219 protein-coding genes, 4 tRNA genes, 1 pseudogene and 1 riboswitch are annotated in these 226,545 nt (G+C 58.6%); of the genes and pseudogenes, 90 read left to right on the forward strand and 134 right to left on the reverse strand.

The window, feature by feature from the left end; translation table 11 throughout:
* Positions 1–331: pseudogene (locus ACQZ63_RS00005) on the forward strand (ISNCY family transposase); the annotation flags it as partial.
* A gap of 38 nt (positions 332–369) precedes the next feature.
* Here ACQZ63_RS00005 and ACQZ63_RS00010 read toward each other — a convergent pair.
* Positions 370–786, reverse strand: a complete 417-nt coding sequence (locus tag ACQZ63_RS00010; RefSeq protein ID WP_065657925.1) for a hypothetical protein — start codon at positions 784–786, stop codon at positions 370–372.
* A gap of 568 nt (positions 787–1,354) precedes the next feature.
* Between ACQZ63_RS00010 and ACQZ63_RS00015 the strand changes: the two genes are divergently transcribed.
* The 5 genes from ACQZ63_RS00015 (at position 1,355) to ACQZ63_RS00035 (ending at position 4,355) form a co-directional block, all read left to right on the forward strand.
* Positions 1,355–1,921, forward strand: a complete 567-nt coding sequence (locus ACQZ63_RS00015) for a YceI family protein (protein ID WP_111803692.1) — start codon at positions 1,355–1,357, stop codon at positions 1,919–1,921.
* Positions 1,922–2,032: 111 nt separating this feature from the next.
* Entirely contained in the window at positions 2,033–2,422 is a 390-nt protein-coding gene (locus ACQZ63_RS00020; RefSeq protein WP_111803691.1) for a COG4315 family predicted lipoprotein, read from the forward strand.
* Between the two features lie 5 nt (positions 2,423–2,427).
* On the forward strand, positions 2,428–2,934 hold the full coding sequence (locus ACQZ63_RS00025; RefSeq protein WP_111783076.1) for a sigma-70 family RNA polymerase sigma factor: 507 nt from the start codon (positions 2,428–2,430) through the stop codon (positions 2,932–2,934).
* The gene (locus ACQZ63_RS00030; RefSeq protein WP_113555819.1) at positions 2,931–3,710 is read left to right on the forward strand and encodes an anti-sigma factor family protein; all 780 of its coding nucleotides are present in this window, start codon (positions 2,931–2,933) and stop codon (positions 3,708–3,710) included. Before ACQZ63_RS00025 ends, ACQZ63_RS00030 begins: the two co-directional genes overlap by 4 nt.
* A 3-nt stretch (positions 3,711–3,713) precedes the next feature.
* On the forward strand, positions 3,714–4,355 hold the full coding sequence (locus ACQZ63_RS00035; RefSeq protein ID WP_448799048.1) for a cytochrome b: 642 nt from the start codon (positions 3,714–3,716) through the stop codon (positions 4,353–4,355).
* Here the strand turns inward: ACQZ63_RS00035 and ACQZ63_RS00040 are convergent, their stop codons facing one another.
* Together ACQZ63_RS00040 and ACQZ63_RS00045 are read right to left on the reverse strand one after the other, a co-directional pair.
* Positions 4,356–5,006 carry a pyridoxamine 5'-phosphate oxidase family protein gene (locus tag ACQZ63_RS00040; RefSeq protein WP_013636066.1) on the reverse strand — a complete coding sequence of 217 codons (651 nt, stop codon included), beginning with the start codon at positions 5,004–5,006 and terminating at the stop codon, positions 4,356–4,358.
* 298 nt (positions 5,007–5,304) lie between these two features.
* The gene (locus tag ACQZ63_RS00045) at positions 5,305–5,955 is read right to left on the reverse strand and encodes a glutathione S-transferase family protein (protein WP_113555821.1); all 651 of its coding nucleotides are present in this window, start codon (positions 5,953–5,955) and stop codon (positions 5,305–5,307) included.
* Between the two features lie 268 nt (positions 5,956–6,223).
* Between ACQZ63_RS00045 and ACQZ63_RS00050 the strand changes: the two genes are divergently transcribed.
* On the forward strand, positions 6,224–6,880 hold the full coding sequence (locus ACQZ63_RS00050; RefSeq protein ID WP_003512980.1) for a peroxiredoxin: 657 nt from the start codon (positions 6,224–6,226) through the stop codon (positions 6,878–6,880).
* 64 nt (positions 6,881–6,944) lie between these two features.
* On the opposite strand, the gene ACQZ63_RS00055 is transcribed toward ACQZ63_RS00050, so the two are convergent.
* The gene (locus ACQZ63_RS00055) at positions 6,945–7,397 is read right to left on the reverse strand and encodes a DUF5680 domain-containing protein (protein ID WP_113555822.1); all 453 of its coding nucleotides are present in this window, start codon (positions 7,395–7,397) and stop codon (positions 6,945–6,947) included.
* Between the two features lie 166 nt (positions 7,398–7,563).
* Between ACQZ63_RS00055 and ACQZ63_RS00060 the strand changes: the two genes are divergently transcribed.
* From ACQZ63_RS00060 to fghA, 3 genes are read left to right on the forward strand one after another with little or no spacing between them, the layout of a single operon-like run.
* Positions 7,564–8,019 (forward strand): YaiI/YqxD family protein, encoded by a 456-nt coding sequence (locus tag ACQZ63_RS00060; protein WP_003512976.1) that lies wholly within the window; start codon positions 7,564–7,566, stop codon positions 8,017–8,019.
* Between the two features lie 25 nt (positions 8,020–8,044).
* Positions 8,045–8,704, forward strand: coding sequence for a DUF1345 domain-containing protein (locus ACQZ63_RS00065; protein WP_113555823.1), 660 nt, complete (start codon positions 8,045–8,047; stop codon positions 8,702–8,704).
* A 33-nt stretch (positions 8,705–8,737) separates the two neighbouring features.
* Complete coding sequence (gene fghA / locus ACQZ63_RS00070) at positions 8,738–9,571, forward strand: S-formylglutathione hydrolase (protein WP_013636060.1); 834 nt, start codon at positions 8,738–8,740, stop codon at positions 9,569–9,571.
* A 108-nt stretch (positions 9,572–9,679) separates the two neighbouring features.
* Here fghA and ACQZ63_RS00075 read toward each other — a convergent pair whose 3' ends face one another.
* Positions 9,680–10,078 carry a RidA family protein gene (locus ACQZ63_RS00075; RefSeq protein WP_113555824.1) on the reverse strand — a complete coding sequence of 133 codons (399 nt, stop codon included), beginning with the start codon at positions 10,076–10,078 and terminating at the stop codon, positions 9,680–9,682.
* A gap of 165 nt (positions 10,079–10,243) precedes the next feature.
* Between ACQZ63_RS00075 and ACQZ63_RS00080 the strand changes: the two genes are divergently transcribed.
* Positions 10,244–10,837 carry a TetR/AcrR family transcriptional regulator gene (locus ACQZ63_RS00080; protein WP_113555825.1) on the forward strand — a complete coding sequence of 198 codons (594 nt, stop codon included), beginning with the start codon at positions 10,244–10,246 and terminating at the stop codon, positions 10,835–10,837.
* Positions 10,838–10,861: 24 nt separating this feature from the next.
* On the opposite strand, the gene ACQZ63_RS00085 is transcribed toward ACQZ63_RS00080, so the two are convergent.
* The 5 genes from ACQZ63_RS00085 to crcB form a co-directional block, all read right to left on the reverse strand.
* A complete protein-coding gene (locus tag ACQZ63_RS00085; RefSeq protein ID WP_013636057.1) occupies positions 10,862–11,350 on the reverse strand; it encodes a hypothetical protein in 489 nt (162 codons plus the stop codon).
* A gap of 60 nt (positions 11,351–11,410) precedes the next feature.
* The gene (locus ACQZ63_RS00090; RefSeq protein ID WP_003512964.1) at positions 11,411–12,205 is read right to left on the reverse strand and encodes an ATP12 family chaperone protein; all 795 of its coding nucleotides are present in this window, start codon (positions 12,203–12,205) and stop codon (positions 11,411–11,413) included.
* Positions 12,206–12,235: 30 nt separating this feature from the next.
* Positions 12,236–12,904, reverse strand: a complete 669-nt coding sequence (locus ACQZ63_RS00095; protein ID WP_003512962.1) for an HAD family hydrolase — start codon at positions 12,902–12,904, stop codon at positions 12,236–12,238.
* Between the two features lie 6 nt (positions 12,905–12,910).
* Positions 12,911–13,900, reverse strand: a complete 990-nt coding sequence (locus ACQZ63_RS00100) for an RluA family pseudouridine synthase (RefSeq protein WP_003512960.1) — start codon at positions 13,898–13,900, stop codon at positions 12,911–12,913.
* Between the two features lie 66 nt (positions 13,901–13,966).
* Positions 13,967–14,344: a fluoride efflux transporter CrcB gene (crcB, locus tag ACQZ63_RS00105; RefSeq protein WP_013636055.1), complete on the reverse strand. Its 378-nt coding sequence runs from the start codon at positions 14,342–14,344 to the stop codon at positions 13,967–13,969.
* Between the two features lie 202 nt (positions 14,345–14,546).
* On the opposite strand from crcB, the gene ACQZ63_RS00110 reads away from it, so the two are divergent.
* Together ACQZ63_RS00110 and ACQZ63_RS00115 are read left to right on the forward strand one after the other, a co-directional pair.
* The gene (locus ACQZ63_RS00110; RefSeq protein WP_065658277.1) at positions 14,547–14,837 is read left to right on the forward strand and encodes a hypothetical protein; all 291 of its coding nucleotides are present in this window, start codon (positions 14,547–14,549) and stop codon (positions 14,835–14,837) included.
* 119 nt (positions 14,838–14,956) lie between these two features.
* Positions 14,957–15,385, forward strand: a complete 429-nt coding sequence (locus ACQZ63_RS00115; protein ID WP_003512955.1) for a plastocyanin/azurin family copper-binding protein — start codon at positions 14,957–14,959, stop codon at positions 15,383–15,385.
* A 62-nt stretch (positions 15,386–15,447) separates the two neighbouring features.
* Here the strand turns inward: ACQZ63_RS00115 and ACQZ63_RS00120 are convergent, their stop codons facing one another.
* Together ACQZ63_RS00120 and ACQZ63_RS00125 are read right to left on the reverse strand one after the other, a co-directional pair.
* Complete coding sequence (locus ACQZ63_RS00120) at positions 15,448–16,437, reverse strand: copper chaperone PCu(A)C (protein WP_019565561.1); 990 nt, start codon at positions 16,435–16,437, stop codon at positions 15,448–15,450.
* 88 nt (positions 16,438–16,525) lie between these two features.
* Entirely contained in the window at positions 16,526–16,906 is a 381-nt protein-coding gene (locus tag ACQZ63_RS00125; protein ID WP_111783085.1) for a hypothetical protein, read from the reverse strand.
* 173 nt (positions 16,907–17,079) lie between these two features.
* Between ACQZ63_RS00125 and ACQZ63_RS00130 the strand changes: the two genes are divergently transcribed.
* From ACQZ63_RS00130 to ACQZ63_RS00150, 5 genes are all read left to right on the forward strand, one after another.
* Positions 17,080–17,265 carry a DUF3008 family protein gene (locus tag ACQZ63_RS00130; protein ID WP_003496099.1) on the forward strand — a complete coding sequence of 62 codons (186 nt, stop codon included), beginning with the start codon at positions 17,080–17,082 and terminating at the stop codon, positions 17,263–17,265.
* 124 nt (positions 17,266–17,389) lie between these two features.
* Positions 17,390–17,477: riboswitch (glycine riboswitch) on the forward strand.
* 154 nt (positions 17,478–17,631) lie between these two features.
* On the forward strand, positions 17,632–18,771 hold the full coding sequence (gcvT, locus tag ACQZ63_RS00135) for a glycine cleavage system aminomethyltransferase GcvT (RefSeq protein WP_111783086.1): 1,140 nt from the start codon (positions 17,632–17,634) through the stop codon (positions 18,769–18,771).
* 28 nt (positions 18,772–18,799) lie between these two features.
* On the forward strand, positions 18,800–19,162 hold the full coding sequence (gene gcvH / locus ACQZ63_RS00140) for a glycine cleavage system protein GcvH (protein ID WP_003512948.1): 363 nt from the start codon (positions 18,800–18,802) through the stop codon (positions 19,160–19,162).
* A complete protein-coding gene (gene gcvP, locus ACQZ63_RS00145; RefSeq protein WP_113555826.1) occupies positions 19,162–22,026 on the forward strand; it encodes an aminomethyl-transferring glycine dehydrogenase in 2,865 nt (954 codons plus the stop codon). Before gcvH ends, gcvP begins: the two co-directional genes overlap by 1 nt.
* A gap of 159 nt (positions 22,027–22,185) precedes the next feature.
* Positions 22,186–22,989, forward strand: a complete 804-nt coding sequence (locus ACQZ63_RS00150) for an endonuclease/exonuclease/phosphatase family protein (protein WP_065657935.1) — start codon at positions 22,186–22,188, stop codon at positions 22,987–22,989.
* 46 nt (positions 22,990–23,035) lie between these two features.
* Here the strand turns inward: ACQZ63_RS00150 and ACQZ63_RS00155 are convergent, their stop codons facing one another.
* Positions 23,036–23,539: a hypothetical protein gene (locus tag ACQZ63_RS00155; protein WP_003512942.1), complete on the reverse strand. Its 504-nt coding sequence runs from the start codon at positions 23,537–23,539 to the stop codon at positions 23,036–23,038.
* Positions 23,540–23,734: 195 nt separating this feature from the next.
* On the opposite strand from ACQZ63_RS00155, the gene ACQZ63_RS00160 reads away from it, so the two are divergent.
* Positions 23,735–25,012, forward strand: coding sequence for an MFS transporter (locus tag ACQZ63_RS00160; protein WP_113555827.1), 1,278 nt, complete (start codon positions 23,735–23,737; stop codon positions 25,010–25,012).
* 60 nt (positions 25,013–25,072) lie between these two features.
* Here the strand turns inward: ACQZ63_RS00160 and ACQZ63_RS00165 are convergent, their stop codons facing one another.
* The 5 genes from ACQZ63_RS00165 to cysG all read right to left on the reverse strand — a co-directional run bounded on the left by ACQZ63_RS00165 (position 25,073) and on the right by cysG (position 29,998).
* Positions 25,073–25,885, reverse strand: a complete 813-nt coding sequence (locus ACQZ63_RS00165) for a ferredoxin--NADP reductase (protein WP_003512938.1) — start codon at positions 25,883–25,885, stop codon at positions 25,073–25,075.
* Positions 25,886–26,031: 146 nt separating this feature from the next.
* Entirely contained in the window at positions 26,032–26,538 is a 507-nt protein-coding gene (locus ACQZ63_RS00170) for a DUF934 domain-containing protein (protein ID WP_003502665.1), read from the reverse strand.
* Positions 26,539–26,548: 10 nt separating this feature from the next.
* Positions 26,549–28,219 carry a nitrite/sulfite reductase gene (locus ACQZ63_RS00175; protein ID WP_113555828.1) on the reverse strand — a complete coding sequence of 557 codons (1,671 nt, stop codon included), beginning with the start codon at positions 28,217–28,219 and terminating at the stop codon, positions 26,549–26,551.
* Between the two features lie 8 nt (positions 28,220–28,227).
* Positions 28,228–28,542: a DUF2849 domain-containing protein gene (locus tag ACQZ63_RS00180; protein WP_003512933.1), complete on the reverse strand. Its 315-nt coding sequence runs from the start codon at positions 28,540–28,542 to the stop codon at positions 28,228–28,230.
* Positions 28,535–29,998: a siroheme synthase CysG gene (cysG, locus tag ACQZ63_RS00185; RefSeq protein WP_113556008.1), complete on the reverse strand. Its 1,464-nt coding sequence runs from the start codon at positions 29,996–29,998 to the stop codon at positions 28,535–28,537. The genes ACQZ63_RS00180 and cysG overlap by 8 nt, the downstream gene beginning before the upstream one ends.
* Positions 29,999–30,260: 262 nt before the next feature.
* Here cysG and ACQZ63_RS00190 point away from each other — a divergent pair, with 262 nt between their 5' ends.
* On the forward strand, positions 30,261–30,848 hold the full coding sequence (locus tag ACQZ63_RS00190; RefSeq protein WP_038490910.1) for a deaminase: 588 nt from the start codon (positions 30,261–30,263) through the stop codon (positions 30,846–30,848).
* A 64-nt stretch (positions 30,849–30,912) separates the two neighbouring features.
* Positions 30,913–31,758 (forward strand): nucleoside triphosphate pyrophosphohydrolase, encoded by an 846-nt coding sequence (gene mazG / locus ACQZ63_RS00195; protein WP_113555829.1) that lies wholly within the window; start codon positions 30,913–30,915, stop codon positions 31,756–31,758.
* A 200-nt stretch (positions 31,759–31,958) separates the two neighbouring features.
* On the opposite strand, the gene hflX is transcribed toward mazG, so the two are convergent.
* The 8 genes from hflX to dusB all read right to left on the reverse strand — a co-directional run bounded on the left by hflX (position 31,959) and on the right by dusB (position 42,690).
* Entirely contained in the window at positions 31,959–33,398 is a 1,440-nt protein-coding gene (gene hflX, locus ACQZ63_RS00200; RefSeq protein ID WP_174002787.1) for a GTPase HflX, read from the reverse strand.
* 93 nt (positions 33,399–33,491) lie between these two features.
* Positions 33,492–33,734 carry an RNA chaperone Hfq gene (gene hfq, locus ACQZ63_RS00205; protein ID WP_003496145.1) on the reverse strand — a complete coding sequence of 81 codons (243 nt, stop codon included), beginning with the start codon at positions 33,732–33,734 and terminating at the stop codon, positions 33,492–33,494.
* Between the two features lie 184 nt (positions 33,735–33,918).
* A complete protein-coding gene (gene trkA, locus ACQZ63_RS00210; RefSeq protein ID WP_003512920.1) occupies positions 33,919–35,295 on the reverse strand; it encodes a Trk system potassium transporter TrkA in 1,377 nt (458 codons plus the stop codon).
* A gap of 50 nt (positions 35,296–35,345) precedes the next feature.
* Positions 35,346–36,710: a nitrogen assimilation response regulator NtrX gene (ntrX, locus tag ACQZ63_RS00215; RefSeq protein WP_003512918.1), complete on the reverse strand. Its 1,365-nt coding sequence runs from the start codon at positions 36,708–36,710 to the stop codon at positions 35,346–35,348.
* Positions 36,700–38,961: a sensor histidine kinase NtrY-like gene (locus ACQZ63_RS00220; protein WP_003512916.1), complete on the reverse strand. Its 2,262-nt coding sequence runs from the start codon at positions 38,959–38,961 to the stop codon at positions 36,700–36,702. The genes ntrX and ACQZ63_RS00220 overlap by 11 nt, the downstream gene beginning before the upstream one ends.
* 149 nt (positions 38,962–39,110) lie before the next feature.
* On the reverse strand, positions 39,111–40,562 hold the full coding sequence (gene ntrC, locus ACQZ63_RS00225) for a nitrogen regulation protein NR(I) (protein WP_003512914.1): 1,452 nt from the start codon (positions 40,560–40,562) through the stop codon (positions 39,111–39,113).
* Positions 40,559–41,707, reverse strand: coding sequence for a two-component system sensor histidine kinase NtrB (locus tag ACQZ63_RS00230; protein ID WP_113555830.1), 1,149 nt, complete (start codon positions 41,705–41,707; stop codon positions 40,559–40,561). The genes ntrC and ACQZ63_RS00230 overlap by 4 nt, the downstream gene beginning before the upstream one ends.
* Positions 41,704–42,690: a tRNA dihydrouridine synthase DusB gene (dusB, locus tag ACQZ63_RS00235; RefSeq protein WP_448799106.1), complete on the reverse strand. Its 987-nt coding sequence runs from the start codon at positions 42,688–42,690 to the stop codon at positions 41,704–41,706. The genes ACQZ63_RS00230 and dusB overlap by 4 nt, the downstream gene beginning before the upstream one ends.
* 305 nt (positions 42,691–42,995) lie before the next feature.
* Here dusB and ACQZ63_RS00240 point away from each other — a divergent pair, with 305 nt between their 5' ends.
* Positions 42,996–44,183 (forward strand): bifunctional 2-C-methyl-D-erythritol 4-phosphate cytidylyltransferase/2-C-methyl-D-erythritol 2,4-cyclodiphosphate synthase, encoded by a 1,188-nt coding sequence (locus ACQZ63_RS00240; protein ID WP_113555832.1) that lies wholly within the window; start codon positions 42,996–42,998, stop codon positions 44,181–44,183.
* Positions 44,180–44,689, forward strand: coding sequence for a CinA family protein (locus ACQZ63_RS00245; RefSeq protein ID WP_111803679.1), 510 nt, complete (start codon positions 44,180–44,182; stop codon positions 44,687–44,689). The genes ACQZ63_RS00240 and ACQZ63_RS00245 overlap by 4 nt, the downstream gene beginning before the upstream one ends.
* Here ACQZ63_RS00245 and ACQZ63_RS00250 read toward each other — a convergent pair.
* On the reverse strand, positions 44,671–45,126 hold the full coding sequence (locus ACQZ63_RS00250) for a type II toxin-antitoxin system RatA family toxin (RefSeq protein WP_003512897.1): 456 nt from the start codon (positions 45,124–45,126) through the stop codon (positions 44,671–44,673). The two genes, ACQZ63_RS00245 and ACQZ63_RS00250, sit on opposite strands and share 19 nt — an antisense overlap.
* 9 nt (positions 45,127–45,135) lie before the next feature.
* A complete protein-coding gene (locus tag ACQZ63_RS00255) occupies positions 45,136–45,705 on the reverse strand; it encodes a P-loop NTPase family protein (RefSeq protein ID WP_113555833.1) in 570 nt (189 codons plus the stop codon).
* Between the two features lie 248 nt (positions 45,706–45,953).
* Here ACQZ63_RS00255 and ACQZ63_RS00260 point away from each other — a divergent pair, with 248 nt between their 5' ends.
* From ACQZ63_RS00260 to ACQZ63_RS00270, 3 genes are all read left to right on the forward strand, one after another.
* Positions 45,954–46,130 carry a hypothetical protein gene (locus ACQZ63_RS00260; protein ID WP_003512893.1) on the forward strand — a complete coding sequence of 59 codons (177 nt, stop codon included), beginning with the start codon at positions 45,954–45,956 and terminating at the stop codon, positions 46,128–46,130.
* Between the two features lie 114 nt (positions 46,131–46,244).
* Positions 46,245–46,979, forward strand: coding sequence for a helix-turn-helix transcriptional regulator (locus ACQZ63_RS00265; RefSeq protein WP_041694384.1), 735 nt, complete (start codon positions 46,245–46,247; stop codon positions 46,977–46,979).
* Between the two features lie 95 nt (positions 46,980–47,074).
* Entirely contained in the window at positions 47,075–48,052 is a 978-nt protein-coding gene (locus tag ACQZ63_RS00270) for a DMT family transporter (protein WP_111783093.1), read from the forward strand.
* A gap of 30 nt (positions 48,053–48,082) precedes the next feature.
* On the opposite strand, the gene lipA is transcribed toward ACQZ63_RS00270, so the two are convergent.
* The 11 genes from lipA to ACQZ63_RS00325 all read right to left on the reverse strand — a co-directional run bounded on the left by lipA (position 48,083) and on the right by ACQZ63_RS00325 (position 59,474).
* Positions 48,083–49,054, reverse strand: a complete 972-nt coding sequence (lipA, locus tag ACQZ63_RS00275; RefSeq protein WP_003512887.1) for a lipoyl synthase — start codon at positions 49,052–49,054, stop codon at positions 48,083–48,085.
* A gap of 104 nt (positions 49,055–49,158) precedes the next feature.
* A complete protein-coding gene (locus ACQZ63_RS00280; RefSeq protein WP_003512885.1) occupies positions 49,159–49,407 on the reverse strand; it encodes a GlsB/YeaQ/YmgE family stress response membrane protein in 249 nt (82 codons plus the stop codon).
* 81 nt (positions 49,408–49,488) lie between these two features.
* Positions 49,489–50,934 carry a dihydrolipoyl dehydrogenase gene (gene lpdA / locus ACQZ63_RS00285; RefSeq protein WP_013636031.1) on the reverse strand — a complete coding sequence of 482 codons (1,446 nt, stop codon included), beginning with the start codon at positions 50,932–50,934 and terminating at the stop codon, positions 49,489–49,491.
* Positions 50,935–50,992: 58 nt separating this feature from the next.
* Positions 50,993–51,637 (reverse strand): SGNH/GDSL hydrolase family protein, encoded by a 645-nt coding sequence (locus ACQZ63_RS00290; protein WP_113555834.1) that lies wholly within the window; start codon positions 51,635–51,637, stop codon positions 50,993–50,995.
* Positions 51,638–51,649: 12 nt separating this feature from the next.
* Positions 51,650–53,020 (reverse strand): pyruvate dehydrogenase complex dihydrolipoamide acetyltransferase, encoded by a 1,371-nt coding sequence (locus ACQZ63_RS00295; protein WP_013636029.1) that lies wholly within the window; start codon positions 53,018–53,020, stop codon positions 51,650–51,652.
* Positions 53,021–53,034: 14 nt separating this feature from the next.
* Complete coding sequence (locus ACQZ63_RS00300; protein WP_003512876.1) at positions 53,035–54,456, reverse strand: pyruvate dehydrogenase complex E1 component subunit beta; 1,422 nt, start codon at positions 54,454–54,456, stop codon at positions 53,035–53,037.
* Positions 54,457–54,473: 17 nt separating this feature from the next.
* A complete protein-coding gene (gene pdhA / locus ACQZ63_RS00305; RefSeq protein WP_003512874.1) occupies positions 54,474–55,517 on the reverse strand; it encodes a pyruvate dehydrogenase (acetyl-transferring) E1 component subunit alpha in 1,044 nt (347 codons plus the stop codon).
* 153 nt (positions 55,518–55,670) lie between these two features.
* Positions 55,671–55,988 carry an FtsB family cell division protein gene (locus tag ACQZ63_RS00310; RefSeq protein ID WP_003512872.1) on the reverse strand — a complete coding sequence of 106 codons (318 nt, stop codon included), beginning with the start codon at positions 55,986–55,988 and terminating at the stop codon, positions 55,671–55,673.
* 337 nt (positions 55,989–56,325) lie between these two features.
* Positions 56,326–57,600, reverse strand: a complete 1,275-nt coding sequence (eno, locus tag ACQZ63_RS00315; protein WP_003512870.1) for a phosphopyruvate hydratase — start codon at positions 57,598–57,600, stop codon at positions 56,326–56,328.
* 147 nt (positions 57,601–57,747) lie between these two features.
* Positions 57,748–58,593, reverse strand: a complete 846-nt coding sequence (gene kdsA / locus ACQZ63_RS00320; RefSeq protein WP_019565541.1) for a 3-deoxy-8-phosphooctulonate synthase — start codon at positions 58,591–58,593, stop codon at positions 57,748–57,750.
* Positions 58,593–59,474 (reverse strand): VOC family protein, encoded by an 882-nt coding sequence (locus tag ACQZ63_RS00325; protein WP_113555835.1) that lies wholly within the window; start codon positions 59,472–59,474, stop codon positions 58,593–58,595. Before ACQZ63_RS00325 ends, kdsA begins: the two co-directional genes overlap by 1 nt.
* Positions 59,475–59,685: 211 nt before the next feature.
* On the opposite strand from ACQZ63_RS00325, the gene lexA reads away from it, so the two are divergent.
* Both lexA and ACQZ63_RS00335 read left to right on the forward strand, forming a co-directional pair.
* Entirely contained in the window at positions 59,686–60,408 is a 723-nt protein-coding gene (gene lexA / locus ACQZ63_RS00330; protein ID WP_003512859.1) for a transcriptional repressor LexA, read from the forward strand.
* Between the two features lie 440 nt (positions 60,409–60,848).
* Positions 60,849–61,532 carry a glutathione S-transferase family protein gene (locus ACQZ63_RS00335; RefSeq protein WP_113555836.1) on the forward strand — a complete coding sequence of 228 codons (684 nt, stop codon included), beginning with the start codon at positions 60,849–60,851 and terminating at the stop codon, positions 61,530–61,532.
* Between the two features lie 16 nt (positions 61,533–61,548).
* Here the strand turns inward: ACQZ63_RS00335 and ACQZ63_RS00340 are convergent, their stop codons facing one another.
* Positions 61,549–63,984, reverse strand: coding sequence for a ComEC/Rec2 family competence protein (locus ACQZ63_RS00340; protein WP_448799049.1), 2,436 nt, complete (start codon positions 63,982–63,984; stop codon positions 61,549–61,551).
* A 306-nt stretch (positions 63,985–64,290) separates the two neighbouring features.
* Here ACQZ63_RS00340 and gltA point away from each other — a divergent pair, with 306 nt between their 5' ends.
* Positions 64,291–65,580, forward strand: a complete 1,290-nt coding sequence (gltA, locus tag ACQZ63_RS00345; protein WP_003496202.1) for a citrate synthase — start codon at positions 64,291–64,293, stop codon at positions 65,578–65,580.
* Positions 65,581–65,708: 128 nt separating this feature from the next.
* On the opposite strand, the gene lpxB is transcribed toward gltA, so the two are convergent.
* The 14 genes from lpxB to ACQZ63_RS00415 all read right to left on the reverse strand — a co-directional run bounded on the left by lpxB (position 65,709) and on the right by ACQZ63_RS00415 (position 80,032).
* A complete protein-coding gene (lpxB, locus tag ACQZ63_RS00350) occupies positions 65,709–66,890 on the reverse strand; it encodes a lipid-A-disaccharide synthase (protein ID WP_111783100.1) in 1,182 nt (393 codons plus the stop codon).
* Positions 66,875–67,768, reverse strand: a complete 894-nt coding sequence (locus ACQZ63_RS00355) for an LpxI family protein (protein WP_162686637.1) — start codon at positions 67,766–67,768, stop codon at positions 66,875–66,877. The genes lpxB and ACQZ63_RS00355 overlap by 16 nt, the downstream gene beginning before the upstream one ends.
* A gap of 3 nt (positions 67,769–67,771) precedes the next feature.
* A complete protein-coding gene (gene lpxA, locus ACQZ63_RS00360) occupies positions 67,772–68,587 on the reverse strand; it encodes an acyl-ACP--UDP-N-acetylglucosamine O-acyltransferase (protein ID WP_013636021.1) in 816 nt (271 codons plus the stop codon).
* Entirely contained in the window at positions 68,584–69,051 is a 468-nt protein-coding gene (gene fabZ / locus ACQZ63_RS00365) for a 3-hydroxyacyl-ACP dehydratase FabZ (protein ID WP_003512853.1), read from the reverse strand. The genes lpxA and fabZ overlap by 4 nt, the downstream gene beginning before the upstream one ends.
* The gene (lpxD, locus tag ACQZ63_RS00370) at positions 69,044–70,111 is read right to left on the reverse strand and encodes a UDP-3-O-(3-hydroxymyristoyl)glucosamine N-acyltransferase (protein ID WP_003512851.1); all 1,068 of its coding nucleotides are present in this window, start codon (positions 70,109–70,111) and stop codon (positions 69,044–69,046) included. Before lpxD ends, fabZ begins: the two co-directional genes overlap by 8 nt.
* A 49-nt stretch (positions 70,112–70,160) precedes the next feature.
* The gene (gene bamA / locus ACQZ63_RS00375) at positions 70,161–72,485 is read right to left on the reverse strand and encodes an outer membrane protein assembly factor BamA (RefSeq protein WP_111783101.1); all 2,325 of its coding nucleotides are present in this window, start codon (positions 72,483–72,485) and stop codon (positions 70,161–70,163) included.
* A 199-nt stretch (positions 72,486–72,684) separates the two neighbouring features.
* Positions 72,685–73,806, reverse strand: coding sequence for an RIP metalloprotease RseP (rseP, locus tag ACQZ63_RS00380; protein ID WP_019565535.1), 1,122 nt, complete (start codon positions 73,804–73,806; stop codon positions 72,685–72,687).
* A 49-nt stretch (positions 73,807–73,855) separates the two neighbouring features.
* On the reverse strand, positions 73,856–74,689 hold the full coding sequence (locus ACQZ63_RS00385) for a phosphatidate cytidylyltransferase (protein ID WP_003512845.1): 834 nt from the start codon (positions 74,687–74,689) through the stop codon (positions 73,856–73,858).
* Complete coding sequence (locus ACQZ63_RS00390) at positions 74,689–75,432, reverse strand: isoprenyl transferase (protein ID WP_003512842.1); 744 nt, start codon at positions 75,430–75,432, stop codon at positions 74,689–74,691. Before ACQZ63_RS00390 ends, ACQZ63_RS00385 begins: the two co-directional genes overlap by 1 nt.
* Before the next feature lie 64 nt (positions 75,433–75,496).
* Positions 75,497–76,054 carry a ribosome recycling factor gene (gene frr / locus ACQZ63_RS00395; RefSeq protein WP_003512840.1) on the reverse strand — a complete coding sequence of 186 codons (558 nt, stop codon included), beginning with the start codon at positions 76,052–76,054 and terminating at the stop codon, positions 75,497–75,499.
* 66 nt (positions 76,055–76,120) lie between these two features.
* The gene (gene pyrH / locus ACQZ63_RS00400) at positions 76,121–76,843 is read right to left on the reverse strand and encodes a UMP kinase (protein WP_003502561.1); all 723 of its coding nucleotides are present in this window, start codon (positions 76,841–76,843) and stop codon (positions 76,121–76,123) included.
* A 97-nt stretch (positions 76,844–76,940) separates the two neighbouring features.
* Positions 76,941–77,867 carry a translation elongation factor Ts gene (tsf, locus tag ACQZ63_RS00405; RefSeq protein ID WP_003512838.1) on the reverse strand — a complete coding sequence of 309 codons (927 nt, stop codon included), beginning with the start codon at positions 77,865–77,867 and terminating at the stop codon, positions 76,941–76,943.
* 361 nt (positions 77,868–78,228) lie between these two features.
* Positions 78,229–78,996 (reverse strand): 30S ribosomal protein S2, encoded by a 768-nt coding sequence (rpsB, locus tag ACQZ63_RS00410; protein WP_003512836.1) that lies wholly within the window; start codon positions 78,994–78,996, stop codon positions 78,229–78,231.
* 193 nt (positions 78,997–79,189) lie between these two features.
* Positions 79,190–80,032 carry a cell envelope integrity EipB family protein gene (locus ACQZ63_RS00415; protein ID WP_019565533.1) on the reverse strand — a complete coding sequence of 281 codons (843 nt, stop codon included), beginning with the start codon at positions 80,030–80,032 and terminating at the stop codon, positions 79,190–79,192.
* Positions 80,033–80,148: 116 nt separating this feature from the next.
* Here ACQZ63_RS00415 and ACQZ63_RS00420 point away from each other — a divergent pair, with 116 nt between their 5' ends.
* The 4 genes from ACQZ63_RS00420 (at position 80,149) to ACQZ63_RS00435 (ending at position 83,110) form a co-directional block, all read left to right on the forward strand.
* Positions 80,149–80,619: a RidA family protein gene (locus ACQZ63_RS00420; RefSeq protein ID WP_003512829.1), complete on the forward strand. Its 471-nt coding sequence runs from the start codon at positions 80,149–80,151 to the stop codon at positions 80,617–80,619.
* Complete coding sequence (locus ACQZ63_RS00425) at positions 80,616–81,356, forward strand: glycerophosphodiester phosphodiesterase (RefSeq protein WP_097171864.1); 741 nt, start codon at positions 80,616–80,618, stop codon at positions 81,354–81,356. The genes ACQZ63_RS00420 and ACQZ63_RS00425 overlap by 4 nt, the downstream gene beginning before the upstream one ends.
* Positions 81,353–82,552, forward strand: a complete 1,200-nt coding sequence (locus ACQZ63_RS00430) for a GNAT family N-acetyltransferase (protein WP_080798651.1) — start codon at positions 81,353–81,355, stop codon at positions 82,550–82,552. Before ACQZ63_RS00425 ends, ACQZ63_RS00430 begins: the two co-directional genes overlap by 4 nt.
* Before the next feature lie 126 nt (positions 82,553–82,678).
* On the forward strand, positions 82,679–83,110 hold the full coding sequence (locus ACQZ63_RS00435) for an HIT family protein (RefSeq protein ID WP_113555838.1): 432 nt from the start codon (positions 82,679–82,681) through the stop codon (positions 83,108–83,110).
* Positions 83,111–83,286: 176 nt separating this feature from the next.
* Here the strand turns inward: ACQZ63_RS00435 and ACQZ63_RS00440 are convergent, their stop codons facing one another.
* On the reverse strand, positions 83,287–84,138 hold the full coding sequence (locus ACQZ63_RS00440; RefSeq protein WP_448799050.1) for an urea carboxylase-associated family protein: 852 nt from the start codon (positions 84,136–84,138) through the stop codon (positions 83,287–83,289).
* Positions 84,139–84,248: 110 nt separating this feature from the next.
* Between ACQZ63_RS00440 and ACQZ63_RS00445 the strand changes: the two genes are divergently transcribed.
* A complete protein-coding gene (locus ACQZ63_RS00445) occupies positions 84,249–85,139 on the forward strand; it encodes a LysR family transcriptional regulator (protein ID WP_111783105.1) in 891 nt (296 codons plus the stop codon).
* Here the strand turns inward: ACQZ63_RS00445 and ACQZ63_RS00450 are convergent.
* The 7 genes from ACQZ63_RS00450 to cckA form a co-directional block, all read right to left on the reverse strand.
* The gene (locus ACQZ63_RS00450) at positions 85,118–86,068 is read right to left on the reverse strand and encodes a phosphatase PAP2 family protein (RefSeq protein WP_113555839.1); all 951 of its coding nucleotides are present in this window, start codon (positions 86,066–86,068) and stop codon (positions 85,118–85,120) included. The genes ACQZ63_RS00445 and ACQZ63_RS00450 overlap by 22 nt on opposite strands.
* Before the next feature lie 277 nt (positions 86,069–86,345).
* The gene (locus ACQZ63_RS00455) at positions 86,346–87,296 is read right to left on the reverse strand and encodes a phosphatase PAP2 family protein (protein WP_113555840.1); all 951 of its coding nucleotides are present in this window, start codon (positions 87,294–87,296) and stop codon (positions 86,346–86,348) included.
* Between the two features lie 68 nt (positions 87,297–87,364).
* A complete protein-coding gene (locus tag ACQZ63_RS00460; protein ID WP_065657956.1) occupies positions 87,365–87,709 on the reverse strand; it encodes an AzlD domain-containing protein in 345 nt (114 codons plus the stop codon).
* A complete protein-coding gene (locus ACQZ63_RS00465) occupies positions 87,706–88,464 on the reverse strand; it encodes an AzlC family ABC transporter permease (RefSeq protein ID WP_080798668.1) in 759 nt (252 codons plus the stop codon). The genes ACQZ63_RS00460 and ACQZ63_RS00465 overlap by 4 nt, the downstream gene beginning before the upstream one ends.
* 158 nt (positions 88,465–88,622) lie before the next feature.
* A complete protein-coding gene (gene clpA, locus ACQZ63_RS00470; protein WP_013636010.1) occupies positions 88,623–91,139 on the reverse strand; it encodes an ATP-dependent Clp protease ATP-binding subunit ClpA in 2,517 nt (838 codons plus the stop codon).
* 10 nt (positions 91,140–91,149) lie between these two features.
* Positions 91,150–91,503, reverse strand: a complete 354-nt coding sequence (clpS, locus tag ACQZ63_RS00475; protein ID WP_003512812.1) for an ATP-dependent Clp protease adapter ClpS — start codon at positions 91,501–91,503, stop codon at positions 91,150–91,152.
* Between the two features lie 293 nt (positions 91,504–91,796).
* On the reverse strand, positions 91,797–94,385 hold the full coding sequence (gene cckA, locus ACQZ63_RS00480; protein WP_003512808.1) for a cell cycle histidine kinase CckA: 2,589 nt from the start codon (positions 94,383–94,385) through the stop codon (positions 91,797–91,799).
* Between the two features lie 684 nt (positions 94,386–95,069).
* Between cckA and ACQZ63_RS00485 the strand changes: the two genes are divergently transcribed.
* Positions 95,070–96,308 (forward strand): flagellar biosynthetic protein FliO, encoded by a 1,239-nt coding sequence (locus ACQZ63_RS00485; protein ID WP_162763619.1) that lies wholly within the window; start codon positions 95,070–95,072, stop codon positions 96,306–96,308.
* A gap of 128 nt (positions 96,309–96,436) precedes the next feature.
* Here the strand turns inward: ACQZ63_RS00485 and dksA are convergent, their stop codons facing one another.
* Complete coding sequence (gene dksA, locus ACQZ63_RS00490; protein WP_003512796.1) at positions 96,437–96,856, reverse strand: RNA polymerase-binding protein DksA; 420 nt, start codon at positions 96,854–96,856, stop codon at positions 96,437–96,439.
* A gap of 268 nt (positions 96,857–97,124) precedes the next feature.
* Here dksA and ACQZ63_RS00495 point away from each other — a divergent pair, with 268 nt between their 5' ends.
* The 4 genes from ACQZ63_RS00495 to ACQZ63_RS00510 all read left to right on the forward strand — a co-directional run bounded on the left by ACQZ63_RS00495 (position 97,125) and on the right by ACQZ63_RS00510 (position 101,010).
* Positions 97,125–97,634, forward strand: coding sequence for a SixA phosphatase family protein (locus tag ACQZ63_RS00495; RefSeq protein WP_035198195.1), 510 nt, complete (start codon positions 97,125–97,127; stop codon positions 97,632–97,634).
* A gap of 131 nt (positions 97,635–97,765) precedes the next feature.
* On the forward strand, positions 97,766–99,244 hold the full coding sequence (locus ACQZ63_RS00500; protein WP_113555843.1) for a YcjX family GTP-binding protein: 1,479 nt from the start codon (positions 97,766–97,768) through the stop codon (positions 99,242–99,244).
* Positions 99,241–100,320, forward strand: a complete 1,080-nt coding sequence (locus tag ACQZ63_RS00505; RefSeq protein WP_025593323.1) for a YcjF family protein — start codon at positions 99,241–99,243, stop codon at positions 100,318–100,320. The genes ACQZ63_RS00500 and ACQZ63_RS00505 overlap by 4 nt, the downstream gene beginning before the upstream one ends.
* Positions 100,321–100,449: 129 nt before the next feature.
* A complete protein-coding gene (locus tag ACQZ63_RS00510) occupies positions 100,450–101,010 on the forward strand; it encodes a hypothetical protein (RefSeq protein ID WP_003512790.1) in 561 nt (186 codons plus the stop codon).
* Positions 101,011–101,024: 14 nt separating this feature from the next.
* Here ACQZ63_RS00510 and folK read toward each other — a convergent pair whose 3' ends face one another.
* The 3 genes from folK to folP form a co-directional block, all read right to left on the reverse strand.
* Entirely contained in the window at positions 101,025–101,540 is a 516-nt protein-coding gene (folK, locus tag ACQZ63_RS00515; protein WP_113555844.1) for a 2-amino-4-hydroxy-6-hydroxymethyldihydropteridine diphosphokinase, read from the reverse strand.
* Between the two features lie 4 nt (positions 101,541–101,544).
* Positions 101,545–101,910: a dihydroneopterin aldolase gene (gene folB / locus ACQZ63_RS00520; RefSeq protein ID WP_013636000.1), complete on the reverse strand. Its 366-nt coding sequence runs from the start codon at positions 101,908–101,910 to the stop codon at positions 101,545–101,547.
* Positions 101,911–101,987: 77 nt separating this feature from the next.
* Positions 101,988–102,773: a dihydropteroate synthase gene (folP, locus tag ACQZ63_RS00525; RefSeq protein WP_113555845.1), complete on the reverse strand. Its 786-nt coding sequence runs from the start codon at positions 102,771–102,773 to the stop codon at positions 101,988–101,990.
* Between the two features lie 179 nt (positions 102,774–102,952).
* Between folP and ACQZ63_RS00530 the strand changes: the two genes are divergently transcribed.
* Positions 102,953–103,579, forward strand: a complete 627-nt coding sequence (locus tag ACQZ63_RS00530; RefSeq protein WP_003512784.1) for a DUF922 domain-containing Zn-dependent protease — start codon at positions 102,953–102,955, stop codon at positions 103,577–103,579.
* A gap of 308 nt (positions 103,580–103,887) precedes the next feature.
* Here the strand turns inward: ACQZ63_RS00530 and ACQZ63_RS00535 are convergent, their stop codons facing one another.
* The gene (locus ACQZ63_RS00535) at positions 103,888–104,208 is read right to left on the reverse strand and encodes a 2Fe-2S iron-sulfur cluster-binding protein (protein ID WP_003512782.1); all 321 of its coding nucleotides are present in this window, start codon (positions 104,206–104,208) and stop codon (positions 103,888–103,890) included.
* A 127-nt stretch (positions 104,209–104,335) separates the two neighbouring features.
* Positions 104,336–104,704: an Hpt domain-containing protein gene (locus tag ACQZ63_RS00540; protein ID WP_025593316.1), complete on the reverse strand. Its 369-nt coding sequence runs from the start codon at positions 104,702–104,704 to the stop codon at positions 104,336–104,338.
* A gap of 479 nt (positions 104,705–105,183) precedes the next feature.
* Here ACQZ63_RS00540 and ACQZ63_RS00545 point away from each other — a divergent pair, with 479 nt between their 5' ends.
* Positions 105,184–111,735 carry an apolipoprotein A-IV repeat region-like domain-containing protein gene (locus ACQZ63_RS00545; RefSeq protein WP_113555846.1) on the forward strand — a complete coding sequence of 2,184 codons (6,552 nt, stop codon included), beginning with the start codon at positions 105,184–105,186 and terminating at the stop codon, positions 111,733–111,735.
* A gap of 104 nt (positions 111,736–111,839) precedes the next feature.
* Here the strand turns inward: ACQZ63_RS00545 and ACQZ63_RS00550 are convergent, their stop codons facing one another.
* Positions 111,840–112,757 carry a PhzF family phenazine biosynthesis protein gene (locus ACQZ63_RS00550; RefSeq protein ID WP_035251764.1) on the reverse strand — a complete coding sequence of 306 codons (918 nt, stop codon included), beginning with the start codon at positions 112,755–112,757 and terminating at the stop codon, positions 111,840–111,842.
* A 306-nt stretch (positions 112,758–113,063) separates the two neighbouring features.
* Between ACQZ63_RS00550 and ACQZ63_RS00555 the strand changes: the two genes are divergently transcribed.
* Positions 113,064–113,837: an NAD kinase gene (locus ACQZ63_RS00555; RefSeq protein WP_003512774.1), complete on the forward strand. Its 774-nt coding sequence runs from the start codon at positions 113,064–113,066 to the stop codon at positions 113,835–113,837.
* A 21-nt stretch (positions 113,838–113,858) separates the two neighbouring features.
* Positions 113,859–114,359, forward strand: coding sequence for a hypothetical protein (locus tag ACQZ63_RS00560; protein ID WP_111783317.1), 501 nt, complete (start codon positions 113,859–113,861; stop codon positions 114,357–114,359).
* Positions 114,360–114,439: 80 nt separating this feature from the next.
* Here the strand turns inward: ACQZ63_RS00560 and ACQZ63_RS00565 are convergent, their stop codons facing one another.
* From ACQZ63_RS00565 to ACQZ63_RS00580, 4 genes are all read right to left on the reverse strand, one after another.
* Entirely contained in the window at positions 114,440–114,910 is a 471-nt protein-coding gene (locus tag ACQZ63_RS00565; protein WP_013635994.1) for a cysteine hydrolase family protein, read from the reverse strand.
* A gap of 73 nt (positions 114,911–114,983) precedes the next feature.
* Positions 114,984–116,115 (reverse strand): peptide chain release factor 2 gene (gene prfB / locus ACQZ63_RS00570; RefSeq protein ID WP_097102382.1). Its coding sequence is split into 2 segments (ribosomal slippage): positions 114,984–116,045 and positions 116,047–116,115, totalling 1,131 coding nucleotides; the frame shifts between segments, so codons are not numbered across the junction.
* Between the two features lie 98 nt (positions 116,116–116,213).
* Positions 116,214–118,658, reverse strand: coding sequence for a penicillin-binding protein 1A (locus ACQZ63_RS00575; RefSeq protein WP_003512768.1), 2,445 nt, complete (start codon positions 118,656–118,658; stop codon positions 116,214–116,216).
* 326 nt (positions 118,659–118,984) lie between these two features.
* The gene (locus ACQZ63_RS00580) at positions 118,985–120,256 is read right to left on the reverse strand and encodes an N-acetylmuramoyl-L-alanine amidase (RefSeq protein WP_065688249.1); all 1,272 of its coding nucleotides are present in this window, start codon (positions 120,254–120,256) and stop codon (positions 118,985–118,987) included.
* A gap of 645 nt (positions 120,257–120,901) precedes the next feature.
* Here ACQZ63_RS00580 and ACQZ63_RS00585 point away from each other — a divergent pair.
* A complete protein-coding gene (locus tag ACQZ63_RS00585; RefSeq protein ID WP_448799051.1) occupies positions 120,902–123,859 on the forward strand; it encodes an Rne/Rng family ribonuclease in 2,958 nt (985 codons plus the stop codon).
* Positions 123,860–124,064: 205 nt separating this feature from the next.
* Here the strand turns inward: ACQZ63_RS00585 and ACQZ63_RS00590 are convergent, their stop codons facing one another.
* The 3 genes from ACQZ63_RS00590 to ACQZ63_RS00600 all read right to left on the reverse strand — a co-directional run bounded on the left by ACQZ63_RS00590 (position 124,065) and on the right by ACQZ63_RS00600 (position 125,605).
* Positions 124,065–124,769: an SDR family oxidoreductase gene (locus ACQZ63_RS00590; protein WP_065704664.1), complete on the reverse strand. Its 705-nt coding sequence runs from the start codon at positions 124,767–124,769 to the stop codon at positions 124,065–124,067.
* A 147-nt stretch (positions 124,770–124,916) separates the two neighbouring features.
* Entirely contained in the window at positions 124,917–125,282 is a 366-nt protein-coding gene (locus ACQZ63_RS00595; protein ID WP_111783119.1) for an antibiotic biosynthesis monooxygenase family protein, read from the reverse strand.
* Complete coding sequence (locus ACQZ63_RS00600) at positions 125,279–125,605, reverse strand: NIPSNAP family protein (protein ID WP_111783120.1); 327 nt, start codon at positions 125,603–125,605, stop codon at positions 125,279–125,281. The genes ACQZ63_RS00595 and ACQZ63_RS00600 overlap by 4 nt, the downstream gene beginning before the upstream one ends.
* 74 nt (positions 125,606–125,679) lie before the next feature.
* On the opposite strand from ACQZ63_RS00600, the gene ACQZ63_RS00605 reads away from it, so the two are divergent.
* Positions 125,680–126,363, forward strand: coding sequence for an ArsR/SmtB family transcription factor (locus ACQZ63_RS00605; RefSeq protein ID WP_013635985.1), 684 nt, complete (start codon positions 125,680–125,682; stop codon positions 126,361–126,363).
* A gap of 31 nt (positions 126,364–126,394) precedes the next feature.
* On the opposite strand, the gene ACQZ63_RS00610 is transcribed toward ACQZ63_RS00605, so the two are convergent.
* A complete protein-coding gene (locus tag ACQZ63_RS00610; RefSeq protein ID WP_041694532.1) occupies positions 126,395–127,552 on the reverse strand; it encodes a pyridoxal phosphate-dependent aminotransferase in 1,158 nt (385 codons plus the stop codon).
* Positions 127,553–127,723: 171 nt separating this feature from the next.
* Here ACQZ63_RS00610 and ACQZ63_RS00615 point away from each other — a divergent pair, with 171 nt between their 5' ends.
* From ACQZ63_RS00615 to aat, 5 genes are all read left to right on the forward strand, one after another.
* The gene (locus tag ACQZ63_RS00615; protein ID WP_003512760.1) at positions 127,724–128,491 is read left to right on the forward strand and encodes a DsbA family protein; all 768 of its coding nucleotides are present in this window, start codon (positions 127,724–127,726) and stop codon (positions 128,489–128,491) included.
* A gap of 124 nt (positions 128,492–128,615) precedes the next feature.
* Positions 128,616–129,053: a type II 3-dehydroquinate dehydratase gene (gene aroQ / locus ACQZ63_RS00620; RefSeq protein WP_019565501.1), complete on the forward strand. Its 438-nt coding sequence runs from the start codon at positions 128,616–128,618 to the stop codon at positions 129,051–129,053.
* Positions 129,054–129,078: 25 nt separating this feature from the next.
* On the forward strand, positions 129,079–129,564 hold the full coding sequence (gene accB, locus ACQZ63_RS00625; protein WP_003512759.1) for an acetyl-CoA carboxylase biotin carboxyl carrier protein: 486 nt from the start codon (positions 129,079–129,081) through the stop codon (positions 129,562–129,564).
* A 12-nt stretch (positions 129,565–129,576) separates the two neighbouring features.
* Positions 129,577–130,923: an acetyl-CoA carboxylase biotin carboxylase subunit gene (accC, locus tag ACQZ63_RS00630; RefSeq protein ID WP_013635980.1), complete on the forward strand. Its 1,347-nt coding sequence runs from the start codon at positions 129,577–129,579 to the stop codon at positions 130,921–130,923.
* 5 nt (positions 130,924–130,928) lie between these two features.
* Positions 130,929–131,543 (forward strand): leucyl/phenylalanyl-tRNA--protein transferase, encoded by a 615-nt coding sequence (gene aat, locus ACQZ63_RS00635; RefSeq protein ID WP_003512757.1) that lies wholly within the window; start codon positions 130,929–130,931, stop codon positions 131,541–131,543.
* A 16-nt stretch (positions 131,544–131,559) separates the two neighbouring features.
* Here the strand turns inward: aat and ACQZ63_RS00640 are convergent, their stop codons facing one another.
* From ACQZ63_RS00640 to gatB, 5 genes are all read right to left on the reverse strand, one after another.
* Positions 131,560–131,997, reverse strand: coding sequence for a DUF2155 domain-containing protein (locus ACQZ63_RS00640; protein WP_013635979.1), 438 nt, complete (start codon positions 131,995–131,997; stop codon positions 131,560–131,562).
* A 145-nt stretch (positions 131,998–132,142) separates the two neighbouring features.
* Positions 132,143–132,541: an NADH:ubiquinone oxidoreductase subunit NDUFA12 gene (locus ACQZ63_RS00645; protein WP_013635978.1), complete on the reverse strand. Its 399-nt coding sequence runs from the start codon at positions 132,539–132,541 to the stop codon at positions 132,143–132,145.
* A 109-nt stretch (positions 132,542–132,650) separates the two neighbouring features.
* A complete protein-coding gene (locus ACQZ63_RS00650) occupies positions 132,651–133,124 on the reverse strand; it encodes a GNAT family N-acetyltransferase (RefSeq protein ID WP_111783122.1) in 474 nt (157 codons plus the stop codon).
* Positions 133,121–133,618 (reverse strand): GNAT family N-acetyltransferase, encoded by a 498-nt coding sequence (locus tag ACQZ63_RS00655; protein WP_113555849.1) that lies wholly within the window; start codon positions 133,616–133,618, stop codon positions 133,121–133,123. The genes ACQZ63_RS00650 and ACQZ63_RS00655 overlap by 4 nt, the downstream gene beginning before the upstream one ends.
* Positions 133,619–133,777: 159 nt before the next feature.
* Complete coding sequence (gene gatB / locus ACQZ63_RS00660) at positions 133,778–135,283, reverse strand: Asp-tRNA(Asn)/Glu-tRNA(Gln) amidotransferase subunit GatB (protein ID WP_111799024.1); 1,506 nt, start codon at positions 135,281–135,283, stop codon at positions 133,778–133,780.
* A 151-nt stretch (positions 135,284–135,434) separates the two neighbouring features.
* On the opposite strand from gatB, the gene ACQZ63_RS00665 reads away from it, so the two are divergent.
* Positions 135,435–135,767, forward strand: coding sequence for a DUF1294 domain-containing protein (locus ACQZ63_RS00665; RefSeq protein ID WP_162711019.1), 333 nt, complete (start codon positions 135,435–135,437; stop codon positions 135,765–135,767).
* On the opposite strand, the gene ACQZ63_RS00670 is transcribed toward ACQZ63_RS00665, so the two are convergent.
* Complete coding sequence (locus ACQZ63_RS00670; protein ID WP_003512748.1) at positions 135,749–136,258, reverse strand: GNAT family N-acetyltransferase; 510 nt, start codon at positions 136,256–136,258, stop codon at positions 135,749–135,751. The genes ACQZ63_RS00665 and ACQZ63_RS00670 overlap by 19 nt on opposite strands.
* A gap of 297 nt (positions 136,259–136,555) precedes the next feature.
* Between ACQZ63_RS00670 and ACQZ63_RS00675 the strand changes: the two genes are divergently transcribed.
* On the forward strand, positions 136,556–136,813 hold the full coding sequence (locus ACQZ63_RS00675) for a YjhX family toxin (RefSeq protein ID WP_003512746.1): 258 nt from the start codon (positions 136,556–136,558) through the stop codon (positions 136,811–136,813).
* A gap of 65 nt (positions 136,814–136,878) precedes the next feature.
* On the opposite strand, the gene ACQZ63_RS00680 is transcribed toward ACQZ63_RS00675, so the two are convergent.
* From ACQZ63_RS00680 to ACQZ63_RS00695, 4 genes are all read right to left on the reverse strand, one after another.
* Complete coding sequence (locus ACQZ63_RS00680) at positions 136,879–137,376, reverse strand: GNAT family N-acetyltransferase (RefSeq protein WP_448799052.1); 498 nt, start codon at positions 137,374–137,376, stop codon at positions 136,879–136,881.
* Positions 137,367–138,848 carry an Asp-tRNA(Asn)/Glu-tRNA(Gln) amidotransferase subunit GatA gene (gatA, locus tag ACQZ63_RS00685; RefSeq protein WP_003512742.1) on the reverse strand — a complete coding sequence of 494 codons (1,482 nt, stop codon included), beginning with the start codon at positions 138,846–138,848 and terminating at the stop codon, positions 137,367–137,369. Before gatA ends, ACQZ63_RS00680 begins: the two co-directional genes overlap by 10 nt.
* Positions 138,849–138,903: 55 nt before the next feature.
* The gene (gene gatC / locus ACQZ63_RS00690; protein WP_003512734.1) at positions 138,904–139,191 is read right to left on the reverse strand and encodes an Asp-tRNA(Asn)/Glu-tRNA(Gln) amidotransferase subunit GatC; all 288 of its coding nucleotides are present in this window, start codon (positions 139,189–139,191) and stop codon (positions 138,904–138,906) included.
* Between the two features lie 125 nt (positions 139,192–139,316).
* The gene (locus tag ACQZ63_RS00695) at positions 139,317–140,021 is read right to left on the reverse strand and encodes a metal-dependent hydrolase (protein ID WP_003512733.1); all 705 of its coding nucleotides are present in this window, start codon (positions 140,019–140,021) and stop codon (positions 139,317–139,319) included.
* Between the two features lie 84 nt (positions 140,022–140,105).
* Here ACQZ63_RS00695 and ACQZ63_RS00700 point away from each other — a divergent pair, with 84 nt between their 5' ends.
* Together ACQZ63_RS00700 and ruvX are read left to right on the forward strand one after the other, a co-directional pair.
* A complete protein-coding gene (locus ACQZ63_RS00700; RefSeq protein ID WP_025593281.1) occupies positions 140,106–140,408 on the forward strand; it encodes an alkylphosphonate utilization protein in 303 nt (100 codons plus the stop codon).
* A 15-nt stretch (positions 140,409–140,423) separates the two neighbouring features.
* Positions 140,424–140,903, forward strand: coding sequence for a Holliday junction resolvase RuvX (ruvX, locus tag ACQZ63_RS00705; RefSeq protein ID WP_003512731.1), 480 nt, complete (start codon positions 140,424–140,426; stop codon positions 140,901–140,903).
* Here the strand turns inward: ruvX and ACQZ63_RS00710 are convergent.
* The 5 genes from ACQZ63_RS00710 to ACQZ63_RS00730 form a co-directional block, all read right to left on the reverse strand.
* Positions 140,855–141,172 carry a DUF6105 family protein gene (locus ACQZ63_RS00710; protein ID WP_003512730.1) on the reverse strand — a complete coding sequence of 106 codons (318 nt, stop codon included), beginning with the start codon at positions 141,170–141,172 and terminating at the stop codon, positions 140,855–140,857. The genes ruvX and ACQZ63_RS00710 overlap by 49 nt on opposite strands.
* Positions 141,169–141,330, reverse strand: a complete 162-nt coding sequence (locus ACQZ63_RS00715; protein ID WP_013635969.1) for a hypothetical protein — start codon at positions 141,328–141,330, stop codon at positions 141,169–141,171. Before ACQZ63_RS00715 ends, ACQZ63_RS00710 begins: the two co-directional genes overlap by 4 nt.
* 258 nt (positions 141,331–141,588) lie before the next feature.
* Positions 141,589–142,233, reverse strand: coding sequence for a TetR/AcrR family transcriptional regulator (locus ACQZ63_RS00720; RefSeq protein ID WP_113555852.1), 645 nt, complete (start codon positions 142,231–142,233; stop codon positions 141,589–141,591).
* Between the two features lie 135 nt (positions 142,234–142,368).
* Positions 142,369–142,980: a GNAT family N-acetyltransferase gene (locus tag ACQZ63_RS00725; RefSeq protein ID WP_003512727.1), complete on the reverse strand. Its 612-nt coding sequence runs from the start codon at positions 142,978–142,980 to the stop codon at positions 142,369–142,371.
* 139 nt (positions 142,981–143,119) lie between these two features.
* A complete protein-coding gene (locus ACQZ63_RS00730; RefSeq protein WP_025593276.1) occupies positions 143,120–144,772 on the reverse strand; it encodes an acyl-CoA dehydrogenase family protein in 1,653 nt (550 codons plus the stop codon).
* 129 nt (positions 144,773–144,901) lie between these two features.
* Here ACQZ63_RS00730 and ACQZ63_RS00735 point away from each other — a divergent pair, with 129 nt between their 5' ends.
* From ACQZ63_RS00735 to dprA, 4 genes are read left to right on the forward strand one after another with little or no spacing between them, the layout of a single operon-like run.
* Positions 144,902–145,843, forward strand: coding sequence for an aspartate carbamoyltransferase catalytic subunit (locus ACQZ63_RS00735; protein ID WP_003512724.1), 942 nt, complete (start codon positions 144,902–144,904; stop codon positions 145,841–145,843).
* Positions 145,840–147,132 (forward strand): dihydroorotase, encoded by a 1,293-nt coding sequence (locus ACQZ63_RS00740; protein ID WP_038490758.1) that lies wholly within the window; start codon positions 145,840–145,842, stop codon positions 147,130–147,132. The genes ACQZ63_RS00735 and ACQZ63_RS00740 overlap by 4 nt, the downstream gene beginning before the upstream one ends.
* 48 nt (positions 147,133–147,180) lie before the next feature.
* The gene (gene plsY / locus ACQZ63_RS00745) at positions 147,181–147,798 is read left to right on the forward strand and encodes a glycerol-3-phosphate 1-O-acyltransferase PlsY (RefSeq protein WP_003512722.1); all 618 of its coding nucleotides are present in this window, start codon (positions 147,181–147,183) and stop codon (positions 147,796–147,798) included.
* A gap of 21 nt (positions 147,799–147,819) precedes the next feature.
* On the forward strand, positions 147,820–148,959 hold the full coding sequence (gene dprA, locus ACQZ63_RS00750) for a DNA-processing protein DprA (protein ID WP_065704684.1): 1,140 nt from the start codon (positions 147,820–147,822) through the stop codon (positions 148,957–148,959).
* Here the strand turns inward: dprA and ACQZ63_RS00755 are convergent.
* Positions 148,915–149,145: a hypothetical protein gene (locus tag ACQZ63_RS00755; protein ID WP_019565491.1), complete on the reverse strand. Its 231-nt coding sequence runs from the start codon at positions 149,143–149,145 to the stop codon at positions 148,915–148,917. The genes dprA and ACQZ63_RS00755 overlap by 45 nt on opposite strands.
* Positions 149,146–149,403: 258 nt before the next feature.
* Between ACQZ63_RS00755 and topA the strand changes: the two genes are divergently transcribed.
* The 6 genes from topA (at position 149,404) to rpmG (ending at position 157,056) form a co-directional block, all read left to right on the forward strand.
* Complete coding sequence (gene topA / locus ACQZ63_RS00760) at positions 149,404–152,088, forward strand: type I DNA topoisomerase (RefSeq protein WP_113555853.1); 2,685 nt, start codon at positions 149,404–149,406, stop codon at positions 152,086–152,088.
* Positions 152,085–154,439 carry a ribonuclease R gene (gene rnr / locus ACQZ63_RS00765; protein ID WP_003512718.1) on the forward strand — a complete coding sequence of 785 codons (2,355 nt, stop codon included), beginning with the start codon at positions 152,085–152,087 and terminating at the stop codon, positions 154,437–154,439. The genes topA and rnr overlap by 4 nt, the downstream gene beginning before the upstream one ends.
* Before the next feature lie 46 nt (positions 154,440–154,485).
* Positions 154,486–154,929 (forward strand): DUF983 domain-containing protein, encoded by a 444-nt coding sequence (locus ACQZ63_RS00770; protein WP_003512717.1) that lies wholly within the window; start codon positions 154,486–154,488, stop codon positions 154,927–154,929.
* A 20-nt stretch (positions 154,930–154,949) separates the two neighbouring features.
* Positions 154,950–155,618 (forward strand): NUDIX domain-containing protein, encoded by a 669-nt coding sequence (locus ACQZ63_RS00775; RefSeq protein ID WP_112152896.1) that lies wholly within the window; start codon positions 154,950–154,952, stop codon positions 155,616–155,618.
* Positions 155,619–155,635: 17 nt separating this feature from the next.
* Complete coding sequence (locus ACQZ63_RS00780; RefSeq protein ID WP_019565488.1) at positions 155,636–156,799, forward strand: MFS transporter; 1,164 nt, start codon at positions 155,636–155,638, stop codon at positions 156,797–156,799.
* Positions 156,800–156,888: 89 nt separating this feature from the next.
* Positions 156,889–157,056: a 50S ribosomal protein L33 gene (rpmG, locus tag ACQZ63_RS00785; protein WP_003496403.1), complete on the forward strand. Its 168-nt coding sequence runs from the start codon at positions 156,889–156,891 to the stop codon at positions 157,054–157,056.
* A gap of 879 nt (positions 157,057–157,935) precedes the next feature.
* Here rpmG and ACQZ63_RS00790 read toward each other — a convergent pair.
* Both ACQZ63_RS00790 and ACQZ63_RS00795 read right to left on the reverse strand, forming a co-directional pair.
* Complete coding sequence (locus ACQZ63_RS00790; protein ID WP_113555854.1) at positions 157,936–159,306, reverse strand: PleD family two-component system response regulator; 1,371 nt, start codon at positions 159,304–159,306, stop codon at positions 157,936–157,938.
* A gap of 18 nt (positions 159,307–159,324) precedes the next feature.
* Positions 159,325–159,696: a response regulator gene (locus tag ACQZ63_RS00795; RefSeq protein WP_003496409.1), complete on the reverse strand. Its 372-nt coding sequence runs from the start codon at positions 159,694–159,696 to the stop codon at positions 159,325–159,327.
* A 131-nt stretch (positions 159,697–159,827) separates the two neighbouring features.
* Here ACQZ63_RS00795 and ACQZ63_RS00800 point away from each other — a divergent pair, with 131 nt between their 5' ends.
* From ACQZ63_RS00800 to ACQZ63_RS00810, 3 genes are all read left to right on the forward strand, one after another.
* Entirely contained in the window at positions 159,828–160,136 is a 309-nt protein-coding gene (locus tag ACQZ63_RS00800) for a DUF3572 domain-containing protein (protein ID WP_113555855.1), read from the forward strand.
* Positions 160,137–160,205: 69 nt separating this feature from the next.
* A complete protein-coding gene (locus ACQZ63_RS00805) occupies positions 160,206–161,489 on the forward strand; it encodes a DNA polymerase IV (RefSeq protein ID WP_065704689.1) in 1,284 nt (427 codons plus the stop codon).
* A 165-nt stretch (positions 161,490–161,654) separates the two neighbouring features.
* Positions 161,655–162,893: a L,D-transpeptidase family protein gene (locus tag ACQZ63_RS00810; RefSeq protein WP_113555856.1), complete on the forward strand. Its 1,239-nt coding sequence runs from the start codon at positions 161,655–161,657 to the stop codon at positions 162,891–162,893.
* Between the two features lie 12 nt (positions 162,894–162,905).
* Here ACQZ63_RS00810 and dnaE read toward each other — a convergent pair whose 3' ends face one another.
* From dnaE to ACQZ63_RS00940, 26 genes are all read right to left on the reverse strand, one after another.
* Positions 162,906–166,406 (reverse strand): DNA polymerase III subunit alpha, encoded by a 3,501-nt coding sequence (gene dnaE, locus ACQZ63_RS00815; protein WP_111799016.1) that lies wholly within the window; start codon positions 166,404–166,406, stop codon positions 162,906–162,908.
* A gap of 483 nt (positions 166,407–166,889) precedes the next feature.
* Positions 166,890–167,573, reverse strand: a complete 684-nt coding sequence (locus ACQZ63_RS00820) for an ABC transporter ATP-binding protein (protein WP_013635957.1) — start codon at positions 167,571–167,573, stop codon at positions 166,890–166,892.
* Positions 167,574–167,588: 15 nt separating this feature from the next.
* A complete protein-coding gene (locus ACQZ63_RS00825; RefSeq protein ID WP_003512696.1) occupies positions 167,589–168,896 on the reverse strand; it encodes a lipoprotein-releasing ABC transporter permease subunit in 1,308 nt (435 codons plus the stop codon).
* 115 nt (positions 168,897–169,011) lie between these two features.
* Complete coding sequence (gene proS, locus ACQZ63_RS00830; protein ID WP_111795870.1) at positions 169,012–170,334, reverse strand: proline--tRNA ligase; 1,323 nt, start codon at positions 170,332–170,334, stop codon at positions 169,012–169,014.
* A gap of 686 nt (positions 170,335–171,020) precedes the next feature.
* On the reverse strand, positions 171,021–171,326 hold the full coding sequence (locus tag ACQZ63_RS00835; protein WP_162633693.1) for a DUF1467 family protein: 306 nt from the start codon (positions 171,324–171,326) through the stop codon (positions 171,021–171,023).
* 148 nt (positions 171,327–171,474) lie between these two features.
* Positions 171,475–173,142: a ribonuclease J gene (locus ACQZ63_RS00840; protein WP_003512693.1), complete on the reverse strand. Its 1,668-nt coding sequence runs from the start codon at positions 173,140–173,142 to the stop codon at positions 171,475–171,477.
* Positions 173,143–173,349: 207 nt separating this feature from the next.
* On the reverse strand, positions 173,350–174,090 hold the full coding sequence (locus ACQZ63_RS00845; protein WP_162763622.1) for a biotin--[acetyl-CoA-carboxylase] ligase: 741 nt from the start codon (positions 174,088–174,090) through the stop codon (positions 173,350–173,352).
* Between the two features lie 26 nt (positions 174,091–174,116).
* Positions 174,117–175,559, reverse strand: a complete 1,443-nt coding sequence (gene nuoN, locus ACQZ63_RS00850; protein ID WP_003512691.1) for an NADH-quinone oxidoreductase subunit NuoN — start codon at positions 175,557–175,559, stop codon at positions 174,117–174,119.
* A gap of 18 nt (positions 175,560–175,577) precedes the next feature.
* Positions 175,578–177,089, reverse strand: coding sequence for an NADH-quinone oxidoreductase subunit M (locus ACQZ63_RS00855; RefSeq protein ID WP_013635953.1), 1,512 nt, complete (start codon positions 177,087–177,089; stop codon positions 175,578–175,580).
* Positions 177,089–179,086: an NADH-quinone oxidoreductase subunit L gene (gene nuoL, locus ACQZ63_RS00860; RefSeq protein WP_013635952.1), complete on the reverse strand. Its 1,998-nt coding sequence runs from the start codon at positions 179,084–179,086 to the stop codon at positions 177,089–177,091. Before nuoL ends, ACQZ63_RS00855 begins: the two co-directional genes overlap by 1 nt.
* Positions 179,087–179,093: 7 nt before the next feature.
* Positions 179,094–179,402, reverse strand: coding sequence for an NADH-quinone oxidoreductase subunit NuoK (nuoK, locus tag ACQZ63_RS00865; protein WP_003496445.1), 309 nt, complete (start codon positions 179,400–179,402; stop codon positions 179,094–179,096).
* A gap of 29 nt (positions 179,403–179,431) precedes the next feature.
* The gene (locus ACQZ63_RS00870) at positions 179,432–180,046 is read right to left on the reverse strand and encodes an NADH-quinone oxidoreductase subunit J (RefSeq protein ID WP_003512680.1); all 615 of its coding nucleotides are present in this window, start codon (positions 180,044–180,046) and stop codon (positions 179,432–179,434) included.
* Positions 180,047–180,187: 141 nt separating this feature from the next.
* Positions 180,188–180,679, reverse strand: coding sequence for an NADH-quinone oxidoreductase subunit NuoI (gene nuoI, locus ACQZ63_RS00875; RefSeq protein WP_003512679.1), 492 nt, complete (start codon positions 180,677–180,679; stop codon positions 180,188–180,190).
* Between the two features lie 36 nt (positions 180,680–180,715).
* A complete protein-coding gene (gene nuoH, locus ACQZ63_RS00880; RefSeq protein WP_013635951.1) occupies positions 180,716–181,762 on the reverse strand; it encodes an NADH-quinone oxidoreductase subunit NuoH in 1,047 nt (348 codons plus the stop codon).
* A 12-nt stretch (positions 181,763–181,774) separates the two neighbouring features.
* Entirely contained in the window at positions 181,775–183,856 is a 2,082-nt protein-coding gene (nuoG, locus tag ACQZ63_RS00885) for an NADH-quinone oxidoreductase subunit NuoG (RefSeq protein WP_019565476.1), read from the reverse strand.
* Between the two features lie 156 nt (positions 183,857–184,012).
* Positions 184,013–185,317, reverse strand: a complete 1,305-nt coding sequence (gene nuoF / locus ACQZ63_RS00890) for an NADH-quinone oxidoreductase subunit NuoF (protein WP_003502381.1) — start codon at positions 185,315–185,317, stop codon at positions 184,013–184,015.
* A 10-nt stretch (positions 185,318–185,327) separates the two neighbouring features.
* Positions 185,328–186,437: an NADH-quinone oxidoreductase subunit E gene (locus ACQZ63_RS00895; RefSeq protein ID WP_019565474.1), complete on the reverse strand. Its 1,110-nt coding sequence runs from the start codon at positions 186,435–186,437 to the stop codon at positions 185,328–185,330.
* 16 nt (positions 186,438–186,453) lie between these two features.
* Positions 186,454–186,714, reverse strand: a complete 261-nt coding sequence (locus ACQZ63_RS00900) for a hypothetical protein (protein WP_013635948.1) — start codon at positions 186,712–186,714, stop codon at positions 186,454–186,456.
* Positions 186,714–187,904 carry an NADH-quinone oxidoreductase subunit D gene (locus ACQZ63_RS00905; RefSeq protein WP_003512668.1) on the reverse strand — a complete coding sequence of 397 codons (1,191 nt, stop codon included), beginning with the start codon at positions 187,902–187,904 and terminating at the stop codon, positions 186,714–186,716. Before ACQZ63_RS00905 ends, ACQZ63_RS00900 begins: the two co-directional genes overlap by 1 nt.
* 1 nt (position 187,905) lies before the next feature.
* A complete protein-coding gene (locus ACQZ63_RS00910) occupies positions 187,906–188,334 on the reverse strand; it encodes a GFA family protein (protein ID WP_003512658.1) in 429 nt (142 codons plus the stop codon).
* Positions 188,331–188,933: an NADH-quinone oxidoreductase subunit C gene (locus ACQZ63_RS00915; RefSeq protein WP_003512657.1), complete on the reverse strand. Its 603-nt coding sequence runs from the start codon at positions 188,931–188,933 to the stop codon at positions 188,331–188,333. Before ACQZ63_RS00915 ends, ACQZ63_RS00910 begins: the two co-directional genes overlap by 4 nt.
* A 21-nt stretch (positions 188,934–188,954) precedes the next feature.
* Positions 188,955–189,539 (reverse strand): NuoB/complex I 20 kDa subunit family protein, encoded by a 585-nt coding sequence (locus ACQZ63_RS00920; RefSeq protein WP_003512655.1) that lies wholly within the window; start codon positions 189,537–189,539, stop codon positions 188,955–188,957.
* Positions 189,530–189,895, reverse strand: coding sequence for an NADH-quinone oxidoreductase subunit A (locus ACQZ63_RS00925; protein WP_003512653.1), 366 nt, complete (start codon positions 189,893–189,895; stop codon positions 189,530–189,532). Before ACQZ63_RS00925 ends, ACQZ63_RS00920 begins: the two co-directional genes overlap by 10 nt.
* Before the next feature lie 435 nt (positions 189,896–190,330).
* A tRNA-Asp gene (locus ACQZ63_RS00930) sits at positions 190,331–190,407 on the reverse strand.
* Between the two features lie 42 nt (positions 190,408–190,449).
* Positions 190,450–190,526 (reverse strand) — tRNA-Asp (locus ACQZ63_RS00935).
* 89 nt (positions 190,527–190,615) lie between these two features.
* The gene (locus ACQZ63_RS00940) at positions 190,616–190,747 is read right to left on the reverse strand and encodes a hypothetical protein (protein WP_003512651.1); all 132 of its coding nucleotides are present in this window, start codon (positions 190,745–190,747) and stop codon (positions 190,616–190,618) included.
* Positions 190,748–190,973: 226 nt separating this feature from the next.
* Here ACQZ63_RS00940 and ACQZ63_RS00945 point away from each other — a divergent pair.
* Both ACQZ63_RS00945 and ACQZ63_RS00950 read left to right on the forward strand, forming a co-directional pair.
* Positions 190,974–191,049 (forward strand) — tRNA-Val (locus ACQZ63_RS00945).
* 311 nt (positions 191,050–191,360) lie between these two features.
* Positions 191,361–191,501, forward strand: a complete 141-nt coding sequence (locus tag ACQZ63_RS00950) for a hypothetical protein (RefSeq protein ID WP_003512649.1) — start codon at positions 191,361–191,363, stop codon at positions 191,499–191,501.
* 207 nt (positions 191,502–191,708) lie between these two features.
* On the opposite strand, the gene ACQZ63_RS00955 is transcribed toward ACQZ63_RS00950, so the two are convergent.
* The 5 genes from ACQZ63_RS00955 to clpP all read right to left on the reverse strand — a co-directional run bounded on the left by ACQZ63_RS00955 (position 191,709) and on the right by clpP (position 199,861).
* A complete protein-coding gene (locus ACQZ63_RS00955) occupies positions 191,709–193,907 on the reverse strand; it encodes an esterase-like activity of phytase family protein (protein WP_003512647.1) in 2,199 nt (732 codons plus the stop codon).
* A 358-nt stretch (positions 193,908–194,265) separates the two neighbouring features.
* Entirely contained in the window at positions 194,266–194,559 is a 294-nt protein-coding gene (gene hupB, locus ACQZ63_RS00960; protein ID WP_267884607.1) for a DNA-binding protein HupB, read from the reverse strand.
* A gap of 270 nt (positions 194,560–194,829) precedes the next feature.
* Positions 194,830–197,247, reverse strand: a complete 2,418-nt coding sequence (lon, locus tag ACQZ63_RS00965; RefSeq protein WP_003512645.1) for an endopeptidase La — start codon at positions 197,245–197,247, stop codon at positions 194,830–194,832.
* Positions 197,248–197,659: 412 nt separating this feature from the next.
* Positions 197,660–198,937 carry an ATP-dependent Clp protease ATP-binding subunit ClpX gene (gene clpX, locus ACQZ63_RS00970; protein WP_003512644.1) on the reverse strand — a complete coding sequence of 426 codons (1,278 nt, stop codon included), beginning with the start codon at positions 198,935–198,937 and terminating at the stop codon, positions 197,660–197,662.
* 291 nt (positions 198,938–199,228) lie between these two features.
* Positions 199,229–199,861, reverse strand: a complete 633-nt coding sequence (gene clpP, locus ACQZ63_RS00975; RefSeq protein ID WP_111789280.1) for an ATP-dependent Clp endopeptidase proteolytic subunit ClpP — start codon at positions 199,859–199,861, stop codon at positions 199,229–199,231.
* Positions 199,862–200,316: 455 nt separating this feature from the next.
* On the opposite strand from clpP, the gene ACQZ63_RS00980 reads away from it, so the two are divergent.
* Both ACQZ63_RS00980 and ACQZ63_RS00985 read left to right on the forward strand, forming a co-directional pair.
* Positions 200,317–201,564: a GGDEF domain-containing protein gene (locus ACQZ63_RS00980; protein ID WP_113157627.1), complete on the forward strand. Its 1,248-nt coding sequence runs from the start codon at positions 200,317–200,319 to the stop codon at positions 201,562–201,564.
* A gap of 85 nt (positions 201,565–201,649) precedes the next feature.
* Positions 201,650–202,903: a cytochrome P450 gene (locus tag ACQZ63_RS00985; protein WP_065704705.1), complete on the forward strand. Its 1,254-nt coding sequence runs from the start codon at positions 201,650–201,652 to the stop codon at positions 202,901–202,903.
* 58 nt (positions 202,904–202,961) lie between these two features.
* Here the strand turns inward: ACQZ63_RS00985 and ACQZ63_RS00990 are convergent, their stop codons facing one another.
* The 4 genes from ACQZ63_RS00990 to ACQZ63_RS01005 form a co-directional block, all read right to left on the reverse strand.
* Positions 202,962–203,330: a cupin domain-containing protein gene (locus ACQZ63_RS00990; protein ID WP_113555858.1), complete on the reverse strand. Its 369-nt coding sequence runs from the start codon at positions 203,328–203,330 to the stop codon at positions 202,962–202,964.
* 15 nt (positions 203,331–203,345) lie between these two features.
* A complete protein-coding gene (locus ACQZ63_RS00995; RefSeq protein WP_003512640.1) occupies positions 203,346–204,629 on the reverse strand; it encodes an O-acetylhomoserine aminocarboxypropyltransferase in 1,284 nt (427 codons plus the stop codon).
* 73 nt (positions 204,630–204,702) lie between these two features.
* Positions 204,703–205,137, reverse strand: a complete 435-nt coding sequence (locus tag ACQZ63_RS01000) for a CoA-binding protein (protein ID WP_113555859.1) — start codon at positions 205,135–205,137, stop codon at positions 204,703–204,705.
* 497 nt (positions 205,138–205,634) lie between these two features.
* Entirely contained in the window at positions 205,635–205,781 is a 147-nt protein-coding gene (locus tag ACQZ63_RS01005) for a hypothetical protein (protein ID WP_162163069.1), read from the reverse strand.
* A 239-nt stretch (positions 205,782–206,020) separates the two neighbouring features.
* Here ACQZ63_RS01005 and ACQZ63_RS01010 point away from each other — a divergent pair, with 239 nt between their 5' ends.
* The 6 genes from ACQZ63_RS01010 to ACQZ63_RS01035 all read left to right on the forward strand — a co-directional run bounded on the left by ACQZ63_RS01010 (position 206,021) and on the right by ACQZ63_RS01035 (position 210,988).
* Complete coding sequence (locus ACQZ63_RS01010) at positions 206,021–206,857, forward strand: EamA family transporter (protein WP_113555860.1); 837 nt, start codon at positions 206,021–206,023, stop codon at positions 206,855–206,857.
* Positions 206,858–207,108: 251 nt separating this feature from the next.
* Complete coding sequence (gene rplM, locus ACQZ63_RS01015; protein WP_038490710.1) at positions 207,109–207,573, forward strand: 50S ribosomal protein L13; 465 nt, start codon at positions 207,109–207,111, stop codon at positions 207,571–207,573.
* Positions 207,574–207,575: 2 nt separating this feature from the next.
* Positions 207,576–208,043 carry a 30S ribosomal protein S9 gene (gene rpsI, locus ACQZ63_RS01020; protein WP_003512631.1) on the forward strand — a complete coding sequence of 156 codons (468 nt, stop codon included), beginning with the start codon at positions 207,576–207,578 and terminating at the stop codon, positions 208,041–208,043.
* Between the two features lie 131 nt (positions 208,044–208,174).
* Positions 208,175–209,128, forward strand: coding sequence for an agmatinase (gene speB / locus ACQZ63_RS01025; protein WP_003512629.1), 954 nt, complete (start codon positions 208,175–208,177; stop codon positions 209,126–209,128).
* Between the two features lie 71 nt (positions 209,129–209,199).
* The gene (gene argC / locus ACQZ63_RS01030; protein ID WP_019565461.1) at positions 209,200–210,132 is read left to right on the forward strand and encodes an N-acetyl-gamma-glutamyl-phosphate reductase; all 933 of its coding nucleotides are present in this window, start codon (positions 209,200–209,202) and stop codon (positions 210,130–210,132) included.
* A 10-nt stretch (positions 210,133–210,142) separates the two neighbouring features.
* Complete coding sequence (locus tag ACQZ63_RS01035) at positions 210,143–210,988, forward strand: aminoglycoside phosphotransferase family protein (RefSeq protein WP_112752845.1); 846 nt, start codon at positions 210,143–210,145, stop codon at positions 210,986–210,988.
* Positions 210,989–210,994: 6 nt separating this feature from the next.
* Here ACQZ63_RS01035 and ACQZ63_RS01040 read toward each other — a convergent pair whose 3' ends face one another.
* Positions 210,995–212,113 carry a COX15/CtaA family protein gene (locus ACQZ63_RS01040; RefSeq protein WP_003512619.1) on the reverse strand — a complete coding sequence of 373 codons (1,119 nt, stop codon included), beginning with the start codon at positions 212,111–212,113 and terminating at the stop codon, positions 210,995–210,997.
* A 227-nt stretch (positions 212,114–212,340) separates the two neighbouring features.
* Here ACQZ63_RS01040 and ACQZ63_RS01045 point away from each other — a divergent pair, with 227 nt between their 5' ends.
* The gene (locus ACQZ63_RS01045) at positions 212,341–212,553 is read left to right on the forward strand and encodes a DUF2842 domain-containing protein (RefSeq protein WP_003512618.1); all 213 of its coding nucleotides are present in this window, start codon (positions 212,341–212,343) and stop codon (positions 212,551–212,553) included.
* 98 nt (positions 212,554–212,651) lie between these two features.
* Positions 212,652–213,884 carry a polysaccharide biosynthesis GNAT family N-acetyltransferase UppA gene (uppA, locus tag ACQZ63_RS01050; protein ID WP_111783135.1) on the forward strand — a complete coding sequence of 411 codons (1,233 nt, stop codon included), beginning with the start codon at positions 212,652–212,654 and terminating at the stop codon, positions 213,882–213,884.
* Positions 213,885–213,905: 21 nt separating this feature from the next.
* Here uppA and uppB read toward each other — a convergent pair whose 3' ends face one another.
* Positions 213,906–216,170, reverse strand: coding sequence for a polysaccharide biosynthesis protein UppB (uppB, locus tag ACQZ63_RS01055; RefSeq protein ID WP_111783136.1), 2,265 nt, complete (start codon positions 216,168–216,170; stop codon positions 213,906–213,908).
* 209 nt (positions 216,171–216,379) lie between these two features.
* Here uppB and uppC point away from each other — a divergent pair, with 209 nt between their 5' ends.
* The 6 genes from uppC (at position 216,380) to ACQZ63_RS01085 (ending at position 222,262) form a co-directional block, all read left to right on the forward strand.
* Positions 216,380–216,952 carry a polysaccharide export protein UppC gene (gene uppC / locus ACQZ63_RS01060; protein WP_448799053.1) on the forward strand — a complete coding sequence of 191 codons (573 nt, stop codon included), beginning with the start codon at positions 216,380–216,382 and terminating at the stop codon, positions 216,950–216,952.
* Positions 216,953–216,969: 17 nt separating this feature from the next.
* Complete coding sequence (gene uppD, locus ACQZ63_RS01065; protein ID WP_019565456.1) at positions 216,970–218,112, forward strand: polysaccharide biosynthesis type 4 glycosyltransferase UppD; 1,143 nt, start codon at positions 216,970–216,972, stop codon at positions 218,110–218,112.
* Between the two features lie 221 nt (positions 218,113–218,333).
* Positions 218,334–219,887, forward strand: a complete 1,554-nt coding sequence (gene uppE, locus ACQZ63_RS01070) for a polysaccharide biosynthesis glycosyltransferase UppE (RefSeq protein ID WP_003512611.1) — start codon at positions 218,334–218,336, stop codon at positions 219,885–219,887.
* Positions 219,884–221,125: a polysaccharide biosynthesis O-antigen ligase family protein UppF gene (gene uppF / locus ACQZ63_RS01075; protein WP_113555862.1), complete on the forward strand. Its 1,242-nt coding sequence runs from the start codon at positions 219,884–219,886 to the stop codon at positions 221,123–221,125. Before uppE ends, uppF begins: the two co-directional genes overlap by 4 nt.
* A 78-nt stretch (positions 221,126–221,203) precedes the next feature.
* Positions 221,204–221,353, forward strand: a complete 150-nt coding sequence (locus tag ACQZ63_RS01080) for a hypothetical protein (protein ID WP_003512607.1) — start codon at positions 221,204–221,206, stop codon at positions 221,351–221,353.
* 228 nt (positions 221,354–221,581) lie between these two features.
* On the forward strand, positions 221,582–222,262 hold the full coding sequence (locus ACQZ63_RS01085; protein ID WP_113157622.1) for a hypothetical protein: 681 nt from the start codon (positions 221,582–221,584) through the stop codon (positions 222,260–222,262).
* A gap of 96 nt (positions 222,263–222,358) precedes the next feature.
* Here ACQZ63_RS01085 and ACQZ63_RS01090 read toward each other — a convergent pair whose 3' ends face one another.
* On the reverse strand, positions 222,359–222,895 hold the full coding sequence (locus ACQZ63_RS01090; RefSeq protein WP_003512604.1) for a DUF1269 domain-containing protein: 537 nt from the start codon (positions 222,893–222,895) through the stop codon (positions 222,359–222,361).
* Between the two features lie 219 nt (positions 222,896–223,114).
* On the opposite strand from ACQZ63_RS01090, the gene ACQZ63_RS01095 reads away from it, so the two are divergent.
* From ACQZ63_RS01095 to ACQZ63_RS01115, 5 genes are all read left to right on the forward strand, one after another.
* A tRNA-Pro gene (locus ACQZ63_RS01095) sits at positions 223,115–223,191 on the forward strand.
* Positions 223,192–223,390: 199 nt separating this feature from the next.
* On the forward strand, positions 223,391–224,260 hold the full coding sequence (locus ACQZ63_RS01100; protein WP_141682251.1) for a histidine kinase: 870 nt from the start codon (positions 223,391–223,393) through the stop codon (positions 224,258–224,260).
* Positions 224,261–224,264: 4 nt separating this feature from the next.
* Complete coding sequence (locus ACQZ63_RS01105; protein ID WP_065658012.1) at positions 224,265–224,621, forward strand: STAS-like domain-containing protein; 357 nt, start codon at positions 224,265–224,267, stop codon at positions 224,619–224,621.
* The gene (locus ACQZ63_RS01110) at positions 224,618–225,187 is read left to right on the forward strand and encodes a PIN domain-containing protein (protein ID WP_065658013.1); all 570 of its coding nucleotides are present in this window, start codon (positions 224,618–224,620) and stop codon (positions 225,185–225,187) included. Before ACQZ63_RS01105 ends, ACQZ63_RS01110 begins: the two co-directional genes overlap by 4 nt.
* A gap of 44 nt (positions 225,188–225,231) precedes the next feature.
* Positions 225,232–225,954 (forward strand): hypothetical protein, encoded by a 723-nt coding sequence (locus ACQZ63_RS01115; RefSeq protein ID WP_448799054.1) that lies wholly within the window; start codon positions 225,232–225,234, stop codon positions 225,952–225,954.
* 6 nt (positions 225,955–225,960) lie between these two features.
* Here the strand turns inward: ACQZ63_RS01115 and ACQZ63_RS01120 are convergent, their stop codons facing one another.
* A complete protein-coding gene (locus ACQZ63_RS01120; protein WP_448799055.1) occupies positions 225,961–226,107 on the reverse strand; it encodes a hypothetical protein in 147 nt (48 codons plus the stop codon).
* Positions 226,108–226,545: the final 438 nt, after the last annotated feature.

A 226,545-nucleotide genomic window follows, 5' to 3' on the forward strand; every position in this document is an offset into this window, starting at 1 on the left:
CCTGGTTGGAAAGTATGTCGAGACATTCGCTTACGTTGATGGTCGACTGGATATTCGATGGAAAGGTCACTCGTTGCCTTACAAGATCTTCGACAAGGATCAGCGCGTGACCCATGCGGCTGTGGTCGAGAACAAGCGTCTCGGCGAAGTACTGGCCTACATCAAAGAGCAGCAAGATCGAGACCACGCAGCTGCGCCAAAGACCAACAGTGAGAAGATCGGCTACAAGCCGAGAGGCCGCAAACCCGGTCCGCGCACGGATTTCATGAATGATCCGGACGTCATTGCGAGACGGCAAAAGGCTCTTGCTCAAATGGATGCGGCTGGGTGAAGGCCGCACCCACTTCTGCCGTGTAAACAACTGGCTTTTCAGTAAAAATGGACTTTCGACAGATCGACTTCATATGGATCTGTCTGGATTGGGCTTCCATCTTCCTTGTAAACTTCAAGCTCGGAGATTCTGCCGTTGGTTACGTGCAGCGCCAATCGCACAAGTCTGGCGATGCGAACGATACTTTTCTGGTTTGGAGCTTCATCGTCGTAAAAGCTCTCGATGGGTATATGGTCGTTTGGTCTAGGCGAAGGGGCGTCGTTGTCCTTCACGATCGCCAATGGCCCTTGACTGCGAAGCTTTAGGCTCCCGGTAGGGCTGATGCGCATCACTTCCACGGAGCTCATCTGCTCCAGGATTTCCGCTTTCCCTTGAAAGTCACCTCGCAGCAGATGCATTAGGAGCGCGCGTTCGCGATGGTCGATCTCTCTCCAGTTCTCAAGCCCATCTATCATGCCCTTCCCTCTCATCTGGCGAAGCCAAGGTGAATCTGATTGTAGCTTATGGCGCTGTCAACGGCTGACCATGACGCGACGAAAAGTGCTTTGGAGTGAGAAAGCTAAAGCCGAAGGGTGTGTTCCATCACCCGCCCCCTCCCTACCCTTGCAACCCGGCCCAGCCGGTCCGGTCGGGGGCTGATTGTTTGAGCCAGTGTCGCATTTCTAACTGGCTGGCAGAGCGACAGATGACATTTTAACTTTGCACGATTCGCGACATTTCAACCTTGCCGCCACATCGTATGTGGTAAGCTGATGAAGCTTTCTATGGTCCCGAGCGCCTCACCTTCATCAGCGCCGCCTAGACACTCTGTACCTCGCTCGAGCACAATAACGAGCAAAGGATTTAGAGAAAGCACCTAGCCTTGAGTGGGCTTTGAACCCATGAAAGACATTGCTGACGAAATGCCCATGCATTGGCTGATGCGGCAAAGATTTTGATGATCTGTCGGAACTGATAGGGATTAAATAGTAGCCAGCGGTGTTCTCACGGGTACGACCACGTACTCATGAAGGAGCCTGCGCCGTGAAGCACCTCTATTCCATCACACTCGTTATTGCCACATTGGCCTGCACGGCCGTATCTGCAAGCCCGTTTTCGTCGGCCGCCGGACGTTACCGTATCGATCCCGCCTCGCACATCGGATTTTCGATTGCACAGGTTGCCGGTCCGGGCATCAACGGCACTATTCCCGATATATCCGGCCGCTTCGATATCGATCCGGACCAACCGTCCAAGTCCTATGTGGAAATCAGTTTGAACCCTTCCAGCGTGAAGACAGGCCAGGAGCGGGTGGAAAATTTCCTGCGGTCCAGCGCAGTTTTCAACATCGCCGCCTATCCGCAGATCGTGTTTCGCTCCAACCGCGTTACGCAGGACGGGCCGCGCAGCGCGGTCGTTGAAGGCGTGCTCACGGCCCGAGGCGTCTCCAGAACCGAGACGTTTCACGCAACATTCGTTGAGCAGCAAAAGGGTTCCGTCACCTTCCATGTCACCGGAAATATCCCTCGCCTGCCCTATGGCATGGGTGTTGGCGTGCCACTCTATTCGAACACGGTTGCCTTCGACATAGATTTGAAGGGCGTCAGATAAAAACGACGGAACGTCAAAAAAATCGGCGGGACGGGATTAATTGTCGCTGGTCGGTGTTCTGTGTTGTATCGGACATGGTGTCCGCACCGTTACCTCTCAAAGGACGATCTCATGCGTGAACATCATTTCATTCTGGCAGGCGCTCTCGCGCTCGCCTCCACTGCCGCGCTTGCCGAACCATATGCCGGTGGCGCGGTGGTCGAAATGGCGACGGCAAAGGGCACGATCCTGACTGACGCCAAGGGCATGACCCTTTATACGTTCGACAATGATGGCGATGGCTCGTCAGCCTGCTATGACGGCTGCGCGAAGAAATGGCCGCCACTTGCGGCTGCCAAAACCGACAAGGCGGATGGCGACTACAGACCACTCGCCCGCAGGGATGGCACGATGCAGTGGTCGCATGATGGAAAGCCGCTGTATCATTGGCAGATGGACAAGAAGCCCGGCGATGTCACGGGTGATGGTATTGGTGGCGTCTGGCACGTTGCCAAGGAATAGCACCCATGCCTGATTTTCTTGACGAGATCACAAGTTGCATACCGGCGCTTCGACGTTATGCGAATGCGCTCACGCACGACCGTGACACGGCTGACGATCTCGTTCAGGACTGTTTGGAAAGAGCCATCCGCAAAAAGGCGCTGTGGCGGCCGCAGGCGCCGTTACGTCCATGGTTGTACCGGGTGCTGGTCAACGTTTACCGCAACAATCTGCGCGGCAGAAACCGCCGGCCCTCGCAAATCCCGATTGATGATGTTGCCGAACAGATGTTTGTGCCGGCGCCGCAGACGGGCCGGATCGCGCTTGCCGAAATGGCCCGTGCCATCGAAAAACTGTCAGGCGAGCACCGTGAGGCCCTCCTCCTCGTCGTCGTCGAAGGTCTGAGTTATGCGGAAGCGGCAAAGGTTCTGGAAATTCCGTTGGGCACTTTGATGTCCCGTCTGGGGCGCGCCCGAACAGCCTTGGCCCGCATGACCCAGGAAGACCAGCCAAATCTCAAGGTGATAAAATGACTGGCAACGAGCCGCAGATAACCGAAGCCGATCTGATATCCTATGTCGACGGGCAGCTCGAAGACCAGCGACGTGATGCCGTTCGCTCCCACCTCGCCTCCAATCCGGCCGATGCGCGCAAGGTCGAGATATGGCAGCGGCAGAATGCGACACTTACGGCTCTCTATCGTCCTGCTGATGTCGATGTTTTACCCGAGCGCCTCGATGTTTATCGGATGGAGCGGCGCTTGCGATCGGAGCGTGCAAATTGGCGCAATCTGGCAGCGGCATCCGTTCTCGTTCTGGCAGTTGGACTGACAGGTGGCTGGTTCGGGCGCGGACTTGTGTCGGAAGTCGAGGCACCTGCCCATTCCATCGTGGCGGATGCGACGCTGGCGCATAAGTTGTTTGCTAGCGAGGTTCTGCACCCTGTCGAAGTTCGGGCTGATGCCGAGAATGGTTCCAGCCTGCCGAAATGGCTGTCAAAACGGCTCGACCGTAAACTGAACGTGCCGGACCTCACCCACCATGGCTTGTCCCTTGTCGGCGGCCGGGTGCTGCCCAGTTCCGAAGGCGCCGCAGCTCAACTGATGTATGAAGACAAAAGTGGGCAGCGTGTCACTCTTTACATCGTGGCTGCGGCTGAAACGAGCGATACCGCCATGCGGCGCTCCAATGTCGACGCGCTGGAAACAGTGTCCTGGGATGACGAAACAATCCGCTGCGCCCTGGTCGGCAGCCTGCCGTCCGACCGCATGGACGCTATTGCCAAAGACACCTATCAACAGCTGAGTTAGCCGATGCAATATCTCAAGGGTCATTCCGATAGAGCGACGAGCGGCGTAAGGAGATGGCGAAACACGCCCGCCTCCTTTGGTTTGGTGGCGATCGTTTTCCATTGGACGATCGCGCTCCTATTCCTCGCGCAGCTTGCGCTGGGATATTTTATGAGCCGCGACATCGATCCGGTGCTTCAGTTCAATCTTTTTCAGTATCACAAGTCGATTGGGTTTCTGGTTCTGGCCCTCGCCGCCCCCCGCTTCATCTGGTCGATTTTCAGCAGGAAACCGCGGGCTCTGGATGGTGAAGGGATGGCTTCGAGGTTGGCCGCACGGTCGGCTCACGCCGCGCTGCTGTTCCTTACTCTCGCCGTTCCCCTTGCCGGTTGGGCCGTCGCGTCGACGTCTCCTCTGCAGATCCCTAGTTATGTCTTCGATCTTCTCGTCGTGCCAGGACTACCCATGGCGATCTCCGACCAAGCCGAGGCCTTCTGGACTAAGGTTCACGCCACTCTGGCCTATCTTGCCGCAGTTATCGTCCTTCTTCATGTGGCAGCAGCGCTGTGGCACCATTTCGTCCGCAAAGATCCAACGCTTCGGCGCATGATCCCTTTCAGGGCTGCTGAAGACAACAGGAGCCGCACCGCCTCCCCTCGAAAATAGCTAATAAAGTGTTCTCTGGTAGTCCTTTTCCAGATCGTCATCCAATTTCCGCATCTCATCCTTGTTGCTGGGCGCCCCCGTCGTTTCGTCAAGGATGATTTTGATGAGCGACGGCATCTCGGAGCGATCCTGAAAATGATCCGGGCTCCACAAATGAGACCGCCGAAACGCCTTGGCGCAATGCATGAAAACCTCACTCACCCTGACGACAATCGCGAGTTTGGGCGCACGATCATTGATGCTCATGCTTCTCAGAAGTTCCGGGTCGGTTGCGAGCTTTGCCTGCCCGTTCACACGCAACGTGTCGTCAAATCCCGGTATGACAAACAACAGCCCGACGCTTGGATTGGCAATGATATTGGTCAACGTATCCAGACGATTGTTACCCGGCCGATCCGGTATCGCGAGTGTGCGTTCATCAAGAATCTTGACGAACCCCGCAGGGTCGCCACGAGGGCTTACGTCAGCACTTCCCGCCAGATTCTGCGTTCCTATGCACAGGAACGGAGAGCGTCTGATAAATTCCCGCGCATGCTCGCCAATGGTGTCCTGACACTTCAATATCGCCAGCGCGTGGGTCGCCTCGAACAATCCTCGAAGCGATGGCTCATCTGTTATTGCAAATTCCGGATCAAGTTCAAACGCCGTCATCATCCTCACCCTTGTGACGTTGCCCCGTTGTTCCCATCAGCTTCACCAGACGAAAACGCCTTGGATATTGCTGACATATCGATTGTTTTTCTCTTTCCGCATTTGAGCTGCTTCTAAATTTGAGGTACGTACCTCAATATCAGCACTATCGCAGATTTCAATTTCAATCAAGAAGTAGAACCGGCGCCGATAGAGGCACAACAATCACCGAAACGGCTGCGGGAGCCTTTGAGGGCGGGCAGTCCTGTACAGACCGTGTAGTTTGTTCTTACCTAAGGCCCTCGCTATTCACCGACGTTCAAGCGCTCGAGGCGGCCTTGAAGACGGCAAGCTGGTCGGCAAAGGCGCGTCGATAGGCCGGACGCGCCTCACCGCGAGCCACATAGGCTGAAAGGTTTGGATATTCGTCGAGGATGCCTGAGCTTTTTATCCTTTGCAGCACCGATATCATCAACAGATCTCCAGCGCTGAACGCACCGTCGAGCCAGTCGTCGTCACCGAGGCAGCGGGAGAGTTCGCCGAGCCGCTTGCTGATATTTTTATCGATCATCGCTAAGCGCTCTTCGTACCAGCTCTTGTCGCCCTCCAGAAACCGGGCAATCGAGCGGTCAACGATTGGCGGCTCCACCGTGTTGAGCGCGGCGAACATCCAGGTTATCGCCCGTGCCCGCGCATTCACATCCCGCGGCAACAGGCCGGCATTGCGCTCCGCGATGTGGAAAATGATCGCGCCGGATTCGAACAGTACGAGGTCGCCCTCCTCATAGGTCGGGATCTGTCCGAACGGCTGAAGTGCCAGATGCGCAGGTTCCCGCATCGCCTTGAAGGAGAGAAGTCGAACATCGTAGGACAGTCCCGCTTCCTCCAGCGCCCAGCGGACGCGCATGTCGCGGGCCAGACCCTTGCCGCCATCGGGCGAGCGTTCAAAAGCGGTAATCGTGATCGTCATTGCTGTTCCCCATCGCGTCTGTTTGGAGACTATTGGCTCATTGTGGTCGAGCATCAGCTTTTTGCGCCGGCCGGAAAAGGCAGCGCGTCAGAATAGGCGTTTGCCAGAACGAAAACAATCCTTGTACGTTTCAATGACAGGTCATTAGCGTGCCGTTTGCCGTGGAAAGGGCTGGCCATTTCACGCAAAAACTCTAAGCTCCTGCGCCGGACGCGGATTGCCAAAACCTTCAGGATTTCAATTTAAATCATTAGGGAGAAACCATCAGATGAGCCTGCGTATAAACGACATCGCACCCGATTTCACCGCCGAGACCACACACGGTCCGGTGAGCTTTCACGAATGGATCGGCGACGGCTGGGCGGTCCTGTTTTCGCATCCGAAGAATTTCACGCCGGTCTGCACCACGGAACTCGGCGCGATGGGCGGCCTGCAGCCGGAATTCGAAAAGCGCGGCGTCAAGATCATAGGCATCTCGGTCGATCCGGTCGAAAGCCATGAGAAATGGAAAAACGACATCCGCACCGCGACCGGCTTTAATGTCGATTATCCGCTGATCGGCGACAAGGACCTGAAAGTCGCGAAGCTCTATGACATGCTGCCGGCGGGCGCTGGCGACAGTTCCGAAGGCCGCACGCCGGCCGACAACGCCACCGTGCGCTCCGTCTTCGTTGTCGGTCCCGACAAGAAGATCAAGCTGGTCCTCACCTACCCGATGACCACCGGGCGCAACTTCGACGAAATTCTTCGCGCGATCGATTCCATCCAGCTGACTTCCAAACATCAGGTGGCGACACCGGCAAACTGGAAACAGGGCGAAGACGTCATTATCACCGCCGCCGTCTCCAACGAGGATGCGATTGCCCGTTTCGGCTCCTATGACACTGTTCTTCCATACCTGCGCAAGACGAAGCAGCCCGGCTGATTTGAAATCGATAAAGGGGGCGATGGATCTCCATCGTCCCTCTTTAATCTTACTCGCGGCGCAGCTACGGCTTTATCACGCCGCCGTGGTAGTCGAGCCGGTACAACTCAACGCTGTCCCGATATATGCGCTCCACGCCGGTAAAAGACCGGAATTCGCCCTCATTGGTATCGACATAGATCATGTCTTCAACCTCGTGGGTGAAGCCGCCTAGGAAGCGCCCTTCCCTGTATAGCGTGGAAAGCGATCGCTGGATCACCCTGCCCGCCACCGTGCCGTCGATCAGCTCAGGGCGGATGATGCGGCCGTAATAATTCATGGCCCAAAGTGGAACTCCCTGATGCCAGACGACCTCCTGACCGATGAAGTCGGTTCCGCCGAAATAGCTATCGATATAGTTCCAGTCGCCACTTCGAAAGCCGAGGTCGTGTGAGCCGATGCGGGTGGGCGTCGAGGATTTGTTGCCGCCGCCCACATAAGTGGCGGACTTGGCCTGCACGATGAATTCTTCCAGCATCGGGAATACCTCACATCAGGAACATAAAGTGAACATACTGGACTTGTTTGAAGGTCGCAAGCGTATTCCTTACCCTGCCTGTCGCCATATTTTCACAGATGGCGGGCTTGGTAATCGCAGCGTTTGCCCTTAAAAGCGATGCATAAATGATCCTCGAAGAGTGCCCATGTCGCAGACCCCGCAAATCTATGTCGATGCCGACGCCTGCCCCGTGAAACCCGAGATTCTCAAGGTGGCGGAACGGCATGGGCTGGAGGTGACATTCGTTGCCAATTCCGGTTTGCGCCCGTCGCGCGATCCGATGGTGAAAAACGTGATCGTATCGGCCGGTTTCGATGCGGCGGATGACTGGATTGCGGAGCGTGCGGGCGAAAACGATATCGTCATTACCGCCGATGTGCCGCTCGCCGGGCGTTGCGTTGCCAGGGGCGCGCTGGTGACGGGACCGACCGGCCGCGTTTTCGACCAAACCAACATCGGCATGGCAACTGCGATGCGCGACCTTGGCGCACACCTGCGCGAAACCGGTGAGAGCAAGGGATATAACGCGGCTTTCTCGCCGCGCGACCGGTCTGCTTTTCTGGAGACGCTTGACCGTTTCTGCCGCCGTGTCAAAAAATGACCGCGTAAACAGGAAGGCGCAGCCCATGACCCCGGCCAATCCGCAGAGCAACACCTACAGCCGCCATAAGCCTTTCTTCGTCGCTCTTTTCGTTGGCGCCTTCGGCCTTGGCTTGGCGCTGGCATTCGAACGGCCGCTCGCCATCGAAATTGCAGCCATTCTGTTTTTCCTGACCTATCTCGGGCTGGTGGCCTTTCGGCTTCCGAAATTAACGGCCCAGCACCTGAAAGCGCATGCCGATAGTGATGACCTGCCGGCAATGGCCATCATCGCCATTACGCTGATCGCTGCCACCGTCGCCGTCGTTTCACTTTTCCAGGCACTCAACCATTCCGGCGAAACCGTCTGGACGCTGCTGCTCGCCTTCGGCTCCGTGATTTTCGGGTGGTTGACAATCCACACCATGACCGCCTTGCACTACGCACATCTTTACTGGCGTCCGGAAACCGTTGATGGCAAGCGCAAGCATCGCGGCGGCATGGATTTCCCGGCAACGAAGGAACCCTGCGGTTACGACTTCCTCTATTTCGCTGTTGTCATCGGCATGACGGCGCAGACCTCGGATGTTGCTGTAACCACGACACCGATGCGCAAGGTCACGCTGTTGCACTCCATCGTCTCCTTCTTCTTCAACACAGTTCTGGTAGCAGCGGCGGTCAATGCTGCGGTCGCGCTTGCGGGCTGAACCGGAAAAAACTCTTCATAAAGGAATGGCTTCATGAATATCATCTCGCAAAATACGGCCTTTGGCGGCATGCAGGGCGTATTTTCGCACCCATCCGAAACCCTGAAATGCGAGATGACCTTTGCAGTCTATGTGCCGCCGAAGGCGATCAGCGAGCCGTGCCCGGTTCTGTGGTATCTTTCCGGCCTCACCTGTACCCACGCCAATGTCATGGAAAAAGGCGAATATCGCCGCATGGCATCCGAACTCGGGCTGATCATCGTTTGCCCGGATACCAGCCCGCGTGGCAACGATGTGCCTGATGAAGTGACCAACTGGCAAATGGGCAAGGGCGCGGGCTTTTATCTCGACGCCACGCAGGAGCCTTGGTCGGAGCACTACCATATGTACAGCTACTTAACGGAAGAGCTGCCAGCCTTCATTGGCCAGCATTTCCGCGCGGATATGAGCCGTCAGGGCATTTTCGGCCATTCGATGGGCGGCCATGGCGCCATGACGATTGCGCTTAAGAACCCAGACCGCTTCAAGAGCTGCTCCGCCTTCGCCCCAATCGTCGCCCCCTCCTCTGCCGACTGGTCCGAACCGGCGCTGGAAAAGTATCTCGGAACGGATCGCGCCGCATGGCGGCAATACGACGCCTGCTCGCTGGTCGAAGACGGCGCCCGTTTTCCGGAATTCCTGATCGACCAGGGAAAGGCCGACAGTTTCCTCGAAAAAGGCCTGCGTCCCTGGCTGTTCGAAGAGGCGATCAAAGGAACCGATATCGGCCTGACGCTGCGCATGCACGAGCGTTACGACCACTCCTATTATTTCATCTCCAGCTTCATGGATGACCATCTGAAATGGCATGCCGAGCGACTTGGCTAAGGCTGCGAAAGGGGAAGCTTAACCTGCGCGGTTTGGATTCGTCCGACATCTTGAACAGCGACGTGACGGCGTTTTTAGTACGCCGTCTTCGCTATGGCTTTCGGAGATTTATGCATCCAAAGGAATGCGGACGATGACCTTGATCTCGAAATCGAAGCCCGCGAGCCAGTTCACGCCTATTGCAGTCCAGTTCGGGTAAGGCTTCGTGCTGAAAATCTGCTGCTTGACGGCCATGATGGTTCCGAACTGTTTTTCGGGGTCCGTATGGAATGTCGTCACGTCGACAATATCATCAAATGTACAGCCCGCTGCATGCAGCGTGGCTTTGAGATTTTCGAAAGCCAATTGTACCTGACGTTCAAAATCGGGTTCTGGCGTTCCATCGGAAAGGCTGCCCACCTGCCCGGAAACGAACAGAAGGTCCCCGGATCGGATAGCCGCCGAATAGCCGTGCTCCTCGTAAAGAGCATGTCTGTTTGCGGGAAAGATTGCTTCGCGCTTCGCCATTTTTAAATCTCTCTTCTTTGTAATCAAGTGCACTCTCTGGGCGGAACGTTACGCTTCGAGCGCTTCACACAACGCCTTATTTGATATACGGTGCGTATTTGAATTTGGTGGCATACGTTCCGTATGTCAACCCATATACGTCACGTATGTAAAATTGAGGAGAGTATGGCGAAACGACGCGCGGAAACGATGGAGGAAAATCGCGTAAAACTGATCGCGGCTGCACGAAAGATTTTCGCCGAAAAGGGATACTCTTCCGCATCAATGGACGAGTTGACTGCTCAGGTTGGTCTGACGCGTGGGGCGCTTTATCACAATTTCGGAGATAAGCGTGGGCTGCTGGCGGCGGTGGTCGATCAGATCGATTCTGAAATGGCGTCTCGCGCTCAAGAGATCGGGGCATTGGCCGAGGACGATTGGCAAGGTTTGCTCGCCGAGGGCGCCGCCTATATCGAAATGGCGCTTGATCCGGAAGTACAACGCATCGTTCTGCTCGACGGGCCTGCGGTGTTGGGTGATCCGTCGCAGTGGCCTAGCCAGAGCAGTTGTCTGCATGCGACCAAGCGAACGGTTCAGAGCCTCATCGAACAAGGGGTCATCAAGTCAGTCGATGCGGAAGCTGCTGCCCGGCTTCTAAGCGGCGCTGCACTTAATGCTGCGCTATGGATCGCCGCCAGTGACGATCCCGTGAGGGTGCTGCCGAAGGCTGTCGAGGCTTTCCAGTCCATGGCCACCGGCCTTCTTGTGAAACCAGTTTAAACTCTATCTGGAAACCATACTTGTTCACGGAAACAACGCCGTCGCGAGCGTTGTCGGTCCGGGTCGGCTCAGCCGGAACTCGCGGATCACGCGCTCCGCGACGCCGTAAGCGAGATCCTGCTCGATCGACTGATTGTCGAAGCTGACGACGGTGGCGGTGAATTTGGCCTCGGCGATCACCTCGCCCGTCGCCACGGCGGCCGCACGAACGATGACACGGGCCGATGCCCGTTCTCCAAACAGGAAGGGGCCGCGGGTGACGGATGCGAGGCGAATGGTCAGCACAACGCGCGGTCTGATTTCGCCGCGTGCCGTCGTTTTGATGGCATTCTGTAGTTGCGCATGAATGGATTGCATCAATGCCGGCGCTACATCCGGCCGTGCCGCTACAAAGGCGCCGCGCACATCATAAAGCAGCCGGTCGGCATTGGTCGCCTCCGGTTCCAGCCTGAAAGACATGAGCGTGAAACACGCCAGCACAACAATGCCAAGGCGTTTCAATCGAGTGTTCATGATCTGCGGCTCCCCTAACGTGAGGTAACCGCATATTCGGTCATCAGGGTTAGAAAAGCGTTAAGGCGCGCTCTTCAACGCCTCCAGAACGTTGAGTGCTGCACGCATGTCGATGAGCCTGGTGGCGCGGCGCTCCAGCGCCTCCTCGTCCTCGCCCCAATGTTCGGCGGTCCAGTCCTCGTCAAGATGGGCCAGCGCCCAGGTTTCCTCCAGCGTCAGCTGCCCTTCCGCCAGTGCCAGCGCCAGAATGGCGGAGCCGGTCAGCGACGTCATGGTGTGCAGGGCGGCAAGCGCGATCGGCGTATCGTATTTTTTGAGCGTCACGGCAAAGGCTGCAACAGCTTCCCGAGGCTGATCGCGATGCATGACGCCTTCGACGAGAATGAAGCGTGCGCCGAGAACATTGGCCGCCCAGTCGATGACCGGATCCCAATGGTCCGCCTGCCGCGCCACAAGCGCTTCCGGTTGACCTGCGCGGTAGCACAGGAGATCGGAAGAGGAAAAGCGCAGTATGTCCTCGAAAACCGCCTGGGTGTCGCTGGCGATACCGTCGATGGCGGTGTTCACATGTCGCGAGACCGGCATGACGACCGGGTTCACCACTTCTTTCTGCGCATCCCATTCATCGCGAAGCAGGTCCGCAAGCGCCTTCGATGGCAAGACAAGCGGCTTCTTGGCGGGCGTGCGCAAAGGTTTGCCATCGAGATGGATGGTGAAGCCGCCGTCTTCCACGTCAGCAACGGTAACGTCCTTATAGAAACGTTTCGGCAGGGGCCGCTGCATCTGGATTTGGGCGCGAAGGATCGGATCGGGGTGGCTGAGGCCTTCCGAAAGGTCGTTCAGGAGATCACGCATGGCACGTCCTCATCAGTCGAATAGAAAGGATCATTCAAGAATATCGGCGGGAACATGGGCCGGAATTTCGCTCGGATGGCTGACGACGGCGTCTGCGCCTGCCTTCCAGAGATCATCGACCGAGGCGTAGCCCCAGGCAACGCCGATGGCCTTTGCGCCGGCGGCCTTTGCCATCTGCATGTCATAGATAGCATCGCCGATGACGACAGTGTCGGCCGGAACCATGCCGGTTTCGTGGCAACATTCCATCACCATGGCCGGATGCGGCTTGGAAGGGCAATCATCCGCCGTGCGCGACACGATGAAATGCTCGGCAAAACCATGCGTTTCGAGAATATGGGTCAACCCGCGACGGCCCTTGCCGGTGACCGCGCCGATCAGCACCTCATCCCGCCTGGCGAGCGTGTCGATCAAGGGCGCGATACCGTCGAACAGCGGCTCGATCATGCCAGGTCGGGCGCGGATCGGGTGATATATTTCCCGATAGCGCTCAGTCATCGCGCGCGCCTCGTCATCCACATGCGCCTTACCGAGCATGCGGGCGATGGCGATGTCGAGCGTCAGGCCGATAATTGCCTTGGTCTGCGCAATATCAGGCCGTGGCTTTCCGAAATCGGCAAAGGTATCGACCATGACGGCATGGATAAGGCCGGCGCTGTCGACCAGCGTGCCGTCACAATCGAAAAGAACGAGTTTCATCTGATATCAGCCTTCCCTGTCGCCATCGGCCACGTCGAGGCCGAGCAGGTTCCAAGTCTGTACCATATGCGGTGGCAAAGGCGCGCTGACGCGAAGCCGGCCGCCATTCGGGTGCGGAATGTCGATATGGCGTGCATGCAGGTGCAGACGCTTTTGTACACCGCCCGGAAAATCCCAGTTCGGATCATCGATGTAATATTTCGGATCGCCGATGATCGGGTGCCCCATATGCAGTGCGTGAACGCGCAGCTGGTGGGTACGGCCGGTATAGGGCTCCATTTCCAGCCAGGCGAGGTTCTGCGCAGCGGTATCGATAACACGGTAATAGGAAATGGCGTGATCTGCCCCCTCCTCGCCGTGCTTGGCAATGCGCATGCGGTCGCCGTCGGGGGTCTGTTCCTTGACCAGCCAGGTGGAAATCTTGTCCTGATGCTTGCGTGGTACGCCGCGAACCAGCGCCCAATAGGTCTTCTTGGTATCGCGCTCGCGGAAAGCGGCCGTCAGCTTCTGTGCAGCACCTCGGGTGCGGGCCACCACCAGCACGCCCGACGTGTCACGGTCCAGACGGTGCACCAGACGCGGCTTTTCGCCCTTCGGGCTGGTCCATGCTTCCAGAAGCCCGTCGATGTGACGGTTGACGCCCGATCCGCCCTGCACGGCAATGCCGGCCGGCTTGTTGAACACCAGAACCTTGTCGTCCTCATGCAGCAGCATGCGCGCCAGAAGTTCACCGTCTGCCGAATGTTTGAGGTCCCTTGATCCGATCGGTCCGCTTTTGACCTTGAGGTCGGAATCAACAGGCGGCACACGCACCATCTGTCCCGGCTGCACCCGTGCGTCCGTCTTCACCCGGCCGCCGTCCACACGCACCTGTCCGGAGCGCAGCAGCTTTTGCAGCTGCCCAAACCCCAGACCCGGATAGTGAATCTTGAACCAGCGATCGAGGCGCATACCGGCCTCGTCGGCCTCGACCTTGATATGCTCGATACCTGCCATGAAATTTCCAGTCTCTCTGTCTTGATCGCGCGCCCTGTTATCCGGCGCACCGTTTGGAGCAAGCCTTTAGAACAAACTGCGGCCCAAGGCCAGCCCGGCGAAAACCGCCGCGATGGAAACCACCAGGCTTGCCGTGATGTAAACCGCCGAAAGACCGAGCGCGCCACGTTCGAAAAGCGCTACCGCATCCAGCGAGAAGGACGAAAAGGTGGTGAAGCCACCGAGAACGCCGGTGACCAGAAACAGACGCATCTCCATGGACGCGTTCAGCCGCCTTGCAACAAGCTCAACCAGGAAACCGATGAGAAAGGATCCGACCACATTCACCGCCAGCGTTCCCCAAGGGAAAGTCATACCCACAAGGCGCACACTCAACAGACCGACGAGATAGCGGAAAACCGAACCGATTGCGCCGCCTGCTGCGACAAGAGCGATATTCAGCATTTGGGGAATGTCTCCGGAGAAATACCCGACGGGTCTGTTGAAGACGTTTTCTAGAACATAGCCACGGGTGGTGAAACCCCCTCGTCCCGACCTTTTTTCGATTAAAACTCGATTAAATTGCACGTCCGCGATTTAGGCTTCCAACAAGACGCAGCTGCTAATCTGCGGTTTTACGGGTCGGCGAAGGATGGCCGGAGGTTGGATGACACAGGTTCTTTCCGTTTCTGCAAACACTGCGGCCTACGCACTGGAGGCCGTGAAGCCGTCGCAGCGTGTATCGCGCAGAAGCGAGGTTGAGGAAGCCATTCACGAATTGGCGCGCAAGGCCGAACAGGGAGACGATTTCCAGTTGAGAGCCTTGCTCACCGCCATCAAGCCGCCGGCCTTGACCCTCTATTTCCTGACAAGCGCCAGCCATCGCAACGCCCCCCAGACAACACTCGATCAGGCCGTGCAGGCCTACGAGGAAAACCAATCCAATAAAAACTTATAATACCAATTTGATATCCATACTTATTAAATCGATTTGTAAGTTTTTTGGTGCGCATTTTGCGCGTTCAGGTTGTTGTCAGATTCAAATTTTAGTCCTTCGGTACCAACTGGAGGAAGATCATGATTTCTATTGCCCGTCACGTCACAGCCACCACGATCGCGCTCCTTGTTTCGGCGCCGGCTTTCGCGGCCACGACCATCAAGGTCACCGAAGGCGGTGAAGGTGGCGGACCAATGACACTCGTTATGGACCAGACGACGGTCAAAGCCGGTGAAGCCGTGTTTCATGTGCATAACGATGCCATGAGCGAGCAGCACGAAATGGTGCTCGTCAAGCTGAAGTCTGCAGACGAAAAAATACCGCTCAATACCGCGAAACACCGTGTCGATGAAAAACAGCTTAAAAGTCTTGGCGAAGTGGCCGACCTGAAGCCCGGCGGCGATGGTCAGCTCAAGGCAAAGCTTACGCCCGGCACATATCTCCTCTTATGCAACATAAAAGGTCACTACGAAGCGGGTATGCAGGCCAAGCTGACTGTTACAAAATAATATTGGTCGAACAAGCTGAGGCTGCCGGATGAGTATTGCGTTCCGGCAGCCTCTTTTTTGCGTCAGTTGTGCTGGTGAGCGTTCTTGTCGTCACCACCCTTGGCCGAGCCTGCGGAAAGCACAATCTCGACCTTGCCAGCCTTTTCAAAGATCAGCGTCACCGGCACCTTGTCGCCTTCGGCGAACGGCTTCTTCACGTTGAAGAACATCATGTGCAGGCCGCCGGGCTTCAGCTCCACTGTCTCGCCGGCGGGAATGACGATGCCGTCATCCAGCTTGCGCATCTTCATGACGTCGTTGACCATGGCCATTTCGTGAATTTCCGCACGGCCGGCGGCGGAGGATTCGACGCCGATCAGCTTGTCGTCGCTGGAACCGGTATTCTTGATCGTCACATAACCGCCGCCCACGGGCTGACCGGGCAGCATGGCCTTTGTCGCGCCAGCCGAGAGCTCGAGACTGCCAGCCTTCACCACGTCCATATCCATATCCATGGCCATAGCGGAATGGTCATGCCCGCCGGCATGGGCTTTTGCGGTAACGCGGATGGTCGGCGCCGGGCTTTTCAACGAATGCGGATCGACGCCTGCGGCCGCCACCTCGTCCCAGGAAACCTTGCCTTTGTCGCCGCAAAGCTGCGTCACCTTGAAGGGAAGGTCCTGCCCGGCCTCTATGCCGGAGATTTTTCCCTGAACGGCAAAGGTGTCATAGAATTCATCCGGCAGATTGCCGCCCTTCCAGCGGATTTCGACCGCGCCGCTTTTGATGTCCTTTCCGTGGTTCTTGTAGGCTTTCTGATAGTCGCCCTTGATGACCTCAAGGTCCCAACCGGCCTTGGGCTGCGGCTTGGCAGTGATGAAGCCTTCCGGCAGCTTGATCTGCACTTCTGTGGTGGCAAGTCCGCCATCGCAGCCATGCGGCACCTGAAGTGCGGCAACGATGGTGCTTTCCTGTTCGGCCGAACCGTCAACGAAGGTCGTATGGGCGAAGGCCTGCGCCGTCGAGACGGAGGCGACGAACAGGGTGCAGGTGATGATCTTGGTGGTTTTCATTTGTTTGTCCTTGCGACTGCGGCGCCATTGGCCCGGGCAGCTGCTCCGTGCCGCCACCCGGCGGCGATGATCCTGTGAAACGAAGAGGTCAGGCGGACAGGGATGGCGGGCCGCGTGCGGACGGTTTGCGGATCGTCTGGACCGAGTGAAAGCCCCATTCCGCGGTCAGGCGATTGTCGAGCCAGGCGAATTCCGTCCTCAGCCAGCCGGCCGCATCGGGCACCGGCAAGAGAATGGACGAGGCCAGCAGGCAGGCCTCGCAAAACAGGATCGCATCGCTTGAATGGGCGGGGCCGTCATTGGGGTGCGAGGCATTTACCCCGCCGCTGTGGCCAAGGCAGATTTCGGCAAAGGTGCCGTCCGGCAGCCGGTAACTCTCATCCAGAAGAACGGCAGGTGCCGCGGCGAGCGCGGGCTTGTGGGCAAAACCAAGCGACAACATCAAAAGCGCGCAGAAAATGCGAAGCATTTTCTCCACCCTTGTCAGCGGTCGTTTTCGATTTGCGTCCATCTTCTGGCGATACCCCTCTTTCCTTCCGATTTCAAAGGGGAAATTTGCCGCAGGCCCAATCGCTCAAAGGAACAATCGATACAGGGCGGCATTTCCTTTCCAATACGGATCGTTTCGGAAGGAGTACCGACATGCCAGCCAAATCGAAAGCCCAGCAGAAAGCCGCAGGTGCGGCGCTGGCCGCCAAACGCGGTGAAGTCAAGAAATCCAGTTTACAAGGTGCTTCAAAAAGCATGGAGAAGTCCATGACAGAAAAGGAACTTGATGAACTGGCGTCGACAAAGCGCAAGGGTCTGCCGGAGAAAAAATCAGACTGACGGCACGCTTCGTGCATGGAACTCGCCGTGTATCTAGCCAGCGATGGCGCAGATGGAGCAAAAATCTGTTCAGATGCGTCATTTCGTCCTTGCCAATGACCGGGCTTCGAAGATAATGAGCCTCGCATCATCGTTGGGAGAAACCGCTTCATTGCGGTGCCGAAGGAGCAACCGCCCCGGAAACTCTCAGGCAAAAGGACCACCGGTGACGACGGAACTCTGGAGAGAAGCCACCTTTCATAAGGACGGCTCGCCGAAGGGATAACAATCTCAGGCGACAAGGACAGAGGGGGCTCTTGAACCCGGCGCGTTTTTCGCGTCATGACCTGAGCCCGCGCGATCTTTCGCGCAACCCTGGAGGCGTCCTTGGACGATACCGCCGAGCTTAAAATCACGCCGCTCCATTCCCTGCATGTTTCCCTTGGCGCCCGCATGGTGCCTTTCGCCGGTTACGACATGCCGGTACAATATCCGGCGGGCGTGCTGAAGGAACATCTTCAGACCCGTACCTCTGCTGGCCTCTTCGACGTGTCCCACATGGGCCAGGTTATCGTGAAGGCGAAGTCGGGCAACAATGCCGACGCTGCAATCGCGCTTGAAAAACTGGTGCCGGTTGACATTCTCGGCCTAAAGGAAGGCCGCCAGCGTTACGGTTTCTTCACCGATGAAAACGGCTGCATCCTCGATGATCTGATGATCACGAATCGTGGCGATCACCTTTTCGTCGTCGTCAACGCGGCGTGCAAGGACGCTGATGTCGCCCATATGAAGGCGCATCTTTCTGACACTTGCGACATTACCCTTCTCGATGATCGAGCGCTGATTGCGCTTCAGGGGCCACGCGCGGAAGCGGTTCTGGCCGAGCTTTGGGCCGGTGTTTCCGAAATGAAGTTCATGGACGTGCTGGAAGTTCCGCTGCACGACGTTCCCTGCATCGTTTCCCGTTCCGGTTATTCCGGCGAGGATGGTTTTGAAATCTCCGTGCCTGCCGAAAAGGCGGAAGAGATCGCCAAGGCCCTGCTTGAGCACCCTGATTGCGAGCCGATCGGGCTTGGAGCGCGCGATAGCCTGCGTCTTGAAGCTGGCCTTTGTCTCTACGGCAACGATATCGATACAACGACCTCCCCCATCGAAGCCTCGCTTGAATGGGCGATCCAGAAGGCGCGCCGCGCCGGTGGTGATCGCGAAGGCGGTTTCCCTGGGGCAGAGCGTATTCTCGGTGAACTCAAGGACGGCACATCGCGTCGTCGCGTCGGCCTGAAGCCAGAGGGCAAGGCACCGGTGCGCGGTCATTCCAAGCTTTTCGCGGATGCAGAAGGCAAGACGGAAATCGGCGAAGTGACTTCCGGCGGCTTCGGTCCGTCGGTCGAAGGTCCCGTTGCCATGGGTTACGTCCCTGCGGCCCATACTGCTCCCGGCACGGCGATCTTTGCGGAAGTGCGCGGCAAATATCTGCCCGTCACCGTCGCTGCCCTGCCCTTCATCAAGCCTACCTACAAACGATAATCTTCATCCCATCTCCGGAGAGAATACGATGCTGAAATTTACCGCAGAACACGAATGGCTGAAGTTCGAAGGCGATATCGCCACCGTTGGCATTACCAGCCACGCCGCTGAACAGCTTGGCGACCTCGTCTTCGTCGAATTGCCGGAAGTGGGCGCCACCTTCTCCAAGAATGGCGACGCGGCGACCGTTGAATCCGTCAAGGCGGCTTCCGATGTCTATTGTCCGCTGGATGGCGAAGTGGTGGAAATCAACCAGGCCATCGTCGACGATCCCTCGCTGGTCAATTCCGATCCGCAGGGTGCCGGCTGGTTCTTCAAGCTGAAGCTCTCCAACGCCGCGGATGCCGATACGCTGCTCGACGAGGCAGCCTACAAGGAGCTGATCGCGTAATGACGACGCCCACGGAATTCCATTTCACCGACTATCAGCCCTATGATTTCGCCAACCGGCGTCACATCGGGCCGTCGCCGTCGGAAATGGCGGAGATGCTGAAGGTCATCGGCTACAAGAGCCTCGATGCCCTGATCGACGCCACCGTTCCCTCCTCCATCCGCCAGAAGGTGCCGCTGACCTGGGGTGCAGCGCTGACCGAACGCGAGGCGCTCGACCGCCTGCGCGAAACGGCCAACAAGAACCAGGTGCTGACCTCGCTGATCGGCCAGGGCTATTACGGTACAATCACCCCGCCCGTGATCCAGCGCAACATTCTGGAAAACCCGGCCTGGTACACCGCCTATACGCCTTACCAGCCAGAAATCAGCCAGGGCCGTCTTGAGGCGCTGCTGAACTACCAGACCATGGTCTGCGATCTGACCGGCCTCGATGTCGCCAATGCATCGCTGCTTGATGAAGCGACCGCCGCTGCCGAAGCCATGGCGATGTGCCAGCGCGTCGCGAAGTCCAAGGCAACCGCCTTCTTCGTCGATGCCAATTGCCATCCGCAGACCATCGCGCTGATCGAGACACGTGCGGCGCCACTCGGCTGGAAGGTGATCGTTGGTAATCCCTTTACCGATCTCGATCCTGTCGACGTGTTCGGCGCGATCTTCCAGTATCCGGGCACCCACGGTCATGTCAGCGATTTCTCGGGCCTGATTTCCCGCCTGCACAAGACGGGTGCCATCGCTGCCGTTGCCGCCGATCTTCTGGCGCTGACGCTGTTGAAGTCACCCGGTGAAATGGGTGCGGATATCGCCATCGGCACCTCGCAGCGTTTCGGGGTTCCGGTCGGCTATGGTGGTCCGCATGCGGCTTACATGTCCGTCAAGGATGCACATAAGCGCTCCATGCCTGGCCGTCTGGTCGGCGTCTCAGTCGATGCGCGCGGCAATCGCGCCTATCGCCTGTCGCTGCAGACCCGCGAGCAGCATATCCGCCGCGAGAAGGCTACCTCCAACATCTGCACCGCGCAGGTGCTGCTTGCAGTCATGGCGTCGATGTATGGCGTTTTCCATGGCCCGCAGGGCATCAAGGCGATTGCGCAGCAGACCCACCAGAAGGCCGTTTTGATGGCCAAGGGCCTCGAGAAACTAGGCTACGTCATCGAGCCGGAAACCTTCTTCGACACCATCACCGTCGAAGTCGGCCATATGCAGGGCGTCATCCTGCGCTCGGCCGTTGCGGAAGGTGTGAACCTGCGCAAGGTCGGCGCGACCAAGATCGGCATGAGCCTTGACGAGCGCACGCGTCCCGCGACGCTAGAGGCGGTCTGGCGCGCATTCGGCGGCAATTTCTCGATCTCGGATTTCGAGTTGGAATATCGCCTGCCGAAGGAACTGCTGCGCACCAGCCAGTACATGACGCATCCGATCTTCCACATGAACCGTGCCGAAAGCGAGATGACCCGTTACATCCGCCGTCTTTCGGACCGTGATCTCGCGCTCGACCGCTCGATGATCCCGCTCGGTTCCTGCACCATGAAACTGAACGCAACTGCGGAAATGCTGCCCATAACGTGGCCGGAATTTTCCGACATCCATCCCTTCGTGCCGGCCAATCAGGCGCTCGGCTACAAGGAGATGATCGATGACCTCTCGGAAAAGCTGTGCTCGGTCACCGGTTACGACGCCTTCTCCATGCAGCCGAATTCCGGCGCGCAGGGTGAATATGCGGGGCTCCTGACCATCCGCAACTACCACATCGCCAATGGCGGCGCACATCGCGACGTTTGCCTCATTCCAACCTCGGCGCATGGCACCAATCCAGCCTCCGCGCAGATGGTCGGCATGAAAGTGGTGCCGGTGAAAGTGCGGGAAAATGGCGATATTGATATCGACGATTTCCGAGCAAAAGCAGAGCAGTATGCGGAAAACCTCTCGTGCTGCATGATCACCTATCCGTCCACCCATGGCGTGTTTGAGGAGACGGTTCGCGAGATTTGCGAGATCACCCATAAACACGGTGGTCAGGTCTATCTCGACGGCGCCAACATGAACGCCATGGTCGGTCTTGCCCGTCCCGGCGATATCGGTTCCGACGTCAGCCACCTCAACCTGCACAAGACCTTCTGCATCCCGCATGGCGGCGGCGGTCCGGGCATGGGGCCGATCGGCGTCAAGGCGCATCTTGCTCCCTATCTTCCCGGCCATCCGACGACGGACGGTCGTGAAGGTGCGGTGTCGGCTGCCCCCTTCGGCTCACCGTCGATCCTGCCGATTTCCTGGAGCTACTGCCTGATGATGGGCGGCGAAGGGCTGACGCAGGCGACCAAGGTTGCGATCCTCAACGCCAACTACATCGCCGAACGGCTGAAGGGTGCTTACGACGTGCTCTACAAGTCCGAAACGGGACGTGTGGCGCATGAGTGCATCATCGACACCCGCCCGCTGGCAGACAGCTGCGGCGTGACGGTGGACGACGTTGCAAAGCGCCTCGTCGACTGCGGTTTCCATGCGCCGACCATGAGCTGGCCGGTTGCCGGCACGCTGATGATCGAGCCAACGGAATCCGAGACCAAGGCGGAAATCGACCGTTTCTGCGATGCCATGCTGGCGATCCGCGAGGAAGCCCGCGACATCGAGGAAGGCCGTGCGGACAAGACCAACAATCCGCTGAAGAACGCGCCGCACACGGTGGAAGACCTCGTCGGCGAGTGGGATCGTCCCTACAGCCGCGAACAGGGTTGCTTCCCGCCCGGCGCCTTCCGCATTGACAAATACTGGTCGCCGGTAAACCGCATTGACAATGTCTATGGCGACCGCAACCTCATCTGCACCTGCCCGCCGATGGAGGCTTATGCCGAGGCCGCCGAATAAAGGCAGCGGTACGAACGACCTTATGAAGGCCCGGAGCGATCCGGGCCTTTTTCGTTCCGGACACAAGCCCCAAGACTGCGCTACCACGTCACATGCGATTGATCGTAACCCGTTCCATGCTAAACCGGATGCTGCAATTTAAGCGGTGATGGAGTTTGAATGCGTTTGATTTGCCTGAATGGTTGGGGCGGAAAGCTCCATGACGAGCTTGTTCCCTATATCTCCGCGTCCGATCCCGACATTCTATGTTTGCAGGAAGTGGTGCACACACCGGCAGCCGAAGAGGACTGGTTGAGCTATCGCGATGACGGTAGGGATCTGCCGCAAAGGGCGAACTTTCTTCGCGATGTCGAAGAAGCCCTACCCGATCATCTGGCAATCTTTTGCCCGGCGTCACAGGGTGACCTCTGGCACGGGGAGACACGATATCCCTCACAATGGGGGCTGGCGACTTTCGTGCGTAAATCCATCGCGATTGTTGCGCAGGCTCAAGGTTTCGTGCACGGCTGCTTTTCTGCGAATGGATACGGAGATCACCCGCGTTCGCGCACGGGCCATGCTGTCAGGGTTTTCGACTTCACGACCGGTCAGCCAGCCGTCATCGCCCATATGCATGGGCTGCGTGACCCCAACGGTAAACACGATATTCCCGCCCGTCTGGTGCAAGCAAAACGCCTCGTGAAACTCGTCAAAGACATCGCGGAGGATGGTGACCGGATCATCGTCTGCGGCGATTTTAATGTTCTGCCTGAGAGCGACACCTTCACGGTATTGAAGGAACTGGATCTCATCGAACTCGTCACAACACGTGGTTTCACAGACACGCGCACCTCGCACTATGCCAAACAAAACCGTTTTGCAGATTACATGCTGGTCAACCCGGTTGTGCAGGTCGATCACTTTGATGTGGTGAGACAGCCAGAAGTCTCGGATCATTGCCCCTTGCTGCTCGAATTCAGCTAGAGGCTTAAGCCGCCTTATAGGTCGTTGTCTTCATCTCACGGTTTGGTCAGCGCACGAGCCGGATATCGCTCGTCACCACCGTCTTGCCGGTCCTGCCGTCCTTGTCGGTGGTGCGAAGCCGCAGGCCGTTTTGCCCGACTTTTTCGATTGTCATGGCTGCGACGCGGTCGCCGTTGATGTCGCGGTTCCAGCGAACCGTCAGATTGATTGCATTTCCCTGTCGCGTACCGGAAAGGGCAGACGGTCGGCCGGAGGGTCCGGTGTAAGCGCCGCTGTAACGTCCGCCTTTCTCTGACAGGTCGGCTGCAATTGCGCGCCTGACCACCAGAAGGCCACGGCATGTGCCGGACATATTAAGCGACGAGGTCCCCGTTTTGGAATTCAGCGTACAATTGACGTTGATTGGCGGCGTGCCAATGCGGGTGATCACGGTTCCCTTCCCCGCCCATGTGCCTTTCAGCGACGAGAGGAATTCGCGTTCGTCCGCTAATGCCGGCTGCACACCGAGCAGCCCTGCAAAAAATAAACTCGTGATAGCCGTCGTTTTCATGGCGCGTATCCAATTTTTCACGAAGACTAACTCGCTTGCACCGTCAAACGTTCCTCCGGTTTATTTAGCAACTGTCAAAAAATTCGAGAGGCTCATGTTTCTATCGCGCCGATGCAACCAAATGCAGGCATAGATGTTTCTCGCCAGCGTCGATCAATTTCTGATCACTACCGCATATTTTTCGGAGCATATTTCATGACGACGATCGGCGTTTTGGCACCGCGCGGCAGCCTCCCCTCCGGCGGTCTGCCTCGCAGCGGTGGTATGTCAGACCGCACGCTTTTTGCCCTTGCGGCGCTTAATTTCTTTCTGGCTGATGCCCGTGACGGGCTAGGGCCTTTTCTGGATGCATTTCTGGCGACACAGGGCTGGTCATCGCTTTCGCTGGGGATGATTGCCACGGTCGGCGGCCTCGTCGGTCTGCTTGCCACACCGTTCTGCGGCGCGTTGGTGGACGGCACGACGTGGAAAAGGACGTTGATTGCCATCCCCGTCGTTCTCGTGACCGTCGGCGCGCTGATTACGCTGATCTTTCCCGATGCGTGGATCGTCTGGACCGGCCAGATCATGACTGCGGTTGTCGGCGCCGTCGTTGGACCGGCTCTGGCCGGACTGACGCTTGGTCTGGTCGGTGAACGCCTGTTCTCCCGTCAGATATCGCGAAACGAATTCTGGAACCATGGCGGCAATTTCGCATCGCTCTTCGCCACTTACGTTGCCGTTTCCTTCTTCGGCCTGCATGGCGTCATCGGACTGATGCTTCTGACGGCTGCCGGCGCACTTGTTGCCGACGCCGCCATCGACCCCGACAGGATCGACCACAAGGTGGCGCGAGGCCTTGGCGAGGACAAGGGCGAACCGGGACCTTCAGGCATCAATGTGCTGCTTCACGAACGCGGTCTGATATTCCTCGCGATCATTCTTCTTATCTTCCACTTCGGCAACGCGCCGATGGGGCGGCTTATCGCGCAGAATTTCGCCATCGAACTGCAGACACCATTCCGCACGACAGCGATCATTACTGGCGTCGCGCAATTCGCCATGATCTTCGTTGCGGCCCTGGCGCCGTGGCTGATCCGTCGCTTCGGTCTTGCGACGGTGTTCCTGATCGCGCTTGCCGCCCTGCCTATCCGCGGTCTGCTGGCATCCGCCTTCACGGATTTCTGGGTAATCTTTCCGGTACAGCTGCTTGACGGTATCGGTGCAGGCCTTCTGGGCATCGTGACGCCTGTGGCCGCCGAACGCATTCTCAAGGGAACCGGCCGGTTCAATGTCGGCCTTGCAAGCGTCATGATGGTGCAAGGCATTGGTGCGTCCCTCAGCAACGTTGTTGCCGGCTGGCTGGTAACCAAAGGCGGTTACGCCCTTTCGCACTTGGTCGGCGGCGGCATATCGGCCATCGCCATCGCTCTCTTCTTCATCTACCGAAACGAGATCGCCCCGAAGCAGGCCGACGAAGTACTGCCTCAGTAAACCGTACAAATAAAAAAGGAGGCCTCACGGCCTCCTTCATCCAACTTGCGCAAATGTCGGTTATCCGACGAAAGCGCGCTCGATGACGAACTCGGCAGGCTTGTTGTTCGCACCTTCGTTAAGGCCGGCCTTTTCAAGAAGCTCCTTCGTGTCCTTCAGCATGGCCGAAGAACCGCAGATCATGCCGCGATCGATCGCGGGATCGAGTGCGGGAACACCCAGATCCGCAAACAGCTTGCCGTTCTCAATCAGCGAGGTGATGCGGCCCTTGAAGGGATAATCCTCGCGCGTGACAGTCGCATAGTGCTTGAGCTTGTCGCCGACGATCTCGTTCAGGAATTCATGGTTCCTGATTTCCTCGACCAGATCGAAACCGTATTTCAGTTCGGCCACATCGCGGCAGGTATGGGTGAGGATGACCTCTTCAAACTTTTCATAGGTCTCGGGATCGCGGATCAGGCTTGCGAAAGGTGCAATGCCGGTGCCGGTCGAGAACATATAGAGCCGTCTGCCTGGTGTCAGGGCATCCAGAACCAGAGTTCCTGTCGGCTTCTTGCGCATAAGCACGGTATCGCCGGGCTTGATCGCCTGAAGATGCGAGGTCAGCGGGCCATCCGGAACCTTGATCGAGAAGAATTCAAGCTCCTCGTCCCAGGCAGGGCTGGCGATGGAATAGGCGCGGTAGATCGGCTTTTCGCCGACCATCAGGCCGATCATGGCGAATTCGCCGGAGCGGAAGCGGAAGCCGGCCGGACGCGTCATGCGGAAACGGAACAGGTGATCCGTATAGTGCTCCACCGACAAAACTGTCTCGGCGTAAACACCATCAGGTATCTTGATCGCGAAATCTTCCGTCTTGGCTGGCGCGTTCATTTCAGGTTCCGTCCATTCATTCGATAAGCGACATTCTTCGACCGGGCAATTATACCATTTTTGCCGCGGTTTGAAGGCATGAGAATATCAATACTGCCATGCGCGCAGAAAATATGCATCTAAAACTCATATTTCCGTGCAACGCGTCATTGGGCCGCACGGCGGCGCCAGCTATAGGCCTCTCCACCCTTGGCCGAAAGGGCCGTCGGCTGGTAATAGACCGGGATTTCCGGCAGGCGATTTTCGGAGAGGCGGCGGATCGCCGTCTCGTTCGTGACCGCAAAGCTGGTAAAGCCGGTGCGCAGCATCAGCGGCACCTGGTCGATCAAAACATCGCCAACCGCCCTCACCTCGCCGGCAAAATCAAGACGGCTGCGCAGCAACGAGGCATGGCTGAAACCCCGCCCGTCATTGAAGGCCGGGAAGCTGACGGCGACAAGGTCGATGCGGTCGAGATAGGGCTCGAGTCGGGTGACATCGTCGGCAGGCGCAATCAGAACGCCGAGGCCGACATCATTGCTTTCAGCCGCACGGACAAGGAAATCAGCAAGCGACAGCACCGGTTTCTGCTCGGCAGTTGCCTTCACTTCTTCCGTTTCGATCACCCAGGGATCGTTTTCCACGAAGCCGTCGCGGTTCCAGATTTTCGTCATGGCAATCTCCTCAGGCGGCTTCAGCGGCGGAACCGTAGAGCGCATCCTTGAACGGCTGCGGTCCGACGCGGCGATAGGCTTCGAGGAAGGTTTCTTCCTTCGAAAGACGCAAGCCCAGATAGGTGTCGACGATGGTTTCCACCGCGTCGGTCACTTTTTCCGGCTCGAAACCGCGGCCAATGATCTCACCAATCGAGGTGTTTTCATCACCCGATCCGCCAAGCGTGATCTGGTAGAGTTCCGCACCCTTCTTCTCAACACCCAGAAGACCGATATGGCCGACATGGTGGTGGCCGCAGGCATTGATGCAGCCGGAAATCTTGATCTTAAGCTCGCCGATTTCCGCCTGACGTTCCGGCGCGCCAAAACGGGTAGAGATTTCCTGCGCCACCGGAATGGAGCGCGCATTGGCAAGCGCGCAATAGTCCAGCCCGGGACAGGCAATGATATCGGTGATCAACCCGGCATTGGCAGTCGCCAGTCCGGCTCCTACAAGTGCGCGATAGACCGGCTCGAGATCGGCCAGTGCCACATGCGGCAGGATGATGTTCTGCTCGTGGCTGATGCGGATTTCGTCAAACGCGTATTCGGCGGCGATATCGGCGACGAGTTCCATCTGCTCGTCGGTCGCATCGCCGGGAATGCCGCCAATCGGCTTCAGGGAAATCGTCACCATGCCGTAGTCCGGATGCTTATGCGGCTGGACGTTCTGCTCGACAAAACGGGCAAAACCCTCATCCGCCCGCTTCCAGCGCGCCAGGCTCTCCCAGCCTTCAGGACGGTCCTTAAGTGCCGGCGGTGCGAAATAGGCGGTGATGGCCGCAATATCGGCATCCGGCAGCTTCAATTCCGTGTCTTTCAGCTCCGCGAATTCAACCTCGACCTGGCGGGCCAGTTCTTCTGCGCCGGTTTCATGCACGAGGATCTTGATACGCGCCTTGTACTTGTTGTCGCGGCGGCCGTGCAGGTTGTAAACGCGCATGACGGCCGTGGTATAGGACAGCAGGTCTTCTTCCGGCAGGAAGTCGCGGATCTTCTTGGCGATCATCGGCGTACGGCCCTGCCCGCCGCCGACATAGACGGCAAAACCGATCTCGCCCTTGTCGTTCTTTTTCAGATGCAGGCCGATATCGTGAACCTGAATCGCGGCGCGGTCGCGCTCGGCGCCCGTTACAGCGATCTTGAACTTGCGCGGCAGGAACGAGAACTCCGGATGCACGGAAGACCATTGACGCAGGATTTCCGCATAAGGACGCGGATCGGCGACCTCGTCTGCGGCGGCGCCCGCGAAATGGTCGGCGGTCACGTTGCGAATGCAGTTACCCGAGGTCTGCAGCGCATGCATTTCCACGCTTGCCAGTTCGGAGAGGATATCGGGCGTGTCGGACAGGCGCGGCCAGTTGTACTGAATGTTCTGGCGGGTGGTGAAGTGGCCGTAACCCCGGTCATATTTGCGGGCGATATGGGCCAGCATCCGCATCTGCTGCGAATTCAGCGTGCCGTAGGGAATGGCGACGCGCAGCATATAGGCATGGAGCTGGAGATAGACACCGTTCATAAGGCGCAGCGGCTTGAACGCGTCCTCAGCAAGCTCGCCGGACAACCGGCGCTCGACCTGATCGCGAAACTGTGCCACGCGGCCTTCAACAAATGCGTGATCGAACTCGTCGTAACGGTACATATTCTTCCTCAGACTGCGATGAATGCTGCATCGGCCGGCTTGAAGCCGTTGGCATAGTGCATGGTCGGGCCAGCGGCGCGAATGCGCTCACGAAGCCGCGTCGGCCAAAGCTTGCCATTCTCCTCCACCACGTCGATGACATTCACGTCAACGACCTTGTTGGCGGAAAAATCCCGCTTGCCGATTTCCTCGAACGAAGCGACGGCCTCCGCGTGGCGGGCGACGATTGCGTCCTGCAGGTTCTCCGTCCATTCGCCATTGGCATCGAGCCATACAGCGATCCCATCGCCCAGGCGGTTGGCGGTCAAAACCTTGTCAGCCATTTGCATACTCCCTTTTAAGGTTCGCTGGCCGCGCAACAAGCGCGAGCGCCTCGGACCTGTCAAAATTGGCGCCCGCCACGGCATCGCCGATAATGACCATGACCGGACCGGTCAGTTCGTGGCGATGTTCGAGGTCGGGGAGATCGTTCAAAGTGCCATGCAGCAGGCGGCGATCCGCGCGGCTGGCATTTTCGATGACGGCTACGGTCGTTTCCACGCCCAGACCTGCCTCTATCAGCCTCGTCGCGACCGACGCGGCAACGCTGCGGCCCATATAGACAGCAATGGTAGCGCCGGAGACGGCAAGCCGCGCCCAGTCCGGCAGGACATCGCCAGTCAGATCGTGGCCGGTGGTGAAAATCAGCGACGAAGCGACACCGCGCAGCGTCAAGGGCAATTCGAAATCCGCAGCAGCGGCGAAGGCGGAGGTAATGCCCGGAACGATCTCGTAACCGATACCGGCATCGCGCAGCGCCGCCATTTCCTCTCCCGCCCGGCCATAGACCAGCGGATCACCGGATTTGAGGCGCACGACGCGCTTGCCGTCTTTACCAAGACGCACCAGCAGGCGGTTGATCTCATCCTGCGACTTGCTGTGGCAGCCCTTGCGTTTGCCGACGGACAGCCGCTCGGCGTCGCGGCGCCCCATGTCAACGATTGCCTGCGGCACTAGCGCATCGTAGACGATCACATCCGCTTCCATCAGCACGCGCTGCGCGCGCAGCGTCAGCAAATCTTCAGCACCAGGACCAGCGCCGACAAGCCAGACGCGGCCTTCGCTGCGCTCGGGCGATTGCAGCAAACGGTCAGCGGCATGGCGGGCGGATGATGTATCGCCGAGAGCGACGGCATCTGCGACAGCACCGGAAAAGAACCGGCGCCAGAAATTGCGCCGCAACGCGCCCTTGGGAACATTCTGCTCGGCGGCGTCACGATATTGCACGGCGAGGCGCGCAAGCTTGCCCAGCGACGGAGACAGCATCTGATCGATGCGTGCACGGATCATCTGGGCAAGAACCGGGCCTGCGCCTTCGGTGCCAATGGCGATGGCGACGGGTGCGCGGGCGACGAGTGCCGGCGTGAAGAAATCGCAGAACTCCGGCTGATCCACCGCATTGGCGGGGATTTTCTTGGCGCGCGCAGCCGAAACGATCTCACGGTCCAGTGCCTCGTCCCCAGTGGCGGCAAAAACCAGCGTTGCGCCTTCAATCAGCTGGCTTGCGAAACCCAAGGCCCGATGATCGATGCCGTTTTCGCTGATATAGCGCGCAAAATCCGCTTCCGGCTCGTCGGCATAAGCAATGATATGTGCATTGGTATTGGCAAGCAGCCTTACCTTCGCAAAGGCCTCGTCGCCATTGCCGAAAACAGCGACCTGCCGTCCCTCAACCCGGAAGAACGCGGGGAAGGTCGAAAGGCGATCGCCAGAAGCGGAAAAATCATGTTCGTTGTGCATCGGGCATTTATCACGCATTGCGGCGCAAGATTGAAGAAACAGAAATTCAAGCCTTTCCGACACCTGGATTTTTATTTCTCGAACACCCCTGTTTTTGAGGAAAACTAACCGGCGCACCTTTATCAACCCTGTCGAACGCCTCGAAATCCCATGAGAATCCCTTGACAAATTAGGCCCTCGCGCCGAACAAGAAGGGACTATTTTCGTCGATTTCTCCATGCAAAAACCGCTTCACTCTGAGGCGGTACGAAGGATCAGACCCTTGACCAGTTCGACAATTGCCGCCCGTCTTCTCGATGTTATCGAACACGATATCCTGCCCCTGACGGCGCGCGGCGTCAGCCTCGGCAACAAGGTTTTCGGTGCGGCGATCCTGCGCAAATCCGACCTGTCGCTGGTGATCGCGGAGACGAATAACGAGTTGGAAAACCCGCTCTGGCATGGCGAAGTGCACGCGCTGAAGCGGTTTTACGAGCTGGGTGAGAAACCGAACACCAAGGAATTGATTTTCCTTTCCACCCATGAACCCTGCACCATGTGCATGTCCGCCATCACCTGGGCCGGCTTCGACAATTTCTACTCCTTTTTCAGCCACGAGGATTCGCGCGACGCTTTCGCCATTCCGCACGACCTGAAAATCCTCAAGGAAGTTTTCGGGCTGGAGCCGGGCGGGTATCGCCGCAGCAACGCCTTCTGGAACTCTTTCTTCATTGCCGATCTGGTGGAGAGCGAAGACGATCCGCTGAAGACCGAGCTGAAGGCGCAGACGGCCCGCATCAAGGCTGCCTATGACGAGCTTTCCACCAGCTATCAGTCATCGAAGAGCGGCAACGATATTCCGCTGAACTAGAGCATTTCTAGACGGTTTTCCGCCTGGATATGTATGAAAATAAAGAACGAAGGTTTGAAAGACTATGGAAGCCTCGAAGGATATTTCCCGCCTGATCGAGATCATGGAAGCCCTGCGCCAGCCGGAAACCGGCTGCCCCTGGGATGTCGTCCAGACCTTCGAGACGATCAAGCCTTACACCATCGAAGAGGCTTATGAGGTTGCCGACGCCATCGAGCGCAGGGATATGGACGATCTTTGCGAAGAACTGGGCGACCTGTTGCTGCAGGTGGTTTTCCATGCCCGCATCGCCGAGGAACGGGGCGAATTCGCCTTTGGTGACGTGGTTGAGGCCGTGACGTCCAAAATGATCCGCCGCCATCCGCACGTCTTTGCCGTTTCCGCCGCCAATACGCCTGACAGCGTCAAGCTGCAATGGGACCAGATCAAGGCCGAGGAAAAGCGCGAGCGTGCGGAACGCCGCGCCCGCCGCGGTATCACCGAGGATTTCAAGGCCGGCTTTTTAGGCAGTGTGCAGCGTAGCCAGCCGGCTCTGACCGAGGCTCTGAAGTTGCAGGAACAGGCTGCGCGTGTCGGTTTCGATTGGTCGGATCCAGCCCCCATTCTCGACAAGATCGAGGAGGAAATCGCCGAACTGCGTGAAGCGCTAGCGGAGGGAAAGCCGGAGAAGGTCTCTGATGAACTTGGCGATCTCATCTTCGCGCTGGTCAATATCGGCCGCCATGTCAAAGCCGATCCGGAAAACGCGCTGCGCGGCACCAATACGAAATTCCGCAGGCGTTTCAATCACATCGAGACGTCGCTCACCGAAAATGGCGAAACGCTTCAGGAAGCGAGCCTTGAGAGAATGGAAGACCTGTGGCAGGCGGCAAAACGCATCGAACGCTCGCTGGATATGGTTTCGTCCTGATAACCCAGATATGCCGAAAAATTCAGAGCGCCCGGTGCTTTCGACAGTGGTGACGAAAATCTAGACCTCTCCTGCGTCACGCTCTGGCCTGCCCCGAGCATCTGCGACGTCCTGATTGTATCTGTGTGTCTAGATCCTTGGGACAAGCCCAAGGATGACGTTGAGTATAAGGGAATATACCGCAATCGTTCTGGGAGCGTTTACTGCTCCCAGTCTTCCCGCTCGCGGATGGTTGCCTTTCCAAGCTTCCGTTCCAGCTCGGTGGCCTGCGCTTCCGACAGGCGCACATCAAGGGAAACCGAACCGTCCTCATTGTCTTCGCGGCTATCCACGATGGAGTTGCTGTAGACCCATGAGATCAGCGGCAATTGCTCGACGGAGAGGACGACAGTCGTTTCCGTCAGGACACCTGACAGACGGCCGGAAATCTCGTCCATCAGGGCATCGACGCCCTCGCCCGTGACCGCCGAAACGGCACGAATATCGGAGCGGCCCTCGGCACGTTCAATGATGGCGTCATGCGCTTCGGGTTCGAGACGATCGACCTTGTTCCAGACCTCGATGATGCGTTTTTCGGCTTCCTTCTCATCAATACCGAGATCGCCAAGAATGCGCAGCACATCGGCCGACTGGGCGGCATTATCCGGATCGGACATGTCGCGCACGTGCAAAATAAGATCGGCTTCCAGCACCTCTTCCAGCGTTGCGCGGAAAGCGGCGACGAGATGCGTCGGCAGATCGGAGATGAAACCGACGGTATCGGACAGGATAACCGTGCGGCCATGCGGCAGCTTCATGCGGCGCAAGGTCGGATCGAGCGTTGCGAACAGCATGTCTTCCGCCAGAACGCCAGCGCCGGTAATACGATTGAATAGGGTGGACTTGCCGGCATTGGTATAACCGACCAGTGCCACGATCGGATGCGGCACCTTGCGGCGCTTGGCGCGGTGAAGCTGGCGGGTGCGCACCACCTGCTCCAGCTCGCGCTCGAGCTTGACGATGCGATCCTGCAGCAGCCGACGGTCGGCCTCGATCTGCGTTTCACCCGGACCGCCCATGAAACCCGCGCCACCGCGCTGGCGTTCAAGGTGGGTCCAGCTTCTGACGAGGCGGCCCTTCTGATAGTTCAGATGCGCAAGATCGACCTGCAACGTGCCTTCCTTGGTGGAGGCGCGGCGGCCGAAGATTTCGAGGATCAGGCCCGTCCTGTCGATGACCTTCGCATTCCACTGCTTTTCAAGATTGCGCTGCTGCACCGGTGTCAAAGGATGATCGACGATCACCAGACCGGAATTGGTTTCATCCAGAAGATGGCCGATTTCCTCGATCTTGCCGGTTCCAAACAAAGTTGCCGGACGCGGCTGGTTGACCGGCACGACAAGACCTTGCGTCACCTCAAGATCAATGGCGAGCGCCAGCCCCTTTGCTTCCTCAAGCTTGGCCTCGACAGACCGTACAGGAGAAACCGGACCCGCCACAGCATCACGGCTTTCGCGCTGCTGCTTGAGGACAGGCACGATGACCACCGCACGCATGTCGTCGCGGTGCTTTTCCTGTTCGGGGATGATCGATTCGTTCGAGGTGTCGCGCGTCGTAATGGGTTCAGCCTTATCAAGAAATGAATTTGCAGCCGACCGCATCCGTGCGGACGACTATCTGGATTAACCTGATTGAACCGGAAATGTTCCCGGTTCAGGTCAGCTTATATCGAAGATACCGTTGAGGGAGCCTGATCAGGCTGCGCCTTCTTCGCTCTCGAACATCTGCATCGGTTGGCCGGGCATGATGGTGGAGATCGCATGCTTGTAAACAAGCTGCGAGTGACCGTCACGGCGCAGAAGCACGCAGAAATTATCGAAGGAAGTGACAACGCCCGTCAGCTTGACGCCGTTGATCAGGAAAATCGTGAGCGAAATCTTTTGCTTACGAACGGTATTGAGGAAAAGATCCTGAAGGTTTTGAGAACGTTCCGCCATGGCGCCGCTTCTTTCTTTTTTGCCGGCAGGGATACCGGAAAATAATCAATCAATAATAAGCCGGCCGAGTCTAGTCCCCCGCTTGGCCGACCTGCAACTCTGGTATCAAATCGTGTCCTGTTCCGCAACGGCGAAAACAGCCGAATGAGTACGAGTATTGACCTGCTTTTTCGATTCGAAACAGTCAGAAATATTGTATCGAAACCCGGAAAAGCTGTTCCACGTCGCGCACCGCATCGGCAGATGCAAACAGCACGACGCGGTCCTTCGCCTTGATCTTCGTGCTGCCGTCCGGGCGGATCACCACACCGTCGCGATAGATCGCGCCGATGCGCACGCCATCAGGCATATCGATGTCACGGAAGGACTGGCCGACCAGCGGCGAAGTCTCGAGCGCCTCTGCCTCGATTACCTCCGCCGAGCCGCGCTGAACGGCATAAACAGACCGAATACGGCCCTTGCGCACATGCTGGAGAACGCGCGAAATGGTAACGGCCCGGGGATTGATATAGGCGTCGAGACCGAGTGAATCCGCAACCTCGTGAAAGGACGAGCTGTTCAACAATGCAAGGTTGGATTTGCAGCCAAGCTGCTTGGCCATCACCGCCGCCAGTATATTGGTCTGATCGCTGTTGGTGAGCGTCACGATCAGATCCGCATCCTGAATATCGGCCTGCAGCAAAATCTTCTGGTCCAGCGCCGAACCATGCATGACAATGGTGTTGCTGAGCTGTTCCGATGCGGCAATAGCCCTGTCGCGATCCGCCTCGATGATCTTTACCCGCGTCTTAGGCTGCAACTCCTCGATCTTCTGCGCGACGAAGTGGCCAATATTGCCCGCGCCCGCAATCACGATGCGCTGCGCCTCCTGCTCCTCATGGCCGAAGAGGCCAAGGGTGCGGCGTGCGTGCTGGCGCTGACAGATGACATAAGCGAGGTCGCCGACGCGCAGCTGCTCAGAGGAGTGCGCGACCTTGAGGATGCCGTTCCGGTAGACACCCACCACGGTTGCGATAAGGTCCGGAAAGAGGTTGGAAAGCTGCTGCAGCGGCGTGTTGATGACCGGGCAGTCCTCCATGCACTCGATTGCCAGCATGAAGACCGTGTCGTCGGCGAAACGCACGACATCGGTGGCACCCGGAAAGGCGATGCGCCTGAGTACCATCTTGCCGACTTCGACTTCAGGCGAAATCGTCACGTCGATCGACATGTTTTCGCGGCTGAACAGATCGGCATATTCCGGTTTGAGATAGCTTTGGTCGCGGATGCGGGCGATTTTGGTCGGAACGCTGAACAGCGCATGCGCAACCTCGCAGGCGACGATATTGATCTCGTCATGCAGGGTCACGGCGATGATCATGTCGGCCTGGTCCGCACCCGCCTTTGCCAGCATGTCGGGATGGGCGCCATGGCCGACATAACCGCGCACATCCAGCGTCTCTGTAATGGCGGTAATGAGGGTCGCGGAGGTATCGATGACCGATACCTCATTATCCTCGCGCGACAGTTGTTCGGCGATGCCGTAACCCACCTGCCCTGCGCCGCAAATGATGACTTTCATGCTGTCTCTCTGACGGAATAATCGATTACGACGACTTGGGCCTTCGTGTCTTATACGCCGAGAGATTTCAGTTTGCGATGCAGTGCCGATCTTTCCATGCCGACAAATTCCGCCGTTCGCGAAATATTGCCGCCGAAGCGGTTGATCTGGGCAACCAGATAGTCCCGCTCGAACATTTCACGTGCTTCGCGCAACGGCAGGGTCATGATGTGCTGATCGCCTTGCGCCGAAATCTTCGGCAGCATGTCGCCAATATCCGCCGGCAACATGTCTGCCGAGATTGGTGCCTCACCGCCTTCGGGGCGTGCCAGAATCATCAGCCGCTCGATATTGTTGCGGAGCTGGCGAATGTTACCCGGCCAGTCATGCGTCTGGAGAACGGCCATGGCGTCATCGCCGATCTTGCGCGGGCGGATGCCGGCCTGTTCGGAAATCTGCCGCATGAACATGTCGACGAGGAAAGGAATATCCTCACGCCGCTCGGATAGCGCCGGCACCTTCACTGGCACCACGGCGAGGCGATGGTATAGATCTTCGCGGAACTGGCCTTCGGCGATCAGGCTTTCGAGGTGATGGGCGGTCGAGGAGATGATGCGCACATCCACCTTTACCCGCTTGCCGCCACCGACACGCTCGAACTGCTGATCGACCAGCACGCGCAGGATCTTGTTCTGGGTTTCGCGCGGCATCTCGCCGACTTCATCGAGATAGAGAACACCGCGATGGGCTTCTTCCAGAGCGCCCACCTTGCGCGGCTGCCCGGGCAGACCTTCGGTACCGAACAAGGCGATTTCCATGCGGTCCGGCGTGATGGTCGCAGCGTTCAGCGCAACGAAAGGTCCTGTGGCACGCGAGGATTTCTTGTGCACCATGCGCGCCACCAGCTCCTTACCGGAACCGGAGGGGCCGAGGATCATGATGCGGCTGTTGGTGGGCGCCACGCGGTCAATGGTCTGGCGAAGTTGGGAAACCGCAAGCGACGCGCCTACGAGTTCAACCGCGTCGCCAGTGCGCTTCTTGAGTTCCTGCACCTCCCGCTTCAGCTTGGAGTTCTCCAGCGCGCGTTCGGCAATCAGGATCAGGCGGTCTGCCTTGAACGGTTTCTCAATGAAATCGAACGCGCCGCGCTTGATGGCGTTGACGGCGGTTTCGATGTTGCCGTGACCGGAAATCATCACAACAGGGATATCGGGATGGCGGCTCTTGATCTCGTCCAGCAGGGCCAGACCGTCGAGCTTCGACCCCTGCATCCAGATGTCGAGAAAGATGAGACGCGGCACGCGTTCGGAAATGGCGGCCAGCGCGCTGTCGCTGTCGAACGCCATGCGCGTCTCGTGGCCTTCATCGGAAAGAATACCCGCTACGATTTCGCGAATGTCCGCCTCGTCATCCACGACCAGAATATCAGACGCCATATGCTGCTTCCTTGTTATTTTTGCCGCCGACCGCCTCGATATAGGGCAGCAGCACTCTGATCATGGCACCGTGGCCATGGTCGAACTCCGGCGGGGCATCGTGGAGTTCCAGATACCCGCCATGCTCTTCGATGATTTTCTTGACGATGGCGAGGCCGAGGCCCGTGCCCTTGTCCCGCATCGTCATATAGGGTTCGAGAATGCGGTGACGGTTCTCGACGGGCAAGCCTCTGCCATTGTCGATGATGTCAGCCACGAACCGCGAATTGGCCTCGTCGAAGGATGCGCGCACCAGGATTTTGCCTGGCCGCTTTTCGCCTTCCACTGCCTCGATCGCTTCAGTTGCATTCTTGATGAGATTGCCGAACGCCTGTCCCAGCATGCGGGCATCGAACATGCCCTCCAGCGGGACATCGCCAAATTCCGTCGAGAATTTCGTGTCGGCGGCGCTTATTTCGCGGAGGAATGCCGCGTCCTTCAAGATCGAACGCAGGTCCGACTTTTCCTTCGTGGGCTTCGGCATGCGCGCAAAGGCCGAGAATTCATCCACCATCCGGCCGATGTCACCAACCTGCCGGACGATGGTGTCCGTACACTGGTCAAAGATGGCGCGATCGTTCTCGTCGATCTGCTTGCCGAAGCGTCGTTTGATGCGCTCGGCAGAAAGCTGGATAGGTGTCAGAGGATTCTTGATCTCATGCGCAATACGCCGCGCGACGTCGGACCAGGCGGTCGAGCGCTGGGCAATGACGAGATCGGTGATATCGTCGAGAGTGATGACGTAGCTGTCGCGGCTGTCGCGCGCATCCTCACGGGTCACCTGCACATTGAGCGTCCGTTCTGTGCCGCGCCGCATGATGTTGATCTGCTTGCGGAAATTGCCGCGCGACCAGGTGTTGGCCTCGGTCACGACCTCTTCGATTTCAGGCGCGATATCAGATAGTTGCGCACCGATCAGCTGGTCGGAGGAAAGCGCCACGAATTCTTCAGCCGAAGGATTGACGATGGTGATCCTGCGATTTTCATCAATGCCGATAACGGCGGCGGTAACGCCCGACAATACGGCCTCGATGAAGCGGCGGCGATCATCGATGTCGTCTTTCGCTTCAATGATCTGTTCCTGTTGGCTGCGCAGTTCCGAGACCATCTTGTTGAAGGTGCGCGACAGGCGGCCAACGTCGCCATCGATGGCGCGAACGGGAACCAGCACATGCATGTTTCCGGTGGCGACACTGTCTGCTGCGCTGATGAGGAGACGGATAGGACGCACGATACGGTCGGCTACCGCAATCGCGGTCCAGATCGCCGCCAGAAGTACGATCAGCGCGAAACCGAGATAGAGGATTGCAAACGCAATCTGCAACGGCGCACGGCCGGCCTCCATCGCCTTGTATTCGGCGCGGTTCTCTTCCATCAGCCGCATCGCGCCCATTACCTTGGGATCGACGGCACGCACGGTGTAAAGAAACGTACCGCTGATGCCCTCGAGCTTGATGATGGCGCCGACGAGATTGGTGATGCCAGGCGGAATAAGGGTTGGTTGACCAGCGGCGGCCTTTTCAAGCGCATCGTGCGGAATGGCCGGAAGCGGCTTTTCCGTCTTGATATCGGCTTGCGCGACGGCGTCGCCGTCTTCCTGCACCAGGAATGCGCCGAGAAGACCACGGCCCTTGGCCTGACGGGTCATGAGATCGACGAAGCCGGTGCGGTCGAGATAAAAGAGCGCGCGATTGCGGTCGAGGTCGGTGGCCATCGACAGGGTCTGTCCCTGAAGATAACCGGCATTCTCCATCATATAGGCCTGGGCGATATTGCTGGAGGAATCGACGATCGACTGGGTACGTAGCGCAAACCAGCGGTCGAGACCGACATTCAGCGTCAGACTGGCGAAGATGGCGACGAGAACGGCCGGTGTAATCGCAACGATGGAAAACAGCACGACGATGCGCACATGCAAGCGTGCCGCCGCCCTGCCCTTTTTCCGCGCTTTCAGCAGGCGGTTGATTTCCCGACCGATGAGAAAGATCAGTCCGATCACAAAGACCGAATTGATGACGACCGAGGCGATGACGACATTCGATGTCGGCGCAATCGGTGTTACGCCCAGAAGCACGAAAAGTGTCAGTATGGCGCAAACAAGGGCGACACCGGCAAGCACCAGCCCCGGCAGAGCGAAAGACATCCTGCGATCGGCTACCACCATTCCCGCTGCGTCTTCGGCAACGGCTTTTTCGGCGGCGGGTTTCCGCATGCATTTCTCCCAATCGCTGGCTAGCCAGCACCACATTCATGAAAATGGGCGAATCCGCCTCGTGCCGGCGAATCTCTCTCCATCCTAGTGTTTTCCAAGCAACACAATGTGGCGAAAATGCAACGACAACCGCGGCCTTGTCAACATTCTCAGCTGGGGCGGGAGCTGCGATACACGGAAACGCCAAGCTCGCGAATCTTCTTGCGCAGCGTATTGCGGTTGAGGCCAAGAAGATCGGCAGCCTTGATCTGGTTACCGCGCGTCGCCGTCAGGGCGGCAAGAATAAGCGGATATTCCAGTTCGCGCAGAACACGGTCGTAGAGACCCGGCGGCGGCAGGCCTTCGCCGAAACTTGCGAAATAATCCCGCATGTTTTCCTCGACCGCCTGCGAAATGGTCAACGAGCCGGTGCGGACCGCCATCTTGTCGAGCGGGCTGTCTGGAACATCCGACTGCAATTCCTGCTCGATGATCTCGCGGGTGATGACTTCCTGCGGATAAAGCGCCATCAGGCGACGGATCAGGTTTTCGAGTTCGCGCACGTTGCCGGGCCAGGCATAGGCCTTCATGACTTCCAGCGCCTCGGTCTCGAAACGCTTTCCTTCCAGCCCCTCCTTCTCACCCGTCTGGATGAAATGGCGCACCAGATCGGGAATATCCTCAGCGCGGTCGCGCAGCGGCGGTAGCCGCAGCGGCACGACGTTCAGGCGGTAATAGAGGTCTTCGCGGAAAAGGCCCTGGTTGATCGACTGCTTCAAGTCCTTGTTGGTGGCGGCGACGATGCGAACATCGGTCCTGATCGGCGTGCGTCCGCCCACCGTCGTATATTCGCCCTGCTGCAATACGCGCAGCAGCCGCGTCTGGGCGTCCATTGGCATATCGCCGATTTCGTCGAGAAACAGCGTGCCGCCCTCGGCCTGTTCGAAACGGCCGGTCGAGCGGTTCTGCGCGCCGGTGAAGGCGCCCTTCTCATGGCCGAACAGTTCCGATTCGATCAGATCACGCGGGATTGCCGCCATGTTGATGGCGACGAAGGGGCCGTTGCGGCGCTTGCCGTAATCATGCAGCGCGCGCGCCACCAGTTCCTTGCCGGTACCGGATTCGCCGGTAATCATCAGCGTCAGATCGGTCTGCATCAGGCGGGCGAGAACCCGGTAGATTTCCTGCATGGCGGCCGAGCGGCCGACGAGCGGCATGCCGTCCTGCATATCGTCGTCCAGTTTGGCGGGCTTGCGCTTCGGCTCCGACAGGGCGCGGCCGATGATGGCAATCAGCTCTGTCAGGTCGAACGGCTTGGGCAGGTAATCGTAAGCGCCCTTTTCCGAGGCCTTGATCGCGGTCATGAAAGTGTTTTGGGCACTCATCACCAGAACCGGCAGGTCGGGGCGGGCCTTCTTGATGCGCGGAAGCAGATCGAAGGCGTTTTCATCGGGCATCACGACATCGGTAACGACCAGATCGCCCTCGCCGGCAGAAACCCAGCGCCAGAGCGTTGCGGCATTGGACGTGATGCGCACATCGTAACCGGCACGGCTGAGCGCCTGATTAAGCACGGTGCGGATCGCGGCATCATCATCGGCGACGAGGATAGTAGCTGTCATCTGTCATTTCCTGTCGAGTTCGGCAAGATGCGGTCGTCCAACGCCACTTCAGGCGAGACGGGCATCAATACGCGGAAAGTCGTGCGATGGTTCTGGCTGTCGCATTCGACAATGCCGCCATGGGCGCCGATCAGTTTGGCGACAAGCGCCAGACCCAGGCCCGAACCATTCGTCTTGGTGGTAATGAAGGGGTCGAAGAGATGGGGCAGGAGATCGGACGGCACTCCCGGCCCATTGTCATGCACGCAAAATTCAAGCGGCAGCGAGATGCGTTCGCGGCTGCCGGCCACGGACATGCGCATGCCGGGACGATATGCCGTCGTCAGCACGATCTCGCCCTCCGACTGATTCCCGACGGCTTCCGCCGCATTTTTCACCAGATTGAGAAAGACCTGCACCAGCTGGTCGCGATTGGCATAGACCGCCGGCAGCGATGGATCATAATTCTCGGAAATCTTGATGTTACGGGCAAAGCCAGCCTTGGCTATGGCCTTCACATGGTCGAGCACCGAATGGATGTTGACCGGCACGCGGTCCACCGGACGCTCGTCGGAAAACACTTCCATGCGGTCAACCAGCGAGACGATACGATCGGTCTCGTCGCAGATCAGCCGCGTCAGCGCACGGTCCTCATCGGCAACCGATGTCTCGAGAAGCTGCGCGGCACCACGAATGCCCGAAAGCGGGTTCTTGATCTCATGCGCCAGCATCGAGGCAAGGCCGGTGACAGAGCGTGCAGCAGCCCGATGGGTCAATTGCCGGTCGATCTTGTCAGCCATCGACCGTTCCTGGAAGACGACGACAACAGACCCCGGCTCGCTGACAACAGGCGCGACATAGAGATCGACGAGCTTGTCCTGTCCAAGCCGGGGGGAGCTCAGATCGACCCGATATTCATTTACCGGCGCGCGGCGTTCCCGCACCTGATCGATCAGCGCAAGCAGCGGACTGCCGAAGGGAATGAAGGTGGAGACGCGGTAGCGGGCGAGATGGGAGGCGCTGGCCCCGAAAAAAGCTTCTGCTTCCCAATTGGCAAAAGCGATGAAACCTTCGGCATCCACCAGAATAACGGGATTCTGCACCGCGTTCAGAACCGCCATGGCGAGCGGGTTCGCATCTGCCGGGCTGTGTTTATCAGCGCTCATGCGGCCTTCCTTGCGGCTTCTTCGCCCGCATTGTCGCAAAGGGCGGAGCGCAGCAGATCAGCCACTTCCCCCGTATCACGCGATGTCATGATTTTAGCCTTGTCGGTGGTGGCGATCTCCGTCGCGAAACGGTCGAGATACCAGCCCAGATGTTTGCGGGCATGCCGAAGACCGGCTTCCCTTCCATAAAATTCGAGCATGATGTCGTAATGTTCGACGGCGATATCGGCAATATCGGCGCGTTGCGGCGCTGCATGTCCGGCCAGTACCGCCGGCAGCCAGGGTTGACCCTGTGCACCGCGACCGACCATAACGGCATCCGCGCCGGAACGGCTGAGGATTTCACGCGCATCTTCGGCGGTCTCGACATCGCCATTGGCGATCAGCGGCACGGAAATCACCTCGCGCACCGCGCGAATGGCATCCCAGTTCGCCCGTCCTTCGTAAAACTGCATGCGGGTGCGGCCGTGAATGGTGATGAGCTGGACGCCAGCGGCTTGAGCGCGGCGAGCAATTTCGGGTGCATTGATGGTGTTTTCATCCCAGCCGAGCCGCATCTTCAGCGTCACGGGCACATCGACCGCGCCGACGGTCGCCTCTATCAACGACAGCGCATGATCAGGATCCCGCATCAAGGCCGAACCGGAGTAACCGCCCGTCACCTTCTTGGCCGGACAACCCATATTGATGTCGATGATGCCAGCGCCATTGTCAGCGGCAATTTTTGCCGCTTCCGCCATAAAATGCGCTTCGCGTCCGGCGAGCTGCACCATATGCGGAACCATCCCGGCATTTTTCAGCCGCGCCCAGGATTCCCCACGATTGGCGACAAGTTCCCGGCTTGCGACCATTTCAGTCACCACAAGGCCCGCGCCGTAACGCCAGGCGAGCTGACGGAAAGGCAAATCTGTCACGCCCGACATAGGCGCCAGCACTGCGCGATTACGGATCGCGACTGAGCCGATGCTGAACGGGACTGACAACTCCGGAAGGGGCAAGTGATGATCTTTCGTGCAGAAGAGTTATATGCATTATTTTTAGACAGTGTTTGCGCAGTTGCCAAGCACTTTTACAGGGTTGCACCTTTTATTTGCGCGTGGCCTGCCTGCCTGTTTTGCTGGCGGCGGCAATTTGTGCAGGTTTGAACAAACGGGATGACCGATCCTGCGGCATGTGGGTGCGGGTGGGCGGCTTATCGGGCTGGCCATTCGGGTTTTGAAACGCTAGAGCAGGACTGTCAACCATTAAGGGTTGCGCACAAAGCATAAGACCAATGCAGGAAAGTACTATGAAACTCGGCATCGTCGTTGTCGCCGCAGGACGCGGAGAAAGAGCCGGCTCCCCCGAGGAAGGGCCGAAACAATATCGCCCGATCGGTGGCAAGGCCGTGATCGAGCATACGTTGTCGACCTTTCTTGCCTGGGCAGACACATCTCCTATCGTGGTCGTTATCCATGCTGACGATGCGGCGCTCCTGTCACCAATCCTTGGACGGCTGAATGCCGGGGAGCGGATCGTCACCGTCACGGGCGGCGCAACCCGGCAGCAATCGGTGCTCGCTGGTCTGGAAGCGCTGGCCGCGCAAGACCTCACACATGTGATGATCCACGATGCCGTGCGGCCTTTCATCGCCGTGGACATGCTGGAACGCATCGTGGCGCTGCACAAGGCGGGCGCTGTCGGCGTTCTGCCTGCCCTGCCCGTCACTGATACGCTGAAGCGTGGCGCAGGCGATTCTGTCGCGGAAACGGTTTCAAGGCAGGGTCTTTATGCGGCGCAGACACCGCAAAGCTTCGGCTATGGCGAAATCCTCGCCGCGCATCGCGCTGCTGCCACATCTGGAAAAGCCGACTTTACCGATGACGCCTCGATCGCCGAATGGGCAAGTCTGCCTGTGACGCTGACCGAAGGCTCGGTCGACAATGTGAAACTCACTCTCAAGCGGGATATCGCCATGGCCGATGAAAAGCTCTCCTACGGACTGCCTGACGTGCGCACCGGCAATGGTTACGACGTGCACCAGCTGGAAGCAGGAGACGGTGTGACACTGTGCGGCGTCTTCATCGAACACGACCAGAAACTCAAAGGCCATTCGGATGCCGATGTGGCGCTGCATGCGCTGACGGATGCCCTGCTCGCCACCTGCGGCGCTGGCGACATAGGCGATCACTTCCCGCCTTCCGATCCGCAATGGAAGGGTGCCGCTTCGCGCATCTTCCTCGAACACGCGGCCAAGGTAGTCCGCGGCAATGGCGGCACGATCATGAATGCCGATGTCTCGCTGATTGCCGAAGCGCCGCGCATCGGACCGCATCGGCAGGCCATGCGTGAGGCGCTTTCCGACATGCTCGGCATCGCGCTGGAGCGCTGCTCGGTCAAGGCGACCACCAACGAGACGATCGGCTTCGTCGGCCGCCGCGAAGGTATTGCTGCGATTGCCACTGCCACTGTGGTCTACAAGGGCAGACCGCTATGAGCCTGTTTCCTGCGGATATAGAAGAACTGGCGCGGCGGATCATTTCTGACTTTACCGCCGGCGGCTTCATGGTCTCGACGGCGGAAAGCTGTACGGGCGGCCTGATTGCTGGTTCGCTAACGGAAATCGCCGGCTCTTCTGCCGTCGTCGATCGCGGCTTCGTCACCTACACGAACCAGGCCAAGATGGACATGCTTGGGGTTGGAACTGAGACGCTGGCGAATTTCGGCGCCGTATCCCGACAGACCGCGCTGCAAATGGCGCACGGCGCGCTATTTCGTTCCCGGGCGGATTTTGCCGTAGCCGTGACCGGCATTGCCGGTCCGGGCGGAGGTTCGGCTGAAAAACCGGTGGGGCTGGTGCATCTGGCCGCCATGGCACGCAGCGGTAAAATCCTGCACCATGAAATGCACTACGGAGAGATCGGGCGCACGGAAATCCGTCTTGCGACCGTCAGGACGGCGCTCGATATGCTGATTACCCTCAATCAGGCTGGGTCCGCGTAGATTTTATCGGCGCGGGTCTCGAAGGCTTCGGCGAACATGCGGAAGGCCCTGTCGAACATCGATCCCATGACCGCACCGAGCAGCCTGTTCTTGAATTCATACTCGATGAAAAAATGAATGGCCGAGCCGCCCTCTGCGGAGGCTTCAAAACGCCAGCGATTGTCGAGATATTTGAACGGGCCGTCGATATATTTCACGTCGATGGCGCGCTCTGCCGGGTTCAGCAGCACCTGCGTGGTGAAGGTCTCGCGAATGGCCTTGTAGCCCACCGTCATATCAGCCACCAGCAGAGTCTTGCCGTCCCGCTCCTTGCGCGAGCGGATGACCAGCGCTTCGCAAAGCGGCAGAAACTGCGGATACTTCTCCACATCGGCGACGAGGTCGTACATGCGGTCGGGCGAGTGTTTTACAAGGCGATGCGTTTCGAACTGTGGCATGAGCGGGAGTTAATCCTCGACAACAAGAAGATCAAGAAGGCGGCGAAGCTGTTTTCGGCTTTTAAGCTGGAATACCGGCACGTTGGGACCATAAAGCGCGAAATTCTGCTCGAAGATCGGAGCGTGTCGGCGTTCGAAATTCCAGATATAGCGCAGGAAATCGAGATCCAGTCTTTCGGGGCAGCCTTCAGCCATTTCAGGACGCGCCTTGCCATACCCCTTGGCAATCCGGGTGATGGCGCCCCAAAGGCAAAGCCAACGCGGCATGCGCACCCAAAGGACGATGTCGGATCTCGGCAGCCGCATGTCGAAAGACGATGGATTGCTGCCGTCCATCAGCCACCGGTCTTTGGTGACGATGGCGGCGATCCTTTGCCGCTGTTCTTGGCGCGGGCGTGCCTGCCAGCCGGGCAACCAGAAAATATCGCGATCCATGGAAATGTATTCAAATCCAAAGCGTCTTACGAGCTTCCGGGAAAGCGTCGATTTTCCGCCTCCGGAGCAACCGACGACCGAAATACGCTGCGCAGATGCGATAATCGCAGCCGCGTCCTCCACGTTTTCAAGATAGTTCGGCATCGAATAAACCTCGTCTTCGCCACCATGCCATTTTTAAATAGCGCGGCTATTATTCCGCGGCGGCATGGCCGCGGCGTCCGATGTTACGGAAATTTAACTATTGCAACCCCCTCGCAGGGATTGCTATTTATTTGCGACTAATATTACACCCATGGGATGCAACGGCGCTGGAACCTCCCATTTTCACCGCGCTTATTCATCCCTGGGTTCACACCCACATAACCCGCTTTGAGCCACTGAGTGAGCCGATGGACGATTTTTCCAACATCATCAACCTTCTCGAATCCGCCAAGCAACTTGCATCGATGAACGAAATGCCTATGCTTGCCTATCTCATCGACGTTGCGAAATGCGAGGCGAGAGAGAACAAGCCGGTTTTGCGCAAGCGCAAACGCGGCGAATCGACCGCCAAGGAAGAATGTTAGACGCCGGTTCGATAAAGCCGGCTGGCCCAATCTTCAAGACGATGTCATAATCAGGACTGAAACCGGCCGCTTTTCGAGGCGGCCGTTTCTTTGCACGATGGAAATGACAATCTCATGATCGCCGCATCCGCCGATATCAGAACCTATACGCAGGAAAGACCGAAGGAACGGCACGGCTTCGTGCAGATCGTTCTTCCGGTCTCGGGATGTCTGCGGATCGATGTAGCAGGGCTACAGGACGAATTGTCCACCGGGCGCGCGGTCTTCATTCATCCCAACACATCGCACACACAGGAAGCGACGACGATCAACCGGTCGCTGGTGGTCGATATCGACGAAACTGCTGTTCCCGAACAGGTGCTGGAGAGATTTGTCCACAAGCCGTTTCTCGATATCGCACGGGATACACGGCAGCTGATCGCTTACATGCGCGGCGTCATCGGATCGGATGGGCCGCGTGAGGATATTGCCAACCTCTGGGCACCGCTCCTGATCGACAGCCTTGCGACTGAAAAGACCGATATCCGCCACCGCCTGCATGCGCTGGGCGAGATCGTCAGAGCGGAGCCATTTTTCCCCTGGACCATCGAGACGCTCGCATCCTGCGCCGCGATCAGCGATAGCCGCCTGCATGCGCTGTTTCTGGAAGAGTTCAACCTCCCTCCTCACCGCTGGCTTGCAGAGCTGCGCATGGACAAGGTCTGCGCATTGCTGCGCCACTCCACATTGCCGATTGCGGAAATTGCCTTGCGGGCCGGCTTCTCCGACCAGACGGCACTGACGCGCGCCATGCGCAACGCGATGGGCAAAACGCCTGCCGCTTATCGCCGGGCCTTCGGCATTCACTGAAAGCACAGCACCTCTTCTCTCAGGAGTTTTTGTCAAGACAGCCGTACGTGGCTGTGGCACATCGCGGGCAATCGTGAATGCGGATGTGACATGACATGAACAAGACAAGCCTCGGTGTTATCTACGGCATGATGGCGGGCGCACTCTGGGGCGCGATCTTTCTCGCCCCGAAACTCGTACCGGATTTTTCCGCCCTGCAACTGTCGACGGCCCGTTACCTGACCTACGGGCTGATTTCGCTCGTCATCATCGGACCGCGCCTGAAACGGGTATCTGCCCATTTCGGTGCGCGCGAATGGATCGCGCTCGGCTGGCTGAGCATGATCGGCAACATCGCCTATTATGTCTTCATATCAACGGCGGTGAAACTGAGCGGCGTTGCCTTCACGTCCATCATCATCGGCTTCCTGCCGGTTGCCGTCACCATCATCGGCACGCGCGATCATGGCGCGGTATCGCTCAAGCGTCTGTGGCCGTCGCTCGCCTTTGGCGCAATCGGCATTATCGGCATATCCTGGCAGTCGCTGACGGAAAGCGATGCGGGGCTGGATGTATCCCGCCTGATCGGGCTGGCCTGTGCGCTTGGCGCGCTCGCCTCATGGACGGCCTTTGCGGTTGGCAATGCCCGCTGGCTGTCACGCCTTCACGATGTCAGCGCCGACGACTGGAACATGATGACGGGTGTGGTGACCGGCGGGCTGGCGCTGGCGCTCGCCATACCGGCCTTTGCTTTCGGCGGGGAAAGCCATAGCTCCAAGGACTGGCTGCATTTTGCGGCCATCGCCGCCGGTCTCGGTTTCACCGCATCCATTCTCGGAAATGCTCTCTGGAACCGCATGAGCCGCCTGCTGCCGCTCACCATGGTTGGGCAGATGATCCTGTTCGAGACGCTCTTTGCGTTGCTCTATGGTTTCCTCTGGGAAGGTCGTGGGCCAACAATCGTCGAAGTCCTGGCGATTTCCTCAGTCGTGCTGAGCGTCATCCTGTGCATGCGCGCGCATCGGCCGGAGAAGGTTGTGGCCGGACTTCAGGTGAAAGCAGCAACGTCATCCTCCGGACAAGCCCAAGGATGACGCGTGAGAGAAATTGCCCGCCCCGCCCACTTACTCCGCAGCGGCCAGAAGCTTCTTCTCGCGGGCTGCGCGCAGGCGTGCAAAATCGTCGCCCGCATGGTGGGAAGAACGCGTCAGCGGGCTGGAGGAGACCATCAGGAAGCCCTTGGTATAGGCGACCGTCTCATAGGACTTGAATTCCTCCGGCGTGACATACGCCTCAACCTTGTGGTGCTTGCGTGTTGGCTGCAGATACTGGCCAATCGTAAGGAAGTCCACGTCAGCACTGCGCAGATCGTCCATCAACTGCAGCACTTCGTTGCGCTCTTCGCCAAGGCCGACCATGATGCCTGATTTGGTGAACATGGTGGGGTCCAGTTCCTTGACGCGCTGCAACAGGCGCACGGAATGGAAATAACGCGCACCGGGGCGAACCGTGAGGTAATTGCCGGGAACGGTTTCCATATTGTGGTTGAAGACATCGGGCTTCGCCGCGACGACACGCTCCAGCGCGCCGGGCTTCTTCAGGAAGTCCGGGGTCAGAATTTCGATGGTGGTGTTGGGAGACGCAGCGCGGATCGCCCAGATCACCTTTTCGAAGTGCTCCGCGCCGCCATCGGCGAGATCGTCGCGGTCGACCGAGGTAATGACGACGTGGCTGAGGCCCATCTGCTTGACGGCCTTGGCGACGTTTTCCGGCTCGTCCATGTCAAGCGCATTGGGCTTGCCGGTCGCGACGTTGCAGAAGGCGCAGGCGCGGGTGCAGATCTCACCCATGATCATGAAGGTCGCGTGTTTCTTGTCCCAGCATTCGCCGATATTTGGACAGCCGGCTTCCTCGCACACCGTCACCAGCTTGTGGCTGCGCACCAGTTCGCGCGTCTCGTGGTAGCCTTTGGATGTCGGCGCCTTGACGCGGATCCATTCCGGCTTGCGCATGACTTCGGTATCGGGCCGATGGGCCTTTTCCGGGTGGCGGATACGCTTTTCTTCGGACGAAGTCCTGTCGAGAATAGTGACCATAAGAAACCTGTTTCTATCGCTTGCCGCGATCATCACATTTATTGACGCGATGCTTTAGAACAATTCCAGAAAAAGCGTAAGCCCCTTCCGGGCACGAAGCCTAGTCAGCGCCGTACCAGCTTAGCCATGAACAACAACAGGCTGGCGCCGATGAAGGACGTTACGAAATAACCGAGCCTGCTGTCCTGCACGAAAACGTCGAAGGTTCTCAGCACCGCAACGGCAACCACCGAACCGACGATGCCGAGAACGATATTCATGAAGATGCCGAAACGCATATCCATGAGTTTGCCGGCGAGCCAGCCGGCAAGACCGCCGATGATGATTGCCGCAATCCAGCCGATATTTTCCATTCCCGCGCTCCCTTATAGAACCAGCGTTGAGACATATGGGACACCCGGCACGGTTAGACAATGCCGGGCATCACGGGGCACTCATGCGTTCAGCACACGTCCGTAGGCGTCGAGCACGCTTTCCTTCATCGACTCGGAAATGGTCGGATGCGGGAAGATCGTGTGCATCAGTTCCTCTTCGGTGGTCTCGAGGTTCATGGCGACCACGAAGCCCTGAATGAGTTCGGTGACTTCCGCACCAACCATGTGCGCGCCGATCAACTCGCCTGTCTTCTTGTCGAAGATGGTCTTGACCATGCCCTGATCTTCACCGAGCGCCACGGCCTTGCCGTTGGCCGCAAAGGAGAAGCGGCCAACGCGAATATCGCGGCCCAGTTCCTTCGCCTTGGCTTCGGTGAGACCAACAGAGGCGACCTGTGGGTTGCAATAGGTGCAGCCGGGTATCTTGAGCTTGTCCATAGGGTGAACATTCGGCAGACCGGCGATCTTTTCAACACAGATCACGGCCTCATGCTCGGCCTTGTGGGCGAGCAGCGGCGGGCCGGCGACATCGCCGATGGCGTAGACGCCAGGCACGTTGGTCTTGCCGTAACCGTCGATGACGATGAAGCCGCGATCGGTCTTCACGCCGACGGCCTCAAGGCCGATGCCTTCGATGTTGGCGACGACGCCGACAGCCGAAATCATCCGGTCAGCGGTGATCTTCTCGGACGAACCGTCCTTCTTCTCGAGCGTCGCAGTAACCGAATTAGCAGCCTTCTCGACCTTGGCAACCTTGGTTTCCAGATGGAACTTGATGCCCTGCTTCTCCAGCTGCTTCTTGGCGAAGGCAGATATCTCCGCATCTTCGACCGGCATCACCTGGCTCATGATTTCAACGACGGTAACGTCGACACCCATGGTGCGGTAGAAGCTGGCGAATTCGATGCCGATGGCGCCGGAACCCATGACGAGCAGGGACTTCGGCAGTTCTTCCGGCTTCATTGCCTCGAAATAGGTCCAGATCAGCTTGCCATCCGGTTCGATGCCTGGAAGCGCGCGCGGGCGGGCGCCTGTGGCGACGATGATGTGCTTGGCGGTATAGGTGCCCTCGCCCAGCGTGTTCTTCGGAACCGGGCCCATCGGTTCGACAGGCTTCTTCTGGGTCTTGGAAACTACGATTTCACCGGGCTTGGTGATCTTGGCCTCGCCCCAGATGATATCGACCTTGTTCTTCTTGAACAGGAAACCGACGCCGTTGTTCATGCGGTGCGCGATGCCGCGCGAACGATCAACGATCGCCTTGACATCAGGCTTGATCGAGCCTTCGAGCGTCAGGCCGTAATCCTTGGCGTGCTGAGCCGTATGCAAGACATCGGCAGTACGCAGCAGCGCCTTGGTAGGAATGCAGCCCCAGTTGGAGCAGATGCCTGCAAGGTGCTCGCGCTCGACCACGGCAACCTTCATGCCGAGCTGGGCTGCGCGAATCGCGGCAATATAACCGCCCGGTCCCGAACCGATGATGATGACGTCATAAGATTGAGCCATAGGTATCCTGCCTTGTCCTATCGGGTCACGGCATGCCGTTCCGAAACGAGAATTGTTGTCAAAGTCCGAGCATCATGCGAACGACGGGCTCCAGCCCGCGCCCGATGGCCCGCGTGTTTTCAGCATCGAGATGAACGCCGTCCACGGGCGTCGTGCGGGCAACTGACCCCGCATCGAAAAATCCGCAATCGAGATCGTCGGCCAAATCCCGGTAGACCGGGGCGAGCATCGCCGATTCATCGATCGCATCGCGAAAGATAGCGCCCATCACGGGGTTGGCCGTTTCGCACAGTTGCGGCGGCGCGACGATCAGAACATCCGGCGCTTCCCAGCCCGGCACCTGCCAGACATGGTTGCGCACCAGTTTGACCAGCCGCTCCACACCCTTCATCGCGACGATGGCCGAGCCATGGATCGACGGTTTCAAGTCGTTGGTGCCGAGCATGATGATGACCAGATCAAGCGGCGCGTGGCTGTGCAGAAGCGTCGGCAAGAGCCTTGCGCCGTTGCGATCGCAATCAGCGGTATGGTCATCATAGGCGGTGGTTCGTCCACCCAGCCCTTCGTGGATCACCTTCACATCAGGCCCGAGCGCCTTTTGCAAGACGCTCGGCCAAAGATCGTCATGGCTGTGCCGGCCACCCGTTTCCGCATCTGATCCCCATGTCAGGGAATCGCCAAAGCAGAGGACCGACTTCACCATCTCACTCTCCGATCAAACCAGCATGCCCATCGGGTTTTCGATGTAGCGCTTGAAGGCACCGATCAGCTCGGCTCCGAGCGCGCCATCGACGCAACGGTGGTCGGTAGAGAGCGTAACCGTCATGACATTGGCGATCTTGATCTCGCCGTTCTTCACGACAGCACGCTGTTCGCCCGCGCCGACTGCCAGAATGGTGGCGTGCGGCGGGTTGATGACGGCGGAGAAGCTCTTGACGCCCATCATGCCCATGTTGGACACGGCCGTCGTGCCGCCCTGATACTCCTCAGGCTTCAGCTTGCGCTCCTTGGCGCGCTTGCCGTAGTCCTTCATCTCGTTGGAGATGGTGGAGAGCGACTTCTCTTCCGCCTTGCGGATGATCGGCGTGATCAGGCCACCCGGAATGGAAACGGCAACGCCGACATCCGAATGCTTGTGCTTGACCATGTTGCTTTCGGTCCAGGAGACGTTGGCATCAGGCACATCGCGTAGCGCGAGAGCCAGCGCCTTGATGACCATGTCGTTGACCGAAAGCTTGTAGGCGGGCTTGCCGTCCTTTTCGGGAGCGGCGGCGTTGAGCTGGGCGCGCAACGCCAGAAGCGTATCCAGTTCGCAATCCACCGAAACGTAGAAATGCGGAACGGTCTGCTTGGATTCGACCAGACGCTTGGCGATGACCTTGCGCATGCCGTCATGCGGCACCAGTTCGTAAGAACCCGGTTCGAACAGCTTGAGAACAGCTTCTTCGGACGGGCCCTTGGCAAGTGCGGCAGCCGGTGCGCCTGCCGATGCTGCGGCGGCAGGAGCTGCCTTCGCACCACCAGAAGCGGCGGCCTTTTCCACGTCTGTCTTGACGATACGGCCATGCGGGCCTGAACCGGACACGGCCGTGAGGTCGAGACCGGCTTCCTTGGCGAGACGACGCGCAAGCGGCGAAGCGAAGATGCGCTCGCCGGACTTTGCAACCGGGGCCGGAGTCGAAGGTGCGGAGGCCTGGTCGGCAGCTGGCTTTTCAGCCTTGGCCGGGACAGCTTCTTCCTTTGGCGCTTCGGCCTTTGCAGCTTCCTGCTTCGGAGCCTCGGCTTTGGCCTGGGACGCGGCAGGAGCAGCATTGCCACCCTTTGCTGCCTCAGCCACATCCTCGCCATCGGCGGCGAGGATAGCGATCAGGGCGTTGACCTTGACCGCTTCCGTGCCTGCGGGAACCACGAGCTTGGCGACCGTGCCCTCATCGACGGCTTCCACTTCCATGGTTGCCTTGTCGGTCTCGATCTCGGCGATCACGTCACCGGGTGCGACCTTGTCGCCTTCCTTGACCAGCCACTTGGCCAGATTACCCTCTTCCATCGTCGGAGAAAGGGCAGGCATGGTGATGTTTATCGGCATCGAAACGCCTCCCCTTACTTGTAGCAGACGGTTTTGACAGCCTGAACGACTTCATCGACGTTCGGCAAAGCCAGCTTTTCGAGGTTTGCCGCGTAAGGCATCGGAACGTCTTTGCCGGCAATCGTCAGGATCGGCGCATCGAGATAGTCGAAAGCGGCACGCATGACCTGGTTGGCGATGAAGTCACCAACCGATGACTGCGGGAAGCCTTCCTCGACGGTGACCAGACGACCGGTCTTCTTGACCGATTCGATGACGGTAGGCAGATCCATCGGACGGATGGTGCGAAGGTCGATCAGTTCGACGTCGATGCCGAGCTTTTCGAGTTCCGCCACCGCCTTGATTGCGTAGGTCATGCCGATGCCGAAGGAAACGATCGTCGCATCCTTGCCCTTGCGGTGAATGCGCGCCTTGCCGATCGGCAGCACGAAATCGTCGAGCTTCGGCACTTCGAAGCTCTGGCCGTAGAGAATTTCGTTCTCAAGGAAGATGACCGGGTTCGGGTCACGGATGGCTGCCTTCAGGAGACCCTTGGCGTCCGCTGCCGTGTAGGGCATGACGACCTTGAGGCCCGGAATATGGCTGTACCATGCGGCGTAACATTGCGAATGCTGAGCGCCAACGCGGGCAGCAGCACCCGAGGGGCCACGGAACACCATCGGCGCACCCATCTGGCCGCCCGACATGTAAAGCGTCTTCGCAGCCGAGTTGACGATCTGGTCGATCGCCTGCATGGCGAAGTTGAAGGTCATGAATTCGACGATGGGCCGCAGGCCCGTCATTGCCGCACCGACGCCGATACCGGCAAAACCGTGCTCGGTGATCGGGGTGTCGATAACGCGGCGTTCGCCGAATTCCTGCAACAGGCCTTGGGTAATCTTGTAAGCGCCCTGATATTCGGCGACTTCCTCACCCATGACGAAGACTTTTTCGTCGGCGCGCATTTCTTCGGCCATGGCGTCGCGCAGCGCTTCACGCACCGTCGTCATCACCATTTCGGTGCCTTCAGGAATATCTGGATCGGCAGCGACTTCGATCTTAGGTGCTGCCGGAACCTTTGCGGCTTCCTTGGCAGCGCTCGGCTCCTCGGATGCTTCGCGGGTCTTGCCGCCTGCGGCATCCGAATCGGAATTTGCAGCTTCAGCCTTCGGCTCTTCCTTCTTGGCAGAAGAAGAAATGTCGGCAGCGCTTTCGCCTTCCTGGATGAGAACGGCGATCGGCGTGTTGACCTTGACGCCTTCGGTGCCGGCGTCGATCAGCAGCTTGCCGATAACACCTTCATCCACAGCTTCCACTTCCATGGTCGCCTTGTCGGTCTCGATCTCGGCAATCACGTCACCGGAAGTGACCTTGTCGCCTTCCTTTTTAAGCCATTTGGAAAGCGTGCCTTCCTCCATGGTCGGGGAAAGGGCGGGCATAAGAATTTCTACTGGCATGGGTTTCCCTTTCCCGATCAGAGCAGAATGTCGGTGTAGAGCTCGGATACATCCGGCTCTGGGTCGTTCTGGGCGAAGTCTGCGCTATCGGCGACGATATCACGGACATCCTTGTCGATGGCCTTCAACTCGTCTTCGCTTGCCCAGCCCTGCTCCAGAAGCCGTGCCTTGACCTGCTCGATCGGGTCATGTTCGGAGCGCATCTTCTGCACTTCGTCTTTCGAACGGTATTTCGCCGGGTCGGACATGGAGTGACCACGGTAACGGTAGGTCAGCATTTCCAGAATGATCGGACCCTTGCCAGAGCGGCAATGTTCCAGCGCCTGATCGGCGGCGGCCTTTACGGCGCGCACATCCATGCCATCCACCTGAATGCCGGGAATGCCGAAGGACTGGCCGCGCAGCGAATAGTTCGACTGGGCGGTGGCGCGGGCGGTCGAGGTGCCCATGGCGTAACGGTTGTTTTCAACGATATAGATGATCGGCAGTTTCCAGAGAGCGGCCATATTGAAGCTCTCGTAGACCTGACCCTGGTTGGCGGCGCCGTCACCGAAATAGGTCACGGAGACATTGTCGTTGCCGCGATATTTATTGGCGAAGGCAAGACCGGTTCCGAGCGAAACCTGCGCACCGACGATGCCGTGGCCGCCGTAGAAATGTTTCTCCTTGGAGAACATGTGCATCGAGCCGCCCTTGCCTTTCGACAGGCCGCCCTTGCGGCCGGTCAACTCAGCCATGACGCCACGCGCGCTCATGCCCAGAGCCAACATATGGCCGTGGTCACGGTAAGCGGTGATGACCTGATCGCCTTCCTTCTGAGACATCTGCATGCCGACAACAACGGCTTCCTGCCCGATGTAGAGGTGACAGAAACCACCGATGAAGCCCATGCCGTAAAGCTGGCCGGCTTTTTCCTCGAAGCGACGGATGAGAAGCATCTCACGATAGGCGTGAAGCTCTTCTTCCTTCGAAAAGTCCGGGCTGTTCTTACCGGTGAATTCGCCTGCAGCCTTTGCCGTTGTCTTTCGGCCGGATACGGACGCGGTTTTTCGCGGCGCCATTCATCCCTCCCTGAGTTGCCGTTTGAATGGATAGATTGGCGCGTACCATATGCAAGAAAATGCCATGCAGCAATGCTTTAAACGCATGGCACATATTCACGCTAAAGTGCTGTGAATAAATCACAAATCATTAATTAACTTGATTTCGGTTAATTAGAAGTAGGTATTCATGATGACAATTTCGTCCGTACGGGACATATTCAACTGATAACGGGAAATCTCGTCAATCATGTCACGTTCGAGAGAACCGTCGCTCAATAATTCGACCTGCCGCTCCAGCGCAACGCGCGCCTGCGTCAGCTTGGCAAGCTCTGCCGTTCTGGCAATACGCTGCCGCTCCAGCCGCTCCGTCGCCTGAAGGCCGAAGTCGCCGTGGATGGAATGATACCCGAAATAGGAAAGAAAAGCGATCGTAATGGCCGGAACGATTAAACGGCCGAATCGTCTCTTTTTATGATGTCTGGTCCACATGCCGGAGAGAAGCCTTAAAACGCATAATGTGAGTCTCGAGACTAATGCGGATTGTTTAACTATCCGTTGACCTTAAAATTCCGCGCGGCTGATAGGCGCAAAAAAGCCCGCCAGAGGCGGGCTAATAATGACGACGATATCAGAGAGAGTTCGTTATGCCGAGCGTGATCCCGCATCAAGCCACAGCGCGTCTTCGCCGTGAAAAGAGTCCTTTCAACCCAGGGACCTGGGCTGACTGAACCCCGGATCAACTCGAGAGTGAGCAGTGCGGATAAACCGCCCATCCCTGAGACTGGCCCGCCAGGCGGCGGGCCATATCGCGAAACCCGAACGCGGATTATCCGCGCAGGATCGAACGGCCGGCGTAAGCAGCCTGTGGGCCCAGCATCTCTTCAATGCGGATAAGCTGGTTGTACTTTGCGAGCCGGTCGGAACGGGCAAGCGAGCCGGTCTTGATCTGACCGCAGTTGGTTGCGACCGCGAGATCGGCGATGGTGGAATCTTCCGTTTCGCCCGAACGGTGCGACATGACGGCGGTGTAACCTGCCTTGTGCGCCGTTTCGACTGCGTCCAGCGTCTCGGAAAGCGAACCGATCTGGTTGACCTTGACGAGGATGGAGTTGGCGACACCCATCTTGATACCGTCGCGAAGGCGGGCGGAGTTGGTGACGAAAAGATCGTCGCCCACCAGCTGGCACTTGTTGCCAATGAGATCGGTCAGCGCCTTCCAGCCATCCCAGTCGTCTTCAGCCATGCCGTCTTCGACGGAGATGATCGGATATTTCGCCACGAGTTCGGCCAGGTATTCGGCCTGCTCGATCGGCGAACGGGTCTTGCCTTCGCCTTCATAAACGTAATTGCCGTTCTTGAAGAATTCGGTCGCCGCACAGTCGAGACCGATGAACATGTCGTCGCCCGGACGGTAGCCAGCCTTTTCGATCGACTTCATGATGAAATCGAGTGCTGCCGGCGCGCTTTCGAGACCCGGTGCAAAACCGCCCTCATCGCCTACATTGGTGTTGTGGCCCTGTGCGGACAGTTCTTTTTTCAGCGTATGGAAGACTTCGGAGCCCATGCGCACGGCTTCGCGAATATTTTCTGCGCCGACCGGCAGGATCATGAATTCCTGGAAGTCGATGGGGTTATCGGCATGCGCGCCGCCGTTGATGATGTTCATCATCGGAACCGGCAGCAGATGCGCGTTCGGGCCGCCGACATAACGGTAAAGCGGCAGGCCGGAGGCTTCAGCGGCAGCCTTCGCAACGGCGAGCGACACGCCGAGGATGGCGTTGGCGCCGATGCGCGACTTGTTCGGCGTGCCGTCGAGCGCGATCATCATCTGGTCGATCTGGATCTGGTTTTCAGCGTCGAAACCGCCAATCGCGTCGAAGATTTCTGTATTGACGGCTTCGACCGCCTTTTCCACGCCCTTGCCGAGATAACGCTTGCCGCCATCGCGCAGCTCAACCGCCTCATGCGCGCCGGTGGAGGCGCCGGAGGGAACGGCGGCACGGCCCATGGAGCCGTCTTCGAGATAAACGTCGACTTCAACGGTCGGATTGCCGCGGCTGTCGAGAATTTCGCGCGCGATGATATCGGTAATGGCAGTCATGGTCTCTCCCTTGGGAATGGAACAGATATTTTCCGTCGCCTGTCTTAGACGATGGCGAAGAAATTACAATGACGGTGGGCAGCGGAAACGGCCCGCCCGCCATTAAAATCGATTGGCACAAAAGTGCCCGCCGTCACGGTCAGCCGATCAGGCTTTCGTAATCGCGTCGAAAGCCAGAAGCTTTTCGAGCAGTTTCGGCATGTCCTTCAGGTGGACCATGTTCGGGCCGTCTGACGGCGCATTGTCCGGATCCTCATGGGTCTCGATGAAGAGACCAGCCACGCCAACCGCAACGGCCGCACGCGCCAACGTCTCGACGAATTCGCGCTGGCCACCTGTGGAGCCGCCCTGCCCGCCCGGTTGCTGCACCGAATGGGTGGCATCGAACACGACAGGTGCGCCGAGCGCTGCCATGATCGGCAAAGAGCGCATGTCGGAAACCAGCGTGTTGTAACCGAAGGACGCGCCGCGCTCGCACAACATCACATTCGGATTGCCGCTCTCATTGAGCTTGGCAAGCACGTTCTTCATGTCCCAGGGCGCCAGAAACTGGCCTTTCTTGACGTTGATGACGCGGCCGGTCTTGGCGGCAGCAACGAGAAGATCGGTCTGGCGGCTTAGGAACGCCGGGATCTGCAGCACGTCCACTACCTCGGAAACGATGGCGCATTGCTCTTCCGTGTGGATGTCGGTCAGAACAGGAAAACCGAATTCCTTTTTGAGATCGGCAAAAACCTGCATCGCGTTATCCAGGCCGATGCCGCGTTTTCCGGAAAGCGAAGTGCGGTTCGCCTTGTCGAAAGAAGACTTGTAGACAAGCCCTATTCCCAGCTTGTCGCAAAGCTCCTTCAGCACGCCAGCGATCATGAAGGCATGTTCGCGGCTTTCCATCTGGCACGGACCGGCAATCAGCGAAAACCGCTCGGTATTCGAGAAGGAAACCTTGCTGGCGCCGTCGCCGGCAGTGACTTTAAGATTGTTCGTAACGCTCATCATTTTTCCTCGAAGGCGAAGGCAACGCCCTGACCGGGTGCCGCGGGCACCACCAGACGGCCGTCCGCTTTTGCGCAGGACACGCCATTAGCAGCAAGCACCGCCTCTGTCACGGCAAGATCGTGTGACGAAAAGACGATGCCCGCGCCGCGCAATCCGCCTTCGTTGCCATCCTGAGCATTCAGGGTCTGCCCGCCGAAAGGCGGTTTTCCGGTCAATCTGATGCTGGCATTGCCGGTCGCGAAAACCATATCACCGCCCGGAGACCATTTGCCTTCACAGGCAAACACTGTCTCGATCAGGCCCGCCACCTTCATATTGCCGCCGGAAAACAGGACGATTTCACTCAGGCCGGTGACACCATTGGCGTGGCGCTCCAGCATGGTGCGATCGCCCGGAAGGGCTTGAAGCCGTTGACAACTGAACAAAAAGAAATCCGCGGCCGCTCCGCTTGCCGCAAAAGCCAGCCGGAACGCCGCCTCGCCTTGCGAGCCATCCGACATCCGAACAGGCCGCGAAAACTCGAAAACATCGCCCGCCGAAAGGCCGGCTGCCCGAAACCGCTCATGGTCAACCAAGGCGTCTTCAGTCCTGGCGACAAGAGCCGAAAAACCCTCCTGCCCGTCCCGTTGCCGGAAGGCCACATCCCTGCCGGTGAACACATCACCCCTCTCTATTGACGCATTATATTTAGCCGGATCAGCAATTGCGAGCGGCTCCAGATAGGTGCCATCGGCGAAAAATACGCAGGCATTTTGGGTGCCGAAAGGATGCAGAGCCTCCGGCGCAACCGTAAAGCCAAGACTGACGAGGCGCTTCACGGCGACGCCTATGACTTCCACGGGCAAAACGAGATGGTCAACGCTATAGGGTTTCGTCATGAAAATGTATCCTGCCGGCCTTCCGCCCGGAGCATGCCGGGACGGTTTCGACCGCACAAAAGCACAATTGCGTGCTATGAGGCAAATCATCACAGCAACAGATGGCACCTTCACGAAATTTTAGGGGATTGCAGAACACATATGGAACATATAGTGTTCGTTCTGTATTTGTTTCGCGACTTCCACTACGATTCTAAAGGGTGTTTTCCTCATGCTCACGCGCAAACAGCAGGAATTGCTTCTCTTCATTCATGAACGAATGAAAGAGTCCGGCGTGCCGCCCTCCTTCGATGAAATGAAGGACGCACTCGATCTTGCTTCGAAATCCGGCATCCACCGCCTGATAACCGCTCTCGAAGAGCGCGGGTTCATTCGTCGGCTACCGAATAGAGCCCGGGCGCTGGAAGTCATCAAGCTGCCCGAGGCTTATACGCCGGGTGCAAGGCCGCAGCGCGGCTTTTCGCCGAGCGTTATCGAAGGCAGCCTTGGCAAGCCCAAGACGCCGGAACCGGCCCCTGCCCCCAAGACGCCGGCCAATGATCTGGGCGGGGCTGTCACCGTGCCGGTCATGGGCCGCATCGCTGCGGGCGTGCCGATTTCCGCCATCCAGAACAACACCCATGATGTGGCCGTGCCAGTAGACATGCTTGGCACGGGCGAACATTACGCTCTTGAGGTCAAGGGTGATTCGATGATCGAGGCCGGCATTTTCGACGGCGACACAGTCATCATCCGCAACGGCAACACCGCCAATCCCGGGGACATCGTTGTGGCTCTGGTGGATGACGAGGAAGCCACGCTGAAGCGCTTCCGCCGCAAGGGAGCCTCCATTGCGCTCGAGGCGGCAAACCCAGCCTATGAGACCCGTATCTTCGGGCCCGACCGGGTGAAAATTCAGGGCAAGCTGGTGGGGCTGATCCGCCGCTACCATTGATCTTATCGAACCGAACGTATTCACTTTACAATAGGCGTCATCGTGAAGATGGCGCCTATAATCGGGTTTGGCTGTTTCCAAACGTGGCGTGCTTTTGCGGGTGCACGAGGATATGCGCCATTCAGCCTATGCGCGTTGCCCTTTCTAAACTGAGTTCCTACTCCATAAAGATGCTTCGGTTTCGCTACAGGCGTGGTGGCGAATGGGCTGTTCGCTATAATTGTCGAAGCGATCCCATCCGCTGTTTTTTAGCGACGTTGTTCTGTCGTGTTGCGCAGTCAGTTTTAGTGGTCACCAAAGGGTGACTTATCGCAAGGCGCGCTCTCAGTGACCCCACATCACCATTCATCAACGGCGTTTATGGGAGCCATGGATAATTTTCGATATTCCGTGAACGCTTGGCAGGTGTAGAAATACGCGTCATATCCGGGAGATACGCCATGTACGATCTTTATATAGCCAACAAGAACTATTCTTCATGGTCGCTGCGGCCGTGGGTATTGATGCGCACGCTCGGTATCGCCTTTGATGAAAAGCTCATTCCGTTCGGCGAAGGCGTCTCCTTCTCCTCCTTTTCGCCGACGGGCAAGGTGCCCTGCCTGGTCGACGAGGGTATGACGGTTTGGGAAACGCTTTCGATCGTCGAATATCTTGCTGAAAGACACCAGAGCGTCTGGGCAAGCGACAAGCATGCGAGGGCATGGTCGCGTTCGGCCGCAAGTGAGATGCATGCCGGCTTTTCCTCGCTGCGCAATCTCTATCCCATGTCGGTGGGCATTCGGGTCAAACCCAGGGGCGGCGATGCCGGACTTAAGGCCGATATAAAGCGGATTGATGCGTTGTGGAGCGAGGGTCTTACAAAATTCGGCGGGCCATATCTTGCCGGTCAAAAGTTCACGGCGGTCGATGCTTTCTTCTGCCCGGTTGCATTCCGTTTCCAGACCTATGGCAGCGCGGATCTTTCGCCAGCAGCGAAAGCCTATTGCGACCGGCTGCTCGCCCTGCCTGCCATGCAAGAATGGTACGAGGCCGGTTTGAAGGAGAGCTGGCGCGACGCTGGTCATGAAGAGGAAGTTGGCGAGATCGGCGAATTGACTGAAGATTTGCGCGCCAAGGCCCGATGATCCATGCTGGCGGCAGTCATTGCGACGCCGCCAGCAGCCGGATGATGGGCTGCGGCAGATCACGGTCGAAACGTCCGCTTTTCCAGTCGTAATAACGGTGCTGGCTCCAGGGCCTGTCCGTTCCGGCGATTGCGGCGCGCAGCCCGCTCGCCACACCCTCCTCCCTCTTGTCAGCAAAATCTATTTCCACGGAACCGAGACGCCGCAAGATGTCACGGCTGAGCAGGAGTGCACCCGAGCGGCACTGAGAAAAAGAGGTTCTGCGGGAAACAACGACGATATCGGCAATATCGCAGGCTTTTCCGGCGAAGCGGCCATCTTCCAGAACGACAATCCACTCTCCGCTCGCGGCGCTCGCTACGCACCATATGTCTTTCCTGCAGGTGAAGACGCCAGCTTTGGCGTCTTTGAGCGCCGCCGTCATCTCGCGCACCACCACAGCCATGTCTTCCGGCGACAGTTTCGATCTCGAGGCAGAACCAGCAGTATTTGCCGTGCTCTCGCCATTTATAAAACCCGGCGGCACGGTTTTTTCCGGCAGCAGCAGCGCCCTTTGCCACTGGCCGTAAACGAAGCCCTGCGGACGGGCTTTTGTGGTTGAGACCTTGCCATCCTCCACGAGTGCCACCAATTCGCCGTCCTCGTGAATCAATAGATCCGGCAGATCACGATAGGCCGTAACTGCCGACACGCCGAAGGCCAAGAGCAGAAACGGGATGCCAAGAAGTGCAAGCCGGCTGCGCAGCAATGTCAGCAGCAGGAAACCCACCGAAGCCAAACCGATAAACCAGCCATGCGGACGCCCCGTCGCTGCGCTGCCGCCCCAGGAGGCCACCTCGTTTGCAACCTCGATGACGAGTGCCATGCCATAACCCATGATCTTCAGGAACGGCGCGTCGAGCCCGAAGGGCATCAGCAGCATGGCGATAAGAGCGAATGGCATGACGATCAGCGACATGAGCGGCATTGCAGCCAGATTGGCGAACAGTCCATAGGTGGTGACACGGTGAAAATGTTCGGCCGAATAGATCGCCGTAGAAAGGCCCCCGATCAGCGACGTCGTGATAACGCCGCCAATGACCGCGCCCATCATTTCCGCCACCTTCAGCCATGCGGGCTTGCGCCCGATGAACAGCCTTTCGCGATCCGTGCGCCAACGGCTCCAGAAGGCATAGGCGGACACAAGCGCTATGGTGGCCGCAAATGACATCTGAAAACTCGGACCCATGATTTCCGAGGGCGAGAAAGCCAGAATGATCAGGGCGGAAATGGCAACGTTTCTGAGGCTGAGTGATGGCTGATCGAAAAGGACCGCGATCAGCATCACAGACATCATCAGCCAGGCACGCTCGGCGGAAACGGCAAAACCGGAAATCAGATAATAGGCAAGCGTCATCAGCAGTGCCGCGAAAGCCGCGATCTTCTTGACCGGCCAGCGCTGCGCAAAGGCGGGAAACAGGCTGAAAGCCAGTCTCAGGCCAACAAAGAATATGCCGGAGGCCAGTGCCATGTTGAGCCCGGATATGGCAACGATATGGGCAAGGCCGGAGAGCCGCAACGCCTCCATCGTCTCCGCCGATATAGCCTGTCTCTCATCGGTGATGATGGAGGCGGCGAAGGCTCCGGCATCACCGCCGATGGTGGTGCGGATGCGTTCGGCAATTGCGCTGCGAAGGCCGTAAAGCCGCATATCGGCCCATTCCAGCCAACCCTTGTCAGGCCTTGCGTCACCAACGGGTGATACAAGCGCATCCGGTGATTTATAAAAGAAAGCGGTCGCGCCTATGCCTCTGAAATAGGACGTGAAGGCGAAGTCGTTCAGTCCCGGCAAGGCCGGGCCGGACGGCGGCGAGAGGCGGACCTTGCCGCGAAGGTTGGCGCCGAGTGCGATCGGCTCGCCTCCGCCACGCGAAAGCACCGATATCCTCTGCGGCGGACGCGACAATGTCGGGTCCGCTGTTGCGGTCAGATCGACGACATATCGCCAGTAGCCGCGTGCATCGACCTCCCGGCGCGCCACAGTGCCGGTGATGGTGGTGGTGACGGGGGTATCCAGCACCACGGTCCCTGCCCGTCGGGTTTCGAAATCGGCCAGGAGCATGCCGAGCAATAGAAAAGCGAAAGGGCCGCAAACCGCCGCCACAATGCCAGCTTTATATCTCACAAAGAGCGCCAGAACGGCGACAAATAGAAATGTGGCAATCAAAATGACCGGGGAAGGCGTGGCATCTAGAGAAAACCAGAGTACCGCGCCGCAGCCGATGGAAACTGGAATGAAAAGAAAATCGTGGCCGAATGCGCGCTCCTCGGCCAGGTACGTGGCGATTTTTTCGACCACGGTAGTGTTGCGGTTAATCTCCGGAATAATGGCGGGAGTGTCATATGTTGCCGCATCACTGCTTCGGCGGAGAGGAAACAGAATTTCCCGCGTGCCGGGCAAGTCTCCCTGCATCGTTTTAGCATATTCGAAATGCTGTTTTTCCCCTTGACCGAGCAATCCCCACCGCCCCTTGCCGCACCAAAAACAGGTTTGCAGACCAGCGCTGGGGATTGCAATCCTTTACTTTAACGATGCGTTGACCGAGATTGAATTGCTGCTGCCGGGAAAGCCTGAAGCAACGCGATTGCGTTTGCCGCAATGCACAATTTGACCTTTGGATAGCTTGGCATCCGCGCAAGGATCATATAGCTAATCGGTAGACGCTTAACCGCGGGGCGTATCTCAACGCCCCCACCCGCATGTTTTCGGAGGATCAGTATGACGGAAAAAAGCGCTACAGTGACACTTGGCGAAAAACAGGTCGAACTCCCAGTCAGGGAAGGCACGATTGGACCAAGCGTCGTCGATATCGCCACGCTGTACAAGCACACGGGCTCCTTCACCTACGACCCCGGCTTCACCTCAACAGCCTCCTGCGAATCCAAGATCACCTATATCGATGGTGACGAAGGTGTTCTTCTGCACCGCGGCTTCCCCATCGAGCAGCTTGCCGAACAGGGCGACTTCCTGGAAACCTGCTATCTGCTGCTTTACGGCGAATTGCCGACAGCTGCGCAGAAGAAGGACTTCGACACCCGCGTCACGCGCCACACCATGGTGCACGAGCAGATGAGCCGCTTCTTCACCGGCTACCGTCGCGACGCACATCCTATGGCTGTCATGTGCGGCACGGTCGGCGCTCTCTCGGCCTTCTATCACGACTCGACCGACATTACGGATCCGCACCAGCGCATGGTCGCTTCGCTGCGGATGATCGCGAAAATGCCGACGATCGCCGCCATGGCCTACAAGTACCATATCGGCCAGCCCTTCGTTTACCCGAAGAACGACCTCGATTACGCTTCTAACTTCCTGCACATGTGCTTTGCCGTGCCTTGCGAAGAGTACAAGGTCGATCCGGTTCTGGCTCGCGCCATGGACCGCATCTTCATCCTGCATGCGGATCACGAACAGAACGCTTCCACCTCCACGGTGCGTCTTGCCGGTTCGTCGGGTGCAAACCCGTTCGCCTGTATTGCAGCGGGCATCGCCTGCCTCTGGGGTCCGGCACATGGCGGCGCCAACGAAGCGGCGCTCAACATGCTCAACGAAATCGGCACGGTTGACCGCATTCCGGAATATATTGCCCGCGCCAAGGACAAGAACGATCCGTTCCGCCTGATGGGCTTTGGCCACCGCGTGTACAAGAACTACGACCCGCGCGCCAAGATCATGCAGAAGACGATGTACGAAGTGCTGGAAGCCACCGGCAACTCCGACGATCCGATCATGCAGGTCGCGCTCGAACTCGAAAAGATCGCTCTTTCCGATCCTTATTTCGTCGAGAAGAAGCTATACCCGAACGTCGACTTCTATTCGGGTATCACGCTGAAGGCGCTTGGCTTCCCCACGACCATGTTTACCGTGCTGTTCGCACTGGCCCGCACCGTCGGCTGGATCGCGCAGTGGAACGAAATGATCGAGGATCCGCAGCAGCGCATCGGCCGTCCGCGCCAGCTCTACACGGGCGCCGGCAAGCGTGACTACGTTCCGGTTTCCAAGCGTTAAGCCGGGAAACCAACCAACAAAAAAGCCGGCGGGTTTTATCCGCCGGCTTTTTTGTTGGATATGATCATCGATAAGAATAGCGAAACCTGCCCTGCCAACCCCAGGAAGCAGACAGGATCGCTGCCGGTTCAGCCTTGCTGCTTGCGGCTGTTCAGCACATCGAGAAGGATAAGGGCGCCGGTTTCGCCAGGAGGCACTTCGGTGTGCAAACGCTCCTGCACAAGAGCATAGCCTTCCAGCATCGCCCGCCGTTCGGTGGTGTCGGATGAGAGCCGTTCGGCCCAGCGCAACATCGACCCTGCCCGTACCACCTCGTTGAAATATTCCGGCACCACGACATAGTCGGCAATCAGGTTCGGAAGCGCACCTGTCCAGGTTTTCACCCGCTTGCTCAGCATCGTGAAAATCCAGTCGGTCTTGTAGACCGATATGGTTGGTACGCCGACGAGCGCGAGCTCGAGAATAACGGTGCCGGACGCGGCAATCGCCGCATCGGCGCGCGCAAATGCATTCCACTTGAAGGCGGGATCGATGCCGATTTCAGGCCTGATATCCTGAGGCCATGTTGCCGCCAGTTCGCGGATGCGGTTTTCCTGGCGCGGCACTGTCGGCAGCAGAAACTTCGTCGGGCCGTTGCGCTCGACATATGCTTTTGCCGCTTCCTGAAACGGCTCCATCAACCGGGTCGTTTCGGTGGAACGTGACCCCGGCAGGAGCAGAATGGTTTTCGGTTCGCCGTTGGCAGGCAGGGGCCGCTCAGCCCGCCTCTGCCGCACGGAGAGCACGTCTTGATCGACGCTGAGGCGATGGCCGACAAAGGTTGTCGGCGGGCCGCCGAGACGCCGCATCGCCTCCGGCTCGAATGGAAGCAGGGCCAGAACGTGATCGACATAGGACAACATCGCAGTGGCACGATATTCCTTCCATGCCCATACGCTGGGGCAGACATAATTGACGACCGGCAGATGCGGCAATTGTTTGCGGACTTTTTTCGCAACACGATGGGTGAAATCCGGGCTGTCGATGATCAGCAGAATATCCGGCTTGGCGACAATGATTGCCTGCGCGGTCTGGTTGATCCGCGAAATCAGCTTCGGCAGCTTCTTCAGAACCTGCGTGAAGCCCATGATGGAGAGTTCGGAATAATCGAACAGCGAAACCAGCCCCTGCGCCTCCAGAGCCTCACCGCCGACGCCCATTAACTCGACAGAACCCGAGTAATGGCCTTTCAGGGACCGGATGAGATCGGCACCCAGAAGATCGCCCGATACCTCGCCAGCTATAACCGCCACCTTCAACGTTGCCGCCATCCCACCATGTCTCCGCCCATCATGTCTTCACCGAGTGACGTATCGATACCGCAGACGAATATGCCGGCCTGATCTGCCGCCTTCAACATCTCATCGCGATCAAGTACCAGCGCGCGCCCGGCTTCAACGGCGATCCCCGCCAGCCCGGCCTTATGCGCGTTCTCCACCGTTTCCACGCCGATAGTCGGCAGGTCAGCGCGGATATCCTGTTGCGGCTTGCAGAGCTTCACCAGAACACCCTTGCGACGGGTCGAGATGCGGCCCTCAGCGCGTAATGCCGCGACACGCGCCAGCATCGCGTCTGTGCCCTCGACGCCCTCCAGTGCAACGATACGGCCGCCAACGGCGACTGCACCCTGCCCGACATCAAGCGTGCCGAGTGCCAGTGCGGCCTGCGCGGCCTTGCGTATGTCGCGCAGATCGTCTTCAGCAGGTTTATGCGCACCGAAAGGGCCGGTCGTAGCAAGCAGACCGGGTGCGATCTCGTGGGCGCCAATGACTTTTGCCCCAAGCGTGCCGATGACCTTGATGACCATCTGCAAAACGGCGTCATCGCCGCTCGACAGCAGGGTGCGGACGATGGATGGCAGTTTCAGCAATATGCCGATCGTGGGGCGGATTTCCCGCCATTCAGGGCGCCGCGCCACGGCGCCGGAAAGCACGACGCGGTCCACCTGGTTTTCGCGCAGCAGGCGACCAAGCCCGGCGACATCGCCGACGCTAATCACCGCATTGTCGAAACCGCTCCAGTCAAACTGGGAATCATCGCGCAGCTGTACAATGAAGGGGTTCTCCCCCATCTCGCGCGCAGCCGCCGCGACATGCAGCGGCAGCTGGCCGCTGCCGGCCACGATGGCGAGACGCCCGCCGCCTGTCACGACTCACTTGCCCCGGTTTGGCGAGGAAAGCGCGCGGTCGCTGTCCGCACCGATGAAATCGAGGATTTCGATGACCTGGGGGCAATCGAGATATTCTGCGCGGTCAATCGCAGCCGCATTGCTGCGGATGGCGCCTTCGCCTTCGAATATCTGCTTGAAGACGCGCCTGACCTTGTGAATATCCGCGCGGTCTATACCGGAACGCGTCATGCCAACGACATTCAGCCCGCCGAGAATGCCGGGATTACCGTTCAGCATGCCATAGGGAATGACGTCATAATTGACCGCCGACAACCCGCCGATAAAGGCCTGACGACCGATTCGGGTGAACTGGTGCACGGCACAGCCGCCGCCCAGGATAGCGCGGTCCTCAATGGTGACATGTCCAGCCAGCATCACATTGTTCGACAGGATGATATGGCTGCCGAGGCGACAATCATGCGCCACGTGCGAATTGGCGAGGAACAGGTTGTCATCGCCGACAATCGTCTTGCCGCTGCCGTCGGAGCTGCCCGCATTCATTGTTACGCCTTCGCGCATGATGCAGCGCGCACCGATCTCGAGCGTCGTTTCCGAGCCATCGTGGCGAATTGCCTGCGGTGTACCGCCAATAACGGCCATTGGATGGATGACCGAACCACGGCCAATGACGGTGAGACCGGAGACGACGGCATGATTGTGCAGCGTGACCTCGTCTTGCAGAGTAACTTTCGCGCCGACATAGCTCAGGGCACCGATGACGACATTTTCACCGATAACCGCGCCGTCTTCGACAACGGCGGTCGGGTGAATTTTTGCCGAAGCCGCGATAGTGCTCATTGCTGGTCCTCGGGGATCATCATCGCACCGACGTCAGCTTCCGCCACCAGCGCGCCTTCGACCTTGGCCTCGCAATGAAATTTGAAGACATTGCCCCGCTGGCGCTGCTTGACCACGTGAATTTCCAGACGATCGCCGGGAACGACGGGTCTGCGGAAGCGCGCGTTGTCGATTGTCATGAAATAGACGAGATAACCGCCCTCACCCTGGCTGCGGGCGCAGATCGCACCTGCCGTCTGGGCCATGGCCTCAACGATCAAAACGCCCGGCATGATCGGGCGATCCGGGAAATGACCGGTGAAATGCGGTTCGTTGACCGTCACGTTCTTGATGCCAATCGCCGAATTATTACCATCGATCTCGATGATCTTGTCGATGAGCAAGAACGGGTAACGATGCGGCAAAAGCTTCATGACTTCCAGAATGTCAGCCGCGCCGAGCGTCGTCTTGGTTTCTTCAGCCATCGTTTTTTTCTCCTGTTTTTTTATCACGCCCTTCAGCGCGCGCCAGAATATCGGCCATGTCGCGCAGGAAATACTTCATCGGACGCGCTGGCGTCCCACCATAACGGGCGCCGGCCGGAACGTCGGCGACAACACCGCTCATCGCCGCAATCTGCACACCGTCACCAATAGTGATATGGCCGTTGATACCCGCCGCGCCGCCGATCATCACACCATCGCCGATGCGGGTGCTGCCCGCAATGCCGACCTTGCTGACGATGCCGCAATGGCGGCCGATGCGGACGTTGTGGCCGATCTGAACCTGATTGTCGATCTTGGTACCTTCGCCGATGACCGTATCGTCCATCGTGCCACGGTCGATCGTCGTATTAGCGCCGATCTCAACATTATCCTGAATGATAACCCGGCCGATCTGAACGATCTTCAGCATGCCGCGCGGACCGGGCGCATAACCGAACCCGTCCTGACCGATGCGCGCTCCGTTGTGAATAATCACATTGTTGCCGATGAGAGCGGCAAGAATGCTCGCGCCGCCGGCAATCGTGCAATCACGCCCCACCTGAACATCCGCGCCGATGATGACACCAGGCCCGATCCGCGTACCGGCGCCGATATGGGCACCAGCGCCAATCACGGCGAGCGGCTCGACAATCACGCCAGCTTCCAGCTTTGCAGACGGATCGACATGCGCGGTATGGGAAACTTCAGCTTCCATCACCACAATCGTACCGGGACGCATCGCGGCGGGATGCAACAAGGCACCTACCTGCGCAAAAAGCGTGTGCGGGTTTTTCGATATCAGCGCCGGGATGTGAGACGGCAGCATATCCGCAAGTGCGGCGTCACAAATGACAGCGCCAGCCTCACAGGTCGGCAACTCATCGCGGTTTTTGCGAGAAAGAATATAGCAGAGCTGGTCGGGTTTTGCCCGGTAGACCGGCGCAACGGACCTGATGATCCGTTCTCCCGCCGCCTCATCAGACAGTTCCGCCCCAAAACGGTCTGCGATGTCTTTCAATCGCAGTCCCTCGTGGGGCGGAAAAAACGCGTTGTATTCCATTAGCCGGACACTCCAGAACGTTCAAAGTTGCAGTTCTGGACTGCCGATATCAGAAAGTGTTGGACATGCCAAACCGGAAACGCTGTTCCTCGTCGTAGTCTTCCTTGGCGATCGGAACCGCATAGTCGACGCGGATCGGGCCGAAGGGCGATGCCCACATCACGCCGATACCGGCGGATGCGCGGATGGAGTTGTCATCCTTCACGCCTGCGCTGTTGGCAACCTTGTTGCCGTACAGCGTACCGGCATCGACGAAACCGGCGAGACGGAGGCCGAAATCTTCCGGAACACCTGGCATCGGAGCCGTGACTTCAGCAGAAGCCGCGAAGTAGGTCGTGCCGCCGATGGAGTCGGAACCGATACGCGGGCCAATACCATCATTCTTGAAGCCGCGAACCTGACGACCACCGAACTTGAACTGATCGAACACCAGCAGATTGTCGCCCGTCGGAACGACGTGACCCGCCTGACCGGTGAGCGAGCCGATAACGTCGTACTCGTCCGAAAGCGTGTAGTAGAAGCGCGCCTTGGCGTAGATCTTGTAATATTCGGAATCGCCGCCGAGGCCTGCAAATTCGTTCGTCAAGGCAGCCTGCCAGCCTTCGCGCGGCATGTTGCGGTCGTCGAGCGTATTGTAGTTCAGCGTGTTGGAGATGATGGACTGTGTCCAGTCACCGCCACGGATCAGAGCCTTATAGGGCTCGGCAAGATTGCTGCCGGTTTCCCAATCGCCCTCACCGTCGTAGTTGAGCTGCTTGTAGGTGTACTTGAACGTCGTCGAGAGGTTCTCGGTGATCGGCGCCGTCACGCGCAGTGCGAAGCCCTGCTCGTCGTAATCGTAATAGTCTTCGCTACGGCTCTGGCTCTTGAACAGGTCGAAACCTGCGGCCAGACGGTAACCAAGGAAATACGGCTCGGTGAAGGACAGCGTGTAGCTGCGTGCATCGTCTTCACCCGCACCGGCGGCGAGACGAATGTACTGGCCACGACCGAGGAAGTTCTTCTCTTCGATCGATGCTTCAAGCAGCACACCGTCGTTCTGCGAGTAACCCGCACCGATACCGAACGAACCTGTCGACTGATCTTCCACGTCGACAACGATGACGACGCGATCAGGCGCGCTGCCGCCGGCAGTCGAGACATTGACCTTCGAGAAATAACCGAGCGCTTCAAGACGGCGCTTGGCAGCCGTGATGACCGTCTGGTTGAAAGCATCGCCTTCGGAAATATCGAACTCGCGGCGAATGACGTAGTCACGCGTACGCGTGTTGCCACGGATTTCGATACGCTCGACATAGGCGCGCTCGCCCTGATCGACGATGTAGGTCACACCGATGGTGTTACCGGACATATCGCGGTCGCCGCGCGGCGTTACACGGGCGAAAGGATACCCCTCACCGGCAACGCGCTTGGAAATCGCTTCCATGCTCTGCTGGACTTCCTTGGCGCTGTAGCTAGCGCCTTGGCGGGTTTCCACGAGACCCTGAAGCTCGGAGCCGTCAATACCCGGAACAGTCGATTCGACTGCGACGTTGCCGAAGTCGTACTTCTTGCCTTCGTCGACCGTGATGGAGATGGTGTATTCGTTCTTGGACTCATCAAGCACCGCGTCGGACGACACGACCCGGAAGTCGGCATAACCACGGTTGTAGTAGAACTGGCGCAGCGCCTCTTCGTCGGCGCGCAGCTTGTCCTCGTTATAGACGTCCTTGCGTGTCAGGAACGACAGCATGTTGGACTTCTTGGTATTGATGACAGCGGCCAGACGACCGTCGCTATAGGAATTATTGCCGACAAAATCGATGCGGCCGATCTTCGTGCGCTCGCCTTCGTTAATGACGAAAGCGATGTTCACACGGCCCTGACCAACGGAAACGGTCTGGGTGGTGATTTCGACGTCGCTGCGGCCGATCGCGGAATAGGCTTCCTTGATGCGCGCGATATCGGCAGTAACGATTGCCTGATTGAACGGGCCGAGCGGCTGGGTCTGCACGATGCCAGCGAGCTTGTCGTCCTTGATCTTGCGGTTACCGTTGAAAACCACCTGATTGACGAGCTGGTTTTCGTTGACCGTTACAACCAGCGTGCTGCCGGAAACGCGCATGGAGACATTCGAGAAGTAACCGGTGGCGTAAAGACGCTTCACCGATTCATCGATGTCCGAATTGGAAAAGTTCTTACCCGGCGCAATGGTGATGTTGGAGCGTACGGAGTCCGCACCGGATCTCTCAGCGCCACGAACATCAATCTTGCTGATGACGGCTGCATTCGCAACACCAGCAGAGGCAAGCACGCCGAGGCCCGCAACCGAAGAAACACCAGCAGACAGCGCAACCGCCGACACCGCGTTCAAAAATCTTGAACCAGCCTTCATTTCAATTCTTACCTTTTTACGTTGTCCCTCAGCGGGCGGAACCCGACTCCGGCCATGTGCGTCGTTTTACCTGCTTTTCCCCTACAAGCAAGTCAGAACGTTAAATTCTGTTTACTTCGTGATCCAGAGTGGCGCATTCGCCACTTCGGGATAAGAACAGGGTAAACAATCGACTAACAAAACCGTTAAAACACTATCCTCAGCCAATCAAGCTGCTGATATCATTCCATGTTGCAAAAACCATAAGACCCAAAATCATTGCCATGCCGATACGGAACGCAACCTCCTGCGCACCGGCACCAAGCGGTCTGCCGCGGATGGCCTCGATTGCATAAAACACCAGATGTCCGCCGTCCAGAACCGGCACAGGCATCAGGTTCAAAAGACCGATCGATACGGAAAGAACCGCTGCAAGCTGGATGACGGCCGAAATACCGAGCGTCGCCATCTGGCCCGAAGCCTGTGCTACGCGGACGGGACCGCCCAGTTGATCGGCGTTCATACGCCCGGTCACGAGGTTACCGATGTAGTTGAAAGTACCGGTGATGACGTGGCCCGTTTCACGCACGCCCTCAAGCAGCGCCTCAGACGGCGAATACTCGATGTGGCGGAAATTGCCGCTGTTCTGGTCGGTGACAATGCCGATGATGCCCATTTCCAGCTTGTTGCCGAACTGGTCCGTGGTTTCGGTGCGGGTCGGAACCATCGGCAGCTTCAGCTCCTCGCCTGCCCTTTCGACGGTCACAGTGATCGGCGTGCCCGGACGGATGCCGACATAACGGCGTACGTCCTCGAACGTCTTGACCTTTTCACCGTCGATCGCAACGAGGCGGTCACCGGGGTGCACGCCGGCGGCCGCAGCCGCGCTGTTTTCACGCACTTCCGCCACGACCGGATCAGCGATCATACGGCCATAGACACCGAACAGGACCGCGAAGATGAGAATGGCGAGAATGAAATTGGCAATAGGTCCGGCGGCAACCGTCGCCGCCCTTTTCCACAGCTTAGCGCCGGAAAGCGTCTGCGCCCTCTCCTCAAGCGACATATGCGACAGGCCGGAACTATCCGGCTTGCTGGACGCATCCTCGTCGCCGAAGAATTTTACATAGCCGCCGAGCGGTATGGCGGAAATCTTCCAGCGCGTGCCGTGCCTGTCGGTAAAGCCGATCAGCTCCGGGCCGAAACCGATGGAAAAGGCCGTGGAGCGAATGCCGCTCCAGCGGCCGACAAGGTAGTGGCCCATTTCATGGACGAAAACGAGCAGAGAAAGTACGAGGACGAAGGGCACGATATAGCCGGTCAGAAAACCGGTCGCCGCCATTACTGTGTTCATGACAATCTGCCCTTTATTTCATGACCTTGCGTGCCGCTTAAAAGCCCGGCAACAGGCCGCCGCCCGATCCGGGCACGTCGCCGGTTGCCGCCGCATGCACGAAAGCAATGAGGAATACCGTAAAGCAGGCGAAAACAAGACCGTCAACCCGGTCCATGAAGCCGCCATGGCCGGGAATGAGATGGCTCGAATCCTTGACCTGAAAACGCCGTTTCACGAAGGATTCGAAGAGATCGCCTATCTGGCTGAACACCGAAAGAATGAGAGCGAGCCCAAGCAGCAGCAGGCTGATCCTGCCGTGATAGGCAAGAGACACCGCGCCGCCGCCGATCAATGCGGCCACCGCTCCGCCGATTGCGCCTGACCAAGTCTTGCCCGGTGAAATCGACGGCGCAAGCTTTGGCCCGCCGATGGCGCGCCCGACGAAATAAGCGAGAATATCCGTTGACCAGACGACAGCGAAAATGAACAGGATGGCGACGAAACCGGTCAGCTCATCGCCGCGAATGGCGGCCAGCGATATGCCGCTCAGACCCGCATAAACGATGCCGCCCACCAGCCACCAGTTTCTGCCACGCAACACGGGAAAAAGTGCCGCCGTCAGCGTGAAGCCGGAGAGTAGAGGCAGATCGAGCGAAGGTTCGCCGAAAATCGTGTTGCCAGCGATGACGGCAACCGCAAACCAGCCCCAGGCATTGCCGGTGGAATTGGTTTCCGACATGCGGGTGATTGTCGCCCATTCATAATAGATGAGGATCGCCAGCAGACCGGCCACGATGCGGAACAGAATGCCGCCATACCAGGTCGCAGCCAAAATGACCGCCGCCATGACGATTGCGGATATGATCCGCAGTCTGAGTTCACGGCTCATCAGGCGCCTGCCACGGCAACCTGCTCGGCCAGAGCGCCAAAACGGCGATCACGCGTTGCATATTGCTCGATTGCGGAAAAAAACCGCTGCCGGTCGAAGTCGGGCCAATATTCGGGGACGAACAGGAACTCGGAATAGGCAGCCTGCCAGAGCAGGAAGTTCGACAGCCGTTCCTCGCCGCTGGTGCGGATGATCAGATCAGGATCCGGTATGCCTGATGTATCGAGTCTGGCCGAAATAATCTCCGGCGTGATCGATTCTGCATCCAGCCGGCCTTCGGCGACATCGCGGGCAATAGCCATTGTCGCGCGGGCAATCTCGTCGCGGCTGCCGTAATTGAAGGCAATCACCAGCGTCAGCCTGGTGTTGTCAGCCGTCATATGCTCCGCTTCTTCGAGAAGACTGCGGATATCGTTTTTCAGCCCCTGCCTATCGCCGATGATGCGCACACGCACGTTTTCGCGGTGCAGTTCCGCAAGGTCGCGCCTAATGAAAGCCTTCAAGAGCCCCATCAGGTCGCTGACCTCGGATTCGGGCCTGCGCCAGTTTTCCGACGAGAACGCGAAAAGTGTGAGATAGCGGACACCGCAGTCGCCGGCCGCACGCACCGTTTCGCGCACAGCCTCGACCCCGCGGCGATGCCCCATCACGCGCGGAAGACCGCGCTGTTTTGCCCATCGCCCATTTCCATCCATGATGATGGCGACGTGCTCGGGTATTGAGGAACGTGTCGTCGTCGGCATATCGATCCAGTAACAGGCAGCGCGGAATTAAAACGAATAAAATACAGGTCTATCGCAAGCGATACTAGACCTGCATGATTTCCTTTTCCTTCTCGCCAAGCAAGCGCTCAATTTCCGAAATCGTGTCGTCGGTGATTTTCTGCACTTTTTCCGACTGTCCACGGCTTTCGTCCTGACCGATATCACCGTCTTTTTCGGCTTTTTTCAGACCATCCATGCCATCGCGACGCACGTGACGAATCGCCACCTTGGACTTCTCGGCGTAGTCATGAGCTACCTTGACGAGCGATTTGCGGCGCTCCTCGTTGAGTTCTGGCAGCGGGATACGCAGGTTCTGACCATCAACGATCGGGTTGAGGCCGAGATTGGATTCGCGGATGGCACGGTCGACGGCGTTCACCATCGACTTGTCCCAGATGTTGACGCCGAGCATGCGCGGCTCCGGAACCGTGATGTTTGCGACCTGGTTTAGCGGAACGCGCGAGCCATAGGCCTCGATGGTCACCGGATCGAGAATGTTGGCCGAAGCGCGGCCGGTGCGCAGCGATGCGATATCGCTTTTGAATGCATTGATGGCACCATCCATGCGGCGCTTGATATCGTTGAGGTCAATACCACTCATCTTGATACTCCATCTCTATCGGCCGTGGCGGCCGGAATACGCCACAGGGGCGACATCGTTTTTTGATTATTTGTCGTGCACGATGGTCTTGCGGCCGCCGCCGGTCAATATCTGCGCGAAACCGCCCTTCTCGTGGATCGAGAAAACAATGATCGGGATGTGATTCTCGCGGGCAAGCGCGACAGCTGCAATATCCATGACCGCCAGTCCCTTGCCGAGCACTTCGCTGTGGGTCAACTCGTCGAAACGGGTGGCTGTCGGGTCCTTTTTCGGATCGGCGGAATAGATGCCGTCCACCTGGGTGCCCTTGAAGATTGCTTCCGCGCCCATTTCCGCGGCGCGCAGCGCTGCAGCGGAATCGGTTGTGAAGAAGGGGTTGCCCGTGCCGCCGGCAAAAATCACCACACGGCCCTGCGCCAGATGGTGGAGCGCTGCACGCTGCGAGAAGCTCTCACAGATTTCCGGCATCGCGATTGCGGACAGAACGACGGTGTCAATGCTGAGCTTGCGCAGGGAGGTTGCGAGCGCCAGCGCGTTGATGACGGTGGCCAGCATGCCCATATGGTCGCCGGTAACGCGATCACCGCCCTTGGACGCCACGGCAACGCCGCGGAAAATATTGCCACCGCCGACGACAACGCCGACTTCAACGCCCATCGCCCTCGCCTCAGCAATATCGGAGGCGATACGGTCTGCAACCGCCACATCGATACCGAAACCCTGATCGCCCATAAGGGCTTCACCGGAAGCCTTGAGAAGAACACGTTTGTAGATCGGCTTGGAAGACATCATGACTCCTCGGAAATGTAACCGAAACGCGGATACACGAAGGGCACCGCGTTGTCACGCGATGCCCTCCCGTTTTCCCAAGATTGGGTAAATATAATCAGCCCTTGGCGACTGCGGCGACTTCTGCTGCGAAATCGCTTTCTTCCTTTTCGACGCCTTCGCCGAGCAGCAGGCGAACCATGCCCGTCACTTCGATGGCAGCACCGGCTTCCTTTTCAGCTTCCTTGACGGCAGCGCCGACAGTGATGTCGGGGTTGATGACGAAAGCCTGCGACAGAAGAGCGACTTCTTCGAAGAACTTGCGCATGCGGCCATCAACCATCTTTTCGATGATGGCTTCCGGCTTGCCGGATTCACGGGCCTGCTCGATGAAGACGTTGCGTTCGCGCTCGGCCACGGCTGCGTCAACTTCCTCGGCGCGGATGGCGAGCGGGTTGGTTGCAGCGATGTGCATGGCGACCTGGCGGCCGATGGAGCTCAGAACGGCCTTGTCGCCAACCGACTTCAGGGCAACGAGAACGCCAAGCTTGCCGATGCCTTCGCCGGCAGCATTGTGGATGTAGGTCGCGACAACGCCGTGCTCGACTTCGAGTGCTGCCGAACGGCGCAGCGTCATGTTCTCGCCGATGGTGGCGATCGCGTCCTTGATGCTGTCGGAAACGGACTTGCCGGTTGCCGGATAGGTGGCGGCGCTGACGGCTTCAACGGTGCCGTCGGTGGAGAGCGCTACCTGGGCAATGCCGCGAATGAGATCCTGGAACGCGTCGTTGCGAGCAACGAAGTCGGTTTCGGAGTTGAGTTCGACAACAACAGCCTTGTGACCCATGGTGGCGACGCCGATCAGACCTTCGGCAGCCGTACGGCCAGACTTCTTGTCGGCCTTTGCGATGCCCTTGGCGCGCAGCCAGTCGATCGCCGCTTCCATGTCGCCATTGGTTTCAGCAAGAGCCTTCTTGCAGTCCATCATGCCTGCGCCGGATTTCTCGCGCAGTTCCTTCACCATTGCGGCTGTGATTTCGGTCATTGTTTGCCTCTTATCGGTTCGATCGGTCAGCCGGCTGAATTCGCCGTGCCGAAGTTCTGGGTGATGAGTGTACCCGGCCGCACACCCTTTGAAACCGGGACGATTTCGGAAAGGGGCATGCGCATTCCCAAGTGCTGCGGCGTCTCCATACATCGAAACGATGGGTGCCGCTCAAGTGTGACAGCGTTATGAAGGCTGCCACCGGATTTCATCCGCATCAAAACGCCAGAGACTTCACCGAAGCCCCGACGGAGCGGTTTGAAACGAACAAGGCCGTCAACCCATTTAAGGTCTTTGACGGCCTTGTCATATCCTGGTCGAGGAGACGGCGACAAGAAATCGCCGCCAGACAGGGCCTATATCAGGCGCCAGCCTCGTCTTCGAGCGCGGGCTCGATCGGAGCTTCTTCCGAAGCGCCGATGTCGCGGCCGGACGAACCCTGCTGACGCAGGATGCCGTCGATGGCGGCGCGGGCGATCAGGTCGCAATAGAGCGAGATCGCGCGCGATGCGTCGTCGTTACCCGGGATCGGATAGTCGATGTGATCCGGATCGCAGTTGGAGTCGATGATCGCAACGACCGGAATGCCAAGACGCTTGGCTTCTTCGATCGCGATCTTTTCCTTGTTGGTGTCGATGATGAACATCAGGTCCGGAACGCCGCCCATATCGCGGATACCGCCGAGAGCCTTTTCAAGCTTTTCGCGTTCGCGCTCGAGGGTCAGACGCTCTTTCTTGGAATAGCCGGTGCCTTCCGAGTTCAGGATCTCGTCAACCTTGCGCAGACGCTGGATCGAGTTGGAGATCGTCTTCCAGTTGGTCATCATGCCGCCGAGCCAGCGGGAGTTGACGTAATACTGGGCCGAACGCTTTGCGCTGTCGGCGATGATTTCAGACGCCTGACGCTTGGTGCCGACGAACAGAACGCGGCCGCCACGAGCAACGGTGTCGGACACGACCTGAAGGGCGCGCGACAGCATCGGAACGGTCTGAGCCAGATCGATGATGTGGATGTTGTTACGGTCGCCGAAGATGTACGGCTTCATCTTCGGGTTCCAGCGATGCGTCTGGTGACCAAAGTGAACACCAGCTTCCAGAAGCTGACGCATAGAAAAATCGGGCAATGCCATGCCTAGTTACTCCTTTTCCGGTTTAACCCCCGCGAAGCGAACAGCGCCGATTTACATCGCCACCACCGGGCGGAACGGACCGGATTTCTCCCGGAACATCCCAAGCTTCGCGTGTGGAATGGTGAGGCGCATACAGTCGCCTCAGATAAAAAGCAAGCATTTCTGCGAAAAAACCACGCAAACGGTCCGTCTTTTAGCGAACCGGCTTGTTTTCGCAGGTTTCCGGCTTGAGGATATCAAGCTTCGCGAGCTTGCCGGTCAGAACGAAATCGCCGTAATCCATCGTCAGATCGCGGGTGATTCCGTTATCGTAAAGCTTGAACGACATGCGGTAGATCGGCAGGGCGTCGGTGCCGGTCTTGTCGTTGTAATAAGCGATCGTCACCGGCCAGAACGCGGCTTTGCCGAATTCGCCCGCCTTGCCGGCCTCGGCATCGCCGTCCTTCGGCATCTGCGCCTTGCCGACCAGCGTGGAAGTGATCAGGCTTTCATCGCCGTCATCCGAGCCGTCGAAAATACGGGATTCGAAGATGCGCTTTCCCTGCTTGGCGTTTTCAATGACCTGAAACATGTGCTCGGTCGGAAATTCGCTGGCGACGAGATCGATCTGACGGGGGTCCGGGCGGGTCAGATCAACCTTCACACCCTCTTTGTTGTCGATTGCAGCGCCCTGCACTTCCTTGTCCAGCTTGTCGTCGGTGTAGGACTTGGTCTCGAAGGTGAACTTCCTGGCCGCCAGGTCCTCGAAGGTCGTCGTCTGCTGGTCGGTCATGCGGACCGCGTCGCCGGTGTTGATCTGTGTCACGAAACGGAAATCCGTCTTGTAACCCTGACAGGCAGAGCCGGTGAATTCATAGACCATGCGGCCCGTCATGCCCTCGATACCGGAACGATCCGTCGCGTCCTTGAGTTCGAGATCGTATACGGCGCGATGGGCGATGAGGTCCGGAACCGTGACGGGCAAGGCATTGGCACCGTTCGACAGGCCGGTCATGAGCCCTGTGGCGGCAACGAAACCAAGCGTCCTGACAAACATTCAATATCTCCTGTTGGACTCGCTGCTCATATTGTACAAGCAACCGCCCGGCTTTTGGATCAACATCTTCTGAATGCCGGATTCTTGAAGGATTTACAACAAAACCGGAGACGAAAATGTCTGATGTCATCGAAGGCCGCCTCAAGGAACTGGGCTTTACTCTTCCCGTAGCGGCAGCACCCGCCGCAAACTACGTTCCGTTCACCATCAGCGGCAATCTTCTTTATGTATCGGGTCAACTGCCGATGGAATCAGGCAAGATTGCGGTGACGGGCCTCGTTGGCCGCGATGTTGACGTTGCAACCGCCCAGCGCGCCGCCGAATTGTGCGCCGTCAACATTCTCGCACAAGTCAAGGCTGCCTTGAACGGCGACCTCTCTAAAATCCGTCGTATCCTCAAGCTGAACGGCTTCGTTGCCTCGGTTCCGGAGTTCGTTGAACAGCATCTCGTCATTAACGGCGCCTCCAATCTCCTCGCCAACGTTCTGGGTGATGCCGGCAAGCACGCCCGCGCCGCCGTCGGCATGGCCTGCCTGCCCTTCAATGCCGCCGTCGAGATCGACGCGATCGTGGAAATCGACGTATGACCCTTAAACTTTCCTGGCTTACCGCCCAGCCCGTCGCCCATCGCGGTTATCATGATCTGAACAAGGTGGTCTGGGAAAACACGCTATCCGCATTTTCGCGCGCCATCGACGCTGGTTTTGCCATCGAATGCGACGTGCAGCTGGCCGCCGATAGCGTGCCGGTGATTTTTCACGACGACGACATGGCCCGGCTGACGGGTATCAAGGGCGACGTGCGCGAACATACCGCCAGTGAATTGTCTCTGCTTTCGGTCGGTCAGACCAAGGACCGCATACCGACGCTGAAACAGCTTCTGACGCTATGCGCCGGCAAGGTGCCGCTGGTGATCGAACTGAAAGGACGTCAGGGCGAAGGCGTCGATGACGGGTTTGCCGAAGCGGTGCTGGAAGATCTCGAGGGCTACAAGGGCCAGGTGGCTCTGATGAGCTTCGACCATCACCTCCTCAGAGACCTGAAGGCTGCAGGCTCGCCCTGGCCGCTCGGCCTTACCGCCGAAGGCGCCAAGCCGGAAGACTTCTTCAAACACGACGAGGCGATGCAGATCGGTGTTGATTTCATCTCCTATCATTGGGGTCATTTGCCCAACAGTTTCATCGAGGCGCAAAGAAAACTTGGGCTTCCCGTGATTACCTGGACTGTCAGGGATGAAAATGCGCGCGAGACTACCTATAAATATGCGGACCAGATGACATTCGAAGGTTTCGACCCGAGAGAGAACCCCTCCGCCACGGCATGACAGAAGACTATTCCATACGCGTTGCGCAATCTCTGAGAGATATCGATCCGGACAGCTGGAAACGGCTTTCCGGAACATCACGCAATGTGTCAGGGAAACCGTACAATCCTTTCATTTCCCACGCATTTCTATCCTCGATGGAAGATTCCGGATCGGCCACTGCCAAGACCGGATGGCTTGGGCACCATCTGCTTCTCGAAAACGGGTCGGGCGAACTTGTCGGAGCCGTTCCGGCCTATCTGAAGAACCACAGCAAGGGCGAATATGTCTTCGACCATGGCTGGGCGGATGCCTTTGAGCGAGCCGGCGGCCATTATTATCCGAAGCTGCAATGTTCGGTGCCGTTTACGCCGGCGAGCGGGCCGCGGCTGCTGGTATCCGAAACCGAAGACGACACGCGCTTCAAACCGCTTCTGGCATCCGGCCTTGTCCAGGTGACGGAAAAGATCGGCGTTTCTTCCGCGCATGTCACGTTTCTGGAAGACGCCGACCTATCCGCGCTTCTGCCCCGGGACTTCCTGCACAGGACCGATCAGCAGTTCCACTTCATCAATGACGGCTATCGCGACCACAACGATTTTCTTGATGCCCTTTCATCGCGCAAGCGCAAGGGGCTGAAAAAGGAACGTCGGGCAGCGCTGGAAAACGGCATCGAGATCGACTGGTTGACCGGAAGCGACCTGACAGAGGAGATCTGGGACCAGTTCTTCGCCTTCTACATGGATACCGGCAGCCGCAAATGGGGACGGCCCTATCTGACGCGGGAATTCTATTCGCTGATCGGCGAGCGCATGCCTGATGACGTTCTGCTGGTCATGGCCAGACGCGAGGGACGCTATATCGCCGGTGCAATCAATTTCATTGGCTCGGATGCGCTTTACGGCCGACACTGGGGCTGTATCGAGGATCATCCCTTCCTGCATTTCGAGGTCTGTTACCATCAGGCGATCGATTTCGCGCTGTCGAAGGGTTTGAAGCGGGTGGAGGCGGGTGCGCAGGGTGAGCACAAGCTGGCGCGCGGTTACGTGCCCGTCACCACCCATTCAGCGCATTTCATCGTTCATCCGGGTCTGCGCCGCGCGATTGCCGATTATCTTCAGCGCGAGCGTGAAGAGGTCGAACATATTGGCGACTATCTGGAAGACCACACGCCCTTCCGCAAGGGTGAGCGACAGGAACACGAGCCGGATGCATAAAGCTGTCGCGATCTTTCAGATTCGCTGCCGACGCTTTATGCCTTTGTTTCGTCGCATGTCGTTATCGCAAAACCGCTACACGCTTTTAGGCGACATGCTTTAGTCCGTTACGAGGAGAGACCACCGATGACCGCCAGCGCCTATGATGACAACAATATCTTCGCGAAAATCCTGCGCGGCGAAATTCCGAGCCACAAGCTCTATGAAGACGAGCATACGCTGGCTTTCATGGATGTGATGCCGCAGGCACCCGGCCATCTTCTGGTCGTTCCGAAAACCGGCTCGCGCAATCTGCTCGATGCTGACCCGCAGGTGCTGGCAAAGACCATTGCCGTGGTGCAGAAACTGGCAGTCGCAGCAAAGGAAGCCTTCGACGCTGATGGCGTCTTTGTCGCCCAGTTCAACGAACCGGCGGCTGGCCAGACCGTGTTTCACCTGCATTTCCACGTCATTCCGCGCAAGGAAGGCGAACCGCTGAAGCCGCATTCCGGCGCTATCGCCGATGGCGAAGTGCTGAAGGCCCATGCGGAAAAGATAAAGGCAGCGCTTGCCTCGTGATGTTTGCCAAGACGCCCACGCGTTTGGCAGAATGGCGGCATCCGCACACCGTCACCCCGGAGCTTATCCGGGGTGTGGCGCGATCCAGTCCTTGATCGCGCGATATTCCTCTCCGCGCAGACGCGCCTTGGCTGGTTGCCTGATCTAGTCCGGCATGACGACCGTGGTGTTTATCATCATTCCACGGGACGGTAGGCATTCCTCTCCGGCCAGGGCCAGCCTTCAAGCACCGCCATATCCGGCCGGAATATCTCCACCTTCAGGGGATAGCACGGGACCGCGTCGCTCGAATGGCTGGCACCACAATCGCCGCCGGGGCAAGCGGAGAGCGCGCCGATGAGATCAATTTCCGCGAAGAGTTCCAGATAGTCGCCCGGCCGCACCGGGCTTGCCTTCATGAAATACTGATGCGTATCGCGGGTGAAACCCGTGCACATGAAGACGTTCAGAACATCGTGTACATGCGGTTCCGCCTCGCCGAATGACAGGCCTTTGGCCGCGGCGAGGGCATTGGTGAGGTTCGAATGGCAGCAATGGTGATAGTCGCCGCCGCTCAACAACTTGTTGGTGTAGGGATCGCACCGGGTGCCGATCACATCATGCACGCCACCGCCATCTTCATCCCAGCCATACCATGACAAAGTATCATGGGTGATGGTCGCCATCGGTCGCAGGGACGGCAGATTGCTCCACAGCCGGTTGCCTACGGAAACATGGGTCGCATGCAGGGCGCGGGTTTTGCCGCTGAAAAAGCGCTCCGTCAGATCATGGGCATTCCAGAGATTCAAATCCCCCACCTGCGGGCCTTTGGTGCTGACGATGCGGAAAAAGTGTCCCTTCGGAACATTTAAAGTGCCGCCCTCGCGCGGTGGCACGATGACTTCGTCTATCTTCACCATGGCTTTTTTAGCCTGTTCAAGACGCGCAAGGTCCGGTGTCTGAAGTGTGCCGTTCGGATAAACGACGACGGGACGGACGGCGCGGCGCGCGGCGGCATCAATGGGTTCGGCGGCGGACACGGGGGTCATGAAATCCTCGGATGGATGAAAATGTGACGCGAAATTGCGGCATGAATGGCGTGATGACAAGACGGGTTTTTCTTGCGCTCAGACCAAGTCTGACTTAGCCTCGCAGCATCATGAAACTGCCACCGCTCGCCACCCTCCGCGCGTTTGAAGCTGCGGCCAGAAGGACAAGTTTTTCCCTGGCCGCGCAGGAACTCGGCATGACGGCGACGGCCGTAAGCCAGCATGTGCGCAATCTGGAAACATGGCTCGGCGCGCCGCTTTTCGAGCGCCATGCGAGAGGCGTGAGACTGACGCCGGCGGGTCAGGAATTCGGCATGACGGTTTCGGCCGGCTTGGGGCAGATCGCTTCCGGTGCGGAACGGATCAGCCGGGGCCGAAACCGCATCACCGTTCGTCTGGCGAGCCTGCCTTCAGTAGTTGCGCATTTTCTTACACCCCGCCTGCCCCGTTTCCGCGCGCTCTATCCAGACATACAGGTGTCAATCAGCTATTCCGGCAGGAATGAGACCACGCAGCCCGATCTCAGCATCACCCACGGCCCACGCCCTGCGCACAAAGCCGTGGCGCTTTTCAGTGCCGAGACGCGCCCGACATGCGCACCCGCTTACGCCACGAAGTCCGGTCCGTTCGACGATGTCTCAAGCCTGCGGCGGGCTGAATTGCTGCATGACGCCACCGAGACGGCATGGCGGGACTGGCTGGCGACTGCTGGCCTATCCCTGTTCCAGGGCACTGGCCCAATCTTTGCCGACTTCAATCTGCTCGTGACCGCTCTCAAGGCGGGACACGGCATCGGCCTTTGCCCGACAGCGCTTCTTCGCGACGAAATCGCCGACGGTCAATTGACCGTGCTTTTCGATCGGGCGGCCGATGCGGACAAATATTACTGGTTGATTGAAGCAGAAGAGATGACCGCATCGGCCCGACTCCTGTCGGACTGGCTTGTCGATGAGGCGCGCGAGAGCGGAAACCGGGGCGATTACTCCGCCGCGACGACTTGAGTCGAAGCGCGAGCCTTCTCTCCGTTTCTTTCCCTTACCGAAAGCCACTTGAGCAGCCAGGCTGAAGCTGCACAGACGATTGCAAACGCGACGAGACCGCCGAAAATATCAGACAGATGATGACCGCCTTGAACGAGAACAGCGGGCAACATCAAGATATTGATCGGCAAGATCACCGCCATCACCAACCAGTGACGTGGAACGAACCAGACGGACATCGCCGCCATTAAGATATGAAACGAAGGGAAACCGATTAGCCCCAGCACGTTTTTGGGCGAAAGGTGAACAACCCCTTCCGTTATCAGGCGGTTCAACTCCTGCCCGTACGCATTATCAACAGCCAAGGGGATGGTCTGAGAAACCCATTGCGGCAGTTGCACATAGGCGGATGGTCCAAATGACGGGAAAAATATCCAGAAGATTATACTTGCAAAAGCGCCCAGCACTCCCGTCACAAGGAAGTGGTGCAACATCCGCTCCTTGCCTGTAAAACCAAGCGTAATAACGATCACCAGAAGCTGCGGCAACGACGTCGCATAAACGAAAAACAGGATCGTTCCGATCCACGGATGTGTCGCCGCCCAAGTGACGATGCCCATCCAACTATAACCGAAGGCTGCATCCACACGGAAAAGCACATGATCGATTGCTGGGAACGCGACAGGCAGGAACATGTAGTTAAAGACGGACGCGACAAGCGTAAAAAGAATGAACAGTCCGCCTGCGATTAGCGCGGCAGCTATGCGAAGATCACGCCCGCTTTTGCGATAGAACTGACCGAGAATAAAAACGCCGGCGCCCATCGATCCGCATAATAAATATCCGGCGTAGTCAACCCCGATGCCTTTGACAGCGATCAGTACCGTATCGATAACGAATAAGATGGTGATAAAGCCAAGTACAAAACGCTCTGCCGCAAAGATTCGCATGGAATAGCCGCCCCGGTTCCAATCGACGGGACAGTAGGGTATTTAGCTTAATATTCATATAAGGAAAGTATTATACACAACCCACCGGCCGGGAGCCAGATCGGCGCGGCCACGCCGGCGATAAAGCGATTGCCGGTCGCCAGGAATGCGATGAAACCGAATGTCGCCGCTCCGATGTGCAGCCACAGTAGCGATGCCTCCACGAGATGACCACATCGCCCCGGCTTCTGTCGGACCGGCTTGTTGCGGAGGCGCGCGAGTACGAAAACCGGGGCGATTATTCCGCGGCGAAGACTTGGGCAGGAACTGCTGCCGCCTTGCCGGCCCGTTCCTTTGCCGACAGCCAGTTGAGCAGACGGCTCGAGGCTGCGCAAACGATAACAAAAGCGAAGAGGCCGCCAAAAATATCCGAGAGATGATGTCCGCCCTGAACGAGAACGGCAGGCAGCATCAAAAGATTTAGCGGCAAAATCACCGCCATCACCAGCCAGTGACGCGGAACGAACCAGACGGACATCGCCGCCATGAAGATGTGAAACGACGGGAAACCGATCAATCCCAACACGTTTTTAGGGGTGAGATAGCTTACGCCTTCCTGCCCCAATCGCATCAGTTCCTGTCCATAGGCAGGATCGACCGCCATTGGAATTGTCTCGGTGACCCATTGCGGCAGATCCAGATAGGCTTTAGCGCCGTAGGTTGGAAAAAATATCCAAAAGACGATGCTGGCGAGAGCGCCAAGCACCCCCGTTACCAGAAAATGGTGCAGCATCCGATCCTTGCCGGTAAAACCCAGCATGATGACGATCAACAGCAGTTGCGGCAGCGACGTCGCATAGACAAAAAACAAGGTTTTGCCGATCCACGGTTGGGTAGCAGCCCAGATGACAACATCCCGCCAGTTATAGCCGAGCGCGGCATCCACGCTCAACAACAGGGGATCGATCGCCGGAAACTGAACCGGCAGGAACATGTAGTTAAACACAGAGCCCGCCAGCGAAAAAAGGATGAACAGCCCAGCGGAAACAAGTGCAGCCGCTATGCGAAGATCACGCTCGCTTATCCGGTAGAACTGGCCAAGAAGAAAAACCCCGGTACCCGCCACCAGGCACAGAGAATATCCGGTATAGTCAACCTCAATGCCCTTCGTCACAATCAATGCAACATCGACAATAAATAATATAAAAATTACATTCAGTACAAAACGTTCTGCTATAAATAACTTCATAGAATTTACCCCAGACCCATTCAGCGGAAATCTAGGTCATTGGCCTTAATATTAGGATAAGACGAGTACTAAAAGCCAAGCACAAACAACCCGCCAGCGAGAAGCAGGATAGGAACCGCTACGCCGACAATGACGCGTTGGCCGGCGGCCAGGAACGCTGTGAAACCGAGTGCTGCCGCGCCGATGCGTAGCCATAGCGGTGAAGCTTCAAGCGTTCCGGTTGGAAAGACGATCAGCTTGGCGGTGACGGCCATCACGAGCGCGGTGGCGACTGCCCTCACCCAGTATAGCGCCTCGGAATCCTCTTTCAGCCGGTTGCCGGCGAGCACGCCGAGCCAGCGCCAGAGATCGGTCGCCAGCCAGCCGGCAATGGCGATGAAGAGATAGGGCGCCCACCACTGTTCGGTCATCATGGTTCGCTCTCCGGTGAGACGGGAATGATCTTTCGACGAAAGACGAAACGGTCGATCAGATAAGCCACCGTGCCGCCACCGATCCCGGCATAGAGTATGTCGAATTCCGGCGCGATTACCGCAAAGACCGGCCCCGCGATCACACCGATAATGAAGGCGACCTTGACGACGGAATGGCGGGCGGTCGCCCAGATCGACGCTATGAAATAGACAGGCGTCAGAAAAAACAGCACGCCTGCGACAAGCGGTGGAAAAGCCGCGACGACGCCGTAACAAAGGCCGACAATGATAGCGTTGACGACGGTAAGGGTAATGCCGAAACCGGCAAACCACGCAGCCCGTGCTTCGCGCGGTATTTTGGAAAGGTTTTGCGTGGCGAAGACCCAGGCGGTGATCGCCACGAAGTGGGAGAGGAACAACAAAATCCATGTCGGCGTTTTTGCGCCACGCATCTCCGGAACGATGGAGGCAACCATGGGCATCATTCGCACCGATGACAGCGTCACCGCCAGAAAACACGCGGCAAGATTGGCGCCGCCGACCATCGAGCCGATCAGGATCATCTTCGCCGGCAAAGCCCAGATAACCAGCGTCATAAACACCGCTTCGCCACGTTGAACGCCCGACTCCAGCGCGAAGGCGCTGAAACCGACGAAGGATGTCATGAGAATAAGCGAGGGCAGCGAGAATATGCCCCGCATTCCCCTGAAAAACCAGCCGCGCAGGGGGATGGTATTGCTGTCTGCTGATTGCATTGCTGGTCCACTAATGCATGTCGTCCGAAAGTGCGCAGCGGTTTCGGAATGATGAGAAAAATAAAGCGCGCTTCACGAATCCGGTAAAATGCGACGCGCTTCAGGCATGAAAATGCCGGGCTTTCGCCCGGCACCGTTTGTCGGTCGGAAGACCGTTATCATTTCTTCTTCGGCACCTTCGGCACCGTATTCGCCTTGCGGCGCGGCTTGCTCTCCTCGTCGGGCTTGCTCGCCTCGGCAACCAGAACATCCGCTTCCTCATTGGCAATCGCTGCCTTCGAGGCGGGCTTCGCCTTGGCCTTAGACGCCTTGCCCGGAGACTTGGCAGCATTGAGCTCTGCTTCCGGCTTCGGCTTTACCGGCGCTGTTTCCGGCAGAACCTCGAGCTTGAGGCCGTCGGAACCATCGTCCTTCTTGCCGACGGTGACGCTGACGACACCGCCCTTCTTGAGCTTGCCAAAGAGGATTTCGTTGGCGAGCGGCTTCTTGATGTGTTCCTGGATCACGCGCGACAGCGGGCGAGCGCCCATCTTCTCGTCGTAACCCTTTTCCGCCAGCCAGGAGATCGCGTCTTCGTGCAGATCGAAGGTGACATTCCGCTCGGAGAGCTGGGTCTCGAGCTGCATGACGAACTTCTGTACCACCTTGTGGATAACGGCAGTCGGCAGCGGCGAGAACGGAATGATCGCATCCAGACGGTTGCGGAATTCCGGTGTAAACAGGCGATTGATCGCCTCTTCATCCTCGCCCGTGCGTCGCGAAGAACCGAAACCGATGGCCGATTTCGCCATTTCGGAAGCGCCCGCATTGGTCGTCATGATGAGGATGACGTTGCGGAAGTCGATCTTCTTGCCGTTATGGTCGGTCAGCGAGCCATGGTCCATTACCTGCAACAGGATGTTGTAGATATCCGGATGAGCCTTCTCGATCTCGTCCAGCAACACCACGGAATGCGGATGCTGATCGACGCCATCGGTCAAGAGACCGCCCTGGTCGAAGCCGACATAACCGGGAGGTGCACCGAGCAGACGCGAGACGGTATGGCGCTCCATATATTCCGACATGTCGAACCGCAGCATCTCGACACCAAGCGAGGCGGCGAGCTGCTTGGCCACTTCGGTCTTGCCCACGCCGGTCGGGCCGGAGAAGACATATGAGCCGATCGGCTTGTTCGGTTCGCGCAGACCGGCGCGTGCCAGCTTGATGGCGGTGGCCAGCGCCTCGATGGCGATGTCCTGACCATAAACGACCGAGCGCAGTTCCTTTTCGAGGTTGGCGAGAACCATCTCGTCATCCTTGGAAACGGTCTTCGGCGGAATGCGGGCCATCGTCGCGATGGTTGCTTCGATTTCGCGTTCCGTGATCAGCTTGCGGCGCTTGGACGCCGGCAGCAACATCTGCGCCGCACCGGTCTCGTCGATTACGTCGATCGCCTTGTCCGGCAGCTTGCGGTCGGAAATGTAGCGGGCCGACAATTCGACCGCAGCCTTGATCGCTTCGTTGGAATATCTGAGGTGATGATAATCCTCGAAGTAGGGCTTCAGGCCTTTCATGATCGCGATAGCATCGTCGATCGACGGCTCGTTGACGTCGATCTTCTGGAAGCGACGCACCAGCGCCCGGTCCTTCTCGAAGAACTGGCGATATTCCTTGTAGGTGGTCGAACCGATGCAGCGGATCGCGCCTGACGAGAGCGCCGGCTTCAATAGGTTCGATGCATCCATTGCGCCGCCAGACGTCGCACCCGCACCGATGACGGTGTGGATTTCGTCGATAAACAGGACTGCGCCGGGATATTCCTCGAGCTCCTTGACGACCTGCTTCAGGCGTTCCTCGAAATCACCACGATAGCGGGTTCCGGCCAGAAGCGTGCCCATGTCGAGCGAGAAGATCGTGTCATTGGCCAGCGCTTCAGGCACCTTGCCTTCAACGATACGCTTGGCCAAACCTTCGGCGATCGCCGTCTTGCCCACGCCCGGATCGCCCACATACAGCGGGTTGTTCTTGGAGCGGCGGCAGAGGATCTGGATGGTGCGGTTGACTTCCTCATGACGGCCGATCAACGGGTCGATCTTGCCGTTTTTCGCCTTTTCATTGAGGTTGACGCAATAGGCCTTCAGCGCATCCTGCTGTTTCTTGGCGGATGAGCCTTCTTCCTCGGGATTGCTGCGTGCAGCCTTGGGGTCGGCCTCCGGCTCGTCTGCGCCACGCGGAGCGCGGGTCTGCGACGTGCCCGGACGCTTGCCGATGCCGTGGGAGATATAATTGACCGCATCGTAACGGGTCATTTCCTGCTCCTGCAGGAAATAGGCAGCGTGGCTTTCGCGCTCGGCGAAAATGGCCACAAGCACGTTCGCTCCGGTCACTTCCTCGCGACCGGACGACTGAACATGAATGACAGCCCGCTGGATAACCCGCTGGAAGCCGGATGTGGGCTTGGAATCCTCGTCATAACCGGTCACGAGGTTGGTCAGTTCGTTGTCGACGTAATCGCTGACAGTCTTGCGCAGCGCATCGAGATCGACATTACAGGCGCCCATCACGGCAGCGGCATCCGCGTCGTCGATCAGCGCCAGAAGGAGATGTTCCAGCGTCGCATATTCGTGGTGACGCTCATTTGCAAAGGTCAGTGCCTGGTGCAGCGCCTTCTCGAGACTTGGGGAAAAAGTTGGCACGTTGCGATCCTCATTTCTTTTCCATGACGCATTGCAGCGGATGCTGGTGCTGTCGGGCGAAATCCATGACCTGGCTTACTTTCGTCTCTGCGACCTCATATGTAAACACCCCACATTCTCCTACGCCGTGCTGGTGCACGTGCAGCATGATGCGGGTCGCCGCTTCGCGATCCTTCTGGAAAAAACGCTCCAGAATATGAATGACGAACTCCATTGGAGTGTAATCGTCATTCAGTAAAAGAACACGGTACAAATTCGGTCTTTTCGTCTTTGGCTTGACGCGGGTTATAACGGACGTTCCGCGGTTCGTACCGCCGTCTTCCCCGTCGCCCTCGCCCTGCATGTAGATCGGCTCAGCGATCATCTTTCATCATTCTCCAAACCGTTCTCAAACCGGCAGTCATCACCAGGAGGGAGAACTTCGCCTCTACATATCTAGGTCGTTAAGATCGGATTTTAAGCCCCCTGTGAAACGGTGCAATCACTATTGCGTTTGCGAAGAGGCAAACCTTGGGAAAAATAGGGGGCTTGCCATAGCACTGCGGGAAAGCGCGGTGCTATCCACCTTTCCTGACGTGGTTTCAGCCTTGACGCCAAGCGCCTGCAAGGGAATCGCGAGCAACAGCGGACCTAATCTCACGCCCGCGCCATCCGCCGTCATTCCTTGTTGTCGAGCATTTCGCGAACGGCGATCGCCAGCTGTTTCAGCGAGAAGGGTTTTGGCAGGAAGCCGAACTTGGCATCCGCCGGAAGGTTTTTCGCAAACGCGTCCTCGGCATAACCAGAAACGAAGATGAATTTAAGATCGGGATAGGATTTGCGCAATTCCCTCAGGAGTGAAGGACCGTCCATCTCCGGCATGACGACGTCGGACACGACGATATCGACCTTGCCTTCCAGCTCTTCCATCACCTCCAGCGCCTCGACACCCGAACCCGCCTCATGAACGGTGTAACCACGGGTTTCCAGCATGCGTTTGCCGCCGCGCCGCACTGCCTCCTCGTCCTCCACCAGAAGCACGACGGCGGAGTTGCCGGTCAGATCCAGCGGCTCTTCCTTCACCGGTTCGGGCAGAGCCACAGGGGCAAGTGCCGCTTCACCGGGCTGCTGGCCAGGAACGTGCACCACTTCCACCACGTGGCGCGGCAAATAGATGCGGAACGCAGTGCCTTTGCCCACTTCCGATTCGGGATAGATGTAACCGCCGGACTGCTTGACGATGCCATAGACCATCGACAGGCCGAGACCGGTGCCCTTGCCGACATCCTTGGTGGTGAAGAACGGCTCAAAGATCTTGTCCATGATCTCCGGCGGAATGCCGGTTCCGTTATCGGCGACTTCCACCATGACCATGTCTTCCGCCGGGACTTCCGGTCGACCGAGCGCTGCGGCTTCATCCGCATCCACATTGCGGGTGCGGATGGTGATCTTGCCGCCATCGGGCATGGCATCGCGCGCGTTGACGCAAAGATTGATCAGCACCTGCTCAAATTGCGACAGGTCGGTCTTCACCGGCCAGAGATCGCGGCCGTAATCCACTTCCAACTTGACATTGGTGCCGGAAATCAACCGGTCTACCAGCATGCGCAGGTCGCCGATAACGTCGGTCAGGTTGAGGATCGCCGGGCGCATCGTCTGTTTGCGCGAGAAAGCGAGAAGCTGTCGCACCAGCACCGCCGCGCGGTTGGCGTTGCGCTTGATCTCCATCAGGTCGGCGAAGCTCGGGTCTGCGGGCCGGGCCTGCAACAGCAGATGGTCTGATGACAACAGGATCGCAGTCAGCACATTGTTGAAATCGTGGGCGATGCCGCCTGCCAGCGTGCCGACGGCGTTCATCTTCTGCGTCTGCGCCATCTGGGTTTCGAGCGCCTTCTGCTCCGTCACCTCGATCGCATAAACGATTGCCACCTCTTCGGGCGCCTCGTCGTCCTGATCGATGACGGCATTGACGTAGAAACGGAAATGGCGGCCCTCGTCGCTCGGATGGCGGGAATCGAACGGGGCGATATCGCCCTGCCGGTCCTTCGCCTCGGCCAGCGCCTGCTCAAGCCTGGGTTTCTCATTGTCGTGGATGATGGCTTCGAGGGCAACGCCGCGATCAATATCGTCACGCCCGACGACGCCGGAGAACAGCTTGAGGAATGGCGCGTTGATACGAAGAATGCGGCCTTCGCCGTCGAGCGAGGCAATGGCCATCGGCGTATTGTTGAAGAAACGCGTGAAGCGCATGGCGGACGAGGATTCCGTATCCTCCTGCCCTTTCGGACGCATCAGAACAATTGTCCGGCTTTCGCCGGGCGCGCCGTCCTTCGAGGTAACCTGATGCACGAGGCGGGCCGGCATGCTCTGGCCGTTGACCCGGCGCATGTCGAGATCGAGAATCTCGGTGCGCTTGGCTGAACCCTGCGGATGGACGGATTCGATCAGCGCCATACCCTCGCCGGCGACTATGTCCGACACAGTCATCGAACCGGGCGAAAATTGCGCGAGATCGATGCCGAGCCATTCGGACAGGGTGGCGTTCAGATAAACGATCTCACCCTTGCGACCTGCGGAAAAGAAACCGGCCGGCGCATGGTCGAGATAGTCGATGGCGTTCTGCAATTCGCGGAAGAAGCGTTCCTGATCTTCCCGCTCAGGCGTGATGTCGGCGATCTGGAAGACGTGCAGCGCCTCGCCTCCCGCATCCTTCAGCACCCGACCTTTCAGCCGGTACCAGTGCGGCCCGCCGGAAGTGGCCTCCCCGAGCGGCTTGAGCAGACGGAACTCCTCGTAACCGTCACGCCCCTCCCGCAAAACATTGATGAGGCGATAGAGCGCTTCGGTCGATTCCCGGCTGCGCGAGAGCAGCGTCTCCAGGCTCTGGATATCGCTCGCCTTCGTGGTGCCGCTCATCCGGCAATAGGTGGCGTTGGCGTAGACCATATGCCCCTTGGCATCGGTAATCAGTGTGCCGTCTGGGTGTGCCGACAGGAAACGGCGGGCCAGCCCGTCCGATTGCGACTGCGGCATGACCTCGATGAAACCGATGATCGACGACACCAGAAAAAAGATACCCATCATCGCCAGCACGCCGAGAATGCCGAGCACGATTTCGTTTTCCAGCGAATCCTTGAAATAGACGAAAGCAGCGGCGGCGGCGATGAGCACCAGCGCCAGCAGGAGAATCCGCAGAACCGTGCCGGAACGGGCACGCCTGTCCACCAGCGGAAGGTCGTTGTCGCTTGTCTCGCGCACCCGTGTCATCTTGGCCTCGCAGTCCTGCAGGTCGTCATTCGGTCAGCCCTATTTCCTCAACGGAATCGGGCAGTAGAATTTCTTGTAGCAACTCGCTTGACCGTCAAAAAGCTCCGCTGCACCACAAAGGCTTAAAATCGCACAGAGAAACGGCCCTAAAGCGGCGCAAATGCCTCAGAAGCCTATTTTGCGGTGCAGGTCAGCGCTTTAACCTGGCATTGAATGCGCGGCGCGGAGCAGACGATATTGCCATCCGCAACCGTGCAAACCGAGCATCCATCCGTGAAATCGATACAGGATGGATTGTCTCTTACGAACTCGATCATGTTCGCAGGATTTTCGGACGCCTTGTCATCCGCCGTCGCGGCCTGAGCGGGAAAAACAAATCCCGGCAATCCAAATAAAACAACAAAAATGAAAACTCTTACCGGAAACCCGTCAACGAGCAATTTCGCAAGCATTTACAATCGCTCCTTCGAAGAGAGAATTGCAACCTTCATTGCTCCCCGGCATTGAAGGGAAAGATATGGCGCTTTGGTGGCGCCCGGCCGGCTGACGAGACGATCCTATGAAGCGATCCTGGGGACGAAATGAATAAACCTTGTATCACGCTTAAAAAAATCGTCTTTTCCTGCTTGACGTTCACATTATAAGAACCACGGCAATATTAATTGCACGAAAAAATCTGAAGGGATGATCTCCATGATGGAAGATTTTATCGGCACCTATGGAAACAATCTCATCGTCGCCGTCGTCGGTGTCGGTCTCGCCCTGCTTGTTCTGGCAATTGTTCTCTGGATACTGCGCAGGCGCGGCGGGGCGGCCCCGTTCATCCGTGGCGGTCGCAACCGGCAGCCGCGCTTGCAGGTTCTCGATGCGACGGCGGTGGACGCCCGGCGCCGTCTGGTGCTGGTGCGCCGCGACAATGTCGAGCATCTTGTCATGATCGGCGGTCCAACCGATATCGTCATCGAGAGTGGTATCGGCGCGATCCCAATCGTCAGGGAAGTGCGCGAACCGCAGGAAGCGGAACTCAAGGCGCTGCCGCGTCAGGACAGCGAACCTAAAAGGGCTGAACCGCCGATCCCTCGCGAAAGCCGCCCAGCTTTGCCAAAGCAGCCAATCGCAGCGGCATCTCCAGCCTCCTTGCCGGAAGAACCCGTAAAGCAGCCGCAGCGGCCGGAACCGCCCGCCCCGGCTGCTCGTGCAGCACCCACCCCTGCACCGGCCGCATCGCTGCCACCACGTCCGTCTACGCCGCCGCAACCGGTATCCACGCCCATGACGGCACGCGAGCCCGTTGCACCGATAAGAACAGCTGCCCCGGAAAGGGATACTACCCGTCCCGCGCCACCACCGGCATCGGTCATTGCGGCACCGGCCGCCGCTGTTCTACCTCTCGCCGCCGCATCGCTCGACATGCCCGCCGAGCGACCGGAACAGCGTCGCCCTGATCCCTTCGCGCCGGCTCCTCTACCCTCGGCGCCGCCCGCACCTCCTGTCCAGGCGACGGTTCCTGAAGAACGGCCGACGGTCGTTGCCCCGCCGGTTTTTGCCGCGCGCGAACCGGTCATCGACCAAACGAATGCCGCAGATTTTCTGGATGCCGCGCGCGAGCGCGTTCTACCCGGCCTGAAACCGGGGAAAGATGCGCCTGCGCCCTTTGCGCCAAAGCCTGAAAATCCGCCCGTCGTTTCCGCTAACGCCGAGCCGAAATTTTCCGATGACCTTGCCAGCGATTTCGAAAGCTTTCTTGAGGCGGAGATCGCCAAGAGCAAGGATGCCGATAGCGAACAGGCAGTCGCCGCTGCTGCGGAAAAGCCAAAAACCGAACCCGTCTCGCCGCCTGTTACCGGTGCAACGCCGGATGGCGACATGCAGAAGGAAATGGCGCGTATTTTCGGCGAACTTTCCGTTACCCGCGACCGCTGACAGGTTCACATCTGTCGGCAGACAGAGATTAAAAACAAAAAAAGGGCGCGGAAATAAATCCGTGCCCTTTGTCATTTTGGTTCTGTTCGCTGGCCGACTCGCCGAAGCGCCCGGAACAACGCTGCGCCTTATTCGTCGCGGTAGACTTTTTCACGACGCTCGTGACGTTCCTGCGCCTCGATGGACAGGGTCGCTATCGGTCGTGCGTCGAGGCGCTTGAGGCCAATAGGCTCACCCGTTTCTTCACAGTAACCGTAAGTGCCGTCGTCAATCCGCTGAAGGGCAGAGTCGATCTTGGAGATCAACTTGCGCTGGCGGTCACGGGCGCGAAGTTCGATCGCCCGGTCAGTTTCCGAAGATGCCCGATCGGCTAGGTCGGGATGGTTGGCGCTTTCTTCGGCGAGATGTCCGAGGGTCTCGCGCGCTTCTCTCAGGATGTCGTTTCTCCAGGCCACCAGCTTCGCGCGGAAGTAGGCACGCTGGTTTGCATTCATGAACTCGTCGTCTTCCGAGAGCACATATTTGCTAAGATCGATCTTCTCACTCAACGCGATTCTCCTCGAAGAACATCTCAATGCGGCGGTGTATACTCCAATGATATAGGCTGATTCAAGTCTACAGATCAGTTTTCAGGCATTTTTAAAACTGACACAAAAATCATCTAAATGACTAATTTTTATCCTTTATTCGTATTCAAGCGATCTCTTCTTAAATCACTTAAACGCGACTTACCAACAGGAAAGAGGACTTGCGGTCATGCAACCCTATCCTGTAGCATTCCTCCATTGCCTCCCATTCGAACGTCGGTCCCCGCCCTTGACAGCATCTTCTCCGAGCCGAGTGTATCTTTTGCGCCACGCCAAGGCCGCCTGGGCGGCACCGGGAGAACGCGATTTCGACCGGGGATTGAACGAGGCCGGTTTTGCCGAGGCGGAGATCATCGCCGACCTTGCCGCCGACCGGCGCTACCGCCCGGACGTGCTCTTGTCCTCCACGGCCACGCGCTGCCGGCAGACCACGCAGGCCTGGCAGCGGGCCTTCAACGAGGGCATCGACATCGTCTATATCGACGAAATGTACAATGCGCGCAGCGAAACCTATCTTTCTCTCATCGCCGCGCAAACGGACGCACAGTCCGTGATGCTGGTCGGGCACAACCCCACAATGGAGGCGACGCTGGAGGCGATGATAGGCGAGGACCTGCTGCATGCCGCCCTGCCCTCCGGTTTTCCGACATCGGGTCTTGCGGTTCTCGATCACGACGACAGTGCCGGGAATGGTAAAAATCGCTGGCGACTGGTCGATTTTCTGTCGCCCGGAAAATAGCAGCAGCAGCGTGCGACCAATGCGTTGCCGAAGCCGGACCCGTTGAAAATCCATTGGCGCGCTTCTTTTTTGGGCAACCGCCCCTTCCTATATTGCAGCTGTGACCGTGAAAAATAGCTGGGAAACTGCCATTGCCGCCTTCTCTTACGTCCCTGACAGACAGTGCGCTCATTGCATTCGACAATCTGGCCGACCGTGCGAGCACCCTTACAAAACCGACATTGCGGCTTGGCGTCACTGGTCTTTCGCGGGCGGGCAAGACGGTTTTCATCTCCTCGCTCGTCCACAATCTTCTGAATGGCGGTCGTCTGCCGCTGTTTGAGGCCATGCGTTCCGGGCGCGTCTCGAATGTGCGTCTGGAGCCGCAACCGGACGATGCCATTCCCCGGTTTCAGTATGAGGACCATATTCAAGCTCTGGTACGCGACAGGCTCTGGCCGGACTCGACACGGGCAATCTCTGAACTGCGGATCACGCTCGACTACCAGAGCGCCAGCGGTTGGGGCCGTTGGTTTTCCGCGGGCAAGCTCTCCATCGATATCGTCGATTATCCCGGCGAATGGCTGCTCGACCTGCCGCTGCTTTCGCAGGACTACAAGAGCTTCAGCGACAGCACCGTCGCGCTGGCGCAAAATGGCATCCGCGCCGAACTCGCGCAGGAATGGTTGGCAATAGCCTCCTCGCTCGACATCAATGCGCCCGCCGACGAGATGACGGCGCGACGCCTCGCGGAAAGCTTCGCCGCCTATCTGAAGGCCTGCAAATCCGACGAGCGGTCGCTCTCCACCTTGCCGCCGGGCCGTCTGCTGATGCCGGGGGATCTGGAAGGATCACCGGCGCTGACCTTTGCGCCCCTGCCGGGCCTGACAGACGACAAGGCACCAAAGGGGTCGCTGCGCGCCATGATGGAGCGGCGCTACGACGCCTACAAGGCAATCGTGGTGAAACCCTTCTTCCGTGAACATTTCGCCCGCCTCGACCGGCAGATCGTGCTGATCGACACTCTTCAGGCGGTCAATCGCGGCCCGGAGGCGGTGCAGGATCTGGAGCGGGCGCTGGGCGATGTTCTCGCCTGTTTCCGCCCTGGCACCAACAGTCTTTTGTCATCGCTGCTGGGCCGGCGCATCGACAAGGTTTTGATTGCCGCCACCAAGGCCGACCACCTGCATCATGAAAGCCACGACCGGCTGGAACGGCTAACCCGCCGTCTGGTGGACCGCGCCATCACCACCATCGGCATGAATGGTGCCGGCATCGAGGTCATGGCGCTGGCTTCCGTGCGCGCTACGCGGGAAGCAAGCGTGAGACAGGACGGTCACGAGCTTCCGGTCATCGTCGGCACGCCGATGGCGGGTGAAACCATCAACGGCGAGATATTTGACGGCAACCGTAAAACGGCGATCTTTCCCGGCGACCTGCCCGAAGACCCGGAGCCGCTTTTCCGCAGCATCGACAGGGATGGCGACAAGGCGACGTTGCCGGACGTCAATGTCGTGCGTTTCCGCCCCCCCAATATCGATGAACCGGGCAGCGGCGGCATCCGGCTTTCCGTTCCCCACATAAGGCTCGACCGCGCCATGCAGTTCCTGTTTGGAGACAAGCTCGCATGAAGGCTCCCACACCAAACGATCCGCAGGCACGCCGCCCGGCGGCTTTCACGCTCGAAACCGAAGAAACGGCACGGCCAACCGTCGCGCAAAAACGCGCACCGCGCAGCTTCGACACCGAGATTTCCCTGACGCCCGATGAGGATGATCCATTTTTAGCACCTGAAGAGACGGATGCCGCCGCATTGCCGGTGGCCGTGCCGAAGAAAAGCCGCTTCTCCTTCGGCAAGCTCGCGCTTGGTGCACTCGGCGTGCTGTTCTCGCTGGCCTTCGGGCTCTGGGCGGATCAGCTTATCCGCAATCTCTTTTCCCGCTCCGACTGGCTGGGTTACACGGCGAGCATTGCGCTCCTTGTTGCGCTTTTTGCCGTCCTCGTTCTGGTCGGACGAGAAGTGTTCGGCATCATGCGGCTGAACGCCGTCCAATCGCTGAAAGCCGATGCGGAGACGGCCAGCCTCGACAAGAGCCCGAAACCCGCCCGCGCCATCGTTACCCGCCTCAATGCAGTTCTCTCCCACCGCGCCGAAACGGCCAAGGGGCGCGCCGCACTCAAGGACACCGAAAACGACGTGATCGACGGGCCGCATCTGATTGAGCTTGCCGAACGCGAATTGCTGGTGCCGCTCGACCGGCAGGCCCGCGCGCTGATCCTCAACTCCTCCAAACGCGTCTCCGTCGTTACCGCCGTCAGCCCACGCGCCGTGGTCGATCTCGCCTATGTGCTGTTCGAGGTCACAAGGCTGGTGCGCGCCATGGCGGAACTTTACGGCGGCCGGCCGGGCACGCTCGGCATGCTCAGGCTTTTGCGTGACGTCGTCGCCCATCTCGCGGTCACAGGTTCGATCGCCGTCGGTGATGGGCTTGCCCAGCAGGTTCTCGGTCACGGGCTTGCCTCAAAACTCTCCGCACGCCTGGGTGAAGGTGTCATAAACGGTCTGATGACGGCACGAATCGGCATTGCGGCGATGGATCTCTGCCGCCCGCTACCCTTCAAGGCGGTAAAGCGACCCGGCATAGGTGATTTCATGTCTGACCTCACGCCCGATCTTGGTGGCGGAAAAACCGGTCAAAAAGCCTGATCAGCCGGACTTGTACGGCTCAAAAGGTTACGGACGAAGCTGTAAATAAAGCCGAAATAAACCAAGCATTAACCATTCCGCCGGTAGATTGCCGCTTATCGAACAGGCTTCTTCGCCGGGGAAAGTATCATGTATTCGCGCTTCTTTTCGCTTGTGGGCGGACTTGCCGCCATATTGTCCGTCAGCGGCAGCTTCGGCCTGTCTGACGTCCATGCCGCATCGCGCGATCGCGACGACGTGTTTTTCCGTTCCGTTGCGGGAAGCTGGAAAGGTCCGGGCGAAATCGTCGCTGGCAAGTACAAGGGTACCAAGTTCACCTGCGACCTGACGGGCGAGCCGCTCGACGACAAGCAAACGGGCATCAAGCTCGCCGGCACCTGCCGCGTCGGCGTCTTCAGCCAGCCCATGTCCGCGGTCATCAGCCAAAAGGGCGGCTCTTACGAGGGCAAGTTCCTCGACGGCGCCGAAGGCAAGGGACTGGACATCATTTCCGGGCAGGTCAGCGGTGACAAGGTCGTTGTGGGCATCAATCGCGCCAAGCTCAACGGTGCCATGGTCGCCCGCGTCTCGAACGACAATTCGATGAACATCACCATTTCCGTCAAGGTCGCCGACCAGATGATCCCGGTTATCGGCGTCACACTCGCGCGCGACATCGACCAGATCGCCGTCGGTTCGATCAAGCCGTAAAACCCGCGACCTTTTCAGCCATCGCCAAGCGGGAGTGTCCACCACTCCCGTTTTTCGTTTGCGCTGATGATGCCGGTTTTATCCGCCTGCCGAAGCCATTCCCGCACGGGCTTGCCCCGGACTTCGAGATCGGGTGCGATATCGGCTAGCGGCATCAGCACGAAAGCACGCTCCGTCATGCGCGGATGCGGCACTTCAATACTTTCCGTAACGACAACATCATTACCATAGGTCAGCACGTCGATATCGATGGTGCGCGGCCCCCAGCGCTCCGTTCTGACACGTTTCATGCCCTTTTCGATATCGAGGCACAATTGCAGCAGCGCGGGTGCTGAAAGCGAGGTTTCGACCAGCGCACAGCAATTGAAAAAATCCGCCTGGTCCGTCTTACCCCAGGGCGGCGTGCGATAAAGCCCGGAGACAGACAGCACCCGGCAATCGTCGTGCGCATCCAGTTCGCGCAAGGCTCTGGCCATTGCAGCGGCAGGGTCACCGATATTCCCGCCAAGGCCTAGTGCGGCAACTGTCATCCTGTCAGGCACGGTGTTCAACACTCACCTGCGCATAGTCGAGAATGCCGGGAACCGGCGCAGAGGGCTTGCGAACCGTGATACGCAGCCAGACAATCTGCGGATAACGCGCGCGCAGGGCCTTGGCGATATCGTTCGCGAGGGCCTCGATCAGGTAACGGCGCTGGCCGACGACGATCTTTTCGATAACGGCGAAGGCGACGCCATAATCGACGGTATTTTCGATATCGTCGGTTTCGAGCGCATTACCCGCTTCAACCTCCATCTCGGCATCGACGAAAAAGCGCTGGCCCAGCACCTCCTCCTGCTCGAGAAGGCCATGACGGGCGAAAAAGGAACAGTTTTTCAGAATAATGGTGTAGCGGCTCATCGCATCGCCTCCATGGCGGGGTTATACCGGAATAGCCGGCCTCTTTTAAGGCATGCGGCACTCCGGCATCTATTGATCTATGCATCGGGCCTTGCCGACGCTTTGGCAAGAACCGCGTCGGCAATTGCCAGCGCATCGCGTGTTACGGCGACATTGTGCGCGCGAAAAATCGCGGCACCCGCCAGCCTGAGGATCACTGTCGTCGCTGCTGTTCCGATATCGCGTTCGTGGGCCGCATCCCTGCCCGTCAGCGACCCGATGAACCGCTTGCGCGACGTCCCGGCCAGAACAGGCAGGTCAAACGCGGCAAGTTCGCCAAAGCGCGCCATCAGCTCGACATTTTCACGCTCGTCCTTGGCAAAACCGAAACCGGGATCGAGCACGATGGCGTCGCGGGCAATTCCCGCAGCTTCCGCCATCTCAAGCGAACGATTGAGGAATTCGAACTGATCCTCGATAACATCGGCGCGCTTCTGCCTGTCGCGCCCGGTATGCATGATGCAGACACCCGCGCGCGTGGCGGCAACCACGCCCGCCATGTTCCCGTCCTTCTGCAGGCCGAAAACATCGTTGACGATATGGGCGCCCGCCTCGATCGCCAGCCTTGCCGTGGATGCGCGGTAGGTGTCGACGGAAATCAGAACATCCGTCTCGCGACGAACCCGTTCGATAACCGGCAGCACGCGATCCTGTTCCTCACCCTCGGTCACCTCGGCCGCGCCCGGGCGGGTGGATTCGCCGCCGATATCGATGATATCCGCCCCCTCCTCAACACAGGTCAGGGCATGGGAAAAAGCCGCATCAACGGCAAGATAACGGCCGCCATCCGAAAAGGAATCGGGCGTCGCATTGACGATGGCCATAATACGGCCACGTCCATCAAGTTTCAGGGAGCGACCATGGGCCGCTTGCCACACATTGCTGCCGGCTGTTATCACGTAACACGCGCCTTTCGGGAATAACGGAGTGTTATGCCAATTCTTATAAGTTCCGCTCCGCCTATGCAGCAAACGTTTTTCAAGTTCAACCGGAAGGCCGGGTTATGACCATATCTTCACGTGCTCTTTGCGCCGTTTTCGCTGGCGCATTAGCCCTTTCCATGCCCGGATCGGCCTTTTCCGAAACCATCGTCAGCAAGACCTATTCCTATTTTTCGATCAGCGGTAAAACCGCCGCTGACCTCGACAAGCAGCTTTCCAAGCATGGCCCGCTGACGCGCAACACCGGCGCACGCCATCCCGGAGCCACCGAGATCAAATTCGGCGGCGAACTCACCTATGTCGAGAAAAACGGCATGTGCAGCGTTGGAAGCACCAAGGTGTTGCTGAACACCCGTATTCTCCTGCCGCAATGGAAAAACCGCCGCCGCACCACGGCGGAACTGGCCTTCATCTGGGATACGTTGCTTGCAGATATCAAGCGCCACGAGGAACGGCACGCGGAAATCGCCCGCACCCATGCCCGCTCGCTCGAAAGGCAACTGACGGCGCTTCGTCCGCAAAAAGACTGTGAAACGCTACAGGCAATGGTCGGCAAGATCACTCAGACCGTCATGGACGAGCACGACAAGGATCAGTTGCGGTTCGATATCGTGGAATCCAAAAACTTCGACGCGCGCATGACCCGGCTTTTGAAGAACCGGATCGAACAGGGCCAGAACCGGCGCTGAGCCGCCTTTCCGCCCATACTCCCCCGGACGCGAAACGCAACGCTAACATGACGTTACGTCATGTTCGATATCACCCGTGACTTCTCGTCATGGTGCGGTCGACAAGACTCATTGTAGCTTGTTCACATGGTTTTTAACGGTGGCGATCCGCAGGGGTCCGGCGTTCGAAACCACCTCCGGTTCTCCCGGTGCGCACTTGAGGCTCGCAGGTGTTTCCTCCCTCGCTTGCATGCTGCGTACCCGCCTCGCCCCGCTCCCCGCTAACAGGTGAGCGGGGCTTTTTCTGTGGCGTATAATGCGGCTTGCCGTCAGCCCTGACGTTCGGGAACGTGAACGACTAGGCCGTCAAGCTCGTCCTTCATCTTGATCTGACAGGAAAGACGCGAGGTCGGGCGTACTTCGAAGGCGAAGTCCAGCATGTCCTCTTCCATCGGCTCGGGTCCGCCGACGCGCTCCGCCCATGCGTCATCCACATAGACATGACAGGTCGCACAGGCACAGGCGCCGCCGCATTCCGCATCGATGCCGGGTATGGAGTTGCGCACGGCATTCTCCATGACGGTGGAACCGTTGCTTACGTCGAGTTCATGGGGCGTGCCGTCAAAGGCAACAATGGTCAGTTTTGTCATGCCGGAGATCCAAAATGGTGTCTAAGAACTGTTCTAAACAAACACATAGAAAGGCCGGTTCGCCTTGGCAACCCGCTTCTCGCAGGCGCCAAGCGCAACCGGCCCTGTAAAACAGACTGGATTCGCCTTAACGGCAGAGCTTGAGGATGAAATTTTCCGCTTCGACAATCGCTGCCGCAAGTCTGGCTACAGCAGCGCTATCGTTGCCCTTGTCCTCCACTGCCGCCGCCGCCGTGGAAACGGTGGAGGCACCTATCGCCTGCGCGGCCCCCTTCAGACGATGAGCAGTTGCCTTGACGGTCTTGTCGTCAGCGCCGGCCATTTCATGCAGGGCAGCACGGGCGTTACGGCTGAAGAGTTGCAGCACCTCGATTTCAAGTTCCTTGTCGCCCATCGTCTGGCGGGCGAGATGTTCGAAATCGATTGGTCTTGTCGCGGCGGCCGGCGCACCACCAAAATTATCCGGAGCTTCGAAAGCAATACTGACGGCTGCCATATCTGAAATTCCTTTGTCTCGCCGTTTCCTGTTTCGTGTCACATCTGTGTCGTATTTACGCATTGAAGCCGGTGCTATCAGCTTAAATTACGGCGTGACGCGGGCGAAAATCTTCTGCTATGGTTAATTTATGTTAAACTTATGCGAAACAAGGCGTTCAGCGTGAAACTCAGGTTTAAAAACTGTTAAAAAGCCGACACTTCGCTGCTGCGGCAAACCCGCATTAATTGTTTCGAACACCTAAATGTGTCACTACGGTACTGCCGTTCCGACGAGGCTTATGCTCAAGCTTTGTTATTCCGGCACAGTGATGTAATTTCGCCCGAAAGCTGGACCACCAGCAATTCGGGATTGTTAATGGCGGAATTGTTATCTTTAACGGGATAATGTTCCGCTGGCATGATGGCGGCAGTCCATTTGCGGGTCGCAGATGGTCAAACGGCATGAAGCCGGGCGTATGTGTAACGAGGCGTAACCGCATGGCGAATAACAAGATCAGCGACTCTGTCGACGAGACTGCATTTCAGGCGTTGGAAGACGCCCTGCAGCTTGGTGCTTTCGAAGACAAGCCGGAATCGCGGAAGACGACAGCGCCAAAGCAGCCGGAGGCCAGATTGAAGGAAGCAAGCAGACAGACCCCTGCTCCCGAGGCCGCGCGCGCGCCTGCCGAACAGGCACCCAGATCCCCCAATCTGGAAGCTGCCAACGACGGCTCCAAGCGCAGCCCGGCCATGATCCTGAAATCGCTCGAAGGCGGCTCTATCGGCGGCGCGCTCAGAAACGCGACGATCATGTCGGTGATCTGGGCGCTCGGCGGCCTCGGCATCGCGCATCTTATCTACGGCAGTGCACTCTGGAACATCGGCTCGGTTGCCGATCTCGCCGCAATACCTGGGCTGATGGCGATCGTCGTCGGCATCGTCGTTCCGATCATGCTGTTCTTCGCCTTCGCGATCATGATGGCGCGTGCCCGCGATCTGCGCAACGCTGCCCGGTCGATGGCAGAAGTCGCCCTTCGTCTTGCCGAACCCGAAACTGTCGCGTCCGACCGGATCATGTCCGTCGGCCAGGCGGTTCGCCGAGAAGTCTCGGCCATGAACGATGGCATCGAGCGCACCATTGCCCGCGCGACGGAACTCGAAACGCTCGTCCATTCTGAAGTCAACGCGCTTGAGCGCAGCTATGCAGACAATGAACTGCGCGTGCGCAGCCTCGTGCAGGAACTGAGCGCCGAGCGTGACGCTATCGTCAACCATGCGGAGCGCATCCGCTCCTCCATTGTAGGCGCGCAGGAACAGATCAAGGAAGAGCTTTCCATCGTCGGCGAAGAGCTTTCGATGCGGCTTTCCACGACCGGTGAGGCCTTCGCCTCGATGATTGACACACGCTCGGCCGCGCTGCTGGAAAAATCGCGCGCCTCGACCGAGGCGATGGGCAGCCTGATTGCCGCCAAGACCGAAAACCTGCTTCAGGCACTGAATTCCTCGGGCGCAACGCTGTCGAGCGAATTCGACATGCGTCTGCACAACCTCACCTCAACGCTGGACGAGCGCGGCGAAGTGCTGCTGGAACGCTTCGCGATCCACGCCTCGACGCTGGACAGCGGCGCGGAAAGCCTCAACAGCGCACTCGAGGAACGCACCCGCCAGCTCAACGAGACCCTTTCCACCCGCACGCTCGAACTCAACCGCAATATCGATCGCGGCCAGCAGATCATCGGCGGCTCGCTGGATAACGTGCTCGACAAGCTGTCCACGACGCTTGAAGAAAAAGGCCTGTCCTTCCGCCAGAGCCTGCAAAGCACGGCTGATGACGCGATCATGGATCTCGATCTTCGCTCCGGCCTCTATGAAGAACGCCTGCAGGCGACGGTCGGCCAGGTCAACTCCGCCTTCGACGAACATGTGGCGGATTTCGCCAGTGCCTTCGACCAGCGCGCCGGCAGCCTCGACAGCAAGCTGATGGAGAGCCTCGCCCGGATCAACGAAACCGTTGCCGGCGGCTCCGAAGCCCTCGACACCATGCTGACCAGCGGACTTGAGCGCATCGGCAACACCATGACCGATCAGTCGCTTGCACTTGCAACCGCACTGGGCACCGGCCAGGAAATGCTCGAAAGCGCGCTTGAGACCCGTACCCGCGCGTTCAGCGACGCAATCGGCCAGCGCACCGCTGAAATCACCGATGCCTTCGCCAATTCGCACGAGAAGATCGACGGCGTGCTGGCGGAGCGCAGCAATGCCCTGTTTGGCGCGCTTTCGGCAAGCCAGGACCGTTTCGACGAGGCGCTTGCCAGCCGTTCGCTGGCCATTACCGGCTCGGTCTCCGGCACGGCGGAACGTCTAGCCGCGATGCTTGAGGAGCGTGCAGCCGCAATCAACAGCGTCGTTGCCGATGTCGAGCGCCGTCTTTCGGAAACGCTCGAAACCCGCGCCGCCGCCATCACCGGCGCCGTTTCCGGCATCGAGGACCGCATTTCCGATACGCTGGAAAGCCGCACGGCTGCCCTGCACGACGTCGTATCCGGTGCGGAAAACCGTATTGCCGAGACGCTGGATGGCCGCACGGCCGCTCTTTCCAGCGCCATTTCCGGCGTCGAGGAACGCATCGCCGACACGATGGACAGCCGCACGCTGTCGCTCGACATGACCTTCGCCAATGTCGAGGAGAGGCTGTCGGAAACGCTCGACAACCGTACCTCCGCTCTGTCCGGCATTGTGGCAAGTGCCGAAGAGAGGATTGCGGGCGCACTCGACAGCCGCACGTCCACCTTCGGCGACGTGGTTGCCGGTGCCGAGAGCCGTATCGCGGAAACGCTTGATGGTCGCACGGCAGCACTCAACGCCGTCGTTTCGGGGGCTGAAGAACGCATTGCGGATGCACTCGACAGCCGCACCATGGCACTCGACATGGCGTTTTCCGGCGCCGAGGAAAAAATTACCGAAGCGCTCGATACCCGCACCGCCGTCCTTGGCGAATTGGTGGCCGGTGCCGAGACCCGTATCGCGGAAACGCTCGATGGCCGCACGGCGGCGCTTAACGCCGTCGTCTCCGGCGTTGAAGAACGCATTGCAGATGCACTCGACAGCCGCACCATGGCATTTGACATGGCGTTTTCCGGCGCCGAGGAAAAAATTACCGAAGCGCTCGATACCCGCACCGCCGTTCTTGGCGAATTGGTGGCCGGTGCCGAGACCCGCATTGCCAGCGCACTCGACAGCCGCACGGCTTCGCTCAAAAATGTCGTATCCGGCGCGGAAGAGCGGATCACGGACGTGCTCGACAGCCGCACCATGGCGCTCGACCTGAGCTTCTCCGGTGTCGAGGAAAAGATCGCCGACATCCTCGACGGACGCACTGCTGCGCTTCACTCGGCGGTTTCCGGGGTCGAAGATCGTATTGCCGATGCTCTGGACAGCCGCACTGCCGCCCTTTCCGGCATTGTCTCCAGTGCGGAAGAACGCATCGCGGACGCGCTCGACAGCCGCACCATCGCGCTCGACATGACGATTTCCGGCGTTGAGGAGCGTATCTCCGAGGCGATGGATGCCAGAACCGCGTCACTGTCGCTCGCGGCCGCAGGCGTCGGCCAGCGACTGGAATCGACGGCTTTCACGCTTGAAAACGCACTCGCCAGCGGCCACGAGCGGCTGGAGACCATGCTCGGTTCGCAGGCCGAACGCATTGCCGGCTCGCTTGAGCGCAATAGCGGCCTGATCGAGCAGAGCGTCTCCGGCGCGGCCAGCCGCATCGAAAGCGTCGTGGAAGACGGCAGCAGCCGTTTTGCGCAGACGGTGGAAGAAGGCGTCTCCCGCCTCGAAAACAACCTCTCGCAGTCGCATGAAGACATCCGTACCGCGCTCGAGCAGCGCCAGGCGGATATCGCCGCGACGTTGAGCTCAGCCACGACCCAGATGGGCGACATGCTCTCCGAGCAGGCGATGATGATCGGCACCACCGTTGCATCCAGCGCCAGCATGCTCGAACTCTCGCTCGAAACCCAGCAGGAGACGTTGCAGAAGGCCATAGACGGCAGTGCAGCCACGCTGGAACAGCGTCTTCGCAACAGCGCCGGCGATATTGCCGTCAAGATCGGTGAGGCCGCCCGCGAAATCGGCGGTGCGACCGATGCTCTCTCCTCGCGGATCGAAACCTCGATCGGAAGCGTTACGGGCAGGCTCGACGAGACCGGCACCCGCATCGAGACTTCGCTCGGTGCGCTACAGGAGCGTGTGTCGAGCGATCTCGGCAACGTCAACACCTCGATCGAGGATGCCGGACGTCGCTTTGCCGACGCGCTGGAAGACAAGACAGCCGCCTTCGCCCGCACCAGCGACGATGCGGCTCAACGTATCACCGGCATTCTGGACGAGCAGACGATACGGGTTGCCGACACCTTCGAAAGCCGCACCAGCCGTCTGGCGGAAACCTTCGATGCCGGTTCGGCCCGCATCGATGAACGCCTCGGCACCATGGACCGCGCGCTGACGATCGGCCTCGAAAACGTCAACCGCACCATCGAAGGCAAGGCGAGCGAACTCGCGGTCGGCCTGCGTGGGGCGGTCATTTCCGCCACCCAGAGCATCGACGAAGAAGCCGTTCGTTCCACTGCCCTGCTTGCGAAAACCGGCTCGGAATTCGCCGAACAGGTACAGGCGCAGAACGACGCCTTCACCAAGGCGATCGAAGAACGTTCTGGCGAGATCGTCAATCGCATCTCGGATGCACAGACACGCCTGTCCGGCCAGGCGGCAGCCGTCGCTCAGACCTTCTCCGAGGCGGGCAACATCATCGTCAACAAGGTTGCCGAGGCCGAAGCGGTCGTGCGCTCGCAGGTGGGCGTCATTTCCGAGACCCTGACCGGTGTCGAATCCGCTCTCGATGCGCGCGGCGAATCCATCCGCTCGGCGCTGGACAACCGCACTCGCGAACTCAACTCGATGCTGGCCAGCCGTTCTGCTGAACTGTCGCGTCTGATCGAAGAGAAGGCAAAGCCTGTCGTCGACGAATACGCCACCATCGGTCGCGAAGCCGCCGAAAAGATCGTCTCCGCCGCCCAGCAGAGCGCCGAACTTCTGTCGCAGAGCAACAGCGGCATGGTCGGCATGGTGGAACAGGCGATCAGCGATTATGCCAATGCCGGAAGCGAGGCAGCAAGCAAGCTTGTCGCGGCAACCCGCCAGAGCACGGACATGCTGTCGCAGACGCATACGGCCATGGCCGACGCCGTCGAAGAAGGTATCGACAAATACACCCGCACGGGAAGCGATGTGGCAAACAAGCTTGTCGCCGCCACGCGCCAGAGCACGGATATGCTGTCGCAGACCCATAACAGCATGGCCGAAATCGTCGAAAAGTCGGCAAACAACTTCAACTCTGCGGTTGAGCGCGCCGCGCAGGAATTCGGCACGGCCGACGAAGCGTTGAACGCATCGGCCACCCGCTTCTCCGAATCCGCCTCGCAGGCCGCCGACATGGTGTCCAGCTCCAGCCGTCTGCTCGAAGGAAAGATCGATCGTCTGTCGAATATTTCCGGCCAGACACTGGCGCAGGTTGCCGGCATCGTCGGACGTTTCGAGGAACATTCGAAGGTTCTGAGCCAGGCGTCCGAACTGCTCAATGCCGCGCAGTCGAGCCTTGTCGGTACGCTGGAAGAGCGTCAGGATGCACTTCGCAGCCTGTCTGTCGGACTAGTCAAGCGTTCCGAGGAAATCGAAACCGCCATGCGCGGCGTCGTCAGCGTGGTGGAAACCACGCTCAACGAGGCCGAGGAGCGTTCGCAGAACGTCGCCGGCAACCTGCGTGACAATCTGCAGGCATCCTTCTCCGATATCGGCCGTTCGCTCGACGAGACGGAACAGCGCGCCCGCTCGGCAGCACAGACCATGCGGGGCGCCCTGCTCGCCGCTGGTCAGGATGCCAGCCGTTCGATCGAGAGCACGCTTTCCGACGCGCAGAAATATTCCGACGAGCTGGTCAACCGCCTGCGTGGCGGTGTCGAATCCTCGCTTTCGGAAGTCGACAACCTGCTCGGCAGTGCCTCGGAAAAATCCAATGCCGCCGCCGCCAACCTCAAGGAAACGCTGCGTCAGGCAGTTGAGGAAGCTGTCAGCCGTTTTGCCGGCGCGACGGACGAAATCCGCCGCTCCAGCCACGATATCCGCCGCGAGCTGGATGCGACCCGTGCCGAACTGAAGCGCGGCGCGTTCGACCTGCCGGAAGAGGCCAAGGAAAGCGCCGCAGCGATGCGCCGCGCCGTTTCCGAGCAGATCAAGGCCCTGCAGGATATTTCCCAGCTTGTCGGTCGCTCGACCCAACAGATGGAAGTTTCCGAACCCGTCGCCCGCGCCATTGCAGCGACCCAGCCTGCCGCTGAACGCCGTATCGAAGCGCGTCCGCAGCCGGCAGCAGCCACGCCGGCACAGCCACCACGCCCGGCTCAGCCGCAGCCGGCAGCCGCACCCGCCTTGCGTGGCACCCTGCCGCTTGAGAACCGCCAGGTCGAAAACCGTCAGGCGCCTGCCCCGTCCCAGGCGGCTGCAGCGCCTGCCGCACGCCGCGAAGAAGGCGGTGGCTGGATCAGCGATCTTCTGCGCGGCGCCTCGCAGGAATCGGCCGCCGCTTCCGCACCCCGCGCAAGCGGCGATCAGCAGCCCACCCGTGCTGCCGATACCCGCAATCCGCGTCACATGGTGGAATCGCTGAACTCGCTGTCCGTCGACATCGCCCGCGCGATCGACCACGATGCGTCGGTGGAACTGTGGCGCCGGTACCAGCGCGGCGAACGTGACGTCTTCACCCGTCGCCTCTATACGCTGAAGGGCCAGACGACGTTTGACGAGATCAAGCGCAAATATGAGCGGGAGGCCGAATTCCGCACCGCCGTAGACCGCTACATCACCGATTTCGAAAAGCTGCTCGCTGATGTCGCCCGCACGGACCGTGACCGGACAGTCACCCAGTCCTACCTCACCTCCGATACCGGCAAGGTCTACACGATGCTTGCCCATGCGGCGGGTCGGTTCAACTGATCTCTGGTTAAGACCAGAAACAATAAAACCCCGGTCATGGCCGGGGTTTTTCGTTTTGGTCGGCAGGTAGCTTTTCGACTGTAGTTCAGTCGCTCACGTTGAAATCAGATCTCGAACGTACCCGATGCTACCCGGACCGCGTGGCCACCGATGCGGGCGCGGGCGATTTCGTTGTCCTTGATGTCCATGCGCAGATGGATGTGGGAAGGACGTTCCATCTCCACGCCCTGCTCTATCAAGAGCGGATAGTGACCGTCTGTCAGGCCGTCGAAATGATGGATTGCACCGGAAAGGGCGGCGGCGGCGGAACCGGTGGCGGGGTCTTCCGAAATCCCCATTTCCGGGGAAAACATGCGGGCATGGAACTTTGCCGCGTGATTGACGCCGCCGCGACAGTAGATATAGGCCGCCGTCAGGCGCCCCTCCACCAGCGGTGCGGTGCGCAGCCAGAGATTGGCGTCGAAATCCATTTCGCTGATAGCGGCAATATTGTGCAGCGGCACGAGCAGGAACGGCACACCGGCCGTCCAGATCGACGGTACGTGGTTCTCAAAGCCGAGATGGCCTTCGCTCACGCCCAGCGCATCGGCAAGTGCGGTATGATCGAGCGGCAGGGTGACGCGGGACGATTTGCGCGGCAGGTCGAATTCGGCGAAGCTGACCGCACCGGCGCGCATTTTCACCGCACAGCGGACCGGACCCACCTTTTCCTCCAGCACACAGACCATATCGATATCGTCGTCACCTTCATTGCGATTGCGCTCGGCTATCGCGATCGCTGCGCCAACAGTCGGGTGGCCCGCGAAAGGCAACTCGCCCGAAGGCGTGAAGATACGCAGCGAAGCCGCGTGGGCCGGGTTGCCCGAGCGGTTGACGAAAACGGTCTCGGAGAGGTTCATTTCTCTGGCTATCGCCTGCATCGTCACTTGGTCGAGGCCATCCGCGTCATACATGACTGCCAGCGGATTTCCCGCCATTTTGGTCTCGGTAAAGACATCGTAGATATTGTAATTCAGCACCACGCCCGTCTCCTGCCACTCGCCGTTCCGCTTGTTTCGCGCAAGTTGCCTCACGTCGCGCCGCATCGCAACCCTTGTCGAAGGCCGGAAACCAAGAAGCTGTGGATCGCGCGCGGGCAAACCCGCCTGCTGCGAACGCCTGTCCGCCGGAAAGGCCTTGTCGCCTGCTGCCGTCTTCATGTACCAAGGATGCGTCTTGTGGCTTGCGATCGACCGTTTTATCGACGTTTGGAGATTATGAGCTGCTTCAACAGGTTACAGCATCGTCCGCATATCGATTCCGGTATGCGTCGTTGCCGAGGGAAGCGAATGTCGCATTCTAACTGTTCACTATCCTTCGTGGCCTCCGCAACCGAGGAGGCGCAGAGGGCGCTGGAGGAGCTGAAAGGCGCTTACGGCAACACACCCTTCGACGAGGCGGAAGTGATCGTGGCGCTCGGCGGCGATGGCTTCATGCTGCAAATTCTCAACGAAACGATGAATTCCGGCAAGCGGGTCTATGGCATGAACCGGGGATCGGTCGGCTTTCTGATGAACGACTACCGGGTAGACGGCCTGGTCGAGCGTATTGCGGTGGCGACCGGCAATGATTTTCATCCGCTGCGCATGACGACGACGGATTCCGACGGCGATGAATTTACGGCGCTTGCCATGAACGAGGTCAGCCTGTTCCGGCAATCGCATCAGGCCGCCAAGCTTCGTGTCGAGGTGGACGGCAAGACGCGGCTTGAAGAATTGATTTGCGACGGCATGATGGTTGCGACACCGGCGGGGTCAACAGCTTATAACTTCTCAGCCCATGGACCGATCCTGCCGTTGGAATCACCGCTGCTGGCGCTCACACCCGTCAGCGCCTTCCGGCCAAGGCGTTGGCGCGGCGCACTTTTGCCCAACAAGGTGACGGTCGATATTCACGTTCTGGAGCGCGACAAGCGTCCGGTGAACGCGGTCGCCGACCATACGGAGGTGAAATCCGTACGGCATGTGCGGATTGCGCAATCGCAGGACAGGACGGCCAGAATTCTCTCGGACCCAGACCGTTCATGGTCAGACCGCGTACTCGCCGAACAATTCAACAATTGACGCCAACCACTGATGATGGCCATGCCCCTGAAAAAACCTCTTCTCGCCGCGCTGATTTTCGCCGCCACAGCGCTACCCGTGCGGGCGCAAACGGAGGCCATCGACAACTTGCCGGTATCGGCGATCTTCGTTGTCAGCAGCGGCATGTGGGAAGAGCATAATCTTGAGCCGGTGAAAGGTCCTGACGGCCAGTTGCGGCCGCCGCCAGCGACGCCCACACGCGGTTATTACAAGGTGGTTGCAATCCGCCAGGGCGATGGCACCGCTAAAGTCTATCTGCAGCGCATCGCCACTAGCGCAAATGGACCGAACCTTCTCGAAAACATCGAGCTGGAAGAGTTCAGCCAGATGAAGTCCTACGTCACGGATATTCGCCCCGAAAGCTCAAACGGTGCATCGGCCTCGCCCGGCCTGTTTGTGACCGTCTATCTGAAAATCGATCCGCAGATCAGGGAAGCGGAAAGCTGGACGATCCTGATCGACGAACTCGGCGAGATGAAGATCGAAAAGGCCTCGAACTGAGGGCGAGAGAACGTCGGTTTGAACGGAATCGTTGGAGGTTCTCTACCCCCTGGATTATACGCAGTTTTACTGGAAACTCTCTACGCGTTAAGCTCATGCGGCCCGGCCAGAACCGCACCGAAATGATGTTTCCATAGTCTGGCGCCGAGTTCGCCGCTGCGATCGAGGCTGGAGCCCACCGTCAGCCATGGCAGAAGCGTGGGATGAAGCCCCGCATCGAACAGGGCAAAACCCGCAGCCAGCACGCAGGTATCGGCCTGAATGCCGCAGACCAGCACCCTGTCGAGCTTTAGAGACAGGAGGTGGTCGATAGCCGCCCTTGGCGGAGCGTAGCCGTGCTTTATGAAAATCCAGTCCGCCGCAACCAGCGAGCAGTCGTCCCTGCCCGGCTTCCAGCCGAGTTGCCGCTCGAAAGGCGTGACGCTTTCATCATGGCGCTCGACGCTGGCAACGCTTGGCATGGTGGCCGCCAGCGCGGATATTTCCGCCACAAGTGCAGCCGGCGGATTGAAGCTCGGCTGAACGTCGACGATGTAAAGCGCCTGTTTCATCCATCTCCTCCAACGAAAAACCCCTCGCAATGGGTTTGCGAGGGGTGATTTTTTCAAGCGACGCTGCGACGCGTCAGTCGATATCAGCCACTTCCACGTCTGCGCCGCCGCTGATGCGGTGCGCGAGGGCCGCTTCCATGAACTGGTTCAGATCGCCATCCAGCACGTTGCCGGGTGCGGTGCTTTCCACGCCGGTGCGCAGGTCCTTGATCAACTGGTAGGGTTGCAGAACGTAGGAACGGATCTGGTGGCCCCAGCCGATATCCGTCTTGGATGCGGCCTGAGCGTTTGCCGCATCTTCCCGCTTTTGCAGTTCCACCTCGTAGAGACGGGCGCGCAGCATGTCCCACGCCTTGGCGCGGTTCTTGTGCTGGGAACGCTCCTGCTGGCAGGCCACGGCAATACCGGTCGGTATGTGGGTAATACGCACGGCCGAATCGGTGGTGTTGACGTGCTGGCCGCCTGCACCGGACGAACGATAGGTATCGATGCGGCAATCGCTCTCATTGATGTCGATCTGGATCGAATCATCGACCACTGGGTAAACCCAGACGGAGGAGAACGATGTGTGGCGACGCGCATTGCTGTCATAGGGCGAGATGCGGACGAGGCGGTGTACGCCCGATTCCGTCTTCAGCCAGCCGAAGGCATTGTGGCCCTTGACGAGGATCGTCGCGGACTTGATGCCGGCCTCTTCGCCGTCATGAACTTCCAGCACTTCAACCTTGAAGCCTTCGCGGTCAGCCCAGCGGGTATACATGCGCAGCAGCATGTTGGCCCAGTCCTGGCTTTCCGTACCGCCGGCGCCGGAATGAACTTCGAGATAGGTATCGTTGCTATCAGCTTCACCGGAAAGCATGGCTTCCACCTGACGGCGGTTCGCCTCGCTCCTCAGCGCCTTCAGCGCATCTTCGGCGTCCTTGACGATCTCGTCGTCGCCTTCCATCTCGCCGAGTTCGATCAGCTCGACATTGTCCTTGAGCTGCTGCTCAAGCGCCTTCACGCCATTGATGCTGTCATCCAGCTGCTGGCGCTCGCGCATCAATTTCTGCGCTTCGGTGGCATCGTTCCAGAGGGTCGGGTCCTCTGCCTTGTTATTCAACCAGTCCAGTCGTCTTATCGCCTGGTCCCAGTCAAAGATGCCTCCTCAGCAGGCTTATGGCCTGCTTGATTTCGTCGACTACGTTCACAATTTCATTGCGCATTTCGCTGGTTCTTCGCCTTCATTTAAACTGGTAGCTCAAATAAATGCGGGGGGCGCGGATGTAAAGACCCGCGCCCCCCGCCAAACATAAGACTGGTATCAATAAAGACCGCCGCCACCGCCGGTGATGGCCTGCTGGGCCTGTGGCGAGGTCTTCAGAATATCCTCTTGCGACATGCCTTCCGCGCCGATCACCGAGAAGGTATCGGCCGGGCCGGTGCCCGGCTTGAAGGCTTCCATGATCGTATCAGGTTCGCCTTCCGAAGCGGCCATGCCGGTCTTGCGGTTGACGGCGATGAACTTCATGCCTTCAGGCACGATGAACTTGCTCGGTTCCAGGTGCTTGGCCGCATCGGCGATGAACTCGCCGAAGATCGGTGCCGACAGCGAACCACCGGTGCCGCCGCGCCCAAGCGGTGCGGGCGAATCGAAGCCGATATAAAGACCGGCAACCATGTCCGGCGTGTAACCGACGAACCAGGCGTCCTTTTCATCGTTGGTGGTGCCCGTCTTGCCGGCAACCGGCAGATCGACCTTGATCTTGCCCGCCGCCGTGCCGCGCTGCACGACACCTTCCAGCATGGATGTCGTCTGGTAAGCGGTCATCGGGTCGAGAACCTGCTCGCGGTTATCAACGATGACCGGCTCGTCCTGATTTTGCCAGCTTGTGGCGTTGCAGCCCTCACAGGCACGTTCCTCATGCCGGAAGATCGTCTTGCCGTAACGGTCCTGGATGCGGTCGATCAGCGTCGGCTTGATCTGCTTGCCGCCATTGGCGATCACAGAATAGGCCGAGACCATGCGCATGATGGTTGTTTCGCCCGAACCGAGCGACATTGCCAGAAGCGGCGGCATCTTGTCGTAGATGCCGAAGCGTTCGGCATATTCAGCGACCAGATTCATGCCCATGTCCTGCGCCAGACGCACTGTCATGAGGTTACGGGATTTTTCGATGCCGAGACGCAGGGTCGAAGGGCCGGCGGAACCCCCGCCGTAATTCTGCGGCTTCCAGACCTGGCCGCCCGAAACAACCTCGATCGGCGCGTCGAGAATGACCGAGGCCGGGGTATAGCCGTTGTCGAGTGCAGCCGCATAGATGAACGGCTTGAAGGAGGAGCCGGGCTGGCGCATCGCCTGCGTGGCGCGGTTGAATTCCGATTGCGCGTAGGAGAAGCCGCCGACCATGGCCAGAACGCGGCCAGTGTGCGGATCCATCACCATCATGCCGCCCTGCACCTTCGGGGGCTGGCGCAGACGATATTCGTTGCCGGAACCGGACAGCGGCTGTGCGTAAACGACGTCACCAACAGCCAGAACGCCAACCGGCGACTTAGCCGTCGGCTTTTTGCCTGTGGCATCGCGATAGGCCCAACGCATGTTTTCAGCGGAGATATGGCCGCGTGTGCGCTTGTCGCCATCCTCGGCATCGGGGTCGACCTGCACGCCAATATCGATGCCATCGGCAGCAACGGCGAGGACAACCGCGATCTTCCATTCGGGAACGTCGCGAAGGCCCTTTACCTTGGCGAGTGCCGCAGTCCAGTCACCGGTTGTCTCGATCTTTTCGACGGGTCCGCGGAAACCGCGACGCTCGTCATATTGCACCAGACCGTCCTGAAGCGCCTTGCGCGCCTCCATCTGGATCTGCGGATCGAAAGAGGTGCGAACCGAAAGGCCTCCTTCAAGAAGCGCCTGCTCGCCGTATTTCTCGACGATCTGGCGGCGGACTTCCTCGGCGAAATAGTCAGACGCGAAGATATGCGCGCCGCCACGGCGCAGATTGACGCCAAGCGGCTGCTTCTTTGCATCCTCGGCATCGCCGACCGTGATGTAGCCGTTCTCGGCCATGCGGTCGATCACCCAGTTGCGGCGCTCCAGCGCCGCCTTCTCGCGGCGGATCGGATGGTAGTTGGCCGGGCCCTTCGGCAGCGATGCAAGATAGGCGGTTTCCGCAATCGTCAGTTCGGTGACCGATTTGTTGAAATAGGTGAGTGCCGCACCGGCGATACCGTAGGAATTCAGGCCGAAAAAGATCTCGTTGAGATAAAGCTCGAGGATCTTGTCCTTGGAATAGGTCTGCTCGATGCGGAAGGACAGAAGCGCTTCCTTGAGCTTGCGGTCGAAGGTCTGGTCGTTGGTGAGCAGGAAGTTCTTTGCCACCTGCTGAGTGATTGTGGACGCGCCGACCGGACGACGGCCGGAGCCGATATTCTGGAGGTTGACGAGAACGGCACGGCCGAGACCCCAGATGTCCACACCCGGATGGTTGTAGAAATTCTTGTCTTCCGCCGAAAGGAAAGCTGCCTTCACACGGTCCGGGATAGCCTGGATCGGCAGGAACAGGCGCTTTTCATGGGCGTATTCCGCCATGAGCGCGCCGTTGCCGGCGTGCACGCGGGTCGTCACCGGCGGCTCATAAGTGCTCAGAACTGCGTAATCCGGCAGGTCCTTCGTCACGCCGTGCAAATAAATTGCACCGGCGGCGGCGGCGCACAGGAAGAGCACGCTGGCCAAGCCGAAAAAATATCCAATCAGTCTGATCATACCAAGCTACCGATAATTCGAATCGTAACCATCAACGCCCGATGATACGGGCGCATCCTTGCATATCGCGTGCCGTTTTGCACACCATACCTTCGATGACAAGCCGGAACGACAGCATTCGCTGATATGTTACCGGGCCGACTGCCGCAATTGCGGTTCCAGCCGCAATGGCGGATCACCACAGAATCCGCTTCCGCAATAACGCGGCGAATGTGAGTAAAATAGGGCTTCGCCAACGTAATCGTCCGCAAGGCCCAAGAATTGAACAGCTTTTCGGCAGCAAGGGGCACGGCGACAACGGGGGCGCCGCTCGCCCGCCCGGCCCTTTAGCCGCCGTTCGCCATGGCCTTGGTGCGGTATCGTCCGACCGCAGTTGCAAGCGTATCGGCGACCTTCTTGCGCCATTCCGCATCAAGAAGCAGTTTTTCATCTTCCGGATTGGAGAGAAAGCCGAGTTCCAGCAACACCGATGGCACGTCATGGGCGCGCAGCACCATGAAACCGGCGTAACGATGCGGATTGTTGATGAGGCCGACCTGTCCCTCGAAGGACGACACGATATTTTCTGCCAGCGTCACCGAGAAGGCCTGTGTTTCGCGCCGGGTGAAATCGAGAAGGATATCGGCCACCTCAGGCGGCTCGCTGGAGGCTGCCACACCGGCAATCTGGTCGGACTTGTTTTCGCGCTCGGCCAGCTCCTGCGCCCTGCGGTCTGAGGCGCGGTCTGACAATGTATAGACGGTCGCGCCCCGGATGCCCTTCTGCTTCAGTGTATCGGCGTGCAATGAAATGAACAGGTTGGCATTATTCTGCCGGGCGATCGTGACCCGTTCCGACAGAGCGAGAAACGTGTCGGAATCACGCGTCAGGAACGCCTTGATGCCGGGCTCCCGGTTCATCCGCTCCACAAGTTCCTTGGCAAAGGTCAGCGTGATGACCTTTTCCTCCGTGCCGGTTACGCCGCCGGAAGCGCCGGCATCGATGCCGCCATGGCCGGCATCAACTGCGATGACGAAATCCGTCTGCCGCGATGTCTTGTCGTCAGGCGTGATCGCCGCTGTCGAGACCGGCGCCGGCGCGCGCCATTGCTGCTCTTTCACCAGTTCGGCGAATTTGGCCTTGGTGGTGATCTCCGCATCCAGGACGAAACGGAACGATGTGCCGTCCTCGCCCTTCTTGGTTTCGGCAACCGCCACCTGAACCGGTTTTTTTGCCGTCAGCACGATGCGGGCGCTGTCTTGCCCCATGCTACCGAAGCGAATGTCCGAGAAAAGGCCGGTTGGCGCCAGAGCCGATGCGGGGAACGCAAAATTCACCGCCGGAAAGTCCACGACGATGCGGGCGGGCGAATCGAGATAGTGAATGTCGAATTCCGGCTCCTCGGCAAAATCGAGAACGATGCGCGTGCGCGCCTCGTCGCCGATGATGCGTGCCTGATTGGCGATGAGCGGCTCCACGGCGAAGACCTGTGGAACGCAGGAGACGAATGCGGCGACCGAAAAGACAACCGGCAAGACAAGGGCACCCGCAAGCCGCGCGATTCGCGCGCCAAGCGGCCCTGCCCCATCGAATATCGCTGCGCTGCGCGTGAAATTCATGGTCTTCAAGAAATTCCGTATTTCAGTCATTTTTCATAAATGGTGCGGCAAAGTGCCGGGAACGTCGTAATTTCGGGCACGCCGGACGCGTGTTTGTGCGTTTGCGCCCCACAATCGCAGGCGTTGGTGAACCAATTGTTAACCCGGAAATTCCACCAACAATATGGCATATTTAGCCAGCCTATTGCTATTATGACAGAGAAAACATACAACAAGGATGAGGGTTAAAAGTGTTGACGGGATAGATGCCCGCCGGCTGCCAATCGAAAAAGACGCTGGCGCTGCAAAACGGGCAATCATCTGCCGTCGTTACATTTATCCTGAAACTGGATCAATTCCGGCCGTGGCCGGAGACCTACCCGGTGGCAATGCCACCGCTGCTCTGAGGAGAGCAAATTCATCGGACCCCAAGGGGTCTATATATTATTGTCGTTCCGCCTGGCCAATGATGTCGCAGCAGTTTTCATATGAACCGGATACCAGGAGCAGGCCAAGCGCCTCGCCGTCGGTCCGGATGCTGCCAGTTTACAGAGGCCCGGCTGGAGACTTCATTTCCGGCACATCCTTGCACTCATATGAAAGGCTCGTCCGTGTGGCGGGCCTGTTCTCGTATAAAACAAGGCTGCGCCGAGGAGCACAGCTTACATGGCAGACAAAATGCTTATCGACGCCTCCCACGAAGAGGAGACACGCGTAGTCGTTGTCCGTGGGAACCGGATCGAGGAATTCGACTTCGAATCGGAGCACAAGAAACAGATCCGCGGCAATATCTACCTTGCCAAGGTCACGAGGGTTGAGCCCTCCCTTCAGGCGGCCTTCGTCGATTACGGTGGAAATCGCCACGGGTTTCTCGCTTTTGCGGAAATCCACCCTGACTATTACCAGATCCCGCTCGCCGACCGTCAGGCGCTCCTCAAGGCGGAAGCCGAGGATCATCGCCACAGCGACGACTTTGAATCGGCTGACGCCCCCGAGCCCGGCGCACCGGCTGTCGATCTATCGCAGGCGGACCAGCCGGATGTCGGCATCGTTGCCGTCAGCGAGACGACTGACGCCGTGGTCGTGGACGAAACCATTGCCGCTGCCGCTGCCGAAGAGGTATCCGAAGACGTGACTGCTGTGGCCGTCGAGGCCGTTGCGGAAGAAGCACCGAAGAAGCGTACCCGCCGCCCCCGCGCCAAGAAGAAGGTCGCGGAAGAAGAAGCCGTTTCCGACACTACTGCTGAGGCCTCTTCCGAAGAAGACGGCAGCACGGGCGGCGAAATGGCTGCCATGGTCGATACAGATACGATTTCCGAGGAAGTCGAGGGTCTTCGCCGTGGCAATGACGATGATGACGACGACGATGATGACGATCATCACGAAAAGGAAGTGATCGAATCCGTCGGCGCCGAAGACGCCATGGAAGAGGTTCCCGATCGCGTTGCCCGCAAGCCGCGCAAGCAGTATCGCATTCAGGAAGTCATCAAGCGCCGCCAGATCCTTCTCGTGCAGGTTGCCAAGGAAGAACGCGGCAACAAGGGTGCCGCACTCACCACCTATCTGTCGCTTGCCGGCCGTTATTCCGTGCTGATGCCGAATACCGCACGCGGCGGTGGCATTTCCCGCAAGATCACCCAGCCGACCGACCGCAAGCGCCTGAAGGAAATCGCGCGCGATCTGGAAGTTCCGCAGGGCATGGGCGTCATTCTGCGTACCGCAGGCGCCAACCGCACCCGCGTCGAGATCAAGCGCGACTTCGAATATCTGATGCGCCTGTGGGAAAACGTCCGCACGCTGACGCTGAACTCCACGGCCCCCTGCCTCGTTTACGAGGAAGGCTCGCTCATCAAGCGTTCGATCCGCGATCTCTATAACAAGGATATCAGCGAGATCATCGTTTCGGGCGAAGAAGGCTACCGTGAAGCAAAAGACTTCATGAAGATGCTGATGCCGAGCCACGCCAAGGTGGTTCAGCCTTACCGCGACATCCACCCGATCTTCTCGCGCTCGGGCATTGAAGCCCAGCTCGACCGCATGCTGCAGCCGCAGGTTACGCTGAAATCGGGCGGTTACCTCATCATCAACCAGACGGAAGCTCTGGTTGCCATCGACGTGAACTCCGGTCGTTCGACCCGCGAGCATTCCATCGAAGAAACGGCGCTGACGACCAATCTGGAAGCGGCGGAAGAAGTGGCTCGCCAGCTGCGTCTTCGCGACCTTGCTGGTCTTGTTGTCATCGACTTCATCGACATGGAAGAAAAGCGCAACAACCGCTCCGTCGAGAAGAAGCTCAAGGACTGCCTGAAAAACGACCGGGCGCGCATCCAGGTCGGCCGTATCTCGCATTTCGGCCTTCTGGAAATGTCGCGCCAGCGCATCCGCGCTTCGGTGCTGGAATCGACCACGCAGGTCTGCCAGCATTGCGGCGGCACGGGTCACGTTCGCTCGGAATCCTCCATCGCGCTGCACGTGCTGCGCGGCGTTGAGGAATATCTGCTGCGCAACACGACCCACAACATCACCGTGCGCTGCACGCCGGAAACGGCTCTCTATCTGCTCAACCACAAGCGCGGCACGATTGTCGATTATGAAGGCCGCTTCGGTGTGGCGATCATCATTGCGGCCGATGCCGGCGTCGGCGCGCAGCATTTCGCCATCGATCGTGGTGAAGCGGTTGAAAATCCGGTGAAGATCGAAAGCCTTATCCAGATGCTCCCGAGCTTCGTGGAAGAGGAAGACGATTTCGTTGTTGAGGTGGAAGAGGACGAGGAAGAGGAAGAAATCGTCAAGGCGCAGGCCAGCGAGCCGCGCCAGCAACAGCAGCAGGGCGACAATGGTGAAGACGGCAAGCGTAAGCGCAAGCGTCGTCGTCGCCGTCGTGGCAAGGGCGGACAGAACGACCAGAACGGTGCAGTTGATGCGCAGGCTGGCGATGACACCGGCGCTGATGATGCGGACGACGAAGATGGCGTCGAAACCGATGAAGCCGCAGACGACGCTGATGAAAACGGTGTGAACGAAGCTGCAAGCTCTGATGAAGAGGGTAAGCGCAAGCGTCGCCGTCGTGGCAAGCGTGGCGGTCGTCGCAACCGTGCTGAAGACGAGGCTCTCGATGCCGCAGGCACTGAGTCCGGCGAAGAAGGCGAAACGGAAGGCGAAAGCGAAGAGGTTTCCGCCGCAGCATCCGTAACCGAAGAGCCTACCGCTGCCGAAGTGGTGGAAGGTGTGGTTGCCGACGTCGTGGAAGCGGAAGCCCCGAAGAAACCGCGCCGCACCCGCAAGGCGAAGGCCAAGAACGAAGACGTACCGCCGGCTGAAGCGGCACCGCAGGCTGAAGTCGCAGCCAAAACCGTTGAAACGGTCGAGCCGGTGATCGTCGAGCCCGCAGTCGTTGTGGAAACCGTCGTCGATGTCGCCCTCGACGAAGTGGGTGAAGCCTCGGCCGATCTGGGTTCGGAAGCCGGAGCACCGGCGACGGAAGAAAAGGTTCGCGCGAACCGGGGCAGCAATGTCTCGAATTCGGAGCCGGTCGTGACCTCTTCGGGCACGCCCGCCAACCCTGACGGCGACGAGCCGAAGCCGCGCAAGGGCGGCTGGTGGCAGCGCAAAGGCTTCTTTTGATAGAAGACACTGAAACGAAAAACGCCCGCAACCATGTTGCGGGCGTTTTGCTTTGTTGGCGGATGTTAGGTTTATCTCATGCCGTAATCAATCCGGCATCCAGCCACGGCGCGCCTGCGCCGTGAAAGAAATCTCTCCCGATCAAGGACTTGACCGCGTTGGCAAAGCACTAAGTCCGGGTGACGGAAGCCCGATATGCCAATCGTCAAACAGACCGTGTCAGACCACCATCGACGCGGATGTTCTGGCCGGTGATGTAACCCGCACCTTCCGAGGCGAGAAAGGCAACGGTTGCGGCTATCTCCTCGCTCGTTCCGTAACGCTGCATCGGCACACCCTGGCGGCGCTCTTCCGTGGCTGGCAGGCTATCGATCCAACCGGGCAGAACATTGTTCATGCGCACATTGTCGGCCGCATAGGTATCGGAAAAAATCTTGGTGTAGGAAGCAAGGCCGGCGCGGAACACTGCAGAAGTCGGGAACATGCTGCTCGGCTCGAAAGCCCACGCAGTCGAGATGTTGATGATCGACCCGGCTTTCTGTTTCACCATGAATGGAGCCACAATCCGTGTCGGGCGGATGACGTTCATCAGGTAGACATCGAGACCCGTGTGCCATTGCTCATCGGTGATATCGAGAATGGAGGCGCGCGGGCCATGGCCTGCACTGTTCACGAGAACGTCGATACGGCCGAATTTTTCGAGCGTCAGTTCCACCAGTCGATTGAGATCGTCGTTGGACTGGTTGGAGCCGGTGACGCCGATGCCGCCCAGTTCCTTCGCCAGCGCCTCTCCCTTGCCGGAGGACGACAGGATCGCGAGCTTGTAACCATCAGCGCTTAGACGTTTCGCCACAGCCGCCCCCATGCCGCTGCCGCCTGCCGTCACAATCGCCACTTTTTCTGCCGACATCGTTCTTTTCTCCATGTCCAATCGGGCGGACCGCCGCGTGGCAGCCCTTCTCCATCCATAACCCGCTCCATCTATAGCGGGTTTTGGCAGCGAGTTCGAACCAGAAAGCCTTGGACCGGCTTGAAGAAAAACTGATCTGAAGGCCCGTCAACGCCGCACTTGATCATCCGCCGCATGGACCTGCCTGCTGTCCGTCGGGGCCTCCTCCCTCTCCTCCAGACCATAGTCCCGCATCACGGTGGCGATACGCAGGCGGTAATTGCAAAAGACGCCGGACCGTCCCAGCGACTGCGCTGCGCGATGCGACGTGGTGTTGCGCCATGCCTTCACCGCCTCCTCGTCCCTGAAGAATGACAGCGAAAGCATCTTGTCGGGATTGCCGATGCTCTGAAAGCGTTCGACGGACAGGAAGCCGTCGATGGTTTCGAGCTCGGCGCGCAGGCTGGCGGCAATATCGAGATAATGCTGTTTTTCGCCCTCAGCCGACCAGACCTCGAATATGACGGCGATCATCGTTCGCCTCCGCCGTGCGGCGCAGATGCCAGTCTCAGGAACAGCCGGTCCTCACGGCGGATGAATAGCTCGCGCCGGGCGAATTCATAATTTTCCCGCCCTGCCGGGTCGGCGGCAAGTCGCGCCCGGTAGGCTTCGTACGCGGCAAGGTTTTCGATGTTATAGACGCCGTAGGCAATAGTGCTCGATCCCTCTTTCGGCGCGTAATAGCCGATCAGATCGGCGCCGCAGCGCGGTATCGCCTCACCCCAGTTGCGGGCATATTGATCGAAAGAATCGGCCTTGAAGGGGTCGATCTCGTAACGGATGAAACAGGTCAGCATCGTCGGTCTCCTCGTGTTCTGCCTTCCCTGTCTACGCCATTGCCTCACATCAATGCTTCGGCTATCATCGAACTATGAAAGACGGACCCTTGATCGCAAATGTCGCCGCCCTGATCGGCGACCCCGCCCGCGCCAACATATTGACGGCGCTTATGGACGGACGCGCGCTAACGGCAAGCGAGCTTGCCGAAGCCGCCGGCGTGACACTGCAGACCGCTAGCGGTCATCTGTCAAAACTCTCTGACGCCCAATTGCTCAAAGCGGAAAAACAGGGGCGACATCGCTATTTCCGGCTTTCCGACGCGGATGTGGCGCAGGTTCTTGAAGCGCTGATGGGACTTGCGCAGCGCACCGGGGCCGTGCGCGTGCGTACCGGACCAAAGGACACCGCGCTTCGCGAGGCGCGCATCTGTTACGATCATCTGGCCGGAGAAAGTGGCGTGGCACTGCTTTCCACCATCACCGCAAAAGGTCTCGTCACGTCAGGCGACGATCCCGCACTTACGGATAGCGGGCGGGATTTCTTCTCGAGCTTCGGCATTGATCTTTCGCCGCTGGAAAAGGCAAGGCGCCCGGTTTGCCTGCATTGCCTGGACTGGAGCGAACGTCGTCACCACCTCGGCGGCGGGCTCGGCGCATCGCTTCTGAAAGCCATGCAGCAGCGCGACTGGCTGCGGCAAGGAAACGGGCGCGTGCTGACCTTCACCAGAAAGGGTGAAAAGGCCTTTGCCAGCACCTTCGGTTGCTCGCCCGCCTGATCCCCGCCAAAGGCGAGAAGAACCCAAGGGCTTATTTCAGCCAGCCAGCAATGCGCCCAACGGCCTCGGCAATATCCGACACCGAACCCGCATAGGAAATGCGCAGCGCCCTGTGGCCCTCCTCTGGATCGAAATCCATGCCGGGCGTCGCCGCCACGTCGATTTCCGCCAGCATGCGTTTGGCGAAATCCATGCTGTCATTAGAGAAGCGGCTGGTATCGACATAGGCGTAAAATGCGCCATCCATGGGAGACGCCAGCGGCAGGCCTATTTCCGGAAGGCGCGTCATCAGGAAATCGCGGTTCGTGCGGTAGCTTTCCCGGTAGACGTCGAGTTCCTCCGCCGCCGAAAAGGCTGCGGTTGCCGCCAGTTGGGATAGTTCCGGCGGTGAAATATACAGGCTCTGAGCAAGACATTCGACCGGACGGACGAGTTTTTCCGGCAGGACCATCCAGCCGATGCGCCAGCCGGTCATGCAATAATATTTAGAGAAGGAATTGATGACGACGGCATTGTCGGTGAGTTCGAGCGCGCTCGTTTCCTCGCCGACGAAAGTCAGGCCGTGGTAGATCTCGTCGGAAATGAAGGCGATATCCCGGCTTTCACAATAGTTTGCCAGCCGTTTCAGCGCTTCGCGGCCGGTGACCGTGCCGGTCGGGTTGGCCGGGCTTGCCAGGAGCACGCCCTTTAACTTGCAGCCCGCCCTCGTCTCCGCCCGCTCGAGGCTGGCAGGCGTCAGCGTATAGCCGGTTTCCGCCGTTACCGGCACTTCCACGACATTGAGGCCAAGCGCTTTCAAGATATTGCGATAGGCGGGATAACCGGGTCTTGCGATCGCGACATGATCACCGGCATCGAAAAGGCTGAGGAAGGCGAGGTTGAAAGCGGCGGAAGACCCGGTGGTGACGGCAATGCGCGCCGGATCGACGATAACCTGGTGGCGCAGCCGGTAGTGGCCAGCAATCGCTTCGCGCAATTCACGCAGGCCCAGCGCATCGGTATAGCCGATCCGCCCATGCTTCAGCGCCTCCTGCGCGGCCGCCAGAGAGGCTTTCGGTGCGGGATGGGAAGGCTGGCCGACCGCCATGGAAATGACGGGGCGTCCCGCCTGCCGTCGCCGGTTCGCCTCCGCCAGAATATCCATGGCGTGAAAGGGTTCGACTGCGCTCCGCTTCGACATCGTTATCAAGGGCATGCTCTTTCCTGAACCGTATTTCAGAGACTTGCCCCAGAATCACACGCTTCACAATCGTGCGACCATAATGCGGACAACTATTTTTGGCGTATGGCATTTGGCTTAAAGTAAGGTAATTGCATCATAACATTCATGAGGCATTGGCCGCACAGTATGAGGACCGATATGGCGCATCTTCTCCGTTCAACTCTTCTCGCCAGCGTAACGGCCCTTTCCATGGCTTTCGCTTCTCTGCCCGCCCATGCCCTCGATGACAAGCAGAAGAAGGAAATGGGCGAGTTCATCAAGCAATATCTGATCGAGAACCCCGAGATCATGCTTGAAGTTCAGGACGCGCTTGAACGCAAGCAATATGCGACCCGCAACGCCAAGGCGGCGGAAGCCGTGGCCGACAACCAGAAGACCATCTTCGAATCGAAATACGATCTGGCGCTCGGCAATCCGGACGGCGACGTCACGCTGGTCGAGTTCTTCGATTACAATTGCGGTTATTGCAAACGCGCCATGGGCGACATGGACAATATCTTGAAGACGGACAAGAAAGTACGCGTCGTGCTCAAGGAATTCCCGATCCTCGGGCCGGAATCGGTCGCAGCGCATCGGGTCTCCAACGCCGTCAAGCTGCTTGCACCTGCCAAATATCCCGAATTCCAGCGCGCCTTGCTGGGCGGCCGCGGACGGGCGAATGAAGACAGCGCCATGGAAGTCGCGACGTCGCTCGGTCTCAAGGAGGCCGATATCCGCAAATCGATGGCAGAAAACCCCAACGACGCGCAGGTGCAGGAAACCTACAAGCTCGCCAACAGCCTCGGCATAACAGGAACACCGTCCTATATCGTCGGCAACGAGGCCGTTTTCGGCGCTGTTGGTGCGGACCCGTTGAAGGAAAAAATCGCCAATATGCGCAGCTGCGGAAAAGCCACCTGCTCCTGATTCCGCAAAAAGCCGCTGCATTCCCTGTGGATGCCGGGCCTGCCGGCTGTTTACGGCTTTCGGGGGCTTTTCCTTGAAGGCTGCGCAGTCTATAGGTGTCGCTGATTTTCTTATGGAAACACGAATGGGCAACATCATCATCGTCATCAACGGCCCCAATCTCAACATGCTGGGAAAAAGGGAACCGGGTATCTATGGTGGCAAGACGCTGAAAGACATCGAGAATGATTGTCTCGCTGCTGGTGCAGATCTCGGGTTCGCTGTGGAATTCCGCCAGTCCAACCACGAAGGCGTGCTCGTGGACTGGTTGCATGAGGCGGGAGAGAGAGCGGCAGGTGTCGTCATCAATCCCGGCGCCTACAGCCACACCTCGATCGCGCTGCATGACGCCATTCGTGCGATTTCCACGCCCGTCGTGGAAGTGCATATTTCCAACATCCACGCGCGGGAAGAGTTCCGTCACAAATCGATGGTATCGCCCGCCGCGAAGGGCATGGTCTGCGGTTTCGGACCATATGGCTACATCATGGCGCTTCACGCGCTGAAGAACATCACGGCATAAAAAGAAACAAAGAATAGGGTTTGTCATGTCTGAAAAGAAACAGGGTATCGACAAGGAACTGATCCGCGAGCTCGCGAATATCCTCAACGATACCGACCTTTCGGAAATCGAAGTGGAGCAGGAAGACCTGCGCATCCGCGTTTCCCGCGCCGCTCCGCCCACCACGGTATATGCCGCAGCGCCCACCGGTTACGCAGCACCGGCACCAGCCCCTGCAGCGGCGGCAGTTGCCGCTCCGGCAGCACCTGCGGTCGCCGCAGCACCTGCCCGCAACCCGGCCAATACCGTTACCTCGCCAATGGTCGGCACGGTTTACCTGTCGCCTGCTCCGGGCGCACGTCCGTTCGTCGAAGTGGGCGCGACCGTCAAGGAAGGCCAGACCATCCTCATCGTCGAAGCCATGAAGACCATGAACCAGATCCCGGCTCCGAAGTCCGGCAAGGTCGTGGAAATCGTCGTCAACGACTCACAGCCCGTGGAGTATGGTGAAGCTCTCGTGGTCATCGAATAAAGGCGGTTCAGCATGGTTTCGAAGATCCTCATAGCCAACCGCGGCGAGATTGCGCTGCGCGTCCTGCGCGCTGCCAAGGAGCTTGGCATTCCGACAGTCGCCGTGCATTCCACCGCAGACGCGGACGCCATGCATGTGCGCCTTGCCGACGAAAGTGTGTGCATCGGCCCGCCGCCTTCGCGTGACAGCTACCTCAACATCCACCAGATCGTTGCGGCCTGCGAAATCACCGGTGCGGACGCCGTTCACCCCGGTTACGGCTTCCTGTCGGAAAACGCCAAGTTCGCCGATATCCTCGACGCGCACGGCATTACCTTCATCGGACCGACCGCAGAGCATATCCGCCTTATGGGCGACAAGATCACCGCCAAGCAGACGGCGCAGGAACTCGGTATTCCCGTGGTTCCCGGCTCCGACGGCGAAGTGAAGCCCGAGAATGCGCTCGAAATCGCCCGGACGATCGGCTTCCCGGTCCTGATCAAGGCGACGGCAGGCGGCGGCGGTCGCGGCATGAAGGTGGCGAAGACGGAAGCGGATCTCGACGAGGCGGTCTCGACGGCCCGCTCCGAAGCGGCAGCTGCCTTCGGCAACGACGCCGTTTATATGGAAAAATACCTCGGCAAGCCGCGTCATATCGAAGTGCAGGTTTTCGGCGACGGTGAAGGCAACGCCATTCACCTTGGCGAACGCGATTGCTCGCTGCAGCGCCGTCACCAGAAGGTGCTGGAAGAGGCGAACTCCCCGGCCCTCACCGTTGAACAGCGCATGAAGATCGGCGAAATTTGTGCAAGCGCCATGCGCAAGCTGAAATATCGCGGTGCCGGCACCATCGAGTTCCTTTACGAAAACGGCGAGTTCTATTTCATTGAAATGAACACGCGTCTTCAGGTGGAACACCCGGTGACGGAAGCGATCACCGGCATGGACCTCGTGCAGGAACAGATCAGGGTTGCTTCGGGACAGGGCCTGTCGGTCACGCAGGCGGATATCGAATTCCATGGCCATGCCATCGAATGCCGTATCAATGCCGAGGACCCGCGCACATTCGTTCCCTCCCCCGGCACGTTGACCTATTTCCATACGCCGGGCGGCCTTGGCGTGCGCGTCGATTCGGGTGCCTATCAGGGCTACAAGATCCCGCCTTATTACGACAGCATGATCGGCAAGCTTATCGTTCACGGTCGCGACCGTGACGAATGCATCCGCCGTCTGCGCCGGGCACTGGACGAGTTCGTCGTCGACGGCATCAAGACCACGCTCCCGCTTTTCCAGGATCTTCTTCAGAACGAAGATATCCTCAGCGGCAATTACGACATTCACTGGCTGGAAAAATACCTGGCCGGTGATGCGTCTCACTAAGAGATATGGTTGGGCGGCGCAGCAAAAATAACGGCATAACCGTCGATATATTGCTGCGCGCCTATTCCGCCGGCCTGTTCCCGATGGCCGATTCGGCTGACGATCCTGAGCTTTTCTGGGTCGAGCCGGAAATACGCGGAATCATTCCGCTCAACGATTTCCACATTTCCAAAAGCCTCGCCAAGGCGATGCGCAAGAAGCCGTTCGAGATACGCTTCAATACCGCTTTCGAAGCGGTGATGGCAGGATGTGCGGCTGAAGCGCCGGACAGGCCGAGCACCTGGATCAACGCCACAATTCGCAAACTCTACACCGAACTGCACCAGATCGGCCATGCCCATAGTGTCGAGGCGTGGGATGGCAAGGAGCTTGTCGGCGGACTTTATGGCGTGTCGCTTGGGGCCGCATTCTTCGGCGAGAGCATGTTTTCCCGCCGCACCAACGCCTCGAAAATTTGCCTCGTGCATCTGGTGGAGCGGCTGAGAGCAAGCGGTTTCGTGTTGCTCGACACTCAATTCACCACCGAGCATCTGAAGACATTCGGCGCGATCGACGTGCCGAAGCAGCAATACGCGAAAATGCTCGATCAGGCCGTCAACCAGCCAGACCTGCAATTCTAAAAATCATAACGTAACGTTATTTGCTTGCCGTTGAGGGAGCGGGAACTTCGGAGTCCTGCTTGCAGCCCGTCAGCCATACGTCGTAGATCGGGTGCTCGACAGCATTGAGGCCGGGGCTGTCGGCGAACATCCAGCCAGTGAAAATCCGCTTGATCTTGCGGTCGAGAGTGATTTCATCCACCTCGATGAAAGCATCGATCTTCTGGGCTTCCGTCTGGTCGCGCGAGTAACAGACCTTAGGCGTCACCTGGAGCGCGCCGAACTGAACCGTTTCGTCGATATAGACATCGAAAGACGTAATGCGGCCGGTGATCTTGTCGATGCCGGAAAACACTGCCACGCGGTTTTCGAGACGGGCGGCGGAGACGGGCGATACGAGGATGACAGCAGAGACCGCTGCAAACAGCGAGACTGTCAGCGCACGCAAAGAACGATCCCGCGTGAATATCCTCATACGATATGTCTCCAAAAAATTGCCTGTGTCGGGACGACGACCGGATCAACGCGTAAGGGCGGAATGTGGCAAAAACCGGTGAGGTCGGGTGCCAAGCGCGGCGTTTTGCACAACACCGCGCATCGCAATGCTCATTTTGCCCTGCTCAGTTGCCGGGGGTCCAGGCGTCGTAGTCGCCGGTTACGCGTGGACGCTCGCCTGCGACCGCCAGCGATCCCTGTGGGCGATAGGCCTTGGATGTGCCGGTGAGGTTGGCCTGATGCGCCTTCTGCCATTCCCGCGGAACGTATGTTTCCTGGCTCGGCGGCACGTCGGTGCGGTAGTGCATCCAGCCATGCCAGCCGGGCGGAATGGCCGAAGCTTCGGCATAACCGTTATAGATCACCCAACGGCGCGGCATGCCCCAGGATGTGGTACCGCCTTCGTAATAGGTGTTGCCCAACTCGTCCTGTCCGACCTTCTTGCCGAAACGCCAGGTGTGAAACCGCGTTCCGATCGTCTGGCCGTTCCACCAGGTGAAGATTTGCGTCAGGAGAGTCTTCATTATGCGTTCCTCGGGCTTGAATGCGCCGCAGCGATTTTCCGTGCACGGCACAAGACAAGCTTATGCCGCCCCTCACGGCGATTGTCCAGTATTTCCCGATATATCCGCGCTATTTCAGCTTCATCCTGAAACCGAAATGCCGCTTCTCGAAACCCAGCCGCTCGTAAAAGCGATGGGCATCGAGCCTCGCCACGTTGGAGGTGAGCTGCACGGCTTTCATGCCCTTGGCGCGCGCTTCATCAAGGCAATAGTTGATCATGACCGCACCGATGCCACGGCCGCGCATGTCGGGCCGCGTCTGCACCGCTTCAATCACCATGGATTTGGCGCCGCGCCCGATAAGCTTGGTCAGGATGGCCGTCTGGAAAGTGCCGACGATCTCGCCGTCCAGTTCCGCCACGTAAAGCGTCTCGGTGGGTGACGCCTCGATGTCGCGGAAGGCTGCGAGATAGTCCGGCAGCGCCGATTCGTCGGCCGTATCGCCGTGGCCTCCGATTTCGTCAGCGGCATAGATGGCCGCGAGTGCGGAAACATCCTCTTGCCGTGCCGCGCGGATTATCAGCGTATCTAATGTCGCATTCATCGTTTCAGGCTCTTTTCCATGACGATACCGGGAAAACCATCGATACCCGCGATGCGCTCGATTCGGTCAACCTCGATAAATCCGACGCCTTCATAAAAGGCTATTGCGACAGTATTTTTGGGCTCCACTTCCAGACGCATGATTTCCGCATCCGGAAAGCAGGTTTCAAGCTCGGCGAAGAGATCCCGGCCGACCCCCTGACGCTGGAATTCGGGCCCGACATAAAGCTGGTGCAACAGGGCTGTCTTGCTCATCTTCGCAGACATGGAAGCATAAGCCATACCGCCGATCTGCCGGCCATTGTCGGCCACCAGAAATTCGCCGCCCTTTTTCTCGATGCGGTCCTTCATGGCCTGTGGCGAATGCCATGCGGCAATCAGCTCCTTCACCTTGTCTACGCCGTAGATCGCGTCATAGGTCGCATGCCAGGTGGTAGCCAGAAGCGCCCGGACCGGCTCGATATCGCGCTGGCTTGCCGTGCGTATGAAAAACATGATGCTTGCTCCGTCTCGAAACAGAAATGCCGGGCATGATCCCGGCATAAATCAATGTCAGTCCCAGTGCTCGACGTCATCCTCGGGCTTATGCCGAGAATGACGGATGAGAACTTGCTACTTCAATGCCTTTGTACAGGCACGGGAAGCAGCGTCCGCTTACTCGTCCTCGATGCCGAGCTTGGCCTTCACCAGCGCCTGCACGGCCTGCGGGTTGGCCTTGCCGCCCGTCGCCTTCATGACCTGGCCGACGAACCAGCCGGCAAGCGCCGGCTTCGCCTTCACCTTCTCGACCTGATCTGGGTTGGCGGCGATGATCTCGTCCACGGCCTTTTCGATGGCGCCGGTATCCGTCACCTGCTTCATGCCGCGCGTCTCGACGATTTCGGCCGGGTTGCCGCCCTCGTTCCAGACGATTTCGAACACATCCTTGGCGATCTTGCCGGAAATGGTCTCTGCCTTGATGAGATCGATAATGCCGCCCAGCTGTTCGGGAGAAACCGGCGTCGTCTCGATGTCCTTGCCTGATTTGTTCAGCGCACCGAGAAGATCGTTGATGACCCAGTTGGCGGCGGCCTTAGGGTCGCGGCCGGCAGCAACAGACTCGTAGTAATCGGCGATCGCCTTTTCCGAAACGAGGATCGAGGCGTCGTAGACCGACAGGCCAAGATCGGCGACGAAACGGGCCTTCTTGTCATCAGGCAGTTCCGGCAGATCGACCTTCAGCGCATCGACGAAAGCATCGTCGAATTCGAGCGGCAGCAGGTCCGGATCAGGGAAATAGCGATAGTCATGCGCGTCTTCCTTGGAGCGCATGGAACGCGTCTCACCCTTGCCGGGATCGAACAGGCGAGTTTCCTGATCGATGACACCGCCGTCTTCGAGAATGGCGATCTGGCGGCGCGCCTCGTATTCGATGGCCTGGCCGACGAAGCGGATGGAGTTGACGTTCTTGATCTCGCAGCGCGTGCCGAAACCTTCGCCGGGACGGCGCACGGAGACGTTGACGTCGGCGCGCATCGAGCCTTCGTCCATGTTGCCGTCGCAGGTGCCGAGATAACGCACGATGGAGCGCAGCTTGGTGAGATAGGCCTTTGCCTCATCCGACGAGCGCATGTCGGGCTTGGAGACGATTTCCATCAGCGCCACGCCCGAACGGTTCAGGTCCACGAAGGACATGGTCGGGTGCTGGTCGTGCATGGACTTGCCGGCGTCCTGCTCCAGATGCAGGCGCTCGATGCCGATCTCGATATCCTCGAAATTGCCCTGACGGTCCGGACCGAGTGAAATCGTGATGATGCCCTCACCGACGATCGGGTCCTTGAACTGCGAAATCTGGTAGCCCTGCGGCAAATCCGGATAGAAGTAGTTCTTGCGGTCGAAGATCGAACGGTTGTTGATCTTGGCCTTCAGGCCGAGACCGGTGCGCACGGCCTGCTTGACGCATTCCTCGTTGATGACGGGAAGCATGCCGGGCATGGCGGCGTCCACCAGCGACACGTTGGAGTTCGGCGCATTGCCGAAAGTGGTCGAAGCGCCGGAAAACAGCTTGGAATTGGAGAGAACCTGCGCATGCACCTCCAGGCCGATCACGATTTCCCAATCGCCGGTGGCGCCGGGAATGAAGCGTTTCGGGTCGGGGGTGCGCACGTCTACAAGGGTCATATGAAGCTCACGATATACGGGTTCTTTGGCCTTGGTGGGTAGAACAAATGGAGCGCGGGCGCAAGACATCTTGCACCCTGTCGCGCCAGGCACCGGATTTTCGCCGAAACCGGATACGCGTTTTTTACGGTTCTCAGTTTCAATTCACGTCATGACCATGATCGCTCTCTGCTTCATGACCTATATCGCCTTCAATCTTTTCGTCTTTCTTGTCTATTGGTGGGACAAGGAGGCGGCAAGAAACGGTGGCTGGCGCATTCGGGAAAGTACTCTGTTATTGCTTGCTTTCATTGGCGGCAGCATGGGCGCAGTCTCGGCTCAACAACTGCTGCGCCACAAAACCCGCAAGGAACCCTTCCGCAGCATCCTGATATCCATCGTAATTTTACAGGTGGGCCTTGTCGCGTCCCTCGCCATCATGCCGGACTGGCCGATACGGCTTGTAACCGGCTTGCAGACGCTCTCTCAGAACCCCGGCCCATAAAGGCCGCTCTCGACCTCGACCAGCTGCTTTTGCAGGCCGACGGATTGCACGTCGCGATCAAGCTTCGGCGCATAGGAGACGGAGAGCCAGTGGACGCTGTAACCGTGATGACGGAAAAAGGCGACCGCCGGTTCGTTCTGCGCATGGGTTTCAAGCCGGATGGTTTCGAAATCACGTTGCAATATCTGCCGTTCGATATCCGCAAGCAGGAGGCTGCCTATACCCCTGCGCTGAAAATCCGGATCGATCCAGAAATCGGAAATCGCCTCGTTGAAATGTTCCCGTGCCGCCCATCCGGCAACCGCGCCGCCGAACTCGGCCACGCGGATGGCAAGCCAGGACGAGCGGGTGAAATTGGAAAAGGCACTGGCTGCGTTATCGTAAAGCGTCGCGGTAATGCCGAGCGCGGTTGTGGCCTGCCGCCAAGCCCTGAGGCCGATGGCCGCCAGAACCTCCGCTTCCTGCTCCTGCGCATTGCGAATGACGATCAAGCCGCACCCTCCATGGCCCAACGAAGTAAAGCACCGGCGGTGCGATTCGGCCAGTGCGGTTTCCACACACCCTGCCCGCCCGGTCGGGTGATGCCCGTGGGACTTGACCGCACACGTCTCCCCCGCTAACCAAAAAGAGCAAACAAGGAGCTTTTATGTTCGCTCAATCGGAGTCCCGGTAACGGCCCTGCCCGCAAGTTTCTTGCGCGCCGGGCCATTATGAAACCGACCTGGATGCCTTAACGGCACCCGGACTTGTTTTCATGCGTCTAGAAGACGCCGACCGGATTTCCGAAAATGGACATTTCCCGCGCCGAACAGCGCATTCTTCACCTGCTCGCCCAGGGCGGCAGCATCGAACTCGTTCGAGACGACCATCACAAAATCGAAAAACTCGCGCTCTATACGCGCGACGGCTGGATTTTCAGCGGCCTCGATCTCCTCACCTTCCGCAAACTGAAACGGAAGAGAGCCATCGCCTCGTCCGGTGGCAAGCCCTACCGCATCACCACGCGCGGGCTGGAGCTCGTAAGGGGTGAGTTGGACAACCGATAAACCGACCGGGCGGCGGGAATGCTGTCGCCCGGCATTTCGCCATGCGGCATCGACGGTGAAACAAATTATGAAGAGAGCTTTTGCTCCAACTTCACTTTCTCAAGTCCGACTTTCATGATGTCGGAATATTCCATGCCGCGCCAGACGATCTGAAAACCGCAACGCTCGTAAAGACCGAGGGCGGCGCGGTTCCTGGCATGAGTGTCGATGGTGGCAAGCGGCAGGCCTTCGGCCCGCATCCTATCGAGAAAATGGACAATCAGCGCTTTTCCAATCCCCTTGCCCTGCCAGGTTGGGTCCACCCACAGATCGGAAATATGATGAGGCCTGGCATCGCAAGCGCCCCAACCGACGACGACACCGTCCATTTCGGCAACGACGACATCACCGGTCGGAGACTTGGCGAAGTTTTGGAATTCGCCCCTCACCCGCTCGATGACATGGGAATCGAGATATGAGGCGTCGAAAGCTTCGCCGGCACGCCACGCGGCAAAACCGACAAAGCCGACCGCATCGCGATCGGCTTTGTTCATCTGTCTAAGCTTGAGACCGCTTACCACCACTTGGCAGGCGTGAACTTGCCGGCAGCCTGCTCAATGGCATGCGCCGTCTTGAAGAGCGTCTCTTCTTCGAAAGGCTTGCCGATGAGCTGCAAGCCGAGCGGCAGGCCCTTGCCGTCCAGGCCGGCAGGCACCGAAAGACCGGGAAGGCCGGCCATGTTGACCGTGATGGTGAAGACGTCCTGGAGGTACATCTTCACGGGATCGGAAGCGAGTTCCTCATCACCGACAGCGAAGGCGGAAGACGGGGTAATCGGCGCCAGAATGGCGTCGACGCCCTCATGGAAGACGTTTTCGAAATCGCGCTTGATCAGCGTGCGGACCTTTTGCGCCTTCAGATAATAGGCGTCGTAATAACCGGCTGAAAGCACGTAGGTGCCGACCATGATACGGCGCTGCACTTCCTTGCCGAAACCGGCTGCACGGCTCTTCTCGTACATGTCGGCAATGTCCTTGCCGTCCACGCGCAGGCCGTAACGTACGCCATCATAACGAGCGAGGTTGGACGAAGCTTCCGCGGGCGCGACGATGTAATAGGCAGGAAGCGCGTATTTGGTGTGCGGCAGCGAGATATCGACCACTTCGGCACCGGCATCGCGCAGCCATTCGACGCCCTTTGCCCAGAGCTTTTCGATTTCTTCCGGCATGCCATCGACGCGATATTCCCTGGGGATACCGATCTTCAGGCCCTTGAGCGACTGGCCGATGGCCTTTTCGTAATCCGGCACCGGCAGGTCGACGGAGGTCGTATCCTTTGCGTCAACGCTCGCCATCGTCTTCAACAGGATAGCGGCGTCGCGCACGTCACGTGCGATCGGGCCGGCCTGATCGAGCGAGGAAGCATAAGCAACGATGCCGTAACGCGAGCAACGGCCATAAGTAGGCTTGATGCCGACGGTGCCGGTAAAGGCCGCAGGCTGGCGGATGGAGCCGCCGGTGTCGGTTGCCGTGGCGCCGGCGCACAGATGCGCGGCAACGGCTGCGGCCGAACCGCCGGAGGAACCACCGGGTACCAGCTTCTGCTCGGAGCCATTGGCGCGCCAGGGGTTGATGGCCGGACCGTACCAGGAGCTTTCGTTGGACGAGCCCATGGCGAACTCGTCCATGTTGAGCTTGCCGAGCATGACGGCGCCCTGGTCCCAAAGGTTCTGGGTGACGGTCGATTCGTATTTCGGCTTGAAGCCATCGAGAACATGCGAACACGCCTGCGTGTGCACGTCACGGGTGGCGAAAAGGTCTTTCACGCCAAGCGGAACGCCTTCCAGCTCGCCCGCCGCGCCTGCGGCGATGCGGCCATCGGAGGCTTTCGCCATGTCGCGCGCCTTTTCAGGCGTCAAGGCAACATAGGCGTTCAGTGCGCCGTTGGCGGCGTCGATGGCGGCAATATAGGCGTCGGTCAGCTCGAGGGCGGAAAACTCTTTCGCCTTCAGCTTTTCGCGGGCTTCGGCAATGGTCAGGCTCGTCAGGTCGGTCATGGTCGGCAACGGCTTTCGAAATCTTGGAAAAATCGGGCGGCAAACGGCGGTCGGATTACTCGACCACTTTCGGAACCATGAAGAAGTCCCGGTCGGTCGCAGGCGCATTGGCGACGATGTCTTCCGCCTTGTTGCCGTCGGTCACGACGTCGGCACGCTTTTTCATATCCACGGGGGTAACGGAGGTCATCGGCTCGACGCCGTCAACATTCACCTCCGAAAGCTGCTCCACGAAACCGAGTATGCCGTTCAACTGGCCAAGCATATTTTGTGCTTCGTCTTCAGTAACAGCGATACGGGCAAGGCGCGCAACGCGCTTTACGGTGGCGAGATCGACGGACATGGTTCTACTCCGGTCAGAATTTTCCTAACCGCTATAATCACCATGTCCGCCATTCGCAACGGTAGAAAGCATGTCGCGTAAAACTGTGTAGCGGTTTTGCTGTAGCGACATGCGTCAGCAAAATGTCAGAAGGACAGTATTTCGCCCGGCTTCGGCGTGTGGACGCGCGCATCCGAGCCTTCCATGCCGGCCACGAACTTCTCCGGCGTCTGGTCAACGATCGGGAAGGAACCATAGTGGCAGGGAATGACGTTGGCGAATTTGAAAAAGCGCTGGCAGGCGAGTGCAGCCACCGCACCACCCATGGTGAAGCGGTCGCCGATTGGCACGAGACCGATATCCGGCTGGTGCAATTCGTTGATGAGCTTCATGTCGGAGAAAATATCCGTATCGCCCATATGATAGACGGCCGGACCGTCTTCGAAATGCAGCATCAGTCCATTGGCGTTGCCGAGTGAATGGGAAACGCCATCCTCGGTGATCTGGGCGGACGAATGCAGCGCATTGGTGAAGGTTACGGAAAAACCGTCGAAATGTACCGTGCCGCCGGTATTACCCATATCGACCTTCGCCACGCCCTTGGTGGAAAGCCAGGCGGCGAGATCGGCATTGGCAAGCACAGTCGCGCCCGTTTCGCGAGCAAGCTGGACGGTATCCCCCACATGATCGCCGTGGCCGTGGGTCAGGAGAATATGGGTGATGCCTTCAGCCGCGCTTTTCGCATCCTGTCCGGCAAAACCGGGATTGCCGGTGAAAAACGGATCGATAAGGATCTTCGCGCTACCGTTTTCAAGGCGGAAGGCGGAATGGCCGAGCCAGGTGATTTTCATGGGAAGTTCTCCTTTGTATTGCCCGTATATTATGACATAGGACGGCTTGAACAACCGCACTACCGATATTTCAGAGAGGCGACAATGGCCGCAGATAATGACGATTACGTGTATGACGAGGCGACCGGCGAATGGCGGCCTGCGTCCGAGCTGGCCGCAGAAGCTTCGCGCGCGAACGAAGTGCGCGATGCGGCAGGCAACGTGCTTGCGGATGGTGACCAGGTAACGCTGATCAAGGATCTGAAGGTCAAAGGCACCAATACGGTCATCAAGCAGGGCACTGTCATCAAATCGATCCGCCTGACCGGAAATCCGGAAGAAATCGATTGCAGGCACGAGACGGTTAAGGGTCTGGTGCTGCGCACCGAATTCGTCCGCAAAAGATAAAGGACAGCGTACGACATGGCGATACTTACCATCGAGGAGCTCGCGGAAACGCTTCAGCCGGCACAGGCGATTGCGGGCCTCGACCTTGGGACGAAAACCATCGGCCTTGCCATGTCGGACCTGTCGCGGCGCTTCGCCACGCCGCGCCCCGTCATCAAACGGGTCAAATTCACTCGGGATGCCGAGGTGCTGCTGGCCTTTGCCGAAAAGGAAAAGGTATCCGCTTTCATCATCGGCCTGCCCATAAACATGGATGGATCGGCCGGACCACGCGCTCAGGCAACACGCGCCTTCGTTCGTACCATGGGGGAGAAAACCGCCCTGCCCTTCATTTTCTGGGATGAACGGCTTTCAACGGTCGCCGCCGAACGTGTGCTTCTGGAAATGGATGTCTCTCGCGCCAAACGGGCCGAACGCATCGATTCGGCAGCCGCAAGCTTCATTCTTCAGGGCGCGCTGGACAGGCTTTCGGCACTCGCCCGCGCAACGGGCTGACGTCCCTGCCACCAATTGGCAATCTGTTTTCGCTTGCGGAAAGCAAGGATCGCAAAAACGATCAGGCTGTCGACCGCTATGGCGCGCGCGACCAGCGGCGGCAGGCTTTCCGGCGGCAGGCCGAGGATATTACCGTAAATCTGGAATACCAGATCATGCGTCTGGCGCGTCAGCATGAAGAAGCCGAAGCTCAAGTCGTAATAGGATAGCCAGTACCAGCTGCCGAGCAATGCAACGGGACCGGCCCAGAGGATCAAAAACCACTTCATGCAGTCTGCTCCCGCGTGAAAATCGTATCGGGAATGCCAGCAAGCACCGCCCAGCGCACCAGAGCCATCAGGCAAAGGTTAAACGCTGGCGCGTCAATATCCAACGGCAGCATAGCAAAAAACGTCATCATGACGCCCAAAGCTGTCCAGCGGCTCACTTGCGGCTCCCTTATACGCAGTCATTGCGCATGGTTAACATTTTGTTAATTCACACTGGACCGGTAACCATGGCTAAGCAAATGAAAGCTGTCGGTATGGTTAACGGTGGCGGGTCCGGCTGTGGAAAACACCCCTCACGAAGCCAACGGCATGCGATGCCACAAGGTTGCCGGACCGCTGAAAACATGGTTGATTTTTCGTCAAATAACGGCCGATTTTGTTAGGGTGACCGTCTCGCCCGGCTCGTTACGCCAGGTTCAGCCGTAAACGCCGCGCACCAGTCTTTTGACGGCGGTTGCAATCTTGTCCCAGTCCTTGTCCGACTTCAACGGCACGCCGGCGAACTGGCCGCTGGTGGCGGCGGAAATCACGAGATGCTGGATGGCGGCGAACAACACGGCATTGACGGCTGAGGTATCTACGCCCTTGGGTGCTGCCAGCGATCCGCGCATGCGCTCCAGCCATTTGCCGAGCGATTTGGCACGGGCTTCGGCAAGCTGCCTGACCTGCGGCGAGCCATCCGACACTTCCCAAGCAATGATCTTGCAGACGAGAGGATCGCTGCGCAGCGCATCCATGAAATAAAGCGCCAGCTTTTCCATGAGATCGCCATAGGTCAACAGGAACATGCCGCCGGTATCTTCAGGAATACGGTCCTTCACCCAGGATCCGAGATCCTCGCCGATCGCCTCGATCAACCCTTCCAGACCGCCGAAATAACGGTAGATCAGCTGCTTGTCGCATCCGGCGCGGCGGGCAACGGCATTGATGCCAAAACCCTGAAAGCCCTCTTCGGCCAGAAGCGACCGGGCCGCCTCAAAAATCGCCTTTTCGGTCGCAGCGCGATCCTTGATGCGCTTTTCCGGCTTGTCGGCTGAAATCACCTCTGCGGTCGCCAGCATGCTTCCCTACCCGTCTTTTAAAAGGCCTGACCCAACGGGTTAACAAAGCATGAAGACGAGGACAATGCAGCGCAGCGGCTGGGGAGAAGGTTCCTGTGGATGAATGAAGATCGAGGACCCCTACCCCGCAAATAATCACTCCAGCGCCATTCCAAACCACACGGTGCCTGGTGTGTCGTGGGTTTCGAGACGTTTGAAGCCGCGAGTTTCCCAAAAGCGGATACCCGCCTGGTTGCGCTCGCTGGCGCCGAGGTGGATGCCATAGACGTTGTTTTGTCTCGCCATATCCAGCCAGCGCGACAAAAGCCGCGTGCCGCCGCCCTTGCCCTGCGTGCGTGGCAGAAGGTTCAGGTGGATATGGGCCGGAAACGGATCGGTCAGCCAGGTTGGCGTGTGGCGAGGGTGGTGGATGAAATGTGCACGGCGCTGATCGGCGTCCCATGTTTGCTGGTCGCCAACGGGGTCGGGATAAAGGGCGCGAAGATGCGGCCACCACTCACGCTCCAGCCGCTCATCATGCAAGGCGGTATCGAGCGCGCCGGCGATGTAACCGCAGACACCCTCTTCGTCTTCCGCCACAAAAACGGCATCGGGCCACAGATGCAGATAAGGCACGGAATAAATATGCCCCACCATGCGGCCATCGCGATAAAGCGGGGTGGCATCCTGCCCGGCATCGCCGGTGGCAAGACTGATGGCGTAGAGCGCCTCTTCATCTTCAGGACGGGCAGAGCGGAAGGTCAGCATCTGCTATCGACCCCCATCTCCATGCGCGCACACGCGCCCACCGACTGAAAGACAGAAATACGCCCCACGCCAACGCCTTTTCTCAAATCCGATACCCCTCCCACAGGGACTGCAACAACAGCCTTCCACCCTTTATCGGTCAGGACGCGGGCGGATACAATAAATCGATTATATAATTCGGATCAAAGCGAGAATCGAGCATGCCGTAAGTATGTCGCCAACCACCCGCCAGACGGGTTTCGAGGAAGGCGTCTGCGATCTTGCCGGCGCCGAGCCGGCAAAGTTCGGCGGCAGCGGCAGCAAGTGCGAATTGTTCCACCAGCAGGCGGGCAGCACCCTCATCGCGTTCGGCAAGCGCGATTGCGGCGCGCAGCACATCCGTGGTCTTTTTGCCGGCGGGTCCGAGATCGCGCTCCAGCGTCTGGAAAACGAGATCGAACAGATCCTTGCCGCGCTGAAGAACACGCAGCACATCCAGCGCCATGACGTTGCCGGAGCCTTCCCATATGGCATTGACCGGCGCTTCGCGGTAGTGGCGAGCAATCGGCCGTTCTTCCACATAGCCGTTGCCGCCAAGGCACTCCATCGCCTCGTAGATCAACGCCGGCGCGATCTTGCAGCACCAGTATTTCACAATCGGCGTCATCACCCGCGCATAGGCCGCCTCGGCGGCATTGTTGCGGGCGGCATCGAATGCCGATGCCAGCCGGAAGGAGAGTGCCGTTGCGGCTGCGACATCCAGCGCCATATCGGCGAGAACGCGCGTCATTATCGGCTGGCTGACCAGCGTCTTGCCGAAGACGGAACGGCCGCGTGCGAAATGCACGGCTTCGGCGAGCGAAGCGCGCATCATGCCTGATGATGCCAGCGCGCAGTCGAGCCGCGTCAGCGTCACCATGTCGAGAATGGTGCGCACACCGCTGCCGGGTTCACCCAGAAGATAACCGAAAGCATCGGTGAACTCGACTTCGGCTGAGGCGTTGGAGCGGTTGCCGAGCTTGTCCTTCAGGCGCTGGAAGTGCAGGCCGTTGGCGGAACCGTCTTCCAGATAACGCGGCACCAGGAAACAGCCCATGCCGTCGCCCATCTGCGCCAGCATGACGAAACCGTCGCTCATCGGCGCGGACAGGAACCATTTGTGGCCGGACAGGCGATAGATGCCCTCGCCCACCCGCTCCGCCGTGCTGCGGTTGGCGCGCACATCCGTGCCGCCCTGCTTTTCCGTCATGCCCATGCCGACGGTGACGGCGGTTTTCTGCAAGGCCGGTTTCTGCGAGGAATCATATTTCCGTGACAGTATCTTCGGCACCCATTCCTTCTGCACACGCGACGAGGTCATGATGGCGGCGACAGAGGCGCTGGTCATGGTCAACGGGCAGAGATGCCCGGCCTCGAGCTGCGAGGTCAGATAAAATTTGGTGGCGCGCGCCTTGTGTTCATTGCCGCGCGTTTCGGCTGCATTTTCCCAGACGCTGGAATGAAGACCCGATGACATGGAACGGCGCATCAGTGCGTGCCATGCGGGATGGAACTCAACCTGATCGAGACGTTCCCCGCGCGGGCCATGCGTGTGCAGCTGCGGCACGCCCTGATTGGCCATGCGCGCCAGTTCCTGCGCCTCGTGCGAGGTGACGTAACGGCCGAGCTGGTCGAACTCGTCCCTCAGATTGCGTGACAGGCCGGATGTGAGGTCGACGATCAGCGGATCGGAACGATAGGCATTGATACCGGACCATAGGCTAGGCTGGTTTAGTTCGGCGAGCGATTCTTCTGTCCGGTTCATGCCTGTCATTCGCATCCTTCTATCGGGATTCGTGCTTTATTGCGTGTATATGCCAAAACCCGGCTTATCGCATGCTTGCCCGCAAAGCCACCTGTCTTTATAGACCCGTTGACTATTGCGACCCGGAGGACAATTTCCATGGTCTATTTTCCCCACCGCCATCTCCTCGGCATAAAGGGGCTTTCCCATCAGGATATAACCCTGCTTCTCGACAAGGCCGACGAAGCGGTGAAAATCAGCCGTCAGCGCGAGAAAAAAACCTCGACGCTTCGGGGCCTCACGCAGATCAACCTGTTCTTCGAAGCTTCGACCCGGACACAATCCTCCTTCGAACTTGCCGGAAAACGGCTTGGCGCCGATGTGATGAACATGTCGGTCAGCAATTCCTCGGTGAAGAAGGGCGAAACGCTGATCGACACAGCGATGACGCTGAACGCCATGCGCCCCGATGTGCTGATCGTGCGTCACTCCTCGGCCGGTGCCGCAGCCCTTCTCGCGCAGAAGGTTGCCTGCTCCGTGGTCAATGCCGGCGACGGCCAGCATGAACACCCGACGCAGGCCCTTCTCGACGCACTGACCATTCGCCGCGCCAAGGGTGATCTTTCGGGAATAACGGTGGCGATCTGCGGCGACGTACTGCATTCGCGCGTTGCCCGCTCCAACATCATCCTGCTCAACCAGATGGGCGCGCGCGTGCGCGTCGTGGCTCCCGCGACGCTTCTTCCCTCCGGCATTCGCGACATGAGCGTCGAGGTCTTCCATGACATGAAGGAAGGCCTGAAGAACGCCGATGTTGTGATGATGCTGCGCCTGCAGCGCGAGCGCATGTCCGGCTCCTTCGTGCCTTCGGTGCGCGAATATTTCCACTATTACGGTCTCGATGCCGAAAAGTTGAAGGCAGCGAAAGAAGATGCGCTGGTCATGCATCCCGGCCCGATGAACCGTGGCGTGGAAATCTCATCCGAAGTGGCTGATGGTCCGCAGAGCGTCATCGAAAGCCAGGTGGAAATGGGGGTTGCCGTGCGCATGGCTGTCATGGAAACCCTGCTTGTCTCGCAAAATCAGGGTGAGCGCGTATGAGTGCCGTGACCGTTCTCAAAAACCTTCGCATCGTTGATCCCTCCCGCAATCTGGACGAGGTGGGCAGCATCGTCATCGGTGCCGACGGCACGATCCTCGCCTCCGGCGGGCAGGCACACAACCAGGGTGCGCCCGAGGGTGCGACGGTTCGCGACTGCAAGGGGCTGCTGGCCGTTCCCGGTCTGGTGGATGCCCGCGTCTTTGTCGGTGAGCCGGGCGGCGAACACCGTGAAACCATCGAATCCGCATCGCGCGCGGCAGCGGCCGGCGGCGTCACCAGCATCATCGTCATGCCGGACACCGACCCCGTTATCGACGACATTGCGCTGGTCGAATATGTGAAAAAGGCGGCACGCGACAAGGCGCTCGTCAATGTGCATCCCGCCGCAGCACTGACCAAGGGCCTCAACGGCGAGGAAATGACCGAGATCGGCATGCTGAAGGAAGCCGGTGCGGTTGCCTTCACCAATGGCCGCAGGGCGCTTTCCGACACGCTGGTGCTGCGCCGCGCCATGACCTATGCGCGCGAATTGGGTGCGGTGATTGCACTTGAGACCCGCGACAAATATATCGGCGGCGGCGACATGAACGAGGGGCTTTTCGCAAGCTGGCTCGGTCTGTCCGGAATCCCCAAGGAAGCCGAGATCATTCCGCTGGAGCGCGACCTGCGCATTGCCGGTCTGACGCAAGCGATCTATCACGCCGCCAAGATTTCCGTGCCGGAATCGGCAGAAGCGATCCGTCTTGCCCGGCAGCGGGGCGTCAAGGCGACCTGCGGCATCTCGATCAACCATCTGACGCTGAACGAGAACGATATCGGCGAATACCGTACCTTCTTCAAGCTCTCACCTCCCTTGCGCGCCGAAGACGACCGCAAGGCCATGGTCGAGGCGCTGAAGGATGGCACGATCGACATCATCGTTTCCTCGCACGACCCGCAGGACGTGGACACCAAGCGCCTGCCCTTTTCGGATGCGGCAAGCGGTGCGGTGGGGCTGGAAACCATGCTGGCGGCGGCGCTTCGCCTTCACCATAGCGGCGAGGTTCCGCTGATGCGGCTGATCGATGCGCTTTCCACCCGCCCGGCGAAAATCTTCGGACTGGATGCGGGAACGCTTAAAGCCGGCGCGAAGGCTGATATCACGCTGATCGACCTGGACGAGCCTTGGCTGGTTGCGAGAGATCAACTGGTGTCGAAATCCAAGAATACGCCGTTTGAGGATGCCCGTTTCAGCGGCCGCGCTGTCGCCACTTATGTGGCTGGCAAAGCGGTTCATTCCTTGGCATAAGATCACGGGCATGGGATCACGCAGGCGCGCGACGAGAGGGAACGTTGAATGAGTGCTTTGACTGACTGGCAGACGGCGCCTGCCCTTCTCGCGCTTGCGGCGCTGATTGGCTATCTATTCGGCTCGATACCCTTCGGCCTGCTTCTTACCCGCATGGCGGGGCTGGGCGATGTGCGCAAGATTGGTTCCGGCAATATTGGCGCCACCAATGTGCTGCGCACCGGCAACAAGAAGCTCGCCGCAGCGACATTGCTGCTCGATGCGCTGAAGGGCACCGCCGCAGTGCTCGTCGCCAATGCGCTCTGGGGTTACGAGGCGTCGCTGGTTGCCGGTTTCTTTGCCTTTCTCGGCCATCTGTTTCCGGTGTGGCTCGGTTTCAAGGGCGGCAAGGGCGTGGCGACCTATATCGGCGTGCTTTTAGGCGCTGCCCCCCTGATGATGCTGGCTTTTGCGCTGATCTGGCTCGCAACCGCGTTCATCACCCGGTATTCCTCGCTGTCGGCGCTGGTTGCCATGCTTGTGATCCCGGTCGCCCTATGGATAGTCGGGCCTGAAAAGACGGCGCTTCTGGTAACGTTGCTGAGCGTGATTTCCTGGTGGAAACACCGGGAAAACATCGCACGGCTTCTGGCCGGCACGGAAAGCAGGATCGGGCAAAAGGGCTAAGGCCAGCTTTAGGGATACGTCATGCCGCATGAGGAAACGACACGGCAGGGCATCGAGCTTTCCGCGCGGCAGCGGGTCGCATGGCTTCGGCTGATCCGCAGCGACAATATCGGCCCCGTCACCTTCCGCGAACTCATCAATCATTTTGGCAGCGCTGAAAAAGCGCTTTCTGCCCTGCCCGAGCTTTCAAGGCGCGGCGGTTCATTGCGCAGCCCGCGCATTGCCACACAGGCGGAAGCGGAAGGCGAAATCGAAACGGCTGAAAGATTCGGCGCTCGCTTCGTCGGCATCGGTGAGCCGGACTATCCGCCTGCCCTGCGACAGCTCGACGGCGCGCCGCCACTGATCGCCATGAAGGGCTCGGCTTCCACCGCAACAAGACCTTGCGTCGGCATCGTCGGATCACGTAACGCCTCCATCAACGGCGCGAAATTCGCCGCGATGCTGGCGCGCGATTGCGGTCGTGCGGGCTATACGATCGCTTCCGGGCTGGCGCGCGGCATCGATGCGGCAGCGCACCGGGCAAGCCTTGCAACCGGCACGGTGGCCATGCTGGCGGGCGGTCTCGACCGTCCCTACCCGCAGGAAAATTTCGGGCTCTTGCAGGACATCTACGAACAGGGCGGCGCGACAATCAGCGAAATGCCCTTCGGCTGGGAGCCACGCGCGCGGGATTTCCCCCGCCGCAACCGGCTGATATCGGGCGTCTCGCTCGGCGTCGTCATAGTGGAAGCGGCGGAACGATCCGGTTCGCTGATCACGGCGCGGCTTGCCGGCGAAGCTGGCCGGCTGGTTTTCGCCGTGCCAGGCTCCCCACTCGATGCACGCTGCGAAGGCACCAACCGGCTGATCAAGGAAGGCGCGATGCTGACCACGGGGGCGGCCGATATTCTCGATGCGCTACGACCGCTGATGGAACCGCAATTGCCCTATGACCGCAAGGTCGAGGAACCACGATCCGATGAGGAAATGTCACCGCCCGGAGATGACGAGCGCAGCATCGTTGCCGCCGCTCTCGGGCACTCGCCCGTCGAAACGGACGATATCATTCGCCACACGGGTTTTTCCGCGGCCACGGTTCACATGGTGCTGCTGGAACTCGATATTGCAGGGCGGTTAAACCGGCACGCCGGGGGGCGGGTTTCGCTCCTCGCGGATTGATAGCTTGCGCCGCCCGCTCTGGATATCGCCGACTTCCACATAGGCCATTTCAATCAGATAGCACAGCATGTCGGCGCCCTCGCGATTGGCGACGAGCCTCAGTTCCGCGAGCATCTGGCGAATGTAAGCCAAGTTCTCTCTGGTCCCTTCATTATCGGCATTATTGTTTGTTGCGTTCGGGACCATATATCTATCCTGGAATTTCAACCTGAAACAAAGATCATTACGTCAATTCAAATCATGTTGGTCACTATAACAAATTTACCAAAGATTGCAATACAACGACAGATTATCCATAGGTTGCAATTGCCTTGGAGCGATAAAATCGGGCTTGCCTCTTGACCCGCGCGCATTACCTGTCCATGTCGAATTATAAAGAAGGCGAATTGCGGCATTATGCCGTGATCCGGCTATGTTAACGGACCAGTTCCAGAGAAAAACAATATGAATGTCGTCGTCGTAGAATCTCCTGCCAAAGCCAAGACGATCAACAAGTATCTTGGTCCGGGCTACAAGGTTCTTGCATCCTTTGGCCACGTCCGGGACCTTCCTGCCAAGGACGGATCTGTGCTGCCCGACCAGGACTTCGAAATGTCCTGGGAGGTCGATAGCGCATCCGCCAAGCGCATGAAGGACATTGCCGACGCGGTGAAATCCTCCGACGGCCTGTTTCTCGCAACCGACCCGGATCGCGAGGGTGAAGCGATTTCCTGGCATGTGCTTGATCTCTTGAAGAAGAAGCGCGTTCTCGGCGACAAGCCGGTGAAGCGCGTGGTCTTCAACGCCATCACCAAAAAGGCGGTGCTGGACGCGATGGCGAACCCGCGCGACATCGACGTGCCGCTGGTCGATGCCTATCTTGCCCGCCGTGCGCTGGATTATCTTGTCGGTTTCAACCTGTCGCCGGTTTTGTGGCGCAAGCTGCCGGGCGCCCGTTCCGCCGGCCGCGTGCAGTCCGTTTCGCTGCGTCTCGTCTGCGACCGCGAAGCCGAGATCGAGCGTTTCGTCTCCGAGGAATACTGGAACATCAGCGCGCTGTTGAAGACACCGCGCGGTGACGAGTTCGAGGCGAAGCTGGTTTCCGCCGATGGCAAGAAGCTGCAAGGCCGTTCGATCAAGACAGTAGATGACGCCAACCGCCTGAAGGCGCTCCTTGAAGGCGCGACCTATATTGTCGATACGGTCGAGGCGAAACCCGTCAAGCGCAATCCCGGCCCGCCCTTCACCACCTCGACGCTGCAGCAGGCTGCCTCCTCGCGCATGGGCTTTTCCGCCTCGCGCACCATGCAGGTGGCCCAGAAGCTTTATGAAGGTATCGACATCGGCGGCGAAACCGTTGGTTTGATCACCTATATGCGTACCGACGGCGTGCAGATGGCGCCGGAAGCGATAGATGCCGCACGCCGCGCCATCGGCGAGCAGTTCGGCGACCGCTATGTGCCGGAAAAGGCGCGCTTCTACTCGACCAAGGCAAAGAACGCGCAGGAAGCGCACGAGGCTATCCGTCCGACCGATTTTAACCGCACGCCGGATCAGGTGAAGCGTTACCTCGATGCCGACCAGTTGCGTCTTTACGACCTGATCTGGAAGCGCGGCATTGCGAGCCAGATGGCATCTGCCGAAATCGAACGTACCACGGTGGAAATCCTTGCCGACAAGGACGGTGAAAAGGCCGGGCTTCGTGCTGTCGGTTCCGTCATCCGCTTCGACGGCTTCATTGCCGCCTATACCGACCAGAAAGAAGATGGCGAGCAGAGCGACGACGGTGACGATGAAGGCCGCCTGCCGCAGATCAATGCGCGCGAGAACCTCGCCAAGCAGAAGATCAACGCCAGCCAGCACTTCACCGAGCCGCCGCCGCGTTATTCGGAAGCATCGCTCATCAAGAAGATGGAAGAACTCGGCATCGGCCGTCCTTCCACCTATGCGGCGACACTGAAGACGCTAAGCGACCGCGAATATATCATCATCGACAAGCGCAAGCTCATTCCCCATTCGCGCGGACGGCTGGTGACGGCTTTCCTCGAAAGCTTCTTTGCCAAATATGTCGAATACGACTTCACCGCCGATCTGGAAGAAAAGCTCGACCGCATTTCCGCGGGCGAACTGGACTGGAAGCAGGTGCTGCGCGATTTCTGGAAGGATTTCTTCGCGCAGATCGAAGATACCAAGGAATTGCGCGTTACCAACGTGCTGGATGCGCTCAATGAAGTTCTGGCCCCGCTGGTCTTCCCCAAGCGTGAGGACGGCTCCGATCCGCGCATCTGTCAGGTTTGCGGCACCGGCAACCTTTCGCTGAAGCTCGGCAAATATGGCGCTTTCGTCGGTTGCTCCAATTATCCGGAGTGCAACTTTACCCGCCAGCTCACGTCCGATGGCTCGGAAGCCGAAGCTTCCGTATCCAACGAGCCGAAAGCGCTGGGTGCCGATCCGATGACCGGCGAGGAGTTGACGCTTCGGTCTGGCCGTTTCGGCCCGTACATCCAGCGCGGCGATGGCAAGGAGGCCAAGCGCTCCTCGCTGCCCAAGGGCTGGAAGCCTGAGGAGATCGACCACGAAAAGGCGCTGGCGCTCATCAACCTGCCGCGCGATATCGGCAAGCATCCCGAAACCGGCAAGATGATTTCCGCCGGGCTTGGCCGCTACGGACCCTTCCTGTTGCATGACGGTTCCTATGCGAACCTCGAAAGCATCGAAGATGTGTTCTCGATCGGCCTCAACCGTGCCGTTACCGTCATTGCCGAGAAGCAGAGCAAGGGACCGGGGCGCGGCCGCAACGGCACGCCTGCGGCGCTGAAGGAACTGGGTGATCACCCGGATGGCGGCCCGATCACCGTCCGCGACGGGCGTTACGGCGCTTACGTCAACTGGGGCAAAGTTAACGCCACCATTCCAAAGGGGCAGGATCCGACCTCCGTGACGCTGGACGAATCGCTGGTGCTGATTGCCGAGCGTATCGCCAAGACCGGAACCGGCGGCAAGCCCGCCAAGGCCAAGAAACCTGCTGCCAAGAAGGCCGATGGCGACACAGCCGCAAAGCCGAAGGCGACAAAAGCCAAGGCCGCAACGAAAAGCAAGACGGCTGCCAAGCCGAAGGCCGCAGCCAAACCCAAGAAGGCAGAATCGTGAGCAAGGCGCCGCGTCAGAGACAGGGTTCCGCCAGCGACGGCTTCGGACGTACCGGGCGCGGCAAGCGGGCAAATGAAGGTGAAGGCATCATCCATGGCGAGGTGCCTTCCCGCGAAGTGCTGCTGAAATTCATCGCCGAGCATCCGCAGCAGGCCTCCAAGCGCGAAATCGCCAAGGCTTTCGGGCTGAAAGGCGACGACCGCGTTGTGCTCAAGGCACTGCTGAAGGAGCTTGAAACCGATGGCATGGTGCAGAAGAGCCGCAAGACGCTGACGCGACCGGGTGGCCTGCCGCCGGTGACGGTTCTCGACATCACCACCCGCGACAAGGACGGCGAATTGATCGGCCGGCCTGCCGAATGGCCTGAAGATCAGGGCGCGGCCCCCGCCGTGCTCATCCGCCAGTCCTCGCAGGACCGCAGTAAGAAAGCCCCTGCCGCCGGTCTCGGCGATCGCATTCTGGCAAAAATATTCCCTTCCAAGGACAGCGTCGGCCCGGCCTACACGGCCCGCGTCGTCAAGCTGATCGACCGTCGTCAGAACGCACTGCTTGGCGTGTTCAAGGAAACGGAAGGCGGCGGCGGACGCCTGATGCCGATCGACCGGCGCGGCGAGGAAATGGTCATCGACCCCGAGGGTGTCGGCGATGCCAAGGACGGCGACCTGATCGAGGTGGAAACCTCGCGCAACAGCGGTCGTTACGGCCTGACACGCGCAAAGGTTCTTTCGGTCGTCGGCTCAGTCGCCTCGGAAAAGGCGATCTCGATGATCGCGATCCATGCCCACGGTATTCCGCACATCTTCCCGCCGAATGTTCTGGCGGAGGCGGATGCCGCAAAACCCGCGACCATGTCGCACCGCGAAGACTGGCGCGACCTGCCGCTGATCACGATCGATCCGGCCGACGCAAAGGACCATGACGACGCGGTCTATGCCGAACTCGACCCCTCGCCCGACAATCCTGATGGAGTGATCGTCACCGTCGCCATCGCCGACGTGTCCTGGTATGTGCGATCAGGCGCACCGCTCGACCGCGAGGCGCTGAAGCGTGGTAACTCCGTCTATTTCCCTGATCGTGTCGTCCCGATGCTGCCGGAACGCATCTCCAACGACCTCTGCTCGCTGAAGGAAGGCGTCGACCGCCCTGCCCTTGCTGTGCGGATGACCTTCTCGAAGGAAGGCCGCAAGGCGAGCCACACTTTCCATCGCATCATGATGAAGAGTGCCGCCAAGCTCTCCTACCAGCAGGCGCAGGCCGCAATCGACGGTCGCCCGGACGACAAGACCGGCACGCTGCTGGAGCCAATCCTGAAGCCGCTGTGGCACGCCTATGCCGTGATGAAGCGCGGCCGCGATCGCCGCCAGCCGCTGGAACTCGACATGCCGGAGCGCAAGATCCAGCTCAGGCCCGACGGCACTGTTGACAAGGTAGTCATTCCCGAACGCCTCGACGCGCACAAGCTGATCGAGGAAATGATGATCCAGGCGAACGTCGCCGCCGCAGAGACCCTGGAAAAGAAAAAGCAACGGCTGGTCTACCGCGTGCATGACGCCCCCACACTTACCAAGCAGGAAGTGCTGCGCGAATTCCTCGGCACCATCGGCATTTCCATGGCCAAGGGTGTCGCGATGCGCGCCAATTCCTTCAACGGCATTCTGGCGCGCGCACTCGACACGCCGCACCAGATCATGGTCAACGAGATGGTGCTGCGCAGTCAGAGCCAGGCGATCTACAGCCCGGAAAATATCGGCCATTTCGGCCTCAACCTAATGAAGTACGCGCATTTCACCTCACCGATCCGCCGTTATGCCGACCTGATCGTGCATCGGGCGCTGGTCGGATCGCTAGGCCTCGGCGAAGGCGGCATCACCCCGCAGGAAGAGGCGACGCTTGACGATATCGCCGCCGAAATCTCGACCTTCGAGCGCCGCGCCATGGCCGCAGAGCGCGACACCATCAACCGGCTGATCGCGCACCATCTTTCCGAGCGCGTCGGTGAGGAGTTCGATGGCCGCGTCGCGGGTGTCACCAAGGCGGGACTATTTGTCGCGCTGCCGCAGTTTGGCGCCGACGGGTTTGTTCCTATATCTACACTTGGAACCGACTATTTCCTCTACGACGAAGCTCATCAGGCTCTGACGGGGGAAAAGACGGGTCTCGGTTATCAACTCGGCGATACGGTTCAGGTGCGGCTTGCAGAAGCGGTACCCTTGGCTGGTGCGCTGCGGTTTGAAATGCTGAGCCCGGGGCGCAAGATGCCGGTCGGCTCGCGGTCGTTCCACAAGGCAGGCCGGCGGACATCACGTCCTTCCGCCAAGCCGGGAACAAGGCCGCCGAGAGGACGTCGGTAACAAGACCGCGTCAAGCGGTTAAGACAAACGGGAGAAGGACTTCAGGATGAGTGCAAATCAGGGCTCGGAAACGGTTACCTTCGGAGATGGAAGCGCGGAGCGTCCGCTTGGCCGCTCGATCATGCGGGGCATGGCCAATCGCTGCCCGGCCTGTGGCAGCGGTCGCCTGTTTCGGGCCTTCCTGAAGCCGGTGGACAATTGCGCGGCCTGCGGCGAGGAAATGCATCATCACCGCTCCGACGACCTGCCGCCCTATATTTCCATCGTCATCATCGGCCATATCGCCGTTGGCGGCTTCATGATGACCGATCTCGTGCTTTCCGTTCCCATGTGGGTACACTTCGCCATCTGGGTGCCTATCACCATTCTGGCCGCGCTTCTGACGCTACAACCGATCAAGGGTGGCGTCATCGGCCTGCAATGGGCACTTAGAATGCACGGCTTCGACGGAAAACAGCCAAAAGTGCAGATCGACGGCTCCTCCCACTAACGGCGGGCGGGAATTTGCAAGTGTCCGAGCTTCCCTCGAGCACCCAAGCGGCGAGCGGCCCGTTGCGGCCGCGCGATGCCGCCTCAATCATCCTGTTTGATCGTTCCGGCCCTGCTATTCGCGTGCTGATGGGCCGGCGCAGTAATGCCCACATATTCATGCCCGGCGCCTACGTGTTTCCCGGCGGCAAACGCGATCCGCGCGACCACGCCCTGCCCTTCTCCGGCGATCTGCACCCCGCCGTGCTGCGCAGCCTCACCACGTCTGCCGCGCGCCGCCTGAGCGCTGCCGGGGCACGGGCGCTGGCGCTTGCCGCCGCGCGCGAGCTCGTGGAGGAAACCGGCGTCGATATGGGCATGGACGCTGATGGTCCGGATCTTTCGCGTTTTCGATATGTGGCGCGCGCAATCACCCCGCCCGGCAATATCAGGCGTTACGACACGCGATTCTTTTGCTGTTACGCCGACGAGTTGCGGCTGGATACCCGGCTAATCAGGGATTCAGATGAGCTGCACAATGTGCAATGGCTTGACATGACAGCGCTTTCCAGTCTGAACATGCCGAAAATCACACGCACGGTTCTCGAAGATGTCACAAAACTCATGATAGGTGATCCGTCACTGCCCTTTGAAAGCCCCGCGCGGCTCTATGTCACGCGCCACGGCCGATTCATTCGAGACTTTGTATAAAGGCCGTCATGTCACAAATGAAATGCGAAGCGGACGCCATTCACTGGCCCTCACTGATCGCCGCCATCTCCGCCATCAGTGCGGTCGGTGTCGCCATCGGCCTGGGCCTGCCGCTCCTGTCGATCATCCTTGAGAAGCGCGGCATCTCCTCCACCATGATCGGGGTAAATTCGGCAATGGCCGGCGTTGCGGCGATGATGGCAGCGCCGGTGACCACCAAGATCGCCCATGATTTCGGCGTGGCGCGAACGATGCTATTTGCCGTTGTCGTGTCGGCCCTGAGTGCGCTCTGTTTCTATTTCGCCGACGCCTTCTGGATGTGGTTTCCGCTGCGAATCGTCTTCCATGGCGCAACCACCACGCTGTTCATCCTCTCCGAATACTGGATCAACATGACCGCGCCACCGAAAAAACGCGGCATGGTTCTCGGCATCTACGCCACCGGACTTGCGGTTGGGTTTGCGGTTGGCCCGTTATTGTTTTCCGTGGTCGGCAGCGATGGCATCCTGCCGTTTCTGGTCGGGGCAGCAATCATACTGCTTGCCGCGATCCCGATCTTCCTTGCGCGCGGCGAAAGCCCGGAGCTGAGCGAAAGGCCGAACCACCATTTCGCCCGTTATATATGGCTGGTGCCGATGGCTTCTGCGGCGGCCTTCGTGTTCGGCGCCGTGCAAGCGGGCGGTCTGTCGCTCTTTCCCATCTATGCGACCCGCGAAGGCTTCAACGAATCGCAGGCGGCACTTCTGCTGACCGTGATGGGCATCGGCAACATGGTCTTCCAGATACCGATCGGCCTGCTTTCGGACCGAATGAAGGACCGGCGCACAATGCTGGCGCTGATGGCCTTTGCGGGCGTTTGCGGCACGCTGGCGCTGCCCTTGCTGGTGGATAGATGGATTCTCGTCGCGGCCCTGCTGCTGTTCTGGGGCGGCCTCGTATCCGGCATGTATACCGTCGGCCTTACCCATCTGGGATCGCGTCTCAAAGGGGCCGATCTGGTGGCCGCCAACGCCGCCTTCATCTTCTGCTATGCCATGGGCACAATAGCCGGACCACAGGCCGTCGGCATTTCCATGGATGTTGCGGGTACCGATGGTTTCGCCTGGGCGCTTGCCGTGTTTTTCGGGCTTTACGTGGTGCTTTATGCCTTCCGTTTTGTTTTCAGGGCAAAACAGACTTGACTTTTCAGGCGCGATACGTAGTTTCGCGCCAGATTTAGCCGAGGTGAGAAGCGCCTGCGGCTTCTCTTTTGTTTAAAGGCAGGACGACCATGGCGAAAGCTACAACAATCAAGATCAAGCTGCTGTCGACAGCCGACACCGGTACCTTCTACGTCACCACCAAGAACAGCCGTACGTTCACGGACAAGATGACGAAGACGAAGTATGACCCGGTTGTACGCAAGCACGTTGAATTCAAGGAAACCAAGATCAAGTAATTCTTGATCGGGTTCTCCGGCAAAAGCGCGCCCAACGGGCGCGTTTTTTGTTTGTATGGAAAAGATGCCGCCAACGGCATTCTTTGCGCCAGCGCCCTCGCAAGGCCCGCCACGGGCCAACGAATCGCAACCTTCCTAGTTGCGGTTGTTGAGTTTGGAACCCAGTCGGCGCTATTGGCACGGCGGGAAAACTCTTTATCACCGTCTCGCCTAACCAGCGCCTCTCCTAATCAGCGTCTCATCGGCCAAATGCGTCAACCGCTGCGACAGCGCGCTGCCTGCGCGCGCAGCCGGATGTGCTGCGCTATAAGCGGCAAGCACAAGCGCAGAATATTTTGGGAGATAAGGCGGTCGGCTAACGATGTGATCACGGCACGAGGAACCGATTCGGACATCGTCAGCCGACCGACCCCACGATCCAGGAGATGCGGCGGACCTGAGCATCATGGGGCATTCAAACTACGCAATACCAGCCCCTGACGACCGAAACATCAGCGGCGTAAACCGCCATCGTTTCTTCATCACTAGACGGAAAAACCGCCGGAAGAACTGTTATTCTCGATTGGGAGTGTGCGCAGAAGTAAAATAAAAATCAACAAATTCTTAAGCCAGAGATACATCACCTGGAAAACATGGTTAAATATACAACGCTGGCACACTATAGTTCCGTGAGCGATTGAATTCAACGTATTTTTCAACTTGAACTCTATTAACCCTGTTAGACTTCACCCCCTCATTGCAAGAAGATAAAATACTGGCAAGGTCAGGGACTTCGCGCTTGCCACAGTTTGCCGTCAGGTCTTTGGGCGGCTATCGATAACAATAAATGTCGAAAGTCTCAAAAGGCGGCACGGATTGTCAGCGTCATGGTCTGCGCCTTTAGGCGGCGGCCGCCACGACGCGGTTGCGTCCCGTGTGTTTCGCCTCGTAGAGCGCCCTGTCGGCCTGCTTCAGAAGCTCGTCCGGCGCGCCGAATGCTCCACTGCTGGTGGCGATGCCGAGCGAAGCCGTGATACTCAACTCGCGGTCGATGGAACGAACGTGAAACGGCTTGTCCTCGATGATTGCCCGCAGGCGTTCGGCAACGCTTGTGGCAAGCTCCATCGGCGTGTCGGGCATCACGACCACGAATTCCTCCCCGCCATACCGGCAGGCAAGATCGGCGCCGCGCACCGTGCTGCGGATGCGGGCTGCAAACTCGCGCAGAACCTCATCGCCGACATCGTGGCCATAGGTATCGTTGACCAGCTTGAAGCGGTCGATATCGGTCATGCAAATGGAAATCGGGCGGCCACGCACGGCGGCGCGGTCGAAAAGTATCTTCAGATGATTGTCGAGATAACGGCGATTGTTAAGACCAGTCAGCCCATCGACGATAGCAAGCTCCATCGTGTGCTGGAGATTGAGCCGCAGATGCTCGTTATAGCGCTTGCGCCGGATCTGCGTCAGAGACCGGGCGACAAGTTCGTTGGGATCGATCGGGCGGAGAATATAATCGTTCACGCCAAGATCGAGCGCCCGCGCCACCATGTCGTCCGCCCCCTGTTCCGCTACCAGAAGCAACGGCAGGAACCGGGTACGCTCCAGCGAACGAAGCTGCGAACACAGTCTCAGCGGATCGTAATCCTCAAAATTGGAATTGACGATGACAAGCTCGAAGGGGTTGCTCGCGGCCTTCAACAGGGCCGCCTGAGGCTCCGTGACGGCCTCGACCTCGGCAACCGGCTTCAGCGCCCTGACGATGCGTTCCTGCGAGCTGGCGCGGCCATCCGCCACCAGAACGCGGCCAGGCGTCTGCATGAGGCCATCGCTGCGCAGCATCTCCTCGATGCCGATCTCGCGCGCGGTCTCGGCCCGCAGCCGCAATTCGTCACTGACGGCCTTGAGGCGCACGAGGCTTTTGACACGGGCGATCAATTGAAGGTCGTTAACGGGCTTGGTCAGAAAATCATCGGCGCCGGCTTTCAGGCCGCGCACGCGATCTGAGGGCTGATCGAGTGCGGTGACCATGACAACAGGAATATGCGCCGTTTTCGGATTGGCCTTCAGTCGTTCGCAGACCTCGAAACCGTCCATGCCAGGCATCATGATGTCCAGCAGGATGATATCGACCTGTTCCTGGTCGCAGATACCAAGCGCCTTGAAACCATCCTCGGCGGTTACGACGTCGAAATATTCCGCGACAAGCCGGGCTTCGAGAAGCTTTACGTTTGCGGGTATGTCGTCAACAACCAGAACTCTCGCCGTCATAACAGTTCCCCAACCGCCTTACGCATCGCCTAGATAGGTCTTGATGATTTCGATGAATTTCGGAACGGAGATCGGCTTGGACACATAGGCCTCGCATCCGCCCTGACGAATGCGCTCCTCATCCCCCTTCATGGCGAAGGCGGTTACCGCGATGACCGGAATGACGTGCAGCTCATCATCCTCCTTCAGCCATTTCGTCACCTCCAGCCCGGAAACCTCCGGCAGCTGAATATCCATGAGAATGAGGTCGGGGCGATGCTTGCGGGCAAGATCCAGCGCTTCCATGCCGTTGCGTGTCTGGATCGTCGTATAGCCAGACGCCTCGATCAGGTCACGAAAGAGCTTCATGTTCAGCTCGTTGTCTTCGACTATCATGACCTGCTTGGGCATGGTGGGCAGTCCCCGTTTCGCTTTGAAACCTTCTCCCAGACATATAGGGTGCCAGAGAACCGATTCCATCGTCCATTTGTTGCGCAAGGCTAGAACGATTTGGTTTCAAAATAGGTAACTTCGGTAGAGAAATGCTGAGAGATACAAAAAACAAAGACAATGCCGGAAAAGATCCGCAAGAAACGGCGGCCTCCATACTTGGCTGGCTGGCAAACGAGCCGGAAATGCTCGGGCGTTTTCTGGCGCTGAGCGGATTGCAGGCCAATATGCTGCGCCATGCCGCCCACGATCCCGGCTTTCTGGCGGGGCTCACCGATTTTCTGATGAGCCACGAACCAGACCTCATGGCCTTCTGCGCGGCGACCGAAACATCCCCCGAAACGGTTGCCGCCGCCTGGCACCATTTTTCCGGCCCGGGGCTGGATTCGGGTGAGTATTGACAGGCCACCCCTTGAGCCACCGTCACGGCCGGAGTATGGTTAGCGACGTTCTGGTTTTGTTTTCGGCCCATGTCCACGTCGCATCTTTATGATCCCGGTTTTTGCCGCGACTGTCTGACCGGCCAGCCAGCGGACCTGAGGCGTTGTCGCGCCTGTGGCAGTCCCCGCCTCGTCTACCATGACGAACTCTACGACCTCAGCATCGCCCATATCGATTGCGACGCCTTTTACGCCTCCGTTGAAAAACGGGACAATCCCGATCTTGCCGACAAGCCGTTGATCATCGGCGGCGGAAAACGCGGCGTGGTTTCCACTGCCTGCTACATTGCCCGCATCCAGGGCGTGCGTTCCGCCATGCCGATGTTCAAGGCGCTGGAAGCTTGTCCGGACGCCGTGGTCATAAAGCCCGACATGGAAAAATACAGCCGCGTCGGCCGTCAGATCCGAACAATGATGCAGGATTTGACGCCGCTCGTGCAGCCGCTTTCCATAGACGAGGCGTTTCTCGATCTTTCCGGAACGGAGAGGCTGCATCACGATCCACCTGCCCGGGTTCTGGCGAAATTTGTGAAACGGGTGGAAAAAGAAGTGGGCGTGACCGTCTCGGCCGGTCTGTCCTACTGCAAATTTCTGGCCAAGGTCGCGTCTGACCTTAAAAAACCGCGCGGCTTTTCGGTGATCGGCGAAGCGGAAGCGCTTTCCTTTCTGGCAGCACGGCCCGTCACGACGATATGGGGCGTTGGAAAGGCGTTTGCGGCGACGCTGGAGGCGGACGGCATCCGCATGATCGCGCAGTTGCAGGAGATGGAGGAAGGCGACCTGATGCGCCGCTATGGCGTGATGGGACAACGGCTGTTCCGGCTTTCGCGCGGCATCGATGAACGGCACGTGCACAATAACGACCCCGTGAAAAGCGTGTCTTCCGAGACCACCTTCTTCAACGATATTTCCCGGCACGAGGACCTCGTACCGATCCTGCGGTCGCTTTCCGAAAAAGTTGCCTGGCGCCTGAAGAAGAGCGGCATTTCCGGCCAGACGGTTGTACTGAAAATGAAGACGGCCGATTTCAAACTCCGCACCCGCAACCGCAAGCTTGATGACCCTACCCAGCTTGCCGACCGCATATTCCGTACCGGCCTTTCGCTGCTTGCGAAAGAAACCGACGGCACCAAGTTTCGCCTGATCGGCATAGGCGTCAGTGATCTGCGCGATGCGGACCTTGCCGATCCTCCCGATCTCGTCGACAGGCAGGCGGAACGGCGGGCGGCGGCGGAAGCGGCAATGGACAAGCTGCGCGACAAGTTCGGCAAGGGCAGCGTCGAGACCGGCTACACTTTCGGCACACGCAAATAGCGGCCATGCCGCTTGCAAACGCCGTGAAACCCTGCGGCCTGCAACACCCCGCCCCTATTTTAGATATTACACAAATTAGTGATGTGGCAGACGCCCTATCCTTAAACTTCATTAAACTTCGCGTGGTTGAGTAAACGAAGTTTTGTGCATGTGGTGTATTGCGTCATGTCCCTTCGCTTCCGTCTTCTGACCGGCATGCTGTCGGCCAGCATTCTTGCCTTTCCGGCGCTTGCCGCCGACAACAAGTCCCTGCAGATCGTCGTTTCGAAAAGCGATCAATCGCTGGCGCTTTACGAGAACGGCAAGATCGTTGCTACATCCAAAGTCTCAACCGGCAAGGCCGGGCATGAGACGCCGAGCGGCATTTTTTCGATTCTGGAAAAACGCAAATACCACGAATCGAACATCTACTCGGCCGCGCCCATGCCTTTCATGCAGCGACTGACATGGTCGGGCATCGCGTTGCACGAAGGCAAGGTGCCGAATTACCCGGCCTCGCATGGCTGCGTGCGCCTGCCTTCGAAATTCGCGCAGTCGCTGTTCGGCGAGACCCGCTACGGCGTGCATGTCATCATCACCGACCGGCCGGTTTCTCTGCGCTCCGTACAACATTCAGCCCTGTTTGAGCCGCGGGACGATGCCGATGACGGCAAGCTGCTTTTATCCGACGTCGAGCTGCGCCCCGCGACCTTCGACGCCGCATTGGGCACCGTTGAGGTGGCCGTGAATGAAAAAACGCAAGCCATCAAACCGATGGCCAAAGGCAAGGAGCCCTCGCCCTTGCGCATCCTCATCACCCGGCGCGGCGAGCGCGAAAAGGTGATGGATATTCAGGCCGTGCTGACGCGCCTTGGCTTCGATGCCGGCGCACCGGACGGCTATACCGGAGAAATGACGATCAGCGCCGTCAACGGTTTCAAGCGCTGGAAGGGGCTGAAAACTACCGGGCCGCTACTGACCGACGATTTCGTTGCTGCACTTTACGCATCCGCCGACGAAGATCATCCACCGAATGGCCAGATCATGGTGCGACAGGATTTCAAGCCGCTATTCGAGGCTGCGATCGACATCAAGGATCCCGAGGTGGCACTCGGAACGCATTTCTTCGAAGCCGTTGCCGTCAACCGCGCAGCCGGAACCGCCGAATGGAATGGCGTAACACTGGAAAACCGTCTGCCGGCCGCAGCCCGCAAACGGCTCGGCATCACCGTTACCGAAGCGCCCGGTGGCTTTGACCAGCTAAGCGCCGTACTAGGCCGCCTTGAAATACCGGCCGAAATTCGCTCCCGAATCGAGAAAGAGCTTTCAACCGGCAGTTCGATTACCGTTTCCGACCTCAGTCACCAGATGGAGACAGGGATGGGGACGGACTTCATTACCGTGACAAAGGAAGGGCCGGTTTGAGGGCTTGAGGCCTCACACCAGCTCCACATCAACAACGCCGGGGGCAGAGCGAAGTGCAGCGGCGATCTCAGGGGAAATACGGTATTTCTCCGTCAGCTCCACCTCGATCTCGCGGCTGCCCTCGTCCTTGATGACGATGAAATAAACCGATCCGTCACCTTTGGTATTGAGGTGGCGGGCAACGGTTTTCAGCGGGCCTGAATCGCGCACATAAACCCGCAACGCCTTCTGCATTTGGACGGATTTTTCCTCGAGCGATTGCGCCGTCTGGATGCGAAGACCGATGCCTTCCGGGCGCTCTTCCGCCTGCACGGTGATAACAAGGGATTTGCCCACCTCGAGCAGATCGCGAAACTGGGCAAGCCCTTCGGAAAACAACACCGCCTCATATTGACCGGAGGCATCGGAGAAGGTGACGATACCCATCTTGTTTCCGGTCCGGGTCTTGCGCTCCTGCTTGCCGGTGACGGTGCCGGCCAGACGCCCGGCGGTCGCACCCTGTTTCACTGCGGCGGAAAAATCGGCGAAATTCTGCACCCGCAACTTTTCCAATACGGGGCGGTAGGTATCGAGCGGATGTGCGGTCAGGTAAAAACCGAGCACCTGATATTCGCGCAGCAGTTTTTCCGAGGCGAGCCACGGCTGGAAGGCAGGCAGGATGAGCTTTTCCGGACCGCTTGCGCCGCCGGAGCCGAACATGTCCGACTGGCCGGTAACACGGCTTTCCTGCGCGCGTTGCGAATAACCGATGATACGGTCCAGCCCGCCGATCATCTCGGCACGGTCGCGGCCAAAACAATCGAAACCGCCAGCGTTGATGAGGCTTTCGAGCACACGCCGGTTGATCTGCTTCGGATCGATGCGCAGGCAGAAATCCTCCAGGCTCGCAAATGGCTTGCCGTCGCGCACGGTAACGATGTGTTCCACCGCACCCTCGCCCACGCCCTTGATGGCGGCCAGCGAATAATAGATGCGGTTCTCACCCGTCTCGAACTGCCGGAAGGACGTCTGCACCGAAGGTGCCACGACCTCTATACCGAGACGGCTGGCATCCTGGCGGAAATCATTGAGTTTTTCCGTGTTGGCCATATCCAGCGTCATGGAGGCCGCAAGGAACTCCACCGGATAATGCGCCTTCATATAGGCGGTCTGATAGGACACGATGGCGTAAGCGGCGGCGTGGCTCTTGTTGAAGCCGTAATTGGCGAATTTCGCCAGCAGGTCGAAGATGGTGTTGGCCTGCGGCTTCGACACGCTGTTTCTGATCGCGCCGTCCACGAAGCGCTCGCGCTGCTGGTCCATCTCCTCCTTGATCTTCTTGCCCATGGCGCGGCGCAGAAGATCGGCTTCGCCGAGCGAATAACCTGACAGAACCTGGGCGATCTGCATCACCTGTTCCTGATAGACGATAACGCCCTGCGTTTCCTTCAGGAGGTGGTCGATGGTGGGGTGGATCGACTCCAGCTCCTCCTCGCCATGCTTGCGGGCATTGTAGACTGGAATGTTTTCCATCGGACCCGGACGATAAAGCGCCACCAGCGCAATGATGTCCTCGATGCAGTCCGGGCGCATGCCGATAAGCGCCTTGCGCATGCCGGCACTTTCCACCTGGAACACGCCGATGGTTTCGCCGCGTGACAACATCTCGTAGGTTTTGGCGTCGTCCAGCGGAATTGCGGCGAGATCGACCTTGATGCCGCGTTTGGCAACGAAATCGACGGCAACCTTCAGCACCGTCAGCGTCTTCAGACCGAGAAAGTCGAATTTGACGAGGCCGGCGCTTTCCACCCACTTCATGTTGAACTGGGTAACCGGCATGTCGGAGCGCGGATCGCGATACATCGGCACCAGCTTCGACAGCGGCCGGTCACCGATGACGATACCGGCAGCATGGGTGGAGGCGTGACGGTAAAGCCCCTCGATCTTCTGGGCGATATCCAGAAGTCGGGCAACGACGGGTTCCTTGTCCGCCTCTTCCTGCAGGCGCGGCTCTTCCTCGATCGCTTTTGACAGCGGCGTCGGATTGGCCGGGTTGTTGGGGACCAGCTTGCAGATCTTGTCCACCTGTCCATAGGGCATTTCCAGCACGCGGCCGACGTCGCGCAATGCCGCGCGAGCCTGCAACGAACCGAAGGTAATGATCTGCGCCACCTGCTCGCGGCCATATTTGCGCTGCACGTAGCGGATCACCTCTTCGCGGCGGTCCTGGCAGAAGTCGATATCGAAGTCGGGCATCGACACGCGTTCGGGATTGAGGAAGCGTTCGAACAGCAGCGAGAAGCGCAGAGGATCGACATCGGTGATGGTCAGCGCATAGGCCACGAGCGAGCCTGCACCCGAACCGCGGCCGGGGCCGACTGGAATATCCTGCTGCTTGGCCCATTTGATGAAGTCCGCAACGATCAGGAAGTAGCCGGGAAAACCCATGCGTTCGATGACGCCAAGCTCGAAATCCAGCCTGTCGCGATATTCCTGCTCTGTGTAGCCAGGTGCCATGCCGAGGGCCGCAAGGCGAAGATCAAGACCTTCGACGGCCTGACGGCGAAGCTCTTCGGCCTCTGCCCGTTGCGCCGCTTCGGGATCGTCGCTGGCACCGGTGAAGCGCGGCAGGATCGGCCCACGCTTCTTCAGCACATAAGAACACCGCATTGCGATTTCGACGGTGTTTTCCAGTGCCTCCGGAAGGTCGGCAAACAGCTCCGCCATCTCCTCACGGCTTTTCATATAATGGTCGGGGGTCAGGCGGAACCGGCTGTCATCCGAAACGATGGCGTTATGCGCCACCGCCATCAATGCGTCATGCGCCTCATAATCGGCCCTCGAAGGGAAGAACGCCTCGTTGGTGGCGACCAGCGGAATATCATGTTCATAAGCAAGTCCAATCATACGCCGCTCATGGACGCGGTCGAAACCGGACTGACGCTGCAATTCGATATAAAGCTTGTCACCGAAGAGTGATTTCAGCGCCAGCAAGCGTTCTCTCGCCTGCGCCGTATGCCCTTCCTTCAGAGCCATATCCACCGGACCACCGGAGGCACCCGTCAGCACGATCAGCCCGGCATTGGAGGCTTCCTCCAGCCATGCACGGGTAATATGCACGGACTGGCCACCGCTTTCGCCCTCCAGATAGGCGCGGCTGATAAGGTCCACCAGCCGCTCGTACCCTCCGGCATCCGCCGCGAGCAGCACGATGGCTGGAAGCTTGGCAAGGTGGCTGTTGTGGTTGCGGCGATCATCCACCGCATCCTGCATGTCGATCGACACCTGACAGCCAATAATAGGCTGCAAGCCCTCGTCACGCGCCTTTTCGGAAAACTCCAGCGCGACGAAAAGATTGTTGGTGTCGGTAATGGCTATGGCCGGCTGGCCGTCTGCAACGGCCTTGGACATGATTTTCTTGAGGGGTAAAGCCCCCTCAAGCAGGGAGTAAGCGGAGTGAACCCGCAGATGGACGAAACCGGGTGTTTTCAGCGTTTCGCCAGAGGTCTCTCCACGCGTAACCGTCTCGCCCATATCGTCATCCTGTCATTCTGAATCGAGGGGGGCGATTTTCCGATTTTCGGCCTTCAAAGTCCACCGCCTTTCGGCGTCTATACAGGCTTCTGCGCCGGTGTGCCCTTCACAGGGCAGTGAGGATCACCGAAAAGCTGGCGACAAACACAGCGATGGAGGCGAAAGCGGCAACGTCACGGATGAAATCAGTCATTGGTCTCTCCTTACTCGTTATGTTCTAACTTTGTTCTCATTTTGTTCGATTGTCAACAGGCTTTTATTGATAGTCTCCTTGCTAACGCGGCAGAATCGGCTGCGGTTCCACCTTCGTGAATGGCAAGCCACTGACTCCAAAGCAAAAAACCCGGAGGCAAAAACACCTCCGGGTTCGTGAAAATTCAATTGTGGAAGGACGAGTGGCCTTGCGGGAAACCTGACCGTAGACAGACTCAGCCGCAGAAAAGATCGCAAAGGCGGCGTTATGGTCGCCTTATTGCATTACTATCAGAAGTCTACAATCTTGCCGTCTGCAAGCGTCACGCGGCGGTCCATGCGGTTGGCCAGCTCGTGATTATGGGTGGCGATCAGTGCGGCAAGGCCGGACTGGCGCACCAGCGCCTCCAACGCATCGAACACGTAATGCGCGGTCTCGGGATCGAGATTGCCGGTCGGCTCGTCGGCGAGAAGCAGGAGCGGTGCGTTGGCAACGGCACGCGCAATCGCCACACGTTGCTGTTCACCGCCGGAAAGCTCAGCCGGGCGATGTTCGCCGCGATGGCCGACGCGCATGTAATCGAGCAGCGCGCTCGCACGCTTGCGGGCCTCGCCCTGCGTCAGACCGGCGATGAGCTGCGGCATCATCACGTTCTCCACCGCCGTGAACTCCGGCAGCAGATGATGGAACTGGTAGACGAAACCGATGTCGCTGCGGCGGATCGCCGTGCGCTTTTCATCCGGCAGACCATTGCAGGGCGCGTCATTGATGAAAACCTCGCCAGCATCTGGATGCTCGAGAAGCCCGGCGAGATGTAACAGCGTGGATTTGCCGGTGCCCGAGGGGGCAACAAGCGCCACCATCTCACCACTCTTCAACTCGAAATCGGCCTTGCGCAGAATGGAGAGCGACGTCTCGCCCTGACCATAGGTCCTCTCGACGCCGGTAAGCCGCAGCACTGATTTTTTTGCCATATTGTGAAGCGGTCCTTATTCGTAACGCAGGGCCTGCACCGGATCGAGCTTGGAAGCCCGCCATGCCGGAAAGATGGTTGCCAGGAAAGAAAGCGTCAGCGCCATGATGACGACGGTAATGGTCTCGCTGATATCCATTTCGGCCGGAAGCTGGCTGAGGAAATAGAGCTGCGGATCAAACAGCACCGTGCCTGATACCCAGGAGAAGAACTGCCGGATCGATTCCACATTGAGGCAGACGATGACGCCGAGTGCCACACCGGCGAATGTGCCGACCGTGCCGATGGCAGCTCCCGTCATGAAGAAGATACGCATGACGGCGCCGGAACTGGCGCCCATGGTGCGCAGAATGGCGATATCGCTGCCCTTGTCCTTCACCAGCATGATGAGGCCGGAAATGATGTTGAGCGCCGCTACCAGAACGATGAGCGTCAGTATCATGAACATCACGTTTCTTTCCACCTGCAGGGCGGAAAAGAAGGTCTGGTTACGCTGTCTCCAGTCGGTGATATATATCTGCCGTTCAGCTGCCTGCTCCACCAGGGGGCGGATGCCGTCGACATTGTCTGGGCGACTGACGTAAAGCTCGATGGATTGCACCAGGCCTTCGGCATTGAAATAAAGCTGGGCTTCGGACAGCGGCATATAGATCATCGACGCGTCATATTCCGACATGCCGATCTCGAAGACGCCCGAAATCTTGTAGGATTTGACGCGGGGGTTGACACCCATCGGCGTCACATCGCCTTCAGGCGAAATGAGGGTGATATCGTCGCCCGCCGTCACGCCAAGCTGTGCGGCAAGCCTTGAGCCAACCAGAACCCCGTCGCCCGCCATGAAGCCGACGAGATCGCCGGTCTTGACGTTGGTGGCGACTTCCTTGATCTTGTCGATATCGTCCTGGCGAACGCCGCGCACGAGCGCACCCGAGCCGGCGCCACCGCGACCGGAGGCCAATGTCTGCCCCTCTACCAGCGGCAGGGCCATCGTCACGCCCGGAATGGCGGAGAACTTCTTCGCCAGCTCATCGTAATTGTTGAAGGGCTGATCGATCGGCTGGACGATCATATGGCCGTTGATGCCGAGAATTCGCGAAATCAGCTCCGTTCGAAAACCGTTCATGACAGCCATGACGATGATAAGCGTCGCGACGCCCAGCATGATGCCGACGAAGGAAAAGCCGGCGATGACGGAAATGAACGCTTCCTTGCGCCGCGACCGCAGATAGCGCCAGGCCACCATGCGCTCGAAAGCAGAAAACGGCCGGGCGGTCCTTTCCCGGGCGGAAGGAGCCGCACCCTTGTCAGCCTCGGCTTTTGCCATGTCGTCTCCCTGATCTGAACTTGAAAGGCCGGTTTTCACCGACCCCTGATCTTGATCTCATAAAGCTGGAGCGGATTTCAGGCGAAAACCGCTCGTCACTTTCACCATTTCGCGCTTAGCCAAGCACCCTGTTCATTGCCGCTTCGATTGTGACGGTTTCACGGTCGCCGGTCTTGCGATCCTTCACCTCGACTTCACCGTTCGCTGCCGAACGTGGGCCGACGATGATCTGCATCGGCACGCCGATCAGGTCAGCAGTCGCGAACTTCTGGCCCGCGCGGTCGTCCGTATCGTCATAAAGAACATCCTTGCCGGCATTGGAGAGCGAGTAATACAGCTTTTCGCACGCCGCATCACAGGCTGTGTCACCTGCCTTCATGTTGATAATCACGACATCGAAAGGAGCGACCGAAGCCGGCCAGATGATTCCGTTCTCGTCATGCGATGCTTCAATGATGGCGGGAACAAGGCGTGTCGGGCCAATGCCGTATGACCCCATGTGAACGGGGTGTTCCTTGCCATCAGCACCCTGCACCTTGGCGCCCATCGGCTCGGAATATTTGGTGCCGAAATAGAAGATGTGGCCGACTTCGATACCGCGCGCGGAAAGGCGCTCGCCATCGGGAATGGCGTCATAAGCAGCTTCGTCGTGCATTTCCGAGGTGGCGGCATAGTCAGCCGTCCATTCGTCGAAAACGCCCTGAAGGGCTGCGACGTCGTCGAAGTTGGTATCGTCGGCGGGGATGGCGCGGTCGAGGAAGCTCTTGTGGCAGAAGACTTCGGATTCGCCGGTATCGGCCAGAATGATGAATTCGTGGCTGTGATTGCCGCCAATCGGGCCGGTATCGGCACGCATGGGAATGGCGCGCAGGCCAAGCCGTTCGAATGTTCGCAGGTAAGCCACGAACATCTTGTTATAGGAGTGGATCGCGTCTTCCTTGGTCAGATCGAAGGAATAGGCATCCTTCATCAGAAACTCGCGCGAGCGCATGGTTCCGAAACGGGGGCGGACCTCGTCGCGGAACTTCAGCTGAATATGGTAGAGGTTCAGCGGCAGGTTCTTGTAGGATTTCACATAGGACCGGAAGATGTCAGTGATCATCTCCTCGTTAGTGGGGCCATACAGCATCTGGCGGTCCTGACGGTCCTTGATGCGCAGCATTTCCTTGCCGTAATCGTCATAACGGCCGCTCTCCTGCCACAGCTCAGCGGTCTGCAGCGTCGGCATCAGAAGCTCGATCGCGCCTGAGCGATCCTGCTCTTCGCGGATGATCCTGTTGACCTTGTCCAGAACGCGCTTGCCGAGCGGTAGCCAGGAATAGATGCCAGCCGATTGCTGCCGGATCATACCCGCACGCAGCATGAGGCGATGGGAGACAATCTCCGCTTCCTTGGGGTTTTCCTTCAGGATGGGCATGAAATAACGGCTGAGACGCATGACGACTTCCATTGGTATGGGCAACAACACGCAAAAGCGCGGGAATCGCCCCGAATAGAGGGATATTGGCGCCGTACATAGCTGTTTCTGACCAAGAAGAAAACCCGCCATGCAAAGACCTGCCTAGGCGATTTCGTGGCATTTTCGCGATAGCTAATTCGCGTCAAAACGCTTTGGCCGGAATATTATTCTTGATCCGGTGCGACAAATTGCACCACAGGGAATTTTTTGCCGACTGTAACAAATATGCAAAAAATGAGATGACAAGCATGGGTGATTGGGCTAACTTTAGCTCACAAAAGAGGCAGGAAGTCTAAATTCTTGCCGTTTTCGCGGTCAGTCTTGGGAGGATTCGATCTTAGGCGCGCTTGTCGCTGCCCCGGTAACGGTTACAGATCACGCGAAACCTGAAAAACAAGGCTGAAATGCCTTGTTTTTTTTTGATTCCGGCGAAGTTCACAACCCCGAATGGTTATTCCGGTAAAATTGTGACATCGAATTGCCCGCCAGACACTCTCATGGTGTGTGCACGACTGATATGACATCCATGTGACAGCACTGGTGCATCTTGTGGCGACCATTCATAAAACGGCAGCACAGCTTATGTTGCCTTAAATCGCATCACGAAGCCCGCCACGCTGCAAAATTCTGCGGCGCGCTTAATCCTAGGGCGTGGGTGAGGTGCTTCAGTCGAAAACCGGGATAATTCTCGGAAGGTCGTCCATGCTGACACCGAACCACCAGGTTCCGCCGTACCAGAGCCCGCAGATCAAAGCCGATATCAGCGTTGTCCACAACACGATGCGCCCGCCCCTGAACCTTGACGGGGCGCTTGCAACCGTGCCGATCGCCACATCGCCGTCTTCCTCCTGGGTGCGAAGGCCAATCGGCAGCACAACGAAAAGCACCGTCCACCAGACGATGAAATAAATGGCGAAGACCGAAAGAAGCGGCATGACGTCCTCCTGCGTGATGCGCCCCTTGTAACGCATTCATCCGCGAACCGGAATCACTTCCCTGCAAGATGTATAAAAAGCTGCAAGAGAGGAGAAGGAACGATCGCGGACGGCGATTGCGTCATGTCCGAGATGGTCCGGACATGACGGGGCGTGACGGTTTGAAAACCCGGTATTTTCCGGTTCAGACCTTGGTGACGAAAACCGTCACGATCGGCTTCTTGCCCCATGCCTGATTGGCAGCGGCGCGTACGGCGCGGCGCACTGACTCGCGCAGCAGCGCAAGGTCCTTGCGGCGGGCACGGGGGATGCTTTCCACGGCGCCGAGTACGGCGTCATAGAGCGTATCTTCCATGTCCTCGCCCTCATCATCGAATTCTGGCAGGCCGAAAGGTACGACATCGGGATCTCCGAGGAAGTCGTAGCGGCTGTCCAGCAGCACATTGACGGAGACATGGCCGGCGAAGGAAAGCTTGCGGCGGTTGCTGATCCCCATCTCGTCGAGGTCACCGATGAGGTTGCCGTCCTTGAAGACGCGGCCGTGCGGTGCGTCGTTGATGACTTCCGCAGGACCAGGCGCCAGACGCAGAATGTTGCCGTTACGAACCTTCGGCACCTGAGAAATGCCGGCCTGTTCGGCCAGTTCCTTCTGCGCCACCAGATGCGCCGCCTCGCCATGCACCGGCACCAGGATTTGCGGCTTGGTCCATTCGTACATCCTCAGAAGTTCGTTACGGCGGGGATGGCCGGAGACATGCACCAAAGCCTCATTGTCGGTAACGATATGGATGCCCTGCTCTATCAGGCCGTTCTTGATCTCGATGATCGCCTTTTCGTTGCCCGGAATGGCGCGCGAGGAAAATACCACCGTATCACCGGCAGCCAGCGCCACATTACGCATCTCATCGCGCGAAAGCTTGGCAAGGGCTGCCCGCGGCTCACCCTGCGAACCCGTGAGAATGACGACCACCTTGTTGCGCGGAATATAGCCGTATTCGTCTTCAGCCAGGAACGGCTTGATACCTTCCATGATGCCGAGATCCTGCGAAACGTTTACGACGCGCTTCAGCGACGAGCCGAGCAGCAGCACTTCGCGTCCGGCAGCTTCCGCAGCCTGCGCGATGGAGCGGATACGGCCGACATTGGAGGAGAAGGTGGTGATGGCCACGCGACCCTCGGCATTTTCAATGATCTGGCGCAGCCCCTCAGACACTTCGTGCTCCGAAGGCGATACGCCGTCACGCAGCGAGTTGGTGCTGTCGCACATCAACGCCAGCACGCCCTCCTCGCCGATGGCGCGGAAACGCGCCTCATCCGTCAACGGACCGAGAGACGGCGCCTCGTCAATCTTCCAGTCGCCCGTGTGGATGACATTGCCAAGCGGTGTGCGGATGACCAGCGACATCGGCTCGGGGATCGAATGGTTGACGCCGACGGCCTCGATTTCGAACGGGCCGACATTGATGCGATCACCCGCCTTGAACGGGGTGATTGGAATTTCGGCACGGCTGCCCTCATAGGCGCGCTTTGCCTCCAGCATGCCGGCGGTGAAACCCGAGGCATAGACGGGCACGTTGAGGCCCGGCCACAGATCGTTCAGCGCGCCGTAGTGATCCTCATGGGCGTGGGTGATGATGATGCCTTTGAGGTTCTTCTTCTGCTCGGCGATATAGCTGATATCGGGCAGAACCAGATCGACGCCAGGCAGATCGAGGCCGGCAAAGGTAACGCCGCAATCCACCATGATCCATTGGCGCTTGCTTTCCGGACCGTAGCCGTACAGCGCCAGATTCATGCCGATTTCGCCGACGCCGCCAAGCGGCAGAAATACCAGTTCGTCCTGTTTAGTCATTGTTCTTCTTATCCACTCACGAGAGCGCGCTGGCGACGGCAATATGCCGCGCCCAGCCGCCCGTTTAACAGCATCGGACATGAAACATCATATGATCGACCGGGCCGATGCGGAGCCGGTCTGTCACCCTGCTTTTCATGAGCAGCAGGAAAGCTCCAACCTGTGGGAAGAGGTTCGGCGCGGGTCCTTGAAGACACGCCGTCCACCTCATCCAAAAAACACGTCGCCGGCGGCAATGGAGCGCCTTGTGCCCTCATCCTCATCCAGCAGCAGATAACCATTATCATCAATTCCAACGAAACGCCCGCCGATCGAGCGATCCGGAAAATTGACGGTGATATGTTCGCCGATACCGCAGGCAGCCGCCCGCCATCCGGCCATGACACCGGAAACGCCCCTGCCCTCATCCCAGCTTTGCAGCACATCCGCTGTCTCGCGGAAGAGATGCGCGAACAGCTCGTCGGGGGAGCACGACGCCCCGTGTTCGGACAGCATGGTGACGGGATAAAGCGGATTTTCAGGCTTGTGGGCGATATTGATGCCGATGCCGATGACGATGGCGCGGCGTCCATCCGGCAGAAGTTCGGCTTCCATCAGAATGCCGCAGGTCTTCCGGCGCCCGATCAGCACGTCATTCGGCCATTTTATCTCTAGCGGATCGCCACCCGTCGGCAGCACAGCGCGAATGGCGCGGTAGACGGCGAGCGCAAAGGCAAGCGGCAATGAACCGATGCGGTCCATTGGCGCGGGATCGATGAGAAGAAGCGAAGCGTAGAGGTTGCCTGGTTCAGACACCCAAGGCCGGCCGCGGCGACCGCGCCCGCCAGTCTGGCGGATGGCGGTGATCCACAGATTGCCGCCATCGCCTGCCCTTGCCCGGGCGAAACATTCTATGTTGGTCGATGGCGTTTCCGCCAACGCCTCGTGCCGGAAGTCATCGATGGACATCCGGCCCGTATGCTTGTGCGTATTGCTCAAAAGAACGTCTTTGCCGCAACCGTGACTGCATTGCCCAGCGCACCACCGAAGACGATGAAGGCGACAACGAACAGTCCAGAGAGCGCATAAACGATTTTCAGTTCGCCAGCCGGACGCTCGAAGCTGCCCTTGGCTTCATCGAACCACATGACCTTGACGACGCGGATATAATAATACGCACCGACAACCGAGCCGATCACACCGATGACGGCAAGCGGATAGAGTTTCGCTTCAATGGCAGCAAGGAAGACGTAGTACTTGCCGAAGAAGCCGGCGAGCGGCGGAATGCCGGCAAGCGAGAACATCAGGATCGTCAGAACAACTGCCATGAAGGGGTTGGTGGACGAAAGCCCGGCCAGATCCTCGACATTTTCGACATTGCCGATTTCCTTGCGACGCATGGAGAGAATGCAGGCGAAGGTGCCGAGCGTCATGACCATGTAGATGGTCATGTAGAGAATGACGCCCGAGATACCCGCCTCGGTGCCCGCCGCAAGACCAACCAGCGCGTAACCCATGTGACCGATGGAAGAATAGGCCATCAGGCGCTTGATGTTCTTCTGGCCGATTGCCGCGAACGAGCCGAGCAGCATGGAAGCGATGGAGATGAAGACGACGATCTGCTGCCAGTCGGCAAAGACCGGCTGGAAAGCGTCCACGACGATGCGAACGAAGATCGCCATGGCGCCGATCTTGGGAGCGGCAGACAGGAAGGCTGTGACCGGTGTCGGCGCACCCTCATAAACATCAGGCGTCCACATGTGGAACGGCACGGCGGAAATCTTGAATGCCAGACCGGCAAGAACAAAAACCAGACCGAAGACGAGGCCGAGCGAACGGGTCTCCGCCGTTAGAACCTGGGCGATTTCGGTAAAGCCGGTATTGCCGGTAAAGCCGTAAACCAGCGACATGCCGTAAAGCAGCATGCCCGAGGAGAGCGCACCGAGAACGAAATATTTCAGGCCCGCTTCGGTGGAGCGCAGGCTTTCCCGGTTGATGGCGCAGACGACGTAGAGCGCAAGCGACTGCAGCTCCAGCGCCATATAGAGCGAGATCAGGTTGTTGGCCGAAATCATCAGCAGGATGCCGAGAGTCGCCAGAACCAGAAGCACCGGATACTCGAACCGGCCGACCGGCTCAAAACGGCTCTGGCCGACAGAAAGGATCATGGCGGTGATCGACCCGATCAGCGCCAGCACCTTCATGAAGTTGCCGAAGGCATCGGCGACGTAAACGCCGCCGAAAGCCACACCCGAAGCGGGCGCAAAGACGATCCAGAGACCGACGACGAGCAGCAGGGCCACGGAGAGGCCCGTGACCGTCGTTGTCGACTTGTCGCCCGAGAAGACGCCAATCATGAGCAGCGCCAGCGCGCCGACCGCAAGGATCAGCTCGGGCGTCGCGATGTGCAGACTGGCAAAAAGAATTTCAGCGGTCATGTCCAACGGGTCCTGTCGTCAATTCATAGAAAGCGCAACATTTTGCGCCGCCTGCAATGCAGCCGTATAGTTGTTTACCAGAAGATCGACCGAAGCGGCTGTCGCATCGAAAACCGGAGCCGGATAGACGCCGAAGAAGATCGTCAGCGCAACCAGCGGATAAAGGATGACCTTTTCGCGGGTTGACAGATCGAGCATCGATTTCAGGCTTTCCTTCTCAAGCGCACCGAAAATCACGCGGCGGTAAAGCCACAGCGCGTAAGCGGCCGAGAGGATGACGCCGGTTGCCGCAAACAGCGCGACCAGCGTGTTGGCGCGGAATACGCCGATCAGCGTCAGGAATTCACCAACGAAGCCGGAGGTGCCGGGCAGACCGACATTGGCCATGGTGAAGATCATGAAGGCGACGGCATATTTCGGCATGTTGTTCACGAGACCGCCATAGGCAGAGATCTCACGGGTGTGCAGCCGATCGTAAACGACGCCGACGCATAGGAAGAGCGCGCCCGACACGATGCCGTGCGACAGCATCTGGAAGATTGCGCCCTGCACGCCCTGCACATTGGCCGCGAAGATGCCCATGGTCACGTAACCCATGTGGGCGACGGAGGAATAGGCGATCAGCTTCTTGATGTCGTCCTGCATCATCGCCACGAGCGAGGTGTAGATAATGGCGAGAACCGACAGCGTGAAGACGAAGGGAGCGAAATAGTCCGACGCCAAGGGGAACATCGATAGCGAGAAACGGATGAAACCGTAACCGCCAAGCTTCAGCATGACGCCTGCCAGAATGACGGAACCTGCGGTCGGCGCCTGCACGTGCGCATCCGGCAGCCAGGTGTGTACCGGCCACATCGGCATCTTGACCGAGAATGCCGCGAAACAGGCAAGCCACAGCCAGGTCTGCATGCCGGCCGGGAAGCCGTATTTCAGCAATTCCGTCATATCGGTCGTGCCGGACTGCCAGTACATCGCCATGATGGCGAGCATGGTCAGAACCGAGCCAAGCAGCGTGTAAAGGAAGAACTTGTAGGATGCGTAGACGCGATCCTTGCCGCCCCAGACGCCGATGATGATGAACATCGGGATCAGCGTTGCTTCGAAGAAGACGTAGAAAAGAACCGTATCCAGCGCCACGAAGACGCCGATCATGACAACTTCCAGAAGCAGGAAGGCGATCATGTATTCCTTGATGCGCTTTTCAACCGACTGCCAGCTTGCCAGCACGCAGAAAGGCATGAGGAAGGTGGTGAGGATGACGAACAGCATGGAGATGCCATCGACGCCCAGATGATAGGCGGCGATGTTGCCGAACCATGCGTGTTTTTCCACCATCTGGAAACCGGGGTTCGAATTATCGAAGCCGATCCAGACGAACAGCGACACCAGGAAGGTGAAAACGGTCGTCAGCAGCGAGACGTTGAGAATGTTGCGGCGACCGTAAGGGCCGTTCTCATTGGTCAGCAGCAAGAGCACCACGCCGACGAGCGGCAGAAAGGTGACCGTTGAAAGAATTGGCCAATCGGTCATCAAAACGCACTCCCGAGCATCATCCAGGTGACAAGCGCCGCGATGCCGATCAGCATCGCAAAGGCATAGTGATAAAGGTAACCAGATTGCAGGCGGACCATGCGGTTGGTCACGTCAACCACACGCGCTGCAATGCCGTTCGGTCCGTAGTGGTCGATGACGGCCACGTCGCCCTTCTTCCACAGGAAGCGGCCAAGCGCCTTTGCGGAACGCACGAAGAGGAAGTCGTAAAGCTCGTCGAAATACCACTTGTTCAAGAGGAACTGATAGAGGCCGCGATGGGTCGCTGCCAGACGCTTCGGCGTCTCCGGCGACTTGATATACATGTACCATGCGGTGACAAAACCAAGCGCCATGGCGAAGAACGGGCTCCACTTGACCCACAGCGGAACATGGTGGAACTCGTCAAGGATTTCATTTTCCGGAAGCGTGAAGAGAGCACCCTTCCAGAACTCGGCATATTCATGGCCGAAGAAATAACCTTCGAAGACAACACCGGCGAAAATCGCGCCGACGGTGAGGATGAAGAGCGGGATCAGCATGACCATCGGCGATTCATGCACATGGTGCATCACGTCAGCCGAAGCGCGCGGCTTTCCGAAGAAGGTCATGAACGCCAGACGCCAGGAATAGAAGCTGGTGAACAGCGCGGCGATGACCAGCAGCGTGAAGGCGAAACCTGACAGCACCGAATGGGACGCATAAGCGGATTCGATGATCACGTCCTTCGAGAAGAAGCCGGCAAAGCCGATCATCGTGCCCGGAATGCCTACACCTGTCAGCGCCAGCGTGCCGACGGTCATCGTCCAGAAGGTGATGGGGATATGCTTGCGCAGGCCGCCCATGTAACGCATGTCCTGCTCGCCATCGACGGCATGGATAACCGAACCAGCGCACAAGAACAGCAGTGCCTTGAAGAAGGCATGCGTGAAGAGATGGAACACGGCCGCGCCATAAGCGCCGACGCCAAGGGCCACGAACATGTAACCGAGCTGCGAGCAGGTCGAATAGGCAATCACGCGCTTGATATCGTTCTGAACGAGACCGACGGTCGCTGCGAAGAAGGCGGTGATGGCGCCGACCAGCGTCACGACGGTGAGCGCATCATGCGACAATTCGAACAGCGGCGACATGCGGGCAACCAGGAAGACACCGGCGGTGACCATGGTTGCGGCGTGAATGAGGGCGGACACAGGAGTCGGGCCTTCCATTGCGTCCGGCAGCCAGGTGTGCAGCAGGAACTGCGCCGACTTACCCATGGCGCCCATGAAGAGCAGCAGGCAGACGCCCGTCATCGCATTGGCCTTGTCCAGCTGCATGCCGAACAAGTTGATGACGGTTTCGGTGGAAGCTGCACCTTCAGCCGGCAGATAGGTGCTGGCGGCAGCGAAGATGGTCTCGAAATTGATCGAGCCGAACAGCACGAAGACGCCTGATATGCCGAGAATGAAGCCGAAGTCGCCAACACGGTTGACGATGAACGCCTTCATGGCAGCAGCAGACGCCGAAGGCTTCTTGAACCAGAAACCGATCAGCAGGTACGACGCCAGACCAACGCCTTCCCAGCCGAAGAACATCTGCAGCAGGTTGTCGGAGGTCACCAGCATCAGCATCGCGAAGGTGAACAGCGAAAGATAGGCAAAGAAGCGCGGACGATGCGGATCGTGGTGCATGTATCCGATCGAATAGAGGTGCACCAGCGTCGAGACGGTGTTGACGACGACGAACATGACGGCCGTCAGGGTATCGATGCGGAACGCCCACTCGACGTCGATGCCGCCGGACTGGATCCAGCGCAGCACGGTGACCTTGATCACCTCGCCCGGCTCGCCATGGGCAAGCGCGACGGAGAAGAAGACGATCCACGACAGGACGGCGACCACGATCATCAGACCGGTGGTGACATATTCCGAAGCCTTGGCGCCGATCGACCGGCCAAACAGGCCGGCAATCAGGAAGCCGATCAGGGGAAGAAAGACGATAGCCTTGTAGATCATAGCCTTATCAGCCCTTCATCATATTGACGTCTTCGACAGCGATCGATCCGCGGTTGCGGTAGAAGACAACGAGTATTGCAAGACCGATGGCCGCTTCGGCGGCTGCGACGGTCAGAATGAACAGTGCGAAGACCTGGCCGACGATGTCGTTCAGGAAAGCCGAGAACGCCACCATGTTGATGTTCACCGCCAACAGGATGAGTTCGATCGACATGAGGATGACGATGACGTTCTTCCGGTTGAGGAAGATACCGAAGATGCCGATCGTGAAGAGGATCGCGCTGACCGTCAGGTAGTGGGAAAGACCGATTTCCATATTCTGTTTCCTTGGATCCGTTCGCGCCTTCAGATGCCCTGGCCCGGCTTGACCTTGACCGTGGTGACGGCGGTCTTCGGGTCACGGCCGACCTGCGTGGATATGTTCTGCCGCTTGATGTCGGTGCGGTGACGCAGCGTCAGCACGATGGCGCCGATCATGGCCACCAGCAGCACGAGACCTGCAAGCTGGAAGAAGTAGACGTAATTGGTATAGAGCACGTCGCCCAGCGCGGCCGTATTGGTGCGCACGGCCGGTGACGGGATCGGCATGGTAATCGATTTGGCGGCCTGCGGGTTAAGCACGCTGCCGCCGACCACGACGATCAGTTCAGCCGCGAGGATGATACCGATCAGCGCACCGATCGGCGCATATTGCAGCACGCCGGAGCGCAGCTCCGCAAAATCCACATCCAGCATCATGACGACGAAGAGGAAGAGCACCGCCACCGCACCGACATAAACGACGAGCAGGATCATGGCGAGGAATTCGGCCCCCGTCAGCAGGAACAGCGCGGCTGCGTTGAAGAAGGTCAAAATCAGAAACAGCACCGAATGAACAGGGTTCTTCGATGCGATGACCATGAACGCAGACGCCACGGCGACGAAAGCGAATATATAAAAGAATACAGCGTGCAGACCCATGTTGGTGCCTTCTTGTCCTCATCCGGGCAAAGACCGCGCAATCGCGCGCTCTACCCGTTTCGTCCCCGCCGGCGATAACCGTGCAGGCTCTTTTACTCTTTCTTCGCTTCCCGGGGTCTCCCCCGGAAAGACGGTTGCGCCTTAACGGTAAGGCGCATCCAGTGCGAGGTTGCGCGCAATTTCACGCTCCCAGCGGTCGCCATTGTCGAGAAGCCTTTGCTTGTCGAAATAAAGCTCCTCGCGGGTTTCCGTCGCGAATTCGAAGTTCGGGCCTTCGACGATGGCATCCACCGGGCAGGCTTCCTGGCAGAAACCGCAATAGATGCACTTCACCATGTCGATGTCGTAACGCACCGTGCGGCGGGTGCCGTCATTGCGGCGCGGACCGGCTTCGATGGTGATCGCCTGAGCGGGACAGATCGCCTCACACAGCTTGCAGGCGATGCAGCGCTCTTCACCGTTCGGATAACGGCGCAGCGCATGCTCGCCGCGGAAGCGCGGAGACACCGGGCCCTTTTCGAAAGGATAATTCACCGTGGCCTTCTGCTTGAAGAAGTGGCGCATCGTCAGGAAGATCGCACCGACGAACTCCTTGAGGAACAGTGAATTGACGGCTTGGGAAAGGCTTGCCATCTCAAACTCCAGATTTCTGAGCGAGGAGTACGGACATCAACCGGCCCACCCCGTCAGCTTCAATACGAATGCAACAATAACGACCATGGCGAGCGACAGCGGCAGGAATACCTTCCAGCCAAGGCGCATGAGCTGGTCATAGCGGTAACGCGGAACGAAGGCCTTCACCAGAGCGATCATGAAGAAAACCATGCAGCCCTTGAGCGCGAACCAGACAATGCCCGGAATCCAGTTCAGGAACCACACATCCACGATCGGCAGCCAGCCACCAAGGAACAGGATCGTCGTCAGGCAGCAGATCAGAACGATCGCAGCATATTCGCCGAGCATGAACATCATGTAAGGCGTCGAGCCATATTCGACCATGTGACCGGCCACCAGTTCCGATTCCGCTTCTGGAAGGTCGAAGGGCGGACGGTTGGTTTCGGCAAGGCCCGAGATGAAGAACACGATGAACATCGGGAACAGCGACAGCCAGTGCCAGTCGAGGAACGAGGCCGGCAGACCGATCATCGTGCCGAGGCCGGTGCGCTGCGCCAGAACGATATCCGTGAGGTTGAGCGAGCCGACGCACAGAAGCACGGTGACGATGACGAGGCCGATAGACACTTCGTAGGACACCATCTGCGCCGCCGAACGAAGCGCGCCGAGGAACGGGTACTTCGAGTTCGAAGCCCAGCCACCCATGATGATCCCGTACACTTCAAGCGAGGAAATCGCGAAAATGTAGAGAATGCCGACATTGATATTGGCAACGACCCAGCCATCGGCGAAGGGGATGACCGCGTAGGTGGCGAGCGCCAGCGTTACGGCAACCAGCGGCGCCAGAAGGAAGACCGCCTTGTTGGCGCCCGCGGGAATGACGGGCTCCTTCAGGATGAATTTCAAAAGGTCGGCGAAGGACTGGAACAGACCAAAGGGGCCGACGACGTTGGGACCACGGCGCAACTGCACGGCTGCCCAGACCTTACGGTCGGCAAGCAGAAGGAAGGCGATGGCCACCAGAAGGCAAACGAGAAGCAGCAGGGACTGGCCGACCATGATCAGCGCGGGCCAGACGTAGCTCCAGAAAAACGATTCCATAATCCCCTACCCTTACTCTGCCGCAGCCTGGAAATTGTTGCGGGCCAATGCGGAACACTCGGCCATGACGGCGGATGCGCGCGCAATCGGGTTCGTCAAATAAAAGTCTTTTACCGGCGAGGCAAACGCAGACTTATTGAGGCTGCCCGCGCGAGCGGCAAGTGCCTCGACATCCGCGCCGTTGCCGGCAACGATCTCATCGGTTTCCGCCAGATGCGGATGCGCGACATAAAGCTGGCCGCGCAGCGCCGACAGCGAATCGAACGGCAGCTTCTTGCCGAGCACGTCGGAAAGCGCACGCAGGATCGCCCAGTCTTCACGGGCCTCGCCCGGTGCGAAACCGGCGCGGTTGCCCACCTGAACGCGGCCTTCGGTGTTGACCCAGATACCGGATTTTTCGGTGTAGGCCGCCCCCGGAAGGATGACGTCGGCGTTCATCGCGCCATGGTCGCCGTGGCTACCGATGTAGACGGTGAACTTGGCGCCCTTGTTCGACAGGTCGATTTCATCGGCGCCGAGCAGGAAGAGAACGTCCATGGACGTTACCATTTCGGCAGCAGCAACACCGCCCTCGCCCGGCACGAAGCCGATGTCGAGACCACCGACGCGGGCAGCGGCAGTGTGAAGCACCGAGAAGCCGTTCCACTCTTCGCTGATTGCGCCAACCGAAACGGCAAGCTTCGCAGCGGCCGCGAGAACGGCTGCACCATCGGCGCGTGCCAGAGCGCCCTGGCCGATGATGATCAGCGGGTTCTTGGCGGACTTCAGCTTCTCAATGAAACTGTGAGAGCCATTGGCGAGATCGGAAAGCGTTTCAGCGCCGGAGCCTAGATATTCGTAGTTGTAGCGCAGCTCACCGGCTTCGCCGATCACGCCGATCGGGAAACCACCGCGACGCCAGCGCTTGCGGATACGTGCATTGAGCACGGCCGCTTCATAACGCGGGTTGGCGCCGACGATCAGCAGCGCATCCGCGTGCTCAATGCCTTCGATTGTGGAATTGAACAGGTAGCTGGCGCGACCCAAAGACGGATCAAGCGCTGCGCCATCCTGACGGCAATCGACATTGGCCGAGCCGAGCGACGCCAGAAGCGACTTCAGCGCGAACATTTCCTCGACGGAAGCAAGGTCACCGGCAATCGCGCCGATCTTGCTGCCGCTGGTTGCGGCAACCGCCTGCTTGATAGCGCCGAAGGCTTCGCCCCAGCTTGCGGGCTGCAAGCGGCCATCCTTGCGGACGTAAGGGCGGTCGAGACGCTGCGTCTTCAGGCCGTCCCAGATGAAGCGGCTCTTGTCGGAAATCCACTCTTCGTTGATTGCCTCGTTGACACGCGGCATGACGCGCATGACTTCACGGCCACGGGTATCGACGCGGATCGCCGAACCGAGAGCGTCCATCACGTCGATGGTTTCGGTCTTGTTCAGTTCCCACGGACGGGCAGTGAAAGCGAAAGGCTTGGAGGTGAGCGCACCGACCGGGCAAAGATCGACGACGTTGCCCTGAAGCTCGGAGGTCATCGCCTGCTCGAGATAGGTGGTGATTTCAGCATCCTCGCCACGGCCGATGAGGCCGAGTTCGGCGATGCCGGCAACTTCCGTTGTGAAACGGACGCAGCGCGTGCAGTGGATGCAGCGGTTCATCACCGTCTTGACGAGCGGGCCGATATATTTGTCTTCAACCGCACGCTTGTTTTCCGCGTAACGCGAACCGGCGATACCGAAGGCCATAGCCTGGTCCTGCAGGTCGCATTCGCCGCCCTGGTCGCAGATCGGGCAATCGAGCGGGTGGTTGATGAGAAGGAACTCCATCACGCCTTCGCGGGCCTTCTTGACCATCGGCGTGTTGGTGAAAACTTCAGGCAATTCGCCATTCGGGCCGCCGCGAACGTCGCGCACGCCCATGGCGCAGGATGCGGCGGGCTTGGGCGGTCCGCCCTTCACCTCAATGAGACACATGCGGCAGTTACCCGCGACCGACAAGCGCTCATGAAAACAAAAGCGCGGAACTTCAGCACCAGCCTCCTCGCACGCCTGCAACAGCGTGAAATGATCCGGAACCTCGATCTCTTTACCGTCAACCTTGAGCTTTGCCATGGTTCTACTTACGTCCTGTTGCCTGTTCGTCCCGTGTCTCTCACACGGTCCGCAACAAATCCTTAATCGCGCCCGACACTTCATCTCGTCGGTCAGGCGCTTCATGGTTTTCCGGCGCCGGGATCATCCCCGCGCCGCATGCAAACTGCGAAAAGCTTATTCGGCAGCTTCCAGAACAGCGCCATCATCCATGGCCCTGTAGGTATATTGATCGATGCGCTTTTCGATTTCCGGACGGAAATTGCGGATCAGCGCCTGTACCGGCCATGCGGCGGCGTCGCCGAGCGCACAGATGGTGTGGCCTTCGATCTGCTTCGTCACTTCGAACAGCATGTCGATTTCGCGCTTCTGCGCGTTGCCCTTCACCATGCGTTCCAGCACGCGCCACATCCAGCCGGTGCCTTCACGGCACGGCGTGCACTGGCCGCAGCTTTCATGCTTGAAGAACGCCGCGATGCGGGCGATCGCCTTGATGACGTCGGTGGACTTGTCCATGACGATCATGCCGCCGGTGCCGAAGGACGACTTCACTTCGCGCATGCCGTCGAAGTCCATGATGGCGTCCTTCATGTCCTCACCGCGCACGATGGGGCAGGATGCGCCGCCGGGGATGACGCCAAGCAGATTGTCCCAGCCGCCGCGAATGCCACCGCAATGGTGTTCGATCAGTTCACGGAAGGACAGGCCCAGCGCATCTTCGAAGGTGCATGGACGCTCGACATGGCCGGAGACCATGAACAGCTTGGTGCCGACATTGTTCGGACGGCCGATAGACGAGAACCATGCCGCACCTCGGCGCAGAATCGTCGGAGCAACGGCGATGGATTCGACGTTGTTGACGGTCGTTGGGCAACCGTAAAGACCCATATTGGCCGGGAACGGCGGCTTCAGGCGCGGCTGGCCCTTCTTGCCCTCAAGGCTTTCGAGCAGTGCTGTCTCTTCGCCGCAGATATAGGCACCTGCGCCGTGATGGACGTAGATGTCGAAATCCCAGCCGTTCTTGTTGTTCTTGCCGAGCAGGCCGGCATCGTAACATTCGTCGATGGCGGCCTGAAGCGCCTCACGTTCGCGCATATATTCGCCACGCACGTAGATATAGGCGGTGTGCGCACCCATGGCGAAACCGGCGATAACGCAGCCTTCGATCAGCGTATGCGGATCGTTGCGCAGGATTTCGCGGTCCTTGCAGGTGCCGGGCTCGGATTCGTCGGCGTTGACCACGAGATAATGCGGACGGCCGTCGCTTTCCTTGGGCATGAAGGACCACTTGAGACCCGTCGGGAAGCCTGCGCCGCCGCGACCGCGAAGGCCGGAAGCCTTCATCTCATTGATGATCCAGTCACGACCCTTTTCGATGATCTGCTTGGTGCCATCCCAATGGCCGCGCGCCATCACGCCCTTCAGGGACTTGTCCTTGAGGCCGTAGAGATTGGTAAAGATGCGATCCTGATCTTTTAACATGCTTCACCCTTTACCGCGGCTTCTTGCCGAAGACCCTGATATACTCGGCTTCGCCACCCTTGGCGAGCGCCTCGGCCTGCTTGATCCACTCATCGCGTTCGATGCGGCCCTTGAAATTCAGATAACCATCCACCCAGTCGCACTCGGCCTTCTTCCAGCCGGCAATCTGCGCATAGGTGAAGATGCCGAGCTCGTTAAGCGTGCCTTCGATCTTCGGGCCAACGCCTGAAATGAGTTTCAGGTCATCGGGCGCAGCGGGCTTTTCAATGCCTGCGGGACGGTCGGCCGACTCAAGCGACGGTCTGGATGCTGTCGCTTCCTTGCCTGCCGATTGCTGTTCCCCTGCCTTTGCGTTTTCCGCAGCAGCCTTGGGCTCGTTCGCAGGCGTCTTCAGCTTCGGATCGGTTTCCGGTGCGTCCGTCTTCGGCTTGGCGGCATTCGAAGGAAGAACGGGGGCTGCTTCCGCCGGAGCTTCCGCAGGCTTGTCGAGATTGGAGCGATCTGGCTTGATCTCTTCCGTCAGCGTCGTCAGGCCGCCAACGGGCACCGACTGGTGACGGTCGATCTGGGGGCCGGTCTTGACCGTGTCGCCCTTGCCTGCCTCGAACGTGTCGATGATCTCTTCCAGGCGCTCGGGCGTCAGATCCTCATAGGCATCCTTGAAGATGATGACCATCGGCGCATTGACGCAGGCGCCCTGACATTCCACTTCTTCCCAGGACAGCGTGCCGCTCTCGTTGGTGTGCAGCGGATCGTGGTGGATCTTCTTGCGGCAGACATCCATCAGCGCTTCGGAGCCGCGCAGCATGCAGGGCGTGGTGCCGCAAACCTGAACATGGGCGCGTGTGCCGACCGGCTTCAGCTGGAACTGGGTGTAGAAGGTCGCCACTTCCATGACGCGGATATAGGCCATATCCAGCATGTCGGCGATTTTTTCGATGGCGGCGCGGGTAACCCAGCCGTCCTGCTCCTGCGCACGCATAAGCAGCGGGATAACCGCCGATTGCTGGCGTCCCTCCGGATATTTCTGGATCGTCTTTTCCGCCCATGCGGTATTATCCGCGTTAAAGGCAAATGCCACGGGCTGGAACTGATCTTCGGCTAGTCGACGAACGGACATACTTCCTCACGCCTTTTCAGTTTAACGTCTCACAACGCGATCTCGCCACCGTGACGAATTCGCAGGCATAAGCCGCCTTGTCTTTCTGCATGAACACGATGAACTTGCTGCCATTGGGAACCGAGGCCTTGATCTCGTATCCCGAAGACAGAAGCTGCTTGATGGTGGAACCGCCGCTGCTTGATAGCGATACGCCCCCCTCTTCCGTCGCCGTCTGGGCGAGAACGGAGGTCGACATCGCAGCAAGAAAAGCCAAGATGGCCAGCGGCAGACGCATCAGCGGTCGACCTCCCCGAACACGATGTCGAGGGAGCCGAGCACGGCTGTAACGTCGGCAAGCTGATGGCCCTTGCACAGGAAATCCATCGCCTGCAAATGTGCATAACCCGGCGCGCGGATCTTGCAGCGGTAGGGCTTGTTCGAACCATCGGCGACCACGTAGACGCCGAACTCGCCCTTCGGCGCTTCGACGGCAGCGTAAACTTCGCCGGCCGGAACGTGATAGCCTTCGGTATAGAGCTTGAAGTGATGGATAAGAGCTTCCATCGAACGCTTCATCTCGCCGCGCTTGGGCGGAACCACCTTGCCATCCAGCGAGGAGACCGGGCCGATGCGGTGCTTGCCGGACAGAAGATCGACGCACTGCTTCATGATCTTCACCGATTCGCGCATTTCCTGCATGCGGATCAGGTAACGGTCATAGCAGTCGCCGTTCTTGCCGACGGGGATATCAAACTCCAGATCGGAATAGCACTCGTAGGGCTGCGCGCGACGCAAATCCCAGGCAGCACCCGAACCGCGAACCATGACGCCCGTGAAACCCCAGGCAAAGGCATCTTCAAGCGAGACGACGCCGATATCGACGTTACGCTGCTTGTAGATGCGGTTGTCGGTCAACAGGCCTTCGATATTGTCGAGAACGGTAATGAAGGGATCGCACCATTTGCCGATATCTTCGACCAGTTCCGGCGGCAGATCCTGATGCACGCCGCCCGGACGGACATAGGCCGAGTGCATGCGGGCGCCACAGGCGCGCTCGTAGAACACCATCAGCTTTTCACGTTCCTCGAAGCCCCAGACAGGCGGCGTCATTGCGCCGACGTCCATGGCCTGAGTCGTCACGTTCATGATGTGCGACAGGATGCGGCCGATTTCCGAATAAAGCACGCGGATCAGCTGGCCGCGCATCGGGATTTCGAGACCCAGCAGCTTTTCGACGGCGAGCGCGAAAGCGTGTTCCTGGTTCATCGGCGCGACGTAGTCGAGACGGTCGAAATAAGGCACCGCCTGAAGGTATGTCTTGGTCTCGATCAGCTTTTCGGTACCGCGATGCAGAAGACCGATATGCGGATCGACGCGCTCGACGATTTCGCCGTCCAGTTCCAGAACCAGACGCAGCACGCCGTGCGCGGAAGGGTGTTCCGGACCGAAGTTGATCGTGAAATTGCGGACGTTATGCTCAGTCATTCTAGTGCTCCGCCGAGGTGATCATGGCGATGAATTCGGGGCCGGTCATGTTCTGCGTGGTTTGCGCGAAAGAATAGCTCGAAGGCTTCTCATCCGTGAAAATCTGCGACGCAAAATGGAAACTGGAAGGGTTGTCGAAAGCCTGCAACGAGACGGCAAAATGCTTGCCATCCTTGGAGCGCCACATCAGCGTGCTGCCGCAATTCCTGCAGAAGCAGCGCTCGCCCCATTCCGACGAGGTATAAACACCGAAATGCTCCTCGTTCTCGATGGCGACGTCAGCGCATTCGACAGCCAGAAATGTTCCGCCGGACCAGCGGCGGCACATCGAGCAATGGCAAACGCCGAATTCGCGGGCGCCGATGCTGGCATTGAAGCCAACGGCGCCGCAAAGACATTGTCCGTGCTCTGTCGCGGGGGCTTCGCTCATTGCTTGGCCTTTTCATCACCCGGGAGAACATAGTCAGTCCCCTCCCAGGGAGAGAGGAAATCGAAATTGCGGAATTCCTGCTTCAGTTCGACCGGTTCATAGAGAACCCGCTTCAGAACGTCATCGTAGCGTACTTCCACAAAGCCGGTAACCGGAAAATCCTTGCGCAGCGGATGACCTTCGAAACCGTAATCGGTGAGGATTCGGCGAAGATCCGCATGGCCTTCGAAAGGAATGCCGTACATATCCCAGGCTTCGCGCTCGAACCAGTCTGCACCCATGTAAACGGAGGTTGCCGAGGGAACGCCCTCGTCTTCCGCCACCTGCAGCTTGATGCGCACGCGCAGATTCTGGCGCGGCGACAAGAGGTGATAGACAACGTCGAAACGCTTCTCGCGCTGCGGCCAGTCGACGCCGCAAATATCGATGATGTTGACGAAACCGCACTGCACATCGTCACGCAGGAACGTCAAAAGCGCGATAACGCTTTCCGTCGTCGTGTTCAGCGTCAGCTCGCCATAGGCGATATCGGCCGAAACCACGAGGGAACCACGCGCTTCCTTAACGTAAGCAGCAAGATCGTTTAGAGCTTCGCTCATTCCTTAATCCGTCCTTTGCCCTTAGCGCTCGATCGTACCGGTACGCCGGATCTTCTTCTGCAGCAGAAGCACGCCGTAAAGCAGCGCCTCCGCCGTGGGGGGACAGCCCGGAACGTAGATATCCACCGGCACGACTCGGTCGCAGCCGCGCACGACGGCGTAGGAATAATGGTAATATCCGCCGCCATTGGCGCAGGAGCCCATGGAGATGACGTAACGCGGCTCAGGCATCTGGTCATAGACCTTGCGCAGTGCCGGCGCCATCTTGTTGGTCAGCGTTCCCGCGACGATCATCACGTCCGACTGGCGCGGCGAGGCGCGCGGGGCGACACCGAAGCGCTCCATGTCGTAACGCGGGCCGGAAGCCTGCATCAGACCCTCGACGGCGCAGCAGGCAAGACCGAACTGCATCCACATCAGGGAGCCGGTACGCGCCCAGGTGATCAGCTCGTCGGTCGAGGTGACGAGAAAGCCCTTGTCGGCCAGCTCGTCGTTGATTTCCGTGAAGTAGGCATCGTTGCTGCCGACAGGCTTGCCGGTCGCGGGATCGATGATCCCCTTCGGCTGCGGTGCAACGAGCGTGCTGTTGTTCTGGCTCATGCCCATTCCAGCGCTCCCTTCTTCCACTCATAGATAAAGCCGATGGTGAGAACGGCGAGGAACACCATCATAGACCAGAAACCGAACCAGCCCATATCACCGAAGGACACAGCCCAGGGGAACAGGAAGGCGACTTCCAAGTCGAAGATGATGAAGAGAATGGACACCAGATAAAACCGGATATCGAACTTCATGCGGGCGTCGTCGAAGGCATTGAAACCGCACTCGAAAGCGGAGAGCTTTTCCGGGTCCGGCGCCTTATAAGCGACAGCGAAAGGCGCGATGAGAAGCGCCAGGCCAATGACAAGAGCGATACCGATAAAGATTGCGATCGGAATATAGGAACTGAGGAGTTCAGTCATGGTCTCTTCCCTGTCCGGCCGGGTGCCGGACCTGCCTTTGCGACTGAAAGTCTAAAGGCGCACAAATATGTTGCAACGCCAAAGTGGTTAGCGCAGCCGCGCTCTCTCTGCAAGAGTTTAGGCACCATTTCAAGACACCTGCCGCATTGATTGGCAACAATATTGCCGGAATTGACGCAAATTTGGGCCACAATTCCGGGCTAAGCCCCTCAAATACAATAATAATCGATTGAACGACGCAACCGCAAAAAAGTCACACGAATTTTACGTCAAAATGGCAGCGAAGTGACGATCTCTCGATATCGAAACTTGACTAAAAACAGCAGGAAAAACCGCGCTCGCAAATGCCGGAAACAGGCGCTGAAATCGCCATTGCCGATATGGCAGGACGATGCCTGCTTGCTTCGTTTGGGAGTGTCATTTCGGTGAAAGAAATGGCGCGAGTGACGGGGCTCGAACCCGCGACCTCCGGCGTGACAGGCCGGCACTCTAACCGACTGAGCTACACCCGCGCTCCACAGACATTCGTCTGCGTTTTTTTCCGAGGAACAGGATGGCGCGAGTGACGGGGCTCGAACCCGCGACCTCCGGCGTGACAGGCCGGCACTCTAACCAACTGAGCTACACCCGCTTATCCTGACCGACAAGACCTTAGTCTCGCCGTACGAACCAGCCTCGGCTGTTCGTTGAGCGGCTAACTACGGCGTTCGTGCGGGGGTGTCAAGCAGGTTTCACGACAAAAGAATAAGCTTCTTCATTTTGATCGGAAAAAACTGAAAGGCCTTTGACCGGCATTGCAGCGAATGCCTTGTTTTCCGGGCTTTTCCCAACAAAAACAAAAAACTTGTCCACAGCCGGGGTGTCCGTAACGCGATTTCAGCATACCGCCAAAGGTAACGGCCGGGCGTTGTTTTTATCGAAAAGCCCGCAGTTCCCGGCTTTTTGCCGATCACCTCTGCCAGTGGGCAAAGCTGTCCGGAAAAAAAACAAAAAAACTTCACAAAAGCCCTTGCGGTTTTTTTCCGATCCGAATACATCACGGCCACCGACGCGGCAGACACGATCTGCAGGACGCGAAGGGCGATTAGCTCAGTTGGTAGAGCGCCTCGTTTACACCGAGGATGTCGGGAGTTCGAGTCTCTCATCGCCCACCATTTTCCAGCTTCTTCAAATTGTGCGCATTACCAAGCCGAAGCTCTTTCGGATGTCGGTGCGTTTTACCGTAAACTTCCTGCATCGGGAATCACGGCCCCTGCCCCCGATTCTGTAGACGGCCGCGGCCTTGGGCTGGTGGAGCGGCTTTTCCGGCGTGAGTCTATGCCAGATCGGCACTCCTGTTCCACATTCATACAGGCCGGCTCCTATAGGTGTGCCACCCCGCAACATCCCGAAAAATAAGCAGATTCAGACTTTTTAAAGAGATTTCATGCATTGTTTTCGAGCCGTTTCATGATGAACGGTATAAATGATGGATGAAACCATGTCGGTCGACGCGTTTGTAACACTCGCGCTTATTGCGCTGCCTGTTTATATTTTTTTCCGCTGGGTCCAGCAGGACTCAGAAAAAGACAGCACTCCCAAAAGCAAGAATTCCATGGGGCGGTGATCTCTAGCGATCTGGTCCACTGCACATTCATGGAAGTCCTCCGGATAACACCCTCGATTTTGCGATAGCGACGCGACCATGCCGGTTTTAACGGCTGGTATGCGACTCATCGTGGGGAATCGGCATTCCCAGATCGGGGTTTCTTCCGCCGCACAAAAAAGCCGGGCTATGCCCGGCTTTTCTCATTTGCGATTCTATTCGGACCGATCAGTTGATCGCCTTCAGATCGACGGTAAAGAACAGCGTTTCGCCGGAAGATCCGTCGACGCCGTCGTTGTCAGTGACGACATAGGCCGTTCCTGCCTTGTCGAAGGTGAAGCCTTCCAGCTTGTCAACGGTATAGCCATTCGTCTGGGCCTTGAGGTCCGGCAGGAAATCATGTGCTTCCTGCTTGGCCACCAGCGGCAGTTCGCCACCGATCTTGCCCGGCTTCAGGTCAGCGATCGCGACGCGGTAAAGCTTCTTGATCTTTGCCTTGTCACCGACCTGATTGTCGCGCTCGACGATATAGACATAGTCGCCCTGTGCGGTGATTTCAGAAAGGCCGACCCAGCCTGCCTCGGTCTTGTCGAGCGGGTAACGCACGGCGCCCCATTCCTTGGACTTCGGATTGTAGGAGACGAGCTTGACGAAACCCTTCTCGTCCGTGCCCCATTCGCGCTGTACGGCCATCCACAGCGTCGCGTCGTCGCCCTTGCCGATCATGGTCACACCTTCGAAACCGAAGCGGGTTTCGCCAGCCAGCAGTTCCTTTGGCAGAGCGATCTCAGCCTTGATCTCGCCCTTGGCGCTGACATTGTAGAGTGCGTGGGGCACTAGCTTGGCACTGTCACCTTCCGAGGCCAGCCAGAAGCCGCCCTTACCGTCAAGCGTAATGCCTTCGATGTCGAGTTTCTGGGCTGCGATACCGTCGCGCTTGATGCGCAGGGCGCTGGTGATGGTGGCAGGCTTCTTCGTTGCGTCGATGGTGTAGATCGACGGCTGGTTGCCATAGACCGAGTCGGACACGGCATAGAGGATGCCAGGCTTTTCAGCATCGCCCACCAGACCGGAGAGAGCGCCCCAGCCGATCGGTGCGCCATCAACGGTGGCGGAAGCGAGCTGCGGGTAGGCAATCTGGCCTTCTGCGCGTTCATAAATCATGACATGCGAGCGAGCGCCGCCATCTTCGACGAGATCGGCTTCGTTGGCAGTGACGAGAAGATTGCGCGACGGAATGGCGACGGCGCCTTCAGGCGAAATGCCCGACGGCAGAAGCTGGACCAGTTCCGGTGTGCCGCCCGTATCCTTGTAGACCGCAGCGAGAGACGCGCGCTCGGCAAGAACGAAAAAGTACTTCTGGCCATCGAAGGTTGCCGCCTCCAGACCTTCCGGCTCGATGCCCTTGGCCTTGGAGCGCTTTTCCGGATAGTGGCCGATGCTGGCGGCAGCGTGCTCAAGGGTGGCACCGGCTTCATAAAGAAGCTTGCCGGTCTTGTCGAAAATGGTGAAGCCGCGCGCGCCGCCCTGCCAGTCACCCTCATTGGCGATGACGATGCGGTCATTGTCCAGCCACTTCACGGCATCTGGCTCACGCTTGCGGCCTTCCTGCTTGTCGGTGAACTTGATCTGGCCGTCCGTCTTCGTGTCGACGCCTTCCAGATCAACCGTGCCGGCGGAGAAATGCGTCTTTACCGTACCGGTCTTGCCGTCGATGATGACGATGTGGTTGTTTTCCTGCAGCGTGAGCGCGATCTCGCCATTGGCATTGATCGAGACGAATTCCGGCTCCGGATCTTCCGGGGAGATTTCGGCAAGGCCGGTCACGTCGATCTTCTTCAGCGTCGCGCAGTCAGCAACACCGTTCTTCAGACCGACCGTCACCAGATAACCGGCCGGCATCTGTGGCAGGGCGCCTTCGTTCACCTCTTCATCGCGTTCGTTTTCGATCGCGATAGCGGCGAAGGTCTTGTCCGGGGAAATTGCGACAGAATCTGGCTGGCCGCCGAGATCGCAGCTCGCTTCAATCTTCTTGGTGGCGATATCGACCGTCACGAGCTTGCCGGACGGCTTGGCGCGGTTTTCGGACGTGTTGACACCGGCCAGAACCTTGGCGCCAGCAACGGCAACCGAGGTCGGTTCGCCTTCCAGCAGCAACGCGCCGCCAGCCTTGGGTGCCTTGGCGTCGGTGATGTCAACGAAACCAATGCCGCCAAGCGGGCTGTCCGAATAGATCAGCGTCTTACCGTCTTCGCTGGCGGTCACGATTTCAGCTGAAGTGACGGCCTTCGCGTCCTTGTCCGCTGGCAGGTTCTTTACGACCGGGAAAGATGCGATGCGGTTGAAAACCGGCTCGGCAGCAGCCGGAAAGGCCGCGGACGTGAGCAGAGCAGCAGTCAAAGCCATCTGCGAAAGTCGGAACGCCATTATAAATCCCCCTTGGATCCAAAAAAACACCCTATGGCTTCTGCGTCAGAGACATGACAGCGGCATGACATTTCCTGCCGGAGGAATCAAAAAGCCCGACCATGAAGGCCGGGCTTTCCTGTTCGTGCGCACATTCCGCGTATCGGAGCGCCGTGTGACCGGATGGATGCTACACAGGCGCGCTCTCCTACTTTCAAGTACATCTTGCCGGTTCGAAAAAAGGGCTATCCGAAAAATCATTTCGAAAAGCCGCCCGGTTTACGTGCCGGCATGATGGCGTCAGGGCGTCAAAACATGTTTCCTCGTGAACCTGAAAAGCCGCCCGCCCGCCGCCGGACGTCACGGCCTTTCGGAAACCTTACGAGTTGACGGCGTCCTTCAGGCCCTTGCCTGCGGAAAACTTCGGTACGTTGCGAGCCGGGATATCGACTTCAGCACCCGTGGAAGGGTTACGACCCTTGGAGGCTTCACGACGGCTTACGGAGAAGCTGCCGAAGCCAGCGAGACGGATGTCGCCACCGCTCTTCAGTTCGTTCTGTACGGTTTCGAATACGGCATCAACAGCGGAAGCAGCATCTGCCTTCGTGAGACCAGCCTTTTCGGCAACAGCAGAGACGAGCTCGTTCTTGTTCATGTTTCCACCCCTTTCAATGGTTTGAAACGACTCAAATTAAGCCGGCGCAGAATACGTCTGTATCCGCGCGCAGCAACTCAAAAGCGCTGGAATCGCCTGAAAAACAAGGGGTCTGCGGGGTTTTTCACAAAAAAGGCCGACATTTCTGCCGGCCTTTCCCTTAAACGTGCCAATTTCGCACCAGTTCTGCGAGCATCAAAGAAGCATCGCGCCTTTCGGCATCTAACACATTGAATCTACGCACAGGTGTCGCGAAAACCGATTCTGGCTTTCACAACCACTTGGCAATCAATGTGCGATCGTCTGTCCGCCCTCGTCGACACCGTCGACAGTTGCGATAACAGGCGTTTCGATGCTGCCGTCCCACTCGATTGGCTCGGGCATGCGAAGCAGCGCGTGCTTGATGACCTCACCCATGCGAGAAACCGGGATGATCTCCATCTCGTTCTTCACATTATCAGGAATATCCGCCAGGTCCTTGGCGTTTTCTTCCGGGATGAGCACCTTCTTGATGCCGCCGCGAAGCGCCGCAAGCAGCTTTTCCTTCAGGCCGCCGATTGGCAGCACGCGACCACGAAGTGTGATCTCGCCCGTCATCGCCACATCCTTGGAGACCGGGATACCGGTCATGATGGAGACGATGGCGGTTGCCATGGCGACACCGGCAGACGGTCCATCCTTCGGGGTAGCCCCTTCCGGAACGTGAACGTGGATGTCGCTCTTGTCGAAACGCGGCGGTTCGATGCCGAAGTCCACGGCGCGCGAGCGGACATAGGATGCCGCTGCCGAAATGGATTCCTTCATCACTTCCTTGAGGTTGCCGGTGACCGTCATGCGGCCCTTGCCCGGCATCATCACGCCTTCGATGGTGAGCAACTCACCGCCGACTTCCGTCCATGCCAGACCGGTGACGACACCAACCTGATCCTCACGCTCGGCCTCGCCGTGGCGGAACCGCGGAACGCCCAGATAATCCGGGACATTGGCTGCGGTGACTTCCACGGACTTGACCTTGCCCTTGATGATCTCGGTCACGGCCTTTCGCGCAAGCTTCATCAACTCGCGCTCGAAGCTGCGCACGCCCGCCTCGCGGGTGTACTGCTGGATCACGATCATCAGAGCGTCGTCGCTCACCGAGAACTCTTCCGGACGCAGGGCATGTTCCTTGATCGCCTTCGGCAGCAGGTGACGCTTGGCGATTTCGCGCTTTTCGTCCTCCGTGTAACCGGCGATGCGGATCACTTCCATACGGTCCATCAGGGGACCTGGAATATTCAGCGTGTTGGCCGTGGTCACGAACATCACGTCGGACAGGTCGTATTCCACTTCAAGATAGTGGTCCATGAAGGTGGAGTTCTGTTCCGGATCGAGCACCTCCAGCAGTGCGGAAGACGGATCGCCACGGAAATCCATGCCCATCTTGTCGATCTCGTCGAGCAGGAAGAGCGGATTGGACTTCTTGGCCTTCTTCATCGACTGAACGATCTTGCCCGGCATGGAGCCGATATAGGTACGGCGATGACCGCGGATTTCCGCCTCATCACGCACACCACCCAGCGCCATACGCACATATTCGCGGCCGGTCGCCTTGGCGATCGACTTGGCGAGCGAAGTCTTGCCGACGCCGGGAGGACCGACGAGGCACAGGATCGGGCCACGGATCTTCGAAGCGCGAGCCTGCACGGCCAGATATTCAACGATGCGTTCCTTGACTTTGTCCAGACCGAAATGATCCTGATCGAGGACCGCCTCGGCGCTGTTGAGATCAACCTTGACCTTCGACTTCTTGCCCCAGGGCAGGCTGAGCAGCCAGTCCAGATAGTTGCGCACGACAGTCGCTTCCGCAGACATCGGGCTCATCTGGCGAAGCTTCTTCATTTCCGCCTCGGCCTTATCCTTGGCCTCCTTGGAAAGCTTGGTCTTGGCAATGCGCTCTTCCAGTTCGGCCATCTCGTCACGGCCATCCTCGCCGTCGCCGAGCTCCTTCTGGATCGCCTTCATCTGTTCGTTCAGATAATATTCGCGCTGCGTCTTCTCCATCTGGCGCTTGACGCGCGAGCGGATACGCTTCTCGACCTGAAGCACGGAAATTTCGCCTTCCATGAAGCCGAGCGCTTTTTCAAGCCGCTGCTTCACGCTGACGGTTTCCAGCATTTCCTGCTTTTCGGTGATCTTGATCGACAGGTGCGACGCAACAGTGTCGGCCAGCTTCGAATAATCGTCGATCTGGCCGGCAGCGCCGACAACCTCGGGCGAAATCTTCTTGTTGAGCTTCACATAGCTCTCGAACTCCGAAACAACGGAACGCGACAGCGCCTCGATCTCAACCGGGTCTTCCGCAGGCTCCTGCAGCGGCGTCGCAGACGCTTCGTAGAAATCCTCGCGGTCTGTATAGGCCTCGATCTGGGCGCGACCCTTGCCTTCCACAAGCACCTTCACGGTGCCGTCGGGCAGCTTCAGCAGCTGGAGAACGTTAGCGACCGTGCCGACCTTGTGGATGGCTTCCGGGGACGGATCGTCATCGCTGGCGTTGATCTGGGTAACAAGCATGATCTGCTTGTCCGAGCCCATGACCTCTTCGAGAGCGCGAATGGATTTTTCCCGCCCGACGAACAGGGGAACGATCATATGCGGGAAAACGACAATGTCGCGCAGGGGAAGTACCGGATAGATACCGCCGGATGCCGCAGACGTGATGTTCGTCATATCATTTCCTTTCATGGTCCCTTTCAGGACACTTTGCCTGACGTCTTGGGGCGTCCGGCATATTCATTTCTCGAGACTGAAAGTGGAGTTTCGGAACGCCGATTTCAAGTCACCGGAAGAGACGACCCCGCGCAACGGCACGGCCGTAAAATTCAAACAAATACAGCGCCGGCTATTACTCCCGACATTTCCGGTTATCCCACAGGATCAGGAACCGGGTCGCCGACGGTAATTCACATTTCCGTCATATCGCGCTGCAAATCAGTTTTAAGACTTTATCAGCAAAGCGCAATCCGCTCCAAACGCAAAATCGGGTTACTCCAAGTTAGCGGCAAGTTTCGCACCTGCCACAACAGAAAAGGCCCGCACGAGTGCGGGCCTTTTGAATTCATCAAAGCGTCGGATCGGTCAATCAAGCCGAAACATTGGCCTTTTCTTCCTGACGATCCGCATAGATGTAGAGCGGGCGAGCGATGCCGCTGACGACATCGTTGGAGATCACCACTTCGCGCACGCCTTCCAGCGTCGGCAGTTCGAACATGGTATCCAGAAGGATCTTTTCCATGATCGAGCGCAGACCGCGGGCACCCGTCTTGCGGGTAATCGCCCGGCGGGCAATCTCGCGCAAAGCGTCCTCGTGGAAGGTCAGTTCCACATCTTCCATCTCGAACAGACGCTGATACTGCTTGACCAGCGCGTTCTTCGGCTCGGACAGGATCTGGATCAGCGCATCCTCATCAAGGTCCTCCAGCGTCGCCAGAACCGGCAGACGGCCGATGAATTCCGGAATAAGACCGAATTTCACCAGATCTTCCGGCTCCAGTTCGCGCAGCACCTCGCCAACGCGGCGATCGTCTTCCGCCTTGACGGTCGCACCGAAGCCAATCGAGGTCTTTTCGCCCCTGGCCGAGATGATCTTGTCCAGGCCGGCAAACGCGCCGCCGCAGATGAAGAGAATGTTGGTCGTATCCACCTGCAGGAATTCCTGCTGCGGATGCTTACGGCCGCCCTGCGGCGGAACGGAAGCGACCGTGCCTTCCATGATCTTCAGAAGCGCCTGCTGAACGCCCTCGCCCGACACGTCACGCGTGATGGACGGGTTATCCGACTTGCGGGAAATCTTGTCGACTTCGTCGATATAGACGATGCCGCGTTGGGCGCGCTCGACATTGTAATCCGCAGCCTGCAACAGCTTCAGGATAATGTTTTCCACGTCCTCGCCGACATAACCGGCTTCGGTCAGCGTCGTTGCGTCCGCCATTGTGAAGGGAACGTCGATGATGCGGGCGAGCGTCTGGGCAAGATAGGTCTTGCCGCAACCCGTCGGACCGACGAGCATGATGTTCGACTTCGCAAGCTCGACATCGCCATTCTTGGAGGCGTGCGCGAGGCGCTTGTAATGGTTGTGAACGGCCACCGACAGGATCTTTTTCGCCTGCTTCTGGCCGATGACGTATTCGTCGAGGATCTTGATGATGTCCTGCGGGGTGGGAACACCCTCGCGCGACTTCACCATCGACGTCTTGTTCTCCTCGCGGATGATGTCCATGCACAATTCGACGCATTCATCGCAGATGAATACCGTCGGTCCGGCAATGAGTTTCCGGACTTCGTGCTGGCTCTTGCCGCAGAATGAACAATAGAGTGTATTCTTAGAGTCGCCGCCGTTGCTGCCGCTGACTTTGCTCATATCACTTTCCTTCCAGCACGCCGCAGGTCCGCCAAACGGATCGCGGTCAACTTACCGCCCGCCGATACGGCCGCCCTTGGGTGCATCGCCGTATCCGCCTCGTTTCCCGGGGTACTAACCGGTATCAGATACATGAGCTGACAACCGGCTGCAACGAATTCCCCATCAAACCAAAGGCCACGTCATAAAAATTCAACACAGCCTTTATATATACTAATATCGCTTTCTGTTGCGGTTGAAAGCCCCGAAATTACTTTGCGGGGTTAAACAACCGTCAAAAAGCGTCGCGCCTTAATTCGCGGCGGCGCCTTCCATTTCCTGGCGCGAGGTGAGGATCTTGTCGATCACACCCCATTCCTTGGCCTCGTCGGCATCCATGAAGTGGTCGCGATCAAGGGTTTTTTCAACCTCTTCCAGCGTACGGCCGGTGTGCTTCACGTAGACTTCATTAAGGCGACGCTTCATTTTGATGATGTCGCGGGCGTGACGCTCGATATCCGAAGCCTGCCCCTGGAAGCCGCCGGAGGGCTGATGCACCATGATGCGGGCGTTCGGAGTTGCGAAACGCATTCCCTTTTCGCCAGCAGCCAGAAGCAGCGAGCCCATGGATGCGGCCTGGCCGACGCAAAGCGTCGAAACGGCAGGGCGGATGAACTGCATCGTATCGTAGATCGCCATGCCGGCGGTCACGACGCCACCCGGCGAATTGATGTAGAGCGCGATTTCCTTCTTCGGGTTTTCAGCCTCGAGGAAAAGCAGCTGCGCGCAGACGAGCGAGGCCATCTGGTCTTCCACCGGTCCGGTGAGGAAAATGATGCGTTCCTTGAGAAGACGGGAAAATATGTCATAGGAGCGTTCGCCGCGATTGGTCTGCTCTACGACCATCGGCACCAGAGCCATGGCGGTATCAACTGGATTTTTCATGTCCGTCCTTTGTCAAACTCTGCCCTTCGCGGAAAACCGCTCCGGAATCACTTCTAACCTTCGTTCTCCCTACATAGAGTGTCCCTGCCCGGTACTTCAAGACACGAAGCCGCATATCCTTAACGGCTCAACAGCGTTTACGGGCGTTTTCCACCCGCGGGGTAACGGCTATGGACAAGCCGATGCCAACCGAACCATTCTCTGTCGCCCGCATTATTTTTTAACAGGAGCAAACCGCAAACGCAAAAACCGGTGTGTTGCCCAGATATAACTTCTCACTGGCAAGAACTCGTTAGGTATTTGCGGCTGATACTACGCCCGCGAATTTCCGGTTTCCCGTCAGGGGGCGGGAGCCTCTTTTGAGGCGAAATGGCATCTCCACCAATTCGGCGGGCATTGCGCACATCGTGCCGCGAACCGCTTTTACGGCATGATAGCGCAGATAGGATTTTGCAATGCTGGATGCAAAGACGGGCATGCTGCTTTGGGCGTCGGAAACGCTGACCCTTGCCCTGCTGCTGGGAACCCTGTGGCTGCACCGCCCTGCCCGCCGGCACAATATCTATTTCGCCGCCGGTTTTGCCGCAACGAGCGCCGGCACGGTGATGGTGGCGCTGCGCGGCGATATTCCCAACTTCCTGTCGATCGAAGTCGGCAATACGCTTGCCCTTTCGGCCTTCAGTTTCTGGCTCGCCGGTCTCCTGTCCTTCGAACAGCGCAAGACCGCCGGCTGGATCGCCATTCCGCCGCTGTTATGGGTGGCGGGCATGCTGATCGGCCCCGTACGCGAAAACATGGTCCCGCGCATCCTGCTCTATCACATCTGTGCCGCCACCGGTTATTTCATGCTGGCCGGCATTCTTCTGGCCAGCAAGGCACGCGCGTCATTCAGCCGCAAGGTGCTGGCGGCCACCTTCATCCTGCAGGCATTTTGCGGGGCGCTCGTGGCGTCCATCGTCATTCCCGTCAACGCCGCCGCCCCCAACGCCATTCCGCTGACGGCAGCGCTCGCCTTTTCAGGCATTCTCGGCTTTACCATCATCGTCATGATGAGCGCCAAGATCATCATGGAAGACACGGAAACCCGCCTACACCGGCTGGCCATGACCGACCACCTGACCGGCGTCCTCAACCGGCGAGGGCTGCTTGAAGAGTTCGAACACATCAAAAAAAGGTCGCCCGGCTCCAGCCGTTACGTAGCGCTGGCGCTGTTTGACATCGACCATTTCAAGAAGATCAACGACAAATACGGCCATCAGTCGGGAGACGCGGTGCTTGTGCATTTTTGCAATATGGCGCAGCGGGTCATCGGTAAGCGCGGCCTGTTCGTCAGGATGGGCGGCGAAGAATTCGCGCTCGTCGCCGAAGTGGAAAGCCCCTCCAGCACCGTGACGCTTGCGGAAGCCATCCGCAGCAACCTGCGCCTTTCGAAGATCAGCGCACGCGGCGAAAACATCGAGGTCACGACCAGCGTCGGCATATCCGAAGCCATGATCAAGGATGCGGATCTGAGCGTGATGATGACGGAGGCCGACCGCGCGCTTTACGCGGCCAAGAAGGCCGGCCGCAACCGCACCGTGATCCACGTCAATTCAGCCAATGTTGTCGTCCCCTCTCCGGACCGGGACGAAAACCCGATGGACAACAATGCCAACCGGCAGGTTGCGGCGCTGAACCGGATAGCGGCCATCGCCAACCGGTGACAAAGTAACCGCACAGTGACATGCGGATAAACACACGAAACGGCATTTTCACGCCCTTCCCAAAGTGCGGCGCGCGGAATAAACCATGGACATGACAGCGACATTTCCCTTTCTCAAAATCGATCCCGCCACGCGTCGTGTTTCACTCGATGCCCGCAATCCGGCTTTCTACAACGATCCGAACCCGGTTTATGCTGCCCTGCATGCCCAATGTCCCACTTTCTATTGGGAAGAGCAGCGGCAGTGGTTTTTCACCGAATACGACCATGTCAGCGCCCTCCTGCGCGACCGCCGGTTCGGACGGCAGATCCTGCATGTTGCGAGCCGCGAGGAGATCGGTCTGGCAGAGCCGCTCGAGCATGTGAAGCATTTCGACGCCGCAGAGCAGCACTCGCTTCTGGAGCTGGAGCCGCCGGAACACACACGGCTGCGCACCCTCATCAACCGCGCTTTCGTTTCGCGGCATGTCGACAAGATGAAGCCAGAAATAGAGGAACTCGCCAACCGGCTGATCGACGCCTTCGAAAGAAACGGCGAGACGGAACTGCTTTCTTCCTATGCCGATATCATCCCGGTCACGATGATCGCGCGCATGATCGGCATTCCCGAGGAAATGGGACCGCAGCTTTTGAAATGGTCACATGCCTATGTCGGCATGTACATGTTCAAGCGCACGCCCGAGGACGAGCTTCTGGCCGACAGGGCCGCACATGAGTTTTCAGACTATGTGCGCAGTGTGATCGCGGAGCGCCGGGCGGAGCCGAAAGACGATCTGCTGAGCCACATGATCCATACGGAGCACAAGGGCCAGTATCTGACCGACGACGAGCTGATCTCGACCACCATCGTTCTGTTGAACGCCGGGCACGAGGCGACGGTGCACCAGATCGGCAATTCCGTGCGCATCATTCTGGAAAGCGGCATCTCGCCCGACACACTTTTCCACGACGAGACGGCAACGGAACGCACGGTGGAAGAAACGCTGCGTATCTGCGCGCCCGTCCATATTTTCCAGCGCTGGGTTCTGGAGCCGGTCGAGATCGATGGCGTGGAATTCAAACGCGGCGACAAGGTCAGCCTCATTCTGGCGGCCGCCAATCTCGATCCGGCCAAGTTTTCCGATCCCCTGGCATTCAGGCCGGACCGAAACGAAGGCGCCAACGTCTCCTTCGGCGCCGGCATCCATTTCTGCATTGGCGCGCCGCTGGCAAGGCTGGAGCTGAACCTAGCCTTGCCTCTGCTTTTCAAGCGACTGCCGGGACTGAAGATTGCCGAGCCACCCAGGGTCAAGGACGTCTATCACTTCCATGGTCTGGAACGGCTCGATCTCAGCTGGTGACAGCCACGCCGGGAACAACCTTTATCCCGGCGATGGACCAATAGAAATCATCCGGCCCCTACAACCGGATGACATAATCCTTGCGGGTCGTTTCGACGACCTCCCAGGTTCCCTTGAAGCCCGGCCGCAGGACCAGCCTGTCGCCCGGTTTCAGGTCGCGCGGGGATCCGCCATCCTCCGCCAGGATCGAGTGACCCTCGAGAATGTTGAAATATTCCCATTCGTCATAGACCACCCGCCATTTGCCGGGTGTCGACTGCCAGATGCCGGCATAGATGCCACCGGGCGCTTCCTCCAGATTCCACGTGGTGAATTTGGGGTCGCCGGAAATCAGCCTTTCCGGTGCGGGTGCACTGTGCTCCACCTCCGCCTCGACATCACCGGCCGTAGCGGTTCGTGTATCTTCGAATGCGAGAAAATTCGTCATGACGACCCCGGTCTCTCAGAGCTTCGCAAGCGATTGTTCGAGATCGGCGATGATGTCCTTGACATCCTCGATGCCGATCGAGAGGCGCACCACATCCGGTCCGGCACCCGCCGCCGTCTGCTGTTCCGGTGTCAGCTGCGCATGTGTCGTGGAAGCCGGGTGGATGACGAGAGAGCGTGTATCGCCGATATTGGCGAGATGGGAGAAGAGTTGCAGACCTTCCACCAGCGCCTTGCCGGCGGCATAACCGCCCTTGATGCCGAAGGTGAAGACGGAACCAGCGCCCTTTGGCGAATAATGCTGCTGGATTGCGTAGTTGTCGCTGTCCTCCAGCCCGGCATAATGCACCCAGCCCACCTTGGGGTGCGCTTTCAGCCATTTGGCGACGGCCAGCGCATTATCGGAGTGGCGCTGAACGCGCAGCGGCAGGGTCTCTATGCCCGTGAGGATGAGGAAGGCATTGAAGGGCGAGATCGCAGGGCCGAGATCGCGTAAGCCAAGAACGCGGCAGGCAATCGCGAAGGCGAAATTGCCGAAGGTCTGGTGCAGCACGACGCCGGAATATTCTGGGCGGGGCTGCGACAGCGACGGATATTTATCCGTGGCCGACCAGTCGAAAGTGCCGCCATCGACGATGATGCCACCCATGGAATTGCCATGGCCGCCGAGGAATTTCGTCAACGAATGCAATACGATATCCGCGCCATGTTCCAGCGGCCGCAACAAATAGGGGCTTGCCATGGTGTTATCGACGATGAGCGGCAGGCCGTGACGATGGGCGACATCTGCAATCGCGGCGATATCCACGAATGTGCCGCCCGGGTTGGCGAGGCTTTCGATGAAGATGGCGCGTGTGCGGTCGTCGATCTGCCGTTCGAAAGTGGCCGGATCAGCCGCATCGGCCCAGCGCACCTGCCAGTCGAAACCCTTGAAGGCGTGGCCGAACTGATTGATGGAGCCGCCATAAAGTTGGCGTGCCGCGACGAAATTGTCGCCGTGTTGCAGCAATGTGTGGAAAACCAGCAATTGCGCGGCGTGACCGGATGCAACGGCAAGTGCCGCCGTGCCGCCTTCAAGCGCTGCGACACGCTCCTCCAGAACCGCCTGGGTTGGGTTCATGATGCGCGTGTAGATATTGCCGAACTCTTTTAATCCGAACAGCGCGGCTGCGTGATCGGCGTCACGGAAGGCATAGGCCGTTGTCTGGTAGATCGGCGTCGCGCGCGCACCGGTGGTCGGATCGGGCTGTGCGCCCGCGTGCACGGCCAACGTTGAGAACCCGGGATTGCTGCTCGGCATGATGTTTCCTCCAATGATATTTTGGAGGGATCATAATGCCTTGCCGCCAAATGATAAGTCCAATCCGTACCAACTATCGCACAATATTGAGACGCGGATACTCAATTGCGGGGCAACGGTCCATCACCACGTTCATGCCGTAGGCCTCGGCCTTGGCCGCCGCATTGTCGTCTCTGACCGACAGCTGGCCCCAGATCACCGATGGCCGCTGCGGCAGCAATATCGCCTCTTCGACAATTGCCGACAAATATTCCGGCGCCCGGAACATATCGACCATATCAACGGGTTCCGGAATGTCGGCAAGCCGCGCATACACTTTCTGCCCCAATATCTCCTTGCCCGCCTGACCGGGATTGACCGGAAACACGCGGTAACCCTTGGACAGCAGAAAGCGCATGACGCCGTGGCTCGGCCGATCCGGATTGGGAGAGGCGCCAAGCAGGGCGATGGTCCTGACATCCGTCAGAATTTTTCTGAGGTAATCCGGTTCATAGGTATCATGCTGCATGTCAACTTTTCCCTCTGCCATATCGCGCGGTTCAAGGACCTCATGCGCCGGCTCGACGCTCAATGGCCCAGCGAGAATTGCCTCTCCCGCATAAATCCGCGGACGAGCTTTTCGCACCGCTTTTTTGCGGCCGCTTTCCTAAATCTAGGAACCCTCATCCTTCTCTTGAACCCCTGCCCGAATGAAAATATTGAACAAGCCGGACTCGTGGTGTCACGAAAGTACACCTAGTTTGCGCAAAATGATTTCACAAAAACACCTTAAGCGGCGTTGTGCTGAGTATTTTTATCCAGTTTTTCAAAAGCATACATTTCGATGAATATTTGCTGAAACAACATTTGCGTGCATCTTATGCGCCCTTCGTCTCCTGTTTGTTTTCATTCCGTTCACCGATGCATTAGGCGTATCTAATTTTCAGAAAGTTATTCTGTAAATCAAGTTATAGGTAAAACTGTAACGTTGTAGCGAGCCATTCAGTAATGAATTGAAACTTCTTTTCATTTTGAGCCTGCATGTGCTCGCTTGATTGATACAGTTTTATCTTCTGGATATGGGCAATTTTGAGCAGGAATAATCGCCGCAATCGGTCGCATTTTTGCAAAAAACACGTTCCACAGCAAAACCATAAGCTGTGCATCCGGCATCGGCGCGTATGTCCTGCTGATGAAATCGTGAGCACGGCCGCATATCGCCTCTCGCACAGTTACCCACTCCATCCCGCAACACGCACAAACCCGAAACTTGACACGCGTCATAATCTGCAAAGAAGCAACCGCTTACGACAGGAGGATTTGCGTCTCCCACAGCCATCACGGAAAATGGATTCCGGTTTTCAAGCCGATGCTGTAGGTTGCCTGGAATAGCCCATGAGCGAGTCTCTATCGTGACATTTGACATTCTAATTCTGGTGCTTCTGGGCGCGATATTGCATGCCGGATGGAATGCGCTGGTAAAATCCGGATCCGACAAGTCGCTGGACGCCTCGCTGATCGCGGCGGGCGCCGCAGCTTGTTCTTTACCCTTCCTGCCCTTCCTGCCGTTTCCTGCGCCGGTGGCCATTCCCTTTCTCATCGCCTCGGCCGTTCTGCAATTTGCCTATTTCCGCCTAGTCGCCGCCGCCTATACGATCGGCGATATCGGCCTCGTCTATCCCGTCATGCGTGGCGTGGTGCCGCTGATCGTCGCAGCGACGAGCAGCCTTTTCCTCGGCGAGATTTTAAGCCCGCTTGCGCTTGCCGGGATTGCCATCATTTCCGGCGGCATCCTGACGCTTGCCTTCGAGGCGCGGCGCGGCGGCGGAAAGGCGATCATTGTCGCGCTCATCAACGCCTTCGTGATTGCCTCCTACACCTTCGTTGATGGTGTCGGCGCAAGGCTTTCCGGCAATGCGATTTCCTATACGCTGTGGATGTCGCTTCTGCCGCCCGTCCTCCTCTTTGGTTTCGCCTTTTACCAGCGCGGCGTAAGCGCCGTTACGCAGCATGTGCGGCGAAACTGGTGGCGCGGCCTGATCGGCGGCGGCGGCTCCATCCTCTCCTACGGGCTGGCGCTCTACGCCATGACCAAGGCCCCCGTCGCCGTCGTCGCGGCGCTGCGCGAAACCTCAATTCTGTTTGCGCTGGTGATCTCCGTCGTCATCCTCAAAGAACGCGCCAGCGTCTGGCGTTATCTCGCTGGCGGCATCATCGCAGCGGGTGTTCTGGTCATGCGGCTGGGATGAAACAGGTAAATCTATGGGGTAAAATAATACCACATAAATAAACCATTGTTTTTATTGATTTATTTTTACAGTCAGCAAAATCCGTCATATTGACGCTTCATCCAGCACACCGTATAAGCGCGCCAGATCGGATTCCAAAGGGAATATGGTCATTTGCGGTCGCCTTCGGGTGACCAAACCAAGCAACAAGAAACGCCCGTATGCTCTTACTTTAAAAGAGGATGACGGGTCCACGTTAGAAAGTGAAATCCATGTCTACTTTCGTTCAGAAGCCTGCTGAGGTGGAGAAGAAGTGGGTCATCATCGACGCCGAAGGCCTCGTTGTTGGTCGCCTCGCCACCATCATTGCAACCCGCCTGCGCGGCAAGCACAAGGCCACCTACACCCCCCACGTCGATGATGGCGACAACGTCATCGTCATCAACGCGGAAAAGATTGCCTTCACCGGCAACAAGTACTCCGACAAGAAGTACTACTGGCACACCGGTCACCCGGGTGGCATCAAGGAGCGTACGGCTCGCCAGATCATCGAAGGTCGCTTCCCGGAGCGCGTCGTTGAAAAGGCCGTCGAGCGCATGATCCCGCGCGGCCCGCTCGGCCGTCGTCAGATGAAGAACCTGCGCGTTTACGCCGGCTCGAACCACCCGCACGAAGCACAGCAGCCCGTCGTTCTCGACGTAGCCGTGCTCAACAAGAAGAACGTAAGGAGCGCCTGATAATGGCCGATCTTTCCTCTCTGAAAGACCTCGCCCCTGCATCGGAAGCTTCTGCTCCCGTGCACGTCCGCAAGGTTGACACTCTCGGCCGCTCCTACGCGACCGGCAAGCGCAAGAACGCCGTTGCCCGCGTATGGGTAAAGCCGGGTTCTGGCAAGATCATCATCAACGGCCGCGATTTCACCACGTATTTCGCACGTCCGGTTCTGCAGATGATCCTTCAGCAGCCGATCGTTGCCGTTGCACGCACGGGCCAGTTCGACATCATCGCTACCGTTGCCGGTGGTGGTCTGTCCGGTCAGGCCGGTGCCGTTCGTCACGGTCTGTCCAAGGCCCTCACCTACTTCGAACCGGGCCTGCGCGCCGTTCTGAAGAAGGGTGGCTTCCTGACCCGCGACAGCCGCGTTGTCGAACGTAAGAAGTACGGTAAGGCCAAGGCCCGCCGTTCGTTCCAGTTCTCCAAGCGCTAATCGCTTCTCGGAACCGTTCGTTCAAAACTTCGAAAAGGCGGGGCTTCGGCTCCGCCTTTTTTCATTGCCATCCTCCTTGTTTTTTCGGCGAGAAGACAGCACCCTCTGCGCGAACCGCAATGGGGTGATCAATGCCATCAAAAACCATAGACCATGCCTTCACCGCAGCAACGCTGACATCGGCTGCGACCGACCCGACCCATGCGGGCGTCCTCTCCTTCATGCGGCGCAAATATACCAAGATCCTCAAGGGCGTATCGACGGCCGTCTGGGGTGTCCCCTTCGATGCGGCGACATCCAACAGGCCGGGTGCACGCTTCGGGCCGCAGGCGATCCGCCGCGCCTCCGCGATTTTCGACAACGACCCGCAATATCCCTTCGCCCGCGATCTTTTCGCCCATATGCCGACCATCGATTATGGCGACTGCCTGCTCGACTACGGCAATCACTGGAAAACGCCTGATACAATCGAAAAGGAAGCGCGCAAGATCATCTCCAAGACGGATTATCTGCTGACGCTTGGCGGCGACCATTTCATCACCTGGCCGCTGCTGAAGGCGCATGTGGCAAAGCACGGCCCGCTGGCGCTGGTGCATTTCGATGCGCATCAGGATACTTGGTTCGACGACGGCAAACGCATTGACCATGGTTCCTTCGTGGCCCGCGCCGTGCGCGATGGTCTGATCGATGCCGATCGTTCCATCCAGATCGGCATTCGCACCCATGCGCCTGAGGATTTCGGCATCCGCATTCTCCACGGTTACGAGGTGGAGGAGATGCGGGCGAGCGACATCGCCTCGCTGATCATCAAGCACACGGCAGGCATGCCCACCTATCTGACCTTCGATATCGATTGCCTCGATCCAGCCTTCGCGCCCGGAACCGGTACGCCTGTGGCCGGTGGGCCGACAAGCGCCAAGATATTGTCCGTGCTTCGCGGACTCGGCCAGCTCGATATTCGCGGCTCCGATGTGGTGGAGGTCGCGCCCGCTTACGACCATGCTGATATCACTGCCATTGCCGGAGCGACCGTTGCAATGTATATGCTTGGCCTGCGCGCCGAACGGCTGGCGAAGGCCGGCTGAACCGACGCCCGGGCGCTTAGCAAACTGAATCCGATTACACTCGCAACCCTCTGAAAAGTCAGGACAAGGACATGACAGCGAAGATCTTCATCGATGGCGAACACGGCACAACGGGTCTGCAGATCCGCACGCGCCTTGCTGGTCGCCGCGATATCGAGTTGCTGTCCATTCCCGAAGCCGAGCGCCGCAACGCCGCTATCCGCGAGGACATGCTCAACAACGCCGACATTTCGATTCTCTGCCTGCCGGATGATGCTTCCAGAGAAGCTGTCACCATGGTGGCAGGCAACAACAATGTTCGCATCATCGACACCTCGACCGCCTATCGTATCCATAAGGACTGGGCTTACGGTTTTGCCGAAATGGACAAGGAACAGGGCGAAAAGGTTCGTTCCGCCCGCTTCGTCGCCAATCCGGGCTGCTATCCGACCGGCGCGATCGGCCTTCTGCGTCCGTTGCGCGCCGCCGGCATTCTGCCCGATGGTTATCCCGTCAGCGTCAACGCCGTGTCCGGATATACCGGCGGCGGCAAGCAGATGATCGCGCAGATGGAAGATCAGAGCAGGGACGATGCGATCAGTGCCAACAACTTCCTCTATGGCCTGACGCTTGCACACAAGCACGTGCCGGAAATGACCATTCACGGCCAGCTGGACCGCGCGCCGCTGTTTGCACCCTCCGTCGGGCGCTTCCCGCAGGGCATGATCGTGCAGGTTCCGCTGTTTGCCGCCGACCTCAAGGACGGCGCGACTATCGAGACCGTGCATGCCGCGCTCACCGCCCATTATGCCGGACAGGACATCGTCAGCGTCGTTCCGCTTGCCGAAAGCAAGGGGCTGTCCCGCATCGATGCCGAGGAACTGGCGGGCAAGGACACGATGAAGCTGTTCGTCTTCGGCACGCCGGGCGGCGAACACATCAATCTCGTCGCGCTGCTCGACAATCTCGGCAAGGGCGCATCGGGTGCGGCTGTCCAGAACATGGAGCTGATGCTCTCGGCATGAGGCTTTCTGCGTGAGCCGAGCTATCCCCTTTTTTCCGGCCTCGTGGAATATCGAGGCCGCAAAACAGATTGCCGATACGCCTGCCGGGGTGGTTTACGAAGTCAGACTTGGCAATGGTTCCCTTGCCATCGCCAAGGTACTTAAACACAAGGTTCTGAAAGACAGCCTTCGCGGGGCGGATTTCATCGAATGGCGGGCAGGTGTCGGCTGCGTGAAGCTGCTCGATCGCTCCGACGACATATTGCTCATGGAACATGCCGGCAATGAGACGTTGCGCGACGTGCTTTTCCGCGACGGCGACGATGATGCCACGACCGCAATCGCCGCCGATGTTCTCCTTCACTATCACCAGCCTTCAACGCAGACGCCACCAGCCAGCCTGCTGACGCTGCCGCAATATTTCGAAAGTCTGTTCCGTAAAGCCGAGCACGATCGCAGCGAAGGCACCGACAGCCCCTACATCGAAGCCGCTTCGCTTGCCGAGGAGCTTATCGGGCACCAAAGCAATATTCGACCGCTGCACGGCGATCTGCACCACGAAAACATCATGCGCAGTGCGCGTGGCTGGATCATCATCGACCCGGCAGGCCTGATCGGCGATGAAGCACTCGACGTCGCCAACATGTTCTCCAATCCGCTAGACCGCTTCGATCTGACACGCAGCGAGGCACGCATCGCCTCCATGGCGTCGATTTTTGCGAAAGCGCTCAAACGGGACGAACGGGTGCTTCTGCAATATGCCTTCGCCTACGGTTGCCTTTCGGCGGCCTGGCACGAGGAAGATGGCAACACGCGCGAACGCGACGACGAACTGGCCGTCGCGACAACCATCAAGTCTGTCCTGAAGCAATTTTAAGGGTTTTCAGTCCCTGATCTCAACCGCGACAGGTGCCGGGTATTCGCCGAGGAAGCCGCGCCAATGGGCGACTGCAAAACCAAGCACAAGCAGCGCCATGCCCTGATGGGCGAGCGCCACATGAATATCCACATGCATCAGAAGCGTGGTAATGCCAAGCGCCGCCTGAATGGAGATCAACACGAAGAACAGTACGGCGCGGCGGGCATGCGGCGTGCCGGGCAAGGCGCGAGCCAAGGACACCATATGCCACAGCGTGGCGGCAAACAGCGTATAGGCGCCGAGGCGGTGGACGAACTGCACCGTCTTCGGGTTTTCGAACAAGTTGATCCACCAGGGCTGTTGCAGGAAAAGATCGCCGGGCACCAGGGAGCCGTCCATCAGCGGCCACGTGTTGTAGGACAGGCCGGCATTCAGACCCGCCACCAGCGCGCCGAGATAAATCTGGAACAGACAGAGGAAGGTCAGCAGCGCGGCAAAACGGCGGCCGGTCGTTTCATTGGCAGCATCGGGCGAATGGTGCGACAGGCCGCGCAATATCCACATGCAGCCCGCAAAGATGAGGCACGCGATCGTCAGATGCGTTGCCAGGCGATATTGCGAGACATCCGTACGGTTGACGAGGCCGGAAGACACCATCCACCAGCCGACGAAGCCCTGAAAGCCGCCAAGCCCCAGAAGGCCGATGAGCGGCAGGCGCAAGCGCCTTTCGATGCGGCCGGTCAGCCAGAAGAAGGCTAGCGGCAGGGCGAAGATGAGGCCGATGGCGCGGGCAAGCAGTCGATGCGCCCACTCCCACCAGAAAATCGTCTTGAACTCATCGAGCGACATGCCCCGATTGATTTCCTGATATTGGGGAATACGCTTGTAGAGCTGGAATTCCTCTTCCCATTCGGCAACGGAAAGCGGCGGGATGGCGCCGTGGATGGGCTTCCATTCGGTAATTGACAGGCCAGATTCGGTCAGCCGCGTGGCGCCGCCGACAAGCACGAGACAGAAAAGCGTGAAGAGAACGACGCGCAGCCAGATGCGCAGCAGGCGGCGATCCTTCTCCTGTTTCTGCAGGGCAGCCTCCACCACCATTTCCGCAGAACCATTTGCCATCGTCATGCCGCTCGAATGCATCTTTGAGGTCTCCATCATACAGTCATGTTGATTAGCCCCAACCGGCACCACAAAACAAGGCCTCAGGGTTTGCGGCATCCGGTCGCGGCGGTATAGTTTCGCCAGACGCTAGATCGTCCTGTCTCTGCTTCGAATCACCACGACGATCTAGATTTTTTGTTTTACGCATGTCTTTTCCCCAAAACCGATGACACTTTTGGGATACATGCTCGGTTACGGAAGATTTCATGCACCCTCGCCTCAGATCGCTCATCGGAACCATCGTCATCATCTGCCTCGTCGTCATCTACGCCGTAGCGGCGACGGCCATCGCGTCGGCGACGCTGGCGCAATCTCCATGGTGGGTGCATCTTGCCTACTTCGTGCTGAGTGGGCTTTTGTGGATACTGCCCGCCATGCTGGTCATCAAATGGATGGCCGGCTCCAAAAAACAGGAATAGGCACCTGCCTTCTACGGGACATCCAGAGGTCGCAATTTTATAAACCTCTTGTTTGCCGCTCAACGATATAGTCTCACCGAAACAACCGGAGAGCGTGGATGGCGGCTGAAGCGCCGGTCATAGTCAGCGAGGGTGAAGGACCAGCCGCCGTGCAAAACGAGCGGCGGGGCGCCGATCGCCTGGCTATCGATCTCGTCGACGATGCCTCCACTATCCGCGCCGACTGGGAACAGCTGGAGAGCGACCCGCTCAATTCGCTGCATCAGGGTTACGGCTGGTGCTCCATCTGGGCGCAAACGCAGGACAGACCCCTCCTCATCATTCGCGGCAGGCAAAGCGGAAAGACCGTGTTCCTGCTGCCGCTCGAAATCGTTCTGGAAGGCGGCATCCGCAAGGCACGTTTTCCCGGCGGCCGTTTCAACAATATCAATACCGGGCTTTTCGACCGGTCCTTCGCCGAAGCAGCCAACCACAAAACGGCGGCAGCCATTGCCCGCGAAGCGCGAAAGCTGCTGCGTGGCCAGGCGGATATTCTGGCCTTGCAGAACATACCGCTGATCTGGCGTGGCAGGGCCAACCCGCTCTCGCATCTGGCATCAGTCGAAAACCAGAACCCGGCCTTCCAGATTCCCTTACTGGCAAATTTTGAGAGCACGCTTCGGCAGATCAACGCCAAGAGGCGCCGGAAGAAATTCCGCATCCAGAGCCGGAGAGCCGAGGAAATGGGTGGTTACAGCCATGTGATCGCCCGTTCGCCACGGGAAAAGTGCGAATTATTGCAGACGTTTTTCCGGCAGAAGGCAGCCCGGTTCGCATCGCAGGGCATTCCGGATGTTTTTCGCGACCAATCGGTAAAAGACTTTTTCTATGACCTCGCAAATTTTCCGGAGATCGGCACAGACAGTCTTCTGGAACTACACGCCATTCGTCTGCATGGTCAAAATGAAGGTTTCATCGCTGCCATATCCGGCCTTTCGCGCAAGCAGGATCACATTATCTGCCAGTTCGGTTCTATCGATGAGACCTTCGCGGAAATCAGCCCCGGTGAGCTGCTGTTCTGGCTGATGATTGAACGGGCTTGCAGTGAAAATGCGGCGATCTTCGATTTCGGCGTCGGTGACCAGCCCTACAAGCGTAGCTGGTGTCCGCTTTTCACCGTGCAGCATGATATTTTCCTGCCGGTGACGTTGAAGGGCCGCGCGGCAGCCTCGGCCTACGTTGCCATTGCCCGGACAAAGAGCCTGATCAAATCCAATCCGGCACTCTATGCGTTCATTCAGCGTTTCCGCGCGGGTCGGCCGAGCATGGACGCAACGCCCGCTGCCGACTGACCGGTTATCGGCCGCAGCTTCTCAGGCGGCGCTCAGACGGTCCGGTTTGCGCATGCCGGTCATCGGCAATGCCTGCTCGTAGCCGTGGGCAACCAGTTCTCCGAGGGTCTTTTCCAGCAATTCGCTATCATTACCGGGAACGGACACGACGATTTCCGCCGGCAGATTGCGCAGCATTTTCTCAAGGCTCGATATCTGCGCCGCGCCGCATTCCACCAGAACCGTGTCATAGGCGTCGGAAAGCGCGCTAAGGATCATCGTCAGCCGGTCGATCGCGCGCATGGCCTCTCGCGGCTGCGCATTGCCGCGCGGCACGATATGGGCATCGGAAAGCCGGTCGCCGTGAATGGTTTCGCCAAAGGCGGCGGCACCTGCCAAAAGGTCCATGACGCCCGGCAGTCCGGTCTCAGGCGCCATCAGGCGCGTCGGACAGGCCGATGCCGTCATATCGACGAGAACGACCGAACGGCCCATTTCGGACAGGGCGCGCGCCAGCATGACGGTGGTGGTCGAACCACTGTCGCCAGCTGGAGACACGACCGCTGCGACGGATTTCGCAAGACGGGTGGCGAGGAAAGACGCGACGGAGTCGATCGAGAAATTGTCGGCGTTGTCGATCTCTTCTTCCGCAGCGTCCACTTTCGCAGCCGCGGCGTCTGCAACCGGCAGGGCCGATTTGGCAGCAACGGCTGCGACCGGTATCTGCGCTTCCTGTTCGACAATGGACTGGCGGGCAGCGGCAGGCATGGAACGAACCGCAGGCGGCGCATCCTCTTCACGTGCGGGAAGCGGTTGCTCCGGCGTATCCGGTGTCTCATCCGTGTCAGCACGCGCTTTGGCGGGCGGTGGCGGATCGGACAGCGGCGGGACATGGGTCTTGCCAACCGGCTTCAACGCCCGCCCGGTGAACAGTTCCACGAGCATGACGACGATGCAGGAGAGAAGGAAGGCCGCCAGCGTGACGACAATGGTGATGGCGCCGGTCTTCGGGAAATAGGGTTCGCGCGGCTCCACTGCAGTTGAAATCACGCGGGCATCGGCGGGCGTGGATTCGGCTGAACCGGCGCGCGACGTTGCCTCGCGGTAACGGGCGAGATAGGTTTCAAGAAGCTGGCGCTGAGCCGAGGCCTCGCGCTCCAGGTCGTTGAGGCCAACCTGCTGCTCACCGGCGCGTACACTTTCCGTTTTCAGCACGTTCAACTGCTGAACCAGTTGCCGCTCCCGCAGGCGGGACACATTGGCCTCGTTTTCGAGACTTGCGAGCACCTTGCGGGTCTCTTCCTGAATCTGCCGCTGTATGCCGTCAATTTGGCTGCGCAGCGCCTTGATACGCGGATGGCCTTCCAGCAGCGAGGAAGACAGATCGGAAATCTGGCTGCGCATGGCAGCCTCGCTTTCCTTCAGTCTCTGGATCATCGGCGAGGCGACGACGTCGGGGAAAGTATCGAGTGGGCGGCCGCTCGAAAGCGCGTTGCGCACGCCTTCTGCCCGCGCCTCCGCATTCGCCCGCTCGCCGCGGATACGGCCAAGTTCGGTCGAGATATCGCTGAGTTGCCGGGTGGCGAGCGTTTCGCCCTGCCCTGCCGACAGAATATCGGACGAGGCGCGGTAATCCGCGACCTTCCTGTCCGCATCGCGAACCTTCTCACGCAGACTGGCGATTTCCGGCTCCAGCCAGCGTGCCGCCTCCGTGCTTGTGTCCAGTTTCGCGCCGCTCTGCAGCGCGATGTAGGCCTTCATCATCGCGTTGGGGACTGCTGCCGCAAGCATGGGGTCCTCGGACGAGAACTCGACCGTGATGACGCGCGAGCTTTCGACCTGGTAGACCTGCAACCTCTCCTGGAACGCCTTCAGTATCCGTTCCTCTGGCGGCACCTGCTGCGGATCTTTCTTGACGCCGACAGCAACCAGCAGCTTCGAGACGAGAGAAGGACGCGCCGCCGGGTCAAGCTCCTGCCGCTCATAAAGCTTCATATCTTTCGCGACCTGCTTGATGAGGTCAACCGATTGCAGGATCTGCACCTGGCTGGAGATGGTCAATTCATCGAGCACGGGTTCGGCGGGCGCATTCGACTGCTGCGACGCACCGAAGGAGGCCGCGCGCGATTCGATGAGGACGCGCGCCTCGCCCTTGTAAGCGGGCGACATCATGCTTGCGACAACGAAGGCGGCGCCCCCGGCAAGCAGCGTGATCGCCGCTATCCTGCCCTTGCGCTGCCATATGGCAGCGACGAGCCGCGCGAGATCGATATCCACATCCCTGTCATCAATGCGATCGCCGTTCATACGGGCTCCGTAACCGAGATACACCTCGGGCGCTCAAATATAGAGGCCAATTTTCGCGAAGTTTAAGTCTTTCCGGTAACACAACAGTTAATTGTGACGAAGCCCACGAAATAAAGCCGATATTACCATCCTTACGACTGGCTGTTTACCGCCCATTAACCCTAACAGAACGATAAGAATGCTCATAGTTCGACTCGGAGCCAGATGAGATGCCGCTCGCCGGATCACGACATGTCACCGCACTGACGCTTGCCGTTCTAACGGCCCTTTCCGGTTGCGCGGCATATCAACCTGCGCCCAAGGCGTTTCACGAGGGCGCCCTGCAGCCCTATCATGTCGATAGCGGTGACAGGCTGCGCATCAACGTGTTTGAACAGACCGGGCTGACAAATACCTATACGGTCGATCAGGCTGGTTATATCGCCTTCCCGCTTGTCGGCCAGGTTCCCGCCCGAGGCAAGACGCTGCCGCAGCTCGAAGCCGCCATTGCCGCCAAGTTGCGTCAGGGTTATCTGCGCGATCCCGATGTGACGATCGAGATCGATCGTTATCGCCCCGTCTTCATCATGGGCGAAGTCGGCCGTCCCGGCCAATATTCCTACGTGCCGGGCATGACGGCGCAGAACGCCATCGCCATCGCCGGCGGCTTCACGCCACGCGCCAATCAGGCCGATGTCGATATCACCCGCAAGATCAATACCGAGGTGATGACCGGCCGGATCGGGATCACCGCACCAATTCTTGCGGGCGATACGGTCTATGTGCGTGAACGCTTCTTCTGAAAAACGGAGCGGCTGACATGGCGGATGACGGTCCTCCCCTGCGCATCATTCACTGTTTCCGCTCTCCCGTCGGTGGCGTGTTCCGCCATGTCCGCGACCTGATCGAAGAACACGTCAAGCAGGGCCACAAGGTCGGCATCGTCTGTGATAGTTCGACCGGCGGCGCGCATGAGGAACGGCTTTTCGCGCAGATCGCCCCGATGCTGGAGCTAGGGTTGACCCGCCTGCCGATCAAGCGGTCGATAAGCCCCGGCGACCTGTGGGCACTCGTTAAGTCCTACAACCATATCAAAAGTTTGCGGCCGGATATTTTGCATGGGCACAGCGCCAAGGGTGGCGCTCTGGCCCGGCTGATCGGCTCATTGTTGCGGGTGAACAAGTATCGCGTAGCCCGCCTCTATTCGCCGCACGGCGGCAGCCTGCATTACGATCGCAAAAGCCTTAAAGGGCAGCTGTTCCTGCGTATCGAGCGGTTTCAGGAGCATTTCACCGACGCCCTGTGTTTCGTTTGCAATTTCGAACAGGAAACCTACGAAACCAAGGTCGGCAAACCACGCACCCGCACGGCGATGATCTATAACGGCGTGCAGGAAAGCGAGTTTGAAACCGTGCCCGCCCGCGAAGGGGCAGCGCGCTTTCTCTATATCGGCATGTTGCGTGACCTGAAGGGGCCCGACATCTTCATCAAGGCATTCGCCAAGATGGAACGCAGCATCGGCCAGCCCATGTCCGGCGTCATTGTGGGCGATGGGCCGGACAGGGACAAATATGCTGATATGATCGCCAAGGCCGGACTTTCGCAGCGCATTTCCATGCACGCCGCCATGCCCGCCAGACAGGCATTTGCGCTGGCGACGACTGTTGTCGTTCCCTCACGCGCCGAGGCGATGCCTTACATCGTGCTGGAAGCGCTTGCTGCGGGGAAAACCGTCATCGCCTCGCATGTTGGAGGCATAGCTGAGGTTCTGGGAGAAGACAGCGAGGCGCTCGTTCCGGCTGGAGACGCCGATGCGCTGGCAAAGATAATGGTCAAGGATGCCGAGAGCCCGGACTGGGGGAAACGGGTGATGCCCCGCCCCGACAGCTTCAAGGCGAAATTTTCAACGCCTGTTATGGCCGACGACATGATGAAGCTCTATCGTCACCTGCTTTCGCTCTAGAAACATTTCAAAAACACGATTTTTAATTGTATATTCTGCCGTCCTGTAGAAACTCATCATAAACGTTTCTTAGCATGTTTCGGCTAGTTTCCTGCTCGTAGAGCGCACGTATCCGCACGGATGCGAAAACTGTGCTCTACCACTTTGAAGTTGCGCATCGTTCCCTTCGAAAATCGATTCCGGTTTTCGGGCCGATGGGCTGGAGGGTGCGGACCAAAGCAATGACCAAGGCTGACAAGGGAAGACTTGAATTCGATCTGGCAACGTTGCGCCAGCAAATCTCCGAGCGCGATGCGGGTGAGCCTTCCGCATCGGAAAGCGTTGTTCTCAATCCGCTTGCACGGCAGATCGCCAACCAGCTTCGCGCCGGCAACCATTCGCCAAACATGGTCATAGGCCAATTGCGTCTTCTCGAATTTTCGATGCTTGCGATCATCGCGGCCATCGTCAACGGCATCGCTGCGCGGCAGGGGCTTGAAACCTTTCTTGCGGTTTTCGGCATTGGGGTGCTGGGCGCGGCGGTTTGCGTGTTTCTTTTGCAGGCCGGCGACTGTTACCAGTTGCCGACGCTGCGCGCGCCGCTGAAAATGTTTGCCCGCATTCAGGGCGCCGTCTGCCTGTCCTTCGTCACCGTCGCCGGCATCCTTCTCCTGTTTTTGCCAGAAGCGCTGCATTCCTGGCAGACTTTTGCCATCTGGTACGCCACCGGCGCAATCGCCATTTTCACCGGACGGCTGATCCTCGGCTTCGCCATTCGCCACTGGGGCCGCAACGGCGTGATGGAGCGTCGCGCCGTGATAGTCGGTGGCGGCGATGCCGCCAAGGACCTCATCCGCTCGCTCGAACAGCAAACGGACAATGATATCCGCATCTGCGGCATTTTCGACGACCGGAAAAGCGAGCGTTCGCCCGATGTGGTTGCCGGCTACCCCAAGCTCGGCACCTTCGCGGAACTGGTGGAATTCGCCCGCCTGACGAAGCTCGACATGCTGATCATCGCCCTGCCGCTCAGTGCCGAGGCGCGTATCCTCCAGCTCCTGCGCAAGCTGTGGGTGCTACCCGTCGATATCCGTATCGCGGCCCATGCCAACAAATTGCGTTTCCGCCCCCGCGCCTATTCCCATGTCGGCGCGGTGCCGATGCTCGACGTGTTCGACAAGCCGATACGCGACTGGGATTCGGTCGGGAAAAGGGTGTTCGACATCGTCTTCAGCATTATCGGCATCGTTCTGTTGTGGCCGGTGATGCTGGGCGCGGCTATTGCCGTCAAAACGACATCCAAAGGCCCGGTGTTCTTCAAGCAGAAGCGTCATGGCTTCAACAATGAAACGATCAATGTCTGGAAGTTCCGTTCCATGTATACGGAACTCAGCGATCCCACGGCAAAAAAGGCCGTCACGAAAAACGATCCGCGTGTCACGCCGGTCGGGCGGTTCCTGCGAAAATCCTCGATGGACGAGCTGCCACAGCTTTTCAACGTTCTTTACGGCGATCTTTCACTGGTCGGGCCGCGTCCGCACGCCGTGCACGCCCAGACGGGCGACCTGAAATATACCGAGGTGGTGGAGCATTATTTCGCCCGGCACAAGGTCAAGCCCGGTGTTACCGGCTGGGCGCAGATCAATGGCTGGCGTGGTGAGATCGACCACGGCGACAAGATCAAGTTCCGCACCGAATACGATCTCTATTATATCGAGAACTGGTCGCTGCTTCTCGATCTCAAGATCCTGTTCCTGACACCGATCCGGCTGCTCAAATCGGAAAATGCCTATTGACCCACACCGGTTACCAGCACGCACCGGATTTTGACGCACCGCTTGCCGCCATGCGGTTGGTCGGCGCGTTCTTCATTGCCTTCGGCGTCTTTCTTTCCGGCTTCGTGATTTCCGAACCGGCGCCCTATGAGCTGATGATGGTAGGGCAAGTGGCCATCTGGTTCCTGCTGGGCTTGCGCCTTTCGCGCACCGTCGTCCTGCTTCTGTGCCTGCTGCTTGCCTTCAATGTCGGCGGTTATCTTTCGCTCACCACCATGGCCAATCTTGACGAGGGGCCGCTTTATCTCGCCGTATCGACCTTTCTGGCGCTGACCTCGGTTTTTTATGCTGCCATCATCGAGGACAAGCACCAGCGGCTGCTGCTGATTTTGCGGGCCTGGCTCGCCGCAGCGTTGATTACCTCCCTGCTCGGCATCATCGGATATTTTCACGCCATTCCCGGTTTCGAGGTCTTTACCCTTTACGATCGCGCCAAGGGCGCCTTTCAGGACCCGAACGTCTTCGGTCCCTTCCTGGTGACGCCGTCGCTGTACCTGATTTACGGCCTGCTCTCCGGCAAGGCGATGCATGCGCCATGGCGGATCCTTGGCCTGCTCATTCTGTCCCTTGCCGTGTTCCTGTCGTTTTCACGCGCCGCATGGGGCCTTTTCCTGTTTTCGGCCGTGCTTCTGGTTTTCGTCATGCTGCTGAAAGAGCGCACGGCGGCATTCCGGCTGAAAATCCTCGTTCTGTTTCTCGTCGCTGTGGCATTGATGGTGGCAGCCGTAATCATCGCCCTGCAATTCAAGCAGGTCGCAGACCTGTTCTCCAGCCGCGCCTCGGCGGTGCAATCCTATGATGGCGGCCATCTCGGGCGTTTTGCCCGCCACTATCTCGGTTTCCTGATGGCGATGGAACATCCGCTCGGCATCGGCCCCATGGTGTTCGACGACATCTTTCCCGCCGCGGAACATAATATCTGGCTGAAGAGCCTGACCACGCATGGCTGGTTCGGCTTCGTCATCTATCTCACGCTGATCTGCTGGACCATTGCCGCCTGCTTCAAACTGCTGCTGCGCCAGCGGCCCTGGCAGCCGTTTCTCATCATTTCCTGGGTAACCTTTGTCGGGCATGTGATGATCGGCAACGTCATTGACACCGACCACTGGCGGCATTTCTTCCTGCTGCTCGGCATATTGTGGGGATGCATGGCTCTGGAAAAGCGCGAAAACCTGCGCCGAAGCAGAAGTGCCACATAAAGTCCTTACCCTTACGGAACCTTACATTATTTCATGCGTTTAGCCCGCGATCATGATTGTCAAACGGGGAGACATCCTATGACGCAGACCAACAATCTCTATTTTATCATCGGCGCACTCCTGGTGGTTCTTGTCGGCCTTGGAGCCTATGTCTGGCACGAGGAAAGCAAACCGAAGGGGATCGAGATGAATATCGGCCCGAACGGTGTTTCCGTGCAGGAAAACTGAGCATTTCCAGTAAAATGCGTAGCGGTTTCATGACTGAAACCAAGGCATTGAGTGCGTCCAACGCTTCCGTTCATTAGAAACGCACTATATGTCCGCAAGCGTCGCGCAAAGTTCGGCTATTAGACCGGGTGCACCCCAAGCTTGAGACGGCTGGGGATACACCCGGTCTTCTTATGAGAGGAGACGAAAGGCGGGATCGAGAATCTTCGCCGAGCCGGTTCGGTATGCATGACGTGTATCGGCCTGATCATGGAAACAGTGAGCGCAATGGTCTCCTCCGTCGACCTGTCCACACGCATCAATGCCACCAAACTCGCACTCAAGGCCATCAAGGAGCAGGAGGACAATTCCGCTTCGACCTCCTCGCCACGGACTGCGATCCTCGACTCCTACGGGATAGACACCTCGCCCTCCTCCACCAATACGCGGCTGACACAGCTTCTGGCGCAATATGCGCAAGTCTCCGGCAATGACGCGGAGACCGACGACACCAGCACACAGGCGCCATCCGGCGACATTACACAGGCCAGTTTCATGACAAGCCTGAAGGCGACGCTGGAAGAACTCTCCAAGGACCCCAGCAAAGCTACGCAAGCCAAGGCAATGCTGGAAGCGCTGGCCGCTGGAACGCTGACAGTCTCCGATCCTACCGAAGGCACAAAGATAAAAGCCTGGGACGTGGAGGCCGACAAGACAACCACCTCAAAACCGGCAACCGAGATCACCACGACCGGCTGGAGCGATTTTCTGAAGGACCACCTCAAGCGCGACGGTTCCGCTTATGCCAAGACCACAGGTGGCGCTTATGTCGACAGTATTTCCGGCGACAATGCATTTTTTGGCAATGTCGGCAGTCGGTATTATTATCTGACTTGGCCGCAGGCGAAAACCGGAACGCTGACGGTTTAAGCCAACGTTTCCGGTGAGGGTCGCAAAGAGCGCCGCCGCACTTTCATAGATATGCTGCGACATAAATCATGCCGCAGCATCTTCTCCCTGCCTCGTTCAGACGGCAGGTGCTGCCGCTTGTTCCGTTCCGCCGGAAAGCGCCTTTTGCAGTTGCGCTTCCTGCTCTGGCGAAAGCGAGGTTTTGATGACCCGCCCACGAAGACCCTCCAGTTCCGCCATCACCTTTTCCGGCTGCACCTTGCGGATCAGCACGAACAACGCCGAAGAGCCATTCGGGATGGTTTCACCCAGAGATTTGATGAAATCGTCGTCGATTCCGTAATCCGTCAGTGACCCCGCAAGCGCACCCGTTCCCGCACCGATCGCGCCGCCGATCGCAAATCCTGCGAGCGGATTGAGGAACAGCAGGCCAACGAGGCCGCCCCAGAGACCACCGGAGAGAAAACCGGAGCTTGCACCGATCGCCGTCAGATTGACGCTCTGCTTCAGGTGCACCTTGCCGTTTTCATCGCGAACGACAACAACGGCATCTTCCAGATCGACCAGATATTCCTTTTTCATTCCAGCAAGTTTCAGAAGGACCCGGTCGGCCTCTTCCGTTCCGTCAAAACCGACAACGACGAGTTCGGACATGTTTCATCTCCCTGAATTTTAGTTTCGCTTAGATTGGAACGCCAAAGAACACGGCAGGTTCCCGCCATGATGGAAGGATGATGTGTCACGCGTTTGACGGGCAACATCTTCGGGAAGAAAGTCCCCTACCCACCGTCCACAGCCTTTGTTCCTTTTTTCAAGAAAAGGCTATTTTCCGCTTGCGCCCTAACAGGCTTATATATAAACGGCTTTCAGGTTCGGAGCGTAGCGCAGCCCGGTAGCGCACTTGACTGGGGGTCAAGGGGTCGTGGGTTCGAATCCCGCCGCTCCGACCATTAATTTTCAAAGACTTACCGGAGTCTTTGGGACGAAAGAAATCCCCCAGATTTCTTTCCGGGTAACGTAAAGGGTAACACGTAGATGGCGTGATCGATCTAGCGTGATCCACAAGAAATTCCGGTCGGGCCTTTTCCATTCCCTTCTTGAACTGCATTGTTAGGGCAATGCGATGATTCTGGGGCGAGAGGGGTAAACTTGGCTGAAGAGATTTTGATTTCGGCTTACGAGCTTCGTTCGAATCTAGCCGGGTTTCGAGCCCTCGGTGACCTGCATCACAATCTCTCTGAATACTCTGGTACTCAAATAGAGATCAACTGCGGGCGCCTGAATTGGATGGACGCTCACTTAGGCTCTCCGTTGCAAACCATTCTTCAGCACAGTCGGCGCCGTGGAAACAAACACAGCCTAACCAACCTTGATGATAGCATTCGGACCATTCTACGCAAGAATCACACACTCAAGATTAGCCATCCCGACACCAATCATACTACGATGCCGGTCACGTACTTTGCACTCGACGAGGAAGTAGATTTCGCAAATTACACACGACTTCATATGGCAAGGCGCGAGATGCCCAAAATGTCGACTGCCCTCCAAGGAAAGTTCTACGAAGGCATCGATGAACTGTTCGCGAATTGCTCACTGCATTCAAGGTCGGAAACTAAGATCGTCGTTTGCGGTCAATTCTTTCCCAGGATTGAGAAGCTAGCTTTTACGATTTCCGACGGAGGGGTCGGCATAGAGGGGTCGCTACAGCGCGCAGGCTTTAAGTTCGAGTCGGCATCCTTAGCAATTGATTGGGCTATGCAACCGAAAAATACTTCTCGTCACGGTGACATACCTGGAGGACTCGGTCTAAGGTTGCTCCGAGAGTTCGTGGAGGCAAATGACGGCAAGCTTACGGTCGCGTCAACGGAGGGATTTTGGATCCAGTCCGGCGACAGGATCGTTACAAAGCCTTTGCGCCGCCCCTTTCCCGGCACATCGGTCATACTTGAGATCAATACGTCTGATAAGAAGCAGTACGGGCTTAAGGAAAAAACCGATCCTCTGAATATCTGGTGAGAACATGAGAGATATCGTTATACCTATTTCTAAGATCGTTGGCGGAGGCATTTGCGTGTCCGCCAGCGACGGTCAGAGGGTATACAGCGAAGTTCGAGAAGCTGTCTTATCCGGAGGCAAAGTTACCCTGAGCTTCTCTGGTGTTTCGCGAATGACAACCGCGTTTCTGAACGCGGCCGTTGGACAACTGTATGGCGAGTTCCCGGAGAGAACTATCCGAAAACACTTAGGCCCGCCGACAGATTATGAGGAGTGGCATCTCGCCCGCCTCAAGATGGTGGTGGACAGAGCGAAAGAATTTTTCGACGATAAGGCCCATGTCCAGTCGGTGTTCGAGCAAAATACGAGTAACCGCCGATGACACGTGTCTTCGATGCTCGGAAGGGGTGCTCATTTAGCGGGCGAAAGATTCTTTTTGATACCAATATTTGGATCGCTATCGACGGCAATGACCCGCGTGACCACCACGCTGCCTATAGCGACTATTTCGGCGAAGTTCTGTCGAGCGACAACCAACTTGTAACCAACGACTACGTCATATCGGAATACTTCAATAGGTCATGTAAAATCCAATATGACATTCAATACCGGGGAGACCCAGACGCTGGGAAAAACTATAAAAGCCGCCGTAAATCAGGTCATTTACTCCAGTACATGACAGACGTTCGGGACATCTGCGAAGATATTCTGAGAGACTGTCAATTCGAGAATGCAATCACGGCGAGTTGCCCAGTCTTATCGCATGTTTCAGAAGCCAAAGACGGTCTGCTCGATTTTTCTGACATCGTGATACGCGAGCATTGCTTGAGGCATGGCCACGTAATTGTAACTGACGACGCTGATTACATAAACTGCGGCTTGGATCTGGTGACGGCCAATCCAACATTTCTCAGAATGGCTAAAGTACAGGGCAAGTTAGCTAGCTGAAGCACGATAAACTAGCCCGTTACACGATCGCTCTGGGGGGGAGAATGTCGAACGTTCTGTTGCTTATGATTTTTGTCGTTCTGGCGATCCTCACAATTCTCCAAATTTTCCCGGCCTGCAGCCCAAACGCAAGTTTTGCTGCGTGGATGCAGTCGATTGAGTGGCTAGAGTGGACAAAGGTTACTTTCGATTTGGCAAAGGGCGTTGCTTGGCCACTTTCTCTGTTTTCGCTTGTCTGGCTGTTCCGCGACCAGATCCGTGCGCGCATACCTTTTATGGTGCAAGTCGGTCCTACAGGGGCAGTCTTTCAGGGCGTGCAACAAACGACGGCGCCCGGCGAGAGCGCCACCCTTAACGTCTCAAGCGAGTTTGTTACGGTGTCTTCTGCAGTCAAAAACATCCGAGTCGAGCTGGAAGGGTTCATTGCAGAGCACCGCGAGGGCCGGCTGATCAACGCACTCGCTGAGGCTCGAGTGTTTGCGAACTTCGAGTTTATCTTCGGAGCTATATTTCAAACTCAGATAGATTTTCTCAGCGCTCTAGAAAAAGGGAATAAAACGCCAGATGAATCCCAAGCGCTCTTCAATGATCTTACAGCTCGTTTGAATAAAGAATTTATTGAATGGGGATTCGTTAATTGGGTTAACTTTCTTAGGGTTAACGAGCTGATTGACACTTCAACCGGCGAGTTTTCCATCACGCAAAAAGGCAGGGACTTTGTGCTGTTTGTACGGAAATACCGCCTAGGCGTAATCCGTCCAAATTAGTCAACATCACGCTGCCACCTCGAACCAGTTATCGAAGACGGCAGCGGTCAGAGGCTGCGGGAATGCTATGACGGCTGCCATCTTTTTCTTCATCTTGAAGGCTCGTTTCTTGCAGTCCACGGAGCAATACATCGCCTTGCTGATTTTGGCCACGAATGACATTCCGCAACAGACGCACTGCTTTTCAATCCGAGCGGTCTGGAAGCGGTGGGCGGCTCCGCATCTCATTGAACAGTGTTGGTTGGTGGGTTTATGCGGCTTGAATTCTGTTCCGCAGTGGAGACATGGCTTAACGGGAAGCGTGGTCATGGATATGTTCCGACACCGGCGAGAGCAAAACATCTGATCGGAACCCTCCCTGATAGGTTGGTAGGACGCTTGGCACTGTATGCACTCCCGTGGCTTCGTCTTCGCCTGGTAGAGTATGCGATAAGCTGCTCGGCCCAGACTGTCTTTAAAGGGCTGCGTCCCATAGCTGCGATACTTCAGCGCCGCAGTAGCGCATGCGACTCCGCAAAACCGCTCTCGCCTGTCGATCTGGAACTGCGCAAGGGGCCCTTTGCAAAAGTTGCACGCTTCGATCGGAGCCGT

The organism is Agrobacterium sp. CG160-95, assembly GCF_053521725.1.

What these genes read in the sequence shown, in the direction of transcription:
- proS (WP_111795870.1), bottom strand. Translation starts at nt 170,334, where the DNA reads ATGCGTCTCAGCCGTTATTTCATGCCCATCCTGAAGGAAAACCCCAAG.
- ACQZ63_RS00025 (WP_111783076.1), top strand. Translation starts at nt 2,428, where the DNA reads ATGCCTGATTTTCTTGACGAGATCACAAGTTGCATACCGGCGCTTCGA.
- ACQZ63_RS00290 (WP_113555834.1), bottom strand. Translation starts at nt 51,637, where the DNA reads ATGGTGAAGTCGGTCCTCTGCTTTGGCGATTCCCTGACATGGGGATCA.
- ACQZ63_RS00065 (WP_113555823.1), top strand. Translation starts at nt 8,045, where the DNA reads ATGACCCCGGCCAATCCGCAGAGCAACACCTACAGCCGCCATAAGCCT.
- ACQZ63_RS00740 (WP_038490758.1), top strand. Translation starts at nt 145,840, where the DNA reads ATGAGTGCCGTGACCGTTCTCAAAAACCTTCGCATCGTTGATCCCTCC.
- nuoF (WP_003502381.1), bottom strand. Translation starts at nt 185,317, where the DNA reads ATGTTAAAAGATCAGGATCGCATCTTTACCAATCTCTACGGCCTCAAG.
- ACQZ63_RS00950 (WP_003512649.1), top strand. Translation starts at nt 191,361, where the DNA reads ATGATGGATGAAACCATGTCGGTCGACGCGTTTGTAACACTCGCGCTT.
- ACQZ63_RS00170 (WP_003502665.1), bottom strand. Translation starts at nt 26,538, where the DNA reads ATGACGAAAATCTGGAACCGCGACGGCTTCGTGGAAAACGATCCCTGG.
- ACQZ63_RS00730 (WP_025593276.1), bottom strand. Translation starts at nt 144,772, where the DNA reads ATGACAGGCATGAACCGGACAGAAGAATCGCTCGCCGAACTAAACCAG.
- ACQZ63_RS00675 (WP_003512746.1), top strand. Translation starts at nt 136,556, where the DNA reads ATGGACATTTCCCGCGCCGAACAGCGCATTCTTCACCTGCTCGCCCAG.
- lpxD (WP_003512851.1), bottom strand. Translation starts at nt 70,111, where the DNA reads ATGGAATACAACGCGTTTTTTCCGCCCCACGAGGGACTGCGATTGAAA.
- ACQZ63_RS00710 (WP_003512730.1), bottom strand. Translation starts at nt 141,172, where the DNA reads ATGAAGTGGTTTTTGATCCTCTGGGCCGGTCCCGTTGCATTGCTCGGC.
- ACQZ63_RS01080 (WP_003512607.1), top strand. Translation starts at nt 221,204, where the DNA reads ATGACGCAGACCAACAATCTCTATTTTATCATCGGCGCACTCCTGGTG.
- gcvP (WP_113555826.1), top strand. Translation starts at nt 19,162, where the DNA reads ATGACGACGCCCACGGAATTCCATTTCACCGACTATCAGCCCTATGAT.
- ACQZ63_RS00590 (WP_065704664.1), bottom strand. Translation starts at nt 124,769, where the DNA reads ATGTCGGCAGAAAAAGTGGCGATTGTGACGGCAGGCGGCAGCGGCATG.
- ACQZ63_RS00925 (WP_003512653.1), bottom strand. Translation starts at nt 189,895, where the DNA reads ATGACTGAACTCCTCAGTTCCTATATTCCGATCGCAATCTTTATCGGT.
- ruvX (WP_003512731.1), top strand. Translation starts at nt 140,424, where the DNA reads ATGGCGATACTTACCATCGAGGAGCTCGCGGAAACGCTTCAGCCGGCA.
- nuoI (WP_003512679.1), bottom strand. Translation starts at nt 180,679, where the DNA reads ATGGCAAGCCTTTCCCAAGCCGTCAATTCACTGTTCCTCAAGGAGTTC.
- rpmG (WP_003496403.1), top strand. Translation starts at nt 156,889, where the DNA reads ATGGCGAAAGCTACAACAATCAAGATCAAGCTGCTGTCGACAGCCGAC.
- ACQZ63_RS00780 (WP_019565488.1), top strand. Translation starts at nt 155,636, where the DNA reads ATGAAATGCGAAGCGGACGCCATTCACTGGCCCTCACTGATCGCCGCC.
- nuoN (WP_003512691.1), bottom strand. Translation starts at nt 175,559, where the DNA reads ATGACCGCTGAAATTCTTTTTGCCAGTCTGCACATCGCGACGCCCGAG.
- ACQZ63_RS00245 (WP_111803679.1), top strand. Translation starts at nt 44,180, where the DNA reads ATGAGCCTGTTTCCTGCGGATATAGAAGAACTGGCGCGGCGGATCATT.
- ACQZ63_RS00505 (WP_025593323.1), top strand. Translation starts at nt 99,241, where the DNA reads ATGAAGGCTCCCACACCAAACGATCCGCAGGCACGCCGCCCGGCGGCT.
- hflX (WP_174002787.1), bottom strand. Translation starts at nt 33,398, where the DNA reads ATGCGGTCGGCTGCAAATTCATTTCTTGATAAGGCTGAACCCATTACG.
- ACQZ63_RS00840 (WP_003512693.1), bottom strand. Translation starts at nt 173,142, where the DNA reads ATGACTAAACAGGACGAACTGGTATTTCTGCCGCTTGGCGGCGTCGGC.
- ACQZ63_RS01000 (WP_113555859.1), bottom strand. Translation starts at nt 205,137, where the DNA reads ATGCAGCATGATACCTATGAACCGGATTACCTCAGAAAAATTCTGACG.
- lon (WP_003512645.1), bottom strand. Translation starts at nt 197,247, where the DNA reads ATGACGAACATCACGTCTGCGGCATCCGGCGGTATCTATCCGGTACTT.
- ACQZ63_RS00220 (WP_003512916.1), bottom strand. Translation starts at nt 38,961, where the DNA reads ATGCGGAAACCCGCCGCCGAAAAAGCCGTTGCCGAAGACGCAGCGGGA.
- ACQZ63_RS00560 (WP_111783317.1), top strand. Translation starts at nt 113,859, where the DNA reads ATGCCCCTGAAAAAACCTCTTCTCGCCGCGCTGATTTTCGCCGCCACA.
- ACQZ63_RS00870 (WP_003512680.1), bottom strand. Translation starts at nt 180,046, where the DNA reads ATGGGTCTGCACGCTGTATTCTTTTATATATTCGCTTTCGTCGCCGTG.
- ACQZ63_RS00665 (WP_162711019.1), top strand. Translation starts at nt 135,435, where the DNA reads ATGACCATGATCGCTCTCTGCTTCATGACCTATATCGCCTTCAATCTT.
- ACQZ63_RS00050 (WP_003512980.1), top strand. Translation starts at nt 6,224, where the DNA reads ATGAGCCTGCGTATAAACGACATCGCACCCGATTTCACCGCCGAGACC.
- ACQZ63_RS00595 (WP_111783119.1), bottom strand. Translation starts at nt 125,282, where the DNA reads ATGATCGCCGTCATATTCGAGGTCTGGTCGGCTGAGGGCGAAAAACAG.
- ACQZ63_RS00155 (WP_003512942.1), bottom strand. Translation starts at nt 23,539, where the DNA reads ATGAAAACGACGGCTATCACGAGTTTATTTTTTGCAGGGCTGCTCGGT.
- speB (WP_003512629.1), top strand. Translation starts at nt 208,175, where the DNA reads ATGCCATCAAAAACCATAGACCATGCCTTCACCGCAGCAACGCTGACA.
- hfq (WP_003496145.1), bottom strand. Translation starts at nt 33,734, where the DNA reads ATGGCGGAACGTTCTCAAAACCTTCAGGATCTTTTCCTCAATACCGTT.
- folP (WP_113555845.1), bottom strand. Translation starts at nt 102,773, where the DNA reads ATGGCCATCGTCAATGCGACGCCCGATTCCTTTTCGGATGGCGGCCGT.
- fabZ (WP_003512853.1), bottom strand. Translation starts at nt 69,051, where the DNA reads ATGGCTGAAGAAACCAAGACGACGCTCGGCGCGGCTGACATTCTGGAA.
- lpxB (WP_111783100.1), bottom strand. Translation starts at nt 66,890, where the DNA reads ATGGCGGCAACGTTGAAGGTGGCGGTTATAGCTGGCGAGGTATCGGGC.
- ACQZ63_RS00575 (WP_003512768.1), bottom strand. Translation starts at nt 118,658, where the DNA reads ATGATCAGACTGATTGGATATTTTTTCGGCTTGGCCAGCGTGCTCTTC.
- ACQZ63_RS00580 (WP_065688249.1), bottom strand. Translation starts at nt 120,256, where the DNA reads ATGAATTTCACGCGCAGCGCAGCGATATTCGATGGGGCAGGGCCGCTT.
- ACQZ63_RS00805 (WP_065704689.1), top strand. Translation starts at nt 160,206, where the DNA reads ATGTCCACGTCGCATCTTTATGATCCCGGTTTTTGCCGCGACTGTCTG.
- ACQZ63_RS00735 (WP_003512724.1), top strand. Translation starts at nt 144,902, where the DNA reads ATGGTCTATTTTCCCCACCGCCATCTCCTCGGCATAAAGGGGCTTTCC.
- gcvH (WP_003512948.1), top strand. Translation starts at nt 18,800, where the DNA reads ATGCTGAAATTTACCGCAGAACACGAATGGCTGAAGTTCGAAGGCGAT.
- ACQZ63_RS00920 (WP_003512655.1), bottom strand. Translation starts at nt 189,539, where the DNA reads ATGGGCATGAGCCAGAACAACAGCACGCTCGTTGCACCGCAGCCGAAG.
- ACQZ63_RS00425 (WP_097171864.1), top strand. Translation starts at nt 80,616, where the DNA reads ATGACCCTTAAACTTTCCTGGCTTACCGCCCAGCCCGTCGCCCATCGC.
- tsf (WP_003512838.1), bottom strand. Translation starts at nt 77,867, where the DNA reads ATGACCGAAATCACAGCCGCAATGGTGAAGGAACTGCGCGAGAAATCC.
- ACQZ63_RS00300 (WP_003512876.1), bottom strand. Translation starts at nt 54,456, where the DNA reads ATGCCAGTAGAAATTCTTATGCCCGCCCTTTCCCCGACCATGGAGGAA.
- folB (WP_013636000.1), bottom strand. Translation starts at nt 101,910, where the DNA reads ATGAGCCGCTACACCATTATTCTGAAAAACTGTTCCTTTTTCGCCCGT.
- ACQZ63_RS00820 (WP_013635957.1), bottom strand. Translation starts at nt 167,573, where the DNA reads ATGGCAAAAAAATCAGTGCTGCGGCTTACCGGCGTCGAGAGGACCTAT.
- ACQZ63_RS00430 (WP_080798651.1), top strand. Translation starts at nt 81,353, where the DNA reads ATGACAGAAGACTATTCCATACGCGTTGCGCAATCTCTGAGAGATATC.
- ACQZ63_RS01005 (WP_162163069.1), bottom strand. Translation starts at nt 205,781, where the DNA reads ATGCCGGATGCACAGCTTATGGTTTTGCTGTGGAACGTGTTTTTTGCA.
- ACQZ63_RS01105 (WP_065658012.1), top strand. Translation starts at nt 224,265, where the DNA reads ATGAGAGATATCGTTATACCTATTTCTAAGATCGTTGGCGGAGGCATT.
- ACQZ63_RS00310 (WP_003512872.1), bottom strand. Translation starts at nt 55,988, where the DNA reads ATGTGGACCAGACATCATAAAAAGAGACGATTCGGCCGTTTAATCGTT.
- rplM (WP_038490710.1), top strand. Translation starts at nt 207,109, where the DNA reads ATGTCTACTTTCGTTCAGAAGCCTGCTGAGGTGGAGAAGAAGTGGGTC.
- ACQZ63_RS00160 (WP_113555827.1), top strand. Translation starts at nt 23,735, where the DNA reads ATGACGACGATCGGCGTTTTGGCACCGCGCGGCAGCCTCCCCTCCGGC.
- ACQZ63_RS00555 (WP_003512774.1), top strand. Translation starts at nt 113,064, where the DNA reads ATGTCGCATTCTAACTGTTCACTATCCTTCGTGGCCTCCGCAACCGAG.
- uppC (WP_448799053.1), top strand. Translation starts at nt 216,380, where the DNA reads ATGCCGCTCGCCGGATCACGACATGTCACCGCACTGACGCTTGCCGTT.
- ACQZ63_RS00230 (WP_113555830.1), bottom strand. Translation starts at nt 41,707, where the DNA reads ATGAGCGCTGATAAACACAGCCCGGCAGATGCGAACCCGCTCGCCATG.
- dprA (WP_065704684.1), top strand. Translation starts at nt 147,820, where the DNA reads ATGCCGCATGAGGAAACGACACGGCAGGGCATCGAGCTTTCCGCGCGG.
- ACQZ63_RS00755 (WP_019565491.1), bottom strand. Translation starts at nt 149,145, where the DNA reads ATGGTCCCGAACGCAACAAACAATAATGCCGATAATGAAGGGACCAGA.
- uppB (WP_111783136.1), bottom strand. Translation starts at nt 216,170, where the DNA reads ATGAACGGCGATCGCATTGATGACAGGGATGTGGATATCGATCTCGCG.
- ACQZ63_RS00075 (WP_113555824.1), bottom strand. Translation starts at nt 10,078, where the DNA reads ATGGCGAAGCGCGAAGCAATCTTTCCCGCAAACAGACATGCTCTTTAC.
- cysG (WP_113556008.1), bottom strand. Translation starts at nt 29,998, where the DNA reads ATGCACAACGAACATGATTTTTCCGCTTCTGGCGATCGCCTTTCGACC.
- ACQZ63_RS00125 (WP_111783085.1), bottom strand. Translation starts at nt 16,906, where the DNA reads ATGCTTCGCATTTTCTGCGCGCTTTTGATGTTGTCGCTTGGTTTTGCC.
- ACQZ63_RS00810 (WP_113555856.1), top strand. Translation starts at nt 161,655, where the DNA reads ATGTCCCTTCGCTTCCGTCTTCTGACCGGCATGCTGTCGGCCAGCATT.
- rseP (WP_019565535.1), bottom strand. Translation starts at nt 73,806, where the DNA reads ATGGCGGCGACCGGTTTTCTGACCGGCTATATCGTGCCCTTCGTCCTC.
- ACQZ63_RS00530 (WP_003512784.1), top strand. Translation starts at nt 102,953, where the DNA reads ATGACCATATCTTCACGTGCTCTTTGCGCCGTTTTCGCTGGCGCATTA.
- ACQZ63_RS00055 (WP_113555822.1), bottom strand. Translation starts at nt 7,397, where the DNA reads ATGCTGGAAGAATTCATCGTGCAGGCCAAGTCCGCCACTTATGTGGGC.
- gatA (WP_003512742.1), bottom strand. Translation starts at nt 138,848, where the DNA reads ATGACCGACCTGACGAGCCTGACCATTGCCGAAGCCCGCGAAAAGCTG.
- pdhA (WP_003512874.1), bottom strand. Translation starts at nt 55,517, where the DNA reads ATGGCGCCGCGAAAAACCGCGTCCGTATCCGGCCGAAAGACAACGGCA.
- ACQZ63_RS00645 (WP_013635978.1), bottom strand. Translation starts at nt 132,541, where the DNA reads ATGAAGACTCTCCTGACGCAAATCTTCACCTGGTGGAACGGCCAGACG.
- ACQZ63_RS00905 (WP_003512668.1), bottom strand. Translation starts at nt 187,904, where the DNA reads ATGACTGAGCATAACGTCCGCAATTTCACGATCAACTTCGGTCCGGAA.
- lexA (WP_003512859.1), top strand. Translation starts at nt 59,686, where the DNA reads ATGCTCACGCGCAAACAGCAGGAATTGCTTCTCTTCATTCATGAACGA.
- nuoH (WP_013635951.1), bottom strand. Translation starts at nt 181,762, where the DNA reads ATGGAATCGTTTTTCTGGAGCTACGTCTGGCCCGCGCTGATCATGGTC.
- uppA (WP_111783135.1), top strand. Translation starts at nt 212,652, where the DNA reads ATGGCGGCTGAAGCGCCGGTCATAGTCAGCGAGGGTGAAGGACCAGCC.
- accC (WP_013635980.1), top strand. Translation starts at nt 129,577, where the DNA reads ATGGTTTCGAAGATCCTCATAGCCAACCGCGGCGAGATTGCGCTGCGC.
- ACQZ63_RS00295 (WP_013636029.1), bottom strand. Translation starts at nt 53,020, where the DNA reads ATGCCGATAAACATCACCATGCCTGCCCTTTCTCCGACGATGGAAGAG.
- ACQZ63_RS00900 (WP_013635948.1), bottom strand. Translation starts at nt 186,714, where the DNA reads ATGCGTCTGCCGCTGGCCATCTTGGCTTTTCTTGCTGCGATGTCGACC.
- ACQZ63_RS00115 (WP_003512955.1), top strand. Translation starts at nt 14,957, where the DNA reads ATGATTTCTATTGCCCGTCACGTCACAGCCACCACGATCGCGCTCCTT.
- ACQZ63_RS00260 (WP_003512893.1), top strand. Translation starts at nt 45,954, where the DNA reads ATGGACGATTTTTCCAACATCATCAACCTTCTCGAATCCGCCAAGCAA.
- ACQZ63_RS00770 (WP_003512717.1), top strand. Translation starts at nt 154,486, where the DNA reads ATGAGTGCAAATCAGGGCTCGGAAACGGTTACCTTCGGAGATGGAAGC.
- cckA (WP_003512808.1), bottom strand. Translation starts at nt 94,385, where the DNA reads ATGACACGGGTGCGCGAGACAAGCGACAACGACCTTCCGCTGGTGGAC.
- crcB (WP_013636055.1), bottom strand. Translation starts at nt 14,344, where the DNA reads ATGCTGAATATCGCTCTTGTCGCAGCAGGCGGCGCAATCGGTTCGGTT.
- clpX (WP_003512644.1), bottom strand. Translation starts at nt 198,937, where the DNA reads ATGAGCAAAGTCAGCGGCAGCAACGGCGGCGACTCTAAGAATACACTC.
- ACQZ63_RS00175 (WP_113555828.1), bottom strand. Translation starts at nt 28,219, where the DNA reads ATGTACCGTTACGACGAGTTCGATCACGCATTTGTTGAAGGCCGCGTG.
- uppE (WP_003512611.1), top strand. Translation starts at nt 218,334, where the DNA reads ATGACCAAGGCTGACAAGGGAAGACTTGAATTCGATCTGGCAACGTTG.
- ACQZ63_RS00335 (WP_113555836.1), top strand. Translation starts at nt 60,849, where the DNA reads ATGTACGATCTTTATATAGCCAACAAGAACTATTCTTCATGGTCGCTG.
- fghA (WP_013636060.1), top strand. Translation starts at nt 8,738, where the DNA reads ATGAATATCATCTCGCAAAATACGGCCTTTGGCGGCATGCAGGGCGTA.
- ACQZ63_RS00695 (WP_003512733.1), bottom strand. Translation starts at nt 140,021, where the DNA reads ATGAAAATCACCTGGCTCGGCCATTCCGCCTTCCGCCTTGAAAACGGT.
- ACQZ63_RS00455 (WP_113555840.1), bottom strand. Translation starts at nt 87,296, where the DNA reads ATGAAGTTATTTATAGCAGAACGTTTTGTACTGAATGTAATTTTTATA.
- ACQZ63_RS00340 (WP_448799049.1), bottom strand. Translation starts at nt 63,984, where the DNA reads ATGCAGGGAGACTTGCCCGGCACGCGGGAAATTCTGTTTCCTCTCCGC.
- ACQZ63_RS01040 (WP_003512619.1), bottom strand. Translation starts at nt 212,113, where the DNA reads ATGCATTCGAGCGGCATGACGATGGCAAATGGTTCTGCGGAAATGGTG.
- ACQZ63_RS00915 (WP_003512657.1), bottom strand. Translation starts at nt 188,933, where the DNA reads ATGAGCGAAGCTCTAAACGATCTTGCTGCTTACGTTAAGGAAGCGCGT.
- ACQZ63_RS00080 (WP_113555825.1), top strand. Translation starts at nt 10,244, where the DNA reads ATGGCGAAACGACGCGCGGAAACGATGGAGGAAAATCGCGTAAAACTG.
- ACQZ63_RS00450 (WP_113555839.1), bottom strand. Translation starts at nt 86,068, where the DNA reads ATGCGAATCTTTGCGGCAGAGCGTTTTGTACTTGGCTTTATCACCATC.
- ACQZ63_RS00845 (WP_162763622.1), bottom strand. Translation starts at nt 174,090, where the DNA reads ATGTCCATCGATGACTTCCGGCACGAGGCGTTGGCGGAAACGCCATCG.
- ACQZ63_RS00895 (WP_019565474.1), bottom strand. Translation starts at nt 186,437, where the DNA reads ATGTCCGTTCGTCGACTAGCCGAAGATCAGTTCCAGCCCGTGGCATTT.
- gatB (WP_111799024.1), bottom strand. Translation starts at nt 135,283, where the DNA reads ATGACCCTTGTAGACGTGCGCACCCCCGACCCGAAACGCTTCATTCCC.
- ACQZ63_RS00035 (WP_448799048.1), top strand. Translation starts at nt 3,714, where the DNA reads ATGCAATATCTCAAGGGTCATTCCGATAGAGCGACGAGCGGCGTAAGG.
- bamA (WP_111783101.1), bottom strand. Translation starts at nt 72,485, where the DNA reads ATGAAGGCTGGTTCAAGATTTTTGAACGCGGTGTCGGCGGTTGCGCTG.
- nuoG (WP_019565476.1), bottom strand. Translation starts at nt 183,856, where the DNA reads ATGGCAAAGCTCAAGGTTGACGGTAAAGAGATCGAGGTTCCGGATCAT.
- plsY (WP_003512722.1), top strand. Translation starts at nt 147,181, where the DNA reads ATGAGTGCTTTGACTGACTGGCAGACGGCGCCTGCCCTTCTCGCGCTT.
- ACQZ63_RS00085 (WP_013636057.1), bottom strand. Translation starts at nt 11,350, where the DNA reads ATGAACACTCGATTGAAACGCCTTGGCATTGTTGTGCTGGCGTGTTTC.
- ACQZ63_RS01090 (WP_003512604.1), bottom strand. Translation starts at nt 222,895, where the DNA reads ATGTCCGAACTCGTCGTTGTCGGTTTTGACGGAACGGAAGAGGCCGAC.
- ACQZ63_RS00240 (WP_113555832.1), top strand. Translation starts at nt 42,996, where the DNA reads ATGAAACTCGGCATCGTCGTTGTCGCCGCAGGACGCGGAGAAAGAGCC.
- ACQZ63_RS00270 (WP_111783093.1), top strand. Translation starts at nt 47,075, where the DNA reads ATGAACAAGACAAGCCTCGGTGTTATCTACGGCATGATGGCGGGCGCA.
- nuoL (WP_013635952.1), bottom strand. Translation starts at nt 179,086, where the DNA reads ATGATCTACAAGGCTATCGTCTTTCTTCCCCTGATCGGCTTCCTGATT.
- gatC (WP_003512734.1), bottom strand. Translation starts at nt 139,191, where the DNA reads ATGTCCGTCGATCTCGCCACCGTAAAGCGCGTTGCGCGCCTTGCCCGT.
- ACQZ63_RS00825 (WP_003512696.1), bottom strand. Translation starts at nt 168,896, where the DNA reads ATGGCAAAAGCCGAGGCTGACAAGGGTGCGGCTCCTTCCGCCCGGGAA.
- ACQZ63_RS01110 (WP_065658013.1), top strand. Translation starts at nt 224,618, where the DNA reads ATGACACGTGTCTTCGATGCTCGGAAGGGGTGCTCATTTAGCGGGCGA.
- frr (WP_003512840.1), bottom strand. Translation starts at nt 76,054, where the DNA reads ATGAGTGGTATTGACCTCAACGATATCAAGCGCCGCATGGATGGTGCC.
- ACQZ63_RS00250 (WP_003512897.1), bottom strand. Translation starts at nt 45,126, where the DNA reads ATGCCACAGTTCGAAACGCATCGCCTTGTAAAACACTCGCCCGACCGC.
- lipA (WP_003512887.1), bottom strand. Translation starts at nt 49,054, where the DNA reads ATGGTCACTATTCTCGACAGGACTTCGTCCGAAGAAAAGCGTATCCGC.
- dnaE (WP_111799016.1), bottom strand. Translation starts at nt 166,406, where the DNA reads ATGGGCGAGACGGTTACGCGTGGAGAGACCTCTGGCGAAACGCTGAAA.
- ACQZ63_RS00790 (WP_113555854.1), bottom strand. Translation starts at nt 159,306, where the DNA reads ATGACGGCGAGAGTTCTGGTTGTTGACGACATACCCGCAAACGTAAAG.
- ACQZ63_RS00995 (WP_003512640.1), bottom strand. Translation starts at nt 204,629, where the DNA reads ATGCCGAGCAGCAATCCCGGGTTCTCAACGTTGGCCGTGCACGCGGGC.
- ACQZ63_RS00725 (WP_003512727.1), bottom strand. Translation starts at nt 142,980, where the DNA reads ATGCTGACCTTCCGCTCTGCCCGTCCTGAAGATGAAGAGGCGCTCTAC.
- ACQZ63_RS00795 (WP_003496409.1), bottom strand. Translation starts at nt 159,696, where the DNA reads ATGCCCAAGCAGGTCATGATAGTCGAAGACAACGAGCTGAACATGAAG.
- ACQZ63_RS00460 (WP_065657956.1), bottom strand. Translation starts at nt 87,709, where the DNA reads ATGATGACCGAACAGTGGTGGGCGCCCTATCTCTTCATCGCCATTGCC.
- ACQZ63_RS00855 (WP_013635953.1), bottom strand. Translation starts at nt 177,089, where the DNA reads ATGACCGATTGGCCAATTCTTTCAACGGTCACCTTTCTGCCGCTCGTC.
- ACQZ63_RS00040 (WP_013636066.1), bottom strand. Translation starts at nt 5,006, where the DNA reads ATGACGGCGTTTGAACTTGATCCGGAATTTGCAATAACAGATGAGCCA.
- nuoK (WP_003496445.1), bottom strand. Translation starts at nt 179,402, where the DNA reads ATGGAAATCGGTCTTTCCCACTACCTGACGGTCAGCGCGATCCTCTTC.
- ACQZ63_RS00415 (WP_019565533.1), bottom strand. Translation starts at nt 80,032, where the DNA reads ATGTTTGTCAGGACGCTTGGTTTCGTTGCCGCCACAGGGCTCATGACC.
- ACQZ63_RS00640 (WP_013635979.1), bottom strand. Translation starts at nt 131,997, where the DNA reads ATGAGGATATTCACGCGGGATCGTTCTTTGCGTGCGCTGACAGTCTCG.
- ACQZ63_RS00280 (WP_003512885.1), bottom strand. Translation starts at nt 49,407, where the DNA reads ATGGAAAATATCGGCTGGATTGCGGCAATCATCATCGGCGGTCTTGCC.
- rpsB (WP_003512836.1), bottom strand. Translation starts at nt 78,996, where the DNA reads ATGGCATTGCCCGATTTTTCTATGCGTCAGCTTCTGGAAGCTGGTGTT.
- ACQZ63_RS01085 (WP_113157622.1), top strand. Translation starts at nt 221,582, where the DNA reads ATGACGTGTATCGGCCTGATCATGGAAACAGTGAGCGCAATGGTCTCC.
- ACQZ63_RS00540 (WP_025593316.1), bottom strand. Translation starts at nt 104,704, where the DNA reads ATGGCAGCCGTCAGTATTGCTTTCGAAGCTCCGGATAATTTTGGTGGT.
- mazG (WP_113555829.1), top strand. Translation starts at nt 30,913, where the DNA reads ATGGAAGCCTCGAAGGATATTTCCCGCCTGATCGAGATCATGGAAGCC.
- ACQZ63_RS00910 (WP_003512658.1), bottom strand. Translation starts at nt 188,334, where the DNA reads ATGAGCGAAGCCCCCGCGACAGAGCACGGACAATGTCTTTGCGGCGCC.
- ACQZ63_RS00435 (WP_113555838.1), top strand. Translation starts at nt 82,679, where the DNA reads ATGACCGCCAGCGCCTATGATGACAACAATATCTTCGCGAAAATCCTG.
- ACQZ63_RS00095 (WP_003512962.1), bottom strand. Translation starts at nt 12,904, where the DNA reads ATGAAACTCGTTCTTTTCGATTGTGACGGCACGCTGGTCGACAGCGCC.
- ACQZ63_RS00130 (WP_003496099.1), top strand. Translation starts at nt 17,080, where the DNA reads ATGCCAGCCAAATCGAAAGCCCAGCAGAAAGCCGCAGGTGCGGCGCTG.
- topA (WP_113555853.1), top strand. Translation starts at nt 149,404, where the DNA reads ATGAATGTCGTCGTCGTAGAATCTCCTGCCAAAGCCAAGACGATCAAC.
- lpxA (WP_013636021.1), bottom strand. Translation starts at nt 68,587, where the DNA reads ATGAGCACTATCGCGGCTTCGGCAAAAATTCACCCGACCGCCGTTGTC.
- ACQZ63_RS00650 (WP_111783122.1), bottom strand. Translation starts at nt 133,124, where the DNA reads ATGAATGCGACATTAGATACGCTGATAATCCGCGCGGCACGGCAAGAG.
- ACQZ63_RS00265 (WP_041694384.1), top strand. Translation starts at nt 46,245, where the DNA reads ATGATCGCCGCATCCGCCGATATCAGAACCTATACGCAGGAAAGACCG.
- ACQZ63_RS00180 (WP_003512933.1), bottom strand. Translation starts at nt 28,542, where the DNA reads ATGGCTGACAAGGTTTTGACCGCCAACCGCCTGGGCGATGGGATCGCT.
- ACQZ63_RS00800 (WP_113555855.1), top strand. Translation starts at nt 159,828, where the DNA reads ATGCTGAGAGATACAAAAAACAAAGACAATGCCGGAAAAGATCCGCAA.
- ACQZ63_RS01045 (WP_003512618.1), top strand. Translation starts at nt 212,341, where the DNA reads ATGCACCCTCGCCTCAGATCGCTCATCGGAACCATCGTCATCATCTGC.
- ntrC (WP_003512914.1), bottom strand. Translation starts at nt 40,562, where the DNA reads ATGACAGCTACTATCCTCGTCGCCGATGATGATGCCGCGATCCGCACC.
- ACQZ63_RS00980 (WP_113157627.1), top strand. Translation starts at nt 200,317, where the DNA reads ATGCTGGATGCAAAGACGGGCATGCTGCTTTGGGCGTCGGAAACGCTG.
- ACQZ63_RS00325 (WP_113555835.1), bottom strand. Translation starts at nt 59,474, where the DNA reads ATGACGAAACCCTATAGCGTTGACCATCTCGTTTTGCCCGTGGAAGTC.
- ACQZ63_RS00385 (WP_003512845.1), bottom strand. Translation starts at nt 74,689, where the DNA reads ATGAGCCGTGAACTCAGACTGCGGATCATATCCGCAATCGTCATGGCG.
- ACQZ63_RS00165 (WP_003512938.1), bottom strand. Translation starts at nt 25,885, where the DNA reads ATGAACGCGCCAGCCAAGACGGAAGATTTCGCGATCAAGATACCTGAT.
- ACQZ63_RS00605 (WP_013635985.1), top strand. Translation starts at nt 125,680, where the DNA reads ATGAAAGACGGACCCTTGATCGCAAATGTCGCCGCCCTGATCGGCGAC.
- ACQZ63_RS00510 (WP_003512790.1), top strand. Translation starts at nt 100,450, where the DNA reads ATGTATTCGCGCTTCTTTTCGCTTGTGGGCGGACTTGCCGCCATATTG.
- ACQZ63_RS00020 (WP_111803691.1), top strand. Translation starts at nt 2,033, where the DNA reads ATGCGTGAACATCATTTCATTCTGGCAGGCGCTCTCGCGCTCGCCTCC.
- clpP (WP_111789280.1), bottom strand. Translation starts at nt 199,861, where the DNA reads ATGAAAAATCCAGTTGATACCGCCATGGCTCTGGTGCCGATGGTCGTA.
- ACQZ63_RS00060 (WP_003512976.1), top strand. Translation starts at nt 7,564, where the DNA reads ATGTCGCAGACCCCGCAAATCTATGTCGATGCCGACGCCTGCCCCGTG.
- ACQZ63_RS00120 (WP_019565561.1), bottom strand. Translation starts at nt 16,437, where the DNA reads ATGAAAACCACCAAGATCATCACCTGCACCCTGTTCGTCGCCTCCGTC.
- ACQZ63_RS00465 (WP_080798668.1), bottom strand. Translation starts at nt 88,464, where the DNA reads ATGCAATCAGCAGACAGCAATACCATCCCCCTGCGCGGCTGGTTTTTC.
- ACQZ63_RS00545 (WP_113555846.1), top strand. Translation starts at nt 105,184, where the DNA reads ATGGCGAATAACAAGATCAGCGACTCTGTCGACGAGACTGCATTTCAG.
- ACQZ63_RS00835 (WP_162633693.1), bottom strand. Translation starts at nt 171,326, where the DNA reads ATGCGTTACAAGGGGCGCATCACGCAGGAGGACGTCATGCCGCTTCTT.
- ACQZ63_RS00990 (WP_113555858.1), bottom strand. Translation starts at nt 203,330, where the DNA reads ATGACGAATTTTCTCGCATTCGAAGATACACGAACCGCTACGGCCGGT.
- argC (WP_019565461.1), top strand. Translation starts at nt 209,200, where the DNA reads ATGACAGCGAAGATCTTCATCGATGGCGAACACGGCACAACGGGTCTG.
- trkA (WP_003512920.1), bottom strand. Translation starts at nt 35,295, where the DNA reads ATGAAAGTCATCATTTGCGGCGCAGGGCAGGTGGGTTACGGCATCGCC.
- ACQZ63_RS01115 (WP_448799054.1), top strand. Translation starts at nt 225,232, where the DNA reads ATGTCGAACGTTCTGTTGCTTATGATTTTTGTCGTTCTGGCGATCCTC.
- ACQZ63_RS00010 (WP_065657925.1), bottom strand. Translation starts at nt 786, where the DNA reads ATGATAGATGGGCTTGAGAACTGGAGAGAGATCGACCATCGCGAACGC.
- ACQZ63_RS00535 (WP_003512782.1), bottom strand. Translation starts at nt 104,208, where the DNA reads ATGACAAAACTGACCATTGTTGCCTTTGACGGCACGCCCCATGAACTC.
- ACQZ63_RS00390 (WP_003512842.1), bottom strand. Translation starts at nt 75,432, where the DNA reads ATGCCGACGACGACACGTTCCTCAATACCCGAGCACGTCGCCATCATC.
- ntrX (WP_003512918.1), bottom strand. Translation starts at nt 36,710, where the DNA reads ATGGCGTCTGATATTCTGGTCGTGGATGACGAGGCGGACATTCGCGAA.
- aroQ (WP_019565501.1), top strand. Translation starts at nt 128,616, where the DNA reads ATGGGCAACATCATCATCGTCATCAACGGCCCCAATCTCAACATGCTG.
- ACQZ63_RS00110 (WP_065658277.1), top strand. Translation starts at nt 14,547, where the DNA reads ATGACACAGGTTCTTTCCGTTTCTGCAAACACTGCGGCCTACGCACTG.
- kdsA (WP_019565541.1), bottom strand. Translation starts at nt 58,593, where the DNA reads ATGAGCGTTACGAACAATCTTAAAGTCACTGCCGGCGACGGCGCCAGC.
- ACQZ63_RS00485 (WP_162763619.1), top strand. Translation starts at nt 95,070, where the DNA reads ATGATCTCCATGATGGAAGATTTTATCGGCACCTATGGAAACAATCTC.
- ACQZ63_RS00030 (WP_113555819.1), top strand. Translation starts at nt 2,931, where the DNA reads ATGACTGGCAACGAGCCGCAGATAACCGAAGCCGATCTGATATCCTAT.
- ACQZ63_RS00565 (WP_013635994.1), bottom strand. Translation starts at nt 114,910, where the DNA reads ATGAAACAGGCGCTTTACATCGTCGACGTTCAGCCGAGCTTCAATCCG.
- accB (WP_003512759.1), top strand. Translation starts at nt 129,079, where the DNA reads ATGTCTGAAAAGAAACAGGGTATCGACAAGGAACTGATCCGCGAGCTC.
- pyrH (WP_003502561.1), bottom strand. Translation starts at nt 76,843, where the DNA reads ATGTCTTCCAAGCCGATCTACAAACGTGTTCTTCTCAAGGCTTCCGGT.
- ACQZ63_RS00955 (WP_003512647.1), bottom strand. Translation starts at nt 193,907, where the DNA reads ATGGCGTTCCGACTTTCGCAGATGGCTTTGACTGCTGCTCTGCTCACG.
- ACQZ63_RS00985 (WP_065704705.1), top strand. Translation starts at nt 201,650, where the DNA reads ATGGACATGACAGCGACATTTCCCTTTCTCAAAATCGATCCCGCCACG.
- ACQZ63_RS00090 (WP_003512964.1), bottom strand. Translation starts at nt 12,205, where the DNA reads ATGCGTGATCTCCTGAACGACCTTTCGGAAGGCCTCAGCCACCCCGAT.
- eno (WP_003512870.1), bottom strand. Translation starts at nt 57,600, where the DNA reads ATGACTGCCATTACCGATATCATCGCGCGCGAAATTCTCGACAGCCGC.
- ACQZ63_RS00700 (WP_025593281.1), top strand. Translation starts at nt 140,106, where the DNA reads ATGGCCGCAGATAATGACGATTACGTGTATGACGAGGCGACCGGCGAA.
- ACQZ63_RS00045 (WP_113555821.1), bottom strand. Translation starts at nt 5,955, where the DNA reads ATGACGATCACGATTACCGCTTTTGAACGCTCGCCCGATGGCGGCAAG.
- ACQZ63_RS00600 (WP_111783120.1), bottom strand. Translation starts at nt 125,605, where the DNA reads ATGCTGACCTGTTTCATCCGTTACGAGATCGACCCCTTCAAGGCCGAT.
- aat (WP_003512757.1), top strand. Translation starts at nt 130,929, where the DNA reads ATGGTTGGGCGGCGCAGCAAAAATAACGGCATAACCGTCGATATATTG.
- clpS (WP_003512812.1), bottom strand. Translation starts at nt 91,503, where the DNA reads ATGATCGCTGAGCCGATCTACATGCAGGGCGAGGGCGACGGGGAAGAC.
- rpsI (WP_003512631.1), top strand. Translation starts at nt 207,576, where the DNA reads ATGGCCGATCTTTCCTCTCTGAAAGACCTCGCCCCTGCATCGGAAGCT.
- gltA (WP_003496202.1), top strand. Translation starts at nt 64,291, where the DNA reads ATGACGGAAAAAAGCGCTACAGTGACACTTGGCGAAAAACAGGTCGAA.
- uppD (WP_019565456.1), top strand. Translation starts at nt 216,970, where the DNA reads ATGGCGGATGACGGTCCTCCCCTGCGCATCATTCACTGTTTCCGCTCT.
- ACQZ63_RS00420 (WP_003512829.1), top strand. Translation starts at nt 80,149, where the DNA reads ATGTCTGATGTCATCGAAGGCCGCCTCAAGGAACTGGGCTTTACTCTT.
- ACQZ63_RS00615 (WP_003512760.1), top strand. Translation starts at nt 127,724, where the DNA reads ATGGCGCATCTTCTCCGTTCAACTCTTCTCGCCAGCGTAACGGCCCTT.
- ACQZ63_RS00100 (WP_003512960.1), bottom strand. Translation starts at nt 13,900, where the DNA reads ATGGCAGGTATCGAGCATATCAAGGTCGAGGCCGACGAGGCCGGTATG.
- ACQZ63_RS00150 (WP_065657935.1), top strand. Translation starts at nt 22,186, where the DNA reads ATGCGTTTGATTTGCCTGAATGGTTGGGGCGGAAAGCTCCATGACGAG.
- ACQZ63_RS00255 (WP_113555833.1), bottom strand. Translation starts at nt 45,705, where the DNA reads ATGCCGAACTATCTTGAAAACGTGGAGGACGCGGCTGCGATTATCGCA.
- ACQZ63_RS00585 (WP_448799051.1), top strand. Translation starts at nt 120,902, where the DNA reads ATGGCAGACAAAATGCTTATCGACGCCTCCCACGAAGAGGAGACACGC.
- ACQZ63_RS00440 (WP_448799050.1), bottom strand. Translation starts at nt 84,138, where the DNA reads ATGACCCCCGTGTCCGCCGCCGAACCCATTGATGCCGCCGCGCGCCGC.
- folK (WP_113555844.1), bottom strand. Translation starts at nt 101,540, where the DNA reads ATGACAGTTGCCGCACTAGGCCTTGGCGGGAATATCGGTGACCCTGCC.
- ACQZ63_RS00720 (WP_113555852.1), bottom strand. Translation starts at nt 142,233, where the DNA reads ATGCTGGCGACCGCAGAGGTGATTTCAGCCGACAAGCCGGAAAAGCGC.
- ACQZ63_RS00445 (WP_111783105.1), top strand. Translation starts at nt 84,249, where the DNA reads ATGAAACTGCCACCGCTCGCCACCCTCCGCGCGTTTGAAGCTGCGGCC.
- lpdA (WP_013636031.1), bottom strand. Translation starts at nt 50,934, where the DNA reads ATGGCTCAATCTTATGACGTCATCATCATCGGTTCGGGACCGGGCGGT.
- ACQZ63_RS00655 (WP_113555849.1), bottom strand. Translation starts at nt 133,618, where the DNA reads ATGTTTTTCATACGCACGGCAAGCCAGCGCGATATCGAGCCGGTCCGG.